We start from the raw sequence: 230,686 nt of genomic DNA, 5'->3' as shown, positions 1-230,686 counted from the left end.
TTCTCCAGGTTTAGTAGTTGCTACTACAAATTTAAAGGTATCACTTGATGAGGCCTTATTCAGAAGATTCGACGATATTATTGAAATTATTAAACCTTCAGCTGGTGAAATACAAAAATTGCTCAAAACTACCTTTTCTGCTATGAATGTAAGTAGAGATATTGAATGGGAATCTATCTCTAGGCGTCTTGAAGGCCACTCTGCTGCTAATGTTGTGTCTATTGCACAAAATGCTGCTAAAAGCTGTATTCTTGAAGGTTCAAAAGTTATAAACGAAGCACATATACAAGGAGTAATTAAAGATATCTCCATGAAATATTAATAAGGTGAGGTTATAACGATGGCAAGCGATTTTACACATCTTCCTTTATCTATAGTATTAAATGGTAAACCTGCATTAAGAGGCAGAGGGCCTAAAGATCCAAGAACGTTGGAAAATAGGCAAAACCGAAAAGGCCATGGGAATTATATCAAAAACCAAGCAGCTCAGTTATCCAAGTTTTGGAAAGATAAACAAGAAGAACGGATTAAAGAACAATTACCAGAGATTAAAGCTGGTATTCCATTACTTCTTGAAATCGATCCTAATAAGGATATCAGTTTTCTAAAAGGATTAGGATTTGAAGTTGTTTCAGAACTTGAAGAAGGTTATGTTATCGTTTCGAACGGAGATTTTGAATTTGCTACATTATACAGTAAAACTGAAGATTTTATAAATGAGGTTTCAAATAGATGTAATACACCTGCTCGCGTTTATGCTTTTCATGGAGATGAATCCAGATTGAAGAGGATATTTGGTGGCAACTTAATGAACATATGGCCTACGATACTTGAAGATCAAAATTACGAATTAGATGTTAGTATCAGTTGCTCTGGAAACATTTTTAGTTTGGAGCAACCCCCTTCTCAACCCGAAGATATGAGTGAAGAGGAATTTAAACAAAGTAGACGATATCAAAATTGGCAAAACAAATACTTTCAAGCTTATGATTTATGGGATGAACTTAAATTAGAGCGTGAAGGACAATTTGAGGAGATTATTTCTCACTACAATGGTAAATTCATAAGTTCTTATGTTGATGGTGAGCCAACTTTTTTAGAATTTTGCGATAGTTTTTCGGTCAGAGTTCTAGTAAGTGGGAAATGCTTAAAAGACTTGGCGTATAACTTCTCCCCAATATTCTCTATTGAGTACGTAAGAGACCTCTGCATAGGTGAATCATCGGAAGTTGTCTTAGAAGATTTGTCCATGGATGTCACAATTGATCCTCCAGATGATGATGCTCCAATTGTTGCTGTCATTGACAGTGGAATTCAAGAAGGCCACAAATATATTGAACCAGCATTACTCAGCGATGACTCAAGATGTTATGTTAAAGGAACTACATCAGTTTTAGATGAAGTTACGCAAGGAGGCCATGGCACCAGAGTTGCTGGAGCAATTCTTTATCCATCTGAAATACCCCAATCTGGGACGTACAAACTTCCTTGTTTTATCAGGAATGCACGTGTCTTAGATGAAAATAATGAGCATTCAATTCAAAGTAGTATTTTTCCTCCACTATTTATTAGAGCTATTGTTGAAGAGTTCTCAAAAAAAGCGGAGAGAAAGACTAAAATATTTAATCATTCTATTGCTGAATTAAGCTCTTGTGAAATAAAGCATATGTCTCCTTGGGCTACTGAAATTGATTTGCAAAGTTATGAGAATGATATTTTATTTGTTCAAGCAGTAGGTAATTTACACCAAAAAACAATCGAGAATTTTCATAAGGAAAAGATTCCTTATCCTAACTACTTATTTGACGAAAAGTCACGAGTTGCAAATCCCGCACAAAGCATGCAGGCACTGACTGTTGGATCAATCTCGCATTCAAATTATGAAACAGACGATACCAAGGTAATTGGTGGAATAGACGAACCCTCGGCATTTTCGAGAGCAGGGTCAGGTATATGGAATTCTGTTAAGCCAGATGTAGTCGAATACGGAGGAACATGGGTCATAAATAAAGCAGGCGAAGAGGTAAGCCTTACTACGCCTGCAGATGTTTGCACAGATCTTCTTCGTGTCTCTCCTGATGGAAAGGCTTATGCTAAGGATGGGATAGGGACCTCCTTTGCTACGCCTAAGGTTACGTTTATTGCAGCAGAAATTCAAAAACTTTATCCGGATGCTCCAGCTTTACTTTACAGAGCTCTCATTGCACAATCTGCTAAATGGCCTGAGCATATACACAAAAAATTTCCAGACACTAAAGATATAGTTAGACATATTGGATATGGTCTTCCCGATGTTGTTAAGGCGACGCAGAATGATGAGTACCGTGTCACTTTAATAACCGAAGAACCTTTATATCTACAAGAAGGCCAGTCTCATATATTCAAAGTTCCTATTCCAGAAGAGTTGTATTCTGTAGGGGAAGATTTTGATGTGAAAATTGAGATTACTTTATCGTATGTTGCAAAACCTAGAAATACTAGAAGAACGATTGGTAGATACCTTTCTACTTGGCTGGACTGGAGATGCAGCAAAATTGGAGAAAGTGTTGAATCGTTTGCAGAAAGGATTCTGGAAACTGGTGCGGCCGTTGATGATGACGGAAATTTTAATTGGGTTATAGGTGAGCAAAGCAATCACGGGCAGGCTAAAGATTTTTCGAGGTCTCATAGTACACTCCAAAAAGATTGGACAGTAGTCAAGTCTAACCAATTGACAGATAGCTTTTGTGTGGCTGTCCGCGGACATAAAGGTTGGGATGCCAATATACCTGCGAAATATTCTTTGGTCGTCAGCTTTGAGGCTGTCAATCAGGATATTGCGATCTATGAAATGATTCGCAGTCTTGTTGAGGTTGAAGTGGATAATGTGGAACAAGAGATTGAATTAGAAGGGTAGTTATATAATAATTCTAATTAAGGGGGATAATATTTCTGTTCTTTTGCTTTTAAAGCTCTAGTATTTTCTCTGGGTAATTTGTTGTTCTAATACTTGATTCTTCTTGAAGTAATGCTCCACCGCCCTGAAGCATGGGGATTTGGTCGTTACGCTAAAGATGGTCGTCCTATTAAGGGAATCACGTATTTCAGATTGGCAAATTGGCAGGTGTCCTAAGCTGCATCCCCAAACATCCTGAACATCACAACACGTCGAATTGTGGATTTACCGTGCCACGGTTCGCCTCCATTTGAGTAAGACAAGAAAGCCATCAGCCAGTGATTCTGGTTGGTGGCTTTTTATTATGGCTCTAGTAATTGATTTGAAGAGGTTTCACACAACTTATAGCTTAAAGGTATCTCTAAGTGTTCTGGCTGCTTTTTCTTTCACCTTTGAAAGCAACTCAAGCGTTCATCTTCTTTTCTTTTGGAAAAAGTATTGACATGGATAGAAAAATATTATATCTTTATATCAAGATAAATAAATTAAAGATAAAAACAATCAGAAAATTTCGCATAGGGAGGTATATACATGCTTACAATTTTAGAAAGAATTAATCAGCTTGCAAAAAAAGCAAAAGAAGTTGGGTTAACTGAAATTGAAAAAATGGAACAAACGGATCTTCGCAAAGAATACCTTCAAATCTTTCGGGGTTCTGTACAAAGCATTCTCTTGAATGCTACGGTTTATGATCCGAATGGAGATGATGTTACTCCTGAAAAACTTAGAAAAGAACAGGCCCAAATCGCTAAACAATGAATTTAATTTTATCCAATATCTCTAATTTAATAATCTTTAAATAAATATAGTGTGGAGGGTGATTTTTATGTTGGCAAGTGGATTGTTACTGATACGTTTGGTGGTTGGATTGTTATTGGTGGGGCACGGAGCACAGAAGCTTTTTGGCTGGTTTGGTGGCTATGGTCCAAAAGGTACGGGCGGTTGGATGGAATCGATTGGCATTAAGCCCGGAGTGTTCATGGCAGTGTCTGCGGGGTTGATGGAATTGCTGGGAGGAGCTCTATTTGCTTTAGGACTACTCACTCCACTGGCCGCATTGTTGATTACGGTGACTATGCTTGGAGCAATTTTCAAAGTACATGGCCAAAACGGGATCTGGGCAACAGCTAATGGCTATGAATATCCGCTAGTTCTTATTGCAGTCGTAATTGGTATTGCGTTGACAGGAGCAGGTTCATATTCCATCGATGCATTACTTAGATAAAACATGATGTTTAGGTCATAGTAAATCGTCAACGACAAAAAACAAAGGTTCCTACGATTAAAGGAGGGTTTCATATGTCACTGCAAACTACAGGTATTCATCATATTACAGCTTTTGCCGGTAATCCGCAGGAAAATGTCGACTTCTATGCCGGCGTCCTGGGACTTCGGTTAGTGAAGAAAACAATCAACTTCGATGCTCCTGAGGTTTACCACTTGTACTTTGGCAACGAGGCAGGAAGTCCTGGAACAATCATTACTTTTTTTCCTGCACCAGGAACTCCTAAAGGACGAATCGGAGGTGGCCAGGTGGGCATAACCTCGTATGTGGTACCCCCAGGTTCACTTGATTTTTGGCAGCATCGTTTGCAAAGCTTTGATATTCAAGTTACGAAAACGAGCCGTTTTTCTGAACAATATCTTCAATTTGAGGATAATGAGGGCTTACGCCTTGAGCTTGTCGAACGTGAGGAAGGAGCGAACAGTACTTGGTCTTACGGTGGTATTTCGGCTGATAAAGCAATTAAGGGGTTTGGAGGCGCCGTGCTATTTAGCGTCAACCCACAGAGAACGATGGATGCATTGGAGAGCATACTCGGATTTACGAAAATCGCTGAAGACGCCGAATATGCCCGTTATCAGTCCGTAGGAGAAATCGGCAACATCGTGGATGTTCCGCTCGCCAAAATGGGTTTAGGCTTTGGTGGAGCAGGCACGGTACATCACATTGCATGGCGTGCAAAAGATTTCGAACAACATGAAGAATGGAGAAGCGCAGTCCAGCATTATGGCTATCAGCCGACTCCAATCATAGACCGCCAATATTTTAATGCGATATATTTCAGAGAAGCGGGCGGCATACTATTTGAAATTGCTACAGATCCACCGGGATTTGCTAATAATGAACCTGCTGAATCTTTGGGGCAGAAATTAATGCTGCCAGAGTGGTATGAACCGCAGCGGGCTCAAATTGAGGCGAATCTGCATCCTATTGAAGTGAGAACATTAACTGGAAAACAACAGTAAACGAAACGGCTACTGTTTCGCCCTCAGAGGAAACAGGATTAAACCCACTTTGACAAAATTGGTCATAGTGGGTTTTCATTTTTTCGAGTGCTCCAGATGAACCTCCCCCCAATCATACATACTGCGCAATATGGGGACGAAATTTGCCCCGTGAGTTGTTAGCGAGTATTCAACACGGGGAGGGATTTCTTTGAATACTTCCCGATGCACAAACCCGTCTTCTTCTAATTCTCTTAGCTGCTTGGTTAACATCGCTTGTGTGATATCAGGAAAGGCGCGTTTAATTTCACCGAATCTTCTGGTACCACGGGACAGAAACCATAAAATCACTATTTTCCATTTGCCGCCAATGATTTTCTGAACCTTTGTTAAGGGGCAATCTGTAAAATGATTCAGATTTTCACTCATTTATTCCATCTCCTCATCGTTTGTATCCCAGAAAGTCCTATGAAATCAATTAGTATGATTTTTGATAGTATATACTATAAATATGCCTACTTGTTGTTTCGATACCATTGGCTTAACATTACATTAGCATCAAGGCTTTGACAAGCCATATGAAAATATTCTGGGGGCGAAGAAGATGAACATTAATATTCTATAGGGTCACCCTTATGCTAAGAGCTTTAACAAAGCGATTTTGGAGCAGGTGATCGCTCATCTAAACGTACGAGGGGCGAATGTTAAGGTAAAAGATTTAATCCAAATGTCATTTAATCCGACGGTAGGCTTAAAGGATTTAGAGGCTAAGGTCACTAACGTATTGCCAGAGGAGATAGTAAAAGAACAGGAGGATTTATTGTGGGCAGATGCCTTGATTATTATTTCACCGGTATGGTGGGGCGGATTTCCCGCTGTTATTAAAGGATATATAGATAGAGTGTTCACAACAGGACTCATACGCTCTTCTGATGGTGTATATGGGCTTGAGGGCAAGAGAGCCTACTCGATTTTTACAACAGGATCTTCAGAAGACTATATTCGTATATCACGTCAGAAAGATATGCTCTACGCGGCGAACGATAATTTGTTTGGGTTCGCTAAGTTTTCGGATGCTGAGATTAAGCTTCTTTACTCGGTGCCGCGTGTAACCTCGGAGGAACGAAAAGCAATGCTGCTGGATGTCAATCGATTTGTCGATCGTATTTTTGATATGAGACCGGGAGAGGGAGGCAGTACGAGGGATAGCCTTTCTCTTCAAGCTTTGGAGCATGATTTGGCTAGCCATTAAGATTATGTAAACTGAAGGATGTTACTTTGGACAAATGAAGAACACCCTTATGGGTGTTTTTTCGTTAGATTTCCCGGTGTTACCCGTGTAATATTTTGCTTGATAGCCTTAATTTTCTCCTCAGTAAAGACTCCTGAATCCAGCAGGTCTAGAATAGAGAGCACGCCGCCGCGAGAACCCCAGCTGCCTTCTTCAATGACCTGGAAGGATACCCACCAAGTCGGGGATGGTTCCGGTACACCAAGTACTTTAGTCAAACTGCCAAGAATGTTTTCAAGCACTTTTTTGCGAACGTCGTTAGGCCAGTCACCATCCATCACTAGAACATTGACAGTAATTACATCACGTTCTGGCTGATCCGACAGCAATTGCCCGCCAATTGCCATGTAATCTATTGGACGTTCGGTGAAATGGACCTGAAACCCTTCTCTTGCTGGCGGACAATATTGACCTACCTCTGGAACGAGAACTGCATCCGTCAAACCTTCTGCCAAAAGACGACGCTGTTCAAGCGTTATGCGGCCTACTGGATAATTTACACTGATCATGGTCATGGTCTGATATCTCCTTATTGAGGTTTAACCAAGCGATGTCTTGGACTTCTTTATGATATCTGTATCCAAGGCTTCATCTTGGCAAGCTCATTGGTATTTGTTGATATCGTTAATATAAAACGATGATAAACCCCTGTCAACATTAATTATTATAATAATATATATTTAAATAATATATAGAGAGATGTGAAGCTAGTTTAAATGGGCTATAATTATGTCTAGTCTAATGAAAGCATGACATACTACGGAGATTTGCTAGAGGTAACAGGAGGCACAATATATAATGGCGAGACAGTCAGGAAAAACCAATACAATGTTTGCGGTATTAGGCATTCTGAGTCTGGGTCCTCATACCGGTTATGATATAAAGCAACATATGGAGCAAAGCACTAGTTACTTTTGGAATGAGAACTATGGTCAGATCTATCCCAGCCTGGCAGAGCTACTGGATCGAAAAGATATTGCAGTCGAGGTTATTCGACAGAAAGGAAAGCCTGACAAGAAACTCTACAGCATTACCGATCAGGGAAGGCAGACGTTGTCAGACTGGCTTTCTCAGCCCATGGAGCATGTGGTGATGCTTAAAAAAAATGAGCTGCTGTTGAGGGTGTTTTTTGGCGGGAATTCTTCGCCTGAAACGATTATAAAGCACATACAGGAGTATAAAGAAAAGCTAGTGGAAAGCTTGCATATTTTTGAAGAACTTGAACGTTGGCTTATCAACGTAGAGCATAAAGACCATAATCACAAATATTGGATGATCACAATGAGCTATGGTAAAAGTCAGTTTAGCAGTTTAATTAGCTGGTGCGATGATAGCATTAAAATATTGAGTTCTTAGCAGTTGGTAAAACTCATATGTAATGAATAATCAGAAAGCATGCTGGACTATCAGAGGAATAGTAAACTAGTAACGACAATTCTTGTCGTTATCTCCGGACATGGCGACTCCTCCTCCATAAAGCTGCTTGCCAAGTTGGGCTCGCACCTTTATGGAGGAGTTTTTTTATCCCGTAAGGAGGATGCAATACACACGATTTTGTACGCTGTAAATGAGTAACTATTATTCCACCAGCTTTTCAGACTTCACCAGCATTTCTCGTAACACGTGAGCGACTCGACTTTTCCGGTTCTCTGCTTTCTTTTTTATCAAGTGTAATGATTTTTTGTATGCATGAGTATGGCTTTGATCGTAGAACTGTTTGGCTGCAATGTGTAGTGTTCTTCTTAATAACAGTGCTGATGAGCGTGTTAACTTAGAGCGGAATCCCCTGCGCAATACCCGCAACGTATTTTTGTAGGCCTCAAAATCCTCCGATGGAGGGATCAGAGCAAATAGATTTAACGAGGAGTCATTGAATCCGTAGGTTTCATACATGATTCTCAAATTTTCCGTATTTAAAACGTTACCTCTAAGATAGGTTGGATGTTCCTGATGATATCCGACCACCTCTTTGATGCAATAAAAAGGAATCTTCAAGCGATGTAGTCTATAGCCAAGGTCCCAGTCTTCGAGTCCATACAGCACAAACCGTTCATTGAAACCTCCAATACGAATCAAGTGGCTGCGTCTGATGGCTACACAACGAGTAACCAGCAGCATCCAGGGGGCTACGTCTGTTGAGGCAAATTGTTTCTGCGTATTGGGAGGAACCCTTGTGGGGCTAACTACTTTAGACAACGCACCCGTTTGGTGAAGGATGTCTTCTGGGGTTATGATCGGAGTAATTTCGTTCGCTGCTTCATAGTCAGCATTCCATAAGTTGGACTGCGTAAGTATGTTGCGACATTGTTCTTTTTCTTCAGGAGAAAAGTCAGGGTAATAATGGGTAAAGGCGTCGTCCCACGAGTGAGGAATGCCTGAAAGCACGGACTTGGGATATTTACGGTGATAACGGCTCACGATCCTAATGAATTCCGGTAATACTACAAAGTCAGCGTCGCAGAAGATGATGTACAGCCCTTTTGCACGGCGCAGTCCCAAATTTCGAACCGCAGATCGACCGCGTTGTTCCTGATGTGACACATAGATAAGAGGATAGGATGCTTTGAAGCCTTCGACCATTTCTTTCGTTCCGTCTGTAGAACCGTCATCAGCTACAATGACTTCGAATAGTTGCTTTGGATAGGTTTGTGTCTCAAATGAAGCGAGTGTGAGCAACAATTGCTGTGCTCGATTATAGGTTGGAATGATGACGCTGTAGCGGATAGCCAATATGATCTCCCCCCCACCATTTTTATTAGAAAACGTTTGAACAAGATAAATAATAACAATGTATTCAAGGATTTTAGCCTGGTCTAGTCAAACATCCCTCAAGGTTCGAAACAGGCTTGGTCTTATTACCGATGTTATTAAGGTGGGGGGGGCTGTATTTTCTGCTCTTTTGTAGATACGTTCCGTGGTGTTATGTATGTGTAATCATGGTATTATGCATAGAGATGTAAAGTAAAAGCGAGGACGCTTCCTATTCGGTTGAAAGTCCACTCAGCATACAGAAACAAACACGAGATGAAATGGGCAAGTTATGGTAAACTATATGGAGTTATAGAAGACCTGAAAGAGGAGTACTATATGACACAATTTGTCTATAAGCAAATTATTGACGATCTCAAGATGAAAATCTTTGCGGGAAAGTTTGCAGATATGAGATTGCCAGATGAACGTAGTCTTAGTGAGACTTACCAGGTTAGTCGTAGTTCAATTAAACGTGCTCTGACTAAAATGGAGAATGTCGGAATTATTTTCAAAAAACAAGGTTCCGGGACATTTATTAATCCATTATACATAAGAAATGAATCTATCTTTAACTACGAAGGCTCTAATCTAGGGGTCACTGATAATTTTCAAATGCATGGTAAAAAGCCAAAAATCAAAGTACTGAGTTTTGAGGTCATTCCGCCAACAGAAGAGTTACAACGCGATTTGTTCTTGGAGACTCATGATTTTGTTTACAAAATTGTTCGCTTACGTCTGTTTGATGATGATCCTTTTATGATTGAAACGGGCTATATCCCCATTAAAATTGTCCAGAATTTAAATCAGACAATTATCGAGGGGTCCATTTTTAATTATTTGGAAGACTCACGGAACTTGGCCGTCACCAAATCTTTTTTATCCATTTTTGCAGAACCGTCTCAAGAGAATGATCAAAAGCTGCTACATTTAAATGAAAATGAGCCTGTAGGTATTATGGAAGGTGTGTTCTTTTTAGATAACGGTACGCCATTTGAGTTTTCTCATATGCGATTTCATTACAAATATTTAAAATTTAATACCTTTGTATCGGTTCACTAATGATAAGACTGGAGAATTCTCCGGTCTTTTTTTTATGGTTTTGAAAAAAGTATTGAAGCCTGCGATTGCCTCGTTTATTAAAAATTTTATTGGTTTATACTTCTATATATTTTAATGTAAGAGCTTTTTTACTGTCTTTTTAATTTATATTTCATAGTATGTTCAAAATTTCACAAAATTGGACCGTATCACTTGTGAAAAAGGTTGAATTTAATCAGTGTAGCGTTATGATGTACATGTAGATGAAATTTCCGGAAATAAATTACAAACAAAACTACTTAGGGAGTGGACACCATGTCGTTATCACCCGTGTTAGCAGATTATTCATCTAAAACATATTTAGAAAAACTTGATGCATATTGGCGTGCAACGAACTACATTTCGGTAGGTCAGCTGTATTTAAAAGATAATCCTTTGTTGAGAGAGCCTTTAAAAGATTCAGATGTGAAGGTTAAGCCTATTGGACACTGGGGCACAATTCCAGGACAAAACTTTATTTATGCACATCTAAATCGTGTTATTAATAAATATGATTTGAGCATGCTTTACATTGAAGGTCCTGGTCACGGCGGCCAGGTTATGGTTTCAAATTCTTATCTGGATGGAAGCTACACTGAAATCTATCCGCAAATTACACAAGATATCTCAGGTATGAAGAAATTGTTCAAACAATTCTCTTTCCCTGGCGGTATTGCTTCACATGCTGCTCCTGAAACACCTGGATCTATCCATGAAGGTGGAGAATTAGGTTACTCCCTTTCTCATGGTGTAGGTGCCATTCTGGATAATCCTGATCTGATTTCGGCTGTTGTTATTGGTGATGGTGAAGCTGAAACGGGCCCATTAGCCGCTTCGTGGTTTTCTAACCGATTTATCAACCCCATCACAGATGGTGCAGTGCTACCAATCTTGCACTTGAATGGCTTTAAGATTAGTAACCCAACGATTATGTCTCGTCAATCAAAAGAAGAATTGACCTCATACTTTAAAGGTTTGGGTTGGGAGCCGTTCTTTGTTGAAGGTGAAAATCCGGATCACATGCATCCAGAAATGGCGAAAGTGTTGGATACGGCTATCGAGAAGATTGAAGCTATTCAAAAGAATGCGCGTGAAAATAATGACCTTACTCGTCCGGCTTGGCCGATGATTGTATTCCGTTCACCTAAAGGCTGGACAGGTCCGAAGGAATGGGACAACGTGCCGAATGAAAATTCATTCCGTGCCCATCAGGTTCCAATTCCGGTTGATCAAAAAAATATGCAGCACGCACCTGCTTTGTTAGAATGGCTGAATAGCTATAGACCAGAGGAATTGTTCGACGAAAACGGTCGTTTAAACCCTGAGCTTGCTGAAATTCTGCCTACAGGCGATAAACGTATGGGAATGAACCCTGCTGCGAATGCGGGTAACCTCATTAAAGACTTGAAATTACCGGATTTCCGTAACTATGCGCTGGATAATTCCGTACCTGGTAAAGTGATTGCGCAGGATATGTCGGTTTTAGGGAAATACGTTAAAGATGTGGTTCTTTTAAATGAAGAAAATCGTAATTTCAGAATCTTCGGACCAGATGAAACGATGTCTAATCGCTTGGCTCCTGTTTTTGAAGTAACCAAACGCCAATGGATGGACCAAATTATTGAACCTAATGATGAATTTTTATCATCCTATGGCCGTGTAATTGATTCTCAATTATCCGAACACCAAGCTGAAGGATTGCTGGAAGGTTATGTATTAACAGGTCGCCATGGTTTCTTTGCAAGTTACGAAGCCTTCCTGCGTGTGGTTGACTCGATGATCACCCAGCACTTTAAGTGGCTGCGTAAAGCAACGGATCAAGGATGGCGTGCAGATATCCCATCATTGAATGTCGTAGCAACTTCAACGGTGTTCCAACAGGATCATAATGGGTATACACACCAAGATCCAGGTTTGTTAGGTCATTTGGCTGATAAAAAACCAGAATTTATTCGGGAGTATCTGCCAGCTGATGCCAACTCATTGTTGGCTGTTTTCGACACCATTTTAAACGACCGTCAAAAGATCAATTTGATTGTTTCGTCTAAACACCCACGTCCACAATGGTTTACTGCTGATGAAGCGAAAGAATTGGTGGATAAAGGGTTGAAGATCATTGACTGGGCAAGTACAGATCAAGGTGGAGAACCTGACCTTGTCATTGCTTCTGCTGGTACAGAGCCAACGATTGAAAGTTTAGCTGCGATTTCCATTTTGCATGAAAAACTGCCTGACTTGAAAATTCGGTACATCAATGTGGTAGATTTGCTGAAACTGAGAAGTCAAAAACTAGACCCGCGTGGATTATCCGACGCCGAATTTGATCATTTTTTCACAAAAGACAAGCCCGTTGTTTTCGCTTTCCATGGTTACGAAGGTCTGATCAAAGATCTGTTCTTTGATCGTCACAATCATAACTTGCATGTACATGGTTACCGTGAGAATGGCGATATTACGACACCATTTGATATGCGTGTATTAAATCAAATGGATCGTTTTGACTTAGTGAAGGAAGCCGTTCTTAACTTACCTGACGCTGGGAAGTACACCAACATTGTGGATGAAATGGATGCTACGATTAAGAAACATCATCAATTCATTCGCGAAGAGGGTATTGACCTACCAGAGGTAGAGAACTGGGTATGGAATGGCTTGAAATAAAAATACAGACACTTCAACTTTGTGTTGGACAACCAAGCAATTCAGCATGAAGTGGATTATATGATTTGGTAGTGGTATACAAGTGCCTGACCCCTTGACTTCAAGTATGATTTCAATGGGGATCAGGCGCTTTTTGATTTAGCACACAGAGAACTTGGTAGGGAAGTTACGAGCTAGTGGGTATATACATATATAGGAACGGAATGTATTGGATTGCTATATTCTACTGGAGCTTTGAAGAGGTGTTATGTTATATGAGAATAGTAAAGGAGGCTGTAATATGAACCAACAAATTCCGGAGAAGGTATTGAATGATGGGACTAAAGTGCCCGTCATTGGATTTGGGACTGCTGGATTGAAGGGTGCAGACGGAGTGAGGGCGATTACCAGCGCGATTGATGCAGGTTACCGTCTGATCGACACAGCGTTCAACTATGAAAATGAGGGTGCTGTTGGGAAAGCGGTCCAGCAGAGCTCTGTGCCCAGAGAAGAATTGTTGGTTTGCTCCAAACTACCGGGTCGTCGACATGCTTATCAAGAAGCCATTGTAACCATCGAAGAGTCATTATTTAGAGGAGGCCTGGACTATTATGATCTTTATCTGATCCATTGGCCGAATCCCCAAATTGACCGATATGTTGAAGCCTGGCAGGCGTTAATTGAGGCGAAGAAAAGGGGCTATATTCGTTCCATCGGGGTCTGCAATTTTCTGCCCGAGCATAATGAACGTTTAATTCGGGAAACAGGTGTCGCGCCGAGCATCAATCAAGTTGAATTGCATCCATTGTTTAATCAGGAGCACCAGCGTGCGAAAGATGCTGAACAGGGCATCGTGACCGAATCGTGGAGCCCCTTGGGTCGCGGTCACAGCATGCTGGAGAATGAAGAGATTGCGAAAATTGCTGCTGCTCATGATAAAACGACTACACAAGCGATTTTACGTTGGCATATCCAACTTGGAGCAATCCCGATCCCTAAGGCCTCTTCTTTAAAACACCAAACGGAGAATCTGGATATTTTTGATTTTGAGTTGTCTCCAGAGGAAATGAACGTGATTTCGGCATTTAGCAGTGAGGATGGACGGATATGGGGGCAGGACCCCAAGTCCTATGAAGAACTATAATCAGGAACAATAAATAGAAGGGTTCAAAAATCTGTCGCGGGTTTTTGGACCCTTTGCTTTTATAATAAAAGGAACACACATCTGAAAGTGATCAGTGGGCCAGTATATAGAGCTATGATGAACATTTTTTACCGGATTTGATGTATGATATGGTGGAATGTAGTTCTTTCGAAGGAGGTCATCATGGGGATTTTGTCGAGGTTTAGGGATATTATGAAAATGAATATTAACGCCTTAGTGGATAAGGTGGGAGACCCGGAGAAAACCATTGACGATTATATGCGGAATTTGAACAGTGATCTAGGCAAGGTGAAAGCGGAGACGGCTTCAGTATTGGCTGATGAGAGAAGGACGAAAAGAGCACTGGATGAATGCAAAGCCGAGATCAAAAAGCTCCAGCATTATGCCAGTAAGTCCGTGGAAGCCGGTAATGATGATGAAGCTCGAAAGTTCCTGGAGAGAAAGGTAACGCAGGCGGAGAAACTGGAACAATTACAAACGTCCTATGACTTAGCTTCAGTAAACGCCGTGAATATGAAACAAATGCAGGATAAATTGCTGTCTGATATAGGGCAGTTGGAAATGCGGCGTGCTGAACTTAAAGGGAAGCTGGCGGTTGCCAAAGCACAGCAAGCCTTGAACTCTATGGGCAGCAAGAATTCTGCTTTTGAGGTCATGGAAGAGCAGGTGAACAGAGCGTATGATGAAGCGATGGCTATAGCCGAGCTTCGGGCAGGAACGAAGGACGACCTGGATGCTTTATAAGGAATCATAATAGTATCTACATGAAGAGGTGAGCAGATGCCGGTTATCGAATACAAATGCCCCAACTGCGGCAGCGGCATGGTCTTTGACGGTGAGACAGGGATGTTATCCTGTCATAGTTGCGGAAGAGAGGACAATATCGAATCTATTCCTGATCCTCTGATAAATCGTATTTTTTCAGAAGATGAGGCCCATGAGTATCATTGTAATAACTGCGGAGCAGTGATTATGACCGAAGTGGAGACGAGTGCAACGGTGTGCAGCTTTTGTGGTTCTGCCGTGGTTCTTGGAGACCGACTGACCGGGAAGCTGGCTCCGGCGCAGGTTATTCCTTTTTCGATCAGTAAGGAAGAGGCCATAGATGCTTTCAAAAAATGGTGTAAGAACGGCCGTCTGACGCCGAATCGGTTCATGATAGCAGACCGAATCAAGGGAATAACCGGGATGTATGTGCCCTTCTGGTTATATGAATTACATAATAAAATTGAGGTTCAAGGTGAAGGTACCCAAGTGAGAACCTATACGAGCGGAGACTACGAATATACGGAAACGAAGCATTTTGATGTATATCGCAAAATCCGTTTGAATTATGTAAAGGTTCCGATTGATGCTGCGGAGAAAATGAACGACGAGCTGATGGATAAATTGGAGCCTTTTCCATACGATCAGCTAAAACCCTTTAAAACGCCATATCTAGCGGGTTATATTGCGGAGAAGTACAGTTATAACGAAGAAGAGCTTTTCCCGCGAGTTAAAGAAAAAGTGAAGGAATATATTGATGCTTATATTCATTCTACGGTGTCAGAGTATACGTCCGTGAGTTATACGGAAAAGCAAATTGATACTATATTAAAACAAGCGGATTATGTTCTGCTCCCGGTATGGGTCATACACTATGACTACAATCAATTGGAGCATACGTTTGCTATGAACGGACAGACGGGCAAGGTAGTCGGTAAGCCTCCGATTAGCAAGTTCAAAGTGACGGCTTGGTTTGCAGGCATTTTCGGCATTACTCTCTTCTCATTAAGGTTAATCACTTGGCTGATGATGGGAGGGGAATTCTATTGAAAAAGCATAGAGCCATTATAGCCGTCTTGTTATTCTTTGCTGTTTTTCTGGCAGTTCCTATGGAAATGAAGGGCGAACCAGCAACGACAGAAATGAAGCCATTGATTTATGATGAAGCGGGTCTGCTCAATCAAGAAGAGTATGATGTGTTGAACGCTATGGCTAATCAATACGGAGCGGAAAGAGAAACGGACATTATTATTTATACTACTCTCAATCCCGACAATATGGATGTTATGAAAATGACGCAGGACTTTTATGATGACCATGGCCCTGGGTATGACAGATCTCATGGGAACGCGGTCATTTTAACGATGGATATGAGAAATAGAGAGGTATACTTGGCCGGATTTTATAAGGCAGAACGGTATCTGGATGATGACAGGCTTACTAAAATACGCCATGAGATTAGCCCGGATCTGACCAACGGCAACTATGGGCTGGCATTTCAAAAGTATATTCTAAGCGCGCACAAATATTTGGCCATCCGTCCAGGGGTGAATCCAGACAGTATATTTTTTAAAGGATGGCTTCATTTGGCGGTGGCGCTGGGATTGGCAGCGTTGATCGTGGGTAAGATGGTTTCCAATTCTGGCGGTCGGGTTACGGTAAATCGGCAGACCTACGAGGATGCGAACGCCTCAGGAGTTCTGGAGCATCGAGATCAGTATCTTCACACAACGACAACAAAACGGAAGATTGAAAAGAGCAGCAGTAGCAGCAGCTCAGGCGGTGGTGGCGGAACTACCAGCGGCGGTCATTCGCATAGCGGCAGCAGAGGATCATTTTAACTGAGAATTTTGCAAAATCCTGAACGGAAAGGATGGATACAGTATGGGATTCTTCAGAAATCAATTTGCAAATGTTGTAGAGTGGGAAGAATTTAGAGATGATATGATTTTCTGGAAGTGGAGTAATCATGAAATTAAAAAAGGCAGTAAATTAATCATCCGCTCCGGTCAAGACGCGATTTTTGTAAATAACGGCAAAATAGAGGGTATTTTTGAGAATGAAGGGTCATATAACATGGACTCTGACATTATTCCATTTCTATCCACCTTAAAAGGGTTTAAATTTGGTTTTAACAGTGGCATGAGGGTAGAGGTCTTATTCGTTAATACGAAGGAGTTTACGGTCAAATGGGGGACGCAGAATCCAGTGCTGATCCCGACCCCCCAGCTGCCAGGCGGTATGCCGATCCGTGCCAATGGCACATTTAATTTTAAAGTGAACGATTATGTTACGCTCATCGATAAAATTGCTGGAGTGAAGGACAGTTATCTCGTTGAGGATGTGAAAATACGCATTACTTCAGTATTGGATCAGTTATTGATGAAGTGGATCAGCAGAGAAGGAAAGGACATGTTCAATCTGCAGGCGAATGCCTCTGACATTTCAAAAGGTATTCAAGAAGATCTGGATATGCAAGTGATGGACAATGGTATGACGATTACTGGCTTTCATGTGATGAGCTTCAATTATCCTCAAGAAATCCAAGATATGATCACGAAGACAGCTTCTCATGAAATGATCGGTAATCTGCAAAAGTACCAGCAAGTGACGATGACGGACGGGATTGCATCGGGTAATGTAAAAGGCGGTGGTGCTGCCTCAGATATGGCGAGTATGATGATGGGGATGAATATAGCAAATGAAATGATGAGAAATTTGAACCCGAACCCAAAGCCTTCGGCTGAGACTCAGCCTACACCTGCTGCCCCCTCTCCATCTGGAGACGGTAATAAGCCCAATTTTTGTCCGAATTGCGGTACAAAAAACGAAGGAGCTAACTTCTGTCCGAATTGTGGACAAAAATTGAACGGATAACATAGCTACGGCCAAACTTCTTTATTTCAGAAAAGTCCCGACTAGGCCAAGTAATCTTGTAAGCCAAAAAGCAGTTATCGCAGAGTATCTTCTGTGATGGCTGCTTTTTTATGTAGTTCGTTCAAGTATTTTCTTCATAAATCCGATTTATTGGATTGAAAAAAGTACTCAGGATAAGGTACTATAGCTATATAGTATGTATTTATATTAACTAATTAGTTATTACATTAATAAACTATAGGTATAGGAGCAACGAAGATGACCAAATTCCAAGATCAAATCATTGCACGTTACAAGTTTGATGATGCAGAGAACGTCGGCAAAGATAGCTCAGGGCAAGGTAACGATGGGGTTGCTTCAGGCACAGTAACACCTACGATTTCCCATGCTACCGGTAGAGCAGCTTTGACGCTTGAGGGAGGCCCCAACGGTACATCGTATATCCAGCTTCCTTCCGATCTATTCAAAGATGTAAGCGATAACACCGGTGTGACGGTTACTGCTTGGGTCAACTTCGGCAGATTCACAGATATGTGGGAACGTGTCTTTGACTTTGGTAAAGCCCATACAGGGCCCTATATGTTTATGACACGGAATCTGCGCGGAACCCTTTTCACCGAGGCGGATTTGTCCGTAGACCCGGGAAGAGGTTTTGTCAGGGATGAGTGGATGCATATAGCCTTGTCCGTAATCGGTACAGAAGGCGGCACATTAAGCAGTGCGGGTCCGGTGGTATATGTCAATGGTGAGGTAGTAGCGGATGGTTCCATCAGTCAAACTTCCAGCGGCAACTATGCCAAGCTGCGTAAATGGTTCGAAACGTTTACAGACTCGTCCAACTACAGCAACAATTTTATCGGTCGCTCCCAGCATGCAGCGGATGTAGACTTTGCCGGCTCCGTTTCAGACTTTCGAATTTATAAAGCAGGCCTGACGGCGGATGAAGTCATTGAGGTCATGTGCGATTCGTTGACAGATGAAGAAATCGTGAAGCTTGCCAGAGATAAATATTTGTCCTTTCCGACGACGATTGTAACCAAGGACATAACTCTGCCAACCGTTCTGATGGGCGGAAGAGTAGAAGTAACCTGGAAATCCAGCCAGCCTGGTATACTCTCTGACAATGGCCAGATTCAGGCGATTACCTCCGCACAAGGGGTTACCGTCACAGCTTTATTGACGAAGGGCTTAAGCCAGATTGAAGAGAGCTTTGAGGTATCCGTTCTTCCTGAACAGCTACCTCCGTACACGCTGACCATTCATGGGAATAAGGAAGTTGTGGATGTCAGCGAGGTGATGTACGGCTTGTTCTATGAAGATATCAATAACGCAGCAGATGGCGGGATTTATGCAGAACTCGTTCAGAATCGCTCCTTTGAATCTTTCGAGTTCGATACGTATTCCCATGCTTCCGGTGAATGCGGCTGCTCTACCGGACGGAACCGCAACCCGTTGTTCGCTTGGTCTGGTGATACGGATAAGATGACTCCACAGCATAGCGGTGGATTAAATGAGTTTTTAGGCGCAAAAGACAAAGAAGTGAACTCTTATTATGTGACGGTATCGGATGGTGCAACGATTCGGAACAAGGGCTTTTCCGATTCTAACCAGAATTGTGCCATGTCCATCCAAGAGGGTGCCAAATATGAGTTTACCATCTGGGCGAAGGCCGATTCAGCGGGCACAATCACACTGCAACTGCAAGACTCAAATGAAAAGGCTATTAGTGATTCGGTTACGATACAGGTGGAAGGCGACAACACGTGGAAGAAGTACGGCATCGATTCCAAGCTTGTACTGACAGGCTCAGCTACGGTTCTCGGGCAGCTGGCGCTTACATTTAAAGGGGACATTTCGGTTGATATGGTTTCTTTATTCCCACAAGATGTATGGGGCGCAGGAGAGGAAGAGCAATCCCCATCGGCACATGCTAACTTCCAGGGTAATCCTAACTACCGACTGAGAAAAGATTTGGTGAACGCACTGGTTGGCATGCATCCGAAGTTCTTGCGGTTTCCGGGTGGTTGTATTTCCGAGGGTTCATTTATATGGGAAAACGTATACGATTGGAAGGAATCGATTGGGGATATCGAGCTGCGCAAGGAAAACTTTAATGTATGGGGCTATATGATGACCATGGGTCTTGGTTATATGGAATATTTCCAGTTGGCAGAAGACCTGAATGCAGCTCCGCTTCCGGTTATGGCCTGCGGCGTGCTCTGCCAAGCCCGCTCCGATTACGCTCATCCGGCTGGAGGCGCATTAAGAGAATACTATATCAAGAACTTTACGGATCTGATCGACTTTGCGATCAGTGTGGATTTTGAACATAATGAATGGGCTGCTATGCGCAAAAAAATGGGCCATGAAGCACCGTTCGATCTGCGTTATTTGGGTGTAGGTAACGAGAACTGGGGCACAGAGTTTTTTGCCAACTTTGAAGTGTTCAAGACATCGATTGATGAGTACATGGAGAAAAACTATCCGGGTTATGAGCTACACATCATCTCCACGGTTGGCGCTCAAGCAGACGACGATGCATATCAGCAGGGCTGGAAGTTCTTAAGCGGTAATATGACCGGTTCGGCTAAGGTTGCTTTTGCAGATGGTGACCAGGTGACGGAAGAAACGGTAACCTGGTATGAGAAGCAAAAGGACTATATGGATACCATTGCAGACGAGCACTACTATCGTTCTAACGAGTACCTGCTGAATAACGTGGACCGCTATAACTACTACTACAGAGCTTATAACGTGGACGGCAGTATAAATTGGAAAGCAACATCAAAGGTTTTTGTCGGAGAGTACGCCTCAACGGATAAAAATACATTGGCAGGCGCTGTAGCAGAGGCAGCGGTGATGACGGGCTTCGAAAATAATGCCGATGTCGTTCGGTTGGCTGCCTATGCACCGCTGTTTAACAAGGTGCTGACAGATGGAACCTACAGATGGACGCCAGACTGCATCTGGTTCGATGACGAAACGGTGTGGTTTACGCCGAACTACTATGTACAGCAAATGTATGCTAAATATTTGGGGAATAAAGTATTGAGCACTTCTTTCTCTACTTACAAAAACGGCAAGCCAACGGATCTCATTCCTCAGGGGGGAATTGAAATCGCGACAGGCAACGCCGAGGTTATGATTAAGCGTGTGACTGTTACTTCCAACCAGGACGGTAGTGTGCTGCTGGATCAAGACTTTACCCAGGAATTGAATTCGGCCTGGCAGGTCATTCCCGGTTCCGTGGGCTCTACGGTGGAGGAAGGCAAGGGGCTTGTCCTCAAAGCTCAGGATAGCGGTCTGAATGGTTTGTACATCTTGAACGACAGCTGGAGCAATTACAAGGTAGAGGTGGTCGCTTCCCGCATTTCCGGCACGGACGGCTTTTATGTGGGTGCGGGTCTCACCGATATTTCTGCGGAGAAAAAGGACGTCGTTGAATACGCGATCGGCTATGGCGGCAAGGCTACCGGCGTGAAGGTTTACAAGCAGGGCATAGAAGGCTACACATTGGGTGACTACTCTTCCAGTACAGCGGCAGGTAACTTGAGAGCAGCTAGCTATGAAGAGTTGGCTGACAACACGGACTACACCATAACAGTGAACTACGGCGGTGAAACGGGCAGTAATCTGATTTGCTTATACACCGACGGCGAGACAACCAGCAAGGTGCTGGACTACAAACTGGAGGCTTACAACAGAGACGTGTTCAACTCGGTAACCCAAGATGCTGAGCATGTATACGTGAAGCTGGTGAATGCCGACAACGTGGATAAGGTAATACAGCTGAATCTACAAGATTTGAGTGTTGAGTCCATCGCTAAGCTGGTTACACTAACCGGCGATTCCTCGCTTGTTCATGTACCTAACGTGAACAAGAAGAATGATGAGAAGGTAGTGCCTACCGAAGAGCAGATCACCCTTCAGACGGATTCTGTCTTCTTAGACTTACCGGCCAACTCGGTAAATGTGCTGGTGCTGGATCTTAAACCTTTTCTCGCTTAAAAACAAAAAGGGGTGTCCCAAGTAGCCGTTTTATGGCTTTTGGAACACCTCTTTTTTTCTATGAATAGAGTCGGAATGTTGAGTTGATTTCCCCGAGGGGCATTACTTCGTGCTTCTGTTTACCAATTCACGCGGGTTGGTGCCATCGTCTATCGTTAGCGGGGTAGGGGCTCCCGTAGCGATTCGCTCCCAAGGCACCATTTTAAAGTTCTGATTTAACTTTTTGCCGTTTTGAAGATTTTCGTCATCTTGTGCAACGAAGATACCATGTGGGAAATTCTTTCCTAATCCGTAGCCAAGAACATCAATACCGTCTGTGACAGATGTGCCATCAACGGTAGGGCTCGCGCTAATCGTAAAGTTGCTTATATATGCATTGTCGCCTTGTCGTTCATAGATCGCATAGCTGCTGTTTCCTTGACTGGAGGCCATGAGATACCCCTTGCCATCTTTACCGTAATACAATGTAAGTCCTTCTATGTCATCGTGAAGTCTGCGCCCATCTGCAATATCCACACGTCGCAGCGGCTCGGTTGAACCGTCTGGCTCCGCACTATACTTCCAAATAGCGTAATCCTCTTCAGCGATGTAGATCGTACCATATTCATCATCAGCAACCATGCCTTCGGATTGCGTATTCAGCTTGAACTGGCGGACAAGCTTACCTGCAATTTTGCCGCTTCCGTCGTCAGTCAGCTCATATTGCTCAAATTCACCCTCTTTGCCCAACACGAGCGCGTAAAATTTATCTGTCTTGAGGCTATGGTACAAGCTGAATCCGTACACTTCTTTCATAGATGCTTTAATGGGTTTGCCAACCACGTTGGTCAGCTTTCCTGATGCACCGTCAATGGAAAAGATATCGATCGTGTTGTTGGTTCGATTGGTTGCCCCTGCAATATCAATTTTTTTGCCGCCCAATGTGAAACCGTAACGAAGATCCACGTTATTCATTTTTCCGACCTTCATGTTTTGCAGTTGCTTGCCTTCCAGATCATAGACTAAAATCCCGCCGCCTTTATTGGTTGCTAAAATTCTACTTTTCTCTGGATCGGCCGGGTTGAGCCAGATTGCAGGGTCGTCGGCTGCGTCTTCTCCATCCTCCACAGCTTCTGTTTCAGCAGAAGGGATCACTTTATAGGTAGGGACTGCGTCCTTTGGATCTGCATATTTGCTGTTCTCTGCTTCAAGCGCTGTAAGAAGTTTTGTAGGAAGATATACATTTCCATTCATCATCTTAATTTCCCGGTCCGCTTTTCCGCTTAGTCCAGCTAGACGATATTGCTTCTCACCCACTGTAAAGGTCCCGACAATGCCATTTTTCAGCTTGACCAAAACAGACTGGTCATCACTGTCCCATGTAATTGTCGCCCCCATTTTATCTGCCTGTGTTCGTAGTGATGCATACCCGGATGGCTGAATGTCTGCCGCATGGGTCAGTTCTGGTGATACCAGAATCCCTGTTAAAATGGCTAATAATACGAGTTTAGTTGACTTCATATGTATGCCCCTTTTCCGAAGTAAAAATGATATAACCGACTCAGTATAAAGCGAGAATATCAAAAGGATACAATGAAAATGTAAAGAGAATGTAAAGGAGGTGTAAGCATTCAATGGACTGGTTTCCAGTATTGTTGTCTGTAATTCTTTGGAGACATTCCGAATTTTTCTTTAAAGCATTTGGAGAAATAGCTTGCTTGGGAGAATCCCGTTTCCTCCGTAATTTGTTGGACAGACCAGTCGGTTTGTAGCAAAAGACTGCGCCCTTGATCCAGTCGATAATCCATTAAATACTCAAGCGGTGTGCGCTGGAAGGCGACCTTCATACATCTGGCGAGATAGTTCTGATGTACGTGAAAATGGGTCTCCAAATCTTTATTGGTGATTGTATTTTTGTAATTCTGTTTTAGGTATATTTCGATTTGTTCCGCCAACTTAGAGGAGCTGTCTTTATTATTCTGGTCATACTCCAAACTCTGGAAAACACTCGCAAACGTCTGTTGGGCCTCCCATAGTGCCAGTTTTCTAGGTTTTAAAGTAGAGGCTAGTAAATAGTCTAATTTCGAAAATAGCTCATGTGGATTCACCACTTTTTGAATTTTGGGCAAATGAATGGTCGTATGTTCTGAATGAAAATGCAGCTCGGGAATGGGAGTGCTGGGTATAATAGGATTGGGCGAGGATTGTGCGCACCACATGCTATTGGTTTGAAAATGGAACCAGTAAAAGGAGGTTTGTTCTGTACATGCCTCAATGGGAAAATGATGTTTATCCGGTTCAAGAATGAGAGCGTAATTTTTAGTTACCTTCCACACTTCGTCCTCTTCACCAATGTGCAGCAATCCTTCTTTAATGATTATTACGTCAAAATAACCCAGATTATACCTATTCGGGTGCCAATCCCCTTTTTGATATGTAGTAAAATTCCCCTCAATGAAATAAGGCAGCGGAGGGACAAGGAATGATAGAAAGTCTGTTTTGCTCATGGAAGCCAGCTCCTTTGTGTGTGAAATCGTATAAGTTTTAGTTAAAGATCGCGATTTTTTTTATAAATTCAGGTTGATAAAATAAGGACTGTAGCAAGGGGAGCTCAGGTTAGCTTGTACGATATTATCATTACTTTATCCTTATTTTCTCAAAAATGAAAGCGTTCTATTTCCAGGAAGGGATGTTTATCCAATGAAAACGGCAAAGCCAGTTAAGCATGTCATCGTTGACGATTTATTTTGGAAAAAGTATAAGCAGGTTGTGGCGGAAGAGGTTATTCCTTACCAATGGAAAGCATTAAATGATGAATTACCAGATACAGAACCCAGTCATGCGATTGAAAACTTTAGGATTGCAGCCGGGGAATCCAGTGGGGAGTATTATGGAACCGTTTTCCAGGACAGTGACCTTGCCAAATGGTTGGAGACGGTTGCCTTTAGCTTAAGGGATCATCCGAATCCTGCGCTTGAAGAACGGGCTGATGAAGTGATTGAATTGTTGGGAAGAGCTCAAGCTGAGGATGGGTATCTAAATACGTACTATCTGCTTAAGGAACCCTATAATCGCTGGACCAATTTAAGAGACAATCATGAGCTGTATTGTGCAGGGCATTTTATAGAAGCGGCTGTTGCTTATTATGAAACGACGGGCAAAACGAAGTTTCTTCACATTATGGAGAAATACGTAGACCTGATTCAGCAGGTTTTTGGTACGGAAGAAGGTAAACGGAAAGGCTACCCGGGACATGAAGAAATTGAGTTGGCCTTGATCAAATTATACGACGTAACTGCAAAGGATCAATATCTCAAATTAGCGCAATATTTTATTGAACAGCGGGGACAGCATCCTATTTACTTTGCAGAGGAACAAGAAAAGAGAAAACATATTCAAACAGAGCCCACCTGGAATGATGATAACAACATTAATTTTGGCTTAGGCTTCGAATACCAGCAAGCACACCAACCTGTGCGGGAACAGAAAGAGGCAGTCGGCCATGCGGTAAGAGCGGTGTATCTGTATATTGCGATGGCGGACTTGGCTGCGAAAACAGGAGATGCTTCCCTGTTAAGAGCCTGTGAAACGCTGTGGGATGATGTAACGAATCATAAAATGTACATCACCGCAGGCATCGGTTCTACTGTAAACGCGGAAGCGTTCACTTGCCATCACGATCTTCCCAATGACAGCATGTACTGTGAGACCTGCGCCTCTGTAGGGCTGGCCTTTTGGGCCAATCGTATGCTGCGCTTAGCGCCAGACCGGAAATATGCCGATGTTCTGGAGCGTGCGCTATACAACGGAACGATTAGTGGGATGGATCTGGATGGGAAACGGTTTTTCTACGTGAATCCGCTGGAGGTTAATCCTTTTCAAAAATCCAGAAAAGATCAAGAGCATGTAAAAACAGAACGTCAAAAATGGTTTTTCTGCGCCTGTTGTCCGCCCAATTTGGCACGAATGATTGCATCAGTTGAGGACAATATGTACACCCAAACGGATGATACGTTGTATACGCATCTGTACATTGCCAGCAAGGTGAACATGACTTTATCTGGTCAAGAGGTTGAAATTACACAAACTCATCATTATCCATGGGATGCCGATCTAACCTTTTCGATCCACGTAACAGAGCCGACTTCCTTCAAATGGGCACTACGGATTCCTGGGTGGTGCAAGCAGGCAGAGGTGAAGGTGAATGGGGAAACCATATCATTAGACCGTCTGGAAAAAGGCTATATCGAGATTCAGCGTACTTGGAAGGACGGAGATATGGTAACTCTGCATTTGGCTATGCCGGTTGAGCGCATTCGGAGCAATCCGCTGGTCTCCATGAACCAGCAGCAAATTGCTCTCCAACGCGGACCAGTCGTGTTTTGCCTGGAAGAAGTGGATAATGGAGCGAATTTGGCAGGATTAAGATTGACAAAGGATAGCCTCATTACGGAAGAGTTCAGCGAAAACCTGCTGGGTGGCATTGTAAAGCTGACCATAGAGGGATACCGGGTAAAAAATTCGAATGCATTATATAGCTCGGAGCCTCCTGAATTTGTTCCTCAACAAATTACCGCCATTCCTTACTACGCCTGGTGCAATCGGGCTAAAGGGGAAATGCGTGTATGGGTTTATGAATCATAATTCATTCGCATGGGGAGAGGAAAGATCATGAGTACGAGAATTGTGAGTACGGAACCACCGGAAAAGGCAGCCAGTACCGTTCCTTTTCATCGTAAAATCAGCTATTCATTAACGGATACAGCAGGCAATCTACTATACTGTGTTATTTCCAGTTATCTATTATATTTTTATACAGATGTATTCGGACTTTCTATCGGGATTGCCGGGACATTACTATTTATCACCCGTTTTATCGATGCCATTGATGCCCCGATTTGGGGCATCCTGATTGACCGAACCAAGTCAAAATACGGCCAGAGCAGACCCTATTTTCTATGGTTAGCGATCCCGTTCGCTGTGTTTATGGTCCTTACGTTTACGACACCCAATTGGAGTGAGTCAGGCAAAATTGCATATGCCGCCATGACGTACATCATAGCCGGCATCCTGTACACAGGGATCAGTACGCCGATTACATCTATTTTGCCTAATCTGAGCACCAACTCTAATGAACGCGTAGTCTTGAACTCCTTCCGCATGGTCGGGGGGAACGTAGGTTTCTTCATTGCCACGACGTTTACGTTACCTTTGGTCGCTTTCTTTGGACAGGGGAATGATCAAAAAGGATTTTCCTTAACGCTCGTTTTATTTGGAATCATGGCGATTATTATGTTTTTCATAGCGTTTGCCGATTTGCGCGAAAATGCAGCAGTGAAAACGAAATCTGTTCCCATTGCTAAAAGCTTTACAGCCATCAAACGAAACTGGCCCTGGATGCTCGTTGTAGCTGCCAACTTGTGTTACTGGATCGGCTTGAATATTCGTTCAGCAACTTTAATCTTTTATCTGCAATACAATCTGGACAGTAAGGACTTAGTGCCTTTAATCAATGGACTGACCTCCTTGCAGTTGATCTCGATGGTTCTGATTCCGTTTTTCGCCAGAAAATTAAGTAAAAATGCGATTATGATTATCGGATTGATATTAGCTGCGCTGGGTCAAGTCGTGATTTTAATGGGCAGTACAGACTTAGCCCTTATTATTATCGGCTGGATTATTGGTGCGTTAGGATCAGGCTTTGCATGTTCTATGCCGTTTGCGATGTTGTCAGATACAGTCGATTATGGGGAATGGAAAAATGGTATTCGGGCAAGTGGTTTCCTGACCTCCATTGGAAGCGCATTCTGTATTAAAGCGGGTAGCGGAATTGGCGGATTATTGCCAGCATGGATCATGGGCAGTACCGGTTACATCGCTGGGAAAGTCCAAACTCCTACGGCATTGTCTGGCATTCAGTTCAGCTTTATCTGGCTGCCGTTTATCATCTTCTTGATCGGAATCATTCCTATGTTTTTTTATAAAAAATTCGAAAAGAATGAAGCTTCTATTCAACAAGATTTAATTGCGAGAAGATCATAGACATTCTTTTAACAAGGTTTTAATGACATATTAAGGCATTATAATGCTGCTCCAAAACCTGTTCACTGAGCTGAGCAGGTTTTTCTGTTATTTTCTATTCAAATGTGAGCAAGACCATTGACAGGATTTTCTTTTGGAGTAATACTTCTATGTAGAGAAAAGTGTACAGAATCAAGAACTAGACACATCTAGCCTTGCAACTTTATACATTTTTTCGCCATGAAGGCTCTTCTGTTGAAGGGTTTTTTTCAATTTGAGAAAAAGAATGTGATGATATGAGTCAACTGAGTGTAAGGATGAGAACACATGGCTTTCTGAATAAGCATTTTTCAGGAGAGCCTATTGATTATCGACAAATTATCGCGCTGTTTATCCCGCTTCTGATTGATCAGGCTTTTATCGTGGGTCTTAATTTGGTGAACACGGCAATGATTAGCTCGTCGGGGATGGCGGCAGTCAGTGCTGTAAATATGATCGATTCTTTGAATATTTTTCTGATTAATGTGTTTGTCGCAGTGTCTACCGGGGGAACGGTTGTCGTGGCACAGTATAAGGGGAGCGGTAACGACCTCATGGTCTCTAAAGCCGCATCCGGCACCATTTCCTCCGTTTCCTTGTTGGCCTTATGTATCAGTTTGTTTATGATCCTGTTGTACAATCCGATTTTAAGTGTTCTGTTTGGTTCCGCCTCGCCTGATGTATTAGTTAACGGTAAGGTATATCTGCTGGGAAGCTGTATGTCTTTTGTGGGGATTGCAATCGTTGAGGCAGTGTGTGGGGCGCTGAGGGGAATTGGGAAGACGAGGGCATCGCTGGCTCTTTCGCTCATCATGAACCTCTCGTACGTGCTCCTCAATGTGGTATTCATTAATGTATTAGATATGGGTGTGCTGGGCATGACGATTGCCGTCAATGTGTCCAGATATGCAGGAGCAGTGTGCGCGCTGATTTATTTGGTCAGGGTAGATGATGACTTGCGTGTGCAGCTTAGAGATATGCTTTATTTTAATCTGGCTATGCTTAAAAAGATTCTGTTTATCGGGCTTCCCTTTGCAGCGGAACAGATGTTTTTCAATGGGGGCAAAATTTTAACCCAAATTTTCATTGTGAGTCTGGGGACCAATGCATTGGCGACGAATGCCATTTGCTCCTCCCTAGCTAACGTGTTCCAAATCCCTGCGAATGCTTTGGCTCTTACGATTGTAACCGTGGTCGGTCAATGTATGGGACGTCGAAATGTCGAGGATGCCCGGAAGTTTACCAAATCGTTTATTTGGCTGTCGTCTTGTTCGTTTATTGTAATGGGGCTCATACTGATGCCTTTGTTTGAGCCGATGGTGGGGCTGTTTCATCCGCCTGCTGAAATCGTAGATGACATATTTGTTGTCATACTGATTAATACGTTGGCCCAGATTCCGCTCTGGTCCATCGCCTTTATTACACCCTCTGCACTAAGGGCAGCAGGTGATTCGAAATTTACGTCCCTCACCTCAATGCTGTCCATGTGGTTGTGCCGGGTGGTGCTCGGGTATATTTTGGGCATTGTGTTCAACCTGGGGATTGTTGGTGTCTGGCTGGCCATGGATATTGAATGGGGCGTGCGGGGACTCGTTTTCCTTTGGCGCTTCCGCGGCAACAAATGGGTCCAGCATCGTTTGATCGACTGAATAGGTCCACTACTATAAAATTGACTTCTGGATGAAGGCATTTTACGGTAGTGGATTTTTTTTCTATTCCTATACTTCGTTCAGACTCCTTACTCTATCCTGATCCCTATATTGCCTAGCTGCGCTCCCTGCTGCATACGGTGGAAGGCTTGCGTTGTGTCTTGTAGAGGAAATACGCTATCTATAATCGGATGGAGTGCATGGCGCTCCATGAACTGAAGCATAGCTGCGAATTCCTCTCCACTGCCCATAGAGGTGCCGATGATGCTGATTTGAGGGAAAAATATAGACCGCAACGGAATCTCTACTCGATCTCCTGAGCTTGCACCAAATGTAACGATCCGACCGTTCGGCTTGAGGATATCCAAATATTTATCGAACGTAGCAGGACCGATACTGTCAAGGACCAGATCCACGGTGTCTCCGTTCATACTTTCTTTCCATTCGCTATGGCTGTCGAATGCATGATTAGCGCCATGAGCGAGGGCAGCCTGCCTTTTTGCTTCGCTGCGTGACGTGACGGTGACCCGCGCGCCTGCCGCTAAAGCCATACGCATGGCATACGTGGCTACACCACCGCCAATACCGGGAATGAGGACGTGCTCACCCTCCTGCAATTGGCCTCTTGTGAAGAGCGCGCGATAAGCGGTCAAAGCAGACAAAGGCAGCACCCCTGCTTCTTCCCATGAAAGGTATGCTGGCTTGCTGACCGCATTTTGGACGGGGATGATAACCGATTCAGCGAATGTCCCGTCTGAAGGTCCGCCCAGAATGGCTGGAACCAAGGGAACATGATGCGTATTCTCCCATCCGATACATGGATTGATAATTACATCGGTGCCTACCAGCGAGGTTGGGCCACCAACACCCACAGCCTCAATCACGCCTGCTCCATCCGAACCCAGAATGAGTGGAGCATCGTGGGCTGTTCGATCCGCCATGAGGAACAGATCCCGATGGTTTAAGCCTGCAGCTTTAAGTCTTACCTTCACTTCGTTGTGCCCCGGCTGTCTGTCCGTGATGTCTGTATACATCAGGCCCTCAGGGCCGCTTTTGCTGGCATGGATTACGGCTTTCATTTTAAAACCTCCCGTGGTTCGAATTTAGATGCAATTGCATGTATATTGAATTGTACAGAGCGGCAAGCGTCCGGTAAAATGAACAAAATCGAATGTGAGTATCATAAATGATCATACTCAAGCAGGTGACATATACATGGAAAGCAGTGATTTGAAAATTTTTCAGGCTGTCGCTCGCGAGGGCAGTATCACGAAGGCTGCGCAAGTTTTGAATTATGTACAGTCCAATGTGACCTCGCGGATTCAGCAGCTTGAGGCACAACTGAACGTACCGCTATTTCGTCGATCTAATCGGGGAATGACGTTAACGCCGGCAGGAGAGAACCTGCTGAAATACACGGATACCATACTGACCTTGCTGGACGAGGCTGTAAAGTCCACTCAATATTCAGACCATCCTGCGGGACCTTTGCGACTGGGATCGATTGAGACGGCGGCGGTTACGCATCTGACTTCTTTATTGACGGAGTATCACGCTCAATATCCTGATGTCCATCTATCGCTTATGACAGGCAGCACCCATGATCTCGTACAAAAGGTATTGAATTACGAATTAGATGGAGCGTTCGTCTATGGCCCCGTCGATGATCCGCATATAGAGTATGTTGCAGCTTTTGAAGAGGAATTGGTGCTCATCTCGCAACCAGGGAAAAAGGACATGAACGAGCTGCTTGCCAAGCCTATGCTGTTTTTCGACGTAGGGTGCACGCATCGTACAAGAGCGGAAAGCTTTCTGAGCGAAGCGGGTGTGGATGCATATCAGGTTATGGAGTTCGGAACGTTGGAAGTCATTTTGGGTGGTGTAGCCTCTGGTCTGGGGGTGTCCATGTTGCCACAATCGTCGATTGCAAAGGCAGAGGAGGCGGGAAGTATTGCTTCTCATCGTTTACCTGAAAAATATCGCAAATTAGAGGTGTGGTTTGTTCATCGGCGGGATTCGATTTACTCCAGTGCACTGTCAGGCTTGCTCCGCTGGATGAAAAAGGATGTTATACTTAACTGGGATTAAATTGACATCAGGGGTGTATCATTTGGAAGAACAAGATGTAACGAACAATCCATCTACAGTAGCTCCGGGACCATATGCGACGAATGGCAACTACCATCGACGAGAACCGGATAAGATGGCGGTATTATCAGAAACATACGGAGCCTCTATCTTCTTCAGAAGATGGGCGGCTTGGATGATTGACTTCATTCTTATCGTCTTCGGGTATGGAGGGCTGGTTTATTTTACAGCGAAAAAAGTATCTGAAGTAGGAACTCCAAATATGGGCTTGGTAGTGATGCTCTTCCTGATGGGCTCCTTCTGCTATTATTTATTGCTGGAAGGACTTACAGGCTATACGCTGGGTAAGTTTGTACTTCGCATTCAGGTCGTAAATGGAGAAGGGAAACCGCCGGGCATGGTTAAATCCTTGATCCGTACCCTTATACATTTGGTGGATACGAATCCGCTGCTTTTCTTCGGGCTGCCCGCTGGTATATGTGTGCTGGTGACACCTCGGAAACAACGGATTGGAGATATGGCTGCGAATACATATGTGGTTAAGGTACGGGATTTGGGGACAGTGAGCAGAAAAAAAACCGGAATTTTGTCCGGGGTAATCATCCTGATGACGATCATTTCGGTCATCTTCGCTGTATCCCTTATTTCTTCGCTCATCACACAAATGGTGAAGCCCGAGGTTTTTGTTAGTAAGGATGATCAGTTTGCGGTTACGGCTCCGTGGAATTGGTCACGAGATAACATGATTAATGAGGAAGCGGATATTTCCATTAAAAATGAATTGACCGAAAGATATTTGATTGTATTGTCAGAACCGAAAAGCGATTTTGACAGCAGTATGACTCTTCAAGAATATAAAGGGATCATTGAGGATCATTTGGTGTCAGGAATTATGGCCCCTGAGTTGGGGAACCCTTCCGACATCGAGGTAAATGGATACCCTGCCATCGAATTTACCCTGAAAGGGGAAGTGGAAGGTACTCCAATTATGTATAACGTGACCACGATTGAAACACCTTCACATTATCATCAGGTACTTGCCTGGACCTACGCTTCGCGATACAGCAGGGCACAGCAAGAGCTACGCAAGATTAGGGACAGTTTCCGTGAAATGAACATGCTGTGAAGTGAACATGAAGCAATAACGATGATTCGAAGTTATAAGGCGGTAAGCGGAACAAGCAGACAGCTTATAGGAGCGTCTGCTTGTTGTTTTATAGGCTTATTTTAAAAAATGAACAATTAAAACGGAGTACGCGGAATAGTAGATTTATATAGATAATTTGATCATACAATAGAATGTCTGATTATCCGCAATCCGGCCACTTTCGCCACCTTACCTTGTGGATGGGCTGTGAATTGAATCGTAACTTCATTCTTGTGGCCCGTCACAGATAGAGGAAGCTCATAAGCAAATGTCTCGAATTTATTCATTTCCTCAGACGCCAGCTTGCCTTCCCCTAAAATCTGACCATCCGCAGTGATGTCAAAGTCACCATGGGGACGGCTCAAGTCCTTCAAATAAGTGACCGCCAATTGGACAGGCTCATCCGGAAGCACCTTCATGACAAAAGAGAACCAGCCCCCAGGCCATGTATCGCGATATTTGCGGTTATAGATGGACCCCAAACCTACATGCTCTCCAGTAAAGGCATGATCCCGTTCTGGCTGCATTTCGGCAGGCTGCACAACGTCCACTGTAAGTCGTTCCAGCTCTAGCTGATACGCTAACGCGGTACGATATTCTGCCTCTGTTGCTACCCAGTCCTCCTGGGAAAAGAGATCCCAATAGACGGTATATGAACGATCATACATCTGATAAAACGGACGAAGCTTCAAGTCTCCGATATAGCCTAAGTCGGTCATATGGAATGTATTAGGCTCGTTCCCGTCAGCAATTAGCTTCGTTGTCAATGAGTCGGCCGCTCCGATCAGAACAGACGCAAGCAGACGTTCCTCGTTGGATTCCGGTGTGACAGGGCCAAGGTCCCCAGCCAGCACTAGCGGGCCATACATAAAAGCAATTCGGCGTGGATTATCCGGCATTTCCTCGACTCTCACGGTCATAGGAATGTCATACTCGATCGTATCCCCATTGTTCCATTCCCGTTCAATTACAACGTAGCTGGTAGGACAAGCCTCTGTGACGTACTCTTCCCCATTGATTTTAATCATCATCCCTTGCTCCGCCCAATGCGGGCATCTTAGCTTGATCGCGAAGGATTTGGGCTCCTCGCTGATGACGCGTAGCGTTCCCCGTCCATTTTGCGGAAAGAGAGTGTCTTGTTTGAGCTGTACGTCCATCTCGTCCCATGTCACGGTAGAAGGGACATATTGATTGACATAGATCGTTTCTGGCGTGTGAAAATAAATCGCAGTGCCGTACATGGAGTGACTTTCCATACCGGACCCGACACAGCATGTGAAATCCTCATATTGAGAATTAAAGGACTTGTGTCCTCCCATTTCCAGCGATACAAAATAGCACACACGTCCATCTACAGGCTGCTGTGAAGCCAGGATATGATTGAACATCGCTCGTTCATAGTAGTCGGCATAGGCTGCATAGGCATCCCACTCGAACATATGTCTTGTTAATTTCAGCATATTGTAGGTGTTACAAGTTTCACAGGTACCTTCGCCCAAGCGCTCATTCAGCTTCCCGGGTTCACCAAAATGTTCATTATAACTATTGCCGCCGATCACGTAGGAATGCTTGTGAACAACCCGATCCCAGAAAAAGCGAGACAGGTCCGCATATTGCGGTTTGCCCGTCATTTCATATTGCCGTGCAGCGCCAATGATTTTGGGGATTTGCGTATTGGCATGTCGCCCTGCCAACGTATCTTGGCTATCCGCGAGATCATTTAGCACCTCTCCGTGATAAAAGCGTTCCGCCAGGCTCAGAAAGCGTTCTTCTCCCGAATGTTCCGCCAAATCCGTTAGAACTTCATTCATACCGCCAAACTCGCAATGCAGCACCTGCTGCACCTGATCATCGTCCAGCCCTTGAAGTACATCCTCCAGCCAGTTGCCGAGTTTGATTTCTATAGACAGGGCCTTGGGATGATGCGCCAGCAGATGTGCATCACGCAAGCCCGCAAAAAGTTTGTGCATGGTATATAGTGGCACCCAACCGCCGTTCAGATCAAAGCCCTGGGAGCGGATATCTCCGGCTTTTACTTCCTCAAAAATCTCTTTCCCACGTGGAATGCCCGAAATGTATCCGTTTCCATGACTGTCTTGGCATATTTCCAGTTCGTCGACTACATAGTTCACGCGTTCCAACAGTCTTTCGTCGCCTGTGGAGGCAAACATCAGTGCACAGCCGGACAGGTAGTGACCGAGTGTATGTCCGCTGATGCCACGCGCTTCCCAGCCTTCATAGTGAGCCGCTTTGGGCTCCAGTCCCGCATATTCACGAAAGCGTGATAGTAAACGGTCGGGTTCCAAACTCAGCAGGTAGGCCGTATTCAGTTCCATCGCATGTAAAAGTGGGCCGGAATCAATTCTTACTTTATGCAAGTCAAAAGCTTTAGCTTTCAAAATCATCGCTCCTTAGCTAAGATGAAAGTGTATATTTCTCCACTACATTAGCATTGCAATCGCGGTATGTCAGTAGCTTAACCATACAATGGGTGGACAAATCCGAACATGAATTTAAAGAGGCGATAACATGACCTATCTAAAAGTAAATGTAGATGCTCCGATCCAACTGATCTCGGCAGGCGAGTTTGTTAACGAGGTGCCCTGGAAACATATGAGTCGTTCCATTGAGAATTTTGAGCTGATCCTGGGCGTCCATGAGACGGTATATATACGGGAGGAACGGGAAGATTTTGAAGTAGGCGAGGGAGATATTCTATTGCTGTACCCCGGTCGTACGCATAAAGGATACCGGGAATCGTTGCCGGGCGTGAAATTTTATTGGTTTCATTTCGATGTTCCCACGACCCCGAATGTATTATCTAATGAGGAAATGAAGCAGGAAACAAGTGTCATGGATGGGCTTTTGCAGCGACATGGTGTGATGCGTGATATCTATTTACCGCAATGTGTACAGGCAGACAACGGAGATCGGATTCATATTATCGTCAATCAGATTTTGCATGTAGCCAACTCACATTATCTTACGTATCACAGTGCAAATTATTTGTTCACCTCGCTGCTGATCGAGATATCTGAACTGGCGCTCAGCCGCTTGCTTTCCAATCCTGTCAGTTCACAGGGGAATGTGAGTTTTAACAAAATTATTGAGTGGACCCGTATTCATGCTGAAGAACCGCTGACCGTGACGGATTTAGCTCGAAAATTCAATTACAACAAGGATTATATCTCTCGTTTGTTCAAGCAAAATACAGGCATGCGTCCCCTGGAGTTCATTCATAGTATTCGTATTAACAAAGCCAAAGAGTTGATTTCCCGTACAGATATGAGCATTAAACAGGTTGCCGAAGAGGCAGGATATAGCGATGAGAAGTATTTTATGCGTTTGTTCAAAAAGAGAGCCCATATGACTCCTTCCCAATACCGGAATGCCTATCACAAAACATTTATGAACAATGTCTAGTGCATTTCCGCTTGGATCGTAAATGCAGAGCTGGATGTATCCACCATTCACTTGCAGCGAAGATCGATGATTTGACCGAGGACTGACCAACCTGTCACCAGAGAAATAGCTTGTCAGACTGTAATTTGGTAATCTGATATAAGAGATCAAATGAGAGCAAGCAATACATAATACTTCATGAAAAAGGGGCGAGCGAGATGCTACAACCACCATTAAAGGATGAACTGACTCGAATACTGGAAGGGCATTCACTGGATGAAGATTTAAAAGAAGAGATTCATCAGGAAGCTCAAGCTGCTATACAATTTCATGTGGAGCATGAGGAAAATTATGAACAGGTTGGCAATAGTCGGATCGCCGGCTATCCAGATCTGCCACCCACAATAGAGTGGCCTTGTAATTCAGACGGGGAATATTATACATTTATTGCTCAAATTAATTTGGGCGAGCTGCCTTTTTCACCATTTGAGGGATTGCCTCATCAGGGCATACTTTACTTTTTTCTTGGGCTGGATGAGCCCGCCTATGATATTGACCATAAAATTTTTTATTATAACGGTGACAGCAGCGTTTTGCAGAAAACATTACCGCCCGCTGGGCGCGTAGAGGTGTTGGCGGAGCAACGGGGTTTCACCGCGTATGCAATTTCTTTTCATCCGATCCTGACGCTACCATCGGAGGGTGAGCTAGGAGATATTCTTGTAGATCAGTACGAAGAGCTGTATGAGCTTCTATATGAACATAGCGACACGGTGTGGGGGCAGCATCAATCTTTTGCCGGGAATACCCGGCGGGATGCTTATCTACGCCGAAACGGGCTGGAGGGTCTTCTGTTTAACTGGCATAAGAGTGAGAGTCAAATCCATAAGGAAGTCGAGCAAGCTATGCATAGGGGAAATACCGATTATGCGGAGCATTTACGGTCCGAAGTGCTGCCTCAGCTGCAAGAATATCAGACGAATCGGGAAAAGCACGATCAGGCTTCGGAAAATTGGCATGTTCTGCTCTCGGTATCTTCTTTGGACGAGGTCGGCATGTGCTGGTGGGACGCGGGGTATTTGGAGTTTTTTATAGATCAAAGGGACTTGAAGAACCTTGATTTCACGCGAACGTATGTCAATCTTGCTACGAGCTAGCCCGGTGCGGCAGACTCATGCTGATTTAGGGCAAATGATGGGGGTTAGAGCAGGGTGTTTTTTTGATTGATAAAAGCAGTGAATTGAGCATGTGGCACAGTAGGTTTGTTTTGCCCGAGTGTCGGAAATCGAACGATCAATAATAGGTGGTCCTATATAGGGCCGCCTTTTTTCGACGTAAATGAACGATTGTACTCCGTTATTAGTCTTAATAGATGAGACCACAACAAGGGAGGTGCACGTATATGAATGATCGAGAGCTGTTTGAACTATATAAGGAGCAGATCTATTATTTTTGTTATTATCTAATGCAAAATCAAGCAGATGCAGAAGATGTTTGCCAGGAAGTGTTTGTCAAAGCACTTTTGGCCGACAGGTCCAAAGTACAAGATCTCAAATCATGGATTTTACGAATTGCTTCTAATGAGTGCAGCAATGTGCTTAGAAGGCGGAAAACTGGACTGATGAAGGAAATACGAACTTTTTTATTGTCACGCCCTCATTCATTTAATCCGGTGGAAGAGAGCTTATACCATCAAGAAACGAAGACAGAGTTACACAAGCTATATAACAAGCTTCCAGATAAAATTCGTATGGTCGTGGTCCTTCGTTATGTAAACGAATTGACTATGCCGGAGATCTCTAGAGTTATGAATATACCCGAAGGAACAGCTAAATCTAGATTAAATCGGGGGCTTAAACTGCTAAAAAAAATGGTGATACCCCAAGTAAAGGAGATGAGTAGCAGTGAGTCGGTATTTTGAAAAAGAACAGAACATTCCCCAACCTGAATATGATGCAATGTGGGTAAATATAGAACAGGAAGCAACCAAACGAAAAGCAACTCTGCAACAGTCACAGGAAGCACCTATGCATAGAGCAAAAATTGTTCCAGCAAGTATCGTATTCTCATGTTTTCTGCTCGTTGCCATCCCTGTATTCGCTAGTGTGACCATCAATTGGGATAGAATAGGCGGACGTAGTGTAACCAATGCGCTAAATAACGGTATTGGCCAGCGGTATGATCTAAAAGCATCCAATGCAGGCATTACGATGAATTTGAATGGTGTTGTAACGGATGGCGAAAAAATGAAAATGCTTATCTCTCTGGATCCAGGAACCGATCCAACCAGTTATATTGGGTTTGCTATAGAGAAAACTACGGTAACTAGCAATTCTGATACCAAGGAACGAGCACACGGATATTTAAATTACGATCCTAAAAGCCAGAAACTCCTTGGCATTTATGAAACAGTGGATATTTTAAAAGATCGTAAAAAAGATTACACACTGGAGGCACAGAATCTCATTTTTTATCGTAATCAGGATATTCCTTTAAAGACGAATCATCAAGCCGGGGATACCCTCGTTACCGGGACCAAGCAGTATCCTAACATTTATATAGAATCCGTTCGACAAACCAACAATAAGACTGTTATCCGCTATAGAGTTGCTGCAGCTCCATCCGATTTAGGACGTGGGAACCCGCATTTGGTAATGAAAGTGGGCGACAAAGAGATAGACGCAATCCCAACCATTTTACCTAGCGACAGCCCAGACTTGCATATTGAGCAGGTATTCAACATGACTGCACAAGATTGGAAAAAGGCAAACCTTCATTTTTGTTACATTGAGGAAGCAAAAAGAATTGAAGGTACTTGGAAGTTCGAATTTGAAGCGGATGGAAAAAAAGCAAGTGAAGCGATTTATTCCAAGAAGCTGCATAGCAGCGCTGAATTCCAAGAAAGTACAGGCGCTACCTTAGACCAACTAATTGTTACCCCCTTGGATATTGAAATTCTAGTAACAGAGCGTGATTCACTTAAAAAAGGAAATGTTCATTATAAAACAGCTCAGTTGGTTATAGGTGATAAAAAAATTAACGGAGGATGGAATCTTAAAGGGGCTGGTCCTGAAAATTATCAACACTTATATCAATTTGAATCCCCAGAGTGGTATAAGGACTGGTCTGATGTTCCAATGAAACTTATATTGAAAGATGCCGTCATCCAGAAACGTGATACGTCTAAAAATTGGATCGCTCTTCATAAACCTAAAGAAGAAAAACAGTTCGCTGAGCTTAATGTGGACGGTTATCAAATTGATTTCACATACTATACAGAGGGAAAAGATTTGATTGTCGAATCGAAATCTGGTTCCCCTGGCTTCAAAGGTGTCAACCAAACAACGATGCGAATTAACGGCAAAGAAGTAGTGCCTGAGATCATTGCGAAGGGTATGGTATCCACAGGAGTTAATGTTGACCGTTACAAAGACATTGAATTAGACGGAAAATTAGAACTAAATCCTGGCATATACAAGTACAGCGATCCTGGACGTGACATTGAAGTTATTTTGAAATAGATATGGCCCGCGCTGCCTATTCTGCAAATACGTAAATACGTAAATACAAAAGCCCTTCCAGCTTTAGCTTCTCATGAGGGAAGCAGCGGAAGGGCTTTTGTTATATATACTTGTCTATGCAGGGAGTATATTTATATCCGCTGCACGGTAAATTCGAATTCCAGCTTTTGATCGGCTGTAATTTGGTATTCTTCATGTACCGGGGCTCCCCAGCTATCGTCGCCGCCTACGCCCATTTGCTTGCCAGCTACGGTGACAACGGTGTAGTACACGTTGGGCAGCTCATACAGATGGTAGGCATTTTCCAGCTCAAAGGCTGTATACGGAGAAATATTGCATTCCACCGGTGCGGTAGCAGGTGCAGTAATGCGTATACCTCGCTGAGAATCGTCGGTAATATCGACACGGCGCACGCCTGTACGATTGCCGGATTCCTGCGGTACGACATACCCGGATACGTTATCCGCAGCTTCGTTGCGGAATACGCCTAGTCTTGCGCCAAAGGCACGGTCGATGTAATTCTCTTCCGGTCCCATCGCGTACCAGTCCAGATGGCGATAGTCCGCTGGAACCTTGAACGAAAGGGCAAAGATCGGCAGGTTAGGCAATCCTGAGACGCCTTCATAAGTCGATTTTACGTTCAGACTGCCATCCGCCAAGACGGTGTAGGCTACCGTTACCTGTGCGTCTGCATGAATGCTCAGCGTGTAGCGGAATGTAACGGTTACACGGTCTGTTTGTTCTTCCGTAACCTCGATGCCCACGCATTTACGTGTCAGACTTGCAGCGAACCAGCCACCGGCTTCAAAGCCTAGTGCGGTTCCCCGATCATTGTCTGTGGTCGCCCGCCAGAACAATGGAGCAGGAGGCATGGCGATCATCTCACGTCCGGCGTAGCGAAGTGAAGTCAGGCTGCCTGCTCCTTTGGAGAACATCATACTGAAATCTGCACCGTGAACACCAATGTTAACATCGCCATGCACCACTCGTAAGGCACCGACCGTAGGGATCTTCAGTGGATTTGGATCTTCCACGATGAAAATATGTTGTCCGAAGGCCACTTCGTGTCCAGCCTCAGCCCAAAGCGTCGCTTCCTTCAAAACCAGAGCGGTGTGAATAACATACTCACCAGGCTTTCCATCCGTATTAGGGAACGTTAGTGGAATATAGGCTTCGGTCTGAGCCGCTACATCTACATGAATGGCATTACGTGCGATTTCTTGGCCTTCATGCAGCAGGCTATATACTAACTCATAGTCGCCTGTTCCCTCGAACAGGTTTTCATTGCGCAGGGTTACACCGCTGCGATCCGGGGTGAGCTTCAGATTTTGATACAGGAATTTGACCTCCTGCATCTTCGGTGAAACCTTCCGGTCTGCATAGACAATTCCGTCCGTACAGAAGCCATAGTCTGTGGCACGGTCGTCAAAGTCGCCGCCAATCGCGAGGTACTCGCGTCCGTAGCGATCTTTTTTCATAACAGCCTGATCAATATAATCCCAAATAAAACCGCCCTGATACAGCTCGTATTTGTTCTCCAGCTCTGTATACTTGTGCATGCCGCCTACGGAATTACCCATCGCATGCATGTATTCGCAACTGATATACGGCTTTTGCGGATTGTCGTTCAGATATTGCTCGATATCTGCGGGTTTGGCGTACATCCGGCTCTCCATATCGCTGGTATCATCGTACGTACGGTTGTGAAACACGCCTTCGTAGTGCACTAAACGGCTCGGGTCGGTGGCTCGGAAATAGTTGGCGACATTGCGCAGCACTTCACCTGCATACGACTCATTGCCGCAGGACCAGATTAGAATGGACGCATGGTTTTTGTCCCGTTCCAGCATGGAAATGGCGCGATCCATGACGATATCCTGCCACTCAGGCAGATTGGCGGGAATATTCCACGATGGCTCGACGGCACCGAGTTTTTGCCAGGAACCGTGTGTTTCCAAGTTCATTTCATCAATTACATAGACCCCGTACTCATCGCATAGCTCATACCACAGAGTCTGGTTTGGATAATGAGAGGTACGAACAGCGTTCATATTGTTCTGCTTGAGCGTTCGGATATCCCACAGCATATCTTCACGGGAAATCGCACGTCCGGTGCGAGCGTTAAATTCATGGCGGTTCACACCTTTAAAGACGATACGTTTGCCGTTCAAATGCATGACCTTGTTGATCAGCTCAAATTTACGGAAGCCAATTTTTTGTGGAATGACTTCCACGAGCGATCCACTGGCATCATAAATTTGAATGAACAACGTGTATAAATAGGGTTTCTCGGCGCTCCAGCGCTGCACTTGCTCCAAGATTGCTGACAGCGAAGCTGTGCCATCAGTAAAGTCGGCTTTCAAAGAAGCTACAACATGGCCGGTAGCATCTTTCACATCGACAGTTGCATAGGCCGTTGCCGGCTTTTCCAAGGTCAATTTCAGCTCCAGAAGGCCCTGCGTGTAGGAAGCATCCAGATCCGCTTTAGCATGCAAGTCACGTACGTGAACCGTAGGGATGGTATAGAGATATACGTCTCTGAAAATACCGGAAAAACGCCAAAAGTCCTGATCCTCCAGTCACGCTCCCGTACTTCTTTGATATACCTCTACTGCCAGCTTGTTTTCGCCTGCTTGCAGGAACGGTGTCAGTTCAAAATCAGACGGTGTAAAGCTGTCCTCGCTGTAACCGACAAATTGTCCGTTCAGCCATACATAGAAAGCCGACTCGACGCCTTGGAAAGAAATGAACACAGGCTGCGCGCCCGAAGCCATATTTTCCGGCAAAACAAAGCTTTTGATATAGCTCCCGACCGGGTTGTGGTCCTCCGGAATATGGGGTGGGCGAACGTCCGAATGTCCGTCCCACGGATACATCGTATTCACGTACTGCATTTGGCCAAAGCCTTGCGTCTGAATGTGACCCGGCACCTGAATTTCGCTCCAGCCGCCATACTCAAAGCCAAGGGCATAGAACTCTACCGGACGGCTGGCTGGATTCGTTGCATAGTTAAACTTCCAGCTCCCATTCAGGCTATGACGCCAAGCCATATCAGCTTGCTGCTCCGCTTCTTGAAGCGTAGCGTAATATTTGTGATCGGAATAGGCGGGCAACCGATGTACAGCAAATTTGGTTACGTCGGTCAGCCAGTCCAGACTAGGGGTATGGATGGTCAAGGCGAACACTCCTTATTTTTAAAATGAAATGAAGAACGTACACAGAAATCTGTTATTTTACCGAACCCACCATGCCCGCTACAAAGTGTTTCTGCATCAGGAAGAATACCAGTGCAGTCGGCAGTGTGGACAGAACAATGGCGATCATGATGACACCGTAATCCGGTGCATAGCTGGAGCCAAGGTTCGAGATCAACAGCGGAATCGTTTGATTCTCCGGCGTTTGCAGCACTATCAGAGGCCAGAGGTAGTTGTTCCAGCTGGACATGAATGTGATGATCGCGGCAGCGGCATAGGTTGTTTTCATCGTAGGCATATACACCCGGAAGAACAGACCCAGCTCGGATAATCCATCCATACGGCCTGCTTCCAGTAGATCCTTTGGAAACATCTTGGTGCTTTGACGGAAAAAGAAGATCAGGAACGCCGTAGTTACGGTCGGAATGACGACAGAAGAGAGTGTATCAATACCGATCCACGGTATGACATTAGAAATGCTGCCGAACATCCGGTAGAGCGGGATCATGATCGCCGCAAACGGAATCATCATAGACATCAGCAGGATATTGAAGACAACGTCTTTCGCTTTACTTCTGTAAATTTCAAAGCCATAACCGGCCAGTGATGCGATTAGCATAGCCAGCAGCGTAGTTGAGATAGAGACTTTTGCAGAGTTACTTAGTGCGGTAACGATGTCTACTTTTTCGAGCAGATTGTGCATGTTATCCATCAGATGGGAGCCAGGCAGAAGCTTGCCTTTGGTCACATCGACTGACAGGTTCGTGGAGCTGGATAGCATCCAGAGGAACGGGAAAATCGAAACGAACGACACAATGATCAGAAAGGCGTACGTAAATGCTCTTTTTGTTTTCATCATTTTTTCTCACCTGCCACTTTGAACTGGATAATCGACAAGATAATGATCATAATGACGATGGAATAAGATACGGTCGCCGCATAACCAAAGTCGGATGAATATTTGAAGGACAAATTGTAAATATATTGCGAAATTGAAGATGTCGCGTTCCCTGGCCCACCCTTGGTAATATTCATAATTTCATCGAAGAGTTGAAGTGTACCAATTGTTGATGTAATCGAAGTGAACAGGATAATCGGCTTAAGCAGTGGAACCGTAATGCTGAAAAACTGTCGGATCGGGGAAGCTCCGTCAATACGGGCCGCTTCGTAAATGGAACTGTCAATGTTCTGAAGACCGGACAGGTAAAAGATCATATTGTAACCAGTCCAGCGCCATGTGATCGCGATAATAATCGTAACCTTGGCCCAGAAAGGATCTGTAATCCATTGGATGGGCGTGCCAATCACGTGCAGATTCAGCAATAAGGAGTTTACCAGACCGTCGGACGAGAACAGGTACTTGAAGACAACCGAGTATGCTACAAGGGATGTGATACACGGCAAGAAGATGGCTGTGCGGAAAAAGCCCTTGAATTTCAGGTTTTTATCATTCAACAATACCGAAATGAACAGAGCCAGAATGACCATCAAAGGTACTTGGAAAATCAAATAGATAAACGTATTCTTCACGGCGGTTATAAACATTTTATCGGTGAACAGTCGCTTGTAGTTATCAATGCCGTTAAAGCTCAGATTAGACCCTGTACCTGTCTTAAAGGACAAGATAAGCGCCTGAATCATCGGATAGAAATAAAAAGCGGCGATCATGATCACTGCGATGGATATGAACAACCATCCTGTCATACCTGCTTTGAGACGTGTTGTAGTTATTTTGGGCGCGGCTGTCTTCATACCATGTCAACTCCCTGTGCAGCAATAAAACCTTGAACTCGCAAGCCCAAGGTTTTAAGTGCTTATCGTTTTATTGTTTAGCCTTGGCTAGATGGACTGTCTTATTTAAGCTGTGCTTCCGCCTGTCCTTGAGCATCTTTCAGAACTGCGTCTACATCTTTTCCGTTCAGATAGTTTTGAATTTCAACGGTCATGATATCCTCAATGGCATACGTGTGCAGGCCATAATTGACTTTTGGAACTTGTTTAGTCCATTCTGCAAATTTCTTGTAGACTTTGTCGCCACCGAAGTACGGATCTTCCACGTCATAAGCTTTACCGCTGGAAGCTGCGTTCAATGAACCAACAATTCCAATTTTGCTCAGCATATCTTGATACAGTTCTTGATCTGTTCCGAATGTCTCTTTCAGGAAATCAGCAGCGGTATCTTGACCGTCCGAGTTAAGGACATACCAGGAGCTGCCGCCGAGGCTGGAAGCATTCACGGATTCAGGTATATTTTTCAGCTTAGGGAAAGGAACAACGGCCCATTTACCCGATTGTGAAGCTTCAGCTTTGATCGAAGGTGTAATCCAGTTACCTGTAGGTACGGAAGCAACTGCACCGCTGTTGAATGCGGCCAAGAACTGACTCCAGTCGGCATTCATTTTAACAATATTGGCGTCGAACAAGGATTTGTACGTCAAGAGCGCTTCTTTCAGAGCTGGATTACCAGCCAGGTTTGGTGTTTTACCGTCTTCTTTCAGGTACCATGAACCTGCAGTTTGGATCATACCACGGATCAGACCGAGGTCATTCGGATCTTGAGTCAGCATTTCTTTGCCTGTTTTTTGTTTTACGGCTTTACCGATTTCAATGAATTTGTCCCAATCAATGTTGGTCAGGTCCGCTACTTTGTAGCCGGCTTGTTCCAGATAATCCGTTCTTACATACAGTCCCATAACACCGGAGTCGAATGGAACACCGTATTGCTTGCCATTGTAGCTAGTCGGTCCGATTTTATAATCAGCAAAGTCGGATGCTTTGATCGTGCTGCTCATATCATGGAAAGAATCGGGATAGGCTTGCAGGAAGTTCTGTGCCCGATAATCCTCAATCAGAACCACGTTCGGCAATCCTTTGGTAGATCCGGAGTTAAGGCCGGCATTCATTTTTTGTACGATATCGTTTTGAGCATATTCAACAATGTTTACGGTTACATCTGGATGTTTGGCAACGTAGCGATCTTTTGCCAGCTTCAGGGCTGCGATATTAAAGTTCGGGTCCCAAGCCCAGACGGTGATTTCTTTTTTGCCTGAATCTGTGGTAGTAGCTGCTTTCTCGGAATTGCTGGAGCATGCGGATAGCAAGATCAAGCTTGCAATCAGCAGAAGGAAAGTCATTTTTTTCATTTTGTTCAACCCCTACTCTTTTTTATATGTTGCTTGCTAGTTCTAAACCTCTTGAATGAAAGCGGTTACCTTATTTATAAATCTAGTGTACCATCCATACTTTGTCGGCGTTAGGAATATCTTTATACGGATTGGTCTTATTATTATGATTTATCAAAAAAGGTATCGCTTACATTTGTATTTTGTTTTGGTTTAGGTACTTTTTTTAGGTTGAATTAAAGTTGTTCACGAAGCGCCACTGCGCGGCCGGATGGTGCTTCCCATCGCTGTTGTATCCAGATTTCTTTATTCAAATTATATAAGGTTGAAATCCGGATACAAAGGCGACCGCTACGCTTGTACAGCACCATTCCGCCCACTCCGTTCTTGTTCCACCTTCTTTGTTTAGTTCAGTCTATATTTTTTATGGGGTAGGAGGGGCGGGTTTTACGATCAATGGCAGGGTCATTCTGACTTTGGTGCCCTCGCCTTTTTTACTGGAGATGGTCACGCCGTATTCTTCTCCATATAAAAGGGTAATGCGGTTGTGCACATTCTGGATGCCGATGCCTGTGAACAGTTGGCGCTTGCTCTTGGGATTCGGCAGTCCGTCCTGCGCCGTATGCCCGTTCAATTCCATACCGTCTCCATCATCGACCACCTCACAGATCAATGTATCCTCCGTTTTGGACACCAATATATAGATGTGGCCTACATTTTTTTCATTAAACGCATGGAAAAAAGAGTTTTCGATAAAAGGCTGAATGATGAGCTTGGGCACATGGTACTCCAGACAATCGGGTGATACAAAATAATTCACTTGTACCCGCTGCCCGTAGCGTACATGGTTAATGAACACATAATTTTGCATGTTGGCCATTTCCTGCTCGATGGTGATCGTTTCACTCACATTGCTGATTGTATTTTGCAGTAAGGAAATGAGTGCATTGATCGTCTCGGCGGCTGTTTCCTTGTTTCCTTTGAGCACCAGCATTTTGATCGAAGCCAGTGTATTGTACAGAAAATGCGGATTGATCTGCCGTTGTAGTGCAGCAAGCTCTGCGTTCCGTTGACCCTTTTGCGTCTCTAAAAGCTTACGGATATAGTCATTTAGTTCATCCAGCATGTAGTTGTAAGCATGACTTAATTGTCTAACCTCATAGCTGCCCGTTACCGGGATATAATTATCAAAATTCTTCTCGCGTATGGTCGACATTTGCTTCACCAGTCGAGTCAGCGAACGAATCAGTCGACGGGATATCAGAAAAACGATCACCAAAGCAATCAGTACGATGGCAATGCAGATCCATACAACGGATTTAACGTCAATAATTTGCCCAATCGCAGCTTGTCTGTCAATCATGTTCACCAGATAAAAATCAAATGAAGGGATATAGTTGGAAAGGAGGATACTCTCCTTATTCATCACATCCGCATTAATGTAGTTAAGTCCCTGTTCGTTGATTTTTGTGGCATAGCCTAGCAGCTCACTAGAGCGTTGTCCGATCAGATCCTGGCGGTTGCTTGATACAATTAATCCCGACTTGTCCAAAATAAGCACATCATTGCCGTTGCTCGTGAAATTGTTGTAGAAACGGCGAAATTCAGGCTCTCGGATAGCGATGTAGATCATGCCGTACAGGGTGCCGCTGGTCCGCTCCATAAATGGTTTGGAGGCGATGATGTAGGGTGTTGGCTTTTGCGCGGTACTATTCATTTGTTGTTGAAATAATTCAGTATCCAATTGATACATAAGCTGTGCCGGTCGTGCTACACTTCGGGCTGTAATAGCACTGCTTTTAAGCTCTTCCGCAGTTACAGGCCAATAGGACGAGTCGGAGTAAAAGCTCCGGCCGTTCAGACCTGTTACAGCGACACCGACATCATAGGCATCCACGTTCGATTTAATTTGCTTCATTTGCTGTGCCATTCCGAAGTAAATCCTCGCCGAGTTAATCGAGTCAGATTGACCGCCAGTCAGATAGTTCTTGACCGTTCCATTTTCCGAAGCATGGGTTACAGCATTCACGATAGAATCATTGAAGGATTCAAAGCTGGATTGAATCTGGCTGAGTACCTTGGCATTTGTAATACTGAATGTCTCCGCAAAAAGTCGTTCAGACATCCGAATCGTCACCAAAGAGGTCAGCAAGGACACCGCAGTGATGCTGACCACCATAACAATAAAGATTTTGAAGAACAGACCTTGATATTTGATCTTATGGATATATCTTTTCATATGCAATCTCTTTTCTGCTGGCAGATGTGGCTTACTCTCTAATAGAGATGCTCCCGGCGGTACTGACTGGGCGAGTAACCCTTCACTTTTTTGAACACTTTGGTAAAATAGCTGGGGTCCGAATAGCCTACCGTGCTGCTAATATCCGAAATGGACATCATCCCCGACCGTAGTAACTCTGCGGCTTTTTCAACCCGAATTTTGTTGAGATACTCGCTAAAACCTTCTGTATGGTGTGCCGTAAAATAACTGGACAAGTAGGAAGGGTTAAAGTGAAAATATTGCCCAAGTGTCGTCAAATTGAGCGTTTCAGCATGATGCTCCTCAATATACTCCAGCAGTTTTTTCATGCTTGCGCTACTTCCTTGCTGTGTTTTAGCCATGATCTGTCTGTTCGCTTCCTCCAAAAAAGTCTCCAGAAGGCGCACGGCTTCATGTACATGAGGGGCATCATTAATTGTTTTGAAATAGGAATATTTCGCCGCATCTAACTCCTTCATATCATACCCCTGATTCCCGAGCAAAATCGTAATGTTGAACACGATATTTCCGAGAAGCGATTTGAATTCAAAAGCGGTAGAGGTATAGTTGCCGGACATGGCGGCTACATAGGATCTCAAATCCTGAAAAGCTGTATCAAAATGCTCACGCTTCATCTCTTCTGTAAATTGTTTTAAGTTGAACGAGCTGTTCACCTGTACAGGCGGAGGGAGTTCGTCTTCTATTAGCAGCGCTATTCCTGGAAAATAAAAGCGGTAACTCAGCAGTTTTGGCAGTTCATTCTGATAGACGTCACTAATCTGATTGAAGTCATCAAATAAATGGCTAACTGCCCAGCCTGTCTGTGGATCGACCCGCTTTGTCTCCTGAGCAACTTCCCTAACCGCAGCCATCCAGGCGTCTACTTCCCGTGGATCAAGATTGGCTAAAAACACAGCCGCATAGACATCGGACGGCAGTTGTCGCAGTACGATGTGCGCACAGGCAGAGGACACTTGATCTGATAGCTTGGAAAATAGGTCCGAGGCAGAGATAGAGCGTCCTTTATTCTGCGGTGCTGACTGTTCCACGCCTATGAGCGCAAAACGGCTATAAGGAAATGCTTGCTTCAGCAACTCAGCGTCATAGTCCATGCTATACCCGGAGATCAGCTTTTCGATCACATGATCTATCGTAATTTGACTATTCCCGGCATCTGCTTGATATTGAATGGATGGAATTTTGCGAGCGGTTCTCTGGAGCACCTGGAGCAGCTCATCCGTGTCTAGCTTGGGCTTTAAAATATAGTCAGCAACCCCTTGCTGAAAGGTGGATCGCACGTAATTAAACTCGCCGTAACTGCTAAGTACAATGACTTCGATATCTGGATAGTTCTGTCTGACTATGCGCGTCAGCTCCTCGCCATCCATGATCGGCATTACGATATCTGTAATGACTATATGAGGGCGCAAGGTTTCAATTAGCTCCAATGCTTCTTTCCCGTTAGAAGCTTCACCTACAATTCGAAATCCATACTGTTCCCACGACAAGTGGTGTTTGATCCCTTGCCGTACCAATATCTCATCATCCACAATCAAAATGTTGCATAGCTCATTCATGGCAGCACTCTCCGTAATTATACCTATTCGAGGATTTTGCAAAAATCCTGATTCAAAAAAAACCTCCATCACGTGGACGTCATATCATCTGAGGCACATATTTGACAACGCTTCCAACTTAGCTTAAATCTAAAGCATTTAATCTTTACATGCTAACATAAACCACGCGGGGATTCCAAAAAAAATTTAGTCCAAATGGCATATAAAACAACAAAAAAGGCAGCCGAGAAAATCTCGACAGCCTAAACAACCGGGATTACCTTATACAGTACCCCATGTCCGATCTCCTGCCAAATATTTTTCAGTCAAAATAGACAGCAGTTGAATACCAACCTCATTGTGTCCTCCCTCAGGAAGGATCAGGTCAGCGTATTTCTTGGAAGGCTCAATAAATGCCTCATGCATCGGCTTAACCGTAGTCAAATAGTGATCGTGGATCGAATGGATGGTGCGGCCGCGTTCCTCAATATCGCGAAGAACCCGACGGAGAATACGCACATCAGGGTCAGTATCCACAAATACTTTGATGTCAAGCAGGCTACGGAGTTTTTCGTCTGACAGTACGTGCAGACCTTCCAACATAACGATATGATTTGGCAGAAGCTCTACCGTCTCGTCCGTGGAGCGGGCATGAACTGTAAAGTCATACACTGGCGCTTGTGTCGCTTGTCCTTTTTTCAGACAGTGGAGATGCTCAATAAGCAATTCGTTGTCAAAGGCAAACGGATGATCATAATTGACCAAAGCACGTTCATCATAGCTCAGATGTGAATGGTCTTTATAATAGTTATCCTGAGATATGAAAGTCACTTTATTAGATCCCAGACGCTCAACGACGGCGCGTGCTACCGTCGATTTACCGGAACCTGTACCGCCGGCAATACCAATAATAAGCATGGCGTTTCACTTACCCTTCCCTAAATGTATCCCGATACAACTCAAGTATTGTAGCACAATGCACACTTTTTTTCATCACTGTTGAACTTTGTATTTCTTCCATTTCCGTATCTTGGCTCTGAATGTTTTAAACGGTGCCACCGAGTTGATGTGAATCCATCTTGCCATGGGCCATTTCGGATTAGTCCCTGTCCAGTCGTGAACGCCCTGAGTGAAGAGCTCTTCATGACTAAGTGTGTCGATCCAATCCAGCCACTTTTGCTCAGCCAACTTGAACATATCGCGTAATTCACGTAAAGATTGGTGGGAATAGGTCTTGTAAAATGATTGATATAGTTCGCCTAGTCTATTCCATTTATAATTGGGGGCGGGCATGATGACGGTTTTTCCTTCCCGTTCGTCCCTGTCCCATGCCATGACAAGATGAAGCCATCCGAGCTGGTAGGCGATCATTTCTGCGGGTGTTTTATCTACTTCGGGGATACGAATATCCTTTTGGCTCTCGTCGATCTCCTGGAACTCACCGTCAAATCGTAAGTAGGAGGCATGAATGGCTTCTTTTAATTCCAATTTGGAAGCGTATTCGTAGCTGGACATCTCATCGCTCCTTTAAATGATATGGATGATACTCACCCCTTTATATGTACCATTCCCAATATGACAACCGTATGTCTTATTCAAAAATAAAAAAATATTGTTTTTTGTGATTTTATGAAATAGCATTTAGCGTGTTCATGAAACAGGATGCAAAATTAATAGAGAAATTAAGACAAAAGATAAGTAATTAGACATATTTTAATATTTATTTAAGTGTCTATAATTATTGGAGTATAGCGCTTAGGGCCCTCATTGGTGTTGGAATATTATTCCCTTCATCAGTACGTTATATACCGTTGGGCATGTCATGTCCGATAAACGGTGCAACCTTTGCTTTAGTATTCATGAATCTAATCGAGAAGGAGACTGTTATATGAAGTCGAGTTTGTTAAAAAAATGTGCAAGTGTAATGTTAAGCAGTACGTTGGTACTGTCTTTATCCTTACCGTTGCTAGGTCATGCACATGCGGATGGGAATTTACAGATAAGTGATGATTTTGAACAAGGGGAAGCTCAAGGCTGGACCGCAGGATCGGGGAACTGGTCTGTGGTCAAGGATGGGAATGGATCTACATATCAACAATCTAGTCGAAGCGAAAGCCATTCCGTTAAAGGTAATGCCTCATGGACGAACTATAGCGTGCAAGCAGATGTATACGTAAATGATTTTAATGGCTCCAATCGAGTCTACGTTGCAGGTAGATACACAGATTCCAACAACTTCTATGCAGCATCGTTGTATAACAAGAAAGACGGAGCTCTTGAGATTCGAAAAAAAGTCAAAGGCTCTATGAAGACACTGGCTACGAATAAAAAATACAAACTGGACACGAATACATGGTACAGAGTCAAGCTGGAACTATCCGGTTCGGAAATCAAAATGTATGTCAATGATCAACTGGAGCTGTCCGCAACAGACACCAGCCTCACTGCTGGAGCCATTGGTTTGGTAACCTCCAAAGCAGCTGCCCAATTCGATAATGTGATGGTATCCGGTGCTTCTTCTGAGGTAGATCCAGGAACACCGCCTGTGAATCCGACACCAGGTACAGAACAACCGACTCCTGGGGTTGACCCTGATGTAACCTCCAAAAATAACTATAATTTGACTGGATTTTCGTATGGTAACACTGGTGGTGGCAATATTGCGGATACCGATGCCAACTACAAAAAGGTATACAATGCTGTAGATCTCAACGAAGCACTGAAGAAAGGCAGCAAAGTCAAAGTGATTGAGATTATGAACGATCTTGATCTCGGTTGGAATGAAATTCCTAGTGCTGCCAAAGTAATGCCTTTTAGTGCCAACAACCCTGTACAGACGCATCCTGTTCTGAAAAAGACAGGTGTGAGCAAAGTCTATATCGAAAATATGAATGGGGTTACGATTTTCTCTGCCAATGGTGCGAAAATCAAACATGCTGGCTTTGTCATCAAAAGAAGCTCTAATTTGATTTTCCGTAACCTCGAATTTGATGAGCTTTGGGAGTGGGATGAAGCAACCAAAGGGAACTATGATAAGAATGACTGGGATTATGTTACCATCGAAGGTACAAGTTCCAAGGTATGGATCGACCACTGTACATTTAACAAAGCCTATGATGGTTTGGTAGATGTGAAAAAAGGTAGTAACGGAGTTACGATTTCCTGGTCTTTGTTCAAAGGAGATGACCGCAGCTCCAACAGCTGGGTAACCCAACAAGTCAACGCGATGGAAGCAGACAAGTCTTCCTATCCTATGTACGCGTATCTGAGAAGCAGTGCAGTAGGCATGAGTAAAGAAGATATCATTGATATTGCAGCAGGACAAAAGAAGGCTCATCTAATCGGTGCTACGGAAATGGCTTCCGACAATGCAGACCTGGAGGTGACGCTGCATCATAATTACTACCTGGATATTCAGGATCGCATGCCGCGTTTGCGTGGTGGTAATGCTCATGCATATAACATCGTTATGGACGATGCCGGATTGGCCAGAGCCAAAAAAAGAATTACTTCTGACATGGCTAAAGCAATTGCCGCAAAAGGATACCATTTTGATGTTGTGGGTAATGGTGCAATTTCAACAGAAAACGGCGCGGTATTGCTAGAAAAGTCTTATTTAATTGATGTGTTTTCTCCAGTGCGTAATAATCAAAAAGATCCTAACAAAGCGGATTACACAGGTAAAATCAAGGCCGAAGACGTTATCCTTTCGGATAACGGTAGCGTATTCAGAGGAGGCAGTGACGAGGCGAATAGCCCGTTAGCCCCTTATCCTGCGAAGGCCAAGAGCTTCTCTTGGAATGGGTTCACAACGTTGCCATACAGCTATACAGCCGAAGACCCTGCTAACCTGGTTGCTCAATTGCAGGCCAAGGATGGAGCGGGTGCAGGCAAGCTGAACTGGTCGAGTGAAAACTGGCTCAAAACGGTGTACAATACGTCCGTTACGAAAAATGCAATAGTGGAAGAAGATTCCGAATAGGTAGGCCATATAAAAAAGCAGCCAGGACAGATATGCTCTGTTTCTGGCTGCTTTTTTGATTACCCACGTTAAGGTTGTGTTCGGTACGAACTTAACCGATAACGACAAACGAGGACACGCCAGCAGGTACGGTTCTAACCCGGAATAGCGTTCCATCGTCTCTAAAGGTACGCAGAATAAAAGCCTGGTTCGTAGGTGTACGGACTCTGCTGAATCGGGCAGTACCAAAACCATCGAAGCCTGCAGCTTGCACAAAGCTTCCATCTAGACGCCGGAGTATAGCAAAAAATCCGGTTGTGTTAAAAGGAACACCGTTTGTGTTAGCCCAGATGACCGTAAATCGGCGCAGGGTTTGTGTTGGACTCACATTGCGATATCTCGTAACAGGAACCTTCCTGCCCGTAGATTTCAATGTTTGTGGAGGACGAATGGCCACTTCAAATCAACTCCTTTGTTGTGATGAGATAGTAAATGCACACAAAGGAGTTTTGGACTGTGTTATAAACTACGACTTCTTAAAAATAGGTATATATCGAACTCAAAATGGCATTCCATGTACATTATCGTTCGATTTGGGTCCTTATCATGCCCAATCGCGTCGTAGCGTAAAGAGGTCTTTTAACGCGTCTGTAGACAGCTCAGTAATCCAGCCCTCGGTACTGGTTATGATTTGGTCGCTAAGCTGCTGCTTGCTCTCCAGCATTTCATCAATGCGTTCCTCAAGCGTGCCCAGCGAGATAAATTTGTGCACCTGTACATCCTTCGTTTGCCCCATCCGGTAGGCGCGGTCTGTGGCCTGATTTTCAACAGCTGGGTTCCACCAGCGATCAAAGTGAAAGACGTGGTTGGCGGCCGTCAGATTCAGGCCCACCCCCCCGGCTTTGAGCGACAAAATAAACACAGATGGCTGCTCGGCAGGAGGGAGCGTGTGAGATTGGAATTGATCAATCATTCGGTCACGCGCAGTTTTGGATGTGCTGCCGTTCAGATAGAGCACGGGCTCTTGCAGCTCCTGAGCGAGTACCCGTTGGAGCATCTGACCCATACCAATATACTGTGTAAAAATAAGGCAGCGCTCGCCCTCCTCCCGCAGTTCCTTGACCATAGCCAGAATGCGCTCCAGCTTGGATGAACGGCTAATGACCGCTTCAAGATCGGACTGACTATAACCGGAAGCCGCTGCATCCGGGAGCGCCTCCTTGGTTAAGAGGGCTGGGTGGTCGCAAAGCTGCTTCAACTGGGTCAGGGCGGATAAAATGGCTCCTTTCCGCTCAATCCCTTCCAGCTTCTGCATCCGTTCCATCAACTCTTTGACAATCTGGTCATAGAGCGCGCCCTGCTCAGAGGTCAGATGAATGTACGTTTTCATCTCATTCTTGTCAGGCAAATCAAGCTGTATAGCTGGGTCCTTCTTCTTGCGTCGCAGCATGAAGGGCTGAACCAGCTTTTGCAAATCTAACGTGCGCTGCTCGTTATGTTCCTTCTCAATAGCATTCATAAAGCGATTGCTAAAGGCGCGTGAGCTGCCCAGATAACCTGGATTGATAAAATCATAAATGGACCATAGCTCGGACAACCGATTTTCAATAGGTGTCCCAGTCAACGCAATCCGATGACGTGCAGGAAAGCTGCGCACGGCTGTGGATTGCTTGGTTTGCGCATTTTTAATGTTTTGCGCTTCATCCAGGCAGACTGAATCCCAGGTCATGCTTTGTAGCAGCTCTTGATCCAGGGTTGCCGTAGCGAAGGAGGTCAGGATGACATCGGCCTGCTCGACTTCTTCGCGGAACAAGTCTCCCTGCTCCCGCTTGCTTCCATAGTGCAGCATCACCTTCAGCGAAGGGGCGAAGCGGCTGAGTTCCTTCTGCCAGTTGCCCAGCACCGAAGTCGGGCAAATCAGCAGCGAACTGGAGCGGACGCCTGTCTCGGCGGCAATATCCTGTAGGTGCAGTAAATAAGCAATAAACTGCACTGTTTTACCGAGTCCCATGTCATCGGCCAGACAGGCACCCAGTCCAAAACGCCGTAAAAAGGCAAGCCATGCATACCCGTCCCGCTGATACGTTCGCAGCTCGGCTTGCAGCCCATCCGGCACGTCCAATGCAGGCCATTCCGACTGTCGTCCGAGCTGGCTGATCAGCTTCAGCAGATGGGCATTCAGCTCGACTTCCAGTCGGAAGCGTGCCGCATCCTCCGGCTGCTCGCCCGAGGCGTCGCCTTCAGGCTCGTCGGCGTTGCCGAGCAGGTGTAGCTGCAGGATGTCCTGGAAGGACAATCCCTGAGCGCTGTCGATCCCGGCCATGGCCCGGCGGATCTGTGCCAGCAGCGCGGGGTCGAGCGCGATCCATTGCCCGCGGAAGCGCACCAAGCGCTCGTTGCGAGCGACGAGCTCAGCGAATTCCGACTCGCTCAGATCGGCATCACCGATGGCAACACGCCAATCGAACTGGACAATCGAGTCCAGTCCGAACAGCGAGCTGCCCTTCGTGCGCTCTCCCGCCCCTTCGCCTGGGCGTACCTTGGCCCGCAACTTCGGCTTCTTGCGGGTAGCTGCCTCCCACCAAGCCGGGAGCAGCACCTGCCAACCGCTTTCCAGCAGAAGCTGGCTGTCGGTCGTCAGAAATTGCCACGCTGCTTCGTCGGAGAGTGGGTGATTCAGCACGTCATCGCGGCTTCCGGCACGCTGCCCGGCAGGCAAAATCGAGGTCAAGCGTTCTAGCCACCCCGCTGAGCGCTCACGGACATGTGCTGTCCAGGCATCGGGCCATGAGCCGGATGCGTACCCATCATCGGCGAGCTGTACAGACACCAGCAACGCCGGGTCCTGCTTGTCCTGCAACACAAGCTTGAGCTGCCAGGACGGCTCGTCGTCCTCCAGCTCTGGCTCCAGCAGTTGCAGAAGCGGCCGAAATGGCGCGGTATCGGCTTTCCAGCCGATGGCGATGAGCCAGGCCTGCGCGTCTAGACCCGCCGCGGCCGGGCGGTTGGGGGCGAAGAGAATCGGATATTCTCTTCGCAAATCGGCGGCTTCCGCTTCGGTGCCGTACCAGCGCTGAAATACGGCAGCCGAGAACGCCGCTATCAGCCCATCCTGCTCGCCCTTCTCCAAGCTGCCTAGCAAAGCAAGCTCTGCCGGTTGGATGTTTTCCAGTGCTTCCGCATCCCACTTCCATTGCAGCTTCCCTGCCTGGAATGCCGTGAAGCTGGGGACATATGCTTTCGCTTCAATACAGTGAGCAAGTAAAGGGATCAGCCGAAGCCACGGGGCATGGGCCTCGTCCCAGATCCATTCGATGTGCTTCAGCAGTTCCTGCTCTGCCAGAAAAGGAATCACTTGCTCCGAGGGCAGCAGGATAATATCCGTGTCTTGAACATGTTGAATCTCCAGCTCGGTGCCATAAAACGAAGCCTCATGCCAAGCAAACAAACGCTGCTTCAGAATTTGGCCGGAAATGCTATAGTTCATGGAGGAGTCGCCATAGATCAGCGCGTCTCCATAGGTAGTTAATTGGATATGCACGGTAATCGTTTCGGTATATTGACTCATGATAACAATTTCCCTTTCCGCAATTCCTCCTGTAGCGCCCGCAGGCGGCTATGACGGCTGGTGAAGGTCGTGAAGAACAGCTCCCAGCGTGATTCTTGCTTCATTTTCTTGTACAGCTTGAACAGTCGCTTTAACAGCTTGACTGCTGCTTTATAGCTGGCCCTGTTTTTTTCCAAAACATAGCGTTCTACCGCCTGATGGTAAAAGGGGAGTAGTAACTCAGGCGCATTCTTTTCAATGGGCTGCAACACACTCACCCGAAAACTCAAAGGTTCACTGCGTATGCTTAGCTGATAGTCGATCCATGACCGCCATTTTTCGTGGGCAAGCAGCGCCTCTTCATACATTCCCCCGGCAAATGGGAGCATACCCACCAGCGTGTCCCACATGTCCTGCTCTGCCTCTGGAAGGTGCTGCAAAACCACATCCCAATCATGCATATAATCCTGTAAATGGTCATCCCGATGACTGTGAAGCAGGGGACCGATATGCCGCAGTCCGTCCTTGAGACGTGCCCAATCCTCGGCTTTGCGCAACGCCTGTAAGAACAAAAGCAATTGGTTGGAAGAGATTTTTAGTGGAAAAGCTCGTTCCGCTTCCTGAAGAAGTACCCAGGCTTCATTATCCTGCGATTGGTAAATATGCATCCAGCTACGAGCCAACATCCATGGAAGCCGTGCTAAAGTTGTGCCGAGATCCTCCTCAGCCGCCTGTAAATGCTGTAATTCCTCCGTATATATGCTGGAGTCCTGTCTTTCGGGGTGCATCCAGTTCAGCCAAAACTGATAATACGTGTCTGAAAAATAAGTACCATTACGCGATTCTGTCAGCATTTTTCGGCGCAAATAGGCTAAGGTTTCTGCGATACGGGCTTCTTGCATCGGTTCATCGGTCAGCCCCAGCGGGCTTTCAAAATCACGCTCGATAGCTTCTTTAAGCTCATCGGCGGCGATTTGCGTGTAATACCCCATATAGGTATGAGAGGGATAGCCCGGCATGGGAGACTGAGGCACCAGCTTTTCCAGCACACGTAGATGAGCATGCAGTCCGTATAGCTGTTGCATGCCGGGTGAAAGCGGCGGCTTCACAGCATAGATCGAGGCTAAAGCGCTTTGGACAAATTGAGAATTTTGTGTGTTTACATGGTTAAGGGCGATACACTGATCGAACAGATCATGCCACTCTGAAATGGGCATGTCCGGTATTTGGCTTGCAGTTTGACTGAGAGTATTTCGTGTTGTTTCCTTGTGATCAGGTGAAAAATTCGACCGGGAAGGAAGTGTGGTACGCGTATCAGCTTTTGCCGCCAATCGAGTGAATCCCGCCGAATGTGCGTTCACTAAAGCATGTACGGAACGTTCCTGTTCATTCGCGTAATTCAGTAGTACGGCGATCATATGCTTGCAGTTGGTGTGGACAGGGCATGTACATCTGCTGGCAGCAAAAGCGCTCAAGTGGAGATCCACCTCGTATAGCTCGCTTCCATCCACGACAGCTGCAATATGGTCGGCATCAGGCATTGCGAATTCTTTTACCTTTCCTTGCTTAAAATATTGGAAACCTCGTTTGATCGTCACGTCATTAAAATGGTCAGCCACGTTCTGAACAAGCTGTTGCCACTGTATATCATCCATAAGATAGGTTGGTTTCATATGCAATAGTCTCCTAAGAGAGAATAGTTGATCTGATATTGATCTAATAGTAGCTTAACTCTTCCATTATATCAGTTCACGAATATAAATTGAGTGGAGGGAGAGTTGGAAAATTTCGAAGAATATTCGCCGGGTAAAAGTGAAAGAACCTTACACTATAGCGTAAGGTGGGGTGAATCATCGGGAAGAGAGGCATTCTCATTCTTTCTCATCGGGATTGCCTTTTCGATGCAAGACCATAGAGATAACCAGAAGCACGGAGGGTACTGCCGCGGCTATAATTATTCCAAAATAACCTGATATTTTATCAAAATTGCCTATCTCAATAAAGTTTTGGGGATACATGCTCAGGGAAAATATTAAAATTAACGGGAGATAACAGATGTATCTGTTCCACTTTTGGGTGAGTTGGCTGATCCCGGCTACCATATAGAAATAATAATTTGCGGCGGTCATAAAAATTTTGATCGTCCACAAAATGATAAATAATATTTCAAACCGTTCCAGGAACGAGCCGGGGAATTCAATTTGCTGTGCAAAAGAAACGACCGGCCATTGCAATCGGGAAACTTCTTCAACCGACATACAGCCAACGACCATCGTTACCATCAAGAGATACAAACCCATTGCAATTGAGTAGCCGATCCACCCTGCCTTCCATGCTTTTTGTGGATTGACCATCACATTAGTCAATATAAGGATGGATTCAAAACCTATTGTCGAGAAAGGTATAACCTTAAGAGATTCGAAGATCGGATGCCATCCTTTATGGAAAACAGGGCGCAAATTATCAAGATTAAAATGATTGATATTGAGGATGATCAACAATAAAAAAACAATAAAGGTTAAAGGAAAAAAAAGCTCGACCAATCGAACCATTGCATGGAGACCGCCCCAGGTCAAATACCCAATAAGCAGAAGAAACGGCAAGAGAATCATGCTTAATGGCGTTCTTTCCAATGCAAGGCCTTTGAGGAATTCCGCCATCATTCTGCATACAAGAGAGCAGATCATCGTGCAGTGTACAATAAATGCAATATTGATGAGAAGACCGATAAATTTACCTGCGATCACAGGATTGAGCTCATAGAACGTCTTCCCTGGAAATCTCTGGCACAATTTAACGTTGATAAAAACGACGCCTACCCCAAGCAGACTTGCCAGCAAGAGTCCCTGCCACACGTCGGGCGTTTGAGTCTTCTCCGCGATGGTTCTTGGTAAACTGACAATTCCCACAGCATACACGGTCGAAGTGACTGTAAGTAAGGCTTGAAGGGTAGAGATTTTTTCCTGTTTCATGGAAGGTATGTTGGACATTACGCTCCCTCTCCTTTTGTATAAGCACCTGTTCGGTCAATCTGTACTTCAGCCTGAACGTCGATCGGTATTTGACTGAATGTATCTTGCCAATTTTCCTTTACCCGATCCCAGTAAGCGGGATAATTCACTTTTACCTTTGTGCCGAAACCGACTACATCTGATCTCATTTTTTTTTGAAGCGTGTTTAACGATTGGGATACTGTCTGTTTGATTTCTTCTTGCGCCGCTTCTTTAGCGGTTCGAATGAACGGTTCCTTCAAGAGATCGGCATAAATATCTAAGTTTTCATTTAATTTAATGTTTGTTTTAATACGAACCGTAAAGGAAAGATCCTGTCCGTTGAGGTGGGGGATAAGTTTGCTGTGGGCATCCTCAACTTCAAAGACCATGGATTGTTCCGACTTCGGGTCCTCTGTTTTAATAATTGAACCCCGCGTTTTTCCCAGCATCCAGTTGATCCCGATGACTTCCTCTTCATCTAGCCAATTAGCCAATTTCTTCGTTTTGCCGCTGACCAAGGCTGCGCCTGAGAAGTGGTTGCCCTCATTGGTTTCTAGGCATTGAATGACGAAGTCAGCTCTTTGTGAAATATGGGTGGAAATTTCTCCTAATGTTATTTTATGAGGTATTTTGGAGTTGAAATCGCTATTTTTAGCCAATGCTTCAAGGTCAATGGAAGGTATCTCTTTATGTTTGCCGATCTTATTGAGCGCTTCTTTCGCACTGCCCTTTACGATCATAACAAGTGATTTTCGACTCGGTTTATAGGAACGGGTAAACGTATCCAACAATTGGTCGATTCTTGTTTTTTGTAAAGCTTGGTCACTAATCAAAATTAAGCGAATAAAACTATATAAGGGAGCACGGGACACTAGCTTTGCCTGTTCCCTGGAAGCAGTCTGAATGGAATTTTTGTTAAAGGTTGTTACGTTGCTATACATATTTTTTTTGGATTTCTGCGCTATTAAATGCTGGTAGGTAAGTTCCAGCATATCCTGCTGATCCGTATCAATGGCGACGCCCTGGATGATACTCAAGTTATCGATTTCTCTGCTGTCCCAACAACCGGTGAGGAGAGCACATGCGATCCATACGGCAACGCATTTTTGTACCCATAGGATTCGACGAGACAGATAGATGAAAGCGATCATAGGCTTACTTCCTTTTCCTATTAGATTGTGTTTCGTCCTGTGTCTTTAGCATCATAGGACGCTTTTTGAGGTATTTAAAAGGAGCCCGAATTAAAGTATCTTGTTGATCTCTTAGCCGAATTGGGGCTAGAGGTGACATGTAAGAAACTCCAAAACTTTTGATCTGGACCATGTGCACACCCAAAAAAATAAAGGATAAAATCACGCCATACAGCCCATAAATCCCTGCAATCATCATAATGGGGAAACGAAGAAGGCGAATTCCAATACTTCCGCTGTACTGCGGGCTTGCAAAGGATGCAATTGCGGTGAGACCCACGATAATAATCAGGAAAGCACTTACGACCGCGGCCTCAACAGCTGCTTGTCCAATAACAAGACCGCCTACAATACCGATGACCTGTCCTATCCCTTTGGGTAGCCGCAGACTGGCCTCGCGCAATATTTCCAATGCCACTTCCATAATTAGAGCTTCCACAAAAACGGGAAAAGGAATTCCTTCCCTTGAGGCAGCGATAGACATCACCAGCTCAGGCGGGATTAATCCAGGATGGAAAGAAATAAGTGCAACGTACAGCGAAGGCAGGAATGTTGCAATGAACAGAGCCGTTAAACGAAGCATACGAAAAAATGTTCCTAATGGAAATCGCTCGTAATAATCCTCTGGGGATTGGGCCAGCATCCAGAAGGTCATGGGAGCGATCAAAACAAAAGGCGTGCCATCAAGCATAATGACAACTCTTCCAGACATTAAAGCAGCTATAGCTTTATCCGAGCGTTCAGAGGCTTGAATCTGAGGGAACGGAGACCACGAATGTTCCTCGATCCATTGCTCAATAATCCCGGTATCGGAAGCATCGTCCACATCAATCGTTTCGACTCTTCGCTTCACTTCCTGAACCAGCTCCGGATTTGCGATATCCGATATGTACAAGATCGCTAATTTTCGGGAAGATCTTCTTCCTATAGTTATTTTATCTATTTTAAAACTGATATCTTTGATGTGCCGCCTTACCATTGCCAGGTTGCTTTCCAAATCTTCGATAAAACCTTCCCTCGGTCCCCTCACCAAAATCTCGGTGCTTGGTTCCTTGACACTTCGCTGAGGAAACTTGCCTGTAGAAGCAAAGAAGGCTTCATCGGTTCCTTCGATCAGCAGACAAGTATTTCCCGATAATACTTCAATTACGCACGCCTCAAGGTCTGTTCCTTCTTTCATATCGATCGTAAAAGCCGTCTGCTGTACCAGTTCTTCCTTCAGTTTTTGCGGATTAACTTGGGAGTGGTTTTCACGGATTCCAGTCAAAATGAGCGGCTTAACGATTTGTTCGTTAATCATACTTGTATCCGCGATGCCAGAGAGATAGACCATAGCTACATGAACTCCCGTTTGCCCCACATCCATCTTTTTGAAGACGACATCAGGAAGATGACCCAGGGTCTTTTTTAGATGGTCCAATTTCTCCTCGAGTGATCTTGCCATGACTCGTCCTCCTTCAAAAGCTTAAATCACGATATACATGTAATATGTGTAAAATGGTGATAAATATTCATGGAATGGTAATCTAACGTGTTCGACGATGGAGGAGCTGAAGACGCGAGAGACAGAGGGAGTTTTTTTGAGTATATGTAAACAAAAACGAACACCAGTGGTGTCCGTCGTTGGTCATACATATGAGGCGAGGGTGCTCTATCCCCGTGATAACGCCATATAAACTACTCCGAGTGGAGGTTACTTTTTGAACTCGTAGAAATGTGCCTCCAATATGCTCAGAGAAAGCTCGGCAGTAGTGGCTACCACGATATCCGCACCTTGCATTTGCGAAGGTGTTCCTACACCGACCGCAAACATCCCGGCACCCTTGATCGCCTGTATGCCAGCCTGTGCGTCCTCTATACCGATACAGTCGGCAGGCTGAACGCCCAGATTTGCGGCTCCGGTGAGGAAAATTTCCGGGTCAGGTTTGCCATGCCGAATGGCGGTAACATCCACCACACTGTCAAAATAGTACGCTAGCTCCAGTCGCTCCAAGATAAACGCTGCATTTTTGCTTGCAGAGGCCAGAGCGATGCCGATTCGGGCTTCACGAAGTTCTGTCAGAAGCGCTTTAATCCCTGGAAGAATGTCCGAGGGAGTTACAGCTGAGATGAGCCGCTGATACTCCGTATTTTTCCGTGTGGCTAGTTCTTGCTTGCCTTCTTCTGAAAACGAATTGGACAGGTTACCGCGCGCCAGTATTTTGTCGAGCGATTCCGTACGGCTGATTCCTTTTAACTGTTCATTAAATTCCCGATCAAAAGGGATGTTCAACGCTGCCGCCAAGCTGCCCCATGCCTGAAAATGATATTCGGCGGTATCTGTAATGACTCCGTCCAGATCAAAAATGACTGCCTTCATTTGGTTTCCCCCTGTCTGCCCGATTTATGAAACGCTGTTCGTCATTAACGGCTGCCCACTGGTAATGTGCGTTGGCTGTCCATACAGCTCTAGCGTCAGCGGTTCTCCATCCAACAGGGTAATGATCACTTCATTTTCCTGTACGAGAATACTTAGCAAGCGACCGCGATAGTTGATTTTAAACGTATATTTGGTCCAGTCTTGAGGCAAGAAGGGGGAGAAGCTTAATGTTTCATTATAGGTTCTCATCCCGGCAAATCCCTGTACAATCGCCAGCCAGCTTCCCGTCATGGAAGTGATATGAAGGCCGTCTTCGGTATCGTTATTATAGTTATCCAGATCCAGACGTGCCGTCCGCTTATACATCTCGACTGCTTTTTCTTCCATTTTGAGTTCGGCAGCCAGCACGGCGTGAATGGACGGGGACAGACTGGATTCATGAACAGTCATGGGCTCGTAAAATGCAAAATTGCGTGCTTTTTCTTCCAGCGTGAACTGGTCTCCAAAGAAATACAGCCCTTGCAGCACATCTGCCTGCTTAATGAAGCAGGAACGCAGGATTTTATCCCATGACCATTTCTGATTTAGTGGAAGGTTGCTGGGATCAAGGGCGGATACAGGCTGCAAATCCTTATCCATAAAGGTATCGTGCTGTACGAAGACTTCCCGCTCCTCATCATAGGGATAATACATGTGAGTGACGATATCCTGCCAATGTGCAAGCTCATCAGCCGTAACTGCCAGGCGCTGCGCTTTCTCAGTCGAAATTTGAGGCAAGACCGATAATGTATATTTCAAAACCCATGCAGCCAGCGTGTTGGTATACCAGTTGTTATTGACGTTATTTTCGTATTCGTTCGGCCCGGTAACCCCGTGGATCATATACTGCTGCTGGCTTTTGGAAAAATGAACCCGGTCGGCCCAGAAGCGGCTAATTTCGACCAGTACATCTACGCCGTAGTCATGCAGATAGGTCAAGTCCCCCGTATAATTGGTGTAATTGTAAATGGCATACGCAATGGCCCCGTTACGGTGGATTTCCTCAAAGGTAATCTCCCATTCGTTATGGCACTCCACACCTGTAAAAGTAACCATAGGGTATAGTGCACCCCGTAGCCCTTGCTGGGCTGCGTTATGCTTGGCACCCTCTAGTTGTTGGTGACGGTACAGCAGCAGATTTCGGGTTACATCCGGGTCTGCAAGCGCCAGGTACATAGGTACGGCATATGCTTCTGTGTCCCAATAGGTGGCACCGCCATATTTTTCACCTGTAAAGCCCTTGGGACCAATATTTAGACGGGCATCTTCGCCGTAGTACGTAGAGAACAGCTGAAAAATATTAAAGCGTATTCCCTGCTGGGCCTCTGTATCTCCCTCGATTTCTACATCTGCTTTGTCCCAACGTCGAGCCCAAGCTGCGACATGCTCCTGCTTGAGGGAGGTGTAGCCTTTGTTCACAGCCTCCACAGCGATGCGTTCAGCTTGTGGAATCAGTGCATCCTTTTCCATATCCCGTGAGGTGGTAACCGCCACAATTTTTTGCAGCTGGATACTGTCGCCCGGAGCGACGCTGTATTGATAGTGGCGTGCAGCATACAAAAAGCTCTCTTCCGTCGTCTGCAGATCCTGTCCCTCGGTCACAATACCCATGGTAGCGTTTACGGTAAAGCGCGGAATACCGAAGGGATTATCTATAGTTGTTGTGGACAGGCTGATGAATTGTTCTTGAACCTCTCGGGCCTCCTCCAACCAAAAAACCTCGTCATAGTTCGTGTCTTCATTCTTCGTATTGCCGTCCAAATAAGGGATAAGCTCTATGGTTAGAGGCTGCTCGCTTATATTCGTTGCTTGGTAATCAATCAGGCATAGCTCACGAGTGGTGATGCTCAGAAAACGCTCCGTAGTGATACGAACCTGATCGTTCACGGTGCAGGTGCGTCGCAGGATACCCTGTTTCATGTCCAACTCCTGCACAAAATCGCTGATGTGTGCCGTAAATAAGTCCACTTCCTCTTGGTTTACGATCAGACGGATGCCGATGAAGTTCATGGCATTGATGACCTTACCAAAATATTCAGGATAGCCGTTTTTCCACCAGCCGACCTTTGTTTTGTCGGGGAACCATACACCGGAGATATACGTTCCCTGATGATGATCACCTGAATAAGCTTCTTCAAAATTGCCGCGCATGCCCATATAACCGTTGCCTATGGACGTTATGCTTTCCTGTAATCGCATGTGTGTGCTATGTAGAGTGTGTGTTGTCAGCTTCCAGCTATCTACGTCAAATAATCGGTTGTAAACCATGATTGCGTACCCCTCTCGGAAAATGAGATCGTTGTTTTAACGAAACCAGTATATGAGCGAGTTCAGTATATAGTGCAACCGTTTGCCCTGTCAACGCAAAAAAAACTGATTTTATGGGTTTCCACAAAATCAGTTCTTGTTCATTCCGCTAAGAATCATAGTAATTGGCTGGATTTGCGCTCCACGATTCGGTGGGGAACAATGATGTGCTTGGTCAATTCCTTGGGGTCCTCGATTTTTTCAATCAGGCTTTTGGCTGCCTGATAACCTAGAGTGAAGATATCAATATCCACGGAAGTCAGAGGGGGATTCATCAGCTCAGCTAGCATTAGATTATTGAAGCTCACCATGGATAACTGCTCTGGCATGGACACGCCTAGCTGAGAAAGCATTTTCTGTACTGCCATGGCTACAAGGTCGTCGCTAACGATCATCGCGGTAGGCGGCGGGGTGGCCTGCAATAATGTGCGCATGTCCTCCAGATTAAATGGCTCCCTGACCACGTATTCCTTGGGTAAAGGCAAGCCTGCCTCTCGCAACGCATCCTGGTAGCCTCGGAGTCTTTCAATATTCACGATGTGTTCATGATCACCGCCAACATAAGCAATGTGCTGATGATTCAGCCCAGTCAAATAAGTGACCACATCCTTGGCAGCCTGGTAGTTATCGTTATCTACATGAGTAGTTTCACTGACAAATTGCTGAGGCTTACCGATTACGGTGTAAGGTATTTTTTCTTTATGAAGGTACTCCACAATGCTATCTTTTTGCTTGGAGTACAGAACAATATAGCCGTCAACACGCCCGGTCCGGGTCATCAGCTTCACGCGGGATAGCAATTCATCGCTCGTTTTTCCTGTGACAATGGACAGTGTATAGTTGTGCTCATTTACCCATTCGCTGATCCCGCGAAGGCTTTCCGGAAAGAACGGATTTTGAAAGATTGCCACATCCGATTCAGGCATAATGATGCCAATTGACTGTGTGACACGGTTAGCCAGACTCTGAGCTGAATAGTTGGGTTCATAGCCAAGCGCCTTCATTTCTTTACGGACACGTGCCTTGGTCGCTTCGCTGATTTTGGGGCTGTCTTGAATGACACGGGATACGGTGGAAGTAGCAACATTAGCACGTTTTGCGACATCTTTGATGGTTACTGCCATCGTCTTCGTCTCCTTTTGCTATCTCAAGCAGGAAATATTATGTTCTATCATACGATATTGCTCGAAAATCAACAAATTAGCGGCTTTTTCGAGTATTTCTATGATCATTAGCCAAGATATTTACAATTAGGGTATTGCCAATAGAAAGCGATATCATTATAATAATTGTGCAACCGATTGCATAATGTTTATAGGGTACAAACAACGCTGTACATACTATAAGGGATGGGGATTGAAGGAGCATGAAAAAACTTCTATCATTTGATTTTTGGCAAAAGCTCGGGAAAGCACTGCTAGTGGTTGTTGCTGTTATGCCGGCAGCCGGGATTATGATTTCGCTTGGTAAAGTAGTGGCGATGTTGGCTGGTGATATCCATTTCTGGTTGACCGTCGGCGGGGTTATGGAGAATTTGGGTTGGGGTATTATCAATAATTTACACATACTGTTTGCCGTGGCGATTGGTGGTTCCTGGGCTAAGGAACGAGCGGGCGGGGCTTTTGCGGCATTAATTGCCTTTGTTCTCATCAATGTTTCAACAGGGACGATTTTGGGCGTATCGTCGAAGATGTTAACCCAGGAGGGAGCAACCACCCATACACTCTTCGGTGCATCGATTCCGGTCAGTGGTTATTTTACCTCTGTCTTAGGAGCACCTGCACTTAACATGGGCGTGTTTGTCGGTATCATCTCCGGATTCGTCGGAGCGGTGGTATTTAACAAGTATTATAATTACCGCAAGCTGCCGGACGCTTTAGCCTTTTTTAACGGTAAACGTTTTGTTCCTTTTGTCGTGATTTTATGGTCTGTCATCGTAAGTTTGATCATGTCTGCCATCTGGCCATTTGTCCAAGGGGGAATTAATCAGTTCGGCATTTGGTTGGCGACTTCGGGAGAATCGGCTCCTTTTGTAGCGCCATTTGTCTATGGTACACTGGAAAGACTGCTGATTCCTTTTGGACTTCATCATATGCTGACCGTTCCTATTAACTATACTCAACTTGGAGGCGTTTACACGACGCTTACAGGTTCCGGGGCAGGAAGTGTCGTTGCCGGGCAAGACCCGCTGTGGCTGGCTTGGGCAAGTGACCTGAGTGCGCTTCGTGGTACCGATCCGACAGCCTACAATAGCTTGTTGGAAGGCGTGACGCCTGCCCGCTTCAAGGTAGGACAAATGATTGGTGGAGCAGGTATCCTTATGGGACTAGCGGTGGCTATGTATCGCCGTGTAGACAAAGACAAACGCAGCAAGTACAAGTCGATGATCTTTTCGGCAGCCGCAGCTGTCTTTTTAACAGGGGTAACGGAGCCACTGGAATTCATGTTTATGTTCGTGGCGCCTGTGCTGTATGTGGTTTATGCTATTCTTACCGGTATTGCGTTCGGAATGGCCGATATCATACATTTGCGTTTACATTCATTTGGTATGATTGAACTGCTGACTCGAATGCCGTTGTCTATAAATGCGGGGTTGGTGCAGGATATTATTAACTTCGTGCTGACTTGTGTGGTGTTTGCGGTAGCAACCTACTTTATCGCTTATTTTATGATCGGTAAATTCCAAATGGCTACGCCGGGAAGACTGGGGAACTATACGGATGAGGAGCCCCAAGGGACTTCCGAGGCAGGGAGTACGAAGACAGAGGGTGTGGCAGCTACTTCCACTCAAAATCAACTGGCTACGGATATCATAAAGACACTTGGGGGTGAGCAGAACATTGTCGAGGTGGACGCTTGCATGACCCGTCTGCGTGTAACGGTGAAGGATACAGATGCCGTTGGGGACGAAAAAACGTGGAAAGCGCTGGGTGCCTTGGGCTTGATAAAAGTAGATAATGGGGTGCAGGCGGTTTACGGACCGAAGGCTGATGTGCTTAAATCAGATATACAAGACATACTCAACAGGTGATTACTTTGAAGTTGTTAACCTTAAATGCACATGCTTGGATGGAAGAAAACCAGCACGATAAGCTAAAGCAACTGGCTGCTTTTATTGATGAACAGCAGTTTGATGTCATTGCTTTACAGGAAGTGAACCAGTCCATGGAAGAGGCTCCTTTGTCAGCGGACGATTTGGGCACTTACCATAGCGCAGATCCTGAAGTTGTCATTAAGCGTGATAACTATGCTTATGTGCTGAACGGGCTATTGTCTGATAGCTATCATTGGACGTGGGCTCCCGCGCATGTTGGTTTTGCCAAATACGACGAGGGGTTGGCGATTCTGTCGAAAACACCGATTACAGCTACGGTGAACGAATATGTTTCCTCGCTACAGGATTATGACAACTACCGCTCACGTAAAATTGTCGGTATTCAAACTGTGGTGGACGGAGTGCAGGCCTGGTTTGTAAGTGGACATTTTAACTGGTGGAATGATGAAGAATCCTTCCGTGGACTATGGGATCGTACAACCAAAGTGCTAAATTCTTTTGCTCCGACTCCTGTGTTCATGATGGGTGATTTCAACAACGCGGCTGAAGTGCGCGGAGAAGGATATGACTATGTACTGCAATCCGGCTGGTCGGACACCTATCCGAATGCAGCAGTACGTGATGATGGCCACACGGTGATTAAAGCTATTGCTGGCTGGGAAAGTAATGCGGAGCCGCTCCGCATTGACTTTATCTTCTCCAATAAGGCTGCACAGGTACAATCCTCAACCGTTGTACTGAACGGGAAAACTGGACCAGTTGTATCGGATCATTTTGGGGTTGCAGTTGAGTTGGAGCTGTGATGAAAAAGGAGGCCATTTGCTTATGCAATTGGCCTTTTTCTTATAGATTTCGACTTGAAACGAATGACATATTGAATAATCATAGCAATCAACACCAAAATCAAATTGTAGTAAAAGGGAGTGTTGATGCTAAATCGTTCCATGAGTGCCCCTGCGATGATCGGAGACACAATGGCCCCCAATTCGGACAAAGATACGACGTTGCCGATAAATGAGCTTCTATTTTCCTCAGGAATAACGTCCCCTAGTTGTGAGTAAAAGGAATCCAGATAGCTGGCTCCTCCTATACCTCCGAGGAACATCCCTAAGTATACGATCCACGGTTCTGTGAACCAAAGAAATAAGATGATTTCCACCATGATCAACAATAGACCGATGATACAAAGCATCAAGCGATCCTTAAGTAGATCAGATAGTTTGCCAATAAAGGGGGCTGATATGAAGGTCGATATGCCGATAATTGTAAAAGCTAAGCTAATTTCTGCGGGGCTCCAATGGAGTTTGTGGGTTGCATATACAGAGAAGTACGTTAAAAATATAGCGAATGCACTCATTTCAAGGAAATGAACGGTGGAATAGAGCAGTAGCTGTTTCGTTAGCATGGTTTTTCCTTTGGAGTTTAGAGGGGGCGCATGCTGTTCTTGTGGCTTTAAGGGAGAACTGAGGAAGGTCATTCTTGAAACGGCAACGAAGGATATACATGAGAAAATAGCAACGAAATAAAACGGAATGGATAAAGAAAAATAAAAAACAATGGCTCCACTCATAAGAGGCCCTAAAATCATACCGGCACCTTCACTGCTGCTGATATATCCATTGAGCGTACCTCGATTCTCTGCGGTGCTCATATGGTTGATCGTGACTCTTACAAAGACGGTTAGCCCTATAGCTACCAAGCCCTGGAGGAGTCTCAGTATGGATAAAATGATGAAGCTTGTTGCAATTGGAAACAGGAGCATACAAGCGATTTCAGCAATAAGCAAGCTCAACCCCAAGCGTTTTGCGCCAATCTTTTCATAAATTCGTCCTGCCAAGCCTCCACCAAGAAATCTACCTACATAAAATAGAGAAAATAAAATGCTCATGCCGGGTACGGATATCCTGAATTGCTCTACATAAATAGCAAAGAGTGGAAGGATCATACTCCCACTCATGTTAGCAATAAGGCTAATAACGATCATACAGGCGATATTACGATTTAAATATAAGTGTCTCACCATAACCTCGAAACCTCTCTTTGATCTTGCATCATGGGAACCGTTATTCGGATTGCAGCTTATTACGGATGAACGGCTTCAGATCGAGTTAGCGGGTTCCCATATAGGGTACGCAAGCGAGTTCCTCGCGGTGCCTAAATCCCAACGTAATGATGGAGGTATGAAGCAGCGGATGGGGGAAATCTTGATTAGAGCGTGGTGTTGCCTTTAAGCTGGAAAGCCGCCCCCGGGTGGTGGCCAAGCTCCATAAATCCGGCGCAGCAGTACGATTTCACCCAAATGATATGAATTGTGGGAAGCGATATTCCGCAGCAGTCCTGCTTTCGTTTCACCTGGGAAATGAGCTAGTGAATCATCCAGTTGCGCGGTTTCGGCAATCTGTACAGCCTGATCTACGCCCTGTAAAAATTCGTTAATGACAGCCTGCCATGCCTCTTCGCTTTGCGGTCCAGTCTCTTCGGGCCAGCTCTCCATGACATTGCTCGGAAGCTGGGGCTTCCGTCCTTCCAAATGCTCCAGCATGAATTGCTGCCAGTAAATCATATGCTTCAGCAGTTGATAAATGCTGTAAGGCATTTCTGCATTTTTCTTCCCTGCCAGCTCGACGTCGATGTCTGGTAAAGCCCGAGCTACTCGAATATGTCCACGTTCCCCGACCAGTGATTTAACCAGTGCTTGACCGAATAATTGGTTTGCATCCGACATGTATCATCATCCCTTCTATGGAGAACTTGTTTCTAGCTTATTCTCATTTTACGATTATACAATTATATTTTATAAAATGGAAATGAATGCATGATTTAAAGTAAAGGGTAGAAATCTTTTTAATAAAGTAGTTGATAATTGTTCTCAATTAAATTACAATAATATTGTTTCAATAGAAACAATAAAAAATGGCTGTATATGTTGTTTAATATATGCGGAAATGTTAAGGGGAGCTTTCTGTATGTATATATTGTTTCTCTAGAAACAATTAGGTGGTGGAAATAAAGATTTTAGATAGGGGTGTGAACATGGATTACGAAGTGATTGTAGTAGGCGGCGGACCTGTTGGAATGTGGTTAGCTGCTGAGTTGGCATTAGCAAGCGTAAGGGTATGTGTAATTGAACGTTTAGAGGAGCCTAGTGGCCAGTCGCGTGCGCTTACGCTACATCCACGGACGCTTGAGATGTTTGATATGCGTGGGTTGAAGGAGCGGTTTATGAAGCGCGGCAGACCTATACGTACGGGTCACTTTTCAATGCTGAATACCCGCTTGGATTTTTCTGTGCTTGATAGTTCTTCTAATTATACGTTGTTTATTCCACAGGTGATTACAGAGCAAGTGATCGAGGAGCATGCCCTCAAGCTGGGAGTTGTCGTCCATCGTGGAATGGAAGTGGTATCTGTGCGAGAGCACGAGCAGGGCGTAGAGGTGGTGAGTGTATGCACATCTGGACCACAAGCCAATGTATCGGTGATGACTGCTGCTTATGTCGTAGGAGCGGATGGGGCTGGGAGTATCGTGCGTAAACAAGCCGGGATTGCTTTTCCGGGCACGGATACGACTCTGACCGCTGTATTGGCGGATGTAGAGTTAGCCAATCCGCCTGAAAGTGGCGTACATTCCGAATATAGTGAACGAGGTGGGGTGATGATTGCCCCCGTGTATCCAGATATTTATCGGGTTATTTTGACTACACCGCGAATGATGGAGATTCCGAAGGACATACCTGTGACGCTGGAAGAAGTGCAGACAGGACTGTATGATCTGCTCGGTACAGATCTTGGCGTATCCAATCCTCGCTGGTTATCTCGATTCGGGAATGCAACGCGGCAGGCGCAGACCTATCGTAAAGGGAGAATCCTGCTAGCAGGTGATGCTGCGCATATCCACTTCCCAGCAGGTGGACAGGGAATGAATGTTGGCTTGCAAGAGGCGGCAAATCTGGGATGGAAGCTGGCCGGAGTGATTCGTGGCTGGGCTCCAGACACGCTGCTGAGTAGCTATCATGACGAACGTTATCCGGTTAATACGCAGTTCTTACGGAATACCGAGGTTCAGACCCGCTTATTGGACTTTACGCCTGCTGTATTGGCACACCGCCAATTACATGAGGAATGGTTCCGCCATCCGGAAATTAATCAATCTATGGCAGAGCAGATTAGTGCACTGGATGTATGTTATCCGGCGGCTGGCAATATACCGCAGCATCCACTGAACGGGAAACGGTTTGCTGATTTTGAATTGCATTTGCCTGACGGAATGACATCGTATGCTTACGATCTTCTTCATGAAGGCCGCTTTGTACTTCTCCATCTTGCACAGGATAATGAGGTATCGAATGAGTTTCGCCATAGCTCACTTTCACATATTTCATATGTGGAGGCCGTAGCCGAAGAATTGCCAGTGGGATGGAGAGATGTGCATACGGTTCTCATCCGTCCGGATGGGTATATCGCTTGGGCCATTTCTATGAAACAAACGGATATATTGAGTGTGATTAAGGACGGCATTGCCACATTGGTATAAAGGGGAAAGGGTATGTTCATAACATGACCATATTGTTTCTTGCGAAACAAATATGGGCTATAATAAAAGGAGGAGTATGCCAAAGGAGTGACTACTTGTTCGTATGGAAAAGGCGACATCGGTTCAGCATGTCTATGATTTGCTTATTAAGATGAATCATCAGTGGGAGCAGCATCAGCAGAGAGAGAGCATGACCTTTCTCGAAGAAATCCGCGAGCATTTTGATGGAATGACTTCGCTCAATATGACGGATGTGCACGTTATGGATTGTATCGGGCGGCATGAGCCGATCAATGTTACAACCTTAGCGCAACGAATGGAGCTGAGCAAAGGTACCGTTTCGAAAGTGAGCACCAAGCTGCTCAAGGAAGGCTGGATTCGCAGAACCCAGCTGAACGACAACAAAAAAGAAATTTATTTTCGGCTAACCCCGTTGGGAAAAAAACTCTTTCTTGTACATGAGCGGCTGCATGCTGAGGTACAGCAGCAGTTATTTCAATTTTTAAATCGTTACAGCTCGGAAGAACTGAATGTCTTGAAACGTCTGCTGTCCGATGGTGTAGATCTCTTGGAAGCTATGGAGTGGCAGGGAAAGAGTCTGGACTAGAGGGATATCTAATCATCAACGATGTGCACCTGTTAATCTCCAAGTAATAGATACATGGGGATATGCAGGTGCTTTTCTTTTAGTGTAATAGCCGTTTTGCTTCCATATAGAGCACCTGTACGAACTTTTTCGTATTAATGCGGGCTTGGGACAGTGAAGGCTCCACATTGTTTTGCAGCTCCAGCATTTTTTTGCGGATTTCTGTAAAATCAAAAAATTTGGATGCATAATTTTCAAATTTAGGATGGGTATAGTCGGTCAATCCGAGCGATACTATATGGCTTAGCGTCTGGAAAATAGCACGGCGGACACGTTGCTCCGATGCTTTGATTTCCTTACTCAGCTCTACTGCTGAGGCTGAAGCCCCTAACCGTTTGGACGCTACATTAGCAAATATATCCTTCAACGGCGGGAACAGATAGGGAGATAGATTGCCTGTTTCCTCCTCATACTGGTCCAGAAATTCCAGCATGTCCAGTAAATCCATACTCCCGGCTTCGCCGATCATCCCCATTTCGGAGAGCAGAAACTGCCCGGAAGTTACGATGTTTCGGGTCGGTTCAATTGTTGCCGTTGGGTTATTCGTTGTGAACATCGACAACCCTTGAAGCGTGCGCTGAATATCCGTAATCGACTGCTGCATGCGCAGACGCTCAGCCACCTTATGAATAACTGCAATAATCTCCAGTCGATTCAAAGGCTTGGCCACATAATATTCAATACCGAGCGAGTATGCCTCGCCGATCATGTTTTTGGATTCGATGCGAGAAATCATAATGATTTTGCCGCTGAATTGATCGCCGAGTGCACGCACGGTCTGAATGCCGTCACGAAGCGGCATCAGCAAGTCAATCAGCAATACATCAATCCGGTTCAGCTCCAGGAGGCCGCTATTCACGTAGGTACCATCCTCTGCTTCCCCGATGACTTCTCCTAGACCTTCGTCTTCAATAATGTCTGCCAGCATAGAACGAATTCCCTGATCGTCATCCACAATATAAAAACGCATCCGGGCTATCTTCCTTTCTCCGTCAGTTTCCGTAAAGGCAATGTAATTCTAAAAGTGGTCTGTAATCTATCTGTATTCTCTTCTTCATCCTGTTGCAGTTCAATCGTTCCTCCAAGGCTCTCCGCGACCTCACGTACATAAAACAATCCCATACCGGTCGACGGCTGTCCTTCCTCATCATACTTGGTCGTATACCCTGGTGTGAAGACCATTTCCCGTTTCCGTTGAGGAATACCCGGACCGTTGTCGGTAACACTAAAGGAAGCTATATCCTCTTTTCCCGGTAGACAGCGAATGGAAACGTCAATCCTTCCGTTGTCCTTCATTGCTTCAACCGCATTGGCTGTCAGGTTATTAATAAGTGTCAAAACGGTATAAACATGCAGCTTGGGTAACAATGGATCGACATCAAGGGTAAAACGAATAGACTTGTCCAACGATTGCGCGTATTTGCTGTTCGTTCGGATGATTAGCTCCCCAAGCTCTTGAGAAGCCATGTAATGCACTCCGCTTTCGGCATCAATCAGCTTGGACAAACCAGCAAAAATCCGCTGGCTGTCTTTTTTGATCTCGTGAACCTGTCCGGAAATACGAAGTGCCTGTCTGGCGTAATGTTCTCTATCCTTCAGAGATTCATCCTGTTGCAGCTCACGGTACAGCTCGTAGCTTTCACGAGTGATTTGTTCTGCATGTGACAGTGTTTTGCCTAACTGGACCGACTCTTCATACAAGTCCGATACAAGGAGTAAAATTCGTTCCGTTTGCTGCCTTTGTGCCTCTTCATGCTGGACCGATTGATTTAACCGAATCATATTATAAAACCCAAGTACGAAGAAGCTACGGATCATAGCCATGAAAGCTACTTTGCTGATCTTAATGATGTCCCAGAAATCGCCGTCAATGCTCCACCGGACGCTAAGTTCCGACACACTTGCGGCAACCTCAATCCCTACAGAGAGGATGCCCACGCGGAGTGCGCGGTAAGGCTCAGCATTAATGTTAAGGAGCTGGAAGAGCAGACCGTAGACCATGTAATAAAAAAAGGTAGGGCCGTGCAGTGTCAGCAACTCTTCGAAGGGAAGGCCGGGCTGAGTGTAATGATTGAGTAAGATGCGAAAGGCGACTACCGCTATCCCTGCAAGCACTCCCGATAATGCAGGCGGAATATGACGAATAGATAACAGAAAGAAAAAAAATACAGGTGTACCAAAGCTGAGACGGAATGTATTAGCGAACGGGTGAATATTCAGCTCACCTGCGAGCGGTACAAATACAAGCATGAGCAGGAAAAGGAGCGTATTCAACTTCATCCATATTCACCTCCTGGGTATTCAGTCAGAAAGGCAATGTGAGCTAAATTCACAGGCTTGCCGTTAAAGTTTGTGAATTTATAGAAAAAAATAAATGCAGCTGTAGATAATTGTCGTTTTTTATAGATCGGATTGTAGTATAAATAACATCATTTGAATATTAAGAACAGCATACTGCAAAAATATACAAATCAGCCAGGGGGGACACGAAGTGAAAAAGATTAATTTGACGATGCAAATCTTTATCGGTCTGGCTTTAGGTATTATTATTGGTGCCTTATTTTACGGCAATTCAGGGGTGGAAGTCTACTTAAAGCCAATCGGCGATATTTTCATCCGCTTGATCAAGATGATTGTCGTGCCTATTGTGATCTCAACACTCATTATCGGCGTTGCCGGCGTGGGCGACATGAAAAAATTGGGTAAACTCGGCGGGAAGTCTATTCTGTACTTTGAGATTGTAACGACAATCGCCATCCTTTTCGGACTGCTTGTTGCCAATCTGGTTCGACCTGGTGACGGCGTGGACATGTCCCACCTGGCCAAGAGTGATATCCATTCCTATGTAGAGACTGCAGAGAAGTCAGGCCATAGCTTTATAGATACGATTGTGCATATTGTTCCTACCAATGTTATTCACGCCCTGGGCGAGGGAGATATGCTGGCTATTATATTCTTCTCCGTACTGTTTGGATTAGGGGTAGCGGCGATTGGTGACAAAGGCAAGCCTGTGCTGAATTTCTTTGAAGGCGTAGCCGATGCCATGTTCTGGGTAACCAATCAGGTCATGCGCCTGGCTCCGTTCGGTGTATTTGCACTGATTGGAACGACAGTAGCCAAGTTTGGATTGGCCTCGTTATGGCCATTATTGAAGCTTGTTTTGTCGGTGTACGGCTCCATGATACTGTTTATTGTGATTGTTTTTGGAATAATCGCCAAGCTTTGTGGTACCCGACTCTGGACTATGGTTAAAATTTTGAAAAGTGAGCTGTTGCTTGCATATTCGACGGCCAGTTCGGAAAGTGTTTTGCCTAAGATCATGGAGAAGATGGAGAAGTTCGGATGTCCTAAAGGAATTACGTCCTTTGTCATTCCGATCGGGTATTCTTTTAATCTGGACGGTTCCACCCTGTATCAGGCACTGGCTGCGATTTTCATTGCCCAAATGTACGGAATTAACCTGCCAATCACGACACAGATCACGCTGGTGCTCGTTTTGATTATTTCATCCAAGGGTATTGCAGGGGTGCCGGGTGCTTCCTTTGTCGTTTTGCTCGCTACACTTGGAGCAGTGAATCTCCCGCTGGAGGGTTTGGCTTTTATCGCTGGTATTGATCGCATTCTGGATATGGCGCGTACGGTAGTCAATGTATTAGGCAACTCGCTTGCCGCTGTGGTCATGTCCAAATGGGAAGGCCAATATGATAAAGAAAAGGGCGAAGAATACGTCGCTTCAATTAAATAAGATGCAATGAACGGAATAGTTAACAGAAAGAGCACCTTTGCGAAGTAATGCGAAGGTGTTCTTTTCGTTTCCAAACTTGTTAAGACCCTTCCTTTTTCGACATTTTTCGATGTTTTTTGTATGAAAATATAGGTATATGGACATAAAAATGATTCTTATTACCTTTGCTATTTTAGATTTATTTATAATGATTCTTAATAAAATTCCGATATTAAACTATATCGTTTTATATATTGGCTTAGAAGGGAAGAGCATATATGTTTCTTAAAAAAAATGAGACCCACTCACTTGCTCCTTTAGTAGAAGAAAGCCGCAAACTTTCACAAAGAATACAGCAGAAGGATTATTCTGCCGCAATACAAGTTTCATCCAAATCTTCCGAGGTTCAAGAAATCGCAAACAATGTAAACCAAGCGCTTGAGTCCATGAAAAAGGATGCTCAACATGTTGACATCCGTCTGAAGCTTGTTACCAAGGCTATAGAGATTGGCTTATGGGACATGGAGGTGGTTGCGGGTGATCCCGTCAATCCAAGTAATACGTTCACATGGTCAGAAGAATTTCGTGCTATGCTGGGGTATCAGAGCGAAAAGGACTTCCCCAATGTATTAAACAGCTGGGCATCCCGGCTGCACCCCGAAGATCATGACAGAGCATTGACCGAATTGTCGGATCATTTGCTGGATTTTACGGGCAAGACGCCTTATGACGTACAGTATCGTTTGAAGCTGAAGCATGGAGAATACCGCTGGTTCCGGGCTACCGGAACGACGATCCGCGATCAGCAGGGAGTGCCGCTTCGGATTGCGGGCGCTCTATTGGATGTGCACGACCAGAAGATTAAGTCCGAGGAGCTTCAGGCTCTAGTTACAAGATATGATCTCATCAATCGTGTTTTGGTGGAGGCTCCATATGACGTCATTCTGGCTGATGGAGATATCGAGAACCCGGATAATATATTTTGGTGGTCCCAGCAATTCCGCCACACCTTGGGCTTTAAGGATGAGCAGGACTTCCCGAGTGTACTAAGCAGTTGGAGCTCGCGTATACATCCTGACGATGCCGAGCATGCGTTTAAGGCTGTAGTTGACCATTTAAATGACTATTCAGATCGTACGCCATATGACATGGTATGTCGCTTGCAAAGTAAAAATGGCGAATATCGCTGGTATCAAAACAGTGGAAGAAGCATACGCGATAGCAAGGGAGTGCCTATTCGTATTGCGGGTACTATTCGTGATATTACTGTCGAAAAGGAAAAGCAGGCTGTTGCGGATGAGCTGACGCTCAAAATCCAGCATCTCTCCGATTCCATTACGGAAATGGTGAACGGCGTTAACTCGGTTAGTAACCAGGCGCAGGAGCTGGCTACGGCTCAGGAGCAATCGACAGAGGCAGCGAATCAAGCCAAAGTCAGTGCAGAAGAGACCCAAAACATTTCCAACTTCATTAAAGAGATTGCGAATCAAACGAATCTGCTGGGTCTGAATGCTGCTATTGAGGCATCGCGTGCGGGCGAGCAGGGGCGGGGGTTTGCGGTAGTTGCAGATGAAGTGAGAAAACTCGCCATACACAGTGCTGATGCGACCGGAAATATCGAGACTAGTCTGGACGAAATGAAGACACTCATCGAGCGGATTTTGCACAATATTGGTAATATGTCTACGCTGACACAAACACAAGCCGCGCTAACGCAACAAGTGAATGCATCTACAGACGAGATCAACAGCATGTCCAAAGCTTTGTTGGATTTTGCAAGAACGATGTAAGGCTTCATGTAGAAATGAGGCCGGGCCTTAGGCTCGGCCTCTTTACTGTTTTTGGAAGATGAACTATACTTTTCGAGGATCGATCTAAAAATCACCTCATAGTAACTTTATGTGGAAAAGAGGAATATACTTGAGCTTACTTAGTTCAATATTGGTCGGAATTGTAGCTCTGGAGCATGTGTACATTCTAATATTGGAAATGTTTCTGTGGACGACTCCGCGGGCGATGCGTACGTTCGGCACCTCGAAGGAGCTGGCGGAAGCAAGCAAATCCTTGGCTGCAAATCAGGGGCTGTACAACGGCTTTTTGGCAGCCGGATTGGTGTGGGGCTTGTTCTATCCGGATACTATATTCGGGCGGCAAATCCAATTATTCTTTGTCATTTGTGTGGTAGTGGCTGCGTTGTATGGTGCATTAACTGCCAATAAGTCTATTTTATTAAAGCAAGGCCTGCCTGCCATCTTGGCACTAATCAGTTTGTGGATACTCTGAAGACACCCTTAACGGGTGTCTTTTTTCTAGATTCGATCACATAATGTCTGGAATGCTAATGACAAGGGGAATAAACAGTTTTTGACCGATTGTAAATCCGACTATTCCGATTTATAATAAATTTATTACATACTAAGAGGACACGGGGGCTAGAGCGATGCGTCGTAATTTGACTGGTGTATTGGTATTTATTGTATTGATGTTGGTTGTAAGTGCATGCTCCGGCGGGAATTCTGGATCTACGTCTGAGACGAATGGGAATACACCCGGTACAGCTACCACAACAGCTGATAACGGACAGCCTAAAGATGGCGGCAGCCTGATCATTGGTGTACAAGCTGATCCGGTGGTGCTGAATCCGAATTATGCGGGTGATCGGGTAAGTCTGACGATAGATCAGGCGATATTCGCACCATTGTTTCAAGTGAACAATGGTAAAAAGACATTTTATTTGGCAGACAGTCTGACTCCTTCAGCAGACAAGCTGACTTATACACTAAAACTGAAAAAAAATCTGACTTGGCATGATGGCGAGAAGCTGACAGCTGACGATATTGTTTTCACCATTAACAAAATTTTGGACGAGAAGCAGCACAGCTTTTTGAGAAGTAATTTTATGGTTAATGGCAAACCGGTTCAGGCGAGCAAGGTTGATGATACAACGGTGGATTTCAAGCTTCCTCAGCCAGCTCCTGCTTTTGAGGCAGCACTGGTACAGGTATCCCCGATTCCGAAGCACATTTTCGAGAATGAAGCGGATATTGAGAAGAGTACAAAAAACAACGCTCCGATTGGATCTGGCCCTTTCAAATTTAAAGAGTACAAAACCGGTGAGTACGTTACACTCGAACGGTTTGATAACTATGTTGGCGGAAAGCCGCATCTGGATTCAGTAACATACCGGATTGTTAAAGATTCAAATGCTGCGAATTTGGCCCTTCAAAATGGTGAGATCAATGTAAACTATCTCGATCCGCAAAATGTAGAGACCATTAAAGCAACAGATAAGTTTGACATTTTCCCTTACAGCGAAGGTCGCTTGGCTTATCTGATGTTTAATGAAAACAGTGATACAAAGCAGTTGAACAAAAAAGAAGTACGGCAGGCGCTTTCTTATGCATTGAATCAGGATGAATTGATTCAAGTATCCTATGGCTCCAAGGATTATGCAGATACTGCGAAATCTGCTCTGACACAGGATGTACTGTATCACACGAACGACGTTGCATTTTTCAATAATGATGTGAACAAGGCAAAAGAGCTGCTGAAATCGGCTGGAGCTGAAGGACTGAAGCTGCGCATTATCATACCGGGCGGCAACAAGGTTCAGGAAGCACAAGCGCTGTATATTCAGCAGAAGTTAAAGGACATAGGCGTTCAACTGGACGTGAACAGCATGGATTCCTCGGCATGGTCGCAAAAATTCGTCGATACGAATGCCAAGGACTTCGATCTGGCGATCAGCGGCTATATCATGGGGTATGATCCTGACGCGTATCGTATTTTGTATAGCACCGGATCATCTTCCAACTATTCGCATTATTCAAATAAAGAAGTAGATAAGCTGCTGGAAGAGGGCGCGGGTGAGTCGGATACGACTAAACGTGGAGCAATTTATAAAAAGGTACAAGAGCTGCTGGCTGAGGATGCTGTCATCTACCCGATTGCTTACACCAAGACTATTGTAGCCTTCGACAAGCAGTATGGTGGTATTGATCAGGCTGTGTTGAAGCCGGTCGTGATTTTCGAGGATTTGTCCAAAATTTATCACAAATAAGGCAGGGTTTTCAAAAATAAGCTGGGATTCACCAGCTTATTTTTTTCGAAAACAGCAAGGGGGAGGGAAACGTATGAGACAACTCATCGCCAGAAGGTTGCTGCAAGTTATACCGATGCTATTTTTTGTGTCCATCGTCTGCTTCGGCTTGATCAAGCTGGCTCCAGGTGATCCGGTTCTCTCTTTTGTTACACCGAATATGCATCTGGAAGACATTGAACGAATGAGGCATAGCTTGGGGCTGGACCAGCCTGCTTATGTGCAGTACATATTATGGCTTAAAAAGAGCCTGACGGGTGATCTCGGCTACTCGCTAATTAATCACCAGCCTGTGCTGGATCAGATTCTCGATCGTCTGCCGGCTACAGCCGGGTTGATGGGCGCATCCATCATATTGGCTGTGCTGATTGCAATTCCGCTCGGTTTGACGGCTGCGGCTAATCGGAATCGCTGGATCGACAAGCTCATTAATCTGATGTCGTACATCGGGATTTCTGTTCCGCTGTTTTGGCTCGGTATTTTACTTATTTATTTGTTTGCGATTTATCTGCATTGGCTTCCGAGTACAGGGATGCGTACCATCGGTACGGACTCGGTGCTGGATGTGATCAAGCATGGAATTTTACCATGTTTTGTACTGGCCTTCGGGTTTCTGTCTGTGTATGTGAGGTACATCCGTTCCAGCACGATTACGCAACTCAAAGAAGAGTATGTGCAGATTCAATACGCGTTCGGGTCTGGAAAAAGACTGGTTTTGTTTCGACATGTGCTCAAGCATGTGCTGTTGCCCATTATTACGCTGCTCGGTATGTCGGTTGCCGACCTGGTGGCTGGAGCCATTGTGACGGAGACGGTATTTTCCTGGCCGGGCATTGGCTCGCTAGGCATGACGGCAGTGAAAGGGATGGATTATCCCGTCATCATGGGGATTACTTTATTTTCCGCTCTGCTACTGATTTTGGGTAATCTGCTTGCGGATATCTTGTACAGCATTGCGGACCCGAGAATTAAATCAACGAGGTGAATTCATGAATCGGAGCAAATGGCGCAATATTGGGATCGAGCTGATGACGAGCAAAATGGGCGCCGTCGCCCTCGTACTATTGATCGTATTCTCACTGGGGGCGACTTTCGCATTTTTATCGCCGCAGGACCCGAATAAGTTGAATGTGCTGGAGCGCCTCCAATCACCGGGAGCGGCACACTGGTTTGGGACGGATGATTATGGGCGGGACTATTTTACAAGAGCACTGTACGGCGGACGTGTATCATTGCTGGTAGGCTTCGCGTCCATGATTATTGCGACCAGTATCGGTGCAGTGGTAGGGATTGTGAGCGGGTATTTTGGAGGATGGATCGACAATCTGCTTATGCGGGTTTTGGAGCTGATCATGTCGATTCCGTCTTTCTTGGTTATTTTGCTGCTGAGTGTGTTTTTGAAGCCGGGCGTCGGCAATATCATTGTCATTATCGCCCTGCTCATGTGGATGAACATTGCCCGGGTGGTCCGTGCAGAGACAATGACGTTGCGCGAACGGGAGTATGTACTATACGCCAAAGCTTCGGGACAAAGCACGTTGGGTATTATTATGAAGCACATCGTACCGAATCTGACTCCAGTAATTATCGTAGGGGCGACGAACAATATCGCTTCAGCGATTATGATGGAATCGTCACTGAGCTTCCTCGGCTTTGGTGTTCAGCTGCCGAACGCTACGTGGGGCAGTATGCTGAATAATGCCCAAGGATATATTGCACAGGCTCCATATATGGCATTATTCCCGGGTCTACTTATTTTACTGACTGTGTTGAGCTTTAATGTTTTGGGAGATGTACTGCGTGTAGGCTTTGAACCCAAATTAGTAAAACGATGATTCATAGCACAGATCCATTACAAATGGCTCCAGAAGCGACAGGAAGGAGCGAAAACACAATGACAGAACATCTACTGTCCGTCGAACAGCTGGAGGTCTCCTTTTTCACTCGTGAAGGGGAAAATCAGGCAGTTCGAGGGGTTAGTTTTCATATTGATGCTGGAGAAACGGTAGGAATCGTAGGAGAATCCGGGAGCGGAAAAAGTGTTACAGCGAAAGCGATCATGTCGATGATCGCCCCGCCGGGCAAGCGGCTGAACGGCGATATCCGTTATCGGGGACAAAGTCTGACTGCTCTGACGGAAAAGCAATGGCGCAAAATACGCGGAAACCAGATTGCAATGGTTTTTCAGGACCCGATGACCTCGCTGAATCCGGTCAAAAAGGTTGGCTATCACCTGGTCGAGGTGATTCGCAGACATCGAGGACTGAGCAAGGAGGCGGCTACGCAAGCAGCTGTAGAACTGCTGCGACAAGTAGGCATTACCGAGCCGGAGCGCCGAATGAACCAATACCCGCATCAATTCAGCGGCGGGATGCGCCAGCGGGTGATGATTGCCATGGCGCTCTCGTGCAGCCCGGAGCTGCTGATTGCAGATGAGCCGACTACAGCGCTGGACGTGACGATTCAGGCGCAAATCTTGGAATTGCTCAAGACGCTAAAGCAGCAATCAGACATGTCGATTGCTCTGATCACTCATGATCTGGGCGTCGTCGCTCAGGTGTGTAGTCGTGTCATCGTCATGTACGGCGGCATGGTGATGGAGGAGGGACGCGTGGGCGATATCTTTTATCGTCCGGGCCACCCGTATACGCAGGGTCTGCTGCGTTCTGTGCCCCAGCGCACGAACGGCTTCCGCGAGCGGCTGGTGCCGATTGAGGGCACGCCGCCGGACCTGCTGAATCCGCCATCGGGCTGTCCGTTCATGGAACGGTGCCCGCACGCGTTTGCTCGCTGTGTGGAGCGGCCACCGATGGTGGAGCTACGCCCGGATCAGCGAGCAGCCTGCTGGTTGAACGAGCCGGACGCAGTGCCTGCCGGAGTCTGCGAGACGCCGAAAGCGGGCCACGCGGAAGGAGGGAATGACGGTGAGTGAAATAAACGATGTATTGGGTGAGCAACAGCCCTTGGTGGAGGTACACCAGCTTAAGAAGCATTTTGTGACCGCAAAGGATTTGTTAGGGCGTAGCTCTGAGGTGCTCAAGGCGGTGGATGGCGTGAGCTTCCAAATCAAGCGTGGCGAGACGTTCGGACTGGTCGGTGAGTCAGGTAGTGGGAAATCAACGGTTGGACGCTGTCTGACGCGGTTATACGATTATACAGAAGGTACGGTACGCTTTGACGGTCAGGATATTTCCAAGCTGAACGATAAACAGCTCAAGCCGCTGCGTCGGCGTATTCAGAGCATTTTTCAGGACCCGTATTCCTCTCTTAATCCGGGTATGAACGTGCTTGACCTGATCGGTGAGCCGATGGATATTCACAGACTGCATCAGGGCAGTGAGCGTAAGGATGCTGTAGTGGCTTTGCTTGAGAAGGTAGGGCTGAAGCGGGAGCATCTGTATCGCTACTCGCACGAGTTCAGTGGTGGGCAGCGCCAGCGGATTTCCATCGCTCGTGCTCTGTCCGTGAACCCCGAGTTCATCGTCTGTGACGAGCCGATTTCGGCACTCGATGTGTCCATCCAGGCGCAGGTCATTAACACGCTGGAGGATCTCCAGCAGGAGTTCGGGCTGACGTATCTGTTCATCGCCCATGACTTGTCGATGGTGCGACATATTTCAGACCGAATCGGTGTGATGTACCATGGGCGACTGGTAGAAGTAGCCGATGCAGATGAACTGTATGAGCAGCCCGCTCACCCCTACACGCAGGCGCTGCTGTCCTCCATCCCTGTGCCTGATCCGAGAGCAGTCGGAGAGCGTGAGAGACTGGGGGGAGGCTTGGCCCAACCAGACGGTTCATTAGTATGGGACAAGGAAAACAACAGTGCAACCGAGCTGAAAGAAATCAGTCCCGGCCATTATGTAGCGTACCCGGTTAACCGTTAGGGTTAAGATCGGTTGTACGATGTGCATGACCAAAGGAGGCAAAAAACGATGACTGAATCGACGACGAAAAGAGTACGTATTTCCCAATGGGACGCGCTCTTGCTGGAATCATTACGCTCTTTAGGCTGGTCCCAAGAGGAATTAATCCGTCGGGTGCAGCAAAATGAGCTGCCAACGGACGGACCATCCGATTTTGATTATACAGAGCTTGCCACCGGGCTGGCGTCCCAAGAGCCGGAGGTGTTTGTCAGCGCAGTAACGGATGGATATCAGATCAAGTACAATACGATCCGGGGCATTCGTTCGTGGATTGCCGTTGCGTTCGGGCGGGAGCCTGAGCTGTCACTAGAGGAAGGAAGCGAAGCCGTTACATCCGAACTGACGAAGGCTGAGTATGATCGGCTGGAGAGAGTGCTGTCGTTAGGATGGTTCATCCAGGAAGTACGTCCCGCGGCGGGCGAGACTTCAGGATTATACCGAATCGTGCCTGCTTCACAGACGAATTAAATCATGGGGTGGAGTAACACCATTCACCAGAAATGGAAACGAGCTGACCGTGAAGGCCAGCTCGTTTTTTAATGCAATCCTTCTTCATCTTTTTTATTCAGCATAACCAGACTATTGTGAATGATCCGTGTCATGCAGTAAAAGAAGGCCATTCTGGTGGTTTGCATAATGGCTCCCAACAACATGGACATCGATTCCATATCGGAAAAGTGTCGGATAAGAATCCGATTAATAACTCCTTCACCAAACCAGACAAAATATAGCGGAACAATCATCTTTTGAATATAACGGGCTTTGCCCTCCAATTCGGGGTGGAGCGCAAAGTACCTGTAAATATGGGTGAATGTATTAGAGAATCCCCACAAGTTAATAAAAGGAATCATGCGAGCAATGGCTCCCACGGTACGAATCGGATAATCGGAATGCTTTTGCCGGATGGCTTTATGTACTTGAACTAGCCAGATCAGATAGGTTACAAAACACAAGTAGTACAGCACAAAGCTAAAAACTGTAAATTTTTGCTCCAGCTCGTATAGATGATCATAATAAAAATCATTTGCGTAGATATACACTAATGTAAAAATAAGGATGATAAATTCGCCTATAGTGCCCACTGCTAGTAAGGCTTGATGTACGCTGCCAGCTGTCTTGGATGGGAATGCTTTGGAATCTGGATCATTCAAGATGTACTTCCTCCCAGTCTAGTTGCTTCAAATACACGATAGCATCCTCCAGTGTTTCTACGGGGATAATGCGTAACTTGAGTCCATGCTCCTTTTGAACTCGGGCAGCCTCTGCTTCGTTGCCTTCCTCACCGTACCATTCATAATCTGCCGGTACGAAGAATAGATCGACCTTTGCCGCCTCGGCTCCCAGCAGCTTTTGCTCCAGCCCACCGACCGATCCGACATCTCCGTATTCTTCCATTGTGCCAGAGCCTGCGATTTTGTGACGTCCGCCATCTGAAAAGTCGATATTATTGGCTTCCTCATACAGTCCGATACCTGTCATCAGACCCAAGGAATTTCCCGAAAGATCCTGCAAATGAGTCAATAGCTCCGCATAGCGAGCATCCTCCAATTTGTTAAGATTCGAGAAAGTCGCCGTAGCCCCAGCTGTGTCGCTGTCTACGCTTAATTCCGTCGCTGCATGTACGGCTTGCATGGCAGAATATTTTAGCGTGTCCGTCTCTGTAAGATCCTTCAAATAAGAGTCCACTTCATCAGGGGCAAGAGGTTCAAATTTAATTGCTCCCCCAGATACATTTTCACTGGAATATACATTCCAACGCTCCAGGAGATTGTTAGCAATACCCGTTTGCACAGACGCAAAAAACACGCTTCCCTGAACGCCAAGATCTTTGACCGGATGCATTTCTCCTTGCAAAATATACTGCGCAGGCATAGGCCTTGTTCCAATAAAGGCAGCGATAGCGGGGATCAGCAGCAGCGCGAAGATGAGTATACGTTCTTTGTTTATGCCAAATATCTTTTTGAGGAGATATGGATTACGGCTTGGCACCTCATTCACAACCTTTCCAACTGTTCTCATACGGATATCATCGGTTGAAATGATTAGAAAGGTTACATTTTTCACCATAAATGACCGATAAGAGTATAGTAGTATACATATTTTTTACGCTCTGCCAGATCATCAGACGCTCATTTTTTATGCTATATTTTATACATAAGGAAAATTTGAGAGTTGAGGTGCAGCATGACATCAATGACTATTGTCGAATCATCCGTCAAACCAGGATTAATGGCTTTTCAGGCAAGCACTGAAGATCAGGCTGAGGTTCAGGAGTTAATTTTAAAGACGGCCAGATGGCTGCACAGCAAAGGCTCCACACAATGGGGACGCTTACTAAAAGGAAAAGATGATCACAACCTGGGCGGCGCTATTGCACGCGGAGAAGTGGTTGTTTTTCGAGCATCAGAGGATCATAGCCTGGCAGGCGCAGTGATCTTGCAGCAGCAGCCCAGTGCATGGGACCGTAAGTTGTGGGGACTAGACGAAACGGATTCTGAAGGAGGAACCTCAGTATATCTGCATCGTTTGGTTGTGGATCGCGATAGCACCGGGAAGGGGCGAGGCCGTGAGCTGATGCAATGGATTGAACAAGGCATCCACTTCACAGGCAAGGATCGAATCCGTTTAGACTGTATTGCGGGGAATGACAAGCTTAGTGAGTTTTACAGACAATGCGGTTATACGTATATAGGCGAAACGAACGGCTATAATATTTTTGAAAAGATGCTAATAAAGTCATAGAAAACTGAATCATACTGAAGGAATACGAAAGAAGGAAGCAGGTGATCTGCGTTCTTCTTTTTTTGTTGTGCAGCCCTTTACTTTCCCTTGGTCGCTGTCATATCAGAGCCCCCAAAAGAAAAAAATTATATAAAAATGAAAATGGGGATATCGCGCCTCCCCCTCCTACATATGATGATAGGGAAAGTTTTGTAAGCGCTTCAAAAGAAGGATGACATACAACCATGCGAAGCTACAGGAGGCGGTTAAGGTGGACAATTACATGAGCTGGATAAAGATTGGATTTTTCCTCAGCGTTCTGCTTTTACTTGCAGCGGCATGCAGTACCTCTCCCAAAATAGAGGAGACAGAAGGGCAAAAAGTGCGACTTACAATGCAGGCTTGGGGTAATCCTGCGGAGGTGAAGGTGTATCAGCGGGCGCTGGATGCATTTGAAAAGGAAAACCCAAATATCGAGGTTAAGCTGGTGCCTGTACCTGGAGACCAATATGAGCAAAAGCTGTTGACACAGCTTCAGGGAAGTCGCGGACCGGATGTGTTTTATTCGTATGAATCGACGATTGCGCGTTTGATCGGGGCGAAGCAGGTACAGCCTTTGGGTGAGTTTTTAAAAAGTGATGCGAGTGATGTGAAGGCTGAGGATTTTCCGGAAGGTTTGTGGGGACCGGCAAAGCGTGACGGGGAAATTTATGGGGTCACTCCCGACTCAAATCCGATGGTCATGTATTACAACAAAAAGGTATTTAAGGAAGCAGGCGTGAAGACGCCGCAAGAATACTATGACGAAGGCAAGTGGAATTGGGACGCCTTTGAAGAGGTTACATCCAAGCTGAAGGCAGCCGGAAAGCAGGGTTATATTGCGGAAAACTGGTGGGCTCACTGGTATTCATGGGTGTGGTCGAATGGCGGTCAGATCTTTGATGAACAAGGCAAATATGTGCTGGACCACAATGAAAAGGGCAAGGAAGCCTTCGGTTTTATGTACGATATGGTGAAAAAGGGAAATGCGGTATATCTCGGCTCGCTTCCCAAAGGGCAAGGGGCTGACGCGATGTTCATGTCCAATCAAGTCGGTATGCTGGCGGCGGGAAGATGGCTGGAACCCTTGTTTAGCCAAAATAAAAGCCTCGACTTCGATTATATCTACTGGCCATCCAATACTGGTAAGAATGAGCCCGTTGCCATTCCGGTTGCCTATGTAGCTGTAAACAAAAATAGTCCGCATGTGCAAGAGGCCATGAAGTTGGCAGCATTCTACGTCTCTGTGAAGGGGCAGGAGGCCCGGCTGGTTGAAGGTGGGAATGCCATGGGTACGCTTGCTGCCGCAGATGAGAGCATTATGAAAAAGGCGACAATTGAGCATTCAAGCTATTTGACCGAAGGACGTAACATAGGGCATGCTCATGGATCTGCACTGGCCTATGATGCTCAGGTGCCAGGGCTGAACTCGGATATCACGGAAACCATCGATCTGATGTTCCTGGGCAAGCAGGATGCTGCGGCAACCATTGAAAAGTTGAATCAGATCATATCCAAGGCGGTCAAGTAGGCACGGGATGGGCCGTGACCGGGGAGGAAGGTGACAAGATGCAGAAAAAGCATCAAGCGCTGTGGGGCTATCTATTCATTGGCCCCCAGTTTTTGGGTCTATTATGTTTTTCGCTGTTGCCGTTGCTATATGCGCTTTACTTAAGCTTTGTAAACTGGGATGGATTTGGCGTACCCTTGTTTGTCGGCTTGGACAATTTCAAGGGCCAATTATCTGATCCTGATTTTTGGAAGGCACTCATCAATACGATGTACTATATGGTGTTGGTCATCCCGGCGGGGATTATATTGGCTCTGCTCGTAGCCATCGTGCTCAACAAAGTGAAGGGCAAGGAAATTTATCGCTTGTTCTTTTTCATGCCTGTCGTAACCAGTTCGGTATCGGTTGGTGTCATCTGGATGTGGATACTGAACGGCGAATTTGGCATTTTAAATCATCTGCTGCGAGCGATTGGGATTACAGGCCCGATGTGGCTTACCGATACGCAGTGGGTGATTCCGTCGATTGCGCTTTTGAGCATATGGCTGGGACTGGGATATAATATGGTCATTTTTCTGGCAGGACTCCAGGGTATCTCCAAAAGCTATTACGAGGCAGCCGAAATTGACGGGGCCAGCAAGTTCCAGCAGCTAAGGTATATTACATTGCCGCTGTTGTCACCAACGACCTTTTTTGTGACCATCATGATGGTCATCAGTTCTTTTCAGGTGTTCGATCAGGCGTTTGTCATGACGAATGGAGGGCCAGCCAAAGCAAGTTATACGCTGGTGTACCACATTTATGATCAGGCGTTCATTGACTTCACGATGGGAGAAAGTGCTGCGGCAGCAATGATTTTGTTCGTGATCATTCTCGTATTTACACTGCTGCAATTTAAAATGCAAAAGAGGTGGGTGCACTATGGAGATTAGTTCCAGAGGCAGGGTATTCCTGCGCCATGTGCTGCTCGCTGTCGGCTCTTTAGTCATGTTTTTTCCATTCCTGTGGACTGTTCTCAGTTCCCTGAAGGATATATCTCAAATTTTCGTTGTCCCGCCTCAATGGATTCCCGATCCGTTCGTATGGAGCAACTATCCGGCATCGCTGGAGGCGATGCCCTTCGTGCAGGCGTATATGAATAGCTTTTACATTACGGTGATCATCGTGACAGCGACACTGATTAGCGCGTCTATGGCGGCGTATGCTTTTGCTAAAATCCGATTTCCGGGCTCGAATATACTGTTTATCTTGTTCCTCGCTACGATGATGGTGCCTAAGCAGGTGACGATGATTCCGTTATATTTGGTGATGGACCGCATCGGGTGGCTGGATACGCATTGGTCGCTGATCGTGCCTGGAGCCTTGTTTAATGCATTCGCGGTGTTTCTGCTTCGCCAGTTCGTCATGGGGATCCCACGCGATCTGGAGGAAGCGGCAGTAATGGATGGGGCGGGCTACATTCGTATTTACTGGAGCGTCATTTTGCCACTCATTCGTCCGGCATTGGCGGCGATCGGGATTTTCACCTTTTTGGGTGCCTGGAACAGCTTTCTTGATCCGCTTATCTATCTCAATACACCGGAGAAATTCACGGTTCCGCTTTTACTTAACAATTTCAAAGGGTTATATACCGCCGATTGGTCACTGATGATGGCGGGTACCACCATTTCTGTCGTCCCGGTGCTAATCGTCTACATCATTGCCCAAAAGCAAATTATTGAAGGTATCACCTTGACGGGAATTAAGGGGTAGGGGCATTTCTCTACTCCTTTTTGTATTTTTTTCGGTACTGTAGTGGGGTGTGCCCGGTAAGGTGCTTGAATACACGACCAAAGTGAGCGATGCTGTCAAAACCCGTTTTTTCAGCAATGGAAGTCACTTTCCAGTTTGTTTCTCTCAAATACGCCCGAGCCTGCTGGACCCGCACATCCTGAAGATATTCTACTAAGGTAAAACCTGTTGTCTGCTTGAAAATACGGCATAAATACGTGCTGCTAATATAAAAATGCTCAGCCAGCTGATCTAGCGACAGGCTCTCGTCATAATGAGCATGCAGGTATGCGATGACCGAGTACACGCGCTGCTGCTTTTCGCTACGTTCCGGTGCAATGGTATCGGCAGTGGCCGATTGTATGCGCCGGATGCGGATAAGGAGCTGGAGTAGCAAGCTTTGGAGATATAGCTGGCGGTAGGTATGTTCTTGGTGGTATTCATCAAGCATTTGCCGGAATAGGTGCTCCAGCTCGCATTGTTCTTCCGCGGAGGGGCGAAGCAGAAAGCTTTTCTCTGGCAGAAGAAGCTGGTTCTGATCGCTGGAGGGAGAGACGGTCATTGACGAGGCTGCAAATTCTTCATCAAAGTTAATCAAAATCCGTTCATGGCTACCGCTACCCTTGTTACTCGTACGGTGAAAATCATGCTTGCTAATCCAAATCAAATCGCCCTTCTGGAGCGCATATACCCGCTGATTAATGTAGTAGTAGCGCTCTCCTGCCAGCAAATAATAGATTTCGTGCGCTTGGTGGACATGGTCGGCGGACATGCTGAATGGCACCTTCCGCAACGCTTGCTCGATGGCAAAACGGGGTGTAGCGATCATATCGATAGTCTCCTTTAATGAAAGAATGCATATGGATAATATATGTATACTTTATGGGAAAAATCATAATAAAAGCGAAGATTTTGCTCTTTCTTATACTATAAAATAAAAGCAATTCATGTAAAGGGTGTGAACCAATTGGCTAAAATCAAATATGCACTTGTGGGTACCGGAGGAAGAGCCGAATTTTTTTACGGTGAAGTTGTTACCGTTTTCAAAGATACCTCGGAGCTGATCGCGTTCTGTGACGTCAATCAGACGAGAATGGATTATGCCAATCGGCTGTTGCAGGAGAAATACGAGCATGAGCCGATTCCGACCTATAAAGCTCACGAGTTTGATCGGATGATCGCGGAGACGAAGCCGGATATCGTCATTGTCACGACCATTGACCGGGTGCATCATCGGTATATTATCCGGGCGATGGAGCTGGGCTGTGATGTCATTTCCGAGAAGCCGATGACGGTGGATGAAGATAAATGCCAAGACATTTTGGATGCCATAGACCGCACGGGACGGAAGCTGCGCGTCACCTTTAATTACCGCTATGCGCCGCATAATACGAAAATCCGTGAGCTGATCATGGACGGAACGATCGGAGAGGTGCTGTCAGTCAATTTCGAATGGCTGCTGAATACACAGCATGGCGCGGATTATTTCCGTCGGTGGCACCGGGACAAGCGCAATAGCGGCGGTCTGCTGGTGCATAAATCGACGCATCATTTTGATTTGATGAACTTCTGGCTTGGCTCGAAACCGGAGACGGTGTATGCGATGGGGGATCTGAAATTTTACGGACGAGAAAATGCGGAGCAGCGTGGCGTGACGGAGTTTTATCAACGGGCTTACGGCAGCAAGGCAGCGGAAAATGACCCCTTTGCGCTACACCTGGACCGTAACGAGCATCTAAAAAGCATGTATCTGGATGCTGAGCATGAGGATGGCTATGTGCGGGATCAAAGCGTATTTGGCGACAATATCAGCATTGAAGATACGCTGAGTGTCATGGTGAAGTATCAGAACAAGACGGTGATGAACTATTCGCTGAATGCTTACATGCCTTGGGAGGGCTTTATCATCGTATTTAACGGCACGAAGGGACGGATGGAGGTTCGGGTATCCGAGCAATCCTATGTTAATTCTGGTGGCAGCAAGGCAGATGAGGGTGCGTTAAAAGAGAAGACCATCACCATCTATCCTCACTTTGCAGCACCTTATGAAGTCGAGGTAGAAGAAGGCGTGGGTGGTCATGGCGGAGGAGATCCAGTTATGCTGCGTGATATTTTTGATAAGCCGGCAGAGGATCGGTTTCATCGTGCGGCCTCACATATCGACGGTGCATGGTCCATTTTAACAGGCATCGCCGCCAACCGTTCTATGCGTACAGGTCAGCCAGTGAAGGTGGAGGAACTGGTGCGCTTGTAATGAGCAGTAAATTTAATACCGAAAAGCCCCCTCTAACTAGATGAATAGAGGGGGCTTTTGGGTTGTATTTATATATAGAGTGCACCTTACATCTTACGGCACTTTATTTTATTATTTATCGGCAGTCAGTTCCCGGGTTCCCAGTTGTTGTACAGGGCGATGGTTATCGGGGAAAATGGCAGCAAACTGGTTGATTTGGTCTGCGGACATTTCAATAGGCTGTTCCAGCACTGTCCAATGTACATGTTCTGTGCATGGCGGGGTAGTCAGCGATCCGTTGTAGCGAACGGAGTGCAGGTCTTTTGGCAGCAGCGCAGCGAGATTTATTTCTTCATCTAGAGCCGCCGCTTCTTGGGAATTATCCTTTGGTAGTTTGGACCAAATGCGGTTGAAAGCCTTGTTTTCTTTGCCGCTTTGGATAAGAACCCCTAAGACAGCTGTGCTTCCGTTGTCGCTTTGATGGACAAAATGAAGCTCCATTTCAGCATTTTTACCATCTATTTGGTGTTCGCTCGGGTGATGAAAATGAAACTGCTTTAAAGTGAATTTAGTACCGTCCAGCATGATGCTATTGCTGGCATCGGCAACATTGATTTGCACAGTGTGTCCATTATTCAAAATGGATGATTTCGTATTAGTGTAATGAACTTGCAGCGGTTGCTGCGTTTGCGATGCTTCCAAATGGGTATGCTCTATATTGACAGGAGATTGTTCGTGGCCGTTACCACAAGCAACAAAATCTTTTTCCAGCTCTCCCCAATGTTCCGGTCCCTGATCTCCTTCATAGGACCAGTGTGGGACTTTCTGAACGACTGCATGAGCGTTAGTAGCTGATGAGGATGAAGTGCTGGTGGTACTAGAAATGGCGGGCTGTGAATTGCATCCTGTTATCGACACAACCAAGATAATGGCAAATATGCTGAACAGGCAACCTTTCCAGTTTTTTTTCATGTTTCTTTATCCTTCTTCCAAATAGAGTATGTGAAACTTTTTACATTGTAAATTATTGTACAAAGTTCCTACAAGGGTCCAAGGGCTTAGAAAGAAGCGTTTTTGGATTAAATAGTTTTAAGTTAGATTTATATTTGTCCTTTTCGGGCAAAAATTACTATAATAATGGAGTGTGTATTACAAAATAATTCCATATCTATTTAAAGGAGAGATCTACATGAAAGCAGCAATTGTTACAAAAGACAAGAAAGTCAGTGTAGAAGAGAAACCTTTACGCTCCCTGAAGCATGGAGAAGCGTTAGTCCAAGTCGAATACTGTGGAGTTTGCCACACAGATTTACATGTGAAAAATGCAGATTTCGGTGATGTCACAGGCAGAGTTCTGGGGCATGAAGGTATTGGAAAAGTCATTGAATTAGGCGAAGGAGTAACCAGTCTTAAGATTGGTGACCGCGTAAGTATTGCCTGGATGTTCGAAAGCTGCGGTCACTGCGAATATTGCCTAACCGGGCGGGAAACGCTGTGTCGTGAAGTTAAAAATGCCGGATATACGGTAGACGGTGCAATGGCAGAGCAATGTATTGTCACAGCTGACTACGCGGTCAAAGTACCAGATAGTCTTGATCCTGCCGCTGCAAGTAGTGTAACTTGCGCAGGGGTAACAACATATAAAGCAGTTAAAGTAAGTGACATCAAACCAGGACAATGGATCGGTATCTTCGGCATTGGCGGCTTGGGTAACCTGGCTGTGCAATACGCCAAAAATGTATTCAATGCTAAAGTTGTAGCCTTTGACATTAGTGATGAAAAACTAGAACTGGCCAAACAAATTGGTGCTGACTATATCGTTAACAGCATGAAAGAAGATCCGGTCGCCCGAGCTAAGGAGTTAACAAACGGTGCTGGTCTGGATGCAACCGTGGTTACCGCTGTTGCCAAAACACCTTTCAACCAGGCCATCGACGTTGTAAAGGCTGGCGCGCGTGTTGTAGCTGTAGGTCTTCCAACTGATAAGATGGATCTGGACATTCCACGTCTGGTTCTGGACGGCATTCAAGTTATTGGCTCCTTGGTCGGCACCCGCCAAGACCTTAAAGAAGCGTTCCAGTTCGCTGCAGAAGGTAAAGTCGTCCCTCTTGTACAAAAACGTCCGCTCGAAGACATTAATGAGATCTTCGAGGAGATGGAGCAGGGCAAAATCCAAGGACGCATGGTCATTGATTTCACAAATTAAAATGATGTCCAATTCGTAACCCTTGGAATTCGGAGAGAGAGAAAGCGCCTGCTGATGTATGCAGGCGCTCTTTATGTTTTACAGCTTATTCAGAATGTTATCTTCCAAAACCGCCGATTTATCCCCATATTCTTTGATGATATGTCTTTCTCCCCATGCACAGAGAGAATCTAAAATGCTTTTCAGACTACATCCATATTCACTAAGCTCGTACTCCACTTTGGGTGGAACCTGATTATAGCTAATCCGATTGACAATGCCGTCTTCCTCTAATTCACGAAGCTGCTGGGTCAGCATTTTTTGTGTTATGGAAGGCATAATTCGTTTTAATTCGCTTGTCCGCATCTTTCCATGTGTCAAATGACACAGAATCACGCATTTCCATTTCCCCCCGATCACCTCTAAAGTCGCCTCAACAGAGATATTGTATTTTTTCTTCCCCAATGCAGATCCCCCCATGTGTATCGCTTTCTGTTATACATACCTTAACAGCCTGTTTTGATCAAAAAGGACTTTATTTAGGGTACTTTTTAGTACCTATATCACTAAAAAGTACGTACTGTTCATATTTGCTTGAATAACTCATAATAACATCTGCTGGTTGAAGATTTCTATAGATAGGAGTGAAAAACATGTCGTCAGAATCAAAACGAAGTATCTGGCCATTACTGGCTTTAGCCGTAAGCGCCTTTGCAATTGGAACAACCGAGTTCATCAGCGTGGGACTGCTTCCCCTGATCGCTGAAGACTTGCACATATCTGTAACGATGTCTGCACTAACTGTAACGCTATATGCATTAGGAGTTACCATCGGGGCACCTGTCTTGACCTCATTAACGTCAAGTGTTCCCCGTAAAACGTTGCTGCTGTGGATCATGATTATATTTATTGCAGGCAACAGCCTCGCTGCGGTCTCTAGCGGAATTGCCTTGCTGCTGATTGCACGTGTGATCTCGGCGTTCGCTCATGGGGTGTTCATGTCCATCGGTTCCACCATCGCGGCCGATCTTGTGCCGGATGATCGGCGAGCGAGTGCGATTTCCATTATGTTCTCCGGGTTGACCGTAGCCACGGTTACAGGCGTACCTTTGGGTACCTACATTGGGCAGCAATGGGGTTGGCGGGCAGCATTTATGGCGATTGTGGTCGTCGGTGTAGTGGCACTCATCGCCAATCTGGTTCTGCTGCCATCTACGCTGCGCAAAGGGAACAAGACTCCTTTCCGCGAGCAGGTCAAACTGGTTACCAATGGTCGCTTGCTACTCGCATTTATCATTACAGCTTTGGGGTATGGAGGCACATTTGTGGTATTTACTTATTTATCTCCATTACTTCACGACATAACCGGATTTCAGCAAAGTACAGTAACGTTAATACTTTTGCTATATGGAATTGCGATTGCCATCGGGAATGTTATTGGCGGAAAAGCAGCAAACCGCAAGCCGCTTTCAGCTTTGTTTTACATGTTTCTGATTCAAGCAGTGATCCTGTTTCTCCTGTTGTTCACGGCACCTTTTAAAACGGCAGGACTGATTACGATCTTCTTTATGGGATTGCTTGCGTTTATGAACGTGCCCGGGCTACAGGTATATGTCGTCATGTTAGCCGAACGGTTTGCACCCAAAGCTGTTGATGTTGCCTCTGCTGTTAATATTGCAGCTTTCAACGCAGGGATAGCAATCGGAGCTTATGTAGGCGGGATTGTAACGGATTCACTCGGTCTCATTCATACGGCCTGGATCGGGAGCATTATGGTTTTCGTTGCGGTTTTGCTCACAGGCTGGAGTCGTATGCTCGAAAAAAGGGATACAACCCCCATTACAGGTTAAAGCTTTTAAAAAATAGAGAGGAAGATTCAAAATGACACAAAACTTACAAAGCACAACATTGTTAAACAACGGAGTTCGCATGCCTTGGTTTGGCATCGGGGTATTTAAAGTGGAAGAAGGTTCGGAGCTGGTCGATGCTATAAAGACTGCTGTAAAGCATGGCTACCGCAGTATAGATACAGCTGCAATCTATGCGAACGAAAGCAGTGTAGGGCAGGCTATTCAGGAAGCCCTTCAGGAAAATAATCTGTCCAGAGAAGAACTGTTCGTCACGTCCAAAGTATGGAATGCAGATTTAGGCTATGAAGAGACACGGGCAGCTTATGAAGCCAGTCTGGACAAGCTGGGTCTGGACTATCTGGATCTATATCTGATTCATTGGCCAGTTCAAGGAAAGTATAAAGAAGCTTGGAGAGCGTTGGAATCCTTGTATAAAGAAGGACGGATTAAGGCAATTGGAGTCAGCAACTTCCAGATTCATCATTTGGAAGATCTCATGAAGGATGCCGAAATTAAGCCAATGATCAATCAGGTGGAATTCCATCCACAATTAACGCAAGCCGAGCTGTTGCAATTCTGTCAAAAGAACGACATTCAAATGGAAGCTTGGTCTCCGTTAATGCAAGGCCAATTGCTCGATCATCCGGTACTGCAAGACATAGCGACCAAGTACGGCAAATCGGTGGCGCAAGTGATTTTACGCTGGGATGTGCAGCAGGGAGTTGTCACCATTCCCAAGTCTACCAAGGCGCATCGGATCGTCGAAAATGCCGACATTTTTGACTTCGAACTGACGCGCGAGGATATGGATCGAATTCAGGCGTTAAATGCCGATCTTCGAGTAGGTCCAGATCCGGATAACTTTGATTTTTAAAATTACGTTCATCATGAGACGCCGTTTCCTTCTTCACTGAAGGGACGGCGTTTTGTGCATGATGGGTCTGGAGCTACAGCAATCCAATCCCGCCATATGGTATTATAGGGTTATGTGAAAAGAGACGTTTTGGAAGCTTGTGAATACGAAAAATCTCCGGGGGACTTCATGAATAAGACGATTGCAGATATAGCCCAAATGGCTGGCGTATCCAAGAGCACGGTATCGCGTTTTTTGAACGGCGGGTCTGTCAGCGTGGATACGAAACGTAAAATTGAAAAAGTGGTTAAAGCCACGGGCTATGTGCCCAATGCCTTTGCCCAGAGTCTTAAGGCGAAGCGGACCAACATCATCGGCACCGTTGTGCCGCGTCTGGATTCTTTTGCGACATCTCATACGCTGATGGGGATTGATGAGGAGCTGCGTTCTCAGCATTATCAGATGCTGATCTCTAATACGAGCCAGGATGTACAGCGTGAAATCGAAGCCATTTATGAGCTGGGAAGACAAAAGATTTCGGGTATCATTTTGCTGGCTGCTCAAATTACAGACGACCATCTGGCCGCGATTCGTGACATTGGTATTCCGGTGTTGCTGGTGGGCCAGCAGCACGAGCAGCTTCATAGCCTTATCCATGATGACTATCGTGCAGGATATGATATCGGCACGTACGTTTTGTCACAGGGACATCGCGAAATTGCCTACGTTGGTGTTACAGAAAAGGATGTTGCCGTCGGTGTGCAGCGCAAGGAGGGCTTTAGGCAGGCTGTTCGCGATGCATTGCCTGCCGAGTCTCATACGGACGATGCGATGCGAGCAGCAGGGTATGATATCAGATACTATGAGACCGGATTTAAAATGTCCGATGCACGGATTGCTGCATCCGCCATTTTGGACCATTTCAAGCCATCGTTAATGGTGTGTGCTACGGATAATATCGCGCTGGGCGTAATCAATGCGGCTTATTCCAGAGGGATTGTTATCCCGTCGGATTTGTCGGTAACTGGCTTTGGGGGATACGATATTACGGAGGTCATTCACCCTGCGCTGACAACCGTCCAATATCCGTATATGGAGGCTGGACGTGTAGCAGCGCAAAATATTATGCGGCTGGTAGAACATAAATCGGTAGAAAAAGTGACGGTCATGAATTATTCCCTGATCGAAAGAGAAAGCGTTGACAAACGCTGAACAAGTGGATTATAATTTCTTCGAAACCGGTTCCATAGCATTCGGGCATAAATGGAATCGGTTGCAAATCCATGGATGAGTATATTTTTTTAATCGTATGGGAACCGGTTCCGATAGAATATTTTTTTCATTGAGTTGGAACCGGTTCCTGAAGCGAAGTTTTAATAAAAATGAGGTACACCTATGAAAATGACAAGAGAACAAAAGTATCGAATGATCGAGCAGGCAGAGCCCGGTGAAATAGCCAGCTTGGAGGAGAAAGTGGAGCAATGTCACTGGCGGCAGGCATTTCATATCCAGCCACCGACAGGTTTGCTCAATGACCCCAATGGCTTTTCATATTACCAAGGTGAATACCACTTATTTTATCAGTGGTTTCCGCTCGGAACGGATCATGGGATGAAATATTGGTATCACCTGAAATCCAAAGATTTGGTCACATGGAATAGTGCGGGCATTGGCATCGCACCTGGGGATTATTTTGATTCACATGGGGCTTACTCGGGCAGCGCACTGGAGCATGAGGGCAAATTATATATGCTGTATACGGGAAATGCACGAGATGAAGACTGGATCAGACATCCTTATCAATGCATGGCTGTTATGGATGAGAGCGGTCACATTACCAAATGGGAGCATCCTGTTATTGCCAATGTGCCAGAAGGCTATACAGACCATTTTCGTGATCCCAAGCTATGGAAAGACGGCGATAGCTTTTACTGTGTGATTGGTGCCCAGAGAACGAATTTAACAGGCTGCGCGGTCCTCTACCGATCAACCGACCTTCGTACGTGGGAGTTTGAGGGAGAATTGTGCACAGGCCTGGAGTCGTTTGGCTACATGTGGGAATGTCCAGATTATTTTGAACTGAACGAAGCGGGGGTCTTGATCTTTTCTCCTCAGGGCTTGGAGCCTTCTGGGGATGAAAATCACAATATTTATCAATCGGGCTACGTAATCGGCAAGCCGTTGGATACCGGAACAAGAAGACTGGAGCACGGTGCATTCCACGAGCTTGATAGAGGCTTTGACTTCTATGCGCCACAGACGATGATTGACCCACAGGGGCGGCGTATTATGGTGGCATGGATGGGCCTGCCGGATATCGACTATCCCACAGATCCGAACGGATGGGCTCATTGTCTGACATTACCAAGGGAGCTTACGCTTCATGAGGGCAAACTCTTGCAGCGGCCGATCCCTGAGCTGACTACGTTACGCAGAAATCGTGAGGATCGGGTAGCTGACACGTTATTCTCAGAGAGCAAAACCTATGAAGGATTTACAGGTACGGCCTATGAGCTGATCTGTGAGGTAGATCTTTTAAGCGCTAAGACGTTTGGTATTGAGTTCCGTGCGAGTGAGACTGAGAAAACGGTGATTAAATATGATGCCATCAGTCGCAAACTAGTATTGGATCGTTCGCAATCAGGTGTGCCTGTAGCCATTTCGTATGGTGAGGTACGGCAGTGTTCATGGGATAAAGATCATATCAAACTACATTTGTTTGTAGATACGTCTTCAGTTGAGATTTTCGTCAATGATGGGGAAGAGGTGTTCACCAGTCGTATTTTTCCGCATCCAGAGAGTGACGAAATACGCTTTTTTGCCGACAAGGGAGAGGCTCTCTTCCAGGCGGTAAAATGGGATTTTACATGAGTAGGCTAAAACATCAAGTGGTTCGTTAATCATCAAACAAACGGAATCAACGAGAGGATGAACATCATGGCGGAAAACAGAGAAATAGCTAAAGAAGTGATCCAGGCAATCGGTGGGCAAGAAAATATTGCATCTTTTGCTCATTGTGCGACGCGCTTGCGGATTATGGTGCATGACAAGGAGAAGATTGATCAGAAAAAAGTTGAGGAGATCGACAAGGTCAAGGGTGCTTTCTTCAATTCCGGGCAATATCAGATTATTTTTGGTACAGGTACGGTAAATCGAATTTTTGAAGAGGTCGAAAAGCTTGGCGTGACCGGTTCATCTAAAGAAGAGGTGAAGAGTCAGGCGAAAAAGGAAGGCAACGTCTTCCAACGCTCCATTCGTACCTTTGGCGATGTGTTTGTACCCATTATTCCTGTGCTGGTTGCTACGGGGCTGTTCATGGGGCTACGTGGTTTGCTCACTCAGCCGCAAATTCTCGCTCTACTCGGCATGACGCCACAGGACATTTCACCCAATTTTCTATTATACACACAAGTATTAACGGATACGGCCTTTGCTTTTCTACCCGCGTTAGTCGCATGGTCAGCCTTTAGAGTATTCGGCGGTAGTCCGGTGCTGGGTATCGTTCTCGGTCTGATGCTGGTAAACCCGGCCTTGCCCAACGCTTATAGTGTTGCGGACGGCTCAGCCCATCCGTTGACGATGTTCGGGTTCATTCCTGTAGTGGGCTATCAAGGCTCGGTATTGCCAGCTTTCTTCGTGGGCTTGATCGGAGCCAAGCTGGAGCGGGCGCTGCGCAAACGGGTGCCTGAAGCGCTAGATCTGATTCTCACACCGTTTTTAACACTGTTGATCATGATCACTTTGGGATTATTTGCCATTGGTCCGATTTTCCATTCACTCGAAGAATGGGTGCTGCACGGAACAACGTTTGTGCTGGATTTACCTTTCGGTATTGCAGGGATTGTCATCGGTTTCTTGCATCAGATTATCGTTGTTACAGGTGTGCATCATATATTTAATTTCTTGGAGATTCAACTGCTTGAAAAGAACGGCGTAAATGCCTTTAACGCCATCATTACCTGCGCTATGGCTGCTCAAGGTGCTGCCTGTCTGGCGGTTGGGCTGAAAACGAAGAATAGCAAGTTGAAAGCGTTGGCACTTCCTTCCTCGTTGTCTGCTTTTCTGGGGATTACGGAGCCGGCTATTTTCGGGGTCAACCTGAGATATATGAAGCCTTTTGTCATGGGACTCATCGGTGGGGCAGTTGGCGGTTTTATCGCTTCGGTCTTCCATTTGGCGGCTACAGGCATGGCAGTTACGGTCATTCCGGGCACGTTGCTCTACATGAATCATCAGCTTCCGCTTTATATTTTGGCGAACTTGGCTGCTATGGTTGTAGCTTTTGTCCTGACCTGGATGTTTGGCTACAACGATAAAATGTTGGAAGAGGTCAAAACAGCGGGTTCTTCTAATTAATATCACCCAAGTAATGCGAATACACGCAGATTTATACGCGTAATTATAAATATGATGGTCGTTCTATATGGAACGCTCTTGGTCCCTAATCAAAAAGGACTGCTAGAGCAGGGTTCCAAGTGGAGCGACCATTTTTCCATTAAGCATGGATGGTTATTCGCAATTTAGGCCTTTTATTGCAATGCAGTAGTGCTGCATCATCTAATTATTGATATAAGATTGTACCCAATTTTTATTCTTCATCTCCTGTTTGATAATTTTATAAGTTAAACAGATGACCCCTATATGCTTGGCCAACAACTGATAGTTTGGGTATTTGCTTATGTGTGGAATTGAATGTATTGTATCATCAGAATCTCGAATATTCAAAAAAATGTAACATTAATGTAAAAATTTCAAAAGATATATATTCAAGGGAGGGTGATTGTGCTATTATACAATAGTTGTTAAAATTTAGCATTGGGAGACAGTTATTTGTGAAAAAATTTCTTGTAACTATGCTAGTTGTTATGTTGGTAGCAATCGGGCTGAATCCTTCAAGTTCTTATGCAGATTCATCCTCATCTGCTAAAGACTCTTCTAACCAGTCCCTATTCCCGCCGTATTCTTCAATTGTTAATTCTGATACGCTCTTGAGCGGTTTGACGCTTGAAGAGTATAATGAAGCTATAACAAATGCAGTACCACTAGAGTCAGTAATTGTAAAAAGCGAAAGCGATAAAACTCAATCAATCGAGAAGATTTCTCCCATGGCCCTGACATCTTGGGCATTTGACCACCTTGCTAAGCACGATGGATATTGGACTGATAAGTTTTATGTTGATTATGCAATAACTATGCCTATAAATGTGGTGCAGTGGGGAGATGATAGTTCTTGGTCACAACCCGATGTAGGTTATACACTTGTGAATAAAGATTATTTGGGCAAGGTTCACTTGGTTTCCGGAAGATATACAGGCACAAATACAAAGTTTGAAATCAAAGCACCAGGACCTGGGACATATCAAATATTAGTAAATAATTTAAATGACTACACTATTTCTGGAAATGGATTCATTGGCTATTAATTTTTTTAACTAGATTACTTTTAGAAGGGAGGAGTGAGAGTGAACAAGCGATTCAGAACGGTTGTTATTGTCTTAAGTCTAACTGTCGTTGTCGGAGGGGCGGTTGCCGTCATCAAAAGTCAGACTTTTGCAGACAGTAGTACGCTTCAAACCAAAACTAACAATGAGCCTGACTGGCTAACGCCTGAAAAAAAGAAGGAAATAAATGAAAAAGTGTTTTCTTCACCAGCGGAAATTTTACACTCAAAACATGGGGATTTTCTCCCTGTCGAAGTTCCGAATGAGTATCCAAGTGATGAAGTTGCAAATCGGGATAATCAAGAGCAGATAACAGCTGAGACAAAGCAAGTTATCGTGAATAATTTTGTTTACGAAAAAAAAGATGGGAAAAACTGATTTTTCCTGGAACGCTCATAAAAATGAGCGTTCTTTTTTATTTAGAGTATATTCCCAAACTCAAGCCAACCAGATCGTGATTAAATTGCATGATATTAGACGTTCAATATTGTTAAAGAGCATTTTGCCCGACGGCTCCTTGTAGGAAAACGAGTCGCAACCACATTGTATCTAGTCGTGAATGACTAAGTGAGCGTTCTCTTTCTGAAGATGCACCAAGATCGTGTTTTTATTGTCTTCCCACAACTTTATTTCACTAATAATTAGTCTTTATTTATAGCTTGAAGACACACCTATACGATTGAGGAACGTTCATCCAGAAATTCGGACGGCGAGCAGCCTGTCAACCGTTTGAAGATCCGATGAAAATAGGAAACATCACTATATCCCACATACTCCGAAATTTCACGAATCGTTAGCCGGGACTCGGTCAGCATGTAGATGGCGGTTTTAATACGTTGCGTATGTACATGCTCGCTGATCGTTTGGCGTGTTACCTCACGCAGCAGCGTCGCGGCATAATTGGGGGTTTTACGGATGGCGTCGCCAAGCTCCTCCTTGGTTACCTTTTCCCGGTAGTGGTTCTGGATATACTGTTTCATATGTTCCACATGTCGCTCTCGATCGCAAGAAATGGCGCCTTTGTCCCATTCCTGATTCATATATATCATTGCCTCGGTCAGCAGACAGTCAGCCATCATGGTGTAGTAGCTTGGGTGTTCAGTCCATTGATAGTACATCGATTTAATCCGTTCACGCAGCATATCGTAGCATCCAGGTTTGATCAACAACGGCTTGTCAGTATTCAATATGGGAAGTGTGCTGTTCGTACATGTTTTGCGGCAATGTATCACATACTTGGTATGAAAGAGCGTAGGAATGCTCTTGCCATAGTAATCCAGATGACCGGGTAAAAGCAGTGTTTCACCCTTACCGAGAATGAATTTGCAATCGTTCACCCAATATACACATTTGCCAAAGGTGACCAAAATGAACAGTAAGTCATCGTTGTCGCTATTTGCACCAGCCTTTTCATACCAGTCCACACCGTTATCCTGCCGTATATCCATCAATGTAATCACGAAACTCACTCCCCGATGTCTTCAACTTTCGTTATACTGTAGTACATTCATCATACTATAGTTCATAGTCTTGGTGCACGGGTACAGGTAGAATAGAGCTATATAAGTTTAATGTAGATAGAGAAGCAAAGTGGAATAGAAAACCATACAGTAAAGACATTCAGGAGGATGACATTACTATGCTTAAAACGAAAATTATTTGTACTATGGGACCTGCCTGTGACTCCATTCATTTGTTAAAAGAAATGATCCAGGCTGGTATGACTGTAGCCCGCTTGAATATGGCTCACGGTGAGCTGGAAGATCACGTTAAACGTATCGAAAATGTGCGTCAGGCTGCGAAGGAAATGAATACCTTTATACCTGTCATGATGGATATTAAAGGACCGGAAATACGGATTGGCAAGCTGAGAGAGGCATCTTGTCTGCTGAAACCAGGTAGCCAGCTCATTCTGACCACAGAAGAGATTCTAGGGGACGAGCATCGTATTTCAGTGAATTACCCGGATATGCCGAAGGACATCAAACCAGGCGACCGCATTCTCATTGACGACGGTTTGGTTGATCTGACTGTAACCTCCATCGAAGGTACGGAAATGATTTGTAATATTGTAAGCGGCGGTATTTTGAAGCCGAGAAAAGGTGTAAACCTGCCAGGGATTCATACGACCCTTCCAGGCGTGACGGAGCGAGATGTGAGGCACATCCAATTTGGGGTGGAGCAGCGTGTTGAGCTTATTGCGGCTTCTTTTGTGCGTAAAGGCGACGATATCCGTGAAATCCGTGAGATTTTGAAGGGACATCATGCTGAGCATGTACAAATCTATTCCAAAATTGAAAATGCTGAAGGCATGGAAAACCTGGATGATATTATCGAAGCTTCCGATGGCATTATGGTAGCCCGTGGCGATCTGGGTGTCGAAGTGCCGATTCAAGATGTGCCTGTGATGCAAAAAGAAATGATCGACAAGTGTAATCTGGTCGGCAAGCCCGTTATCGTAGCTACCCACATGCTGGAATCCATGCAGGTGAACCCGCGTCCGACGAGAGCCGAAGTTAGTGACGTGTTTAATGCCGTTATGCAAGGAGCCGATGTTGTTATGCTGTCGGGCGAATCAGCTGCGGGTAAATATCCTGTCGAGTCTGTACGGACCATGGCCGCTGTAGCTGCCAGAGCAGAATCGCAATTCGATTATCAGGAGCAGTTCGATAAGCGCAGAGCACGTCAAAGCACCAACATTACCGAAGTGATTAGTCAGGGTGCGGTGAGTTCGTCCCTGGAGCTGGATGCGAAAGCAATTATTACATCGACTGCCAGCGGATTCACGGCACGTATGGTATCCAAATATCGTCCGAAGGCACCTATTATTGCGGTTACTCCGAATAATACGGTATTCGCTAAAATCTGCCTGTTGTCCGGCGTATTCCCGATCAAGGGGGATAAAGTAGCAACAACGGATGAAATGTTCGAATCCTCCATCCGTAACGCGCTGAATGCAGGATATATCCATAAAGGCGATACTGTAGTCCTGTCAGCAGGTGTTCCTGTCGCCGAGGCGGGCACCACTAACTTGATCCGAGTATATCAAGTGTAATTTACAACAAAATATAGACAAGCCAAAAGGCGCTGGCCCCCAGGGGTTCAGCGCCTTTTTCACATTCTGTCATGTCACTAACTTACAGCCCGAACACACTTTTAGCAACGACCTGTGTCAATTCTGCCTTATGGGCTTGGTATTGCTCAGGCGTAATGCTCTTATTGGCCAGTCGTTGATCCAACTGCTCCGTTAACTGAGCTACCTGTAAATCAACAACAGCCTGTGCGTCCTTTTTATTGGTTTGTGCAATATCTGCCAAGGTTTGACCGTTATATAACGCTTCATACAATTGCTCATCCGAGGATGCGCCCAGTGTTTCCAAAAGCTTATCATCCTTGGAAGCTTCATTATCCTGTACCTGAGGGGCTCTCTCTGGAGCCAGTGTAGCAGCATTAGCCCGACTTCCCCAAGTAGAAGACTGCCCAATAGATAACGCCAGCAACAGTGTACAGATGACCAACATTCGTTTTCGATTCATAAGTGTAAATCTCCTTTGTGTTTCATTCAATTTCTGACAGGGTGGAGCCTTATATGGATATCCAACGGGAGTAATGTTTATGCCTTTAGCCGATCCGGCTTATGTAGTTACCAGATTCTAATATACATCATACACACCCAATCTTAGCGCCAGCTTAATACTCGTTTAAAATAAACTAAAAGAGGAGGATGTAAACAGGTAAAGCCAAAAAAAATTCACGGATGCGAATAATGGATAGGTTTACCCTTTGGATTCTGCCCTTTTCTTTGACCACATTGTTCGTATCCCATGAATACAGAGCAACAGGAAGGGGAACAACAACCCGATGGATAGTGCATAAGGAACCCACGTCTTTGTATCATAGGTTTGTTGATAAGGGACATTGGGATATACGATGATGGACATGACGACTAAAATCATTCCGAGAGAAAGCACCAATTGTCGGTCTTCTTTCAAACGGAAGATTTGGGCTATTGCTGTCACCGTGGTGTGCATATACAGCGTAATTCTAAAGAAGAGCGAAATAAACCACATAGTAGCCATAATTGCTTCGATGCGCTGTAGAAAATTGCCGATGCTAATTTTTTTGGCTAACGCATAGCTAGGATATATATTTCTTGCCGTTAATTCAGGACCTAATACCAAAATTGCCAATGCAACCACCACGACCAACATCAATCCGCCAATCAGGCTGCCTAGGAAAAAGGCTTTACGAGTTTGATCGGAACGATTTATAGAATCCGGGAAGATCATGAGAAAAATAATATGAGGTATAAACACAGTGCTACAAAAGGACAGGGCAGCAGGCCAAATAGGTCCAACTCCCGCCTCCAATACAGGCTGAACATTTTCCAGCTTAATATTGGACACCACTAAACCTACAAAAGAAATATAAAGCAGAGTAAATAACGGAAATAGCAGTTCAGCCGAACGGACCAGCACTTCGAGACCCAGTCGAGCAGCCAATACTACAATAAGCGCAAAGAGAATATTTACCGCTAGAATCGGTGTTTCCGGTATCATTTGAGTAGTCATAAAATTCCCTATATAAAATAAAACGGGTGCAGGGGCATTGATGAATAGTGTGATGAAAAACAGAAGACCGGCGGCTTTGCCTAACCATTTTCCGAGCAGGGTTTCCATAATCCCAATCAGGGTCATATCTGGATACAGAGATGCAATCTTGCTGTACATATACAAGATAAGGAGCCCTGCCCCGACTCCAACGAGCGCGGCAATCCACGCATCTTGTTTGGCTACCGATGCCATGCCTGAAGGGATGATGAGGATTGCACTCCCGACCGTAAATAAAGTTGTTAATATCATAATTTGGCGTGCTGAAATTTTAATCTGTCCGGGCACCAATGTTCACCTCATCTTATCTGATTAGACCGATATGGGTCAGGAAATCGCTAAATGGCCTATATACGGCTGTTATCCAATCCAGGGGAGTAGGAATAAGCCAGTGTAATGCCTTGGCGCAGCTGATTCCGACCGCAACAAAGAGAAGGATGGAAAATAACCAAAGTTCTTTTTTTAATCCCTTTTTCCACATGTAGGGGACCTCGACCAAGCTGATTGCAGCAGCGATCAGTAATATACCCAAAACGTTCACCATATGAGACAGCATCTTGGAAAACACCTTCTTTTGTAGGGTAAGGGATTTTACTCCTTAATATCATTCAAAAATGAGCTACCAATCGTACCTAAGCGCCGAATCTTGAAATCCACCTTGATATGTACAGGTAATTCTGTAAAGTATTCATAATCCCAATTTTTTTTAATGGATTTCCAGGTTCTCGGGTCAGCGCGGTGAATGGCTTCACCAAATCCGAAAATGTCAGCTTTGTACGATCTTTGGGCCTTTCTGACGACCGATTTCATAATATATTCTATCTTTTCCTCACTTTTCTTCTCGAGGTCATAAATCGTGCTTACTTTGGTCAGGTCCAGGTCATAACATTCAACTTCTCCCACGTTGGCCTCAACCTGCATTTTAATATTGATCTGAGGCTCCCCCCTATAAACGCTCCCTTTTATAGCAGTTTGGGTTCGAATGATTTCCGAGACGACTTTGCCGCCTCCTGGACAAGCCACAAAGCCGACAGAGCTCTGCACTTTGCCGAGGATGAAGTTGTAGCCTCTACTTTCAGTTTCATTTAACCAACCGATTAATCGGTCTTTTCTAAATACAGCAAGTCCGGAATACTGTAATCGGGCGGATGGGGCGATCTCTTGCACATTGCCGCTGGTTTCTCCCATTTCTTTATTGCCAACGATCCGGAGTCCTGTCAAGACAGGCTGCATTCCTTCACTGGTGAGTGCTGATACCAATTCATCCAAAGTTACTGTCGTAGTGGGCGACCAATTTTTCTGTGATGTTTCCAGAGAGGAGAAAAGGTCATTTGCGGGAATCGGATCTAAAGGTGTCATAATTTTTAATGTATCCTCCGCACTAGTGCCCTTGGACACTACAATATAAAAATCGGTTCGGAACTGATGATATCGAGAGAGTAAATCTAAAGCTTTCGCCATTCCTTCGGTAGCCATCGACTCACCGATTACACATATACGCAGATGAGAAAAATACATTCTCCGGGGGCTAATCGTTGTTATTTTTCGGATCGCTTCAGATATGGTATCCGCTTCTTCTGTATACAAGGTGGCTGGAGCACCGCCGCCTGCTCCTTTTTTGGCCGATGCTTTTCCAGGGTCCACCACTTGGAGAGAGACCCGGAACTGATCTCCTTGTTTATCAATCCCCATACCAACGGCGATGGCGAGCTCATTCAACTCCCTGCGATTCCAACAGCCCGTCAGAAGTAAAACGAGTGCAAGAATCAGGAACAGAATCGCTTTCTTCCGCTTCATGATTATCCACTCCTTTCCGACGGTTTCTCTTTTCTTCTATTCCCTTGATTTTCGGGGCGGAGTGCTGTTTCGACGTTTGACATTCTTCTGATCGACTAACCGGGGACGTGAAATCATCATCCAGTGAGGGAGTCGAAATATGGTATCTTTGGTGTCCGTTGGTATTAGAGGTGCAAAAGGAGTCATATAGGGGACGCCGAACGAACGAAGGCTGCACATATGCAGGATCAGGGCAATGCCTCCAACGATAATCCCGAACAGCCCAAATGAGGCAGCAAGTCCCATCAAGGGGAACCGCAGCATACGAAAAGCGATGGACATATTATAGGCAGGAAGTACAAAGCTGGAAATCGCGGTAATCGATACGACAATAACCATCGCAGCCGATATGATGCCCGCCTCGACGGCAGCTTGTCCGATGACGAGTGTACCCACGATAGAGACGGCTGCCCCGATGTACTTCGGCATACGAACGCCAGCTTCCCGCAATATTTCAAAAGTCAGTTCCATCATGAGTGCTTCAATAAAGGCAGGGAAGGGAACAGCCTCCCGCTGTGCCGCTAGACCGATCAACAGTGAGGTCGGCAGCATTTCCTGATGAAACGTAGTGATGGCAACATATAAGGACGGACCGAGCAGGGAGATAAAAACTCCGGTGTAACGAAGAACCCGGATGAAGCTGCTAATGTCTGCACGCTGATAATAATCCTCCGCGGCATGCAGGAAGGAAACAAACAGCGCAGGCACGACAAGCACAAACGGGGTTCCATCCACCAGGATCGCGATTTTTCCTTCCAACAGCTCGGCGGCGATCACGTCCGGGCGTTCGGAGTTGTATACTGTCGGAAAAGGCGTAAAAGTTTCGTCTTGGATTAATTCCTCGATATACCCGCTTTCGAGAATGCTGTCCACATCAATGCGATTCAATCGCTCATGCACTTCCTCGACCAATTTTGGGTTCACGATCCCCTTGATATACATGACAGCGACTTCGGTCTGGGTAACACGACCGATTTGTTGGGTTTCCAGCCACAAATTCGGATCTTTAATCTTACGCCGAATTAAGGCCGTATTCGTGCGCAGCGTCTCAGAAAATCCTTCCCGCGGCCCACGGACGACATTTTCCGAGGCAGGCTCGGTGACCCCGCGATCCTTCCATCCACGTGCGCTGGCTACTATTCCCTGTGTTTCACCGTCAATCAAAATGACAGCATCCCCGGACAACAGCGCATTATATAAGGTTTCAAAGTCGATAATCTCCCGGATGCTTCCGATGGTTAGGGCATAATCTTTTAATACTTGCATGACACTAGAGGAGTTCTGGAGCCTGCACTCTACGTCTCTGGACAAGCTACTATCCAGCATCATCGATTCCATAATGAAGTCGGAGACTATATTTTTGTCCGCCAAACCGTCCGTATAGAGGATTGCAATGAGCTGGCCACCATCCTTGCCGATACGAATTTCTCTTATGATGATGTCAGTGCTGTTACCGAGTGCTTGCCTGATTTGCTGAAGATTGCTTCCGATATTCGCGCTGAGCTGCTCTCCTGAATGCTCAGACTTACTTACGCTGTGCTGGACTGGCGGCTTTTTAATTTTGTTAGGGGGGGTTCTTTTCCGAAAACGCATGAACGTTCTCCCTCTCTTTGAGGATACTTTTTAATCCAGTATGGACGCCGGGGGCTCTAGATAAACTTACTGCTGAAATTTCGATGGGGGAGAGGCGGATATGAAAAAAACCTCCTTCACAAAAGTGAAAGAGGTTTTAGACACAACCATTACAATTTAGGGTTTTTTCCATACTTATTGTCACTAGGCTGACTGTCTTGGCAGAAGAATACAATCAAAATAATTGACCCTACGAGAGGGATCAGACTGATTAGAATCCACCATCCGCTTCTACCTGTGTCATGCAGTCTACGGGCCATAACGGCCAAGGATGGCAACAGGACAGCAAGAGAATAAATCAAAGTCAATACCGGTGATAAGCCTACAAGACTATCGATCAGGCTGACTACAAAGCTAGCGATTGCACTAAATAGTACAAACATCCAATACTCTGTACGTCTGGCTCTACCTTGAAACCCTACATAGTTTTTTAATGCATTTAAATACCATTGCATATATTTTTCACCTCCTTATAAAATCTAAAAGTTGCTTTACAGTATCCGTAAAGTTGTCCTTGTAGGTATATCGGCAGGAAACATATAGAATTTTACTTGTAAAATTATAACTTTAAACTAGAAATTTACGCAATACATTTATTAATGTTAATAATTCGATGAATAATTTATAAAAACATAAAATTACATATTGAATTTTCCATATTATTTGAATAATATAGAGGTACGGTTAACCGCCAGGTCTGAATCGTCCTTCTTAACCGAAGGTGATTTTGTTTTTCAAATCAATTGAAAGCGCTTTAATTAAAAACGGGAGGGATGAGCAACTTTAATTTTGAGGCTGAAGAAGTTAATACAAACATAATCCTGACCGCTTTCTCAATATTGTTTTATGTTATCAGGGATGTTCAAAATGAGAGGAGATTGATTTATGAAGCAAACATTCGTTCGTAAAATAACGGCAGCTTCACTGGCAGGCGCGCTGTTGTTGCCTGCTTCTTTGGTAGGCGCCGAGCAAACACTCAATTCAGATACAGATGGAATTCAAAATGTAGGGCAAACTTCCCTTCAAGCTCAAGACCTAGAAAACTTTTCAATTCAAAGTAAAAAGGCTGTCTCTTTCAAGGAGACTTCCGTACATGATCCATCCATTCTGAAAGTGAAAGACACATTTTACATTTTTGGCTCACATCTGGCGGCTGCCAAGTCCAAAGACCTCATGAATTGGGATACGATTGCTACAGGAGTGGCGAATGGTAATGCATTGATTCCTAATGTCAAAGAAGAATTAAAGGAAGCACTGGATTGGGCGCAGACAGACACGCTGTGGGCAGCAGATGTCATTCAACTGGCAGATGGCAAGTTCTATATGTATTATAACGCTTGCAAGGGTGACTCTCCGCGTTCAGCAATGGGCCTAGCAGTTGCTGATAAAATTGAAGGGCCTTATAAGAATAAAGGAATTTTTCTAAAATCCGGCATGTGGGACCAACCGAGTGAGGATGGGACGATCTATGACGCAACCAAGCATCCTAATGCCGTGGACCCGGACACCTTTTATGATAAGAACGGCAAGCTTTGGATGGTATATGGCTCCTACTCAGGAGGCATCTTCATTATGCAGATGGATGAAAAAACAGGGAAGCCGCTCCCTGGCCAAGGCTACGGGAAAAAGCTGACAGGCGGTAACCATGCTCGTATGGAAGGGCCGTACATACAATACAGTCCGCAAACGGACTACTATTACTTGTTCCTGTCCTATGGTGGATTGTCAGCGGATGGCGGATACAACTTGCGGGTGGCTCGGTCCAAAACACCGGATGGCCCTTTCTACGATGCTGAAGGCAATGATATGATCAAGGTCAAGGCAAATCCTGATAAACCACTTTTTGATGACGCTTCCATTGAACCATACGGTGTCAAACTGATAGGTAATTACCTGATTCCAAGAGAAATTGGTGATCCGGGTACTGGACTAGGTGCAGGTTATGTGTCGCCCGGACACAACTCGGCTTATTATGATCCTAAGACGAAAAAGCATTTTGTCATTTTCCATTCCCGTTTCCCGGGGAGAGGCGAACAGTATGAAGTGCGGGTACATGAAATGTTCATGAACGCTGACGGTTGGCCTGTGGTTGCTCCTTATCGTTATTCGGGAGATGAGGATTCACTGAAAAAGCTGTCAGAAAAGGATGTCCTCGGTCAATATTCGTATGTAAATCACGGGAAGGAAATTTCGGCAAATATTAAGCAAGCCGTTAACGTCAGTCTGGGTAGCGGCGGCAAACTGTCTGGTGGAGTGAACGGTACTTGGAAGTTGGGGGCAGGCAATCAGCTGGAAATTACAGCAGAGGGCACGAAGTACAAAGGTGTATTCCTGCGGCACCATGATCCAGACACAGGTGCCAAGACGCTTGCTTTTACCGCGTTGTCCTCCAAGGGTGTTGCGGTATGGGGTTCGCTAAAGCCTGATCTGAAGGCCAGCAAGATTGTAGCTGCTGTGCAGAAGGATCTGAGCCTGGGCGATACGAGCAATGTTCTTTATAATCTGACGCTACCTACTCAAGCAGCACAAGATACCACTATTTCATGGGAGTCCACCCACCCGGAGAATATTTCTGTGACAGGTGAAGTATACCGTCCAGAAGCCGGTTCTCAGCCTGTAACAGTTACATTGACGGCGACCATCAAAAAGGACAAAGCCACAGCTAAGAAAAACTTTACAGCCATTGTTCCCGGGCAGGCCCGAGGTCCTCAGCTCGCACGCTATTCGTGGAGTGAGGATCAAGGAACTTCGGTTGTCGACAGCACATACAATCAATTCGATGGTAAGACCTATGGTGGGGCTGCATGGGATAAAGACGGGAAGCTTGGTGGTGCGCTTGTCCTCAACGGTAAGGATGGTTACGTGCAACTGCCAAATACAGTAACAGATGCGAAGGATTTTACCTTTTCCGCTTGGGTGAACTGGAAGGGCGGTGCAGCTTGGCAACGGATTTTTGACTTCGGCAACGGCCAAGCCCGGCATATGTTTCTTACTCCTTCCCAAGGAAGCGGTGTACTCCAGTTTACAATCCATGAGGGTACGGACCAAAGCTTGCTTTCCAAATCATCATTACCTCTAAACCAGTGGACGCATGTAGCGGTTACACTGGAAGGGAATACAGGAAAGCTGTATGTAAATGGTGAGGAAGTAGCTGTTAATGACAGCATTACCTTCAATCCCGATGAGTTGCTGACGAGCGAGGCTTATCTCGGCAAAAGCCGTTTTGCCGCCGATGCTTACTTCAATGGCAGCCTGGATGAAGTTCAATTGTATAACAAAGCGCTGACAGCAGAGGAAATTAAAGCACTGGCAGAATTGTAGTTCAAAATAAGCAAATAAACGCAGGAGATGGGCTTTTATTAAGAAGTTCGTCTCCTGCGCAATGTTTTGTATATTTATTTCTTGATTGCTGGTATAATAGGGAGCAACTGCGGATATAATGTTTTAAGTAGGCGTTAATGACTCGCTCTCGCCGAATGAACACAGCTTTGAAGCAGCAATAGAGAACATAAGCACTCTGCATAAATTAAATTCACCAGTGCTTGCGTTTTCAATACACTTATGGTAATATGAGTATATTGAGATTGTGACCTGAGATTCGCATATTGTAGAGGGCTATTGTTTTAGGTTGAAATAACCTTGTGCAATATGTGAATTTTTATTTGTAAAAAATAAAGGTCATATAAATACATTTTGGAGGTAATTCCATGCAAACAGGTACAGTTAAATGGTTTAACGCAGAAAAAGGTTTCGGTTTCATCGAGGTTGAAGGTGGAAGCGACGTATTCGTACATTTCTCCGCAATCCAAGGCGAAGGTTTCAAATCTTTGGACGAAGGCCAACGCGTAGAATTCAACGTAGTTGAAGGAAACCGTGGACCACAAGCTGAGAACGTTGTAAAACTGTAATTTAAAATTACAGCCTATTTCAGATGCCCCGAACATAGCGTTTGGGGCATTTGTTTTTATCTGTTCACAAGACCGTTTTTGAACTGATTACATCTTATCGCTTTATAAATCATGAAGAAAGAGGGATGTTTATGTACAATTCACGGAAAAAGCCAATGGATGAGATTCCTGAGGAAATTACAACTGTCTGGAATTGCGCCAGCGATACATGTAACGGCTGGATGCGGGATAACTTCGCTTTTTCTGTCGAGCCGACATGCCCCATTTGCGGTTCTGCCATGGTGAAGGGCGAGAAAAAGCTGGCTGTTTTAAATAATACGAGCTTCAATCATACCAAACAATCCTAAGCGGATTAATGTTTGTAGTGAAAGATGCCCCATAGCCATTAACGGCGCTGAGGCGTCTTTTTGTTTTTTATAAATATAAATTATACATAAGAATGAACAGGCTTTCAATTATGGTGTGGAGGATGGGGCTAGTATGCTCAGTAAGATAGAATTAAATTCAGGTAGCGCTTCGTAAAATACACCGTGGCCGCTACGTTCGAAAGGAATAAGCTTTGATCCGGCAATTCCTTTTTGAGTTTGGACAGCCAGGGGGAAAGGACAGACCCGATCCAGCTTGCCGTGTAGAATCCAAGTAGGCACGTGTATACATGGCAAATCAGGGCGCAAATCAGAGTCACGTAGTGAATACAAAGTACAAGCCATGCTATGAACTGAAGATGCAAAGCCCTGATCACGTAACCAGTCGCGTAAGCTCTGGCTGACGGGATTGGCAAACAACATTTCGCCAAAAGAAGTTACCAGTTGTGGACGATCTGTATAGGCTTGTTTAATGAGTTTATCTACCTCTGTGACAGGAGTACCATAAGGAAAGTCGCTGGTTGGGGTGAATCGAGGCGTAGCTGCTCCGATCAAGATCAACTGATTGACGCCAAATCCCCGGTGCCTGCTCATGTAGCGTGTAGCCACAGCTCCCCCCATGGAAAAACCGATCAGCCGTACCTGGTTTAACTGAAGTGCCTGCATCACAGCCAGCAGATCGTCCGCCAATCGATCATAATTGTATCCATGCCATGGTCGATCAGACTTGCCGAACCCCCTAAGATCAACCTGAATACAGCGATACCCGTAAGCAGGCAACAAGGCGACCTGGTATTCGTACATTCGGTGATCCAGCGGCCAGCCGTGCACCATCAGAACAGGGATGCCTTCTCCAATATCCTCGACATACAGCTTCACGCCGCGTTCCACCTCAATATAATATCCCATCGTGTTCACCTCTCTAGAAATCACGTCATTTCATTCTCTCTCACATATATGTAGCCAGGGCTTAGCTCATTCGAAAAAGGGATGAGTCTGTCACGATATAAGCATATAATATGTCAAAAGATGTATGTCATCCTGTATAGGGATAGGATATAATTATGGAATGAAACAGCATCGGGAGAGTGGAACAATGACACCATCAAAAACATTAAAATGGATTACAGGCGGATTGGAGCTGTTTTTAGCTATTCCCGTTTTGGGCGGGCTGCTCGTCGTAAATTCCGCGTATACTATATTGTTCTTTATGCTGATTTTCCACATTGTTACGTTGGTGCTATCGGTGACGAATAGAGAGTCTTATTATGGATCTATTTTAGGGATCGTGACCTCGGTTATTGGATGGATTCCGATTGTGGGCTGGTTGATGCATTTGCTCTCAGGCATATTTTTGATGATTACCGCAGCTCAGCAGCCGCGTGATCAGTATCGTAATCGCAATCCTTATGATGATCATCGCTACTAGGGGATGTGTGGCGATGCAAAGATGAAAGATCCTGTTGAACAGGGTCTTTTTTTATTTATGAAATCTCCCCATGATTATGGTGTTGTAGTATTTACCATCTGAAAGAACCCTATCGTTTTTTAATAACCCTTCGATTTGAAATCCATGTTTTTTATAGAGCTCAACGGCTTTATCATTCGTTTCCAAAACTTGTAGAGTTATTTTCTTGATGCCATTGGAGTCAGCCCAAGAAATAGATTTTTTTAAAAGATTCGTCCCGATCCCATAACCCCAAAAATCCTTTAGTACGCATACGCCAAATTCAACTTTATGAGAGAATCTGCTCAGAACATGGCCCTCACATCTTGAAAATCCGACGATATTATCATGAACTACAGCAACTAAAAATAGGTTTCTGTTATTCTCTGTATCCGTTTCGATGAGCTGTTTAAAACCGGGTGTACTTATAAACGCTTCTCCCTTTTCTCTGTCTAAATTTTCAGTTTCTCCATCAATCAGCAAGCGGATTTCAGACAAATTCTTCGCATCTTGAATTATGGCTGATCTGATCGTATAGCGCATTCCTTGCACATCAAATTCCTGTTTATTTATTTTCATTACATTCTCCTTATTATGATTTAGAGTGAAAAATGACCTCTGGATCATGTTAGTCTACCACATATTATCTTGTTTACATGACAAATAAGCCTGTCTCCTTCTGTTGTATCGCAGCAGGGGACAGGCCTATTAATTTCTCTATCCGTACAGGGAAGCCGGATGGAGATTTATTATACATGGGTGGATGTGTCAGATTAACAAATGGTTTTTATGAATACGACTTATCGAGCTACAGCTTTTGGAAAACGGAAGTTGTGGCTATTTCTGCTTAGCAGAGGCTTTAGCTGCATTGGTTTTAGCAGGAGCCTTGGCTGCATCTCCTTGAGCAGGAGCTTTACCTGCATCCGCTTTACCGCCATCTACTGGTGGTTTGGATGGTTTCACGCCATTCACCATATCTGTCATCATTTGCTTCAGATTAGAGACACGTTGGTTATATTCGGTTGCCGTAATCTTGCCGTTTTGTTTTTCCGTAGCCAGTTTTGCTTTCATATCTGAAACCATTACATCAATAACGGAATTTACGCTCACGCCCTGTGCTTTGGCGATCGTAGCAAGGGATTTACCTGCTTTCAGCTGTGTATCCAACTGAGTGGAGGATAATTTCAATAATTTCAGGATAGCTTTGTTCTCAGCATAGTTACCTCCTGCGATTTTAGGGCCATTAGCATCGCCGGGATTCCCCTTAGGTGCCTGTGCTTTGTCTGCGATGGGAGCCTTCTCAGGTGTAGTTGAAGCAGCATGGGCTGCGCTTGTGGAGTACAGTGCCCCGCCTCCTAAAAATGCCAAGGCCATCGTTCCAGCCAAAATTGCTTTCTTGGTGCTCTTCATCTTCATTTTCCACCTTTCATTTATGGTTTGTTTGGTACGTGATACATCATAAGGGATCAACTTGAATGCTATCTGAGCGCAAGCTGAGCATTTACTGAATGAAATTTGGGTGGCATGACTAAAATTTCAGCTAAAATAAACTTGTATTACGTGTATTAAGTGATATAATACACTTCAGGCACGGAAGATTCAGCCGATTAGGGGGAAACACCCATGGAAGAGCAACGGGTTGGCTCGCTCCGATTTTTAATTGACTTTAGCCAGCCATTATATGAACAAATATTAAATCAAGTACGAAGCTCCATTGCTAAAGGGGAGATCGAAATGGGAAGCAAAATGCCATCTGTTCGTGATTTGGCGCAGGAATTACGCATGAATCCGAATACCGTGATGCGGGCATATCAGGAGCTGGAGCGGGACGGATTGACTGAGAAGCGGCGCGGGTTAGGCACTTATGTTACTTCGTCCAGTGAACGGATTGCCAGCTTTCGGGAACAATTGGCTATAACGTATATAGATCAGTTTCTCGGACAGATGAGTAGCCTGGGGTTATCGTGGGAAGATGTACAGCAATATATACGAAGCAAACAGGACGGAAATGACAAGGAAGGAGGCGATAAGGCATGACGGAGTCTGTTGTGGTTGCGAATCATCTGGTGAAGCAATACGGCAGTAAAAAAGCACTAGATCAATTAGATGTCATCATTCCGGCAGGACGTATTGTAGGCGTGCTTGGACCCAATGGCTGTGGGAAGTCCAGCTTCTTTCGAGCAATCACCGGATTGATTCAGCCAGATGGGGGCGAGCTTCAGGTGTTGGGCCGACAGCCTGGTTGGGAAACCAACCGGGATATATCCTATCTTCCTGACCGAGCACGCTGGTACCCCAATCATACAGTTCAGCAGACGCTGGAATGGGGGAAGTCTTTTTTGCCTGGTTTCAATATAAAAGACGCGTATAAACTTGCTGATCATATGGACGTGGAGCTGGAACTTAAAATGACTGGGCTGAGTCGCGGCCAGGAGGCACGTGTGCTACTGATTTTATGTCTGGCACGTGAGGTTCCACTCATGATCCTGGATGAACCGTTTGCGGGTATTGATGTTCTCTCTAGAGAGGCGATTGTAGCCGGGATTATTGATTATTTGGAGGGGCGGCAGCAGTCGATACTCATTAGCACGCATGATATTCAGGAAGTGGAAGGCTTGTTTGACTACACGGTCATGATGGACCGCGGACGGATCATATGGTCTGGTGATTCGGATGATCTGCGTGCAGAGCATGGCTCGCTGAATCAGGTGTTCCGCAATTTGTACAAAAAGGAGTGGAAGGCGTGAATTCATCAGGGCTGTTCAAAGATTTGATACGCCATGAATTTCGAAATAAAGGAAGCTGGAGAAAGCAGGGCCGCAATCGACTACCGAGATCGTGGAGACTCGTATATTTCTCATTATTTCTAATTGCGGCGTTCGCTATTTCCTTGTACTTCGCACTTCACAACCAGCTCGAATTGACAAGGCTGTGGTATGTCACCCTGGGCTTGCCGTACATGATCATTTTCATGGGTGTGGGAAGTTTGAGAAGAGAATGGGAAAATGACACCTACGGATGGTGGCTGACCCTTCCCTATCCGCGCATATGGCTGATTAGCGCCAAATGGATTGCGGCTATTTTACAAACCATGGTCGTAATATTGCTTCTGTTTGTGGTGGGTTCTCTGTACGCGTTGTTCATCTCATCAACCATACAGCCTTATACGTTTGCGGATGCAGCGTCTTTTATTGTAGCCGGATTGAACTGGTTTGTGATGATTATCGCCTTCACGCCGTTGGTTATTGCGCTGGGTCTATTGACGGCCAGTACCAAATACAGCACCTTGCGGCCGCTTAACCCGATACTGTGGATTCTTTTGATGGGTGGCGGGAGTGTCTTTTATTGGTCGGGCGATCAGGGGCTTTATGAGCAGTTTGACCATGCTCAAACAGGACAATGGTTTCCATTTACCTGGCATTTCCCGATTGCGGTGTTGATGAGTTGGGTTGCTGCATATGTATTAATCCGCTTGAGCGCGTATCTGCTGGAGAAAAAACTGTCGATTTAGGCTAGCGTATCTACAGGATCTATAAGGAAGGAGTTACTACACCATGACGACGATATTTATATATGTATTGATGGCTGTTTTGGTGGGGCTGATGATCTGGTTAAGGACCAAGAGACGAAGGGGACCGGTAAAAGGAAATGGAATCCGGATTCTGCTCCCCTTGTTTATCGCATTCCCGCTTATGATGATGTCTGTGTACCAATTAATGCATATTCCCGGTCAAACGTACGCCCTTCCCGCCTTTTGGGAACTGCTGGTTGCCGGGCTATTAGGGGCTCTGTTTGGCTATGTTATCTTGCTGCATACAGCGTATGAAAGACGGGATGACGGTCTTATTTATCCCAAGCCGAACCAATATTTTAAATATATTATTATCGCTATTATCTTGATTCGCGTCGTTTTGACCCAGTATCTCAGTAGTTTGGGTACGACCGAAATTAGCATGCTGGCGATTACGATGGCACTGGTGTATATCTCAATCTGGCGAATCGGGAGCTTTATCAAGTTTCGGAGGACGTTATCCGTATAACAATAGCAATGGGGTTAACACAGCGGCTTACTATTCAAAAAGCGTTCATTCGCTTGCCGATAGGAGCCGCTTTTTTTGAGTTTTGGCATTAGCAAGTTATCACACATTGTTATTGCTCCCCATATCCTTTATTCTAAGGCTTGTGGCTTGCATTGTAGCAGTACAATTATAAATTTTTGAAAGGAGGGTTATTGAGGTTTCAAAAGATTTAAATGGGGTTTAAAGTTAGATAGGCGGGGAAAAGTTGCTTCTTGCGATTAGGTGTAACTATATTAGTTACATAAAAGGAAATTGTTTTCCACATTTTATTTTACATGTTGAGAGGGGTTCACATTCATGAAAAAACATACGGTTACTGCTGCACTCGCTGGTTTGCTTGTTCTGTCTTCTGCTGTACCGGCTTTAGCAGCCGAGGTAAAACCTACTACGGGTATTCAGGTTTGGGTAGATGGCAAGAAGGAGACTTACAAAATTGCGCCTATCGTGAGAAATAAGCAGGTCTTAATTCCCTTGAGACAATTGGCCTCCAGTTTGGGAATTCCGATGGATGCCAAGCATATTACGTTCAATACGGCGCGACAAAGCACGACCATCCGATATGATCAGGCGACAGTTGTACTGGTGTCTGGCAGTCCGGAAGCGCAAATCAACGGGATTAAGGTACCGCTATCCACCTCGACCCTATTGACCAAGCAGGGGGTAACCTATGTACCGGTTGATGTCGTCAAAGAAGCATGGGGCAAGCAAGTGATTTGGGACCCGGCCAGCCAAACGGTACAAATCGGGGTGAGTAATAAGGATAAGGTCATTGAAATCGTGAAAAGTTTTGAAACCGGAGACACGAAAGTGGCCGAGACTTGGATCAGCAAGGATCAGTACATTCGGCACAATCTGAGCTTTGCTAGCGGAAGAGATGCGTTGCTGCAAGAGATTAGCCAGGCGAAGGGAGCCAATGTACAGGTTGAAATCCAACGTGTAATTCAGGATGGTAATTATGTAGCAGTTCATTATAAAGAGTCCATTGCAGGGAAAACGAGCATTGTTTTTGATATTTTCCGCTTCGATAGCAATGGTAAAATTGTTGAGCATTGGGACAACATGCAGGACTCGGCTCCAGCCAATCCAAGCGGACACACCATGATTGATGGAACAACACAGATCACGGATCTCAACCAAACTGAGACGAACAAAACACTGATCCGCAAGTTTGTGGATGATGTCCTGGTTGGCAAAAATCGTGCTGCATTGGAAAGCTACTATAACGGTGACCATTACATTCAACATAATCCTCTTTTTGGTGACGGTGTATCCAATTTGAAACAAGCATTTTCCGCAGCGGGAAGCCAAGGAGCTTCTTTTGGATATGATCAGGTTCACATGGTCATTGGAGAAGGCAACTTTGTGCTGGTTGTGAGTGAATTGACATCGTCTAAGGGAACTTCAGCCGCTGTCTATGATCTGTTCCGGGTAGAGAACGGCAAGGTAGCGGAACATTGGGACGTAGTTCAGGAGGTTCCAGCTAAAACAGAGTGGAAAAATACAAACGGCAAGTTTTAAGAAAGTGCATTTGTGGTATGGCGTGATTGGCATGCTTTCCTAATCGTCCTCTTCCTGATAAAATGATGCAAACTTATAACAGGAGGTTGGACGATGGAAGGCTTGAAGCAACGTGTGGGCTGCCTGCATGCACATCACTCGAACATAGCCTATGTGGAACGAGCTTTTGCTTCTTATGAGGTGGAGCTGATACATTTTGTGGACCCTGGGCTTATGCGCCGGATCTCGTCAGACCCGCATTTTTCTGCGGACGATGCCAGTTGCAAGGTAGAAGAGCAACTGAGATGGATTGCTCAAAGCGATATAGACGTTATTTTGATAACGTGCACGAATTATATTGTTTTGGCAGAAAAGGCTCAATTGACCATGCTTACACCAGTAATTGCGCTTGATGAGCCCTTTTTTCATGAGATATGCGATGATTTGCGGCCACGGACCTTGGTATTCACGAATCCGGCTACTGTAGAGGGAACGATGAAGCGTCTTTATCATACGGCTGCTCTGTTAGGCAAACCGGATATCTCTTCTTGGATAGAGGTTAAGGTGGTGGAGGACGCTTTTGAACTGATTATGCAGGGACGTGAAGACGAGTATAAGGAATTGCTGGTTCGTTCGCTGTATGAGCTAAGGGAGGCTGATCCAAGCAGAGGGCTGGCTGTAGCACAGTTATCTATGGTTGATGCTGCGTTACAGGTGGAGTTGGAGACGGGGCAAACGATTGGTAATCCCTTACGGTCGTTGTCGAATTCAATTGAGGATTTGTTAAGTTAAATAAGTATAACCAAAAGAACTTCCACCCCGTGTTTTGGGCCTGTGGAAGTTCTTTTTTTTGGGAGGAGGCTGGCGAGCAGGTTACTTCTGCGTTGTTCATCACAGATTCTGTTGATCTTGGGTGATGAATGCTGCGCCTGCCGATTCTCTTTGGACAAGCGTAACGTATAAACGTTCATGCTCCACGTCTTCCCCAGCAATGATTTTGAGAACTTGTTCGGCAGCTACAGCGCCCCATTTACGCTTGGAATAGTCAATCGTTGTCAGACGGGGCTGAATATATTGCGCCAGCTCGATATTATCAAAGCCGACGATATGAATATCCTTGCCAATCGTCAGCTCTGACTGAGCCATTCGATTGTAAAAGCCCACTGCCATTTCATCATTGAGACAAAATACGGCTACAGGTTCCGAATCCGGGCTAACTTGTTGCTGCAAAATGATCTCAGCCGCCTGTTCACCACCCGATTTCTCAAAATCGCCGTCAATTTCGATCATTTCAGCCACGCCGCTACGCTCAATGGTCTGCTTGACCGCCTGCATCCGTTGCCATGAATCGTAAGAACCTTCTGGTCCGGTAACCACATATAGCTTACGGTGTCCCAATTCCAATAAATGTTCGATTGCGAGAGCGGCGCCCGCTTTGTTATCCAGCAGCACCTGGTTAATGTTAGGATGATTCAGTTCACGGTCCAACACGACAATTTTATGTCCTCGCTCGGCGTAGTTCAGTAGCTCCTGACTATCAAACGTCTGATCCAGCACAATGGCGCCGTCGATCATGCGTTCCGGCAACATTCGGTGAGACTGCTTACCGCTGCATACGATGAGATCATAGCCCTTGCGGTTCAAAATTTCCTTGATGCCATACAGTAAATCTCCATAAACGTCTCCACGGAAATCAGTCAGGAAAACGCCAATAATTTTGGTCTGCCTTTTCTTGAGATTACGTGCGGCGGCATTGGGCACATAGTTAAGCTCTTTGGCAATGGCTAAAATACGTGCGCAAGTTTCTTCTGTTACCTTATCGCTACCATTCAAGGCATATGAAACGGTAGATATGGAAACGCCCGCCTGTTTGGCGATATCTTTAATGCTGACCACATCGTCACCTCCTTGTCGTCCGTCTTATAATTGCTATTGTATATTTATTATTAACCACATATCTATTCCAAATGTCTTAGTCCTACACATAAGCAGCAAAGGGCGATCCCGCAAGATCGCCATCCCTTTGTTGCCTATACCAGATTTAGCATTAAAAACGCTTTATAAAATAATCTCCAGACGGTGTACACCGTCATGTTCTGCCAAGGCTTGCTCGAGAATCTCGCGTTTGATGCGCAAGGCACCGGAGCGGTAGCGATTATCATCGGCTGGCACGCTTTCCAGTGGTATTCCGTTCAATACTGTACGGCCTTGCTCACCGCCAGTATGCTCTTGCAGCATGCGGTAGACGAAGGTAATTGGTTTTCCCGCAAAGGAAAATTCAAATTCCAATCCGTCGAGATGATCCGGCAGCACGGGGTCTAGGATCAGATCTTCGCCCGACTGACGAACACCAAGGACATTCGATATAAGCTGATTCATATAGATTCCTGGACCGCTGGAATAGATTCTCCAGCCGCCTTTGACGGGTACGGCTCCTTCACGCAGTTCACCAAACCGTTCCTGTGCTTCATAGCGGGTATTAAATTTACCGTCCGAGCTACTGAAATAGGCGTTGCTTTGACGCCATTCGGCATTCGGTACGGACGCACGGATGCCGACCGGATTGATGAGCTTCAAGCTGTGCCAAGCGTCATCCTTGCGTCCCAACTTGGCCATCGCTTCCGCAAAGCGGATATGGGCATGCACATATTGCAGCCCGACCTCACGTCCAAAGTTAGCCGCTTGCTCTGCACGCTTGAAGTGCGAGCTCACACCGCCATCATACTGTGCAGGGCGGTTCATCAGACGCACGCCATCCGGGCAGAGGAACTGCTCACGGATGAGTTGCTCATGAGCCAATGCTTGCTCAGGCGTGAGCAGCTGGCTGATCATGCTGCGTGTCATCGGCAGCAGCCGATAATGGATTCCTGTCTCGGTGTCAGACGGATGGAGCATCAGCTTAGGTTGGCCGGGCTCTTCCATATACACGAAGCCCGGAATAATTCCGCTCTCCAGCATGTAGCGGTTAAAGTCTTTACGGATGCCATTGGCCATCTGATGTAGATCTTGTGCGATGTTGTCGGCTTCGCTTACTACATCTACGGGGACCTGCTCCAAAGCAGCAGCAAAGTTACTAATAACTTGGTAGGTGAGTGCAACCGTCCAGCTGCTCGCCATGTATTGCTTCAGCTGTGCATTGGCTGGCTGGAGGGTATCATCCCAATCGCCGTCGCCATAGGCCGACAAATACGTATCATGCAGGAAATTCTCCCGAATATATTCGATTTCCTTCAGGGCATGTTCCATGAGAGTCGCCGTCTGCTTGGTATAATCGAAAGTATGCCGATGGGTGTAAGGTACATTTTCTTCCAGAATACTGTAATCACGGGTTGCGGTCAAATAATCGCCCAGTACCTTGAGCGGCCAGACGATAATATCCCCATGGCTTTCTTCTTGCTGCACTTGAGTGTAGTTGTCAAACATAAACCATTGCGGCCAGTTTCCGCTGTCCTCGTACTGATGGCTGAATACAGTCAGCAGAATGGAACGAACCTCATCGAACTTTTGCATAGCTGAGAAATATTCCACAGGCCCCTGACACACATCACGTGTTCCCCAGGCTGCACCGCCGTATTGCTCCAGACCGTGAGGCACAGAGTAGTGAACGAGCATATTGTGGGTGTACCACCAAGCCACTGCGTTCACACGGAATAGCTCACTCGTTTCATGTTGACCCAGCGACAGATGGAAACCGTTCATAAGCTCGGCAAAATATGCCCGATAGCGCTCGAGCTCATCTTCAAAGGAAGCGTGACGCTCTTTGTGCGCTGATTCTTGACCAGCTGAAAGCCCATTCAGCCAACCCTGCACGGTGCAGGTCCATTCGCTGCTGTCACCCAGCTCCAGCACAACCAGTGACGCATCAGGAGAAGCTTTCCCCTGTAGCAGTGCGTGAGCGTCGCTCACATGCTGTAATGGAGCGCCCTCTATGTGCATTCGGTACAGCAGGTCTGGATAGGCTTCGGCACTCAGGGAAGCAGAGTCTGCCCGGAAGAGTAGGGCGTCACCTTCACGTTCCATATGAAACGGGAGCTCATATTCGTTCACATGCATAGACATTTGCTGAGTGATGAGGAACGGATAGGTTTTGCCACTCGCCGCACGCATGTGAAGCCGCACTTCTGGGCTATCGACATTCGTATGGTTTGTAATCATGAATGTATCGTCAGCCGTTTTGTAATACCAGCGCACATAATTGAAGCCAATCTCGAACAGGGAAGGCATCGTGAGCAGGCGGTATTTCCCTTGGATTCCGACATAAATACGTTGACCGGATGTCTTGGGAATATTGAGCGCATTACGCGCGTTGGTAATCATTTTATTGAAATTTGTATTGCCGATTACGAGTTGGGAATTGAACACCCCGTACATATAGGAGGTGGTTGTAATGGTTTCTTCCTTGCCTCCTGCGTAATGCCCACCCATTAAAATGTGCCCATGGGGACGCTCTACACGAAGCTCTTTGGATTTGAGTACAACATGCTCATAGTTGTCCGTGAAAAAGGAAAGTAGTTCATCGCCATCCCGTTCTTCTTCCTGCCGTTTGGGGAAAAGTTGATCCACTTCGGCATCGGTCAAGTCCAGTGTACGCAGTGGCTCACCGATGGTTTGAGCTGGAGCCACACGCCCTGCCTGAAGATCACTTGCCGCGTGTGCCGGTATACTGGTCTCGGAAGTGTCCGCTAGAACGGCAGCTACTTCGTCACGTGCCTTTGTCACCAGCTCCTGATACTCCAGCTTTGTCACTGCGGCTGGATGATTGGGCTGGAACAGACCGTAAAAAGTAAAGCGAGCTTCCCCAGCCAGTTTCACCCGCTCAGATTGCAACGCGGTATAGGCGAATTCGTATTGGTACACTTCATTGGCGAGCGAATCGCGACGGAGTGCTTCCGGCTCATTCGTTTCTTTGTACGAAAGTCCAAAGAACTGAAATCCGTCAGTCGAGTAACCAACAGTGCGGGTTAACGAGCCTTGTTGAATGTATGGGAATGCCTGACTTTGAGGCTGGTTTTGACGTGAGCAAACGGTATAGCCTCTTTGTTCATCATGGTAGACGGTGTGGTCAATATATTGAGACAAATAAGCTTCATTACTGCGCACAGCGGCGGTATCGGCAATGCCGATATCCTGACCGTACACGACATCTGCTTCCACGTCATCGCCCTGTAGGGTTACATCCCAGAACCATACTCCCAGGCGGCTTAGCGTGAAGGTCACCTGATAGCCTACACCAGCGGTGAAACCTTCCCAAATAATTTGCTGATCCGTTTGTCGGATTACTCCTGGTGAGCGAACTCCAAGCAGGGGGGTGATACTTACACCGGACGGACGGTACAATCTCAAGTACAGATTGTTCAAGGAACCGTCGACTGAATTGGTCAACAGTTGGTTGATCATCGTTGAGCCGTGGGCGATCTTATACACATCACCACTGCTCAAGAAGGTAAAAGACAGGTCGCCGGCCCGCAGCAAAATATTTTGATCCAGACTTGTATTCATTATAGGGAACGCCTCACTTTCCTGTTTATTTCACTAACCGAAAACGGCTTTCACTAGTATCTCGGCTGTTAGGTCCTGTAAAGACGGCAAATTCACCGCTGTCACTGCTGAAGCTCAAATCTGCATGATGATAACGCAGCTGAGGCTCGGTCAATACAAATTTCACTTCCCGGCTTTCGCCTGGGGTAAGAAGGACTTTGCAGAAATCTTTCAGTTCTTTCATTGGGCGAACCGTATCACCGCTGATATCACGAATATAGAACTGGACAGTTTCCTCGATTGGACGCGTTCCTGTGTTCGTTACCTGCACTTTAACCGTCAGTTCCTGACCGGGAGTAAGAGTGTCGCCGGAAAGCTGTACGCTGTCATAGGCTACATTGGTGTAGCTCAGTCCATAGCCGAACGGGAATAAAGGTTCGTTCGGTACGTCTAGGTATTGGGAGACGTAACGTTCTTTTGTATTCGGGTCTAGCTGCGGGCGTCCTGTATTAAAATGATTGTAGTACACGGGCACCTGTCCGACCGATTGCGGGAATGACATGGTCAGGCGACCCGTAGGTTCGGCATCACCGTACAACAAATCGGCAATCGCCGCGCCGCCTTCGCCACCAGGGAACCAGGCTTCCAGTACAGCGTCTACTTCTTCAATAACACCGTGCAAATCCAACGGACGACCATTAAATAGTACGGCTACCATAGGCTTGTTCAGCGTCTTCAGGCGCTTCACCAGTTCCAACTGGGCTTGTGGCAAGCGAATATTGGAACGGCTGCCTGCTTCACCACTCATATCCGAGCGCTCTCCAAGCGCCAACACGATAACCTCTGCTTGGCTGGCAGCTTGCAGAGCTTCTGTATATTGCTCCTCAGTCATATCGTCGATAGAGCAACCTGCCGCAACCGTGAGCAACGAGGAGGATATTTTCGATTGGAACCCGTCAACAACGCGAATAGCTTCCTCTTGCGAACCACTCCACGACCAAGAGCCCAGGATATCACCGCTCTCTGCAAAAGGTCCGATCAACGCAATAGGTTGATTGCGATTCAATGGAAGAACGGAATTATTTTTGAGCAACACGCAAGATTTAATAGCTAATTCTTTGGCAACTGTGCGATGAGCGTCGCAGAACACAACTTCACGTTCACGCTCAGGGTCTGCGCCGCGTAGCGGATTTTCGAACAAGCCCAGCTTTTGCTTGAGCTTCAATATACGTATCACTGCTTCATCAATGAGCGCTTCATCCAGCTGTCCGCTGCGAACCAGCTCAGGCAGATGCCCGTTATAGCAGGAGGTCATCATTTCGATATCTACGCCAGCCAGCAGTGCTTTCTTCGCGGCCTCGCGCTCATCCTCGGCGATGCCGTGAGGGATAAGCTCCTTGATGGCGGCCCAATCCGAGATGAGTACACCATCAAAGCCCCATTCATCACGAAGCAAATCACGCATCAGGCGCTTATTGCCCGTTGCGGCTACGCCTTCTACGGTATTGAAGGATGTCATCACCATTTCACAGCCTTCATCTAAAGCAGCTTTGTAGGAGGGGAGATAATACTCTCGCAGCTGCCATGCGGATACATCTACAGTATTGTAATCCCGTCCGCCTTCGCCAGCTCCATATGCGGCAAAATGCTTCACGCATGCGGCCACCCGGTCGGTATCGTTCGTCAGATCTTTACCCTGAAACCCCCGCACAAACGCACGAGCAAATTCGCTGTTGAGGTAAGGGTCTTCCCCTGTAGATTCCATCACACGGCCCCAGCGCGGGTCACGCACCAAATCGACCATAGGGGCGAATGTGACGTGAACACCGGATACAGCCGCTTCTCGGGCGGCAATGGTAGCGCTCTCTTCTGCCAGCTGCATATCCCATGAGCAACCAATAGCCAGCGGTATAGGGAAAATCGTTTTGAAGCCGTGTACAATATCTGCCATAATTAAAAGCGGAATACCCAGACGGTTTTTACTCAAATGAGCCTGCTGAACACGAATCGCTTCTTTAGCCCCTGCGAGGCCAAGCACGGAACCGACGTTATGGACATTTTCTTCTGTGATGCCGAGAGAAGCCATAGGACCGGTAATTTGACTATCTGTTCCCGCTTCTTCAAAGAAGGCACCTACAAGCTGTAGCAGTTGATCGACTTTTTCTTCAAGCGTCATGTTTTCTAAATAGGAATTCAGGTGTTGTTCCATCATAATCCTCCATAAGCTGTATTGTTGGTGGACAGCTCTCTTTTTCAGATTCATGAGATTTTTTGGATAAAGATGATTCAAAAAAGTGCTGAACAGGCTAATAGCTAGTATAGAAGCATAATATTCTGTCGTATTATTAATCGAAACGTTTCTATTGTTGAACTCAGTTGGATTATATACGCTTTCAAATGGAGAGTCAAATCCAATTCAGCGGGTTTTTATAGGCTAAATAGCGTAATAAAGATGATAAAAACGAAAAAAAGTCAGGATTCCGAGCAAATAAAAAATAATATTGCTATTGAATACGGTTTCAATTTGTTCTATAATGACTATCGAAACGTTTCTATTGACGGGTATGGTCCTTGTGCTTTGAACATAAGTGTTATAGCGGTATGCTTTAATCGCTATGTATTTACATGCATCAGGATTTTGCAAAATTCGATTCCAGTCGCTCCAAAGTGCAATATATAGATGAACTAGACCATTTCGTTTTATATATTGTTCAATGAAAGTCGCTAATTGTATTTTTGCAAAATCCTCGTATTTGAATCCGTTATCATATTGCATGATCGGTAAACCGATCATCTCGGGAGGAATTCGTATGATGAAAAGAACGTTGGGGATCATTTTGGCAAGTACCTTATTACTGGGGGGCGCGCTGGCAGGCTGCTCGTCCAAGGATGATTCGTCTGGCAAAGATGCGAACGGCAAGACGACCATCACCATGTGGGGCATGGGAGCAGAAGGAAAACTTCTTCCTGAAATTGTAAAAGATTTTGAGAAAGAAAATCCAGATATTCACGTTGATGTACAGGCATTGCCTTGGGATAACGCTCACGATAAGCTGCTGACAGCAGTTGCTTCAAAATCCGGTCCGGACGTGGTTCAGTTAGGTACATCATGGGTTCCCGAACTTGCGTCTGCGGGTGCATTGACGGATATTACCCCTTATATCAGCAAGTATCCTGAACTGGAATCGAAGAATTTCTTCGAGGGTGCTGTAGGTACGACAAAATTTGAAGGGAAACCAGTCGGTGTGCCTTGGTACACTGAAACGAGAGTTTTGTTCTATCGTTCTGACCTACTGAAACAAGTCGGATATAATGAAGCACCTAAAACGTGGGAAGAGCTTTCCGATGCTGCTCAAAAGCTGGCGGCTCGGGGCAAAGGCAAATATGGCATCTCCTTTAGTGCAAAGGAGCAGTCTATGGGCTTTATGTTTGCTCTCCAGAACGGTTCCAAGCTGGTTGACGAGCAGGGCAATCCGCTGTTCAATCAACCACCGTTTGTGGATGCTGTGAAGTATGTGAATACCTTTTTCCAAAATGGCTCTAACGCAGTGGATATTGGAATTGATTCCGTTCAAGGTTTGCAAGGCGAGGGTATCGTTCCAATGTTTATCAGCGGTCCTTTCATGATTAAAGAAATCAAGAGCAAGGCACCAGAATTGGAAGGTAAGTGGAATATAGCGGAGCTTCCTGGCAAAGTAAACAACCTGTCCGTTTTGGGTGGAGCTAACCTTTCAATTATGAAATTCAGCAAGCACCCAGAGGAGTCGGCCAAATTCCTGGCTTACATGAGCAAACCAGAAACACAGCTGAAATGGATGGATCTGTCCAGTAACTTGCCTGCAACTACTAAATCGTGGGAAGATGCCAAACTGAAGAGTGATCCGATGCTTCGGACGATTCGCAAACAGTTGGATCATTCCGCAGCATTGCCGCAACTGGCCGCATGGGAAGAGGTTTCTCAACAATTCATCAAGAGCTTCGAACGTATTTACCGCGGTCATGCCGATGTACAGAAGGAAATGGATGACTTTAATCAACAGGCTGCAAGTATAATGAAAAAATAATGATCCATATCCGTCATTGTCAAAGGGAGTGAAGGCATGAAAGGAAGCTCGCAGAAGCTTGCGCCATACTTGTTTATCGGTCCCTCCATCATCCTGTTAACGCTGTTTTCGTTGTTGCCGATACTACTGGCGCTCGTGATCAGCTTCACGGATATGGATCTGTCCGGACTCGTTAATTATGAAAGTATTCGCTTTATAGGATTGGAAAATTACACGAACGTGCTTTTGGACCCTTCCTTTATAAAGTCCCTTGGTAATACCCTGTTCTTCGTCATCATCGGTGTTCCGTTGGTGCTGATATTTTCGCTTAGCATCGCGATTCTGATTAACATGGGGAAATCACGTGCTTTCAAAGTATTCCGCGTCGTGTTCTATCTGCCGTCCGTAACGAATGTGGTTGCGGTCGCAGTGGTTTGGAGCTATCTGTATAATCCGACGCTTGGATTATTCAACTACGTACTTGGTCTGATGAATTTAGGTCCCGTCCCATGGCTGACCGATCCAACAGTAGCGAAAATTTCGCTGATTGTGTTAGCGGTTTGGCGGGGCATCGGCTTAAACATGATTATTTTTATTGCGGCTATTAAAGGGATTCCGGGCTCTTATTATGAAGCGGCACAGCTTGACGGGGCCAATACATGGCAGCAAATTCGTTATATTACGCTTCCGCAGCTTCGTTACGCTATTTTCTTCGTGTCCATCACGACGATGATCGGCTGGCTGCAATTTTTCGAGGAACCTTTTGTCATGACCAAAGGGAAACCGCTGGACGGCACGCTGACAGCATCCTTGTTCATTTACAATAACGGCTTCCAATTTAGTAAATTCGGGTATGCCGCGGCGGGATCGTTCATTCTGTTCTTCGCGATCATCGCGGTAACGCTGATTCAGTTCCGTTTGCAAAATAAAGCGGAGTCCTGATAGAGAGAGGTGATGAACGTGAAAACAGCTGTTCAGCAAGCCCGCGCCAATACGCGCAGTGGTGAAAAAACATTTCAATGGTTCGTGGCGATTCTCCTGACCGTAGGAGGTCTGTTGATGGTGCTGCCTTTTGCGTGGATGATTCTATCCTCCTTTAAGACAGAGGGGGAGGTAACCAAAATTCCTCCGACCATCTGGCCGCAGCATTTTACACTGGATAATTTTAAATTACTATTCGATAGCATGGCTTTTGGAACCTATCTGACGAATACGCTGATTATTGTTTTAGCTTCCTTCTTCGGATTATTCCTCAATGCCATGGCGGGTTATGGTTTTGCCAAATTCCAATTTAAAGGCAAAGGGTTTCTGTTCTATCTGGTACTGGCAACGATGATGATTCCAGGCCAAGTGACGATGATTCCCGTCTATTTGATCCTGAACCAGATGGGGTTGACCAATTCCATGCTAGGGATTGTCCTTCCTGGATTGGTAGGTGCGTTCGCGATCTTCCTGTTCCGGCAGTTCATGTCCGATATCCCGGAAGAACTGCTGGAGGCGACACGTCTCGATGGAGCAGGGGAGTTCCGTACTTTTCTGCAAATCGTATTGCCTATCTCGACACCAATTCTGGCAGTACAGGCCATTTTAACCTTTATCGGTGGATGGAATAGCTTCCTGTGGCCGCTCATTATTGCGAACGATGAGAAGCTGTACACCTTGTCCGTCGGGTTGTCACTGCTCAAGGGGCAGAACGAAAGTCAATTTGCCCTTCAAATGGCAGGCTCGACCTTCATGGTCGTTCCGATCATGATTATCTTCATTGTTTTCCAAAAGTATATTATCGAGAACTATACGATTTCGGGGATTAAGTAATAGTGTAGTGTGAATACGAATCATAGTCACAAGAACGAACAGCGGAGCTTCTCTTTGGGAGAGGGGCTCCGCTGTTTTTACTTTACATAGATATATTTATATATGAGTTAGACAATATTGATGGGACAATGTGCGAAGTTTTCTTTTCAGTCTGTAGATTCGAGTCGTTGTAGCCGTAACCGAAATATTATATTTGATAGCGAGCAGGGGCACAGCCAGTTGTCGACAAAAGTAGTCTTCATAGAGTGTATATTCAATGTTGGAAAGCTGCATTAGAATATTAACGATAACCGTATCCACATCTCCCAATCTACGATTTTCCCACTCCTCCTCTACCGAATTTGAAAAACTACAGATTTTCTCACATTCAAGCGTAGTTTCATGCTTTTTTTGTGTATAGTAGCACCTAAATGATTTATATATAAGATTTTTAGCCGTAAGGTATAGCCAACCCTTTACATTGGGGTGATGTTTGAGCTTGACCAATTGCTGTCTTGCCGCTACAAAAGTATCTTGTGTACATTCTTCTGCCATAAATTTAAAGCAAGACTGATTCTTGATTAAATGCATACAGAAACGATATACCTCACTCAGATAAAGTTCACAAATTTTTCTGTAAAAGCATCTGGAACTACCTCTGCACTGATCCTCTTTGCAACAGTCGATAACCATCGTAGTCGGCATTTGTTCAAGCCCCCTTTGGACGGATAAAAAAATAAATGATTTTTGTATGTACCAATCATATACATTAATTCCAATTTTCAAGAATGACATAAATCATATTTAATCTCGTAAATGTGGAATTACTAGAACAGTTAAAAGATATTTTAAGGTGATTTTGATTCTGATACGGAATTAGTTAATAAGGGGAGAAGGGGCATCAGGTGAAAGGGGGAAAAGGATGAAAGAATCCATAGTATATAAACGTTTGGCAGCAACATTTAGACCTTATCTGAAGACGGTCACTATCATTTTGATATGTCTCATCCTATCAGCGGGCTTGAATATATTATTGCCTTTAACAAGCAAGATTATTGTGGACCAAGGTCTTCTGAAAGGGAATATGCAGGTTGTAATCCTGTACACATCTGCTGCGTTTTTAATCGTTTGCTTGGACAAGCTGTTGAATGTGTGTAAAGAAACCTTTCGGGCAGGCTTAAGCGCACAGGTTACCTTTTCATTATTTGAAAAGGCGTATCTACATCTGACAAGAGTACGAATGAGCTATTTTAACCGAACCAATGAAACGGAGCTACTGAACCAAATTGGCACGGATGTAGGCAATGTATCGAGGATCACAGATAGTGGAGTATTTTTTGTCATTATGCAGGCGTTCAGCATGATTGGTGGTATATGTGGTTTGCTGCTCATTAACTGGAAAATGACTGTAATCGTGCTGTGCTTTTTACCCATCAAATATGTTGTGGTGAAGTATTTTGTGAAGCGTAGAAAAAAACTGGTGGGGGGGTTAATTGAAGGCAGTAGTGATTTTGCTCAGTGGTTTGGGGAATCTGTCGGGGGCATGAAGGAGCAGCGAATGTTTGGTCTTATTCCACATAAGCATCAGCAGTTCTCATCCAAGCAGCGTCGAATTGTAGAATCAGAACGAAAATTATCACTTCTGGACGCATGGAATATCGCTTCGGAATCTATTTTAATTCAGCTTCTAATGATGCTTTTGTACGTTGTGGGTGCTAATCTTATCTTTCGTTTACAGCTCACTGTAGGGGGTATTTTTGCCTTTGTTTCTTACAGTGCTTATGTTACCACTCCTGTTTTCGCTATTTTAAACATTGGCTACATGCTGGCTGAAGTCGTTCCCTCCGCCATTCGATATTATCAGTTCTTGGATTGGGCAGAGGAAGAAACATCTAATTCAGTCACTCCAGCGTCTATACTAACTGAGCCGCCATTCGAAGATCACATTGCATTTCATAATGTTTCTTTTTCCTATACCAAGGATGAACCCGTACTGCCCCACGTGAGCTTTAGGATTGCCCGAGGGGAAAAAGTAGCTATCATTGGAGCAAATGGGGTAGGGAAGTCTACGTTGCTGGATCTGATTATGAGATTCAGCCAGCCTGATCAAGGGATAATCACTTATGACGGCATTGACATCCAAAGCTATGAAATAGATGAGTATCGAAGTCAAATAGCTTTGGTCAGTCAGCAGGTGTATTTATTTGATACTACTATTTTTGGCAATATCCGCATAGGCACAGAAGTCACTAATGATGCAATAGAGGCCATTATCGCGGAGGTTGGTCTGGAAGAATTGGTTCAGAACTCGGCAGATGACTTCCCTATAGGCTCGAATGGCTCCAGATTGTCGGGTGGGCAAAGACAGAAAATTGCTATGGCCCGGGCATTGATCAGGGAAGCACCATTGTTTATTCTCGACGAGGTGACCTCCAATCTAGACACAGCAGCTAGGCTAAATGTTCAGCAATTGTTGAAGACCCGGTTGCGTGAAAAGACCGTAATCATCGTTACACATCGCAGTGAGATATTGGCGCATGTCGATAGAGTTATTTTGTTGGAGAACGGCGAACCAGCCCAAATAGGATCACACTCCCATTTTATGACCTGTCATGCAGAATACAGAGGATGGGTATTAGGGGAAGAAGAGGTCTCCATAAAATGATGAAAAAAACAAACGCTTTCATAGTGTGATTTAACACCATGTACGGAATTAGTATAGGTGAACACCTTTTTAAATCATATCATGAATGGGAGGAGTAGTTTAACATGCGTAAGCTTGTGAAAAGAAGCACGAATGTAGGCGACACGATTGAGGCATTTGGCTGTGGTTGTTCCTGTTATTGTCCTTGCTCCTGTTATTGCGCAGGCAGTTTGACTCGAAGTTCCAATACTCAGCGTGAAAGTGACGGTTCTTATCGCAGAGATAACGGAACTGGAATTGGTAATTATTAAGCTTGTATCTGTATGGAGGAGCCTGGGCATTCCAGGCTTCTGTCCACATCAAAACAGAGTAGGTGTGAATCATGAACATGTGCCAACCCTTTATATACACATTTCAGACGAGACTCCACCAATATGTATATGATGTAAATACCAATTTAATTTTGCGGATTAAAGAGGAGGCTTACCATTTCCTGAATTCGCATTCCAGCTTCGACCTGGATCAGATGGAGGCTGCACCGGAATTGCAGCAGTATATCCGTGACTTGTTGGATTACGGATTTTTATCTTCACAGCGTCCGCAGATTATGAATCATCCCAAGACAAAGCACCTGGAGCATATGCTTCAGCATCAGCTGAAGACCCTCACCTTGCAGGTAACTCAAAATTGCAATCTTAGATGCTCTTACTGCGTTTATTCAGGAGGATATGACAATCGAGGTCATACCAGTCTGATGATGGATTTTGAGACAGCGCGCAAGTGTATTGATTTTGTCATTGATAGGTCAGTAGACAGTGACCGTTTGGATTTTGGTTTTTATGGGGGAGAGCCGCTTATTAATTTTCCGTTAGTCAAGAAGTGTGTGGAATATATCAAGGAACAAGTAGCGTATAGAGATGTAGGCTTTCATTTGACGACCAATGGTACGCTGCTTAATGACGATATTCTGGACTTTCTGGATGAACATCATTTTGTGCTTACGATCAGTCTGGACGGAGATCAAGAGAATCATGACAGAAACAGACGATTTGCTGTTAACGGGCGAGGCTCCTTCGATACGATTATTGCCAATGTGGATAAAATTAAGAGAAATTACCCGGACCTCTTTGAATGGATTAATTTTAATGTGGTGCTGGATACCCGTAATGATTTTGGTTGTATCAATGATTTTTATACAAATTATGAAACCTTCGAAAGTCTGTACAGTGTAAGGTCGTCCTACATTAACGATGCTTATGTGAAGGATGAAATTTTGTACAGAAATGAATTTATTGAGCAGAGAGGCTATGAGGTAGTTAAAATGATGCTTTCCAAGTTTGGAAGAGTAGATGAAAATCATGTCTCCAAGCTGATTAAGGACTATTATATTCAGATGTATTTCCGAATGTTTCATTATAGAAAGCCTTCTGCGGGAATGCCGATAGAAGCACATCATGGTGGACCCTGTGTGCCTGGTGTACAGCGATTGTTTGCGGATGTGCATGGAAATCTGTATCCATGTGAACGGGTCAGTGAGCAGTCGGAGGTGGTGCAGATTGGAAAAGTGGATACAGGCTTTGAAGTGGATAAAATCAGCCAGATTTTGAATGTAGGGACAATCACGGAGGATGTATGTAAAAACTGTTGGAATTTCCGTTTTTGTACGCTGTGTGTTGCTGTAGCAGATGATTTGCATACCTTGTCCAAAGAAAAGAAGCTGAGTCATTGTTCGGCAGTCAAAAATGATATTAGGCATACCTTACTTGATTATTGCATGATGAATGAGCTGGGCTATGATTTCTCCGAGGATACGATTCTCGATTTTGAAAAAGCATGAGGGGTGTCTCCATGACCAATAAATTAATCATTTTTCCGTTTGATTATGAAACGATAGCCCTGGTTAGGAACTTGAATCTATTAGGAAGTTATGAGGAAGTTGTACTTATTTCTTTTCAAGGGTCGGGTATGATCGGGAAAGATGCCTGTGTAACGGACAAGGGGGAAGTGACAGGCTTCATAGTGAAGCCGGAGTCTTGTTTGGAGCAAGAAATGGAGCGTTGTGATGCTATATTACTGGTGAAATCCAATTTCAAGCTGGATGTAGCTGAGGTGTATCTTCCCGTGATCAAGAAGGCAGGACAACTTGGCAAAAAAGTCATGTGTAATTTCACCTTGCCAGACTCATGTATGGAATTCATCGAACCCTGTGAGGAGCAAGATGACAAGCTGATTTTAAAAAATACATTTGATGTACGCACGAAAGATATTTTACCGCCTGACCCGGGCTCTGTTATTCATGATTTTTTTACACCGGTTCTGTTTGTATTAGGGCTGAACGAGCGAACGCATAAGCTTAATTTGCAGCTTAACCTTCGGCAGAAGCTTGAAGCACAAGGATATCGGGTGTCGCAAATCACATCTAATGGATGCGGGGAGCTGATTGGTGCACATTCTTTTCCACAGTTTATGTTTGAAAGCGGTATGACGGAAACCCAGAAGATTATCATGTTTAATCGGTATTTGAAAAAAATAGAGCAGAGCGAAAAGCCTGATCTAATACTCGTGGGCATTCCAGGTGGGATTGTTCCCTTTAACAATACGTTCACGAATTATTTTGGAGTAACCTCATTTTTGGTATCCCGCGCTGTTAGACCGGATGGCCTGATCTGTTGTCTTCACTATGATGAATACAATATAAAATATTTAGAGCATGTGAAACAGTACATGGAAAACCGTTTTTCCTCTTCATTATTAGGATATGCCATATGTAACAATGTATTCGACAGTTATTCTTCTTCCACGGTCAATATGCAATATGCATCTGTTGATCATCGTTTCGTGGAAGAGAAAAAGCAGGAGTTTTCCAATTATTCCGTGCCTGTACTCCATCTGTCCAACGATGAAGATATGAATAGGCTGACGAAGGATATTTTACATTATTTTTCGGTTGATCATCACGTAGTTCAGTTGTAATGGAGGGAAGAACATGAACTTTACTCAGGATGTAACGGGAACAGGAATGAAACTGGAAAATATATTTTGGAAGCTTTTTAAAATAAAAGCGGGTGAGATAAATAAAGAGGCTACATTACTGGGTCCTGATATGGGGTTGTTCCCCAGAGATCTGGTATATCTATTATTTGAAGTGGAAAAAAGCTTTGCTATCCTAATTCCGGAAGAGCGTATAGTGGGAGGGGGGTTGCTTACATATAACAGCTTGTATGAGACGATAAAGGACTGCTTAACAGTGGAAAAGGAATGAAGGATTTGTGAAAATGATGATAAAACATACAAAAACATACAAAAAAATCCGATATACCTCTAGAATCACTTATTTCAGGATTTTGGAAAAATCCTCATTTAGAAGAGAATTGGAGGTTTTAGGATGAATGTATCATTATCATCTCACCAATCGCCGTTCCGCACCGCAGATAACAACCGACTTGAACTACGGCATCCCCTTTCCGCTCAGGCTGAAAGGAAGAGTATAGGCAAGCCGCAAAACAAGGTTATTCAACAATTGACAGAGCAAAAGCAAAGTTTGATGGAGAGGCGTTCGGACTATTTAAGTAATGCTCTCAAGCGTGGTCTCGGTCCGGAAGCTGTAAAAGCTGAAATGGAAGAGATAGATAAGCAGATTCAGCAAATTGACGAGAACATTCAAAAGCAGTCACTGGAAGAGCAAAAAAAGGCTTTAGGCATGGATGAGGAAAGTGAAAAAGAAGCTCAGAAAGGCAAAAAGGAAGAATATACGCCTAAGACTGCTGAGGAGCAGCAGCAAAGATTGATCACCTATACAATGCATAGTGTTGTATCTGCAAACAATGAGTTGAAGAGTGCTAAAATAGCCAAAACGGCACAAATCACATTGGGAAGCGAGGCTAAGGGGTGGGAAAACGCTAACCCTGCAAAATCAGCGGCTTTGCGTGAAAAGGCAGAAGGACTTAATGGAAAGATCATGGAAATCGCTGCGAATATTAATGAGCGTATCAGCGAAGCAGTGAATAACGAACCGATGATTACAGATCGGGTTGAACCTAAGGATGAGCAGGAGGCGAATGCAGAGGCAGGCAGGGTGTGGACTGAACAAGAGCTCAATGCCTATCTGGACTCGGCTAAAGACGGGGCGAAGACTGCAGGCACGAAGGTAAATATTGCAGTCTGATCCGGCTATCATGTGCATGGTTCGCTAAATTAGGAGGGTGCTTTCAGACGAACGCTATCGTTTGCAGAGGCACCCTCCACTTACTCTAATGGAACGGAACAGAGCCGTGAGATTCATTTCACAATCCGAAGAGACAGGGGGAGAAAAAATGAATGGCAAGATCCATGTAGCCATTATTGACGACGGGGTTAATGCTGGCTTTTTAAACACCCAATTATTATATAACGTCGAAATAGCTCATGGAGACGTAGAAGATGGACGCACCTTAAATCACGGTACCTTATGTGCAGCTATTGTACAAACGTATTTTCCAGATGCGATCATTAGCAGTGTAAAAATAATGAACCATAGAAAAGGAAATGCAACTCAGCTTTGTGCTGCGCTAGATTGGTGTGTAAAGCATGGTGTACAGGTAGCCAATATCAGCTTGGGAAGTATAAATTATCGAGATCGATGCATGATGCGGGAAGCTGTAAATGATGCAGCTATGGCAGGATTAATTATGGTATGTGCTGCACAAAACGGAGGACTTCTTACTTATCCGGCCTCCTTTGCCAATGTGATTGGAGTGCGTTGCGATCGTAGCGGCATACTCACATCAGGGCAATATACATATGATGCTGAGAGGGCCTTCTCAAGCGGTATCGATTTTACTGCTTTTGCCAAGCATGAGCTGATAGGTGCAGCTGGAGAGGTTGTACAATGCCCCAACAGCAATAGCTATGCTACTCCATTGATTACAGCACAGATATGTAAAGTTTTGCAGCAGTCCAAGCCTGTTCCTTCCATAGAACAGCTAAAACATATTTTACATAAGTATAGTTATCTTCGGATACAGGATACCATAATCCCCGTAATGCGTTACGGACATCCGGATTGGATCCGGCGCGCCTATGTGTTTAAGGAGAATTGTACAATTGGCTCGAAAGCACCCTATTATTTTCAGACCCAATGTGAAGCTCAACTCCCTGGCGACAAAGTTGCTGCAATCTTCGAACAAGCCATCCTGCGGGAGCGGGAACAACAGAAAACAGCGCTCGAAGGTGGACAATCGGTATACGACCTTACAGATACGATTGTCTTGCTAGGGGACATGGAACCAGTCAGTTTGCAGGAAGTGGAGCAATTGGCTTCACGTTATGGAAAACATGTCGTCTGTATCTTTAAAAATCAACGATACATCCCCACGCTGAATTTTTCATCTTGCTATTTGCGGTGGTGGCAGCAAGAGGAGTGTTTCTCTAAGAGGCAGGAGCAGACTATCGCAATAGAGGATTCTCGCATTCCGCTTATTTGTATTTATTATGACAAGGACATTGACATTATTTATTTTTTGCATGAGTTGAGAGGGGAATTTGCCCGGGATGGATACCAAAGCTGGATCGCGGTGGACCAGTCCGCGGCAGTGTTGCATGATATGGAGTATACGCTCCCTTCGGATGCAAGCAATGGATTACAGGAACTGTTATATAATGCGGGTACAATGGCATATAACGCTTATACGGATATTGCTATTTTGTGTGTAGAGGCTACGAATATTACGCATTGCACCAAAGAACGAGTTTTATTAGACGTTGATATTGAGCTTTCTATCCTGGTGAAAGCGGAAACTGAACGTATTTATATATCTATACGGACAGAGCAGGGCTATTTGAAAGAATGGGTCCTCTCGAATTTAAACGTGGGCGATATAGGTGGTATTTATACATATTTAGAACAACTGTTGGTAGACTGATATTCACTATTTAAAACAGACTGCAAGATATGGCAGTAGGCACTATTTTGAACGCACCTGTAATCCGTTAATACTATTTAGCAAAGGGTTATTCACTCAATAAGTTTGTTTATAAAATGAAACACTTAGAAATACGTAACCAATTGCTTATCGTTTATTCTAAACATTAATAAATACATTAAGTATTTAATAATAATATTGACTATAATAAATATGGTGTGTTATATTAAAACCGTAAATAAAACGGCTTCTTAGTCTTAGTGGTACAACGGATTTTATTTTCGCATTCAGAGAGGATGGTTTAGGTGGCAGCAGCTGTAAAAGCAAAGATGATTGTAGACAAATCTTTTCGTATTGCTGAAGTCGATAAACGCATTTATGGCTCTTTTGTAGAGCATCTCGGGCGTGCCGTATATGGTGGCATTTACGAGCCTACTCATTCAACTAGTGATGAAAGCGGTTTCCGAAATGATGTTAAAGAGTTGGTAAAACAGCTTGATGTTCCTATTATACGCTATCCGGGAGGCAATTTTGTATCCGGTTACAATTGGGAGGACGGTGTCGGCCCTGTTGCGTCCAGACCTAGACAGTTGGAGCTGGCGTGGAGAACGGTCGAGCCGAATGAAGTGGGTACGAATGAATTTTTCAAGTGGGCCAAGGATGTAGGTTCCGAAGTCATGATGGCGGTTAATCTGGGTACGCGCGGAATTGATGCTGCCCGTAATCTGGTGGAATATTGCAACCACACAGGCGGCTCTTACTGGAGTGATCTACGTCGTAGTCACGGTGTAGAGCAACCACATAAGATTAAAACCTGGTGTCTTGGTAACGAGATGGATGGCCCATGGCAGATTGGTCACAAGACAGCAGAAGAATATGGCCGTCTGGCTGTTGAATCTGCAAAAGCCATGAAGCTGATTGATCCTGACATTGAGCTTGTATCCTGTGGCAGCTCCAGTTCCACAATGCCGACGTTCCCGGAATGGGAAGCAACCACGCTGGATCATACCTATGAGGTAGCGGACTATATTTCCTTGCACCAATACTACGGCAATCATGACAATGATACGGCTAATTATCTGGCACGCTCTATGGATATGGATCATTTTATTCATACGGTCATTTCGACTTGTGACTATATCAAAGCAAAGAAACGCAGCAAGAAAAAAATGATGCTTAGCTTTGACGAATGGAACGTATGGTACCACTCCAATGATGCGGACAAAAAAATTGATCCGTGGTCTGTGGCACCGCCGCAGCTTGAGGATATCTATAACTTTGAGGATGCATTGTTGGTAGGCAGCATGTTGATTACGTTCCTGCGCCACGCGGATCGTGTGAAAATGGCTTGCCTCGCCCAACTGGTCAACGTTATTGCGCCGATCATGACCGAGAATAACGGAAAGGCGTGGAAGCAAACAATTTTCTATCCATATTTGCATGCTTCCCGTTATGGTCGTGGGATATCGCTGATGCCTGTCGTGGATTCGGAAAAATACGATTCCAAGGACTTCACAGACATTCCTTATCTGGACAGCGCTGTAGTTTATGATGAAGAGGGAGACGCACTGACTGTCTTTGCAGTGAACCGTCATTTGTCTGAATCGCTGGAGCTGACAGTAGATGTACGCAGTTTTGAAGGCTACCGCATTGTCGAGCATACTGTATTGGAGCATGATGATCTTAAAGCGACCAACAGTCCAGCTGGTGAAAAAGTTACGCCTCACAACGGCGGCAACGCCAAGCTTGAAGACGGAATTGTAAAAGCTCATTTGGGCAAAGCATCGTGGAACGTTATCCGTCTCGCTAAGTCTCATTAATTCTCTTCTGTAAAAGGTACAGCTTCGACTGTATCTAAATAAGCTCGCATTCTCTCTTGTAAGAGTATTACAAGAGCGGCAATGCGAGCTTTTTGCGTAAAATGAGCCATTTGTCCCTCCATAGATATAGGTTTCTAAGAGAAAGGTAGATTTTAAATAAATATTATGTTTATTACTAAATTTAACTAGACAAAGATGATCCTTATTCACTAAGTGCTCGTACTCCGTACATTTTTATGAAGTTAATTAGACCCAGTGCCAGACTTTCCAGGTGAAAAAAGACCCTATTATATCGTTGTCAACGTATTGATATCTGAAATGCAGGGTGTGCAATCCGACTTAAATCCACGTTATACTTTAAAAGACAGTCTATTTAAATCTAAATGGTGGTTGTAGTATTTCGAGAAAGGAATGATCTGTATGAGTCAAACAGACGAATATCGTTTTCAAGTGAACTTGGGCGGTATGATTGATATTTTGGCCAATCATTTATATAGCAGTCCACGAGTGTTTATACGTGAGGTCCTACAAAATGCAACAGATGCGATCACGGCTCGCAAGGAGCTGCGGAAGGTTGCTGCTGAAAGTAATGTATTACAAGAAGACAAGACCCTTGAAGATACAGCTTCTGAGAGTAACGACTATGAAGGTAAAGTCATCGTGGAGTTATCTGGTTCTGGAGAGCATCAGGTATTGATGATTCAGGATAACGGCATTGGATTGTCAGAAGAAGACATTCACCGTTTTTTGTCGATCATCGGTCAGTCTTCCAAGAAGGGAGCCGATTTGCTGGCTTCTGAGACTTCGTTTATCGGACGCTTTGGGATTGGGTTGCTATCCTGCTTTATGGTGAGCGATGAAATTGTAGTGCTGACCCGCTCGGTGAAGGAGGGCACCTCCATGGAATGGAGAGGGAAGCCGGATGGGACGTATACGATTCGTCGATTGGAAACCGAGCTGCCTGTAGGGACGCAAATTTATTTGCGCTGCAAGCCGGGAAGTGAGTTTTATTATGAGCCAGCGCATGTAGAGGAGTCTTTATTCTATTATGGGGCGTTGCTGCCGTATCCGGTCATGCTGTCTGTAGATGGGGAGACCAAGCGCGTCAATCTTCCGTCGACGAGCTGGATGCAGGACTCAGAACAATTACGGAGTCGCCGTAGTGAGGTACTGGATTTAGGCTATCGCCTGATGGGCGAGCGCTTCAGTGATTTTATACCGTTGCGGACGGCATCAGGCAGAACAGGCGGGATTGCATTCATTTTGCCTCGCAGTGTTAATCTGAACAGCAAGCGGCTGCATCGGGTGTACTTGAAGCATATGCTGGTGTCGGACAAGGCGGAAAATGTTTTGCCGGAATGGGCATTCTTCATTAAAAGCCTGATTTGGACAGATGAATTGCAACCAACGGCATCACGTGAGTATTTTTATGAAAATGAGCAGCTTGACGATGTTCGTTCTGAACTGGGGACCTGTATTCGGGAAGAACTGCTACGCATGGCGCAGTATGAGCCAGACCGCTTGCAGCACTGGATTCGTTTGCATGAGCTGTCCATGAAGGCGCTCGCCGTGGAGGATGATGAATTTTTGCGGATAATGTACCGTTGGTTTTCCTTCGAAAGTACATTTGGGCGGCGTGAGCTGAAAGAACTGATCCAAGAGGCGGACGGACGTCCACTGCATTACACATCGACAGTAGATGAGTATCGTCAGATTACGCATGTGGCGGCGGCGCAATCCATGTTGGTGATCAATGGCGGCTATATTTATGATTCAGACATTTTGGAAAGGCTGCATTGGATTGACCCTAACCTGCAAACAGAGCGTCTTAGCCCTGAGGAAGTATCTCTTTCATTTACCGGGCTAACGCAGGAAGAACGCGAGAGTTATTACGGTGTGCTACGTGTCATGGATGCAGCTTTGCAGCCGATGCGTTGCCGCGCTGAGTTGAAGCGTTTTGAGCCTGCGAGTTTGCCAGTGTTGTATACCATTTCTCAGGATGCACTGACCTTGCGCTCCATGGAAAACACGGTTGAGGAGACAACCTCACTTTTTTCCAATGTGCTTGATAGTCTGAAAGCAGGAGTCCAGCAAAATTCGGGCTATTCCACCTTATACTTTAATCTGAACAACCCGGTGGTGGCACGGATTCTTGAAGCTACCGATACGCAGATGGTCACGGCAGCTACAGAAATGATGTATGTGAATGCGCTTATGATGGGGCACTACCCGATGAACCGCAGTGAGTTGGGACTGATGAATCGGAGTGTACTGCATTTTATCAATTGGGGATTAGGGAATGGACAAAATGCGTAATTGCGTAATTTTAGGGGGAGCCAAATGGAAGATACGATATATGAATTGATGGAGCAGGCGCAGGATCTGCCCGGGGGTGCAGCAAAGCTGGCGATTCTGGAAGAAGCTGTCCGCTTGGCAGACACATCCGGGTTGAAGGAACTTGCTTATGAAATCCGGGGAGAGATTGTGGACTGCGCTATTTTTAATGGATATCCATTGAAGTCGCTGATTGCTTTTTCGTGGCAGTTGGGCCAATTTGATCAAAATCCAGAGGAATACGACGCAGATGAGCTGTTGTGGAATTATAAATGGATACTCGGGAAGGTGTGCAGCTTTTCCAATATATCAAAGACTCAAATAGAAGATCTGGCGGAGGATATGCGCAGACGTTATGCCGAATATGGGTACAATGAGCGTCCATATTACTATTATAAGTTCCGCATCGCGATGGACATGGGTGAACTGGATGAAGCACGGCGATATCTGGATACCTTCCGCTTGGTCGAGCGGGACAGTATGAGTGATTGTGAGGCCTGCGAGCAGAGCCAGATGGTGCGGTTCTATTATTTGACCGGAGAAGACGAGCAGGCGCTTGCCGTGGCAAAACCGATTTTGTCGGGTCGCATGAAATGTGCAGAAGTACCGCATGTGACGCTCTCGCAGGTGCTGTTGCCGCTTTATCGTCAAGGCGAGGTTGATCAGGCAAAGGACAATCATCGCAAAGGCTACCGCCTAATTCGGGATGATCGCGACTTCCTGAAAACGATAGCGGAGCATATCGAATATTTGGCGATTGCCGATCCAATTCAAGGAATCGAAGTGGTAGAGCGTCATCTACATATGGCACTGGACTATGAGAGCGGGCTGGAGCAGATGTATTTTTACGCGACGATGGTGAGTCTACTGCAAAAGTTGGATACTTCGGGAGAAAAACGGTTGATCCAGTTGCCGGCTTCCTTGGAATGGGGTAAAGAGGAACGCACTTTGACAGAAATCATTGCGTATTTTAGGCCACTGGCAGAGTCAGCGGCGGCTGATTTTGATCGACGGAACGGGAATACGTTTTATTCCGATTGGATCGGGAAAATTGTTCAAACGGCATAGAAGAAGTGGTAGCTGTGACGAATACTTTATACAGCCCAAACAATGAGCAGGTATAATGTTCCTGTGAAATGACAGGAGGGGTTATGTTGTGACTGTAACCGAAAAGGTGATTAATTTCGCACATCGCGGAGCTTCAGGTGTATGTCCCGAGAATACGATGGCGGCATTCCGCCACGCCTTGGAACTGGGAGCAACAGGTATAGAGACGGATGTGCAGCGTACCCAAGATGGGCATCTGGTGCTGATTCACGATGAGTCGCTGAAGCGTACGACAGGTTGCTCACTGGATGTAAAGGATATTACGCTAGAAGAATTAAATAAACTGGATGCGGGCAGCTGGTTTGATGAGAAATTCCGAGGTGAGCGGGTCCCGATGCTGGATGAGCTACTGGAACTAGCCCAGTCCTCGAATACAATTATTAATTTAGAGTTGAAAAATAGCATTTATCTCTATCCGGGAATGGAGGAAGAGGTCATTGCTGCCGTGAAGCGTTTTGGGTTGGAACAGCGGGTAATCATATCCAGCTTCAATCACGAATCGCTGGCGCTCTGTGCGCAGCTTGCTCCTGAAATCAAGACGGGGGCGCTGTATATCGAAATTATGGTTCGTCCATCGGAGTATGCCACCCAATTCGGGGTTACAGCACTTCATGCCTACAAACAAGTTGTTACACCAGAGGCTGTATCAGAGGCTTTGGCATTAGGCGTCGTCTACCACCCATGGACGGTGAATGAGCCAGAAGAAATGAAGCGTCTGCTGGAGGCCGGGGTGAACGGCATCATCACGGACTACCCTGATCGGTTGGCGCACTTATTGGCTGTTCGCTCTCTCTAAGTCGAAGATACATCGGAACTGTGACTAAGGTCTGCAAGGATATGACTGTGGCTATTTATTGAAGCAAAAAAGACTCTCCTGTACGCACTCGTTTTTACGAGGCGAGGGAGAGTCTTTTTTGCCCTAAGCCGAAGAGCGTATCATCCACGATGACCTTGATTCCTTTCTACTTGATGCCGAGCCGCATCCGATAGCTGAACAGGATATCTAGTGTTCTGCCCTGAAAATGATTCTCTACCAGCTTCACGAAGCGGGCTATATCGTCGTCAAGCGCTCGATTGCCAAGTTTGAAGAGACTTTGAATACCCCCTTGGCTGAGAGCGAGCCCTGTATAGCGAGCTGCGTCACACTGCTCACGGTTATGGAAGACAATCTCCCGGGTATATCGGAATTGTCCGCTGCGGTGCAGATTAGCTAAATGCTGATCCTTGCTCCATTTATGAGCTTGTTGCTCTACTGGGGCTTCCTGTTCCAAAAGGGTATCCGCTTTGGTGATAAGCTCTGTATAAGCTTGCTCTATCTGCCATTGCAGCACCGGAGGCCAGTCACAGTCAAAGGCCGCGAACACGCCGCCCTGAGCCAAGACCCTGCCCGCTTCCTGAAGCGTGCTCTCGGGATCCATCCAGTGAAAGGATTGAGAGCAGGTAATGACGTCTACAGTTCCGTCTTCAAAGGGCAGGTTGTTGGAGAACCCGCTTTTGAAGGAAATGGTTCCTGCCATTGTCGTTCCTGCTGTCTCCAGCTTGTGCTGCGCCTTTCCTCTCATATCTGGGTTAGGTTCGATACCGACGATTTGCTGAGCGGCGTTTTCCCATATGAAGGTTGAAAGTCCTGTACCGCAGCCAAGATCGGCAACTAGCTCTACGTCTCGCTCCAGATAGCGACTGATAATTTCCACGACGAGTGACGGCGCTTCCGGGCGGTGCTGATCGTAGTTGTCGGCAAAACCGTTGAAACGATCCACATTACTTTGCAGATTTCCCTCAGGGATCATAGGTCCTTTTCCTCCTAAGTTTCGACTGAGCGGCCGTGTAGATTCAAATGCTGCTGTACTCCTATATTGTACAAGTTTACATGTTCATCCATCTACTCTCGTGATTTCACAGCACCCGTCGGATTTCGGAGGGAGGAAATTCCCCTATTTTATCATTGAAGCAAGTGCCCACTCGCGCATCATGGAGTCAAGCATCGGACGCAAATCTTCGCGTTGCATACCCATGTGGAGCACGGCTTCCAGATATCCAGCTTTATCTCCAATATCATAACGTGTGCCTTCCAGCTCTAATGCGAGCAGTTGGTTCTGCAATGCTACTTGATGAAGGGCATCTGTCAATTGGTATTCACCGCCCGCTCCAGTGGACAGGTTTTCCAATATAGAGAAAATGGAAGGCTCCAACACATACCGACCAATGACTGCCTGCCGCGAGGGGGCCTCTGACGGAGAAGGTTTTTCAACAAGCCCACCGACTTCGTGAATGAGACCGTTCTGGTGAGTGGAGTCAATAATGCCGTATTTACTTACATCCTGTTCTTCCACTGTGCGCACGCCGACCACTTGCTTTCCAGTCGCTTCGTAAACATCCATCATTTGACGAATCGCCGGGGTGGAGGAATTCATAATATCATCGCCCAGCAACACGGCGAAGGGCTCATCGCCAATGAACTGACGAGCGCAGCTGACCGCATGTCCCAGGCCGAGGGGTTCTTTTTGACGGATATAGTGAATGACTGCTTTGCCCCCGATGCTTTGAACTTCACGTAGGAGATCATATTTACCTTTGCTCTCCAGTACCTGCTCCAACTCCACAGACTTGTCAAAATGATCCTCGATGGCTTTTTTATTACGCCCCGTTACGATAATGATGCTCTCAATTCCGGACTTGATGGCTTCTTCTACGATATATTGAATAGCTGGCTTGTCTACGATTGGAAGCATTTCTTTCGGTAAAGCTTTCGTAGCTGGTAGAAAACGGGTTCCTAATCCGGCGGCTGGAATAACAGCTTTTGTAATTTTTCTCATAGAAACTCACTTTCCTTTCGGGATGGGGAACCGAATACCCAGTATCGGCTCCCGATATAATTGATGATCATTCCGGCTGCGGTGGCGATCAGCTTGCCTAAAGCAAGTGGCAACTCGGTTCCAGTGTGAAGCACCTGCAGTAATAAGGAGGTTACCCCTAATACGATGAGGTTGATGACGATAAATTTAGGTAATTGACGCTTATTAGTGTCGTTTGATAGTTGTTTGTTGAATGTCCATTTGCTGTTCAAAATATAACTGTTGGCTGTGCCGCAGCTGTACGAAATGATCTGCGCTACAATGACCGACACTCCGACCCAAGCCAGCAGCATAAAAATGATATAATCTACACCTGTATTTACCAGACCTACGATGCCAAATCGGATCATAGGAAGCAGCTGGGCCATGCGACTTTTCATGGGTTAGGCTCCATGACCGGATTTGGGTCCGGTATATACCGCACTGGTGCCGCGCACTGTGCGTCCTGCCGAAATCAGGCTATCACGTGCTCCTTGCATGTACAGGGATTCACGGGGTTCAGGGACTTTCATAGCATGTGTCGGACCGTTTTCGTATTGTCCACCCAGATGCTCACGGACAATGTAAAGCGGACGTGCTTTGGTTTCGTCATAAATCCGTCCAACATATTCACCCATAATACCGAGAATGATCAGGATCACCCCGTCGAAGATCAGGCTGATGCTAATCATAGACGACCAGCCCTTCATTACATAGGAGTCGGTGAAAAAGTTGAGAAACAGTACGTACATCAGATACAGGAAGCCGGACATGGATAGAAGTGCACCGATATACCCTGCCAGCTTAAGCGGTTTAATCGAAAAGGATGTGATCCCGTCCAGACTGAGCTTGATCATTCGTTTCAACGGATACTTGGTTTCGCCTGCGAGCCGCTCGTCGCGCTCATATTCTACAGCAGTTTGTTTGAACCCGATCCAGCTGACCAGTCCACGAACGAATCGGTTATTTTCCGGCAGCCGTTTCAATTCTTCTATGACCTTGCGATCCATTAGGCGGAAGTCCCCGGTGTCGACTGGGATATTAATATCCGTTGATGCTTTGAGTACACGATAGAAGAGGCTGGCAGACCATTTCTTGAAGCGAGTTTCGCCATTGCGTTTGAGCCGTTTGGCGTAGACCACTTCATAGCCTTCCTTCCACTTGTTAGCCATCTCAACAATCAGTTCCGGCGGGTCCTGGAGGTCGGCGTCAATGACGACGACCGCCTCCCCCACCGCATAATCCATCCCGGCGGTAATCGCTAGCTGATGACCAAAATTGCGAGAGAAATCAATCAATACAATGGTGTCATCTCTGAGACTGAATTCCTTGATCAATTGGACGCTGCGGTCCGAACTTCCATCATTTACGAAGATCAGCTCGTAGGGCTCACCCATTGAGCCCATGACTTGTTTCAGCCTCCGGTAAGTTTCCGTAATAACGGCTTCCTCGTTGTACATCGGAATAACTATGGAATAACGGATGGGTTCACTCATTCGTAGTTCCTCCTCATTTATAATGTGATTTCGTATAAAGTACCGCTTCCGCCACGTTCGTCTCCGCCAGGTTCACCTTGACCATCCTGAGCGTTCGCATTGTTGTTTGTGGTGTCGCTTCCTCCGTCGGTTGCTTTAACGTCTGTACTTGTTTCGCCTGTTGTTGTTTTCCATTCATCTGTAGGGATCACTTTGCCGTGTTCTTTGATCCATGCAGTGACTTCAGAGTTACCGCCGTCCGGTCCGCCGCCTCCACCAGAAATCATGAAGTACTTCACTTGGCCGCTTTCGACTAGCGCCTTGATTTTATCGACGGTATAGACTGGATCGGAAGATACAAAACCATTCATAATAATTACTTTTTGTCCGGCCTCGACCAGGTAAGGAGCAGCCGTTGAATAATTACTTGCTGCGAAAAGGTAGGTTTCACCTGTGTTATTTTTTTGCAAATAGCTCAACGTTTTTTGATCTAAACTTTGGCTACCGTTGGGTCCCCCCATTCCTCTGGAACGGGTAGAAGATTTTTGTTCCGTGTCTGTACTTGTTTGTGTGCTTGAAGTATTTCCATCAGGACTGGAATTCTCTACATTATTGGTCTGGTTATTCGTTTGAGTTCCTTCGGCTTGTTGTCCATTAGCGCTCTGGCCTCTAGTGCGATCATTGCCACCCGGCATTCCGCCACCACCGCCGCCAAATTGAGTCGGTCCGGCTTGTGGAATCATGCTGTTCCCCCCGTAGACGATCGGTGTCAATGCCCAGTACACAGGGCCGATAAACATAGCGAGTACACTTGCAATAATGGCGAATCTTGTGAACTTCTCAGATTTCATTCGTGCTACTACCAGTAGCGCCGTGCCGATGATCCCTAGGATCAATACCGCGATGGACCAGCCGCTACCAATGGTATCGTTGTAATTTTGCAAAACAAACCAGCTAAATACCGAGGTTGCCAATACTGCTGCGGGTAACAGCCAGGAGAGCCAGTTGGAACGCTCACAGTACTGCTTCCACAATTCTACGAATCCTGCTCCAAAGAGCGCTGCAATTGGTGGCGCGAGCATAATCAGGTAATAATGATGGAAGAATCCAGCTACGCTGAAAAATGCAGCTACGGGAATCAACCAGGCCAACCAGAAGATGACCTCTTTGTGCTTTTGTGTGATATTACGACGTCGAATGCTTGCGAGCAGACCGATGGAAGCAATCAATGCGAATGGAAGCAGCCAGCTGGCTTGACCTGACAGGGAAGATTGGAACAACCGCAAAGGTCCTTTTTCGCCAGTGCCGAACATGCCACCACCGGAATTTCCTCCCGGTCCACCGCCAGGACCACCCTGGCCACCTTGCCCGTCTCCAGGACCACCTTGCCCGTTGCTGCCAAATTCACCCGGTGGCATTTGACCACCTGCACCGAATCCGCCTGCTGCCATGTTGTTGGCACTAGAGTCACCCGTAGTGGTAGTACTGTCCGATGATGTAGTCGTCTGAGCCTGATCCGTGCTCGTATTGCCGCTATTCGTTGTAGCGTTATTGTTCCGATCCATGCGTTCTCCGCCACGATTGCCACCTGTACCCTGATCTCCTGTCAGACGGGACAGGCCGTTATAACCAAAGGCCAAATTCAGTACAGAATTGGTACCGCTACTTCCCATATAAGGGCGTTCATCTGCCGGAGTGGAGTCCACTACGACTGCCCAGGAGAGCGATACGATCAGGAGGACACCTGCTGACCCTACTAGTGTTACTGCTTTTCGCTTCCAGTTAAACTTGGAAGCCAGCAGATAGAACAAACCCAGTGCGGGAACGATCATATAGGCTTGTAGCATTTTTTCGTTAAAGGCGATGCCTACGACTGCGAAAGCAGCAAGGATCAGCCCGGTTTTGTTATTTCTAATGCCTCTGAACAATAGCCATGTTGCGAGCAACAGTGTGAAGACCAACATAGCGTCGATGTTATTCGTGCGGCTAACCGCTACGGCTATCGGTGTCGTTGCCATGGCGAAGGCGGCCAACCGTGCAGCCAGTGTACCGAAGCTTGGTTTGACAAGCAGGTAAACGAGCAAGACCGATCCGACCTGAGCCAGCGCTTGTGGCAGGATAACGCTCCAACCGTGAAGACCGAATATATAGGCGCTCAGCGTCTGAATCCAGAACACCACAGGTGGTTTGTCTACCGTTACCGATCCGGCAGAATCAAGTGAGGCGAAAAAGAAGTTGTGAAAGCTTTGTAGCATGCTTGCTACGGCCGTCGTGTAGTAGGTGTTTACATATTTGTCTTGCCAGATGTTGTATCCATTCAAAAATGCGGATATCAGCATAATGATGATCAGGGGGATGTCCGCCCTGGTCTTAAACCATTTCTTAATCATGTTTATTCCACTCCCTGTGAAAATTCTTTGTATTTATTCCGTTGTTCTAGCCGCTATCTTCAGGACTGCGGAATGACCAGTCGCTTCTGATCTTGGCCCGGTGAACTACCGGCTTGCTATTATCATGTCATACGTACCTTAATGGGTTCTGAGCGCTCCCTGAACGTTAGCTGAAAGCTGAGCAGAGGTGCTTTTTTTGCGACAGGATTCAGGTATATTAGATACAGGTAGAAAATGAACCGACTTTTTATGAGAAAAATGCGGCAACATGAAAGGGAAGATTAAATAATGAATCCAATACACGGAGTTAAAATTATGCTGGCAGATGATGAGCCTCATATTTTGCAATTTTTAGAGCTTGGACTGATTAATGAAGGATACGAAGTCAGAACCGCCGAGAACGGGAGTGAAGCGCTCGATTTGGCAAGAGAGTTTCGTCCGCATGTAGCGGTGCTGGATGTGATGATGCCGGAAATGAACGGTTTTGAGGTGTGCCAAAGTCTCAAGGAGACGGAGGATAACATCGCGGTTATTATGCTGACCGCCAAGGATGATGTAGACGATCGGGTAAAGGGTTTGAAAATCGGCGCGGATGATTATGTCGTGAAGCCCTTCAGTTTTAATGAGTTGCTGGCTCGCATTGAAGCGCGCTTGCGCAATCAGTTCCCCGATCTGCTGGGCGAAGTGGTTCACGGACCCTTTCAAGTGGATGATCGACGGAAGGAAATTCGTTATCAGAGTCAGGTGCTGGAGCTGTCGCCTACCGAATATGAACTATTGAAGTTTCTGGTGCTAAACCACGGGATTGTGCTGAGTAAAAGTCGTATACTGGACCGGGTATGGGGGTACGATTTTGGGGGCGAGGATAATATTGTTGAAGTGTACATCCGCTCCTTACGTGAAAAACTCAAAGACAAGGAGCACCGGGTCATTCGTACGCTGCGCGGTGTGGGATACCGGGTGGATCTGCTATGAAGGCGGGAGGGAAAAGTCGGAGAACATATGCGCTCCGTTCTCTCCGGTCCCAGCTTTTAGCCAGAACGTTACTCATTTTGGCTTTGCTGCTCGTATTGATTGGTTTTCTACAATATTTTCTGATGAAAGATTTTCTGTATCGCAGTCGGGCAGAAGCTATGGATACGCAGCTGAATTCAATTCCTGCCGATTTATTGATTAAGGATTCACAGGAGCAGAGTGAGGTAACTGCTCCCCGAGAACAAACCAATCGGAGGAATAATCGACCGGGGCCGTTTTTGTTCTGGCCAGATATGTCGCTCGCTTCTATAGATATAGATGGCACCTTCCAGAGCTTGTCCAACGAAAACGGGCTTAAGCCGCCACGTCTCACCACTGAGCAATATCATGCTATGCAGCAGAGCAAACGTATGCGTCACGGCTATCAATTAATCACGGATGCTCAGGGGAAAGAGCAACTGGTTGTATTCCGTCCGCTCGGTCCACCTGACCGTTCGTCCGGTTTACTTCAAATGGGCGTATCCACGAATTCTATGCAAGAGCAGTTGATTAACCAACTCCGCACCTTTATTTTATTGTCACTGATTGCGCTTGCGATTGGGTTGGCGCTTATGCTTCCTGTGCTGCGACGCACGTTGGTCCCCCTCTCCAGGATGGTCGAGGCAGTCAAACGTATTGATGCGGGCAATCTGGCCGAGCGCTTTGACGCAGAGCAGGGGCAGTATGAGGTGGATCGTTTGGCAGTTTCATTTAACGGGATGCTGGAACGGTTGGAGCATTCGTTTGCTGCTGAACGGGAATTGCAGATGCAGATGAGACGATTTATTGCGGATGCTTCCCATGAACTGCGCACCCCGCTCACATCTATTCACGGTTTCTTGGAAGTGCTGCTTCGTGGAGCAGCATCTAATCCGAAGCAGCTTCAATCGGCACTAGAAAGTATGTACGGTGAATCCAAGCGGATGAATAAACTGGTCTCTGATTTACTATTGTTGGCTAAGCTGGACCGAACACCGGAGTTGAAACTGGAGGACATACCACTAGATGCGTTGCTGTTGGAAATGAAACCGCAGCTCCTTATGCTGGCAGGTACACGTAAGGTAGTTTTTGATATGACGGCAGGTATACGGGTGTTGGCAGAGGGGGATAAAATCAAGCAGGTAGTGCTCAACCTGTTTCACAATGCTGTTCAGCATACTGATATGGAAAGAGGTGTGATCCAGGTAAACCTGTCTGCAGGTAAGAAGTTGGTGGATATCCAAATTCGTGATAACGGACCAGGCATGAGTAAAGAACAGCTGGAGCGGATATTTGAACGTTTTTATCGTGGAGATGAATCGCGTACACGTAGCTCAGGCGGGGCGGGCCTTGGTCTGGCCATTACACAGTCTATCGTGGAAGCACACGGTGGGAACATTACGGCCGAAAGCACACCGGGAACGGGAAGTGTATTCAAAGTAACGCTACCTTTAGCGGGAACAGTATAGTTTTTAAGATTATGGCGTAACATAAAAATAGCCCCCCGAACCGCAGCTTTGGTTATAACACGGCTCGGGAGGCTTTTCTATTGTTAGTTAATCAGCGAAGCTTTTTGTAAAAGCACGTGAAGAACCTTGGCGGATGCCTCACGGGTTGTAGGTGCATTCGGCTGGAAGTAGGAGGAGCCTTTAATCGCTTCTCCGTTGATAATACCTGCTGCACTTACTTTTTCAATACTGTCCTTGGCATAGCCTGCAAAGGATGAAGCATCATGGTACGGTGTGCGTGCAGGGCCATCGGCTGTAGCTTTGATTTGAAGCAGGTCTACAGCTTTACCCAGCACGACAGCAATTTCTTGACGACTGATATTAGCGTTCGGATCAAACTTGTCGCTGCTGCGACCCGTAATCAAACCAGCTTCATAAGCGGCTGCTACATCGCCGGAGTACCAGCTACCTGCCGGGATATCACTGAATGGTGCAGCGGTACCTGGTGTCAGGCCGAGTGCTCGGGTTACCAGGGCTGCAAATTCTGCACGCGTCACGTTCTTCTTCGGTGAGAAAGTCGTGTCAGTCGTGCCGTTAATCAGCAACTTGTTCGCCAGTGATTGAATTTCCGATTGGGCATACGACGATGAAATATCTTCAAAGCTAACGGGACGTGTCGCCGCTGCATACGTCGAGAAGCCCGGACGGCTTACCTTGACGACGGTAGATCCATCAGCCTGCTTAGTGAAGACGGATGGAACGGGATAGACATTTTCATTTGCCGTATAGAGTACACCGGCTGTATTGGAATCAACTTGACCAGGTACGGTAAAGGATCTGCTAATAAACTGTCCTGGAGCAACTTTGAGCGATTGACTCTTGCCACCAGTGACAACATTAGCTTCAAACCCTACCGGGGTGCCGATCACATTGGAGCCTTTCAGCTTACTTGTAAAAGTGCTGCTCGCCTCTGTCTGGCTGCTGATTACCACTTCAATGCCTGCACCAGCAGGAACATTTTTCAGAGCGGATACTGGCAAAGCCATAGAAGAGCCTGTATTGCTTACAATCAAGCTGCTTCCTGCTGAAGCCTTGCCCAACGTTACCAGTTGTGTGGAAGTGAGCGATGCCTTCGTCGTTTGGCCTGCTTGGCTAGTGGCCGACAGTACAATAGCTGTCGGGCTGGAACCTGCTGCTGTCACGGCAGCCTGCAAATCTGCATCGGTTATTGTCAGCGACTGTATATTATTGTTCAATGCAATGGCTGTAGTGATAGTTTTAACAGCCTGTCCTTGTTTCACAACGCTTTGAAGTGAAGGTGCAGATGTAGGGACGGGAGTGGATGTGTTCGTTGTAGCAGAAGGTGTAGTATTGCTTCTGCCGCCACCTCCACCACCTCCGCCTCCACCACTACCGCTGGATGCGGCGCTATTATCCACACGAATAGCTTTAGTGGCGGTGAACAGTTTAGGACCATCGGTATTGCGTTCGACTTCACCCTTTTCATTCAGTTCCGGAGAACTGACTTCCAGCTTGTACACGCCATCTTTCAAGTGTTGAATAACGGGCTGACCGTTAGCATCCAGCACAGGCTTGCCATTGTCATCTAATTCGACGTAACTTCCGTCAATACCCTTAAAGGAATATGCGCCTTGTTTGAGGCGAGCGTTAGGTCCTTGTTCTTTGGAAGTCGTTATTCCATCAATCAGACCGATCAATTTATCATCTACGCCGTATACATAAAGCGCGATCTGGTTGGTTTTATCTGTGGTCAGGCGAAAAGCCAAATCTGTTGAGCGCTGAGCACCTGTCCGACTTGGGTAAATAATCGGGTTGGTGACACTCAAGTCCTGCAAACCGAAGCCAGTTGTAGGATTTTCTTTGCCTACATGAACGACGAACGGCAGATGAAGGGTTGGCAGTCCGGCGCTTTTCAGAATAACTTCCCCTTCATATACACCTGTGGCTGCACCCGAATTTGGTTGTACAGACAGGAAGAACGGTTGCGATTTACCTGGTTCTGCCGAGATTGCTCCATTCGCGCCCACACCTTGCAACTGAACGGCAATGTTGCTCACGTCAGGTGTAGCAATCGGTTGAGTTGGATCAGAAGTTACATTATCATGTAAAACGGTGCTCGCTTCATATTGCACAGTGTTAGCCGACAAGTTTTTGAGTTGAAGCTGAATCTGCTTCGCATCACTACCAGGTCGTAACACCCCGAAGCTGGCGGAAGGATTATTATTCACAACCTCCTGCCGATTAAAGTTTTTGTCGAGAATCGTAATCTTTTCGACGGTTTCCAACAGGGCTGGCGTCTGAATCGCATTAGCGATGTTTACAAGGCCTGCACCTTGGGAATACACATCATATTGGATTTTATCCTCATCAAAGAGTGTAATCGAAGTGTTGGCGAGCGCAGCGCGGATATCAAACGGTGTCCAGTTCGGATGCTGCTGCTTCAGCAGTACAGCAAGTCCAGCCACATGTGGAGACGCCATACTTGTACCGTTGCTACGTTTGTAAGCCTGCTCATACGATGCATCTGGATAGAACTTGGCGAAAGCAGGGTAGGTTGATAAAATGCCAACACCTGGTGCGCTCACGTCTGGTTTGATACTGAGCAGTTCATCTCCGTTCGGTCCGCGGGAGCTGAAATCGGCCATGGTATTACCTGCATTATCTGTGCGAATATAGTCTGCTCCAAAGGAAACTGAGAACTTTTCTCCAGCGTTGTCTACGATTTGTTTAGCCAGTGCACGGCCTTCCTTACCTTTCATGTCAAAGGTTGGAATAAAGTCAAAGCTGTCACCCAAATTGGAATTAACGTAGTCATCGCGACCTGAAATACTTTCCCCTAAATCAGCTTTGGTGATGTCGCCCGCTTTCGTATTCCCATTAAAAACGATAACAGCCTTCGCACCGTTTTTTTTCGCATTTGCGATTTTATCCACGAATGCCAAGTTGCCGCGTGAAACGAGGACGATTTTTCCTGCTACGTCTTTCCCTTCAAAATCATCAGGTTGTCCCAGATTTGCATATACGAGCTCATAAGGGGCAGTTCCTAAAATGGAGGCAAAGTCTTCTCTGCCTGTCTCCCAGCCCATCAAATTAAAATCATAATGTGCATAAGCATCATTAGTTACGGTCTTTTTCAATTCACCGTTAGCCTCCCAATAGGTGTCACGGGTGACCGAAGCTGTACCCGAGAAGCTTTTGCTCGGGGAAGTGGCTGCACCAACGGAAATCGCCAGCTGTGATGTTGCGGGAGAACCCATGGAATAAAAATAGGGGCCTTCCTGTGCCGCATTACCATTCGCTATGACCGCGACTACGCCGGAAAGTACAGCATTATTAATAGCAATGGAGTCGGGGGAGTTCGGGTCCTTTTCGGAATCCGAGCCCAGCGACAGGTTAATGACGTTCATACCATCTTTGACAGCGCGTTCAATGCCATCAATGACCTGTGCGGAGGAACCGGAGGAGCGTCCCGTCTTGGTATTGCGTCCAAGCACTTTATACACGTATAAGTCCGATTTATAGGCAATACCCTTTTGTACAATATCCGAGGATTTATTTGCGGCTTTACCGGCAATCGTGCCGGAGACGTGAGTACCATGTGTCGTTCCGCTAAAACCTGTGCCGTATGGGTCATTTTCTTTTTCAAGGAACGGTTCCTCGTAAGGGTCGTTGTCCTGTTCAAAAGAGTCATATCCGCCTTTATAGGCTTCTTTCAAATCCGGATGCTCATAATCGATACCGGTATCAATAACCCCGACCTTGATTCCCTCGCCATTCAATCCTTTGGCCCAGGCTTCAGGAACACCAATCTGGTCCAGCGGTGCGTTATCATAAGTGGCTTCACTGGCTGTAAGTGTTGGCGGATCCTGTACGGGGATGGAATAATACGTTTTGTTTTCATGAATGGATTTTACGCCTGGCAGTTTAGCCAGTTCTGGAATCTTATTGGCTGGCAGTGTGACCTCCAAGCCGTTAAGCACCGTGTTGTACTGGTAATTCACTTGGAGAGAAATACCATGCTCAGCGGCTTGGTCCACGAACGTAGTTTGCTCGGTGGCAATCGCGGATTCCGCTTTTTGTTCAGATTGAGCTGTGAAAGCTTGGACGCCTGAACGTGCTGCATATTTGTCCACGGCTAAGGGCTCACCATCAAGCTGTACGATGACTCTGACCTGGCGGGAAGAGTCTGTGCTTAGCTCTGGTGAAATGAAGGCCGGAGCCGCCTCAATAGTCAATGCTTGCTGAGCTTCCAAAAATGAGTTGATTTGCAGATCTGCGGTAGCAGCAGAACTGACAGACGGCAGAGACAAGCTTACCGTCAAGGCAAGTGCGAGTGATACGACAGGTATTTTTTTCAAAATGATCGGCTTTTTCAAAGATTTCCCTCTTTTCAATCAAAATATGATATGTCTACATACTAGGATTTGAAGCCACTGCCGTTGTTCTCACGCCTCCCTTAATATCTAAAATAATAGAATTGACCACTGGTGACTAACTTGCCAGTTTTGAGGCATATCTTACCATATTGGTGGGATATATTACTATATGTTTTTTATATTTTTAGAAAAAATAAGGGTAACATTACATGTAGATTCCATGGAAATGTTATGAATTTACTAGATTATTTTTGAAAACAATCAAAGGGGAATGGGAGAATGCGAGATTTAATGATATAATCTGCATTGGAATTGTTGAGGTTTCACAATCATGTAAAATGCCTAAGGCAAAGGAGTCGATTATGTTGGCAAAAACGTTGATTTTCGGGCATAAAAATCCGGATACGGATACCATTTGCTCAGCTATTGCTTATGCAGACTTAAAAACCAAACTGGGCGCGGACGTAGAGCCGGTTCGTCTAGGCGAGGTGAACGGGGAAACGCAGTATGCACTGGATTATTTCAAAGTGAGCGCACCACGTTTGGTTGAGCAGGTTGCTGCTGAAACGGACAACGTCATTCTGGTCGATCATAATGAACGCCAGCAAAGCGCCGCTGATATTGACAAGGTACGTGTAACTGAAGTCATCGACCATCACCGGATCGCTAACTTTGAAACAAGCCAGCCGTTATACTTCCGAGCTGAGCCAGTGGGTTGCACAGCCACCATTTTGAACAAGCTCTACAAGGAAAATGGTATAGCGATTCCGAAAGAAATCGCAGGTCTAATGTTGTCCGCGATTATTTCCGATTCCCTGTTGTTTAAATCCCCAACCTGCACGGATCAAGACGTAGCTGCTGCTCGTGAACTGGCTGAAATTGCTGGTGTAGATGCAGATCGTTACGGTTTTGACTTGCTTAAAGCGGGAGCTGATTTGAGTGGTCATACCATTGAACAGTTAGTAAGTCTGGATGCCAAAGAATTTCAGATGAATGGTCGCAAAGTGGAAATTGCTCAAGTGAACGCAGTAGACGTCAACGATGTGCTATCGCGTCAAGCTGACCTAGAAGCTGCATTATCCCAAACCATTGAGGCCAAAAATCTCGATCTGTTCCTGTTCGTTGTAACAGACATTGTGAACAGTGATTCCATTGGTATTGCCCTGGGAAGCCAAGCACAAGCGGTTGAGAAAGCCTATAATGTTCAGTTGGACGACAATAAGGCTGTTCTAAAAGGCGTTGTATCGCGCAAATCGCAAATTGTGCCTGTATTGACTGACGCTTTTAACAGTTTGTAATGATAAATAATAAGCCTCCTGAACCCGACTGTATGATGGCAGTGGGAGCAGGGGGCTTATTTTTATTTCTTCAGTTCTGCCAGGACGTCCCCGATGCGGAATTCAAATGCCAATTTCAACTGATCGCTCATCAGGTGCCAGGCGTTTTCAGCTACAGCGAGATCGCCGCTATGGGTAAAGGCATGTGCGGCACCCATGTATTTTTTATACTTCACAGGGACATCTGCTTTAATCAGCCGTTTGGCATACAACTCGGCTTCGTCAGCCAAGGAGTCCAACTCCGCGGTTATGATCAGAGCAGGAGGGAGATTATGTAGTGATTCTGCAAAAATGGGGGAAACTAACGGATTTCGCGCCTCATCTGGTGAGTTCAGATAACTTTCATTAAAGATTTTTGCTACTCGTGGTGGAATCCCCTTCTCGAATTGGGGCTTCAATTTGGGATTTGTAGCAATATCCAGTGGTGGGTAATCCAGTACCTGATATACAATCGGAAATTCCTTGCGCTCTCGGGCCATAAGACACAGCGCTGCCGCTAGATTGCCACCCGCACTGTGTCCCCCAACCGCAATGCGTTGAGGATCTACGTTAAGAACATCAGGATGCTCGTACAACCATTGGGTCACATCATAGCTTTCCTGTAGCGGGATAGGGAATTTATGTTCCGGGGCCAAGCGATAATCGACATTAACGACGACGCAATTCGCACGTTCAGCAATGACCGGACACCAGGGATCATCCATTTCGGCGCTACCCATTACAAAGCCGCTGCCATGGAAATTTACAAATACAGGGAGTGGATCAGCAGACCGGTGAGAAGGTTCATATACAATCACCATGGAGTCACCAACAGAGGTGGGGATGATCCTTTCTTTCCGATGTACTTTGGGAGAATGCGAAGGTTTGAAATCGGACGCAGCTACCATTCTGCCATCCGATATGCGGGCAAGTTTGACGAACAGTTTTTGTCTCAGTCTTCGCACCATTTTTCTCTCTCCTCTCTGGAGTCGGTTAGACGCGAACCTTTAACATCTTCAAACGCAGAACGTACACGTGACAAATAGGTTTGGAACTGACAGATTTCCGACTCACTAAAGTCTGACATCAAACGTGACGCCAGCCCTACGAAAAAGGGATCCATCTGTTGAATTTTACTTCTTCCTTTATCGTTCAGGGACACAAACACTCCCCGCTTGTCATTGGGATCGTCATATTTATTAATGAATCCCTCTTGTTCGAGAGAAATAACCATAGAACTGATTGCTGCCCGGCTTACACCCATCTTATCAGCCAAAGCAGAAGGAGATGACATTTCATCTCTTTGCGCTGAAAGTACACAAAGCGCGATATATTGCCCGTAGGAGAGACCAAATTCACGTGAACGTTTTTCCATATTCTTACGTATTTCATACGTTATGGAAAATAAATCTACCAAAACACCAATCGGTTTATTGCCACCTGGAAAGAGATTATAGGCCAGTTGACGAATTTCGGAGTCCAAAAAAAAGAACATGCGATCCACCTCGATGTAGTTAATTAGTTAACTGTAATTTAATTAACCACTGGTTGCAATGATTTATACAAACTTTGTTCCGCATTTTTTTAAAATATATCTGTAAAACGTCATATCCAGGGACCGATACACTGATCGAGGCCCTGATTCACAAAGGCTTGTATGGAGGGCTGACGCAGGGTACGTCCTTCTTGCCACCGCCACTCACTATATTGAACCTTGGCGGTATACATGGGTTGCACCCAAAACGCATCTTGATGCCGATCCGGTTTATTGCTAAAGGGTCGTTCCGATATGGTATGTGGCAGCAGGCGCTCGGTAAGCTGACGCCAATCTCCCCGAGTCAGCTTACCCGTACCCACATGCCCGATATAGCGCAGCATTCCTTGTTTATCATATTGGCCCAGCAACACAGCGTTGATAATGCCTCCGTTCAGGGTATAGCCACCGATAACGGCAATGATATCGCCATAATTTTTGACCTTGAGCCATCGTCCGTCCTTTCCGCCCAATGTGTACGGACTATCCAGCTTTTTACACACAATGCCTTCCATTCCTTGGCTGCACATGACCTGAAATAGAGCTTGTCCATCAGGATGAGCGGGAGCCAGTTGAATCCGTTCATTCGGTATGATGATCTGATGCAGCAGTTCAAGCCTTTCCTGTAATGGTTTAAGATGAACCCACTCCCCGTTCAGATAAACAATATCAAACAACATGTAAGTAGCGGGTACAGCTTTATAGGCTGACTGAATTCGATCCGTCCGACGAATCAGATCCCGTCGCATAATTTCATGGAACGATGGCTTACCGTCGGCACCGAGTGCGATCATTTCCCCGTCCAATATGACCGAATCAGCCTTACAGTAGGAGGGGAAGAGAGCAAGCTCCGGGTATAAAAGCGTTCGTTCGTGCTGTTTGCGGTTGAACAGACGCGTGCTGCCCTGGTCGTGATACGTCAAAATTCTCGTACCGTCCCATTTTATTTCGTAACGCCAAAGGCCTGTTGCATCTACAGGTACTTTTTCGCTCAGTTCCGGTTCAAACGGGATGACAGGTTTTAATTCCGTACGCAACGCAGCACCTCCCTTGCCTTCATTGGAATAAATATAGTGTCGACGATAGATCCTATTTTATGTATGTGATGTTTCGCTGATTCCTAAATAGGGGAATGATAAGGATATCTTGCGTCGGCATGAAGTGATTACAGTAAATTCGTAGCATGGAGTTGTAACGGGATGTTCTTCAGTCAGAAAGGAGATTGGTTTCATGAGACAAATTCGCGAGGAGGACCATGCAGTAGTCATGGTGGATGATGGACAGGTAGTTGCAGAAGTAGGCTATAAATCCATAGATGACCACTCATTGGTCATTGACCATACATTTGTATCCGAGCAGTTACGGGGTCAAAAAATCGGTAAGGAGCTTATCGACCGAGTGGTTGATATGGCAAGGAATGAGCATAAAAAGGTTATTCCTGCTTGCTCGTACGCGCTTGCTCTGTTCAAGCGCCATCAGGAATACAGTGACGTATGGCAGCAATGAATATGGATCATCAAGGCTGCTTAATTGCATAACCGATACAACACCGGAGCGGGTAATCAGACCTTCCCGGTGTTTTTTGTGTGCATAAAGCTTGTAAAATCAATGCATTCTACCGTTGATATAGGGAAGTAAAGGGCTATTCTCAAATGTTGAAGCATATTTTCTGACAGATGGCTATGAAATTGTTCATACTGTTGTCACTTCACAGGCTGTCCATGAGTTCTATATAATATATTATGGTTATGACTACAACAGTAACGAAAACCTGAATTTAACGAAGGAGACGCTCATGATGAATAAAGCGAGTGAGGACAAGCAGTACGTTCCAACGAGCAATCGTAATTTTACAGCCTTGATTATCACCGTTTCCATTATAGCCAACGTGATTATTTTGCTGCTGTTCTTTTCGCCGATCGGATACCAGGGTAGTGTGAGTTTTGATCTCACTATTTTCCCAAGGCTGAATGCGATTTTTAACAGCTTCACATTTATTTTTCTGGTGGCTGCACTGGTTGCTATTTTCAAAAAGAACATTAAGCTTCATAAGACCTTTGTTTTACTGGCCTTCGCCAGCACCGTTTTATTTTTATTTTCCTATCTGACCTTTCACTACATTTCGCCGGAAACTGCAAAATATGGTGGGGTGGGTATCCTTCGGCCGATTTACTTTACGCTGTTGATTTCGCATAGCATACTGGCTGCGATTATTGTACCGCTGGCCCTGTTCACGGTTGTATGGGGATGGACGATGCAGGTAGCAAAACATCGTAAGATTGCACGCTGGACGATGCCGATTTGGCTATATGTGAGCTTGACCGGGGTACTGGTGTACGTTTTCATGGCCCCATACTATTAATAGATTAAACCCTTTGCGGGTTGATTTAGGGAAATGGCGTCTCTGCTGAAGAGACGTCTTTTTTGTATCCAATAAAAGAAAAATTATTCCTTCTAAATTTATTTTATTGAAAAAACGTTCCTTCTTTAGCGGCATTTCTGCTATAATTTGCCTTAATCAACTAAGAACAAGGGGGTCACCATGTGACAAAGAAAGCGAAAGGCAGGTTACGGTTGCTTGTATCTATGCTAGCGCTGGTTGTACTGCTGAGCAGCTGCGGTGGTGGAGGATCAAAGTCGGAAAAGGTTGACGGAGGGAAAGTAACACTGCAATTTTGGACCATTGCACTACAACCTACATTTACCCCGTATTTCAATCGGGTGATTGCCGATTATGAGCAGAAGAACCCCAATGTCAAAATTGACTGGAAGGATTACCCTTATGACGCAGTAACCAATAAGCTGTTGACAAGTATCGCTAGCAACAGCAGTCCAGATGTAGTCAATCTCAATACAGAATTTGCTAGCCAAATGGGCTCCAAGGGTGCTGTTGTTGATATGAATGAGCATTTGTCGCCCGAGGAAAAGGCTGCTTATTTCGAGGGTATTTATAATTCTACAGTTATTAACGGTAAAGCTTATGCGCTACCCTGGTATACCGGTACAGAAGTGCTTTACATGAATACAAAGCTGGTCAAAGCTGCCGGATTGGACCCTGCCCATCCGCCCAAAACCCGGGAGGAATTGTCTGAATGGGGCCGTCAGATTAATAGAAAAATTGGCAAGGCAGGCTATGCTCAGCAGCTTGTATCCAAGCTTTTCGCTGTGGACGGCATTCCTATCCTAAATAAAGAAAAGACAGCAGCGGCGTTCAACACACCAGAAGCAGTCACTATGATTGATAATCTAAAAAAACAGATGGAAGATGGCATTGTACTCAAGGAAGACGCTGAATTCTCACAACAAGTGAAATATTATGCCGGCGAGCAGGTTGCTTTCGAGCTGGCAGGCCCGACGTTCATCAATTTTATCAAAACGGCAGCGCCGGATGTTTATAAGAACACAATTGCTGTCCCTGTCCCAACCGGCAAAGCCGATGTGCGGCTCTCCAACTCCATGGACCTGGTCGTACCTGCTAAGTCTGCACATGTGGACGAAGCAGTGAAATTTGCTGTTTTCTTGACAAACGCAGAGAGTCAAACAGCTTTTTCTAAAGCGGCGAATACACTACCTTCCACGAAAGACTCCATTAAAGATCCATATTTTACTCAGTCTGACAAATCATTAGAAGCACAAGCCAAGGTAGTATCCGCGCAAAGCTTGGATAAGGCGACAGATTATATGGTCGGTGTGCCTAATGCCAAAGATGTGAACAGTGCCATTGCGCGAGCTTTACAAAATATGGTATTGAACGGCACGGATACGAAGCAGACGCTTACTGCTCTGGAGCAGGAAGTGAACGATATTTTAAAGCAATAGGTTTGACAGGGGAGTAAGTGAATACTCCCCTGTTCATTTATCAAAATCAGGTGGTGATGCAGCATGATCAAATGGTTGAGGTCGGAGTCCTTTACGGCCTGGGCCTTTATGACGCCGGGACTGTTATTGCTTGCCGTCTTTGTATTTTGGCCTATTATTTACAGCATTCCGCTGGCATTGACGGACTACTCTGTCATATCAGACACCCATTTTGTCGGCTTGGATAATTTTGAAGCGGCGTTTAAGGACCGTAACTTTCTTATTTCGATTTGGAACTCATTGTTGTACGTGCTCATTGTCCCCTTTCTTCAAATTTTCTCCATCCTGATGGCTGTGCTTGTGAATAGCCGTATCCCGGGAATTAAAATATTTCGTACGACCTACTACATCCCTGTTGTGACTTCGATGGTAGCGGTAGCCTTAATTTGGAGCTGGCTGTTGGGCAAAAACAGCATAGTGAACTACTTGCTCATGCAGGTCGGCTTGATTAGCAAAGACATACACTGGTTATCGGACAGCAACTTGGCTTTGTATGTACTAATGTTCATCACAATGTGGAAGGGACTCGGGTATTATATGATGCTCTATCTGGCTGGATTACAAAATATTCCCCAAGATCTGTACGAAGCCGCTAGAGTCGACGGAGCAAGCCGATGGCGTCTGATTGTCCATATTACTCTTCCGCTGCTGAGACCCTACGTTCTGTTCTGTACCCTTATATCGCTCATGTCAGCTATTCGCGTATTTGATGAAGTGTATGTACTAACCAAGGGTGGGCCGGGAACGGCCACGTTGACATCCAGCTTGTATATTTTTCAAAAGGGCATGGAGCAGTTTAATTTTGGATATGCTTCCGCGCTTGGCTTAATTGTCGGTGCAATGATTGCCGTACTTAGTATTATCGTATTCCGATTCAATAGGAAAGGCGGTGTCAATCCCTATTGATGAATCTAAAGGATGACAAAATGCTACGCTCATCTCTTCCTAAAAAGGAAAGCAGCCGCATCATGCGCAGTCTTGCTCGAATACTGAGAATGACGGTCATCTACGTGCTTCTAGTGCTACTCGCCCTCTTTTTAATGGGACCGTTCCTATGGCTGCTCAGCGTATCCCTCATGCCAGGCCGCAACATTTTTTCAACGCCACCCGCTATTTTTCCGACCTTTATTGATTTCGACAACTACGTTCAGGTGTGGCAGTTCATGAATTTTCCAAAGTATATGCTGAATACGGTCATCATTACGGTGTTGGGCGTTGTGCTCAATGTGGTGCTCGCCAGTCTGACAGGATATCCCTTGGCTGTATTTCGTTTTAAGGGTAAAAATCTGGTGTTTACGCTGCTGATTGCCACGATGATTATTCCTTCCTACACCGCATTTATTGTGCATTATCTGACCATTCAAGGGCTTCATCTAGGCAATACCTATTTAGGTGTGGTGTTGCCTGGGGCAGTCTCCGTTTTCAACATTTTTCTAATGCGACAGACGTTTATTCATATTCCTACCGATGTGCGTGATTCCGGTAAAATGGACGGCGCTTCTGAGTTCCGAATTTGGTGGCAGCTGGTGCTTCCGCTGGTCAAGCCAGCGCTGGCTGTAATCTCTCTATTGGAGGCGATGTCGTTCTGGAACAGCTTTCTGTGGCCTATCGTTATTTTGAACGATACGGAGCTATATCCGCTGGCAGCTGCGCTCACGTATCTCAACGGTCAATTTGCCTATAACTTCGGCTGGATTGCTGCAGGCACAATGATTTCGGTACTGCCGATCATTATATTGTTCCTGTTTACGCAGCGCTACTATATGGAAGGTCTGGCGGGAGCGGTAAAAGGATAAGCCAGTAGTCACGGCTACGAAGAGCCTGTGAAGGGAAGGAGACGATTGCGATGAAATTGTCCAAAGGAATGGGGCCTCATTCAGGTGAAGGGCTATCACGGCAGGAGATACAATATTATTTTCGTGATGTGTATGACAGCGGGGAAAGGCTGGTTATCTCCGAACCGCGACTGATCTGTGAACTGTCCTCTCGCTTTGCAATGAATCAGGAGTATGAAGGTGTGCTGGACCCTGAGGGACCGATCAAGCTCATTGTACCTCCAGGACCGGGTGTACCGACTGAAACACGGGGAAGCGTACAGTTGGTGCTCGAATATGACGGAACGCTTGCTGCAGACGGATATCGGTTGGACATTCAGAAGGACGGGCGGATTGAAATCCACGCTTCCAATAAAAGAGGGCTCAAATACGGTATGGATGCCCTGCATCTCCTGATTCAGGTGGAACAGGAGCGATGTACTCTGCCGGTGATGTCTATTCGGGATGAGCCTTCCTTTCCGGTCAGAGGAATTATTGAAGGCTTCTATGGGAAACCGTGGAGTTTCGCGGATCGGCTGGATGCCGTTCGTTTTATGGCTGCGCATCGGATGAACACGTTCATGTATGCCCCCAAGGATGATCCATATCATCGTGAGCTATGGAGAGAGCCGTACCCAGAGGATACGTTTGCCCAGATTTGCGAATTGAAGGAAGCCTGCGAACGGCATGAGATTGATTTTCATTACTGTATCAGTCCAGGGAACGACCTGAGCTTTGGCAGCGATGAAGATTTCCTCAAATTGACGGAAAAGCTGGCGGCCGTGATTGCGATTGGCGTACGTAATTTTTCTGTATTAATGGATGACATTGACTACGTACTCAAAGGGGAAAATCGACATTTGCTGGGCCGATCGGGTCACGCTCATGTCTTTTTGACGAACAAGGTTCACACATGGCTGGCTGAACGGCTGCCTGAGTTTACACTGACAGTCTGTCCTTCGGAATATTGGTCGTATTGGGATACCGAATACAAAAAGGATTTCCGTGAGCGGCTGCATCCGGAGATTAAGGTGTTCTGGACGGGGTACTTTGTTTTTGCCCCACAGATTAGTCGAGAGCACGCCGCTGATAATCATGCATTCTTCGGACATGAGCTGTGGCTGTGGGATAACATCCCAGTGAATGATTGTGACCATGATCGGTTATTCCTTGATCCGCTGCGCGGACGGTATTCCGGGCTAGCGGACTGCGGACATACCGGTATGGTGGCCAACCCGATGAATCAGTGGGAATGCTCCAAAGTGACGCTCATCACGATGTCCCACTACATGTGGAACAGTGAACGGTATATGCCTGAGCTATCTTGGGAATGGGCTGCGCAGGAGTTAGTGGGAGAGCGTGCGGATGAACTGATGTTTTTCTGTCGTCAAAATAGGAACAGCCGACTAGGCGGCAACACGTATGAGGACGTGGACCTTGCTTTGAAAATGCGCGATATCCCTGCGCTGGATATGTACTTTGAGCGGCTGCTTCAGGCGGTGAGCGTCCTGCGGAATGTGCCTGCCGATGATCTAGCCGCAGGGTTCGTGTCCCAGGCTGCACCGTGGCTGGAACGTGCCGAGCTGGATGCGGGCCTGTGGCAGGTGTTGCGTCAAGCTGCGCTCAGCAGCGAGCGACAGGACGATGCACAGTCGGGGGAGAGCAGCACGTCGAGCGAAGCAGTTGAAGGCCCAGAGGCGTTGCCTCTGACGGACGAAATCGCAGGAGAACTGCGACGCGGTATCACTGCTTGCTTAGAAGCGGAGGCTCGGCTGGGTAGCAATCCGGCGATCCGAGCTGCCGCGCAGTGGGGTTATGTGGATCAGGATGAACAAGGCAAATATCGGCTGATCTTGTAAGTGTCTGCGATGGATTAAGAAACCAAGGCAGCATAGCTGCCCTGAAAATAATCATTTGCCGTTAGGATAACGGTAATTTTCAGGAGAGGTGGAATGTACGGTGAAGTCAAACACCCGATTACTTTTTATACCGCTGGATGAGCGGCCCTGTAATTATCAATTTCCTTATTTACTGGCACAAGGCACAGACTTGGAAATGGAGCGGCCCCCATTAGAATGGATGGGACAAAAGAAAACCCCTGGCGATACGACCAGACTATGGGCATGGCTCGAAGAACGCGCAGCGACTGCTGATGGAGCCATTGTTGCGATGGATACGTTGCTGTACGGAGGAATCGTACCTTCTCGACTACACGGTATGTCGAGCGAGCAGGTCAGAGATAGAGTGAATCGGCTTCGCAAGCTAAAGCAGCTATATCCGCAACTGACTCTGTATGCATTTCAACTGATTATGCGTTGTCCGCAATACTCTTTGGCTGATGAAGAACCGGATTACTATGCCGATTGGGGTCGTGAGATATTCAGAAAGGGCTTCATTGAACATCGTCAGGAGCTGGGGATCGCTACCACAGAAGAGTTGCTCGAATTAGCTGATATTAATGAGCGTTTGCCAATGGAAATACTGGATGATTATCTGGGGCGTCGCCATGTGAATTTGGAGGCCAATGAAGTTGCACTAGATCTCGTAGCAGAAGGTGTCATTGATTTTATGATCATCCCACAGGATGATTCGGCTCCCTACGGCTATACCGCCAAGGATCAGCAGCGGCTAAGAAGTCGTATTTCTGAGCTTGGGCTGGATTTGAATGTATACATGTACCCGGGGGCAGATGAAGTGGGTTGTACGTTGCTGGCTCGTTGGGTTAACAAGATGAATAATGTAGTCCCACTGGTGTATCCCCGATTGTCTGCTTTGCAGGGGGCATTCGTAGTTCCGCTTTTTGAAGATCGCTATTTTTACGAAACCTTAAAATATCAGATTATGGCGGCAGGTGGGCTGATAGCTTCCTCTGCAACGGAGGCTGATTTGATTTTGTTGGCTAACACACCCGGTGACACGATGGCAGAGGCTTCATCCCAGCAGCGTGCAATGACCGGATATGATGTACATCGGAATGTAGTAGAGCTGGTTGAGTACGGTTCTTATATGCTGCAATATGCAGGTCAAAATGTTGCAGTTGCTGATGTGGGCTACGCCAACGGCGCAGATCTCAAGCTACTTAGACTGTTGAAGCAAAAAGGACTGCTTTTTAAGCTGGCAGGTTATGCAGGCTGGAATACCAGTTCTAACACGCTGGGCACCGTCATTGCCCAGTCTATGCTGTATACCCACTATGGCTCTACGGAGGAACATTTGGATTTTCTGTCGCTGCGCTACGCCGAGGATGCCTGTTATTGCGCTGTGGTACGTACGGCTATGAATAATGGGATTGTGGAGCAGATGGGTTTTACCAAGTTTATGCTCGATGGACCGAGAGGCTCGGTAGCTGCGGTTATTCGCGGACGGCTGGAGCACGCACTCAATGAATATGTGAACGGGCCAGAAGGCTGCGTGGAAATTACAGATTGCTACATGCCGTGGAACCGCACCTTTGAAGTCGGATTAACCGTACGGCATCATGCCGAGAAGAGAGGGTGATTCCTATGGGAATGGAAGGTGTGTTATCCAAAGTTCAGCACGGACTGATCGTATCCTGTCAGGCGCTACCAGGCGAACCGTTGCATGGAGCAGATTCTATGGTCAAAATGGCGCTTGCCGCACAGCAGGGTGGAGCTGTAGCGATTCGTGCCAATGGCGCATCGGATGTACGTGCGATTAAACAGGCGATTTCTCTACCAGTCATTGGCTTGATTAAGCGGGATTATGATGATTCTGATATTTACATTACGCCTACCCTTCGTGAAATGGAGGAACTGGTGGAGGCAGGCGCGGATATCATTGCGCTGGATGCCACATTACGACCGCGCCCAGCGGGATGCAAGCTGAAGAGGCTCATAGATTATGCCCATGAGCAGGGAGTTACTTCCATGGCAGACATTTCGACACTGGAGGAGGCGCTTCATGCGGCCTCTCTTGGCGCAGACTGCGTATCCACCACGTTATCCGGGTATACACCGTACTCTACTCGGATTGAGGGTCCTGATCTGGAGCTGGTTCGGAGAGCGTCAGAACTGGTTCCCGTTCCTTTAATTGCAGAGGGCAAAATCTATGATCCGGCGCAGGTTGAGGAAGCATTCCGAATGGGAGCACATGCAGTGGTCGTAGGCTCGGCGATTACCAGACCCCAAATGATTACGCAGCGGTTTGCCGATGCCGCAAGGAAGGCAGTGAAATGCATCTATGGAGATGAACGACCGAATTAACACGTATTATCCTTCATTAACGAAATCGGAGCAGAAAGTCGCCTTGTGCGTACTGGAGCATCCCGCAGACATCATATATTTCTCCGTGACAGAGCTGGCGGATTTTGCAGGTACAGGCGAAACGACCGTCATGCGCTTTTGCCGGAAGATTGGTTTCAAAGGTTATCAGGATTTCCGACTTTCCCTAGCGCAAAACCAGACTTATCGTAAAACTGATATAGGCGAGGAGAACATCGACCCAGATGACGAACAAGATATTACGCGTACGGTGTATCACAACATGCTCGATATTTTGCATTCCAGTATGGGGCTGCTGGACCATTCAGAGCTTGGTCGTGCGATTGCGTGTCTCGATCAAGCGGGCTATGTTCAATTTTTCGGTGTAGGCGCTTCGGGAATTTCTGCGCAGGATGCTAAAAACCGTTTCTTACGGATCGGGCGTCGCGCCGAGGCTGTGGCAGACGGACATATTCAGTCGATGATGGCGGTGTCCATGAACCCGGGTGATGTGGCTATCGGCATTAGTGTTTCAGGAAGTACGCTGGATACGAACGATATGCTGCATAAAGCCAAGCAAAACGGTGCAACTGTTATCGCAATTACGAATTATGCCAAATCACCCATTACCTCCATTGCGGATATCGTGTTGCTGACCGCAGGCAAGGAAGCTCCAATAGAAGGTGGTTCAATCGGCGCTAAAATCTCACAACTATTCGTGATTGACCTCATCTGCGAAGGGCTTGCTCGCAAGCATACGAATCACACCAAACAGATGAAGGAAAAAACAGCGAGGGCCGTTATTGAACGAAGCTATTGAGATTTTTCAGTTGTGAATTGAAAACTTGTGCTCCGACAGTTCAATGACTTGTGTTTGTGGTGCTTATGAATGGCTAATTCAAGTATTGCTATTATATAGAAGGTTTGTACAAAGAGCTAGTAAGCTTTTATGTAGGGCAACAAGGAGGTTGGTGTGGTGGTAGCTGCTGTGAACAGAGTCATTGGAATCGACATTGGGGGCACATCGGTGAAGGCCGCCATAGTGGCACGGGACGGATCGGTGCTTGATGAAATCCGGCTGGATACGGACGCTTCCCGTGGACGTGAATGGGTGTTGTCGCAGGTGTCAGAATCTGTGCTCGGACTATTGCGTTCTTTTGGGGATACCAGCATCGGTGCCTATATAGATATAGGCGCTCTAGGCATTGCTACTGCTGGCAGAGTAAATGTGGAGAGCGGCGTAGTTGTGTATGCCACAGATAACCTACCTGGCTGGCAAGGTACATCCTTAGTAACTTGGGCTAAAGAAAAACTGGCTTTACGAGCGGTTGCTGATAATGATGCGAACGCCGCTTTACTTGGAGAAGCGTGGCAGGGAGCGGGGAAAGGCAAGCGACGCTTGGTGATGCTCACGTTGGGAACAGGTGTCGGAGGTGCATATATGGAAAATGGCCTCTTGTGCAGAGGGGCTCATTGGAGCGGCGGTGATTGGGGGCACAGTATTCTATACCACGGAGGACACCCCTGTAATTGCGGAAAAAAAGGGTGCGCCGAGCAATATGTATCGGGGAGCGCCCTGTTACGTCGAGGTAGGGAACACGTCGGTAAATTGTACCGCTCGGGAAACGAGATTGTGAAAGAGGCCGTTCACGGTAACCAGGAGGCAATCCAGGTGCTGGATGATTACACCGCAGATTTAGCTGTACTTCTAGCTAACATCTCGGTGACTCTTGATCCTGAGGGGATCATTGTAGGCGGAGGAGTAGCGGACACGGGAGAGGTCTGGTGGCCCATGCTGGAGAAGCATCTGCACCAATTTGGAGTTCAAACGGAAGTAAGTCGGGCATTGTTGGGCAATCGCGCTGGAATCATCGGCGCTGCACGGCTTGCCTTCGAAATGACCGAGTCCTAGTACAAGAATGAAAGGGGAACGAACCATGACGCAAAAACGGCTTGATACCGACATTGTTGTGATTGGCGGAGGTCTGGGGGGGACATCGGCAGCTCTTGCGGCGGCGAAGGCTGGCATGAGAGTCATCGTGACAGAGGAGACGGACTGGTTAGGGGGGCAGTTAACTTCACAGGCGGTTCCTCCAGATGAGCATCGATGGATCGAACAATTTGGTTGCACAGCAACATACCGTGAGTTCCGTAATCGTGTACGTGAATATTACCGTCAGAACTATCCGTTAACCGAAGAAGCTCGAAATAATCCCATTCTCAACCCTGGGAACGGTTGGGTAAGCCGTCTGGCCCATGAACCACGGGTAGCTCTGCGGGTGCTTGACGATATGCTCGCTCCCTATTTGAATACGGGGCGCGTTCATGTATACTATCACACCGTGCCTATTGCTGTTCAGACGGATGGGGACTGTATTACTTCTGTAACTGTCCGTACCTCGAATAGCGCTGATCATAAGTGTGGATTTAGAGTGCTGCACGGAACGTTTTATCTGGATGCGACAGAGTGTGGTGATCTCCTTCCAATGGCGGGCGTGGAGCATACGAGTGGAGCGGAGTCGCGGGCTGCTACGGGTGAACCTCATGCACTGGAGTGTGCTAACCCTTTTGATATGCAATCTATCACACATGTGGCTGCCGTAGACTATATTCCCCGGGAAAGCTTCATTATAGAGCGGCCGCAACAATATGATTTCTGGAGAGATTATATTCCTTCCTTTTCCCGTTTTCCGATTTTGAGCTGGTTTGCTACAGACGCGGATGATACCAGTAAACTAAAACAGTTCACATTGTTTCCTAACGATCAGGGCATTGTATCCTTATGGGATTATCGTCGTATTGTAGATCCCTCGATATGGAGCGAACCGCTAAATGATGGTGAGGTAACTCTTTTAAACTGGGCGCAAAATGATTATTACCTAGGGCCATTGATCGGTGTTACCGCTCAAGAGCAGGCAAAACATCGAGAAGGAGCGCGTGAGTTGACTCGTTCATTAATATATTGGCTTCAAACCGAAGCGCCCCGATTAGATGGAGGGTTCGGCTATCCGGGAATTCGACCACGGGGTGATATTCTCGGCACTTCTGACGGTCTGGCTAAAACGGCTTATATTCGCGAGTCACGCCGAATTCAGGCCAATTATATGATATCTGAGTTTGATGTAAGTCGTGAGCTTCGGGGAGAAGAGGGTCCTAAGCGATATACAGACAGTGTAGGTGTAGGTAGCTATCATTTGGATCTTCATCCAACTACGGTATCTCAGCGAACATTCTACATCCCTAACTATCCCTATGAAATTCCATTGGGCTCACTTATTCCGGTGAGGGTGCGCAATTTACTTCCTGCCTGCAAAAATATAGGGATGACCCAAATAGCCAATGGCTGCTATCGATTGCATCCTACAGAATGGAATATAGGAGAATCAGCGGGAAGCCTAGCGGCTTACTGTGTCTCCAACGAAGTATATCCCATTGAAGTGAGCCGATCAGCAGAGCATCTTGGATGTTTTCAAAATGTTCTTCTTCGCCAAGGTGTGGAACTGCACTGGCCTGCAGAGGTATTTGAGCCAGAGGAAGTTATCAGCTAATGAAGGGGCAACTAGCCCCTCGACTGATTTTAAATGAGCTGAAAGATGAGTGGATTTATTCTAAAATAAAAAAAACAAAAAAAAGTGCTTGCTAAGTTGCTGAGGTTTATGATATATTATTTGAGCTGACAACAAAACAGCAGTTTCAAAAGCGAAAAGCTTGGGTGAAATGATCTTCAAAAAAAGAAAAAAAATAACCCTTGCATTTTTGAAACAAACATGATATGATCTTATAGCTGCTGAAAAACGCAGCGAAAGAGAAAAGTTTGATCTTTGAAAACTGAACAACGAGTGAGTAAAATGATTTTGCTTGCAAAATCAAACAAGAGATATTTTTATCTCGTCAGTTTCAACATGAGCTTATCGCTCTTTCTATAAACCAACTTCGGTTGGTCTTTAATGGAGAGTTTGATCCTGGCTCAGGACGAACGCTGGCGGCGTGCCTAATACATGCAAGTCGAGCGGGGTTATGTAGAAGCTTGCTTCTACATAACCTAGCGGCGGACGGGTGAGTAACACGTAGGCAACCTGCCCACAAGACAGGGATAACTACCGGAAACGGTAGCTAATACCCGATACATCCTTTTCCTGCATGGGAGAAGGAGGAAAGACGGAGCAATCTGTCACTTGTGGATGGGCCTGCGGCGCATTAGCTAGTTGGTGGGGTAAAGGCCTACCAAGGCGACGATGCGTAGCCGACCTGAGAGGGTGATCGGCCACACTGGGACTGAGACACGGCCCAGACTCCTACGGGAGGCAGCAGTAGGGAATCTTCCGCAATGGGCGAAAGCCTGACGGAGCAACGCCGCGTGAGTGATGAAGGTTTTCGGATCGTAAAGCTCTGTTGCCAGGGAAGAACGTCTTGTAGAGTAACTGCTACAAGAGTGACGGTACCTGAGAAGAAAGCCCCGGCTAACTACGTGCCAGCAGCCGCGGTAATACGTAGGGGGCAAGCGTTGTCCGGAATTATTGGGCGTAAAGCGCGCGCAGGCGGCTCTTTAAGTCTGGTGTTTAATCCCGAGGCTCAACTTCGGGTCGCACTGGAAACTGGGGAGCTTGAGTGCAGAAGAGGAGAGTGGAATTCCACGTGTAGCGGTGAAATGCGTAGAGATGTGGAGGAACACCAGTGGCGAAGGCGACTCTCTGGGCTGTAACTGACGCTGAGGCGCGAAAGCGTGGGGAGCAAACAGGATTAGATACCCTGGTAGTCCACGCCGTAAACGATGAATGCTAGGTGTTAGGGGTTTCGATACCCTTGGTGCCGAAGTTAACACATTAAGCATTCCGCCTGGGGAGTACGGTCGCAAGACTGAAACTCAAAGGAATTGACGGGGACCCGCACAAGCAGTGGAGTATGTGGTTTAATTCGAAGCAACGCGAAGAACCTTACCAGGTCTTGACATCCCTCTGACCGGTCTAGAGATAGACCTTTCCTTCGGGACAGAGGAGACAGGTGGTGCATGGTTGTCGTCAGCTCGTGTCGTGAGATGTTGGGTTAAGTCCCGCAACGAGCGCAACCCTTATGCTTAGTTGCCAGCAGGTCAAGCTGGGCACTCTAAGCAGACTGCCGGTGACAAACCGGAGGAAGGTGGGGATGACGTCAAATCATCATGCCCCTTATGACCTGGGCTACACACGTACTACAATGGCCGGTACAACGGGAAGCGAAATCGCGAGGTGGAGCCAATCCTAGAAAAGCCGGTCTCAGTTCGGATTGTAGGCTGCAACTCGCCTACATGAAGTCGGAATTGCTAGTAATCGCGGATCAGCATGCCGCGGTGAATACGTTCCCGGGTCTTGTACACACCGCCCGTCACACCACGAGAGTTTACAACACCCGAAGTCGGTGGGGTAACCCGCAAGGGAGCCAGCCGCCGAAGGTGGGGTAGATGATTGGGGTGAAGTCGTAACAAGGTAGCCGTATCGGAAGGTGCGGCTGGATCACCTCCTTTCTATGGAGAATCGTTTCCTGCAACGGAAACATTCAAATATGAAGCGTATGCTTCAAAAACTACTCACTCGTTGCTCAGTTTTGAGAGCTCAAACTCTCAAAAAGGCTGGTTTTTTACAGCTTTGCACCTTGAAAACTGGATACCGAAACGAAATTGCGTTTTAGAATATTCCTTTAAGCTGATCTTGTGTAAACAAGTGAAATAAAGGTAGCTGCCTTGAATTTCATTCACACGTAAGTGTTGAACCGAAATTCAAAGCAAATCGTATTTACCATGTAAATACTAGGTTAAGCTACAAAGAGCACACGGAGGATGCCTAGGCGCCAGGAGCCGACGAAGGACGTGGCGAACAACGATAAGGCCTCGGGGAGCTGTAAGCAAGCTTTGATCCGGGGATGTCCGAATGGGGAAACCCGGCTGTCTTCATCGACAGTCACTTTCTGCTGAATACATAGGCAGAATAGAGGCAGACCAGGGGAACTGAAACATCTAAGTACCCTGAGGAAGAGAAAACAATAGTGATTCCGTCAGTAGCGGCGAGCGAACGCGGATTAGCCCAAACCAAGGAGCTTGCTCCTTGGGGTTGTGGGACGTCTCACATGGAGTTACAAAGGAACCGGTTAGATGAAGAGGCCTGGAAAGGCCCGCCAGAGAAGGTAAAAGCCCTGTAGTTCAAAACTTGTTCCCTCCGAGACGGATCCCGAGTAGTGCGGGGCACGTGAAACCCCGTATGAATCCGGCAGGACCATCTGCCAAGGCTAAATACTCCCTGGCGACCGATAGTGAAGCAGTACCGTGAGGGAAAGGTGAAAAGCACCCCGGAAGGGGAGTGAAATAGATCCTGAAACCGTGTGCTTACAAGAAGTCAGAGCCCGATCTATGGGTGATGGCGTGCCTTTTGTAGAATGAACCGGCGAGTTACGTTCCCGTGCAAGGTTAAGGTGAAGAGCTGAAGCCGCAGCGAAAGCGAGTCTGAATAGGGCGACTTGAGTACGTGGACGTAGACCCGAAACCGGGTGATCTACCCCTGTCCAGGGTGAAGGTGCGGTAACACGCACTGGAGGCCCGAACCCACGCATGTTGAAAAATGCGGGGATGAGGTGGGGGTAGCGGAGAAATTCCAATCGAACCCGGAGATAGCTGGTTCTCCCCGAAATAGCTTTAGGGCTAGCCTCGGAAAAAAGAATCGTGGAGGTAGAGCACTGATTGGGTGCGGGGCCCGCAAGGGTTACCAAGCTCAGTCAAACTCCGAATGCCATAGATTTAGTTCCGGGAGTCAGACAGTGAGTGCTAAGATCCATTGTCGAAAGGGAAACAGCCCAGACCATCAGCTAAGGTCCCCAAGTGTGTGTTAAGTGGGAAAGGATGTGGAGTTGCACAGACAACCAGGATGTTGGCTTAGAAGCAGCCACCATTGAAAGAGTGCGTAATAGCTCACTGGTCGAGTGACTCTGCGCCGAAAATGTAACGGGGCTAAACACACCACCGAAGCTATGGCTTGATGCTTGCATCAGGGGTAGGGGAGCGTTGAATGCGGGTTGAAGGTGTACCGTAAGGAGCGCTGGACTGCATTCAAGTGAGAATGCCGGTATGAGTAACGAAAAGATCTGTGAGAATCAGATCCGCCGAAAGCCTAAGGGTTCCTGAGGAAGGTTCGTCCGCTCAGGGTAAGTCGGGACCTAAGGCGAGGCCGATAGGCGTAGTCGAAGGACAACAGGTCGAAATTCCTGTACCACCGTAATCCGTTATGAGCGATGGGGTGACGCAGTAGGGTAGTGACGCGGACTGATGGATGTCCGTCTAAGCAGTGAGGCTGGTGTGTAGGCAAATCCGCACATCGTAAGGCTGGGCTGTGATGGGGAGCGAAAATTGTAGTAGCGAAGGTCATGATCTCAGACTGCCAAGAAAAGCCTCTAGCCAGGAGAAGGTGCCCGTACCGCAAACCGACACAGGTAGGCGAGAAGAGAATTCTAAGGCGCGCGGAAGAACTCTCGTTAAGGAACTCGGCAAAATGACCCCGTAACTTCGGGAGAAGGGGTGCCTCGGTAGGGTGAATAGCCCGAGGGGGCCGCAGTGAAAAGGCCCAAGCGACTGTTTAGCAAAAACACAGGTCTGTGCGAAGCCGCAAGGCGAAGTATACGGGCTGACGCCTGCCCGGTGCTGGAAGGTTAAGGGGAGTGGTAAGCCCTTCGGGGCGAAGCTATGAACCGAAGCCCCAGTAAACGGCGGCCGTAACTATAACGGTCCTAAGGTAGCGAAATTCCTTGTCAGGTAAATTCTGACCCGCACGAATGGCGTAACGACTTGGGCGCTGTCTCAACGAGAGATCCGGTGAAATTTTAATACCTGTGAAGATGCAGGTTACCCGCGACAAGACGGAAAGACCCCATGGAGCTTTACTGCAGCTTGATATTGAATTTGGGTACGATCTGTACAGGATAGGTGGGAGCCGTTGAATCTTGAGCGCCAGCTTGAGAGGAGGCATCCTTGGGATACCACCCTGATCGTATCTAGGTTCTAACTTGGTACCGTGATCCGGTGCGAGGACAGTGTCAGGTGGGCAGTTTGACTGGGGCGGTCGCCTCCTAAAGAGTAACGGAGGCGCCCCAAGGTTCCCTCAGAATGGTTGGAAATCATTCGAAGAGTGCAAAGGCAGAAGGGAGCTTGACTGCGAGACCTACAAGTCGAGCAGGGACGAAAGTCGGGCTTAGTGATCCGGTGGTACCGCATGGAAGGGCCATCGCTCAACGGATAAAAGCTACCCTGGGGATAACAGGCTTATCTCCCCCAAGAGTCCACATCGACGGGGAGGTTTGGCACCTCGATGTCGGCTCATCGCATCCTGGGGCTGAAGTAGGTCCCAAGGGTTGGGCTGTTCGCCCATTAAAGCGGTACGCGAGCTGGGTTCAGAACGTCGTGAGACAGTTCGGTCCCTATCTGTCGTGGGCGTAGGAAATTTGAGAGGAGCTGTCCTTAGTACGAGAGGACCGGGATGGACGTACCGCTGGTGTACCAGTTGTTCCGCCAGGAGCACCGCTGGGTAGCTATGTACGGAAGGGATAAGCGCTGAAAGCATCTAAGCGTGAAGCCCCCCTCAAGATGAGATTTCCCAGTATGTAAGACCCCTTGAAGACGACGAGGTAGATAGGTTGGGGGTGGAAGTGCAGTAATGCATGGAGCTGACCAATACTAATCGGTCGAGGGCTTATCCTAAGAATAAAACGCAAATGAGTTTCGGATCCAGTTTTCAGGGTGTAACCTTGAAGGTATGTAGAAATACATACAACAAGCGCATGGCTATTCATTCGCACGATAAGTGATGAACCGAATAACCATACGGAAGAATTTACGATGTAAATTCATGTTTGGTGGCGATAGCGGAGGGGTTCCACACGTACCCATCCCGAACACGACCGTTAAGCCCTCCAGCGCCGATGGTACTTGGACCGCAGGGTCCTGGGAGAGTAGGACGTCGCCAAGCGATATCCTTCAAAGGATAATGAAGTTTTGCATGTTAGGGCCTTTAGCTCAGCTGGTTAGAGCGCACCCCTGATAAGGGTGAGGTCGGTGGTTCGAGTCCACTAAGGCCCACCACTTCCAGAATAACAAAAAGATTGGGGCCATAGCTCAGCTGGGAGAGCGCCTGCCTTGCACGCAGGAGGTCAGCGGTTCGATCCCGCTTGGCTCCACCAATATTCCCTGATAGCTCAGTTGGTAGAGCACTCGACTGTTAATCGAGTTGTCACAGGTTCGAGTCCTGTTCGGGGAGCCATGTTTTGAATATTTCTGAATTTTATATATAAGGTGGCGGCGTAGCTCAGCTGGCTAGAGCGTACGGTTCATACCCGTGAGGTCGGGGGTTCGATCCCCTCTGCCGCTACTCGGAGAGATACCCAAGTGGCTATAAGGGGACCCTCTGCTAAGGGGTTAGACTGCGAAAGTGGTGCGAGGGTTCGAATCCCTCTCTCTCCGCCATAAATTTATTGAAACCAGAACTTATTTTGCAAGGCCCGTTGGTCAAGGGGTTAAGACACCTCCCTTTCACGGAGGTAACAGGGGTTCGAATCCCCTACGGGTCATATTATGGAGGCTTAGCTCAGCTGGGAGAGCATCTGCCTTACAAGCAGAGGGTCGGGGGTTCGATCCCCTCAGCCTCCACCATAAGAAAATTTGAGAAATGCCTTTTAATGTCGCGGGGTGGAGCAGTTCGGTAGCTCGTCGGGCTCATAACCCGAAGGTCGTAGGTTCAAATCCTACCCCCGCAATTAATTTCCTGTTGGAAATGCCTCTGGAACTGTGGTGTAGAGGCCTAACATGCCTGCCTGTCACGCAGGAGATCGCGGGTTCGAATCCCGTCAGTTCCGCCATTTTAACTTCATATATAATTGGCATATATAGTGCGGATTATATGATGTAGTAATAAAATAAAACATGGCTCGGTAGCTCAGTCGGTAGAGCAGAGGACTGAAAATCCTCGTGTCGGCGGTTCGATTCCGTCCCGAGCCACCTTTCAAGTGGGAATTGAGTAATGTGCCGGTGTAGCTCAACTGGTAGAGCAACTGACTTGTAATCAGTAGGTTGGGGGTTCAAGTCCTCTCGCCGGCACCATTTTGGAGGATTAGCGAAGTGGCCAAACGCATCAGACTGTAAATCTGCTCCCTTACGGGTTCGGTGGTTCGAATCCATCATCCTCCACCAGTCTTTTCATAATCATATGGCGGTCGTGGCGAAGTGGTTAACGCACCGGACTGTGACTCCGGCATTCGTGGGTTCAAGCCCCATCGGCCGCCCTTTATTCTTAATTTATTGGGGATTAGCCAAGCGGTAAGGCAACGGACTTTGACTCCGTCATGCATAGGTTCAAATCCTATATCCCCAGCCATTAAGAGCCATTAGCTCAGTTGGTAGAGCACCTGACTTTTAATCAGGGTGTCGAAGGTTCGAGTCCTTCATGGCTCACCATTTATAATTATTTTGCGGTCGTGGCGGAATTGGCAGACGCGCACGGTTCAGGTCCGTGTGGGCTAACCCCCCGTGGAGGTTCGAGTCCTCTCGACCGCACCATATTTTGCGGACGTGGCTCAGCGGTAGAGCATCGCCTTGCCAAGGCGAGGGTCGCGGGTTCGATTCCCGTCGTCCGCTCCATTATCCATACGGCGCCATAGCCAAGTGGTAAGGCAAAGCTCTGCAAAAGCTTCATTCCCCAGTTCAAATCTGGGTGGCGCCTTGACTACTCATTATGGAATTTAATATGCGCCCTTAGCTCAGCTGGATAGAGCGTTTGACTACGAATCAAAAGGCCGGGAGTTCGAATCTCTCAGGGCGCGCCATTTCTTAAAAAAATGTATAATGTCGGGATGTAGCTCAGCTTGGTAGAGCACCTGGTTTGGGACCAGGGGGTCGCATGTTCAAATCGTGTCATCCCGATACTGATTTGCGGGTGTAGTTCAATGGTAGAACTCCAGCCTTCCAAGCTGGTAGCGTGGGTTCGATTCCCATCACCCGCTTTTTGCTATAGCGGATTCTTGTTGCCTCAGTGGTGACACCTTATAAATAAAGAGAGCCTGTCTGGGGACAGAGCTCTCTCTTTTTTTTGTATTTATCCTCATGTAATCCACAATGTGTTGATTATCCATAATCTTCGGTATCGGTGTATATCGTTCTGATCATACACCTGGCATACACCGATAACCGATCTAGTGGACAGTTTTTACACGGGAATGGTCAGCTGGATGGAGGTTCCCTTGTCTGGAGCAGAGGTTATGCTCATAAATCCCCCTACCCCTCTAGCTCGTTCTTCCATACTGAACAATCCAACTCCCTCTCCTTGGGACTTTCCAGAGAATCCAATGCCCTCATCCCGAATGGTCACTTGTATCATTTCATTTTGATCCTCAACGTCGACATATGCCACTGCTACATCTGCGTATTTGGCTACATTCGTTAATGCCTCCTGTACAATCCGATAAATTGCAATTTCCTTGCGAATATCAACCCGTTTACGTAGAGTGCATTGAAAATGCACCTCAATCCCGTAATGAGAACAGAAGTTTTCAATATAGGTTCTTATGGCTGGGACGACACCCAGATCATCCAGAACTGAGGGACGAAGTTCCCACGCTAGACCACGAACATCTTTGATGATGTCGGTCACCTGCGAACGAAGATTCTCCAGAGTAGCACTAGGTTGTTCGGCAAGTTGGCTATCCAATTGGATAATAAGTGAAAACAAGCTTTGTCCTATCCCATCATGCAGCTCTCTTGAAAAGCGTTTACGTTCTTCTTCCTGTATTTGCATGACTTGCGTCATCATAGATTGGAGTTCTGCTTCTACTTTCTTCAGTTTAGTGACCTCATTGCGGATCGCTAAGTACTGATAGGGTTTACCTTCCTCGTCCATAAACGGAACGATCGTAGTATTCACCCAATAGTAGCTGTTATCTTTAGCACGATTACGTATTTCTCCTTGCCATACCTTACCTGAACGGATCGTAGTCCACAGGCTTTTCATGAAGGCAGAGGTATGATAGCCTGAATTAATAAGACGATGATCCTGACCGATCAGCTCTTCACGACTGTATTGCGAAATCTCACAGAACTTGTCGTTTACGTACTGAATAATACCTCGATGATCGGTCAAAGCAACGATGGAAGACGTATCTAGAGCAAATTTCAGATTGGATAATTGGTGGAGTGAGTTACGCAGCGCATGAAGAAAAGGGGATTCTGGTATATAAATTTCCAGATCATTCAGCAGTTTATCGGTTGATTCACCAAAGGCATGCTGCAGTAAAGGATTAGAAGGTTCATTCATAATGGAGCAGCCCCTTTTTTAGTGCGAATTTGACTAGCTCAGGTCGTGTTTTCAAGTTAAGCTTCTCCATAAGATTGCTTTTATGGGACTCTACGGTTTTGACACTAATCACCAGGTGCTCGGCAATTTCCTTGTTGGCATATCCTTTGGCTACCCAGGATAGAATCTCTTTTTCCCGCTCAGACAAGGATTCATAGGGTCCGGCTATGCCTTCCTGTTTGATTTTGTCCAGATATTCACTCATCAGTCGTTTGGTTGCATTCGGGTACAAATAGGCACTACCTTCGGCCACAGACTGGATGGCAGCGAGTAACTCCTCGTGAGGTGCGCTTTTTAAAATATATCCGGATGCTCCAGCCTGAATGGCTCGGAACAGATATTCTTCATCGTCATGCATCGTTAAAATAAGGACTTCTGTATCGGGCAACTGTTTTTTTAATTCAGTGGTTGCCGTGAGACCATCTTTGCCAGGTGGCATGCTAAAATCCATGAGTACGACATTAGGTTGTAGCTCTACTGCCTTGCGGATCGCCTCATCCCCGTCTGCTGCATCTCCTACGACCTTAATACCATTTTTGCCGTCCAATAGGGCCATGAGGCCAGAACGTACGACAACATGATCATCCACTACTAGTATACGAATCAATTTGTCATCCCCTCGAACGGTAAAAAAACCGTGCGTTTTGTCATAATCATAGCAAATTTTAGGGATTTCAATCAACAAAGATAGTTAGGGACAGCCATATCAAGTATTTTATGAGTTTTATTATCTACAGTACCATTGTTGATCTATGGAGTGAGAGGGTAAGCACATAGTTGGCTAAGGCGTTGAGCGACTTGAGTGGCCTCGGCCACATCAGACTCTGTGAACGTCCTCACATCACGATTACCAAGAAGCAGCACACCGTTAGGCAGATCCCCTGTGCTGGAAAAGGGAATAGCAACAGCAGAGTGAAGCTGCTCGGCCAGCATTAGTGCACACTCCTGACGCAGACGTATACTACCTGATAGTAAAGCACTTACAGTCACGGTACGTCCCAAGCGAACAGCCATCCCGGCAATACCATGACCAATCTTAAAAGAAATAAGGCGATAGCGATTGCTTCGGTTGCCGGAGGCGTAATACCAATGCAGCTTACCACCCGACTTGGACATAAATGCAAGGGCAGTGAGATCACTATAAATAGTATCTCTCAACTGGTTCAGTTCTTTTCGCATTTCATCCGTTATTTGTAGCATAGAAGACACATCCTTTTTCATAACCAAACTATATCTCTAATTCATTGTAGTTCTGACAGTTACAAAAGTAGATCAGGGAACCCCCTGATCTATAGGCGCAGGAAACACTGACTTTTCATCAGGTCGGGTAAGGAGTAGGGAAAAGGCCGATAAATGGGGCGTTAGCTTACCTCGGAAGTGATATTTATCACAGTAAATCAGGGAGTAGGAAGGTATAAAATCAGGTGTTCTCCCGATAACAACCCAGGCATTAAAACATTATGATATAGATATCAGGTAAACACGAGGAGGACGCTAACATGCAAGCCACTTGTATGGAACGGTTTGGGGACGAAGCGGAACGCACGGGAATTCAGATTTATTTGACAGAAGAACATTTTGATCTGCTAAAAGATATTATGTCCTGGAAGAAGGTAAAGGCAGGCGTTATGCTTTTCCGAGAAGGCGATGATGCAGAGCAGCTTTATTATATACATTCAGGTCATGTTAAACTTCGTAAATCGACAGAAGATGGTAAAGAACTGATTCTGACCATTCAGCATCAAGGCGACTTAATTGGGGAATTTAGCGGGATAGATGGAGAAGAGTATAGTTGCACTGCGGAAACAGCCGATGTGTGTGAGTTAGGCGTCGTGCTTGTTAAGGATCTGGAGTCGCTCTTGTCCAAAAATGGGGAAATGGCACTTCAGTTCATCCAGTGGATGGCGATGAAGCAACGCATTATGCAATCGCGTTTTCGGGACTTACTGTTGTATGGTAAAACTGGAGCGTTAGCATCTACATTGATCCGTGCTAGCAATACATGTGGCGTGGCTGTGAAGGATGGCATTTTACTAAATATGAAGCTAAGTCACTCCGAATTAGGTGAGATGATTGGAGCGACGCGCGAGAGTGTGAACCGGATGCTGAGCGCGCTGAAAGAACAGGGAACCTTAGATACAAGGGATGGAAAGATTGTCATTCACGATCTCAAGGTATTACGTGGCATGTGCTGCTGTCCTTCGTACGGCCAATGTGCCCATGAAATTTGTCGCCTCTAATATATGAATACCATTAGGCGGGGTCCAAGAGACTTCGCCTTGCTGCATGTCTTCTAACAATCTAGCACATGGGGTAACGAACAACATAGATTACAAAAAAACTAATCAACGTCGTATAGCGGCTAATTACCAATAATATATTTATATTAAATGGAACTGAACACATGACATTTTATGAACTAGCTGTTTTGAAGTAACAGTGGAGCTAATAATGGTTGACTAAAAGGTGGAAGGGATTTTAAGTTTAAAAAAAAGGTATTATTTACAAGTTGCTTTCTATTGCTGAAAATGATATATTATTTGAGCTGACAACAAAACAGCAGTTTCAAAAGCGAAAAGCTTGGGTGAAATGATCTTCAAAAAAGAAAAAAATAACCCTTGCATTTTTGAAACAAACATGATATGATCTTATAGCTGCTGAAAAACGCAGCGAAAGAGAAATGTTTGATCTTTGAAAACTGAACAACGAGTGAGTAAAATGATTTTGCTTGCAAAATCAAACAAGAGATATTTTTATCTCGTCAGTTTCAACATGAGCTTATCGCTCTTTCTATAAACCAACTTCGGTTGGTCTTTAATGGAGAGTTTGATCCTGGCTCAGGACGAACGCTGGCGGCGTGCCTAATACATGCAAGTCGAGCGGGGTTATGTAGAAGCTTGCTTCTACATAACCTAGCGGCGGACGGGTGAGTAACACGTAGGCAACCTGCCCACAAGACAGGGATAACTACCGGAAACGGTAGCTAATACCCGATACATCCTTTTCCTGCATGGGAGAAGGAGGAAAGACGGAGCAATCTGTCACTTGTGGATGGGCCTGCGGCGCATTAGCTAGTTGGTGGGGTAAAGGCCTACCAAGGCGACGATGCGTAGCCGACCTGAGAGGGTGATCGGCCACACTGGGACTGAGACACGGCCCAGACTCCTACGGGAGGCAGCAGTAGGGAATCTTCCGCAATGGGCGAAAGCCTGACGGAGCAACGCCGCGTGAGTGATGAAGGTTTTCGGATCGTAAAGCTCTGTTGCCAGGGAAGAACGTCTTGTAGAGTAACTGCTACAAGAGTGACGGTACCTGAGAAGAAAGCCCCGGCTAACTACGTGCCAGCAGCCGCGGTAATACGTAGGGGGCAAGCGTTGTCCGGAATTATTGGGCGTAAAGCGCGCGCAGGCGGCTCTTTAAGTCTGGTGTTTAATCCCGAGGCTCAACTTCGGGTCGCACTGGAAACTGGGGAGCTTGAGTGCAGAAGAGGAGAGTGGAATTCCACGTGTAGCGGTGAAATGCGTAGAGATGTGGAGGAACACCAGTGGCGAAGGCGACTCTCTGGGCTGTAACTGACGCTGAGGCGCGAAAGCGTGGGGAGCAAACAGGATTAGATACCCTGGTAGTCCACGCCGTAAACGATGAATGCTAGGTGTTAGGGGTTTCGATACCCTTGGTGCCGAAGTTAACACATTAAGCATTCCGCCTGGGGAGTACGGTCGCAAGACTGAAACTCAAAGGAATTGACGGGGACCCGCACAAGCAGTGGAGTATGTGGTTTAATTCGAAGCAACGCGAAGAACCTTACCAGGTCTTGACATCCCTCTGACCGGTCTAGAGATAGACCTTTCCTTCGGGACAGAGGAGACAGGTGGTGCATGGTTGTCGTCAGCTCGTGTCGTGAGATGTTGGGTTAAGTCCCGCAACGAGCGCAACCCTTATGCTTAGTTGCCAGCAGGTCAAGCTGGGCACTCTAAGCAGACTGCCGGTGACAAACCGGAGGAAGGTGGGGATGACGTCAAATCATCATGCCCCTTATGACCTGGGCTACACACGTACTACAATGGCCGGTACAACGGGAAGCGAAATCGCGAGGTGGAGCCAATCCTAGAAAAGCCGGTCTCAGTTCGGATTGTAGGCTGCAACTCGCCTACATGAAGTCGGAATTGCTAGTAATCGCGGATCAGCATGCCGCGGTGAATACGTTCCCGGGTCTTGTACACACCGCCCGTCACACCACGAGAGTTTACAACACCCGAAGTCGGTGGGGTAACCCGCAAGGGAGCCAGCCGCCGAAGGTGGGGTAGATGATTGGGGTGAAGTCGTAACAAGGTAGCCGTATCGGAAGGTGCGGCTGGATCACCTCCTTTCTATGGAGAATCGTTTCCTGCAACGGAAACATTCAAATATGAAGCATTAGCTTCAAAAACTACTCACTCGTTGCTCAGTTTTGAGAGCTCAAACTCTCAGAAAAAGCTGGTTGTTTACAGCTTTGCACCTTGAAAACTGGATACCGAAACGAAATTGCGTTTTAGAATATTCCTTTAAGCTGATCTTGTGTAAACAAGTGAAATAAAGGTAGCTGCCTTGAATTTCATTCACACGTAAGTGTTGAACCGAAATTCAAAGCAAATCGTATTTACGATGTAAATACTAGGTTAAGCTACAAAGAGCACACGGAGGATGCCTAGGCGCCAGGAGCCGACGAAGGACGTGGCGAACAACGATAAGGCCTCGGGGAGCTGTAAGCAAGCTTTGATCCGGGGATGTCCGAATGGGGAAACCCGGCTGTCTTCATCGACAGTCACTTTCTGCTGAATACATAGGCAGAATAGAGGCAGACCAGGGGAACTGAAACATCTAAGTACCCTGAGGAAGAGAAAACAATAGTGATTCCGTCAGTAGCGGCGAGCGAACGCGGATTAGCCCAAACCAAGGAGCTTGCTCCTTGGGGTTGTGGGACGTCTCACATGGAGTTACAAAGGAACCGGTTAGATGAAGAGGCCTGGAAAGGCCCGCCAGAGAAGGTAAAAGCCCTGTAGTTCAAAACTTGTTCCCTCCGAGACGGATCCCGAGTAGTGCGGGGCACGTGAAACCCCGTATGAATCCGGCAGGACCATCTGCCAAGGCTAAATACTCCCTGGCGACCGATAGTGAAGCAGTACCGTGAGGGAAAGGTGAAAAGCACCCCGGAAGGGGAGTGAAATAGATCCTGAAACCGTGTGCTTACAAGAAGTCAGAGCCCGATCTATGGGTGATGGCGTGCCTTTTGTAGAATGAACCGGCGAGTTACGTTCCCGTGCAAGGTTAAGGTGAAGAGCTGAAGCCGCAGCGAAAGCGAGTCTGAATAGGGCGACTTGAGTACGTGGACGTAGACCCGAAACCGGGTGATCTACCCCTGTCCAGGGTGAAGGTGCGGTAACACGCACTGGAGGCCCGAACCCACGCATGTTGAAAAATGCGGGGATGAGGTGGGGGTAGCGGAGAAATTCCAATCGAACCCGGAGATAGCTGGTTCTCCCCGAAATAGCTTTAGGGCTAGCCTCGGAAAAAAGAATCGTGGAGGTAGAGCACTGATTGGGTGCGGGGCCCGCAAGGGTTACCAAGCTCAGTCAAACTCCGAATGCCATAGATTTAGTTCCGGGAGTCAGACAGTGAGTGCTAAGATCCATTGTCGAAAGGGAAACAGCCCAGACCATCAGCTAAGGTCCCCAAGTGTGTGTTAAGTGGGAAAGGATGTGGAGTTGCACAGACAACCAGGATGTTGGCTTAGAAGCAGCCACCATTGAAAGAGTGCGTAATAGCTCACTGGTCGAGTGACTCTGCGCCGAAAATGTAACGGGGCTAAACACACCACCGAAGCTATGGCTTGATGCTTGCATCAGGGGTAGGGGAGCGTTGAATGCGGGTTGAAGGTGTACCGTAAGGAGCGCTGGACTGCATTCAAGTGAGAATGCCGGTATGAGTAACGAAAAGATCTGTGAGAATCAGATCCGCCGAAAGCCTAAGGGTTCCTGAGGAAGGTTCGTCCGCTCAGGGTAAGTCGGGACCTAAGGCGAGGCCGATAGGCGTAGTCGAAGGACAACAGGTCGAAATTCCTGTACCACCGTAATCCGTTATGAGCGATGGGGTGACGCAGTAGGGTAGTGACGCGGACTGATGGATGTCCGTCTAAGCAGTGAGGCTGGTGTGTAGGCAAATCCGCACATCGTAAGGCTGGGCTGTGATGGGGAGCGAAAATTGTAGTAGCGAAGGTCATGATCTCAGACTGCCAAGAAAAGCCTCTAGCCAGGAGAAGGTGCCCGTACCGCAAACCGACACAGGTAGGCGAGAAGAGAATTCTAAGGCGCGCGGAAGAACTCTCGTTAAGGAACTCGGCAAAATGACCCCGTAACTTCGGGAGAAGGGGTGCCTCGGTAGGGTGAATAGCCCGAGGGGGCCGCAGTGAAAAGGCCCAAGCGACTGTTTAGCAAAAACACAGGTCTGTGCGAAGCCGCAAGGCGAAGTATACGGGCTGACGCCTGCCCGGTGCTGGAAGGTTAAGGGGAGTGGTAAGCCCTTCGGGGCGAAGCTATGAACCGAAGCCCCAGTAAACGGCGGCCGTAACTATAACGGTCCTAAGGTAGCGAAATTCCTTGTCAGGTAAATTCTGACCCGCACGAATGGCGTAACGACTTGGGCGCTGTCTCAACGAGAGATCCGGTGAAATTTTAATACCTGTGAAGATGCAGGTTACCCGCGACAAGACGGAAAGACCCCATGGAGCTTTACTGCAGCTTGATATTGAATTTGGGTACGATCTGTACAGGATAGGTGGGAGCCGTTGAATCTTGAGCGCCAGCTTGAGAGGAGGCATCCTTGGGATACCACCCTGATCGTATCTAGGTTCTAACTTGGTACCGTGATCCGGTGCGAGGACAGTGTCAGGTGGGCAGTTTGACTGGGGCGGTCGCCTCCTAAAGAGTAACGGAGGCGCCCCAAGGTTCCCTCAGAATGGTTGGAAATCATTCGAAGAGTGCAAAGGCAGAAGGGAGCTTGACTGCGAGACCTACAAGTCGAGCAGGGACGAAAGTCGGGCTTAGTGATCCGGTGGTACCGCATGGAAGGGCCATCGCTCAACGGATAAAAGCTACCCTGGGGATAACAGGCTTATCTCCCCCAAGAGTCCACATCGACGGGGAGGTTTGGCACCTCGATGTCGGCTCATCGCATCCTGGGGCTGAAGTAGGTCCCAAGGGTTGGGCTGTTCGCCCATTAAAGCGGTACGCGAGCTGGGTTCAGAACGTCGTGAGACAGTTCGGTCCCTATCTGTCGTGGGCGTAGGAAATTTGAGAGGAGCTGTCCTTAGTACGAGAGGACCGGGATGGACGTACCGCTGGTGTACCAGTTGTTCCGCCAGGAGCACCGCTGGGTAGCTATGTACGGAAGGGATAAGCGCTGAAAGCATCTAAGCGTGAAGCCCCCCTCAAGATGAGATTTCCCAGTATGTAAGACCCCTTGAAGACGACGAGGTAGATAGGTTGGGGGTGGAAGTGCAGTAATGCATGGAGCTGACCAATACTAATCGGTCGAGGGCTTATCCTAAGAATAAAACGCAAATGAGTTTCGGATCCAGTTTTCAGGGTGTAACCTTGAAGGTATGTAGAAATACATACAACAAGCGCATGGCTATTCATTCGCACGATAAGTGATGAACCGAATAACCATACGGAAGAATTTACGATGTAAATTCATGTTTGGTGGCGATAGCGGAGGGGTTCCACACGTACCCATCCCGAACACGACCGTTAAGCCCTCCAGCGCCGATGGTACTTGGACCGCAGGGTCCTGGAAGAGTAGGACGTCGCCAAGCAAGATAAAAGAGCACAGCCTTAACGGGCTGTGCTCTTTTTCCTATAACCGATTCATTTATCATTCACATGAAAGATCTTTCTCATGGATTCGGTCAAAAGTTTTATGATATCCTGGTTGTCCTTTGTATAGTGGTGCTTAGTCAGCATTTTTAACTGAGGACAGTATTAACTGGGGAAGTTAATCTATTTCAACCTGTTCTGTCTGAAGGACACTCAAGGCTTGAAGTTTACGGGTAATTTCTTTTTGCCACTTGGTATCTCCGACTTGTACGGCAAGATTGAGAAGGTCCAAATAATCATCAATATGCAGGGAGGTTTTACTGAAAGTTTCTTTCACTGCGGTCCTGCCTCCTTTAAAGTCTATGTGTATTTATCATTTAATAATGATAATCATTATCAAAATATGATCTTATTCATATTATGCCTGTGTTCTAGATAAATTGCAAGTTATGATATGAATGAATTTTGAAGCACGCAAATGAGGGCTTGAAAAAACAAACCCTTCTCCTTAAGTTCACGCATTGTTCACGTCTTTTCTATGGAACATAATGAAAAGAACAAGCGGGCATTGAGTGTCCACCAATAAGGAGGGCAAATTGCGCAATGCTTCAACAAGAGGAGGAAAAGGACCATGAGCAGAACAAAAATGAAAGCGTTTGCCGTTGTGATGGTGAGCGCCTTGGCATTGACGCTGGCAGCTTGTAATAACGGACAAAGCGCAAGTCCGGGAAATTCAGGAGAACCGAGCAGAAGCACCGAAACGAAAGATGTTACGATTACCTTTCAGAACATTAATCCTGATCCGAGCACCCCTTCGTACAAAATGATTAAGCAAATTGTAGGTCAATACGAGCAGGATCATCCTCATGTCAAAATTGAATTGGATTCGCTAAATACAGATCAACAAAAGCTTAAGCTGAAGACACAGGCAGCGGCGAAGGAAGTACCTGATATCACGATTGTAAACCCAGCTGCACAGATGAAGCCATTCGTAGATGCCGGGCTGCTGGCTCCATTAAACGATGTGGCTGATAAAGAGGGGTTAAAAGATACATTTCAGAATGGACTTCTTAATTACTATAGTTTCGACGATAAGCTCTACGCTTTTCCGGATGGCAACAATATAGAAGTGGTGTTTTACAATAAGGAACTGTTCAAGCAGGCGGGAATCCAGAAGTTGCCGACCACCTTTGACGAGCTGATTACGACGGTCAAAACGCTGAAGGCGAAGGGTATTACTCCGATTGCCATTGGGGAAAAGGATTCATGGACGGGGTCTCTCCTTTTTATGAACATTTTGTTGCGTACGAATGAAGGACCGAATTTTCTCAATGATGTACTGGACGGCAAAAAGACGTTTAACGACCCGGCTTTTGTGGAAGCGGTGGATGCATTTCAGGAATTGGTGCAGGCAGGAGCTTTCCCGGATGGAGCTACATCTATTGACTACAATGCAGGCGGTAATATTTTTAAAACAGGAAAAGCCGCGATGTATATCATGGGTACATGGGAAACGGGGTCAATTGATGCTTCTTCGGTAGCGGGTAAGGTAGGAGCGTTTCAATTCCCTACGGTGAATGGCAAGGGTGATGTGAATGAGTATGTAATTGCGCCGGGCAGCGCATTTGCAGTATCTGCGAACAGTGAACATTTACAGGAAACGAAGGATTTTCTGCACTATTTTATTAAGGAGATGCCCAAAATTCAGTTTGATCTAAAAAATGCGATTGGCAGCGGTCAGAAAATGAAAGGTGATCTGAAGGAAGCGGGCTACTCCGAGTTAGCGATTAGTCTTAATGAGCTGTTCAAGAATGTAAAAGGGGGCGATCTCGCTTTTGATAATACGATGAATCCGGCTATTGCGCAGGCGCATCTGAGTAGCATTCAAAACCTGTTCGTGCAAAAGGAAGACTCTGCACAAGTTGCCAAGGAACATCAGAACACTTTTGAAGCGAATAAATAAGTGAGGATTTTGCAAAAATCCAATAAGCGACTCCCAATGAACAATATATAGATCGAAATGGCCTAGTTCGTCTAGATATTGCACTTTGGAGCAACTGGAATCGAATTTTACAAAATCCTGAAGTAGCAGGCACTAGGGAGGGGGCGAAATGCTCCTTCCCTGATTGGAAATCATGTAGGTTGTGCATCCTCAGAAGATGTTCAGAATCAACATAAAGGAGATTAGAGCATGAATGTACTGAAGGTGCCAGCACGTACCATTGCCGTTTTCGTGCTACCCTGCCTGTTGTTGTATACCTGTATGGTATTTGTTCCGATTCTGGTGTCGGTGTATTGTGGATTGCTGGATTGGAACGGTATTGCCGAGGCAAAGTTCGTGGGGCTGGCTAATTTTGAGCGGATTTTTACAGCAGATTCAGTATTCTGGCCATCCGTGAAACGGACTATGATGTTTGCTGTGTTTTCCATGCTGGAGATTCCGTTCTGTCTGCTGCTGGCGATCTTGCTTAATCGTTATGTGCGTAAGGCCAATACGCTGGTTACGATGTATTTTCTGCCGGTTATTCTGTCGGTGGTCATTATCGGGCAGCTGTGGAAGACGATCTATAATCCGGCCTCGATGGGTGGAATGCTGAACGGTATTTTGATGGCGATTGGGCTGGAAAGCTGGACACGCTCATGGCTGACGGAACCGCAGATAGCGATGTACGCCCTCTATTTTGTATCGTTGTGGCAGTATTTTGGCTATCATTTGCTTATCCAGTTTACCGGGGTACAAAATATACCGAATGAGTTGTACGAAGCAGCCAAAATTGATGGAGCTGAAGGATTCAAAGCAGACCGCTATATTACGCTGCCGCTCATTGTACCTATTTTCAAGATATCAATTGTATTAGCATTTATCGGCTCCCTGCAATCGTTTGATTTGATCTGGGTGATGACGGGTGGAGGACCAGCCCATGCGACGGATACAGTATCTACGTATATGTACAATATGTCCTTTTTATCGATGAAATACGGATATGGCAGCGCATTGGCTTCAATTCTCGTAGTGATTTGCTTGTCATTTACAATTGTGATAAATTTTGTTTTCAAACGAATCGAAAATAAGGTAAGCTAAAGGAGATGGAACTGTTGAATGCCTTGAAAAAAACGGGAGTCTTTACCTTATTGGCAATCTTAATTGTTACGCAGCTGTATCCACTCTTTTGGCTGCTGACCTATTCGTTGAAGACGAATGAAGAGATATTGAGCTCAAGTTTCTTTGCACTCCCTCAAGTGCCCCAGTGGCACAACTATCAGGAAGCCTATGAATCAGGGAGCTACTTGCGTTATTTAGGAAACAGTGTACTGGTGACCGGGGTTACGATGATCTTCGTCATTTTATTAAGCTCAATGTCTGCTTATGCGATTACACGTTTTCGTTGGCGCTTTGGGGTTGTTGTGCTGACTTTGTTTCTGATCGGGATGATGATCCCGATGCAAGCTACACTGCTGCCGCTGATGGTGATGTTTAAAAACGTCCATATTCTGAATACGTATTTCTCACTGATTTTACCCTACATTGCTTTTCAGACACCGATTGCGGTCTTCATCCTATCCGGCTTTATGCGGTCCATTCCCCACGAAATTGAAGAATCCGCTTACATTGACGGAGCAAGCATTTATCGTATTTTCCGCAGTGTAATCTTACCCATCTCGATTCCGCCTATCATGACGGTATGTATTTTAACTTTCATTAACATCTGGAATGAATACATTATGGCTGCCACCTTTATCTCGTCCGAGAAGCTCAAAACTCTCCCTTTCGGCGTATATACGTTCGTCAGCCAGTATTCTGTGAACTACGGTAATATTGGTGCTTTTCTAGTCATGGGTGCCTTACCGGTCATTATTATTTATTTTGTTCTGTCCGAAAATATCACCAAGGGCATGGTTGCGGGAGCGGTTAAAGGATAGGCGGCCGAAGCGAAAGGAGCGCACGGAGGTATGATGCGCCGTTTTCAATCCATTCAATACCGCTTGTTTGTTCTGTTCCTATTGAGCATGTCCGGCATTGTGCTGGCGGTCAGTCTATTATTTTACAACCGTACTACGGTGCAGTTCCATGATAAGGTCAGCGAGCTGGCGCGTAAAAATGTATCCCAGACGGCAGGCCTGTTCGAATTGCTACTCGGCAGCTATAACAGTCTCTCCAAATCGATCAGCAACAATATGGATTTGGTTCGTCTGTTGACGACGGATAGTAGTGATTTACCTGCTGTCAATTACATCAACGAACGTACGATTACGAATATTCTGGGCGCTATCTATTATTCGCGTGAGGATCTGATTGGCATCCATGTCATCACAGACACAGGCAAGGTATATAACTATGGAAATTATATGAATGTCATTGATACTCATTACGAACATACGGAATGGTATAAGGAAATTCGAAAGTCGGCGGGCAAAATTGCATGGCTGGGCGTGTATCCTCACTCTGTCATTGATCAGGTGGAAACCAGACCCGTGTTTGCGTTTGGGCGGCAGCTCTATGATCTGGATGAACACAAGCCGATTGGTATTGTCCTGTTTGAGGCTGAGCCGCGTTCTGTTTTGTCCGCTCTCCACAATTTGCGGTTAGGCACCAATAGTCAGGTATATTTGTTGGGTCATGAAAACCGAATTGTGTCGGCCACTTCCTCTGATCCGCCACCGGATTTGCAAAATCTAGAGCAGCAGGTACCGGAGGAGGATGTTATTGTAAATCGAAGTAATGAAAGAGTTGTAATCGCTTCCAAGTTGCCGTTTGCCGACTGGTCTGTGATTAGTGTGACACCTAGTGAGGATCTGAACGTGGAGCTGGTGCAAAATCAAAGGTACTTATTTATCGTGGCACCTATACTTATTATTGTGTCGGCGTTAATTGCATCTATCGTCTCCAGGGGCATCTCCCTTCCACTCAAGCGAGTCATTCGGGAAATGAAGCGGGTAGAGACAGGAAATTTCCGTCATACGGTAAACACCAAATCCTATGAAGAAATCAATCAACTAGCTACCTCTTTTAACCATATGGTAAGACGGATTGCAGAGCTAATCGAGCTGGTGCGTATATCATCGGTCAGTGAAAAAAATGCGGAGCTGCACGCGCTACAGACGCAGGTCAATCCACATTTTCTGTATAATACGCTGGATATGATCTATTGGATGCTGGATGAAAAGGGACAAGATCAGCTCGGAGAGGTGGTTCTCTCCTTATCCCATATGTTCCGTTACAGCAGCCATTGGGAAGAGGGGACCGATGTAAGCCTTCGTGAAGAAGTGGAGCAGGTTGGCCACTATCTTACCATTATCCAAGCCCGGCTGGAGGGCAGGGTATCCGTAGACATCAATATTGAAGAACGATGGATGGATATCCGCTTGCCGAAAATGACCTTACAGCCATTGATTGAAAATGCGGTGAAGCACGGATTGGAGCCTCTTCATGCGGATACAGGTGGCAAGTTGCTCGTCAGAGCGGAGGAATATGGCGGTGTATTGAGCCTGCACATCATCGACAACGGTGCAGGGATGGAGTACGAACGATGGGAGGTGGTCCAGGTCGCTTTGGCAGAACCCGGCAAACAGGCGGGCAGCGGGCAGGCGGGAGGCATCGGCCTGCAAAACCTAAATTTACGGCTACGGCACATGTTCGGAGAAGAGTACGGCCTACGGATCTCTAGCGCACCTGGGGCCGGAACAACAGTCACTGTAAGTGTGCCTCTGCCACAGAAGGAGGAGAAACATGAATATTCTGATAGCTGACGATGAAAATATGATTCGGCAGGGGATTCGGCGTACCATTGGCCAAGCTCTACCAACCTGCGGCATTCATCTCGCTGCTTCCACCGAGGAGGCAGCAGGCATTCTGGCGGAGCATCCTGTAGATATTGTATTAACTGATATCCTGATGCCCGGTATGGATGGTCTGGAATTCATGCGTATTTCTAAGCGAAAGCATCCTCATCTGCAGTGGGTTGTCATTTCGGCCCATTCCGACTTCCATTATGCACAAAGAGCAGTAAAACTGGGTGCCAAAGACTACCTGTTAAAGCCGATTGGTAAAAGAAAGCTGCTGGAATGCATTGAAATACTGGCAGCCGAAGCGCTTGTGGCCTCGCAGCAGGCGAACGAGGGTAGGCTTCTCAAATCCAATATGGTTTATTTGCGTGAAGCCGTTTTCCAACGCTATGCCCTTGGACTGGACACGGGCAAGCTGGATATACAGCCTTTTGTCGAAAATTATCCAGAATTCCATCTCTTCATGGTTCGCATGGAACCTGATCACAAGCAGACGCATCTGGAGCATTTTATGATTGAAAATGTACTGTCCGAGCTCATTGAGGCAGGAGGCAGCGGCTTTGTCGTCAGTCTAGACCGCCATAGTCTCCTGGGCATTGCAAGGCTAAGGGATGAGGCAGAGGCCGCACGGCTAGAGACGTTGCTCGAATCCCATCTGAAGCGTTATGTGAAGGTGCCCCTACAAATTACACGTTCGGGTGTTCATCACAATTTTGCCTCCATACCTGAAGAGGTGGCGCGACTAAGACGTACACCAGAGGAGATTGCAGCCGCAGCAGCGGATACAGGAGAATGTTTACGCAAAGGCATGCATACGGTAGATGTGGCATTGCAATACATTCGGGCTCACTTCACAGAGGAGCTGTCGCTGGAGAAGGTGGCTTCAATCGTATTTTTGAATCCGGTGTATTTCAGCCAGTTATTCAAGCAAAAGACGGGACAAGGCTACAAGGATTACGTCATTTGCCTGCGTATGGAGGAGGCGAAGCGTCTGCTCAGTGATCCTCATCTGCGGCTGGCTGATATTTCGGAGCGGATCGGCTATCAGGATATGCGGCATTTTACACAGGTATTCCGGCGCAAATGTGGAATGACTCCAACCGAGTATCGGCATCAAGGAGTCAAGTAAGGCGGTATCAATGACCGAATGAAGGAAGTTCATCTAGCATCAGACTGTTTCAGGAGTAGAGCGGTAGAGCATCTACTCGGGAACAGTCTTTTTCGTGTCTCCAGCTTGTAACAGTTCAACAAACTTGCGAGCTGCATTGGATAAATAACGATCTTTGCGCCATACGACGGCAGGCTGTGTGAAGGGGAATGGCTCCTTAATGGAGAGTGTGCGAAATCTGTCCCCGTATTCTTGTCCCAAGCCAGCGTCTGGAATAATGGTAATTCCCATGCCTGTGGAAACGAGCGAGAGAATGGTCGATATTTCTGGACAGTCTAGTACGACGCGCGGAATAAGATGGTGTTCCTGAAATTTGCGGATGACGGTTTCGTATAGTCCGTGTCCTTCTGTTCGGCGTCCCAACAAGAGGTCATAGCTGGCAGCTTCCTGTAATGTAATTTCCCCACTGGGATGGCGATCTGCCCATTCACACGGAAGAACCGCAACAAAAGAAACGCCCTCCAGTTCAATCGTATGGTACGATTTGTCATCTACCGGAAGCAGCAGCAGGGCCAGATCAACTTTATTTTGGTGTAACAGCTCTTCCAGATGATGTGTGTCTCCGTGTCCTATTTTAACGTATACCTCTGGATAAACCTGATGAAAGCGACTGAGTTGTTCAGTAATCAGAGACATACAGGCGGATGACGTGCCTATAGCAAGTGTGCCGGTTACTTTGTTTTCAAACTCCCCAATTTCTCTACAGGTGTCCTCCATTTCAGCCAATAATCGTTTGGCGCGTGTATACAGTGTATACCCGGCCTCGGTAACTTCCCACTTCTTTCCTTCACGGTAAATCAGCTTTACACCAAGCTCGTCCTCCATATTTTTGAGTTGTTGACTCAGTGGAGGCTGGGCCATGTTGAGCGTTCTAGCGGCCTTGGTGATTTGCCCTTCCTCCACGATGACGCAAAAGTAATACAGATGCTTCAAGTCCATTGGGGATTCCTCCTCATTTCTAAACAACGCTTCGATTTGAATACTTTTAAAGTATGCATTACATATATTATATATATTTTTCGTGTGCAGGGAACGGGCGTATAATTTTTGACAGTAATGCATGGGTGAACATAAAACGATGGGATGGAAGGAGGGGACATATGAAGAAAATCATTGTAGGAATTTCGGGAGCGACAGGGTCGATTTTTGGTATCCGTATATTACAACAATTACGAGAGGCTGGAGTCCAAAGCCATCTGGTGCTATCCCCGTGGGCTATTGCGAACATCCCCTATGAGACAGGCTACACGGTGAAGGAAGTGGAGGCGATGGCGGATGCGGTCTACTCGTATAAGGATCAGGCTGCGCGTATATCCAGCGGCTCCTTTCGAGTAGACGGCATGGTCGTCGCTCCTTGCAGCATGAAGACCCTTGCCTCCATTCGTATTGGTATGGCGGACAACCTGCTTACCCGATCAGCGGATGTGATACTGAAGGAGCGAAAGAAGCTGCTGCTCATGACCAGAGAAACACCATTAAGCAGTATCCATCTGGAAAATATGCTGGAGCTGTCACGTATGGGCGTGATGATCCTGCCGCCGATGCCTGCCTTTTATAATCATCCTGCAAGTATCGAGGAATTGGTGGATCATATTGTTTTTCGTGCATTGGATCAGTTCGGTATTGTCACAACCGCAGCCAAACGCTGGGATGGAATGAAGCAGAATGACTCCAGACTGCACCAGAATTGAGAAATCGAAAGATGAAGGAGAATGAATGATGGCCTATAAAGACTTTCGCGATTTTCTACACACCTTGGAAAAGGAGGGACAATTACTCACGATCAGCGATGAGGTAAAGCCGGAGCCGGACCTCGCAGCAGCTAACAGAGCATTAAACAATCTTGGAGATAAGACACCTGCTCTCTTTTTCAACAACATCTATGGATATACGGATGCTCGTATTGCAATGAATGTGATGGGCTCCTGGCCCAATCATGCCCTCATGATGGGAATGCCCAAAAACACGCCGCTCAAGGAGCAGTTTTTTGAATTTGCCAGACGCTATGAACAATTTCCGGTGCCCGTGAAGCGGGAAGAAACCGCACCCTTTCATGAAGTCGAGATTACAGAGGATATTAATTTGTTTGATATTTTGCCGTTGTTTCGTTTGAATCAGGGGGACGGAGGGTTTTATCTGGATAAAGCAATTCTAGTTTCACGCGATCTGGATGACCCGGACACCTACGGTAAGCAAAATGTCGGCTTGTACCGGATGCAGGTGAAAGGCAAGAACCGTTTGGGCATTCAGCCTGTACCACAGCATGATATTGCGATCCATATCCGTCAGGCTGAGGAGCGCGGCGAAAATCTGAAGGTGGCTATTGCCCTCGGATGTGAGCCTGTGATTACAACGGCTGCTTCTACGCCGTTGCTGTACGATCAATCCGAATATGAGATGGCGGGCGCCATTCAGGGTGAGCCTTATCGTGTGGTCAAAGCGAAGGAGGCAGATCTGGATCTGCCTTGGGGAGCCGAGGTCATTTTGGAAGGCGAAGTGTTAGCAGGTGAACGTGAGTATGAAGGTCCATTCGGTGAATTCACAGGTCACTATTCCGGCGGCCGCGCGATGCCAGTCATTCAGATTAATCGTGTATATCACCGCAAACAGCCTATCTTTGAGCATCTGTACATCGGGATGCCTTGGACGGAAACGGATTATATGATCGGTGTGAATACAAGTGTACCGTTGTTTCAGCAGCTTAAGGATGCTTTTCCTAATGAAATCGTGGCTGTTAATGCCATGTATACGCATGGGCTGGTCGCTATTATTTCCACGAAAACCCGGTATGGCGGCTTTGCAAAGGCTGTGGGAATGCGTGCGTTAACGACTCCGCATGGATTGGGGTATTGCAAGCTCGTGATTGTGGTGGATGAGGAGGTCGATCCGTTCAATCTGCCGCAGGTCATGTGGGCTTTATCTACCAAGCTTCATCCAAAGCATGATGCTGTCATTGTTCCTGGCTTGTCTATTTTACCGCTTGACCCCGGCTCTGATCCGGCAGGTATGACGCACAAAATGATATTGGATGCGACGACACCTGTAGCACCGGATATTAGAGGACATTACTCGCAGTCGCTCGATTCCCCGTTGGGTGTAGCGGAATGGGAGAAAAAGTTGAGCCAAATGCTTCGCTGAATATTTTTAAAAATAAAGAAAGATTAAAGGAGTGCTGACAGATGCATATTTGTCCCCGTTGTGAATCTAATCGTTCAGAAGTTGTTACCCGCTCGCCAGTTAAAGGCGCCTGGGAGGTTTTGTTGTGCCCTGTATGCCTGTTCACATGGCGGACCTCAGAACCGGATAGCATTACTGATCCAGCAAAGTATAAATCGGCATTCAAGGTAAACCCCCAAGATATTCCGAATGCTGCTCATGTTCCTCCTATTCCAGAGCGGGTATAGGGTCGTTCGTAAGTAGCCGTAAATTATGGTACTTTGAAGTTATAGGCCAAAAGTAAAGGGGAATATACTTCATGCAGACACCAAGGATCGGTAAGGAACTGTTTACGCTGTTGGACGGTAAGGAGCTGAAGGACAAGCAGCATGAAGCAATGATGCTGCTGACGGTCACGGAAGATCAGTGGCCGCACATAGCGATGATTAGTGTGGGCGAGGTTGTAGCGCTGGACGAGGGGAATTTGCGTCTGGCACTATGGCCGGGTACGACCACGACAGGCAACATGATCCGTACTGGGAAGGCGACGCTTGCGGTGTTCACCGGGGGGAAGGCGCATTATGTGCGGTTGTCGCTGGAACATCTGCCTGCTTTGCCCGGAGCCAAGCATGTACGTGAGCGATTTGCGGCTCATGTTTTTGCAGCCAGAGAAGATTCGGCCCAATATGCGGATATCTTGACAGGTGTCACGGTCCGTCTCAAGGAACCGGAATCGGTGATCCATCGTTGGAAGGAAACGGTGGCTGAGCTGTTAATGTAATGCCATCTGATTATGACAAATAATCTATGTATTTACCAAGTTTACCGTTAAATTAAATGCGGGGAATAAGCGCTTACAAGGGATCGCGCTGAGCTTGTTGGAACAGGAAATTAGAGCGCGAGGGGAAGCCTGTTTCTTTTGAAGGAAAAATAGGAGGGATGAATATGTCTCGTTTTGACAAGGTAGATCAGCTATTGAAACATTTCGTAGCAAATGGACCGGCAGGTTGCGGTTGTGCCATTGCCCAGAATGGTCAAGTGTTGTATGAAGGGTATCATGGATATGCTGATCTGGAAGCCCGAAAACCAATCACTGAGGATACAGTGTATCGCTTGTTTTCCATGACAAAGGTTGTTGTCTGTGCGGCTGCACTTATGCTGTACGAACGTGGGCAATTTTTGTTGAATGAGCCTTTGTATGAATATTTCCCCGAATATCGTAATGCGCATGTATTCAAAACCGCTCCTAACGGATACACCTACGTGGATAAGGCGGAGAATCCCATTTTAATTAAGCATATATTCAATATGAGTGTGGGTCTTCCCTATGCTTCCGAGTCTTCAGAAACAGGAAAAGCTATGCAGAAGGCCATTGCAGGATTAAAGGAAAAGCAGGGGAAATATGACCTGCGCACAGAAATTAAAGCGCTTTCTGAAGTTCCACTTGCGTTTGAGCCGGGAACACGCTGGTTATACGGATATGGACATGATTTTGTTGCAGGTCTTATTGAAGTGATTTCAGGTAAATCAGTAGGACAATTTTTAAAGGATGAAATCTTTGATCCACTTGGAATGAACAATACAGGTTACCGTTATCGTGGAGATATTGAATCGCGGATGGCCTCCATGTATCAACGGACAGACGCCGGAAAACTTGAGAAAATAGAGGGTTTCTTGGATGAATATCATCAGCCAGATGCTATATATGAAGGCGGAGGCGCAGGTTTATATTCGACAGTCAAAGATTACCTCACATTTTCACAAATGATGTCAAATGGCGGCACGGTAAACGGTGTGAACTTATTGGGTAGAAAAACCATTGATTTAATGCGTACAAATCATCTGAATACAGCTCAACTATCGGATTTCACCAATTCATACCATACAGGTTATGGCTATGGACTTGGTGTGCGCACGTTAATGGATAAAGCGGCTGGGCATGCAAACAGCTCGATTGGAGAATTTGGCTGGACGGGAATGGCAGGCACCTGGGTTTCTATAGATCCGAGCGAACAGTTCTCCGTCGTTTATATGCATCAGCTCGATCCCAATATGGAAGAGTACCATCATTTGAGAGTTCGCGCAGCAGCTTATAGCTGTTTGTAAATGCGAGCTTGTGGATCTGTTGGGGGGAACTCTTCACTATGGCTCTGAAGCTACACAAATTGTAATGTCTAATCTTTCTCAGAAAATGATCTAGTTAATAAGGACCAAATTTCCTTCGAAGCCTAAACTATTCTTTTCCATATGACGACATAAAACGTAGGTGTAAGGATTTTGCGAAATCCTTAATTTAAGTTTTGAAATGGGAGGGAATTAGATTTTGAAGAATAGATGGTCCGGTTTTCTGGCGTTGGTCATCCTGATTTCAAGTTTTACATCATATGCAGGATTTGCATCTGCTGCGGATGCGGTGCTTTCCAAGATTGTCCTTTCCTCTAACGAGGTAACTTTGCAGCAGGGAGATACGGCTGCGTTGACGGCTACTGCTGTTTTTAGCGATGGGACAACCTCGAATGTAACCGTAAGCACGGATTGGAAAAGTGATAATACAGCTATTGCTACTGTGTATAATGGTACAGTTTCGGCCAAGGCTGAAGGAGAAGCCACCGTGGTTGCGACCTATAAAGAGAAGGTGCAATCGGTTCAGGTACATGTAACGAAAAAGGTTAAGGCGCTGACATCCAGTGTACAAAGCCTGAACTTGCGTTCAAGCGGTACAGGACAGGTTGATTTGACAGCGACATACAGTGATAATACAACAGCTCAGGTTTCGGGTGATGCTACCTGGACCTCCGATAATCAAAAGGTAGCCACAGTAGTTAACGGATTGGTTACTGCTCAGGGAGCAGGTACAGCCAATATTAAGGCCGTATATGGTCAACAGACCGTAACCATTGCTGTGCAGGTGGAGCAGGTTAAACGTCTTGATGTCAGTTCATCAGAGGTTTCTCTTTTGTTGAAGGATACTGAGAAGGTTAAGCTTTCAGCGACGTTCCCGGATGGATCAGTACAGGACGTGACAGAGTCCGCCGAGTGGAGCTCCAGTAATGCAGCTGTGGCGGATGTACTGAAAGGCACTATTACCGGCTATAGCGCGGGAAAGGCGACAATTACAGGTAAATATGGCACGATGTCCGCTACGATTTCGGTGGATGTCGATCAAACGAATAAGCTGAAAGCCAGTGAATCCAATATTTTTCTCCGTCTGGATGAATCTAAGAAAGTACAAGTTTCTGCCGTTTATCCGGATGGGACGGTAACGGATATCACAGATAAAGCTACTTGGACATCAAGCGATGATAAAATTGCGACTGTGAATAAGGGAACGATTATGGCGATTGGAGCGGGTTCGGCTACGGTGACCGCTAAGTATGGAGATAAGACCGTTTCGATCAAGACAGATGTCGAAACCTCCAGATATCTGGATTTGAGTGAGGACAAGCTGAGCCTGAATGCCAAGGAATCCAAAAAGCTCAAGCTGACCGCAACGTATGTAACAGGTACGGAAGAAGATATCACAAGTAAGGCAGAGTGGAAGTCCAGCAATGAAGACATCGCTTTTGTCAGTGCGGGAGAAGTCACGGGTTATAAAACAGGTGAGGCTACGATCACCGCTTCTTATGGTGGCAAAACAGTTACAGCTACGGTATCCGTAAATGTACCCGGTGATCTGTCTCTGTCCTCCAAAACGGCAACGATTGATATTGATGAGGACTATACTGCAACTTTGACGGCTACTTATGCGGATGGACGTAAAGAAGATGTAACACAGGATGCAGAATGGACTTCAAGCGCAGAAGATATTGCCTCTGTGTCCAAAGGAACGATTACGGGTAAATCCGCTGGTAAAGCGGTTATTACAGCGACCTATAATGGCAAAAAACTGACGATTAACGTGCAAGTAGGCCTTGTAGACCGTCTGGAAACAGACTCGCGTGTAATTGCGCTTGGTGCTCAGGAAACGAAGCAACTGAAAGTAACAGGAGTTAAGAGTGGCGGTACAAAAACAGATGTAACTAAGGACGCCACCTGGACAACTAGCAATGTAAAAGTGGTTGAGGTTAGCGAAGGTTTGATCAAAGCGAATGGTAGCGGTAAGGCAACTGTGACTGCTTCATATGGCAAGCAAAACATTACGTTTACGGTAGAAGTGGACGTAGCGCAAAAGATTGAAGCGGATGCAATCGCGCTATCGCTCAAATCTGGAGATCAAAAAACCATCGCGATTGTGGTTAAATCGAGTGATGGTAAAGAAAAGGACGTTACGGCCCAAGCTGAATGGAAAACGTCTAATTATAAGGTAGCCACTGTTAAAAAGGGTCAGGTTACCGCAGTCAGCTACGGTAAAACTAACATTCAGGCGAAATTTGGCGGGAAGGTAATCAGCGTACCTGTGGATGTTGATACGCTTAAATACCTGCAAACAGACGAAGTCGCATTGAATTTGAAGGCAGGACAGCTGGCTAAGGTTACGGCTACAGCCACGTATAAGGATGAGTCGGAGAAGGATGTCTCCAAACCGGCTGTCTGGTCCTCGTCCAGAATTATTGTTGCGACCGTCAAAGACGGTAACATTAAGGCACAGGGCAAGGGCAAAGCTGTAATTACTGTGAAATATGCAGGTAAAATGACGAAGGTACAGGTAAGCGTTCAGTAAAACAAGAGAGCAAGCATACGTCCAAGGACGATAGGCTTGCTCTTTTTATTTTAAGGAGGCTACCGCTTATAAATTATGACTTATCTTTCTTGGTCGGTGTGTTGCGTGTAAGTGATTCGGTCAAACGCTTGCCAGTCGGCGTCTGGGCCAACCCGCCTTTGGCGGTCTCGCGGTGCTTCGACGGCATCGCACTGCCGACTTCAAGCATGACGTCAATGACTTCGTCAGACGGAATAGCGCTGCGCACACCCGCCAAAGCCATGTCCGCTGCGGCAAGCGCAGTCACGGCTCCCAGCCCGTTGCGCACGATGCACGGAATCTCCACGAGTCCGGCGACGGGGTCGCAAATCAGGCCGAGCGTGTTCTTAAGAGCGAGGCCCACGGCGTGAACAGCCTGTTCAGGCGTACCACCGCGCAGCTCGACCATAGCGCCAGCGGCCATCCCGATAGCTGAGCCAATCTCAGCCTGACAGCCTCCTTCCGCGCCAGAAATGAAGGAGTTGTTGGCGATCACGTAGCCAATGGCCCCAGCGGCGAACAGGCCGTTCACCATATGCTCATCATCCCAGCCGAACCGCTCCTGCGCACTGATGAACACACCTGGGATAACCCCACATGAGCCTGCGGTAGGCGTGGCGACAATGCGACCCATGGATGCATTAACCTCCGACACGGAGAGGGCATAAGCCATGGCGAGCGCGGAGGCATCACCGGAGCAGGTTTCCCCTGCCCGCAGATACTCGGCTAGGCGCTTGCCGTCACCGCCCGTCAATCCACTGCGGGATACGGTGTCTTGTGTCTGACCGCGATGAACGGCTTCCTTCATGACTTCATAATAATCAGACATTTGGCGAAAGATTTCTTCCTCCGTTGTATTCGTTTCCTGTACCTGCTCTTGAATCATCAAGCGGCCAATCGTGGTGGATTCTTCAGCGCATAAAGCGCTGATCTCATGCAGATGGCTAAACCGCATCGGATTCAGCTCCTTTTTTCAAATTAATCATCTTAATTTCATACATATGAGGTAAAGAACGCAGTTCCGCAATCAGTTCAGCTGGAGCAGGACTGTCCGTTTCAATGGCGGTGAGTGCTTCACCATCCCGGCCCTTGCGATCTACGTGCATATAGGCAATGTTAATGTGGGCCGCGCCCAGAGCTGAAGTTATCGCGCCCAATGTACCGGGCTTATCCGAGTGGAGAAGCACCAGCGTAGGCAGCTCCCCGGTCAGATTGACCCGGAATTCGTTCAGTTGCTGGACATGGATGCTGCCGCCGCCGATGGAGGAGCCCAACAGTGTACGCTGATCCTCGCCCTTCCACAGCTCGAAACGGACAGTGTTCGGATGAGGCGCGGGGAGTCCGCTGACGGCGAATTCCACGGCCATCCCGGCTTGTTCGGCCCATTGCTCGGCATCGGGAATCCGGTGATCGTCCGTATCGTAATTAAGCAGTCCTGCGATGAGCGCCAGATCTGTACCGTGTCCTTTATACGTATCGGCAAAGGAGCCGTATAATGTCATGCGGGCACGGTCAGGCTGCGCTCCGAGCCAGTGCCGGGCAACGCGTGCGAGTCGCACCGCACCTGCGGTGTGTGAACTGGAAGGTCCGGTCATGGCCGGGCCGATAATAGAAAATACATCTTTGAAACGCATGGTGTGACCCCCTGTATGTTCTAATACCATACTATATGGTATTTCCGCGTCTTTGCGCGGTTATGACGGTTCCTAATGCTGACGCACAATGTGAGCACAAAAAAGGACAGGATAAGGAAGTTTCCCTTATCTCTGTCCTCGTTACCTGAGAGTTTCGTGCGGTGTTCTTACCGCCTTACCCCTTGGGTGGCTTGCGCTCTCTCCAGAGTTGCGTCAGATGACGATACATGGACCTGAGAGATTATCCGCCAGCCGGGTGCTGGCGTCTTGCTCCTTCGGTGCCGCCAGAGTGTAGGCTCCCTGGACAGACTCTCCCGTCATCTTCATTCGCGTATACCGTTCTACATGTCTTCCTTAGGGTAATGTATGCCGTGCTCGGTGTCAATCACAGGGTTCAATTTTTACATAAACAGGTGCGTTTCCAATAAAAAAGATTAAAATTTACATAATTATGGATGAAATCAGGAAGGAATTAGAAGATTGGCGGCTAATCTGATAAAGGACAAGTACATTTATGGAAAACATAGGAGGGATATTGACGTATGGTAAAAGGCTTGCGGTTCACAGGTTCACGCTTAAAAGGGATGCTGCATCTAGCAGCAATCGTATCACTGCTGATCGGGATCTTCGTTCCATTCGGTCAGGTCAAGGCAGAGGGAGCATTGACAGTAGCCGAAGCACTTCAGGGCCAAAGCAGTGGAGGTACGGTGACGGTGGAAGGCTACATCGTCGGACATGCTACCGGATCGAAAACGGCTAACTTTTCTTCTCCGTTCGCGAATGATTTTAACGTACTGATTGCCGATCAGGCAAATGAACGTAATACGTCTAATCTATTGGATGTACAGCTGACTTCAGCGTACAGAGGGCAATTTGGGCTGTCAGGCCATCCTGAGCTGATCGGCAGCAAAATTCGTGTGACGGGTACACTCGGCGCCTACAATAATTTTGGTGGAGTGAAAAGTCCAAGCGATGTTGAACTGGTGAGCGGAAGCGAGCCGGGGGAACCAGGTGAACCTAAACCTGGCAACCCGGGTCAACCCGGTACTACATTGCCGGATGGAAAAGGCAAAAAGGTGCTGTTCGATAATACGCACGCACAGACCGCTGGAGCAGCAGATTGGGTCATTGAAGGCGCCTTCTCCGACTTTGCCAATGGACTGCGTAATGTAGGCTTTACGGTAGACCAATTGAATCGTCCCATTCCTTTTACTTATGGAGAGCAGGCCATAACATATGACAAACTGCGCCAATATGATGTGTTCATTATTGGTGAAGCGAATGTTGCCTTTAAGGCATCCGAGCAGGCTGCTCTGCTGCAATACGTGAATAACGGGGGGAGCGTCTTCTTCATCTCCGATCATTATAATGCGGACCGTAACAAAAACCGTTGGGATTCCTCCGAAGTTATGAATGGCTACCGTCGTGGAGCCTATACTAATCCGGCCAAAGGCATGACTGCAGAAGAAGCAGCATCACCGGCGATGCAAGGATTAACAAGCTCCGATTGGCTGGCGACCAACTTTGGTGTTCGTTTCCGTTATAATGCGCTTGGTGACGTGAATGCTACTGACATTGTAGCCGCAGATCAATCTTTCGGTATTACCAAGGGTGTGCGCTCGATTGCAATGCATGCAGGATCTACGCTGGCTATTATTGATCCAACCAAGGCTAAAGGCATTGCTTATATCCCTTCAGGCACGAAAAAATGGGGGAATGCTGTAGACCAGGGAGTTTATAACGGCGGGGGCCGTGCAGAAGGGCCTTATGCCGCTATCTCCAAGGTAGGTCAAGGCAAGGCAGCGTTCATCGGTGATTCTTCCCCTGTAGAAGATGCTACACCGAAATATGTGCGTGAGGAAAACGGACAGTCGAAGAAGACATATGATGGTTTCGAGGAAGTGGATGATTCCACCTTTCTGGTGCAAACGGTCCAATGGCTTGCATGGAAGCAGGACTACACGAAATTGTCTGATGTGGCAGGTTTGACTCTGGATCAACCAACGAAGCTTCTGCCATTCGAGGAGCCTGCGGCTTCCACGGAACCGCAGGCTGAGCCTTGGTCTGCTCCAGCAGCAGGCTACAAATGGTATGATCCTAGAACGTTCAAGTCTGGCTCCTATGGAGCGGCTTCGTAATTATCGTGAGGAGCTCAATGTGAGCTGGTGCTAGTTAGTCGTTTGATCCCTGTAGAGGGATCAGGCGACTTTTTTTGTGATGAAAATTAACCTGTGGTTGGTTATTTCATTACATTTTGTGCCAGAAAGGCCGCGCTACTGCTGGATCATTGATTTTTTAAATGATGTTGATAGCATAATCTTAATTGATATATCCATATACTGGTGATAGGATGTATTCAAATTATTCCGACAAAAACGGTATGTAATGTTCATGAGAGGTTTTAAACATCAAACATGGTGAGAATAAGCGGGACAAGACCATGGAGAATGGAGGAAGCGCGCATTGAATACCGAACCCGTGTTGGAAATTAAAGGATTATCCGTCTCTTTTCGCATCAAGGATCAATATCACCCCGCAGTCGACCATCTGGATCTGACGGTCAACCCCAATGAAGTGCTGGCTGTAGTCGGAGAATCTGGCTGTGGCAAAAGCGCACTGGCGCTTTCTATCCCGCAACTGCATGACATGGAACGCACACGTGTAGAGGGAGAGGTCCTTTTTAAAGGCACGGACCTGAACCGTCTTTCTTCAGGGCAAATGAATAAAATCCGCGGAGCGGGCATTGGCATGATTTTTCAGGATCCGCTGACAGCACTCAACCCGTTGATGAGCATTGGCAAGCAGATTGAGGAAAATCTTGATTATCATACGTCACTATCTATGAAGCAAAAAAGGGAACGTGTGCTGGAGCTGCTGGAAAGTGTAGATATACCGAATCCTGTACGTGTGTATGATCAGTATCCGCATGAACTGTCAGGAGGGATGCGGCAGCGTGTGATGATCGCGATTGCCATAGCTTGCCGACCTTCTCTTATTATTGCAGATGAGCCGACGACTGCGCTCGATGTAACGATCCAATCGCAAATTCTCGACTTGCTCAAACAGCTTCAACAGGAGACTGAGAGCGGAATTATCCTGATTACGCACGATCTTGGTGTTGTGGCAGAAGTAGCCGACCGCGTGGTGGTCATGTATGCCGGAGAAATCGTGGAGAGCGCTGATGTTTTTGAATTATTCAGGCATCCACAGCATCCGTATACGCGTTCTTTGCTTGCTTCTATGCCGGGATCGCATACCAAGGGGGAATCACTGCATGTCATCGGCGGTATTGTTCCCTCATTACAAGATATCCCCCGCAATAGCTGCCGCTTTGCTCCGCGTATTCCTTGGATTCAGGAGAGAGTGCATGAAGACCATCCCCAACTAAATGAAATTTCCCCTGGACATTGGGTCCGTTGTACATGTTATCAGCATTTTCATTTTGAAGACGAGGCAAAGGGGGAGGCTGCTCATGGCACTACTGGAGTTAAATGATCTGAGGGTTCACTATCCGGTGCGCGGTGGTTTCTTCCAGCGTGTTATCGATCAGGTGAAAGCAGTGGATGGCGTGTCGATCAGCATTGAGGCAGGCCAGACATACGGGCTGGTGGGAGAATCCGGTTGTGGAAAAACGACGACAGGCAGGACGATCATCGGTCTAAATAAGCTGACGAGCGGACAGATTCTGTTTAAAGGAAAGGACCTTGCAGCTCTGAGCCGTAACAATCGCCATCCACTGCGTAGAGATATTCAGATGATTTTTCAGGACCCATACTCTTCGCTCAACCCGCGTAAGCGCGTATTAGATGTCATTGCTGAACCGCTGCGAAATTTTGAAAGGCTGAGCAGTGAGGAAGAACGAAGGAAAGTACAGACGTTGCTGGAAAAGGTCGGCTTGAATGCCGATGCAGCCTACAAATATCCGCATGAATTTTCCGGGGGGCAGCGGCAACGGATCGGGATCGCGCGTGCGCTTACATTAAACCCCAAGCTGATCATTGCAGATGAGCCGGTGTCGGCGCTGGACGTTTCCGTGCAGGCACAGGTGCTTAATTTTATGAAGGATGTGCAGCGGGAGTTTAATTTAACGTATTTGTTCATTAGTCATGACCTAGGTATTATCCGCCATATGTGTGACCAAATCGGTATTATGTACCGGGGACGTCTAGTGGAGCAGGGGAGCGAGCAAGACATTTATGAGCGTCCACAGCATCTGTATACCCAGCGCCTCATTGCAACCATTCCCAATATCGATCCTACAAAACGACTGGAAAATGCCCAAAAAAGGCGAATGCTTTTATCCTCCTACAAAACAGAGCTGCCCAAACATCTAGACGTGAGTGGAAAGCCGTTTGCACTAAAATCAGTAAGTCCATCCCATCAAGTCGCGCTACCATAAGGGGGTACGGAATATGTGGAAATTTACACTGCGTCGGCTGCTGGTTATGATCCCTCAACTTTTTGCACTGAGCGTGCTTATATTTTTCCTAGCTAAGGCTATGCCGGGGGATGCCCTGACAGGACTTATTACCTCGACACCCAATCTGAATCCGGCCGCACTGGAAGAACAGCGACAAAGACTGGGACTGAATGACCCGGTGTGGGTGCAGTATGGGAACTGGCTCGTCCAGCTTGCTCACGGGGATCTGGGCAAATCTTATGTACATAAAATTAGCGTTACCGATCTGATTGGCAGCCGTCTGGGGAACACGTTCTTTCTGGGCGTAGTAATTCTGGTTCTAACGTATCTGATCGCCATTCCGCTCGGCGTACTTAGCGGTCGTTATCAGCATAGTCTGCTGGACAAAACCGTAGTGGGCTATACCTATCTCAGCTTTGCGACACCTCTATTTATACTCGCGTTGTTGCTGCTGTACGTATTCGGATTCAGGCTCGGCTGGTTTCCAACCAGCGGCAGTGTGGATGTAGGCGTGGAGCCGGGGACATGGTCATATTACGTGAACAAGTCGTATCATCTCATTTTACCTGCGGTTACAGGCGCATTGCTCAGTACAACGGCTACGATTCAGTATTTGCGCAATGAGGTCATTGACACAAGACTGAAGGATTTTGTGAAAACAGCGCGTTCCAAAGGGGTACCCGAAGGTAAAATTTATTCCCGCCATATTTTCAAAAACTCTCTATTGCCGATTGCTGCCTTTTTGGGCTATGACCTGACGGGAGTAATTGCAGGCAATATTTTTCTTGAATCTATTTTCGGTTATCCGGGGTTGGGCCAATTATTTCTCCAGTCCATCACTCAACGGGATTTTTCAGTCGTGAACGCGCTGGTCATGATCTCTGGCTTCTTGGCGCTATTAGGAACTCTTTTATCTGATGTCATCCTAAGCAAAGTCGATCCCCGCATTCGAATTGAATAGCGAACAAGTCTAGAGAAAGGGAGGGATTATGGTGTCTATACAGGCGGAGGAGGTCTTCACGCCGGAAATCATTCGTAAATCACCATCCAGTTGGTCTGTACTACGTCGTGAGCTGGTGCGTGACAAAATGTCCTTGGTTTCCATTGGCTTTGTAATTCTGTTCTTGATCTTTATATATGCCTCTGTCCTGTTTGTAAATCAGGATGTAGTCACGACGGTCGATTTGGGCGCGATCCGTGAAGCTCCAGGCTCAGTGCATTGGCTGGGGACAGATCGAGCGGGCAGGGATATTTTCGGTCAGCTGGTCATTGGAGCCCGCAATTCCTTCACCATCGGCTTTACGATTACATTGTTATCCGCGGCTATTGGCTTAACGTTAGGTTTGCTGGCTGGTTTTTATGGGGGACTGGTCGATAACATCATCATGCGAATCATTGATTTTATTCTGGTGCTTCCGTTTTTGATGCTGGTCATCGTATTTGTCAGCATTGTACCCAAAAGCGGCATAGGGTCCTTTATTTTCATTATGACTGCCTTTTTATGGATTGGGAAAGCACGTCTGATTCGAGCCAAGGTGTTGTCGGAGCGCGAACTGGATTATGTGCAGGCTTCCAAAACCCTTGGCACACCCAATTGGAAAATCATCTGGTTTGGCGTGCTGCCCAATCTTAGCTCGGTCGTGATCGTCAACCTGACCCTCAGCCTCGCGGGAAATATCGGGATTGAGACCGGGCTTTCTTATCTCGGCTTTGGCTTACCGGAATCTACTCCAAGCTTGGGTACACTGGTGAGTTATGCCAATGACCCGGATGTTTTGCAGAATAGCTGGTGGATGTGGTTGCCTGCATCACTGCTTATTTTGGTGTTAATGCTGGCGATTAACTTTATTGGTCAGGCGCTCAAACGCGCCACGGATGCCAGACAACGATTGGGTTAACCGAAGTTCAAGGATAAGGACAATAACAAGGAGGAATTTACAATGGTTAAACGCTGGAAAAAAGGGATTCTGCCTGTTCTATCTGCAATTTTGGTGCTTTCACTGGCCGCATGCAGCGGTTCGCCTTCCGCTTCAAATGGAGGGAAATCGTCTGACGGTACAGGCGGCTCAGGGTCCGACAGCAAGCAGGTGAATGCGACAGCGCTGGCGAAGGCGATCAAGAACGATAAGGCGCCGATTAAGGGTGGCATCATCAATTATGCACTCGTGTCTGATACCCCTTTTGAAGGTATTCTGAATCCTGTATTTTATGATGGCAATCCTGATTTTGAAGTCTTCCAGTTTTTCTACCCTTCTATGTTTTCGATTGACTCCAATCTAAATATTGACGATAAAGGGGCGGCGACGATTTCCTTTTCCCCAGACAATAAGGCTGTGACTGTCAAAATTGATCCCAAGCTGAACTGGACGGATGGTAATCCCGTAACGGCAGAGGACTATGCTTTTTCCTATGAAGTGATTGGTCATAAAGACTACGAAGGTCCGCGTTATGATAGCTTTATGACCAACATTGTGGGCATGGAGGATTATCACGCGGGTAAGGCCAAAACCATTTCTGGCATCAAGGTGCTGAATGAGAAAGAGGTTACCATTCATTTCAAGGAACCTAATCCTTCGGTGAAATCGGGACTGTGGTCTACACCACTGGAGAAAAAGGTATTTCAGAATATTCCCGTGAAAGATATGGCCGGATCTGATCCTGTTCGTAAAAATCCGATTGGCTATGGGCCATTCAAAATTAAATCTATGGTCACAGGTGAATCTGTGGAATTCGTCAAAAATGAAGATTATTTCCGCGGTGCGCCCAAGTTAGATGGCCTTCATCTGAAGGTGGTGAACCCGAATGTCATTACCGAGGCGCTGAAAAGTGGAGAAGTCGACTGGGCCAGCTATCCAACCACCCGTTACAATGAGGCCAGCAATCCGAAAAATGTACAGTTTCTCGGTCAGGAGGAATTATCTTATAGCTATGTAGGCTTTAAGATGGGCAAATTCGATCAGGCCAAGAGTCTAAATATCATGGACCCGAACGCCAAGCTGGCGAACAAGTCATTGCGTCAGGCCCTTGGCTATGCGCTGAATAATGAGCAGGTCGGCAAGCAGCTCTATCATGGGCTTCGGACTCCTGCGACATCCCTGATCCCGCCTGCCTTTAAGGGATATCATGATGTGAATGCGAAGGGCATTGCGTATGATCCAGACAAGGCGAAAAAGCTGCTGGACGAGGCAGGATATGTGGATACCAATGGAGATGGATACCGTGAGGACCCTAAGGGCAAGGAACTGGTACTCCATTATGCAGCAATGAGCGGGGATGCGACAGCCGAATCGCTGGCGAAGTTTTATTTGCAAAATTGGAAGGATGTCGGACTTCATGTCGAGCTGGTGGACGGTCGTCTGCTTGAGTTCAATTCTTTCTATGACCGTGTGCAAAAGGATGACCCCGGCATTGATATTTTTGGCGGCGCATGGAGTACAGGTACAGATGTAAACCCTAGTGGGCTGTATGGACGCGGAGCCAGCTTTAACTACTCGCGCTTTACCAGTGAAGAGAATGATAAGCTGTTGCAGGAAGGGGTGTCTGTGAAAGCCTTTGACGACAATTATCGTAAAGATATATACAATCAGTGGCAGGCGTATATGAGCGAGGAGGCACCCATCGTACCTACGTTATTCCGTTACTCGTTAGAGGCAGTGAATAATCGGGTAGCCAATTACGATATTACTCGTGGCAAGGAGTATGATGCAGACACGTTTGCGAATATTACGTTGACTGCGGAAAAAGCCGAAGTAGCCCAATAATCTAAAAAGCGCAATAACCTGAAGAAGAAGCGCGAACCGGATGGATCCGATTTTGCGCTTCTTTTGACCTTTTCATGCAATCATTCTGGGGATTCTCGAAGGGAGAGAAGGAAGACGGAAATACGTCAGCTTCAATACTTCATTGCCGTATGCGAGGAACTACATTTTACGAAAGCTTCGGAAAAGATCGGAATCTCCCAACCCACGCTTAGCTTGCAAATTAAGGCGTTGGAAGAGGAATTGGGCATGACGCTTTTTGACCGTGCAGGCAAGAAAATTAAAATGACAGATGCCGGGAAATTGTTGCTGCAACACAGTGCACATGCGCTCAAGGATTTACAGCAAGCAAAGGCTTCCATTGAGGAGTTGCGTACCGAGCAACGCGGGAGTTTGCGGATTGGTATTGCATTATCGGAGCTGGAGGAACCATTGCAAGAAATGCTTATCCATTTTCATCAGTCATTTCCTAGAGTCAGCCTGCACATCCATCCATCATTTGATGTAACAGAACAGCTGCTGGATAACCGAATGGATGTTGGCATTACGCTGCATTCGGGTACGGATGAAAGGCTTGTCCAGCTTCCTCTTCGTACGGAGAACTACTGTCTTGTTGTTCCGGTAGAGCATGTGTTTTCCAACCGTTCTTCCATTACGCTGGACGAATTGAGGCATGTATCGTGGGCGATGCAGCCAGAGTGTCATCCCGGCAGGAAGCTGATTGAGAAGTGCTTCCGGGATCGCGGGTATCCCTTTGCAACCGTCTTGGAGACAAATTCCATACCTTCAATCCTGCGCTGGGTGCAGGAGGGACTTGCCGTAACCCTACAGACGGAGTCCCTTGCGGCAGAATTGGATCGCTCACAATTTTGCACTGTACCTATTTTGTGCGGCGTGCTCCAGGGTCAGCTAGAGTTGATTTATCGGTCTGGCCGTTATCAGGGAGAAGCATTGAAGCGATTAATTGAAAAGATACAAGCTGTACTAACAGTGCGTTCCAACTAGTGGCAACGCTGATGAGTATCACGAACTTTAATGTGTACGAACTTCCAGCCTGCGTGCAATCAGTGACATACTGTAATTGACAGCAAAGTACAGGAAAGCTGCGAACAGCAGGGCTGGAATGACAAAGGATTGATTTTGCCCACCGACAATCTGAATGTTATGCGTCAGCTCCGGCAAACTGATAATGACAGCCAGTGAGGTATCCTTGAATAGGGAAATGAACTGGCTGACAATCGGGGGCACCATGCGACGAAGCGCTTGGGGCAGAATGATATGCCATAAGGTTTGAGAGTAGCTTAGACCGGAGGAACGTGCGGCTTCCACCTGTCCTTTATGGACCGAATTCAGACCGCTGCGCACAATCTCGGCGATCATGGCTCCCTCGAAGATCGACAGGCCTGTAATGGCTGCCCACTTGAGGGAAATCGACAATCCGATGGATGGTAAAACCATACCGATGAAGAAAATAATGAGCAATAATGGAAGATTGCGAATGAGATCAATGATAAAGGCTGCAACCTGTGAAATGACAGGTAAGCGAGTATAGCGCAGGATGCCGAATAAGATACCGAGAACGAAGCTGAACACGATAGAATAAATAGCAACCTCCAGCGTGAGCAGGAAGCCCTCCAGTATAAAACGCACATTAGGCCATACAAACAATCCACCGAAATCCATACGGGCTTCCCTCCTTAGGATGTTTTGGACAGACGCCGTTCCATATATAGTACAAGAAAGCTAAGCGGAACCGTCAAGATAAGATACAACAGCGCCGTGATGGCGTAGACTGTGATGGGCAGGAAGGTATCCGAGTTAATGAGGTCCGAGTAATACATTAGGTCCAGTCCGGCCACAATAGCCAGCACGGAAGAGTTTTTGACCAGGTTAATGAATTGGTTGCCGATCGCAGGCAGTACAATTTTGATGGCTTGCGGTAAAATAATGCTGATCATCGTCTGGTTGTAACTCAACCCGGAGGACCTTGCCGCTTCAAATTGCCCCTTGGGCACAGATTGAATGCCGGCACGTATGGCTTCAGCAATAAAGGAGGCTGTGTATACGGTCAATCCAAGCGTTCCAGATACGAATCCGTCCAAAGGGATGCCCAAAGTGGGAAGCCCGAGATAAAAAAACAGTACGACGATCAGCAATGGGATATTGCGGATGACCTCTACATAGACGGTACCGATCCAGTTCAGCCATTTAAAAGGCGCAATTCGGAGGATGGCAATAATAGCCCCCAGAATAAAGCTTCCAACCAAGGCAATGACACTAGCTTGAACGGTATGAAGCAAGCCTTCTCTGAAACGGTCGCTATGATCAAAAAGTACGTTGATATCAAAAGTAAGCATCTGCGAATTTACCTCCTTATCCAGACCTAAGAAAGGAAGGAGCTCGCAATCGCGGCTCCTTCACAAGAATACTATTCGGGTTTAACCCCAAGCCATTGCTCGTGGAGCTTATCGTATTCACCGTTGCTTTTCAGTTCCTTGAGCGTATCATTAATGGCTTGCAGCAGTTCGGGTTGTCCCTTCTTCACTGCAATGCCGTAAGGTTCCTCTGTGAAGTTCCCGCCTACAAGAGTATAATTCGGGTCTTGCTGCTGCATGCCGAGCAGAATAGAGTTATCCGTAGTCAAGGCTTCTCCTTTACCTGCTTTGAGGGCGTTGAAAGCATCCTGATAGTTTTCGAATTCCAATATCGTTGCTTCAGGTGCTTTTTCACGGATATTTTTGGCGGAGGTAGAGCCTTTCACGGCGAGCACCTTGGTTTTTGGGGTCAGAGACTCCAGCCCGGTGATGGGGCTCCCCTTTTTCACGAGCAGAGATTGCCCGGCGTTAAAATAAACGTCGCTGAAATCAACCTGCTTTTTACGTTCATCCGAAATGGTCATCGTCGCGATAATGGCGTCAATGTCCCCATTTTGCAATAAGGTGATTCGTGTTTTGGACGTGACCTCTTTTAGTTCAAGTTTGGTTTCATCGCCAAAAATATGTTTGGCTACAGCCTTAGCGATGTCGATATCAAAGCCTTCTACTTTTCCGCTAGCCGGGTCTTTCAGTCCGAACAGCTTGGTATCGTATTTCACACCAACGACCAGTTTGCCACGCTGTTTGATCGCTTCCAGCCCGTTGGCTGCTGCCGGCTCATTCCCCGACGTTGCCGCTCCTTCTTTGCCTCCACAGCCTGCCAAGACGAGCAGACAAGATAAAGCTACCAGCACCAAAGTACTCCATTGAAATCTTTTTCTCATCAGAACATTCCCCTTTCGATTTACGCTACATTGGTAGTCTGTTTAATGATGAATCAGACGGCTCAGGAACAGGCGAGCCCGTTCTTCACCCGGATTCTGAAAAAATTCGGCAGGTTGGCTGTCTTCCAAAATCTGTCCTTTGTCCATAAAAATCACGCGGTCTGCTACTTCACGTGCAAAGCCCATTTCATGAGTGACAATGACCATTGTGATGCCCTGATGGGCGAGCGAGCGCATAACATCCAGTACCTCTCCGATCGTTTCGGGATCAAGTGCTGAAGTAGGCTCGTCGAACAACATAATTTTTGGATTCATCGCGAGCCCACGGGCGATCGCGACCCGCTGCTGCTGTCCACCGGACAATTGGGCGGGGTAGCTTTGTGCCTTTTCTTCGATTCCGACGCGCTTTAGATAGGTGATGGCTGTTTGAGTAGCTTCTTCTTTCGAGATGCCCAGTACCTTCATAGGTGCCAGTACAATGTTTTCAATCACCTTTTTGTGTGGATACAGATTGAAATGTTGGAACACCATCCCGATGTTGCGGCGGAAGGCATTAATATCAATCTTTTTGTCATGTACAGGGACCTCGTTAACGATCAGCTCCCCATCCGATATCGTTTCCAGACGATTGATGCAGCGAAGCAGGGTGCTTTTACCCGAGCCGGAGGGACCGATGATTACGACGACCTCGCCCTCCTTAATTTGAAGATTGATGTCTTTGAGTACATGGAAGTGACCGTAATGCTTGTTGACATTGCGAAACTGGATCAGAGAGCTCACCCCTTTTAGGCTTGGATACATAGCTTAGTAGACGGATTGACATGATCAAGCTCTATTAGAATTTCAAAATTTCTCTCATGATACTATAAGCTTACAATAAAAAACAAGATTTTATGTCATAAAACTTTACGTGTATTATATTTTGGTATGTCCTTTTGCTTGTTAACTGCTATTTATATGATAAAATTAAATGAATATTCACAATTTAATGTTATTTAATTTTACATGGAATAATAGCGTTCGACATGCCAAGGGAGAAACGTGACAAAAGCAACGCTATGTTTTACAGTAGGGAAGAAGGAATTTAGGGTAAAGGAAGGTTAGACAATGACGAAAGCTATTTCACCGCTAGTAACGGCATTGGGCATGGAGCCCCATCCAGAAGGCGGCTGGTACAAAGAGATGTGGAAGGCCCATTTCCAAATTCCGAAGCCTGTACTGCCGGATGTGTATTCCGGTCCGCGCTTTGCAGCTTCGTCTACGTATTTCTTGCTACATCCGGGCGAGTTCTCCGAGTGGCATGTGGTCCATTCTGATGAGCTGTGGTTATATCATAGCGGAAGCCCTGTAGAGTTGAAATTGGGTGGAAGCGGAGAAGAGCCTGGTGAAGAAACTGTGATTATCGTCGGTGCGGATGTGGAGGCAGGACAGCATCCACAAGCACTCGTCCCAGGAGCAGTATGGCAAACGGCACGTCCGCTTGGGGATGAGCCCGTGCTGGTAACCTGTGTGGTTGCACCAGGATTCCACTTTGATGATTTCAAGCTGATTGCCAAGAATCCAACTGAATCATGATGTGAGCATTGGCGGGTGTATTTCTGTAATGAACAGGAATGGCCCGCCTGATTTATTTTTACTCATAGAAATAGGTACTTTAAAATGGCTTTAGGTGCTTAGTTTGGCCTGAACAATGAGACGATGGGTGGGGTTGACGAGAGGGTCACATGTAATCAGCGTGAGCAGCTTTTGTTTTTTGAAGCTTTTTAGAACAGACACGTCCGTAGGATCAACCACCTTCAGGCTATAAACGCTATATACATATTGGTTACCCCGAGTGTTGACAACAATCTTATCCCCAATCTTCAATTCATTTAGACGATTAAATAAACGTCCAGAGGTACGGGCTCGATGAGCAGCAATGGCGGCATTCCCCACTTGTCCTAGCGTCCCCGTTTCCGGCATATGTACAGCCGCGTGTCTCATATTTATCCTCGTTGCGCCTTCCAATACAGGGAGCTTTAAAGCAATACGACTTATACTAATAGTGGCTATGGGAGTTTGTTCATTAGCGCTTGCCATGGGAGCAGGAGGTGGGGAAGTATTTTGTCGTGCTTCACTAACCGGAACTTTCGTAAGACGAGTGGACAAGCGAGCATAGCTGTCTGTAAGACTGGCGGTTCTAAGCGCATCGCTTTTTCCTGATGGTAGCTCGGCTGCTTTTAATAGCTTGCTTTGTTCCTGATCCTCATTCCATTCCGTCGCTTTAGGAAACAAAATAAAAAGTAAGCCTAACACAATAAATACGTAGGAAAGTTTACGCAGACGCAGCAATCTCGCCTCCCCTAAGCAAAGTACGGATTATACATACTTTTTAAAAAAATGCCCCATTCCCGGCTCATTCCAATCGGGAATGGAATGAGCCGGGAGATCAGGGCAGGTGATCGGTTTTATTTTTTGTTTGTCCGTCTAAATTTCATAAATACGCCCCATATAACCATCGCTATGCCTGTCAAATAGAACGGAACGGGGCTGCTTTCACCTGTTTGGGGTAATTGATGTACCGCAGGTGTATCCTCCGGCTCTTCAGGTTCTTTCCCCGGAACCTTGAGACGGATCTTAGGTTCGGGATCGTCTTTCGAATCCACCGGAGGAGGATCTTGATGAGGCATGACGGCTGGCAGTTCCGGCTTCAGCGGTATAGGCGCAGGTTCCTCCTGCGGAGAGACTATGTCCTCCGGAGACTTTGGCAATGACGGAGGGACGATTATAGACGGAATATTGGGTATTTCCGGATCTTTGTCATGTTTTTTACCTGAGCCTCCAGACGGGGGGGAGGGGTTTGGATGAGTAGGCGTTCCTGGTCCTGAGGGATTCGTGGGGTCTGTTGGAGTTCCCGGGTCTACAGGTGGTTCAGGGTCGTTTTTCTTTTCTTTACGATTGGTGATCACAACCCTCTTTACGCCAGAGCTTTGTCGCAGTGTTGCGTCTATTTTGATCTCGAGCTTGCCCTCGGTAATTTTATAGCCCTCCGGTGCTGCCAATTCTTCCAAGATGTAGTCGTCATGAAGCAAGGAAGAAAAGATGATTTTGCCTTCCTGATTGGTGGTCTGAATGAGAGGGGCTCTTTTTTGACCTTTATCATAGAGCGCAAACTGTGCGCCAGGCAGTACCTTGTCAGGCATATCCTGATCTACCTTGGTCAGCTCAAGACTTTCGGTCACACCCCCGCCAGAACCGGAGCCGGAAGACGTTCGTACGATGATTTCCTGGCTGGTTTCCCGCAGTTCTGTCGTCAAGCGATCCCCCTCAAAGGCAACCTTATTACTCACCTTGGCTTTGTCTTCAGCATGAATGAACGATTGGTATTCAAGTATAAAAGCAGTGGAAATATCCTTAGCAAAAGTAAGTTCAAAAGTTTGCTGGCCTTGAGCATCTGTCTTGATATACAGCTTGTAATCTTGATTTCTAATCAACTCGGTGCCCTTGGTGGTATTTCCGTTGGCAGCGATGATTGTAGAGTACAAATGAAAGGAATCCTCAATTAAGATTTGATTGCTGCTAGGCTGATCTATAATTTTAGCGTTGGATACATGGGACTGTCCTTCATTGATGCGGATGCTCCAGTCAATCTTATTTCCATTTTGTGTACCGACTTTAGATACATATTCTCCGCCATGAGGTACCGTGACTTGCGCTGTCCATTCGGAGACAGTTTTTTGTCCATCTAGTAGAAGGGCTTGATTATGGATTTCCTTTTCAATCAGTTCTCCTTCCAATGAAGTTTGAAAGGTAATCCAGTAGGGAGTCTGTATCTTATTTTTGAACTGGATACGCAATTCATTACCATTTTGCTCGGAGGGAGGAATAATGGTGTATTGATCTGCTGGGATTTCAGCCCCTTTTTGTACGCCATCCCACCATCCCAGCAAGGTCATATCGTATACTTTTACGGAGGCGGGCAGTAACTTCTGACCTTGCAACAAGGGGTCTCTCACTTCCGCGTGATTCAGGATCTTGCGATTGTAGTTAGCTTTAATGTCCCAGGTAATGAGCTTGGAGGTCGCATTATAGCTTCCTTGCTTGGCACCGTTTCGTTGTGTCATAAAGTCCGGCCAGATCGGGCACTCCACTTCTTGCGATGATCTTTCTCCGTCTTCAAACTGGTATTCTATATGGGATTTATTACGAAACTCGGGCTTCGTTGTATCTGTTTTCCAATCATTATTATAGGTAGTTGAATACTTGATTGTATAAGCCTTCTGAATGGCTTTATGAAAAATGAGCGTAAATCCTTGTTTATAGTCCTGTGATAGCGGAATCAGCTCATAATCCGTGGGTGCACGTAGCTCCGTTGTTCCGTCAACACTTTGAATTTTCAGGGTGTCCGGTAACAAGGCCAAGCCCCCGTTTGGAAACACATCCTGAATGACAATATTTTTCATGATGTACAAGTCTGTATTGATGGTAATCACCCAAGGTATGATTTTGGTGTTGTAATTGGGTGTGTCATACATTTTAGTCATAACTCCGCTTATGATTTCCGTCGATACGATCTTCTGGGTTCCATCTGAGGTTATGATGTTTGTAACTTTTTCATTTTCATAGACACGGCCTCTGGCTTGAGTCTGGTATCGGATGGTATAGGCTGAATCTACGTCGAAGTTGAATTGAAGTTTGAAGCCGTTGCGGTCCGGATAATCAACTGGGATGACAGTATACGCCCACGATGGGAGTTCCTCCAGTGTGTTTCTCTTAAATACTTTCAAAGAACCGGGCAGCAATTCTTGAGTTTTATTGAAATGATCAATTAAAAGAGCTTTGGCTTCGGGAATTTTTGTCTCGCTGAAGTTATATCTTATGGCCCACGAGAGTGTTTGTGTGGCATGATCATATTTTTCAACCTTTTTGGACAAAAATTCACCACGTTCCACCTGAACAGTAGCGGTAGCAACAACGTTCTCTATCGTATCTCCTGAAAGCGTTGCTGTGTTGGAGAAACGAGTTTCATCGCCAATAATACGCGTGGAATATTGAATCTGATAGGCCGTGTTAATGCTATCGTCTTGAAAACGAATCACAAACCCTGTCCCGGCTTGATCTGCTTCAATGGCATATTCACTTGCATTCACTAGGTCTCGAACAACGGTCGAGCCGTCGATATTGACTTGTAGATGATAGAGCCGAATAGAGTCTCTTCTGAGTTCCAGCCCTGAAGGAATTGGATCGGTGATGAGGGCATGCTTTACGGTGTTTAGCTGTTTGTTCACATCAATGATCCAGTCGATCTGATTGGTGCCAGCTATTTTCCCTTGTTTGCTTAGGGTTGGCCCTGACTGGGGTTTTACATTCACGATGACCGTTTGTACCCCGCCTTTGATCGGAATCGCAATGATGATCTCTGTACTGCCTTTCACCGTTTCTTTCGTAAACTCGGTTTTGATTTGCAGTTTGCCGCTGACATTGGAATGATTCTCTACATATTGGTTAAAGGTCATGATCACCTTGCCCTGACGATCTACTGTGAAGTATCCCACGGTTCCGTCGGTAGTGACTAACGGAGATGAGATATCAGTGTAGATGACAAACTGTTCTGGTAAATGAAAGGTGAAGCTGTCCCCTGACTTATAGGTATTGTCAGGAAGCTCCCATGCATAGCCTAGTTGGATGGCTGATCCGATGTCGAATTGGCTGTCTGGACTATATACCGCATCAATGACACGCCCTGCTTCGTCGGTCAGGCTCAACTTCGTTAATATGCTCTGCGGAGCTGCATCATGTTGAGACTTTGAACTGGTTGCTCCTTGAACGAAGGGAACCGTGTTTGAAGGAATCTCCCTAGGAGGTTCAAGGTTTGGGACAACATATACAGCATCCGTAACGGTATGGTTAGGATCGGATACAGCACTCTGCGGCAGTTCTGGGACTGGAGCATCTGCGTAAGCCAGCGTTGCGCTGAAAAAGCTTTGGACAATGAGCAATAAGGCAATGATCATTACATTTATTTTTGTTCTCATGCTCCAAGTGATTCTCCTATTCATCGTAATATGGCAATGCTTCGGCGGTTATGTTTTTTCCTTCCCTCCTCCTAGTTCGAAATTAGTATATTCAGCATGCTAGGCTGACATGACTATCCCAATAGAAAAAAAGCCCTGATCATAGCGATCAGGGCTTTCTTCGAGAGAGGTAAAGCAATTTGTGATGGATCTATGTAAAAAAGACATAATAAAAAGCTCGTTCATCTGGTAGCTGGCTGCCATCTGGAAAGGAAGGCCCTATAGTTTTGCGTCACTGCCTTTCGACAGTTTTGCCATTAACTTGAATAGCTTGTGCGTCTATCATCTATCAAACTGATTTCATGTAACCTCTCATTTACAACTTGGAACGGTTCCCCCATTTTTTGCGGAAGGAATGAGGTGTTTCTCCTACATGCTCCTTGAATAGGTTAATAAAATGGCTCGTATTGGGAATCCCTACGTACCTTGCGATATCCACAATGGACATGTCACTGGTTTTAAGCCAGCTTTGAGCGGCTGTGATACGGACATTAATGAGATAATCAATCGGAGAGAAACCGATCTGCTTTTTGAAATTTTTAGCCAGATTAAACTTGTTTAATTCAAACATATCTGCCAGCGAGTCCAGTGTTATTCGCTCACAGTAGGACTGATCCAAATATTGCTGTACCCGACGTACTTCGCTCAGGGTTTCAGCATTCACACACGGATGATCATAGGGATGTTGCAAAATGCACGTTAGTATTTCACCAATGAGCCTGGACGTTAGTAGCTCAGCGGAAAGACTTCTGTCAGACTGCCCACAAATCAGAGCATGGAGCTTATCCAATATAATATGCGGATTATGCATGGAAATGACCGGTTTATTATGCTTGGCAAATTGTTCGTAAAAATTTTCAATCAGATTGCCATACAGGTACAGGCTGATAAACTCCCAGGATTCATGACCGGAGGTGCTGTATTGAACATATTCCTCGCAATTAATAAAGAACAAATCTTGAGGTTTTAAGATATATTTCTTGCCCCGGTACAGTAATTCTCCCTTACCAGACAACGTAAAGACAAGCAAAAAAGAGGAAAGTTCTTTCCTTTCCATCGTAAAAGCAGAAGTTTTTTGGAAGTAGCCTAATTCCTGGATA

General features: G+C 46.3%; 179 protein-coding genes, 21 tRNA genes, 6 rRNA genes, 3 pseudogenes and 2 riboswitches (2 of these 211 cut by a window edge). Of the genes and pseudogenes, 138 read left to right on the top strand and 71 right to left on the bottom strand.

Going from position 1 to position 230,686, the window contains the following annotated elements; genetic code table 11:
- The 5 genes from MHB46_RS13220 to MHB46_RS13200 form a co-directional block, all read left to right on the top strand.
- Positions 1 to 322 carry the final stretch of an AAA family ATPase gene (locus tag MHB46_RS13220; protein WP_341162567.1) on the top strand. The gene continues 680 nt to the left of window position 1, outside the view, so the window shows 322 of its 1,002 coding nt (coding positions 681-1,002); its start codon lies beyond the left edge, outside the window; the stop codon is at positions 320 to 322.
- Positions 323 to 340: 18 nt separating this feature from the next.
- Positions 341 to 2,896 carry a S8 family peptidase gene (locus MHB46_RS13215; protein ID WP_341162566.1) on the top strand — a complete coding sequence of 852 codons (2,556 nt, stop codon included), beginning with the start codon at positions 341 to 343 and terminating at the stop codon, positions 2,894 to 2,896.
- A gap of 570 nt (positions 2,897 to 3,466) precedes the next feature.
- Positions 3,467 to 3,694, top strand: coding sequence for a DUF896 domain-containing protein (locus MHB46_RS13210; protein ID WP_341162565.1), 228 nt, complete (start codon positions 3,467 to 3,469; stop codon positions 3,692 to 3,694).
- Positions 3,695 to 3,761: 67 nt separating this feature from the next.
- A complete protein-coding gene (locus tag MHB46_RS13205; RefSeq protein ID WP_341162564.1) occupies positions 3,762 to 4,160 on the top strand; it encodes a DoxX family protein in 399 nt (132 codons plus the stop codon).
- A 74-nt stretch (positions 4,161 to 4,234) separates the two neighbouring features.
- Complete coding sequence (locus MHB46_RS13200; protein ID WP_341162563.1) at positions 4,235 to 5,185, top strand: ring-cleaving dioxygenase; 951 nt, start codon at positions 4,235 to 4,237, stop codon at positions 5,183 to 5,185.
- Positions 5,186 to 5,260: 75 nt separating this feature from the next.
- On the opposite strand, the gene MHB46_RS13195 is transcribed toward MHB46_RS13200, so the two are convergent.
- Positions 5,261 to 5,593, bottom strand: a complete 333-nt coding sequence (locus MHB46_RS13195; protein ID WP_307353712.1) for a winged helix-turn-helix transcriptional regulator — start codon at positions 5,591 to 5,593, stop codon at positions 5,261 to 5,263.
- A gap of 208 nt (positions 5,594 to 5,801) precedes the next feature.
- On the opposite strand from MHB46_RS13195, the pseudogene MHB46_RS13190 reads away from it, so the two are divergent.
- A pseudogene (locus tag MHB46_RS13190) lies at positions 5,802 to 6,416 on the top strand (NAD(P)H-dependent oxidoreductase); the annotation flags it as partial.
- Positions 6,417 to 6,463: 47 nt separating this feature from the next.
- On the opposite strand, the gene MHB46_RS13185 reads toward MHB46_RS13190, so the two are convergent.
- Positions 6,464 to 6,970 carry a tautomerase family protein gene (locus MHB46_RS13185; protein ID WP_341162562.1) on the bottom strand — a complete coding sequence of 169 codons (507 nt, stop codon included), beginning with the start codon at positions 6,968 to 6,970 and terminating at the stop codon, positions 6,464 to 6,466.
- A 283-nt stretch (positions 6,971 to 7,253) separates the two neighbouring features.
- Between MHB46_RS13185 and MHB46_RS13180 the strand changes: the two genes are divergently transcribed.
- Positions 7,254 to 7,811, top strand: coding sequence for a PadR family transcriptional regulator (locus MHB46_RS13180; RefSeq protein WP_023986500.1), 558 nt, complete (start codon positions 7,254 to 7,256; stop codon positions 7,809 to 7,811).
- Positions 7,812 to 8,033: 222 nt separating this feature from the next.
- On the opposite strand, the gene MHB46_RS13175 is transcribed toward MHB46_RS13180, so the two are convergent.
- A complete protein-coding gene (locus MHB46_RS13175) occupies positions 8,034 to 9,185 on the bottom strand; it encodes a glycosyltransferase family 2 protein (RefSeq protein ID WP_341162561.1) in 1,152 nt (383 codons plus the stop codon).
- Between the two features lie 357 nt (positions 9,186 to 9,542).
- Here MHB46_RS13175 and MHB46_RS13170 point away from each other — a divergent pair, with 357 nt between their 5' ends.
- From MHB46_RS13170 to MHB46_RS13135, 8 genes are all read left to right on the top strand, one after another.
- Positions 9,543 to 10,265, top strand: a complete 723-nt coding sequence (locus MHB46_RS13170) for a GntR family transcriptional regulator (protein ID WP_023986502.1) — start codon at positions 9,543 to 9,545, stop codon at positions 10,263 to 10,265.
- 294 nt (positions 10,266 to 10,559) lie between these two features.
- The gene (locus tag MHB46_RS13165) at positions 10,560 to 12,944 is read left to right on the top strand and encodes a phosphoketolase family protein (protein ID WP_341162560.1); all 2,385 of its coding nucleotides are present in this window, start codon (positions 10,560 to 10,562) and stop codon (positions 12,942 to 12,944) included.
- 280 nt (positions 12,945 to 13,224) lie between these two features.
- Positions 13,225 to 14,067 carry an aldo/keto reductase gene (locus MHB46_RS13160; RefSeq protein ID WP_341162559.1) on the top strand — a complete coding sequence of 281 codons (843 nt, stop codon included), beginning with the start codon at positions 13,225 to 13,227 and terminating at the stop codon, positions 14,065 to 14,067.
- A gap of 183 nt (positions 14,068 to 14,250) precedes the next feature.
- Positions 14,251 to 14,832, top strand: coding sequence for a PspA/IM30 family protein (locus tag MHB46_RS13155; protein WP_341162558.1), 582 nt, complete (start codon positions 14,251 to 14,253; stop codon positions 14,830 to 14,832).
- A 36-nt stretch (positions 14,833 to 14,868) separates the two neighbouring features.
- The gene (locus MHB46_RS13150; protein WP_341162557.1) at positions 14,869 to 15,903 is read left to right on the top strand and encodes a TFIIB-type zinc ribbon-containing protein; all 1,035 of its coding nucleotides are present in this window, start codon (positions 14,869 to 14,871) and stop codon (positions 15,901 to 15,903) included.
- Positions 15,900 to 16,694, top strand: coding sequence for a TPM domain-containing protein (locus tag MHB46_RS13145; protein WP_340959745.1), 795 nt, complete (start codon positions 15,900 to 15,902; stop codon positions 16,692 to 16,694). Before MHB46_RS13150 ends, MHB46_RS13145 begins: the two co-directional genes overlap by 4 nt.
- 43 nt (positions 16,695 to 16,737) lie before the next feature.
- Positions 16,738 to 17,730 (top strand): SPFH domain-containing protein, encoded by a 993-nt coding sequence (locus MHB46_RS13140; RefSeq protein WP_341162556.1) that lies wholly within the window; start codon positions 16,738 to 16,740, stop codon positions 17,728 to 17,730.
- A 258-nt stretch (positions 17,731 to 17,988) separates the two neighbouring features.
- Positions 17,989 to 21,738, top strand: a complete 3,750-nt coding sequence (locus tag MHB46_RS13135) for an alpha-L-arabinofuranosidase C-terminal domain-containing protein (RefSeq protein WP_341162555.1) — start codon at positions 17,989 to 17,991, stop codon at positions 21,736 to 21,738.
- A 102-nt stretch (positions 21,739 to 21,840) separates the two neighbouring features.
- Here MHB46_RS13135 and MHB46_RS13130 read toward each other — a convergent pair whose 3' ends face one another.
- Together MHB46_RS13130 and MHB46_RS13125 are read right to left on the bottom strand one after the other, a co-directional pair.
- Positions 21,841 to 23,238, bottom strand: a complete 1,398-nt coding sequence (locus tag MHB46_RS13130) for a phytase (protein WP_341162554.1) — start codon at positions 23,236 to 23,238, stop codon at positions 21,841 to 21,843.
- Positions 23,239 to 23,348: 110 nt separating this feature from the next.
- A complete protein-coding gene (locus MHB46_RS13125; RefSeq protein WP_061830230.1) occupies positions 23,349 to 24,224 on the bottom strand; it encodes a helix-turn-helix transcriptional regulator in 876 nt (291 codons plus the stop codon).
- Positions 24,225 to 24,417: 193 nt separating this feature from the next.
- Between MHB46_RS13125 and MHB46_RS13120 the strand changes: the two genes are divergently transcribed.
- The 3 genes from MHB46_RS13120 to MHB46_RS13110 all read left to right on the top strand — a co-directional run bounded on the left by MHB46_RS13120 (position 24,418) and on the right by MHB46_RS13110 (position 29,426).
- Complete coding sequence (locus tag MHB46_RS13120; RefSeq protein ID WP_341162553.1) at positions 24,418 to 26,361, top strand: glycoside hydrolase family 127 protein; 1,944 nt, start codon at positions 24,418 to 24,420, stop codon at positions 26,359 to 26,361.
- A gap of 27 nt (positions 26,362 to 26,388) precedes the next feature.
- Positions 26,389 to 27,759, top strand: coding sequence for an MFS transporter (locus MHB46_RS13115; protein WP_341162552.1), 1,371 nt, complete (start codon positions 26,389 to 26,391; stop codon positions 27,757 to 27,759).
- A gap of 275 nt (positions 27,760 to 28,034) precedes the next feature.
- A complete protein-coding gene (locus MHB46_RS13110) occupies positions 28,035 to 29,426 on the top strand; it encodes an MATE family efflux transporter (RefSeq protein ID WP_341162551.1) in 1,392 nt (463 codons plus the stop codon).
- An 89-nt stretch (positions 29,427 to 29,515) separates the two neighbouring features.
- Here MHB46_RS13110 and MHB46_RS13105 read toward each other — a convergent pair whose 3' ends face one another.
- The gene (locus MHB46_RS13105; protein ID WP_341162550.1) at positions 29,516 to 30,505 is read right to left on the bottom strand and encodes a zinc-binding dehydrogenase; all 990 of its coding nucleotides are present in this window, start codon (positions 30,503 to 30,505) and stop codon (positions 29,516 to 29,518) included.
- Between the two features lie 136 nt (positions 30,506 to 30,641).
- Between MHB46_RS13105 and MHB46_RS13100 the strand changes: the two genes are divergently transcribed.
- Positions 30,642 to 31,514 carry a LysR family transcriptional regulator gene (locus tag MHB46_RS13100; RefSeq protein WP_341162549.1) on the top strand — a complete coding sequence of 291 codons (873 nt, stop codon included), beginning with the start codon at positions 30,642 to 30,644 and terminating at the stop codon, positions 31,512 to 31,514.
- A complete protein-coding gene (locus MHB46_RS13095; RefSeq protein ID WP_341162548.1) occupies positions 31,492 to 32,640 on the top strand; it encodes an RDD family protein in 1,149 nt (382 codons plus the stop codon). Before MHB46_RS13100 ends, MHB46_RS13095 begins: the two co-directional genes overlap by 23 nt.
- A 161-nt stretch (positions 32,641 to 32,801) precedes the next feature.
- On the opposite strand, the gene MHB46_RS13090 is transcribed toward MHB46_RS13095, so the two are convergent.
- On the bottom strand, positions 32,802 to 35,060 hold the full coding sequence (locus MHB46_RS13090; protein WP_341162547.1) for a beta-L-arabinofuranosidase domain-containing protein: 2,259 nt from the start codon (positions 35,058 to 35,060) through the stop codon (positions 32,802 to 32,804).
- A 130-nt stretch (positions 35,061 to 35,190) separates the two neighbouring features.
- Between MHB46_RS13090 and MHB46_RS13085 the strand changes: the two genes are divergently transcribed.
- From MHB46_RS13085 to MHB46_RS13070, 4 genes are all read left to right on the top strand, one after another.
- Positions 35,191 to 36,084, top strand: coding sequence for an AraC family transcriptional regulator (locus tag MHB46_RS13085; RefSeq protein ID WP_341162546.1), 894 nt, complete (start codon positions 35,191 to 35,193; stop codon positions 36,082 to 36,084).
- Positions 36,085 to 36,281: 197 nt separating this feature from the next.
- Positions 36,282 to 37,220 carry a YwqG family protein gene (locus tag MHB46_RS13080; protein WP_341162545.1) on the top strand — a complete coding sequence of 313 codons (939 nt, stop codon included), beginning with the start codon at positions 36,282 to 36,284 and terminating at the stop codon, positions 37,218 to 37,220.
- A gap of 245 nt (positions 37,221 to 37,465) precedes the next feature.
- Entirely contained in the window at positions 37,466 to 37,984 is a 519-nt protein-coding gene (locus tag MHB46_RS13075; protein ID WP_341162544.1) for an RNA polymerase sigma factor, read from the top strand.
- Entirely contained in the window at positions 37,968 to 39,584 is a 1,617-nt protein-coding gene (locus tag MHB46_RS13070) for a DUF4179 domain-containing protein (RefSeq protein ID WP_341162543.1), read from the top strand. The genes MHB46_RS13075 and MHB46_RS13070 overlap by 17 nt, the downstream gene beginning before the upstream one ends.
- Positions 39,585 to 39,715: 131 nt before the next feature.
- On the opposite strand, the pseudogene MHB46_RS13065 reads toward MHB46_RS13070, so the two are convergent.
- The 9 genes and pseudogenes from MHB46_RS13065 to MHB46_RS13025 all read right to left on the bottom strand — a co-directional run bounded on the left by MHB46_RS13065 (position 39,716) and on the right by MHB46_RS13025 (position 51,231).
- Positions 39,716 to 42,760, bottom strand: a pseudogene (locus tag MHB46_RS13065) (glycoside hydrolase family 2 TIM barrel-domain containing protein).
- Positions 42,761 to 42,812: 52 nt separating this feature from the next.
- Positions 42,813 to 43,637, bottom strand: a complete 825-nt coding sequence (locus MHB46_RS13060) for a carbohydrate ABC transporter permease (protein ID WP_025722097.1) — start codon at positions 43,635 to 43,637, stop codon at positions 42,813 to 42,815.
- A complete protein-coding gene (locus tag MHB46_RS13055; RefSeq protein WP_013308301.1) occupies positions 43,634 to 44,530 on the bottom strand; it encodes a carbohydrate ABC transporter permease in 897 nt (298 codons plus the stop codon). Before MHB46_RS13055 ends, MHB46_RS13060 begins: the two co-directional genes overlap by 4 nt.
- A 101-nt stretch (positions 44,531 to 44,631) precedes the next feature.
- The gene (locus MHB46_RS13050; protein WP_053324404.1) at positions 44,632 to 45,921 is read right to left on the bottom strand and encodes an ABC transporter substrate-binding protein; all 1,290 of its coding nucleotides are present in this window, start codon (positions 45,919 to 45,921) and stop codon (positions 44,632 to 44,634) included.
- A gap of 215 nt (positions 45,922 to 46,136) precedes the next feature.
- Positions 46,137 to 46,280 (bottom strand): hypothetical protein, encoded by a 144-nt coding sequence (locus MHB46_RS13045; RefSeq protein WP_165179568.1) that lies wholly within the window; start codon positions 46,278 to 46,280, stop codon positions 46,137 to 46,139.
- Positions 46,281 to 46,324: 44 nt separating this feature from the next.
- Positions 46,325 to 48,139, bottom strand: a complete 1,815-nt coding sequence (locus tag MHB46_RS13040; protein WP_341162542.1) for a cache domain-containing sensor histidine kinase — start codon at positions 48,137 to 48,139, stop codon at positions 46,325 to 46,327.
- Positions 48,140 to 48,177: 38 nt separating this feature from the next.
- A complete protein-coding gene (locus MHB46_RS13035) occupies positions 48,178 to 49,737 on the bottom strand; it encodes a response regulator transcription factor (RefSeq protein ID WP_341162541.1) in 1,560 nt (519 codons plus the stop codon).
- A 261-nt stretch (positions 49,738 to 49,998) separates the two neighbouring features.
- Positions 49,999 to 50,634 carry a uridine kinase gene (gene udk / locus MHB46_RS13030; protein ID WP_254327286.1) on the bottom strand — a complete coding sequence of 212 codons (636 nt, stop codon included), beginning with the start codon at positions 50,632 to 50,634 and terminating at the stop codon, positions 49,999 to 50,001.
- Positions 50,635 to 50,709: 75 nt separating this feature from the next.
- Positions 50,710 to 51,231, bottom strand: a complete 522-nt coding sequence (locus tag MHB46_RS13025) for a ClbS/DfsB family four-helix bundle protein (protein ID WP_341162540.1) — start codon at positions 51,229 to 51,231, stop codon at positions 50,710 to 50,712.
- Positions 51,232 to 51,604: 373 nt separating this feature from the next.
- On the opposite strand from MHB46_RS13025, the gene MHB46_RS13020 reads away from it, so the two are divergent.
- Positions 51,605 to 53,698 (top strand): pectate lyase family protein, encoded by a 2,094-nt coding sequence (locus MHB46_RS13020; RefSeq protein ID WP_341162539.1) that lies wholly within the window; start codon positions 51,605 to 51,607, stop codon positions 53,696 to 53,698.
- A 91-nt stretch (positions 53,699 to 53,789) separates the two neighbouring features.
- Here the strand turns inward: MHB46_RS13020 and MHB46_RS13015 are convergent, their stop codons facing one another.
- The 10 genes from MHB46_RS13015 to MHB46_RS12970 form a co-directional block, all read right to left on the bottom strand.
- Positions 53,790 to 54,134 (bottom strand): hypothetical protein, encoded by a 345-nt coding sequence (locus MHB46_RS13015; RefSeq protein WP_023986544.1) that lies wholly within the window; start codon positions 54,132 to 54,134, stop codon positions 53,790 to 53,792.
- 147 nt (positions 54,135 to 54,281) lie between these two features.
- Positions 54,282 to 56,540 carry a DEAD/DEAH box helicase gene (locus MHB46_RS13010; RefSeq protein WP_341162538.1) on the bottom strand — a complete coding sequence of 753 codons (2,259 nt, stop codon included), beginning with the start codon at positions 56,538 to 56,540 and terminating at the stop codon, positions 54,282 to 54,284.
- Entirely contained in the window at positions 56,485 to 56,871 is a 387-nt protein-coding gene (locus tag MHB46_RS13005; protein WP_256704517.1) for a hypothetical protein, read from the bottom strand. Before MHB46_RS13005 ends, MHB46_RS13010 begins: the two co-directional genes overlap by 56 nt.
- 370 nt (positions 56,872 to 57,241) lie before the next feature.
- Entirely contained in the window at positions 57,242 to 58,897 is a 1,656-nt protein-coding gene (locus tag MHB46_RS13000; RefSeq protein WP_341162537.1) for an SWIM zinc finger family protein, read from the bottom strand.
- A gap of 198 nt (positions 58,898 to 59,095) precedes the next feature.
- Complete coding sequence (locus MHB46_RS12995; RefSeq protein ID WP_341162536.1) at positions 59,096 to 60,214, bottom strand: GerAB/ArcD/ProY family transporter; 1,119 nt, start codon at positions 60,212 to 60,214, stop codon at positions 59,096 to 59,098.
- Positions 60,214 to 61,368, bottom strand: a complete 1,155-nt coding sequence (locus MHB46_RS12990; protein WP_341162535.1) for a Ger(x)C family spore germination protein — start codon at positions 61,366 to 61,368, stop codon at positions 60,214 to 60,216. The genes MHB46_RS12995 and MHB46_RS12990 overlap by 1 nt, the downstream gene beginning before the upstream one ends.
- 4 nt (positions 61,369 to 61,372) lie before the next feature.
- A complete protein-coding gene (locus MHB46_RS12985; protein WP_103048411.1) occupies positions 61,373 to 62,851 on the bottom strand; it encodes a spore germination protein in 1,479 nt (492 codons plus the stop codon).
- Between the two features lie 249 nt (positions 62,852 to 63,100).
- Positions 63,101 to 63,766, bottom strand: a complete 666-nt coding sequence (gene pgmB / locus MHB46_RS12980; RefSeq protein ID WP_341162534.1) for a beta-phosphoglucomutase — start codon at positions 63,764 to 63,766, stop codon at positions 63,101 to 63,103.
- 24 nt (positions 63,767 to 63,790) lie between these two features.
- Positions 63,791 to 66,073 (bottom strand): glycoside hydrolase family 65 protein, encoded by a 2,283-nt coding sequence (locus MHB46_RS12975; protein WP_341162533.1) that lies wholly within the window; start codon positions 66,071 to 66,073, stop codon positions 63,791 to 63,793.
- Between the two features lie 155 nt (positions 66,074 to 66,228).
- A complete protein-coding gene (locus MHB46_RS12970) occupies positions 66,229 to 67,236 on the bottom strand; it encodes a LacI family DNA-binding transcriptional regulator (protein ID WP_103048414.1) in 1,008 nt (335 codons plus the stop codon).
- Between the two features lie 242 nt (positions 67,237 to 67,478).
- On the opposite strand from MHB46_RS12970, the gene MHB46_RS12965 reads away from it, so the two are divergent.
- Complete coding sequence (locus tag MHB46_RS12965; RefSeq protein WP_341162532.1) at positions 67,479 to 69,143, top strand: PTS transporter subunit IIBC; 1,665 nt, start codon at positions 67,479 to 67,481, stop codon at positions 69,141 to 69,143.
- Between the two features lie 5 nt (positions 69,144 to 69,148).
- On the top strand, positions 69,149 to 69,970 hold the full coding sequence (locus MHB46_RS12960) for an endonuclease/exonuclease/phosphatase family protein (RefSeq protein WP_340953785.1): 822 nt from the start codon (positions 69,149 to 69,151) through the stop codon (positions 69,968 to 69,970).
- A 20-nt stretch (positions 69,971 to 69,990) separates the two neighbouring features.
- Here the strand turns inward: MHB46_RS12960 and MHB46_RS12955 are convergent, their stop codons facing one another.
- Positions 69,991 to 71,190 (bottom strand): MFS transporter, encoded by a 1,200-nt coding sequence (locus MHB46_RS12955; protein ID WP_341162531.1) that lies wholly within the window; start codon positions 71,188 to 71,190, stop codon positions 69,991 to 69,993.
- 204 nt (positions 71,191 to 71,394) lie between these two features.
- On the bottom strand, positions 71,395 to 71,892 hold the full coding sequence (locus MHB46_RS12950; RefSeq protein WP_341162530.1) for a DinB family protein: 498 nt from the start codon (positions 71,890 to 71,892) through the stop codon (positions 71,395 to 71,397).
- Between the two features lie 308 nt (positions 71,893 to 72,200).
- On the opposite strand from MHB46_RS12950, the gene MHB46_RS12945 reads away from it, so the two are divergent.
- On the top strand, positions 72,201 to 73,700 hold the full coding sequence (locus MHB46_RS12945) for a monooxygenase (protein ID WP_341162529.1): 1,500 nt from the start codon (positions 72,201 to 72,203) through the stop codon (positions 73,698 to 73,700).
- A 103-nt stretch (positions 73,701 to 73,803) separates the two neighbouring features.
- On the top strand, positions 73,804 to 74,307 hold the full coding sequence (locus MHB46_RS12940; RefSeq protein WP_039274092.1) for a MarR family transcriptional regulator: 504 nt from the start codon (positions 73,804 to 73,806) through the stop codon (positions 74,305 to 74,307).
- Between the two features lie 79 nt (positions 74,308 to 74,386).
- Here MHB46_RS12940 and MHB46_RS12935 read toward each other — a convergent pair whose 3' ends face one another.
- Together MHB46_RS12935 and MHB46_RS12930 are read right to left on the bottom strand one after the other, a co-directional pair.
- Positions 74,387 to 75,316: a response regulator gene (locus MHB46_RS12935; protein WP_061831911.1), complete on the bottom strand. Its 930-nt coding sequence runs from the start codon at positions 75,314 to 75,316 to the stop codon at positions 74,387 to 74,389.
- Between the two features lie 5 nt (positions 75,317 to 75,321).
- Positions 75,322 to 76,626 carry a sensor histidine kinase gene (locus MHB46_RS12930; protein ID WP_341162528.1) on the bottom strand — a complete coding sequence of 435 codons (1,305 nt, stop codon included), beginning with the start codon at positions 76,624 to 76,626 and terminating at the stop codon, positions 75,322 to 75,324.
- A 211-nt stretch (positions 76,627 to 76,837) separates the two neighbouring features.
- Here MHB46_RS12930 and MHB46_RS12925 point away from each other — a divergent pair, with 211 nt between their 5' ends.
- The 9 genes from MHB46_RS12925 (at position 76,838) to MHB46_RS12885 (ending at position 86,563) form a co-directional block, all read left to right on the top strand.
- On the top strand, positions 76,838 to 78,091 hold the full coding sequence (locus tag MHB46_RS12925) for a cation:dicarboxylate symporter family transporter (RefSeq protein WP_341162527.1): 1,254 nt from the start codon (positions 76,838 to 76,840) through the stop codon (positions 78,089 to 78,091).
- 257 nt (positions 78,092 to 78,348) lie between these two features.
- Positions 78,349 to 79,860, top strand: a complete 1,512-nt coding sequence (locus MHB46_RS12920; protein WP_103048423.1) for a methyl-accepting chemotaxis protein — start codon at positions 78,349 to 78,351, stop codon at positions 79,858 to 79,860.
- A gap of 130 nt (positions 79,861 to 79,990) precedes the next feature.
- Positions 79,991 to 80,353, top strand: coding sequence for a DUF1304 domain-containing protein (locus tag MHB46_RS12915; protein ID WP_341162526.1), 363 nt, complete (start codon positions 79,991 to 79,993; stop codon positions 80,351 to 80,353).
- Positions 80,354 to 80,510: 157 nt separating this feature from the next.
- The gene (locus MHB46_RS12910; protein WP_341162525.1) at positions 80,511 to 82,130 is read left to right on the top strand and encodes an ABC transporter substrate-binding protein; all 1,620 of its coding nucleotides are present in this window, start codon (positions 80,511 to 80,513) and stop codon (positions 82,128 to 82,130) included.
- Between the two features lie 73 nt (positions 82,131 to 82,203).
- Positions 82,204 to 83,154 carry an ABC transporter permease gene (locus MHB46_RS12905; RefSeq protein WP_023986565.1) on the top strand — a complete coding sequence of 317 codons (951 nt, stop codon included), beginning with the start codon at positions 82,204 to 82,206 and terminating at the stop codon, positions 83,152 to 83,154.
- A 4-nt stretch (positions 83,155 to 83,158) separates the two neighbouring features.
- On the top strand, positions 83,159 to 84,004 hold the full coding sequence (locus tag MHB46_RS12900) for an ABC transporter permease (RefSeq protein WP_341162524.1): 846 nt from the start codon (positions 83,159 to 83,161) through the stop codon (positions 84,002 to 84,004).
- Positions 84,005 to 84,063: 59 nt separating this feature from the next.
- Positions 84,064 to 85,101, top strand: coding sequence for an ABC transporter ATP-binding protein (locus MHB46_RS12895; protein WP_341162523.1), 1,038 nt, complete (start codon positions 84,064 to 84,066; stop codon positions 85,099 to 85,101).
- Positions 85,094 to 86,056: an ABC transporter ATP-binding protein gene (locus MHB46_RS12890; RefSeq protein ID WP_341162522.1), complete on the top strand. Its 963-nt coding sequence runs from the start codon at positions 85,094 to 85,096 to the stop codon at positions 86,054 to 86,056. The genes MHB46_RS12895 and MHB46_RS12890 overlap by 8 nt, the downstream gene beginning before the upstream one ends.
- Positions 86,057 to 86,104: 48 nt before the next feature.
- Positions 86,105 to 86,563, top strand: coding sequence for a hypothetical protein (locus MHB46_RS12885; protein ID WP_341162521.1), 459 nt, complete (start codon positions 86,105 to 86,107; stop codon positions 86,561 to 86,563).
- A 68-nt stretch (positions 86,564 to 86,631) separates the two neighbouring features.
- Here MHB46_RS12885 and MHB46_RS12880 read toward each other — a convergent pair whose 3' ends face one another.
- Together MHB46_RS12880 and MHB46_RS12875 are read right to left on the bottom strand one after the other, a co-directional pair.
- On the bottom strand, positions 86,632 to 87,246 hold the full coding sequence (locus MHB46_RS12880) for a hypothetical protein (RefSeq protein WP_341162520.1): 615 nt from the start codon (positions 87,244 to 87,246) through the stop codon (positions 86,632 to 86,634).
- A complete protein-coding gene (locus MHB46_RS12875; RefSeq protein WP_254327271.1) occupies positions 87,239 to 88,114 on the bottom strand; it encodes a hypothetical protein in 876 nt (291 codons plus the stop codon). Before MHB46_RS12875 ends, MHB46_RS12880 begins: the two co-directional genes overlap by 8 nt.
- 165 nt (positions 88,115 to 88,279) lie before the next feature.
- Between MHB46_RS12875 and MHB46_RS12870 the strand changes: the two genes are divergently transcribed.
- From MHB46_RS12870 to MHB46_RS12855, 4 genes are all read left to right on the top strand, one after another.
- Positions 88,280 to 88,837, top strand: a complete 558-nt coding sequence (locus tag MHB46_RS12870) for a GNAT family N-acetyltransferase (RefSeq protein WP_341162519.1) — start codon at positions 88,280 to 88,282, stop codon at positions 88,835 to 88,837.
- 250 nt (positions 88,838 to 89,087) lie between these two features.
- Positions 89,088 to 90,386: an ABC transporter substrate-binding protein gene (locus tag MHB46_RS12865; RefSeq protein WP_341162518.1), complete on the top strand. Its 1,299-nt coding sequence runs from the start codon at positions 89,088 to 89,090 to the stop codon at positions 90,384 to 90,386.
- 38 nt (positions 90,387 to 90,424) lie between these two features.
- Entirely contained in the window at positions 90,425 to 91,297 is an 873-nt protein-coding gene (locus MHB46_RS12860; protein WP_061830759.1) for a carbohydrate ABC transporter permease, read from the top strand.
- Positions 91,287 to 92,117: a carbohydrate ABC transporter permease gene (locus MHB46_RS12855; protein WP_013308340.1), complete on the top strand. Its 831-nt coding sequence runs from the start codon at positions 91,287 to 91,289 to the stop codon at positions 92,115 to 92,117. Before MHB46_RS12860 ends, MHB46_RS12855 begins: the two co-directional genes overlap by 11 nt.
- Before the next feature lie 10 nt (positions 92,118 to 92,127).
- Here MHB46_RS12855 and MHB46_RS12850 read toward each other — a convergent pair whose 3' ends face one another.
- On the bottom strand, positions 92,128 to 92,964 hold the full coding sequence (locus MHB46_RS12850; RefSeq protein ID WP_341162517.1) for a helix-turn-helix transcriptional regulator: 837 nt from the start codon (positions 92,962 to 92,964) through the stop codon (positions 92,128 to 92,130).
- A 138-nt stretch (positions 92,965 to 93,102) separates the two neighbouring features.
- On the opposite strand from MHB46_RS12850, the gene MHB46_RS12845 reads away from it, so the two are divergent.
- On the top strand, positions 93,103 to 94,389 hold the full coding sequence (locus MHB46_RS12845) for a Gfo/Idh/MocA family protein (protein ID WP_341162516.1): 1,287 nt from the start codon (positions 93,103 to 93,105) through the stop codon (positions 94,387 to 94,389).
- Positions 94,390 to 94,500: 111 nt separating this feature from the next.
- Here MHB46_RS12845 and MHB46_RS12840 read toward each other — a convergent pair whose 3' ends face one another.
- Positions 94,501 to 95,340 (bottom strand): carbonic anhydrase, encoded by an 840-nt coding sequence (locus tag MHB46_RS12840; RefSeq protein WP_341162515.1) that lies wholly within the window; start codon positions 95,338 to 95,340, stop codon positions 94,501 to 94,503.
- A 217-nt stretch (positions 95,341 to 95,557) separates the two neighbouring features.
- Here MHB46_RS12840 and adhP point away from each other — a divergent pair, with 217 nt between their 5' ends.
- The gene (gene adhP, locus MHB46_RS12835) at positions 95,558 to 96,574 is read left to right on the top strand and encodes an alcohol dehydrogenase AdhP (RefSeq protein ID WP_341162514.1); all 1,017 of its coding nucleotides are present in this window, start codon (positions 95,558 to 95,560) and stop codon (positions 96,572 to 96,574) included.
- Positions 96,575 to 96,652: 78 nt separating this feature from the next.
- Here the strand turns inward: adhP and MHB46_RS12830 are convergent, their stop codons facing one another.
- Positions 96,653 to 97,018, bottom strand: a complete 366-nt coding sequence (locus tag MHB46_RS12830; RefSeq protein ID WP_341162513.1) for a winged helix-turn-helix transcriptional regulator — start codon at positions 97,016 to 97,018, stop codon at positions 96,653 to 96,655.
- Positions 97,019 to 97,206: 188 nt separating this feature from the next.
- Here MHB46_RS12830 and MHB46_RS12825 point away from each other — a divergent pair, with 188 nt between their 5' ends.
- From MHB46_RS12825 to MHB46_RS12795, 7 genes are all read left to right on the top strand, one after another.
- Positions 97,207 to 98,403 carry an MFS transporter gene (locus MHB46_RS12825; RefSeq protein WP_341162512.1) on the top strand — a complete coding sequence of 399 codons (1,197 nt, stop codon included), beginning with the start codon at positions 97,207 to 97,209 and terminating at the stop codon, positions 98,401 to 98,403.
- 31 nt (positions 98,404 to 98,434) lie between these two features.
- On the top strand, positions 98,435 to 99,277 hold the full coding sequence (locus MHB46_RS12820) for an aldo/keto reductase (RefSeq protein WP_341162511.1): 843 nt from the start codon (positions 98,435 to 98,437) through the stop codon (positions 99,275 to 99,277).
- Positions 99,278 to 99,445: 168 nt separating this feature from the next.
- Entirely contained in the window at positions 99,446 to 100,468 is a 1,023-nt protein-coding gene (locus MHB46_RS12815; RefSeq protein ID WP_341162510.1) for a LacI family DNA-binding transcriptional regulator, read from the top strand.
- Positions 100,469 to 100,651: 183 nt separating this feature from the next.
- A complete protein-coding gene (locus MHB46_RS12810) occupies positions 100,652 to 102,127 on the top strand; it encodes a glycoside hydrolase family 32 protein (protein ID WP_341162509.1) in 1,476 nt (491 codons plus the stop codon).
- Positions 102,128 to 102,193: 66 nt separating this feature from the next.
- Complete coding sequence (locus MHB46_RS12805) at positions 102,194 to 103,612, top strand: sucrose-specific PTS transporter subunit IIBC (RefSeq protein ID WP_013308350.1); 1,419 nt, start codon at positions 102,194 to 102,196, stop codon at positions 103,610 to 103,612.
- A gap of 476 nt (positions 103,613 to 104,088) precedes the next feature.
- Positions 104,089 to 104,679, top strand: a complete 591-nt coding sequence (locus tag MHB46_RS12800) for a hypothetical protein (protein ID WP_238808316.1) — start codon at positions 104,089 to 104,091, stop codon at positions 104,677 to 104,679.
- A gap of 39 nt (positions 104,680 to 104,718) precedes the next feature.
- Entirely contained in the window at positions 104,719 to 105,075 is a 357-nt protein-coding gene (locus MHB46_RS12795) for a hypothetical protein (protein ID WP_051718046.1), read from the top strand.
- A 293-nt stretch (positions 105,076 to 105,368) separates the two neighbouring features.
- Here the strand turns inward: MHB46_RS12795 and MHB46_RS12790 are convergent, their stop codons facing one another.
- Positions 105,369 to 106,157 carry a helix-turn-helix domain-containing protein gene (locus MHB46_RS12790; RefSeq protein ID WP_103048446.1) on the bottom strand — a complete coding sequence of 263 codons (789 nt, stop codon included), beginning with the start codon at positions 106,155 to 106,157 and terminating at the stop codon, positions 105,369 to 105,371.
- Between the two features lie 179 nt (positions 106,158 to 106,336).
- Between MHB46_RS12790 and pyk the strand changes: the two genes are divergently transcribed.
- Positions 106,337 to 107,752, top strand: a complete 1,416-nt coding sequence (pyk, locus tag MHB46_RS12785) for a pyruvate kinase (protein WP_023986598.1) — start codon at positions 106,337 to 106,339, stop codon at positions 107,750 to 107,752.
- Positions 107,753 to 107,834: 82 nt separating this feature from the next.
- Here pyk and MHB46_RS12780 read toward each other — a convergent pair whose 3' ends face one another.
- From MHB46_RS12780 to MHB46_RS12755, 5 genes are all read right to left on the bottom strand, one after another.
- Positions 107,835 to 108,233, bottom strand: coding sequence for a hypothetical protein (locus MHB46_RS12780; protein WP_165179602.1), 399 nt, complete (start codon positions 108,231 to 108,233; stop codon positions 107,835 to 107,837).
- A gap of 240 nt (positions 108,234 to 108,473) precedes the next feature.
- Positions 108,474 to 109,595 (bottom strand): GerAB/ArcD/ProY family transporter, encoded by a 1,122-nt coding sequence (locus tag MHB46_RS12775; protein WP_341162508.1) that lies wholly within the window; start codon positions 109,593 to 109,595, stop codon positions 108,474 to 108,476.
- 303 nt (positions 109,596 to 109,898) lie between these two features.
- Entirely contained in the window at positions 109,899 to 111,104 is a 1,206-nt protein-coding gene (locus tag MHB46_RS12765) for a Ger(x)C family spore germination protein (RefSeq protein ID WP_341162507.1), read from the bottom strand.
- A gap of 36 nt (positions 111,105 to 111,140) precedes the next feature.
- On the bottom strand, positions 111,141 to 112,736 hold the full coding sequence (locus MHB46_RS12760; RefSeq protein WP_341162506.1) for a spore germination protein: 1,596 nt from the start codon (positions 112,734 to 112,736) through the stop codon (positions 111,141 to 111,143).
- A 149-nt stretch (positions 112,737 to 112,885) separates the two neighbouring features.
- Positions 112,886 to 113,230 (bottom strand): DUF805 domain-containing protein, encoded by a 345-nt coding sequence (locus MHB46_RS12755; RefSeq protein WP_103048451.1) that lies wholly within the window; start codon positions 113,228 to 113,230, stop codon positions 112,886 to 112,888.
- A gap of 430 nt (positions 113,231 to 113,660) precedes the next feature.
- Here MHB46_RS12755 and MHB46_RS12750 point away from each other — a divergent pair, with 430 nt between their 5' ends.
- The 3 genes from MHB46_RS12750 (at position 113,661) to MHB46_RS12740 (ending at position 117,030) form a co-directional block, all read left to right on the top strand.
- On the top strand, positions 113,661 to 116,096 hold the full coding sequence (locus MHB46_RS12750; RefSeq protein ID WP_341162505.1) for a LamG-like jellyroll fold domain-containing protein: 2,436 nt from the start codon (positions 113,661 to 113,663) through the stop codon (positions 116,094 to 116,096).
- A gap of 386 nt (positions 116,097 to 116,482) precedes the next feature.
- The gene (locus tag MHB46_RS12745) at positions 116,483 to 116,683 is read left to right on the top strand and encodes a cold-shock protein (RefSeq protein WP_007428290.1); all 201 of its coding nucleotides are present in this window, start codon (positions 116,483 to 116,485) and stop codon (positions 116,681 to 116,683) included.
- Between the two features lie 131 nt (positions 116,684 to 116,814).
- On the top strand, positions 116,815 to 117,030 hold the full coding sequence (locus MHB46_RS12740; protein ID WP_013308357.1) for a cold-shock protein: 216 nt from the start codon (positions 116,815 to 116,817) through the stop codon (positions 117,028 to 117,030).
- A gap of 108 nt (positions 117,031 to 117,138) precedes the next feature.
- On the opposite strand, the gene MHB46_RS12735 is transcribed toward MHB46_RS12740, so the two are convergent.
- Positions 117,139 to 117,957, bottom strand: coding sequence for an alpha/beta fold hydrolase (locus MHB46_RS12735; protein ID WP_341162504.1), 819 nt, complete (start codon positions 117,955 to 117,957; stop codon positions 117,139 to 117,141).
- 187 nt (positions 117,958 to 118,144) lie between these two features.
- On the opposite strand from MHB46_RS12735, the gene MHB46_RS12730 reads away from it, so the two are divergent.
- On the top strand, positions 118,145 to 118,477 hold the full coding sequence (locus MHB46_RS12730; RefSeq protein WP_341162503.1) for a hypothetical protein: 333 nt from the start codon (positions 118,145 to 118,147) through the stop codon (positions 118,475 to 118,477).
- 51 nt (positions 118,478 to 118,528) lie between these two features.
- Here MHB46_RS12730 and MHB46_RS12725 read toward each other — a convergent pair whose 3' ends face one another.
- Entirely contained in the window at positions 118,529 to 119,074 is a 546-nt protein-coding gene (locus tag MHB46_RS12725; RefSeq protein ID WP_341162502.1) for a GNAT family N-acetyltransferase, read from the bottom strand.
- Positions 119,075 to 119,332: 258 nt separating this feature from the next.
- Positions 119,333 to 119,905, bottom strand: a complete 573-nt coding sequence (locus MHB46_RS12720) for a hypothetical protein (RefSeq protein ID WP_341162501.1) — start codon at positions 119,903 to 119,905, stop codon at positions 119,333 to 119,335.
- Between the two features lie 213 nt (positions 119,906 to 120,118).
- Here MHB46_RS12720 and MHB46_RS12715 point away from each other — a divergent pair, with 213 nt between their 5' ends.
- From MHB46_RS12715 to MHB46_RS12690, 6 genes are all read left to right on the top strand, one after another.
- Positions 120,119 to 120,532: a GntR family transcriptional regulator gene (locus MHB46_RS12715; protein ID WP_341162500.1), complete on the top strand. Its 414-nt coding sequence runs from the start codon at positions 120,119 to 120,121 to the stop codon at positions 120,530 to 120,532.
- A complete protein-coding gene (locus tag MHB46_RS12710; protein WP_209949938.1) occupies positions 120,529 to 121,242 on the top strand; it encodes an ABC transporter ATP-binding protein in 714 nt (237 codons plus the stop codon). The genes MHB46_RS12715 and MHB46_RS12710 overlap by 4 nt, the downstream gene beginning before the upstream one ends.
- Positions 121,239 to 122,006, top strand: a complete 768-nt coding sequence (locus MHB46_RS12705) for an ABC-2 transporter permease (protein ID WP_209949939.1) — start codon at positions 121,239 to 121,241, stop codon at positions 122,004 to 122,006. Before MHB46_RS12710 ends, MHB46_RS12705 begins: the two co-directional genes overlap by 4 nt.
- Positions 122,007 to 122,049: 43 nt before the next feature.
- Positions 122,050 to 122,535: a CcdC protein domain-containing protein gene (locus MHB46_RS12700; RefSeq protein WP_061830717.1), complete on the top strand. Its 486-nt coding sequence runs from the start codon at positions 122,050 to 122,052 to the stop codon at positions 122,533 to 122,535.
- A gap of 336 nt (positions 122,536 to 122,871) precedes the next feature.
- Positions 122,872 to 124,092 carry a stalk domain-containing protein gene (locus MHB46_RS12695; RefSeq protein WP_341162499.1) on the top strand — a complete coding sequence of 407 codons (1,221 nt, stop codon included), beginning with the start codon at positions 122,872 to 122,874 and terminating at the stop codon, positions 124,090 to 124,092.
- A 93-nt stretch (positions 124,093 to 124,185) separates the two neighbouring features.
- Complete coding sequence (locus tag MHB46_RS12690) at positions 124,186 to 124,863, top strand: hypothetical protein (RefSeq protein WP_341162498.1); 678 nt, start codon at positions 124,186 to 124,188, stop codon at positions 124,861 to 124,863.
- Positions 124,864 to 124,962: 99 nt separating this feature from the next.
- On the opposite strand, the gene MHB46_RS12685 is transcribed toward MHB46_RS12690, so the two are convergent.
- From MHB46_RS12685 to bglX, 3 genes are all read right to left on the bottom strand, one after another.
- Positions 124,963 to 125,967, bottom strand: coding sequence for a LacI family DNA-binding transcriptional regulator (locus MHB46_RS12685; RefSeq protein ID WP_341162497.1), 1,005 nt, complete (start codon positions 125,965 to 125,967; stop codon positions 124,963 to 124,965).
- Positions 125,968 to 126,129: 162 nt separating this feature from the next.
- Positions 126,130 to 129,570, bottom strand: coding sequence for a GH36-type glycosyl hydrolase domain-containing protein (locus MHB46_RS12680; RefSeq protein WP_341162496.1), 3,441 nt, complete (start codon positions 129,568 to 129,570; stop codon positions 126,130 to 126,132).
- 25 nt (positions 129,571 to 129,595) lie between these two features.
- The gene (gene bglX / locus MHB46_RS12675; RefSeq protein WP_341163739.1) at positions 129,596 to 131,758 is read right to left on the bottom strand and encodes a beta-glucosidase BglX; all 2,163 of its coding nucleotides are present in this window, start codon (positions 131,756 to 131,758) and stop codon (positions 129,596 to 129,598) included.
- A 601-nt stretch (positions 131,759 to 132,359) separates the two neighbouring features.
- Here bglX and MHB46_RS12670 point away from each other — a divergent pair.
- Genes MHB46_RS12670 through MHB46_RS12660 form a run of 3 tightly spaced genes read left to right on the top strand, consistent with a single transcriptional unit; the run spans position 132,360 to position 135,407 of the window.
- Positions 132,360 to 133,613, top strand: coding sequence for an extracellular solute-binding protein (locus MHB46_RS12670; protein ID WP_061830775.1), 1,254 nt, complete (start codon positions 132,360 to 132,362; stop codon positions 133,611 to 133,613).
- Positions 133,614 to 133,649: 36 nt separating this feature from the next.
- Positions 133,650 to 134,534 (top strand): ABC transporter permease subunit, encoded by an 885-nt coding sequence (locus tag MHB46_RS12665; protein WP_235306986.1) that lies wholly within the window; start codon positions 133,650 to 133,652, stop codon positions 134,532 to 134,534.
- An 18-nt stretch (positions 134,535 to 134,552) separates the two neighbouring features.
- Entirely contained in the window at positions 134,553 to 135,407 is an 855-nt protein-coding gene (locus MHB46_RS12660) for a carbohydrate ABC transporter permease (protein ID WP_023986622.1), read from the top strand.
- A 96-nt stretch (positions 135,408 to 135,503) separates the two neighbouring features.
- Here MHB46_RS12660 and MHB46_RS12655 read toward each other — a convergent pair whose 3' ends face one another.
- The gene (locus MHB46_RS12655) at positions 135,504 to 136,079 is read right to left on the bottom strand and encodes an RNA polymerase sigma factor (protein ID WP_274597359.1); all 576 of its coding nucleotides are present in this window, start codon (positions 136,077 to 136,079) and stop codon (positions 135,504 to 135,506) included.
- Between the two features lie 229 nt (positions 136,080 to 136,308).
- Between MHB46_RS12655 and MHB46_RS12650 the strand changes: the two genes are divergently transcribed.
- From MHB46_RS12650 to MHB46_RS12600, 11 genes are all read left to right on the top strand, one after another.
- The gene (locus MHB46_RS12650; RefSeq protein ID WP_341162495.1) at positions 136,309 to 138,051 is read left to right on the top strand and encodes an ABC transporter ATP-binding protein; all 1,743 of its coding nucleotides are present in this window, start codon (positions 136,309 to 136,311) and stop codon (positions 138,049 to 138,051) included.
- 104 nt (positions 138,052 to 138,155) lie between these two features.
- On the top strand, positions 138,156 to 138,341 hold the full coding sequence (locus MHB46_RS12645) for a CLI_3235 family bacteriocin precursor (RefSeq protein ID WP_071559456.1): 186 nt from the start codon (positions 138,156 to 138,158) through the stop codon (positions 138,339 to 138,341).
- 71 nt (positions 138,342 to 138,412) lie between these two features.
- Positions 138,413 to 139,867 (top strand): Cys-rich peptide radical SAM maturase CcpM, encoded by a 1,455-nt coding sequence (gene ccpM / locus MHB46_RS12640; RefSeq protein ID WP_341162494.1) that lies wholly within the window; start codon positions 138,413 to 138,415, stop codon positions 139,865 to 139,867.
- An 11-nt stretch (positions 139,868 to 139,878) separates the two neighbouring features.
- Complete coding sequence (locus tag MHB46_RS12635) at positions 139,879 to 141,003, top strand: TIGR04066 family peptide maturation system protein (RefSeq protein ID WP_025723875.1); 1,125 nt, start codon at positions 139,879 to 139,881, stop codon at positions 141,001 to 141,003.
- Between the two features lie 13 nt (positions 141,004 to 141,016).
- Positions 141,017 to 141,292: a peptide maturation system acyl carrier-related protein gene (locus MHB46_RS12630; RefSeq protein ID WP_023986627.1), complete on the top strand. Its 276-nt coding sequence runs from the start codon at positions 141,017 to 141,019 to the stop codon at positions 141,290 to 141,292.
- 123 nt (positions 141,293 to 141,415) lie between these two features.
- A complete protein-coding gene (locus tag MHB46_RS12625) occupies positions 141,416 to 142,195 on the top strand; it encodes a muscle M-line assembly protein unc-89 Uncoordinated protein 89 (protein ID WP_165179621.1) in 780 nt (259 codons plus the stop codon).
- Between the two features lie 148 nt (positions 142,196 to 142,343).
- Positions 142,344 to 143,930, top strand: a complete 1,587-nt coding sequence (locus MHB46_RS12620; protein ID WP_341162493.1) for a S8 family serine peptidase — start codon at positions 142,344 to 142,346, stop codon at positions 143,928 to 143,930.
- Between the two features lie 305 nt (positions 143,931 to 144,235).
- Complete coding sequence (gene arfA / locus MHB46_RS12615; RefSeq protein ID WP_023986630.1) at positions 144,236 to 145,750, top strand: arabinosylfuranosidase ArfA; 1,515 nt, start codon at positions 144,236 to 144,238, stop codon at positions 145,748 to 145,750.
- Positions 145,751 to 146,170: 420 nt separating this feature from the next.
- On the top strand, positions 146,171 to 148,066 hold the full coding sequence (locus tag MHB46_RS12610) for an HSP90 family protein (RefSeq protein WP_341162492.1): 1,896 nt from the start codon (positions 146,171 to 146,173) through the stop codon (positions 148,064 to 148,066).
- A 24-nt stretch (positions 148,067 to 148,090) separates the two neighbouring features.
- A complete protein-coding gene (locus MHB46_RS12605) occupies positions 148,091 to 149,152 on the top strand; it encodes a hypothetical protein (RefSeq protein WP_341162491.1) in 1,062 nt (353 codons plus the stop codon).
- An 88-nt stretch (positions 149,153 to 149,240) separates the two neighbouring features.
- Entirely contained in the window at positions 149,241 to 149,987 is a 747-nt protein-coding gene (locus tag MHB46_RS12600) for a glycerophosphodiester phosphodiesterase (protein WP_341162490.1), read from the top strand.
- A gap of 166 nt (positions 149,988 to 150,153) precedes the next feature.
- Here the strand turns inward: MHB46_RS12600 and MHB46_RS12595 are convergent, their stop codons facing one another.
- From MHB46_RS12595 to MHB46_RS12575, 5 genes are all read right to left on the bottom strand, one after another.
- Complete coding sequence (locus MHB46_RS12595) at positions 150,154 to 150,981, bottom strand: class I SAM-dependent methyltransferase (protein ID WP_341162489.1); 828 nt, start codon at positions 150,979 to 150,981, stop codon at positions 150,154 to 150,156.
- A gap of 144 nt (positions 150,982 to 151,125) precedes the next feature.
- On the bottom strand, positions 151,126 to 152,007 hold the full coding sequence (gene galU / locus MHB46_RS12590; protein WP_165179628.1) for a UTP--glucose-1-phosphate uridylyltransferase GalU: 882 nt from the start codon (positions 152,005 to 152,007) through the stop codon (positions 151,126 to 151,128).
- Complete coding sequence (locus MHB46_RS12585; protein ID WP_341162488.1) at positions 152,004 to 152,426, bottom strand: GtrA family protein; 423 nt, start codon at positions 152,424 to 152,426, stop codon at positions 152,004 to 152,006. The genes galU and MHB46_RS12585 overlap by 4 nt, the downstream gene beginning before the upstream one ends.
- A 3-nt stretch (positions 152,427 to 152,429) precedes the next feature.
- A complete protein-coding gene (locus MHB46_RS12580) occupies positions 152,430 to 153,521 on the bottom strand; it encodes a glycosyltransferase family 2 protein (protein WP_341162487.1) in 1,092 nt (363 codons plus the stop codon).
- Positions 153,522 to 153,538: 17 nt separating this feature from the next.
- Positions 153,539 to 155,890 carry a glycosyltransferase family 39 protein gene (locus MHB46_RS12575; RefSeq protein ID WP_341162486.1) on the bottom strand — a complete coding sequence of 784 codons (2,352 nt, stop codon included), beginning with the start codon at positions 155,888 to 155,890 and terminating at the stop codon, positions 153,539 to 153,541.
- A gap of 288 nt (positions 155,891 to 156,178) precedes the next feature.
- Here MHB46_RS12575 and MHB46_RS12570 point away from each other — a divergent pair, with 288 nt between their 5' ends.
- Positions 156,179 to 156,865, top strand: a complete 687-nt coding sequence (locus MHB46_RS12570) for a response regulator transcription factor (RefSeq protein ID WP_061830691.1) — start codon at positions 156,179 to 156,181, stop codon at positions 156,863 to 156,865.
- Positions 156,862 to 158,352 carry a sensor histidine kinase gene (locus MHB46_RS12565; RefSeq protein WP_341162485.1) on the top strand — a complete coding sequence of 497 codons (1,491 nt, stop codon included), beginning with the start codon at positions 156,862 to 156,864 and terminating at the stop codon, positions 158,350 to 158,352. The genes MHB46_RS12570 and MHB46_RS12565 overlap by 4 nt, the downstream gene beginning before the upstream one ends.
- An 83-nt stretch (positions 158,353 to 158,435) precedes the next feature.
- Here MHB46_RS12565 and MHB46_RS12560 read toward each other — a convergent pair whose 3' ends face one another.
- Positions 158,436 to 162,728, bottom strand: a complete 4,293-nt coding sequence (locus tag MHB46_RS12560; protein ID WP_341162484.1) for a S8 family serine peptidase — start codon at positions 162,726 to 162,728, stop codon at positions 158,436 to 158,438.
- Between the two features lie 365 nt (positions 162,729 to 163,093).
- Here MHB46_RS12560 and MHB46_RS12555 point away from each other — a divergent pair, with 365 nt between their 5' ends.
- On the top strand, positions 163,094 to 164,026 hold the full coding sequence (locus tag MHB46_RS12555) for a manganese-dependent inorganic pyrophosphatase (protein WP_061830773.1): 933 nt from the start codon (positions 163,094 to 163,096) through the stop codon (positions 164,024 to 164,026).
- Positions 164,027 to 164,088: 62 nt separating this feature from the next.
- On the opposite strand, the gene MHB46_RS12550 is transcribed toward MHB46_RS12555, so the two are convergent.
- From MHB46_RS12550 to MHB46_RS12540, 3 genes are all read right to left on the bottom strand, one after another.
- The gene (locus MHB46_RS12550) at positions 164,089 to 165,012 is read right to left on the bottom strand and encodes an alpha/beta hydrolase (protein WP_341162483.1); all 924 of its coding nucleotides are present in this window, start codon (positions 165,010 to 165,012) and stop codon (positions 164,089 to 164,091) included.
- Entirely contained in the window at positions 164,997 to 165,539 is a 543-nt protein-coding gene (locus MHB46_RS12545) for a MarR family winged helix-turn-helix transcriptional regulator (protein WP_069290889.1), read from the bottom strand. Before MHB46_RS12545 ends, MHB46_RS12550 begins: the two co-directional genes overlap by 16 nt.
- Before the next feature lie 110 nt (positions 165,540 to 165,649).
- A complete protein-coding gene (locus MHB46_RS12540) occupies positions 165,650 to 166,615 on the bottom strand; it encodes an ATP-dependent DNA ligase (RefSeq protein ID WP_165179634.1) in 966 nt (321 codons plus the stop codon).
- Positions 166,616 to 166,808: 193 nt separating this feature from the next.
- Here MHB46_RS12540 and MHB46_RS12535 point away from each other — a divergent pair, with 193 nt between their 5' ends.
- From MHB46_RS12535 to MHB46_RS12365, 35 genes are all read left to right on the top strand, one after another.
- A complete protein-coding gene (locus MHB46_RS12535; protein ID WP_134903211.1) occupies positions 166,809 to 167,084 on the top strand; it encodes a GNAT family N-acetyltransferase in 276 nt (91 codons plus the stop codon).
- A 289-nt stretch (positions 167,085 to 167,373) separates the two neighbouring features.
- Positions 167,374 to 167,940, top strand: a complete 567-nt coding sequence (locus tag MHB46_RS12530) for a DUF420 domain-containing protein (protein ID WP_013308403.1) — start codon at positions 167,374 to 167,376, stop codon at positions 167,938 to 167,940.
- 182 nt (positions 167,941 to 168,122) lie between these two features.
- Positions 168,123 to 169,397 (top strand): ABC transporter substrate-binding protein, encoded by a 1,275-nt coding sequence (locus MHB46_RS12525; protein WP_061830677.1) that lies wholly within the window; start codon positions 168,123 to 168,125, stop codon positions 169,395 to 169,397.
- A 63-nt stretch (positions 169,398 to 169,460) separates the two neighbouring features.
- Positions 169,461 to 170,342 (top strand): carbohydrate ABC transporter permease, encoded by an 882-nt coding sequence (locus MHB46_RS12520; RefSeq protein WP_061830675.1) that lies wholly within the window; start codon positions 169,461 to 169,463, stop codon positions 170,340 to 170,342.
- Positions 170,342 to 171,232, top strand: a complete 891-nt coding sequence (locus MHB46_RS12515; protein ID WP_069290894.1) for a carbohydrate ABC transporter permease — start codon at positions 170,342 to 170,344, stop codon at positions 171,230 to 171,232. The genes MHB46_RS12520 and MHB46_RS12515 overlap by 1 nt, the downstream gene beginning before the upstream one ends.
- Before the next feature lie 50 nt (positions 171,233 to 171,282).
- A complete protein-coding gene (locus MHB46_RS12510) occupies positions 171,283 to 173,109 on the top strand; it encodes a protein O-GlcNAcase (RefSeq protein ID WP_341162482.1) in 1,827 nt (608 codons plus the stop codon).
- A 100-nt stretch (positions 173,110 to 173,209) separates the two neighbouring features.
- Positions 173,210 to 174,748: a DUF4127 family protein gene (locus MHB46_RS12505; protein WP_341162481.1), complete on the top strand. Its 1,539-nt coding sequence runs from the start codon at positions 173,210 to 173,212 to the stop codon at positions 174,746 to 174,748.
- 5 nt (positions 174,749 to 174,753) lie between these two features.
- Positions 174,754 to 175,473, top strand: a complete 720-nt coding sequence (locus MHB46_RS12500) for an N-acetylmannosamine-6-phosphate 2-epimerase (protein ID WP_341162480.1) — start codon at positions 174,754 to 174,756, stop codon at positions 175,471 to 175,473.
- Entirely contained in the window at positions 175,451 to 176,290 is an 840-nt protein-coding gene (locus MHB46_RS12495; protein ID WP_341162479.1) for a MurR/RpiR family transcriptional regulator, read from the top strand. Before MHB46_RS12500 ends, MHB46_RS12495 begins: the two co-directional genes overlap by 23 nt.
- A 153-nt stretch (positions 176,291 to 176,443) precedes the next feature.
- Complete coding sequence (locus MHB46_RS12490; protein WP_445667592.1) at positions 176,444 to 177,382, top strand: ROK family protein; 939 nt, start codon at positions 176,444 to 176,446, stop codon at positions 177,380 to 177,382.
- A gap of 25 nt (positions 177,383 to 177,407) precedes the next feature.
- Entirely contained in the window at positions 177,408 to 179,018 is a 1,611-nt protein-coding gene (locus tag MHB46_RS12485; RefSeq protein WP_341162478.1) for an FAD-dependent oxidoreductase, read from the top strand.
- Positions 179,019 to 179,414: 396 nt separating this feature from the next.
- Positions 179,415 to 180,970, top strand: a 16S ribosomal RNA gene (locus MHB46_RS12480).
- A gap of 285 nt (positions 180,971 to 181,255) precedes the next feature.
- Positions 181,256 to 184,183: ribosomal RNA gene (locus MHB46_RS12475) — 23S ribosomal RNA — on the top strand.
- Between the two features lie 151 nt (positions 184,184 to 184,334).
- Positions 184,335 to 184,451 (top strand): 5S ribosomal RNA (gene rrf / locus MHB46_RS12470).
- The 16S, 23S and 5S rRNA genes sit together here with 21 tRNA genes alongside, the layout of an rRNA operon.
- A 36-nt stretch (positions 184,452 to 184,487) precedes the next feature.
- Positions 184,488 to 184,564 (top strand) — tRNA-Ile (locus MHB46_RS12465).
- Positions 184,565 to 184,586: 22 nt separating this feature from the next.
- Positions 184,587 to 184,662: transfer RNA gene (locus tag MHB46_RS12460), tRNA-Ala, on the top strand.
- 4 nt (positions 184,663 to 184,666) lie between these two features.
- Positions 184,667 to 184,742, top strand: a tRNA-Asn gene (locus tag MHB46_RS12455).
- Between the two features lie 34 nt (positions 184,743 to 184,776).
- Positions 184,777 to 184,850: transfer RNA gene (locus MHB46_RS12450), tRNA-Met, on the top strand.
- A 3-nt stretch (positions 184,851 to 184,853) separates the two neighbouring features.
- Positions 184,854 to 184,945 (top strand) — tRNA-Ser (locus MHB46_RS12445).
- A gap of 32 nt (positions 184,946 to 184,977) precedes the next feature.
- Positions 184,978 to 185,049, top strand: a tRNA-Glu gene (locus MHB46_RS12440).
- Between the two features lie 6 nt (positions 185,050 to 185,055).
- Positions 185,056 to 185,131, top strand: a tRNA-Val gene (locus tag MHB46_RS12435).
- 30 nt (positions 185,132 to 185,161) lie between these two features.
- Positions 185,162 to 185,235 (top strand) — tRNA-Met (locus MHB46_RS12430).
- Positions 185,236 to 185,260: 25 nt separating this feature from the next.
- Positions 185,261 to 185,337: transfer RNA gene (locus MHB46_RS12425), tRNA-Asp, on the top strand.
- 66 nt (positions 185,338 to 185,403) lie between these two features.
- Positions 185,404 to 185,476, top strand: a tRNA-Phe gene (locus MHB46_RS12420).
- A gap of 26 nt (positions 185,477 to 185,502) precedes the next feature.
- Positions 185,503 to 185,578 (top strand) — tRNA-Thr (locus MHB46_RS12415).
- A gap of 4 nt (positions 185,579 to 185,582) precedes the next feature.
- Positions 185,583 to 185,668 (top strand) — tRNA-Tyr (locus tag MHB46_RS12410).
- Positions 185,669 to 185,687: 19 nt separating this feature from the next.
- Positions 185,688 to 185,760 (top strand) — tRNA-His (locus tag MHB46_RS12405).
- A 17-nt stretch (positions 185,761 to 185,777) separates the two neighbouring features.
- Positions 185,778 to 185,852 (top strand) — tRNA-Gln (locus MHB46_RS12400).
- A gap of 4 nt (positions 185,853 to 185,856) precedes the next feature.
- Positions 185,857 to 185,932 (top strand) — tRNA-Lys (locus tag MHB46_RS12395).
- 14 nt (positions 185,933 to 185,946) lie between these two features.
- Positions 185,947 to 186,034 (top strand) — tRNA-Leu (locus MHB46_RS12390).
- Between the two features lie 6 nt (positions 186,035 to 186,040).
- Positions 186,041 to 186,115, top strand: a tRNA-Gly gene (locus tag MHB46_RS12385).
- 10 nt (positions 186,116 to 186,125) lie between these two features.
- Positions 186,126 to 186,197, top strand: a tRNA-Cys gene (locus tag MHB46_RS12380).
- 26 nt (positions 186,198 to 186,223) lie between these two features.
- Positions 186,224 to 186,300: transfer RNA gene (locus tag MHB46_RS12375), tRNA-Arg, on the top strand.
- Between the two features lie 23 nt (positions 186,301 to 186,323).
- Positions 186,324 to 186,397 (top strand) — tRNA-Pro (locus MHB46_RS12370).
- 9 nt (positions 186,398 to 186,406) lie between these two features.
- A tRNA-Gly gene (locus MHB46_RS12365) sits at positions 186,407 to 186,477 on the top strand.
- A 203-nt stretch (positions 186,478 to 186,680) separates the two neighbouring features.
- Here MHB46_RS12365 and MHB46_RS12360 read toward each other — a convergent pair.
- The 3 genes from MHB46_RS12360 to MHB46_RS12350 form a co-directional block, all read right to left on the bottom strand.
- Positions 186,681 to 187,784 (bottom strand): PAS domain-containing sensor histidine kinase, encoded by a 1,104-nt coding sequence (locus MHB46_RS12360; RefSeq protein WP_341162477.1) that lies wholly within the window; start codon positions 187,782 to 187,784, stop codon positions 186,681 to 186,683.
- A complete protein-coding gene (locus MHB46_RS12355; RefSeq protein WP_016818376.1) occupies positions 187,777 to 188,430 on the bottom strand; it encodes a response regulator in 654 nt (217 codons plus the stop codon). The genes MHB46_RS12360 and MHB46_RS12355 overlap by 8 nt, the downstream gene beginning before the upstream one ends.
- Before the next feature lie 143 nt (positions 188,431 to 188,573).
- Entirely contained in the window at positions 188,574 to 189,023 is a 450-nt protein-coding gene (locus MHB46_RS12350) for a GAF domain-containing protein (protein WP_165179928.1), read from the bottom strand.
- A 299-nt stretch (positions 189,024 to 189,322) separates the two neighbouring features.
- Here MHB46_RS12350 and MHB46_RS12345 point away from each other — a divergent pair, with 299 nt between their 5' ends.
- The 4 genes from MHB46_RS12345 to rrf (MHB46_RS12330) all read left to right on the top strand — a co-directional run bounded on the left by MHB46_RS12345 (position 189,323) and on the right by rrf (MHB46_RS12330) (position 195,675).
- Positions 189,323 to 190,063 (top strand): Crp/Fnr family transcriptional regulator, encoded by a 741-nt coding sequence (locus MHB46_RS12345; RefSeq protein WP_025718906.1) that lies wholly within the window; start codon positions 189,323 to 189,325, stop codon positions 190,061 to 190,063.
- 574 nt (positions 190,064 to 190,637) lie between these two features.
- Positions 190,638 to 192,193 (top strand): 16S ribosomal RNA (locus MHB46_RS12340).
- Positions 192,194 to 192,479: 286 nt separating this feature from the next.
- A 23S ribosomal RNA gene (locus tag MHB46_RS12335) occupies positions 192,480 to 195,407 on the top strand.
- A 151-nt stretch (positions 195,408 to 195,558) separates the two neighbouring features.
- Positions 195,559 to 195,675 (top strand): 5S ribosomal RNA (rrf, locus tag MHB46_RS12330).
- Positions 195,676 to 195,854: 179 nt separating this feature from the next.
- Here the strand turns inward: rrf (MHB46_RS12330) and MHB46_RS12325 are convergent.
- On the bottom strand, positions 195,855 to 196,013 hold the full coding sequence (locus tag MHB46_RS12325; protein ID WP_165147892.1) for a hypothetical protein: 159 nt from the start codon (positions 196,011 to 196,013) through the stop codon (positions 195,855 to 195,857).
- A 294-nt stretch (positions 196,014 to 196,307) separates the two neighbouring features.
- On the opposite strand from MHB46_RS12325, the gene MHB46_RS12320 reads away from it, so the two are divergent.
- The 5 genes from MHB46_RS12320 to MHB46_RS12300 all read left to right on the top strand — a co-directional run bounded on the left by MHB46_RS12320 (position 196,308) and on the right by MHB46_RS12300 (position 202,589).
- The gene (locus tag MHB46_RS12320) at positions 196,308 to 197,639 is read left to right on the top strand and encodes an extracellular solute-binding protein (RefSeq protein ID WP_341162476.1); all 1,332 of its coding nucleotides are present in this window, start codon (positions 196,308 to 196,310) and stop codon (positions 197,637 to 197,639) included.
- A gap of 228 nt (positions 197,640 to 197,867) precedes the next feature.
- Positions 197,868 to 198,758 carry a carbohydrate ABC transporter permease gene (locus MHB46_RS12315; protein WP_061832099.1) on the top strand — a complete coding sequence of 297 codons (891 nt, stop codon included), beginning with the start codon at positions 197,868 to 197,870 and terminating at the stop codon, positions 198,756 to 198,758.
- Positions 198,759 to 198,763: 5 nt separating this feature from the next.
- Positions 198,764 to 199,597 (top strand): carbohydrate ABC transporter permease, encoded by an 834-nt coding sequence (locus MHB46_RS12310; RefSeq protein ID WP_445667591.1) that lies wholly within the window; start codon positions 198,764 to 198,766, stop codon positions 199,595 to 199,597.
- 30 nt (positions 199,598 to 199,627) lie between these two features.
- Positions 199,628 to 201,424: a sensor histidine kinase gene (locus MHB46_RS12305; RefSeq protein ID WP_165178766.1), complete on the top strand. Its 1,797-nt coding sequence runs from the start codon at positions 199,628 to 199,630 to the stop codon at positions 201,422 to 201,424.
- Positions 201,405 to 202,589 (top strand): response regulator, encoded by a 1,185-nt coding sequence (locus tag MHB46_RS12300; protein ID WP_025723834.1) that lies wholly within the window; start codon positions 201,405 to 201,407, stop codon positions 202,587 to 202,589. Before MHB46_RS12305 ends, MHB46_RS12300 begins: the two co-directional genes overlap by 20 nt.
- Positions 202,590 to 202,661: 72 nt before the next feature.
- On the opposite strand, the gene MHB46_RS12295 is transcribed toward MHB46_RS12300, so the two are convergent.
- Positions 202,662 to 203,567, bottom strand: a complete 906-nt coding sequence (locus MHB46_RS12295; RefSeq protein WP_341162474.1) for a LysR family transcriptional regulator — start codon at positions 203,565 to 203,567, stop codon at positions 202,662 to 202,664.
- A 161-nt stretch (positions 203,568 to 203,728) separates the two neighbouring features.
- Between MHB46_RS12295 and MHB46_RS12290 the strand changes: the two genes are divergently transcribed.
- The 6 genes from MHB46_RS12290 to MHB46_RS12265 all read left to right on the top strand — a co-directional run bounded on the left by MHB46_RS12290 (position 203,729) and on the right by MHB46_RS12265 (position 210,444).
- Positions 203,729 to 204,319: a flavin prenyltransferase UbiX gene (locus MHB46_RS12290; RefSeq protein WP_013369033.1), complete on the top strand. Its 591-nt coding sequence runs from the start codon at positions 203,729 to 203,731 to the stop codon at positions 204,317 to 204,319.
- A 28-nt stretch (positions 204,320 to 204,347) separates the two neighbouring features.
- Positions 204,348 to 205,766, top strand: a complete 1,419-nt coding sequence (locus MHB46_RS12285; RefSeq protein WP_341163737.1) for a non-oxidative hydroxyarylic acid decarboxylases subunit C — start codon at positions 204,348 to 204,350, stop codon at positions 205,764 to 205,766.
- Positions 205,767 to 205,807: 41 nt separating this feature from the next.
- Positions 205,808 to 206,032: a non-oxidative hydroxyarylic acid decarboxylases subunit D gene (locus tag MHB46_RS12280; RefSeq protein ID WP_341162473.1), complete on the top strand. Its 225-nt coding sequence runs from the start codon at positions 205,808 to 205,810 to the stop codon at positions 206,030 to 206,032.
- Between the two features lie 71 nt (positions 206,033 to 206,103).
- Positions 206,104 to 206,565, top strand: coding sequence for a hypothetical protein (locus MHB46_RS12275; protein WP_061832095.1), 462 nt, complete (start codon positions 206,104 to 206,106; stop codon positions 206,563 to 206,565).
- A gap of 164 nt (positions 206,566 to 206,729) precedes the next feature.
- Complete coding sequence (locus MHB46_RS12270; RefSeq protein WP_341162472.1) at positions 206,730 to 207,890, top strand: serine hydrolase domain-containing protein; 1,161 nt, start codon at positions 206,730 to 206,732, stop codon at positions 207,888 to 207,890.
- Positions 207,891 to 208,107: 217 nt separating this feature from the next.
- Positions 208,108 to 210,444 (top strand): Ig-like domain-containing protein, encoded by a 2,337-nt coding sequence (locus tag MHB46_RS12265; protein WP_341162471.1) that lies wholly within the window; start codon positions 208,108 to 208,110, stop codon positions 210,442 to 210,444.
- Positions 210,445 to 210,517: 73 nt separating this feature from the next.
- On the opposite strand, the gene sdaAA is transcribed toward MHB46_RS12265, so the two are convergent.
- Both sdaAA and sdaAB read right to left on the bottom strand, forming a co-directional pair.
- Entirely contained in the window at positions 210,518 to 211,417 is a 900-nt protein-coding gene (gene sdaAA, locus MHB46_RS12260; protein ID WP_071639258.1) for an L-serine ammonia-lyase, iron-sulfur-dependent, subunit alpha, read from the bottom strand.
- Positions 211,407 to 212,096, bottom strand: a complete 690-nt coding sequence (sdaAB, locus tag MHB46_RS12255) for an L-serine ammonia-lyase, iron-sulfur-dependent subunit beta (RefSeq protein WP_341162470.1) — start codon at positions 212,094 to 212,096, stop codon at positions 211,407 to 211,409. Before sdaAB ends, sdaAA begins: the two co-directional genes overlap by 11 nt.
- A 211-nt stretch (positions 212,097 to 212,307) precedes the next feature.
- Positions 212,308 to 212,423, bottom strand: a riboswitch (glycine riboswitch).
- A 215-nt stretch (positions 212,424 to 212,638) separates the two neighbouring features.
- Between sdaAB and MHB46_RS12250 the strand changes: the two genes are divergently transcribed.
- The 8 genes and pseudogenes from MHB46_RS12250 (at position 212,639) to MHB46_RS12215 (ending at position 221,279) form a co-directional block, all read left to right on the top strand.
- Positions 212,639 to 214,234 carry a DUF6359 domain-containing protein gene (locus MHB46_RS12250; protein WP_341162469.1) on the top strand — a complete coding sequence of 532 codons (1,596 nt, stop codon included), beginning with the start codon at positions 212,639 to 212,641 and terminating at the stop codon, positions 214,232 to 214,234.
- Between the two features lie 325 nt (positions 214,235 to 214,559).
- On the top strand, positions 214,560 to 215,591 hold the full coding sequence (locus tag MHB46_RS12245) for an ABC transporter ATP-binding protein (RefSeq protein ID WP_165178771.1): 1,032 nt from the start codon (positions 214,560 to 214,562) through the stop codon (positions 215,589 to 215,591).
- Positions 215,569 to 216,495: an ABC transporter ATP-binding protein gene (locus MHB46_RS12240; RefSeq protein ID WP_341162468.1), complete on the top strand. Its 927-nt coding sequence runs from the start codon at positions 215,569 to 215,571 to the stop codon at positions 216,493 to 216,495. The genes MHB46_RS12245 and MHB46_RS12240 overlap by 23 nt, the downstream gene beginning before the upstream one ends.
- A 13-nt stretch (positions 216,496 to 216,508) precedes the next feature.
- Complete coding sequence (gene opp4B, locus MHB46_RS12235; RefSeq protein ID WP_104497429.1) at positions 216,509 to 217,477, top strand: oligopeptide ABC transporter permease; 969 nt, start codon at positions 216,509 to 216,511, stop codon at positions 217,475 to 217,477.
- A 28-nt stretch (positions 217,478 to 217,505) separates the two neighbouring features.
- Entirely contained in the window at positions 217,506 to 218,414 is a 909-nt protein-coding gene (locus tag MHB46_RS12230; RefSeq protein ID WP_341162467.1) for an ABC transporter permease, read from the top strand.
- A 42-nt stretch (positions 218,415 to 218,456) separates the two neighbouring features.
- On the top strand, positions 218,457 to 220,277 hold the full coding sequence (opp4A, locus tag MHB46_RS12225) for an oligopeptide ABC transporter substrate-binding protein (protein WP_341162466.1): 1,821 nt from the start codon (positions 218,457 to 218,459) through the stop codon (positions 220,275 to 220,277).
- 63 nt (positions 220,278 to 220,340) lie between these two features.
- Positions 220,341 to 220,517 (top strand): annotated as a pseudogene (locus MHB46_RS12220) (LysR family transcriptional regulator); the annotation flags it as partial.
- A 6-nt stretch (positions 220,518 to 220,523) separates the two neighbouring features.
- Complete coding sequence (locus tag MHB46_RS12215; protein ID WP_341163736.1) at positions 220,524 to 221,279, top strand: LysR substrate-binding domain-containing protein; 756 nt, start codon at positions 220,524 to 220,526, stop codon at positions 221,277 to 221,279.
- A gap of 27 nt (positions 221,280 to 221,306) precedes the next feature.
- Here MHB46_RS12215 and MHB46_RS12210 read toward each other — a convergent pair whose 3' ends face one another.
- From MHB46_RS12210 to MHB46_RS12195, 4 genes are all read right to left on the bottom strand, one after another.
- The gene (locus MHB46_RS12210) at positions 221,307 to 221,957 is read right to left on the bottom strand and encodes an amino acid ABC transporter permease (RefSeq protein WP_039270255.1); all 651 of its coding nucleotides are present in this window, start codon (positions 221,955 to 221,957) and stop codon (positions 221,307 to 221,309) included.
- A 14-nt stretch (positions 221,958 to 221,971) separates the two neighbouring features.
- On the bottom strand, positions 221,972 to 222,631 hold the full coding sequence (locus tag MHB46_RS12205) for an amino acid ABC transporter permease (RefSeq protein WP_165178775.1): 660 nt from the start codon (positions 222,629 to 222,631) through the stop codon (positions 221,972 to 221,974).
- Positions 222,632 to 222,702: 71 nt separating this feature from the next.
- The gene (locus MHB46_RS12200) at positions 222,703 to 223,533 is read right to left on the bottom strand and encodes a transporter substrate-binding domain-containing protein (protein ID WP_165178776.1); all 831 of its coding nucleotides are present in this window, start codon (positions 223,531 to 223,533) and stop codon (positions 222,703 to 222,705) included.
- A gap of 42 nt (positions 223,534 to 223,575) precedes the next feature.
- Positions 223,576 to 224,313 carry an amino acid ABC transporter ATP-binding protein gene (locus tag MHB46_RS12195; RefSeq protein ID WP_061831951.1) on the bottom strand — a complete coding sequence of 246 codons (738 nt, stop codon included), beginning with the start codon at positions 224,311 to 224,313 and terminating at the stop codon, positions 223,576 to 223,578.
- Positions 224,314 to 224,640: 327 nt separating this feature from the next.
- Here MHB46_RS12195 and MHB46_RS12190 point away from each other — a divergent pair, with 327 nt between their 5' ends.
- The gene (locus MHB46_RS12190) at positions 224,641 to 225,108 is read left to right on the top strand and encodes a cupin domain-containing protein (protein ID WP_013308442.1); all 468 of its coding nucleotides are present in this window, start codon (positions 224,641 to 224,643) and stop codon (positions 225,106 to 225,108) included.
- Positions 225,109 to 225,198: 90 nt separating this feature from the next.
- Here MHB46_RS12190 and MHB46_RS12185 read toward each other — a convergent pair whose 3' ends face one another.
- From MHB46_RS12185 to MHB46_RS12175, 3 genes are all read right to left on the bottom strand, one after another.
- Entirely contained in the window at positions 225,199 to 225,864 is a 666-nt protein-coding gene (locus MHB46_RS12185; RefSeq protein WP_341162465.1) for a class D sortase, read from the bottom strand.
- Between the two features lie 116 nt (positions 225,865 to 225,980).
- A complete protein-coding gene (locus tag MHB46_RS12180; RefSeq protein WP_341162464.1) occupies positions 225,981 to 229,547 on the bottom strand; it encodes a collagen binding domain-containing protein in 3,567 nt (1,188 codons plus the stop codon).
- 224 nt (positions 229,548 to 229,771) lie between these two features.
- Positions 229,772 to 229,852, bottom strand: a riboswitch (cyclic di-GMP riboswitch).
- Positions 229,853 to 229,902: 50 nt separating this feature from the next.
- A protein-coding gene (locus MHB46_RS12175) for an AraC family transcriptional regulator (protein ID WP_341162463.1) crosses the window boundary here: on the bottom strand, positions 229,903 to 230,686 show its 3' portion. It continues 98 nt past the right edge of the window; the window shows 784 of its 882 coding nt (coding positions 99-882); its start codon lies beyond the right edge, outside the window; the stop codon is at positions 229,903 to 229,905.

Origin of the sequence: Paenibacillus sp. FSL H7-0703 (genome assembly GCF_038003485.1) — a bacterium.
Taxonomy (GTDB): domain Bacteria; phylum Bacillota; class Bacilli; order Paenibacillales; family Paenibacillaceae; genus Paenibacillus; species Paenibacillus polymyxa_B.
This window is presented reverse-complemented; position numbering and strand designations above follow the sequence as displayed.

Excerpts from the sequence above, each read along its gene's own strand:
- MHB46_RS13215 (WP_341162566.1), top strand. The coding sequence starts at position 341 with ATGGCAAGCGATTTTACACATCTTCCTTTATCTATAGTATTAAATGGT.
- MHB46_RS13210 (WP_341162565.1), top strand. The coding sequence starts at position 3,467 with ATGCTTACAATTTTAGAAAGAATTAATCAGCTTGCAAAAAAAGCAAAA.
- MHB46_RS13205 (WP_341162564.1), top strand. The coding sequence starts at position 3,762 with ATGTTGGCAAGTGGATTGTTACTGATACGTTTGGTGGTTGGATTGTTA.
- MHB46_RS13200 (WP_341162563.1), top strand. The coding sequence starts at position 4,235 with ATGTCACTGCAAACTACAGGTATTCATCATATTACAGCTTTTGCCGGT.
- MHB46_RS13195 (WP_307353712.1), bottom strand. The coding sequence starts at position 5,593 with ATGAGTGAAAATCTGAATCATTTTACAGATTGCCCCTTAACAAAGGTT.
- MHB46_RS13185 (WP_341162562.1), bottom strand. The coding sequence starts at position 6,970 with ATGACCATGATCAGTGTAAATTATCCAGTAGGCCGCATAACGCTTGAA.
- MHB46_RS13180 (WP_023986500.1), top strand. The coding sequence starts at position 7,254 with ATGGCGAGACAGTCAGGAAAAACCAATACAATGTTTGCGGTATTAGGC.
- MHB46_RS13170 (WP_023986502.1), top strand. The coding sequence starts at position 9,543 with ATGACACAATTTGTCTATAAGCAAATTATTGACGATCTCAAGATGAAA.
- MHB46_RS13165 (WP_341162560.1), top strand. The coding sequence starts at position 10,560 with ATGTCGTTATCACCCGTGTTAGCAGATTATTCATCTAAAACATATTTA.
- MHB46_RS13160 (WP_341162559.1), top strand. The coding sequence starts at position 13,225 with ATGAACCAACAAATTCCGGAGAAGGTATTGAATGATGGGACTAAAGTG.
- MHB46_RS13155 (WP_341162558.1), top strand. The coding sequence starts at position 14,251 with ATGGGGATTTTGTCGAGGTTTAGGGATATTATGAAAATGAATATTAAC.
- MHB46_RS13150 (WP_341162557.1), top strand. The coding sequence starts at position 14,869 with ATGCCGGTTATCGAATACAAATGCCCCAACTGCGGCAGCGGCATGGTC.
- MHB46_RS13140 (WP_341162556.1), top strand. The coding sequence starts at position 16,738 with ATGGGATTCTTCAGAAATCAATTTGCAAATGTTGTAGAGTGGGAAGAA.
- MHB46_RS13135 (WP_341162555.1), top strand. The coding sequence starts at position 17,989 with ATGACCAAATTCCAAGATCAAATCATTGCACGTTACAAGTTTGATGAT.
- MHB46_RS13130 (WP_341162554.1), bottom strand. The coding sequence starts at position 23,238 with ATGAAGTCAACTAAACTCGTATTATTAGCCATTTTAACAGGGATTCTG.
- MHB46_RS13125 (WP_061830230.1), bottom strand. The coding sequence starts at position 24,224 with ATGAGCAAAACAGACTTTCTATCATTCCTTGTCCCTCCGCTGCCTTAT.
- MHB46_RS13120 (WP_341162553.1), top strand. The coding sequence starts at position 24,418 with ATGAAAACGGCAAAGCCAGTTAAGCATGTCATCGTTGACGATTTATTT.
- MHB46_RS13115 (WP_341162552.1), top strand. The coding sequence starts at position 26,389 with ATGAGTACGAGAATTGTGAGTACGGAACCACCGGAAAAGGCAGCCAGT.
- MHB46_RS13110 (WP_341162551.1), top strand. The coding sequence starts at position 28,035 with ATGAGTCAACTGAGTGTAAGGATGAGAACACATGGCTTTCTGAATAAG.
- MHB46_RS13105 (WP_341162550.1), bottom strand. The coding sequence starts at position 30,505 with ATGAAAGCCGTAATCCATGCCAGCAAAAGCGGCCCTGAGGGCCTGATG.
- MHB46_RS13100 (WP_341162549.1), top strand. The coding sequence starts at position 30,642 with ATGGAAAGCAGTGATTTGAAAATTTTTCAGGCTGTCGCTCGCGAGGGC.
- MHB46_RS13095 (WP_341162548.1), top strand. The coding sequence starts at position 31,492 with ATGTTATACTTAACTGGGATTAAATTGACATCAGGGGTGTATCATTTG.
- MHB46_RS13085 (WP_341162546.1), top strand. The coding sequence starts at position 35,191 with ATGACCTATCTAAAAGTAAATGTAGATGCTCCGATCCAACTGATCTCG.
- MHB46_RS13080 (WP_341162545.1), top strand. The coding sequence starts at position 36,282 with ATGCTACAACCACCATTAAAGGATGAACTGACTCGAATACTGGAAGGG.
- MHB46_RS13075 (WP_341162544.1), top strand. The coding sequence starts at position 37,466 with ATGAATGATCGAGAGCTGTTTGAACTATATAAGGAGCAGATCTATTAT.
- MHB46_RS13060 (WP_025722097.1), bottom strand. The coding sequence starts at position 43,637 with ATGATGAAAACAAAAAGAGCATTTACGTACGCCTTTCTGATCATTGTG.
- MHB46_RS13055 (WP_013308301.1), bottom strand. The coding sequence starts at position 44,530 with ATGAAGACAGCCGCGCCCAAAATAACTACAACACGTCTCAAAGCAGGT.
- MHB46_RS13050 (WP_053324404.1), bottom strand. The coding sequence starts at position 45,921 with ATGAAAAAAATGACTTTCCTTCTGCTGATTGCAAGCTTGATCTTGCTA.
- MHB46_RS13040 (WP_341162542.1), bottom strand. The coding sequence starts at position 48,139 with ATGAAAAGATATATCCATAAGATCAAATATCAAGGTCTGTTCTTCAAA.
- MHB46_RS13035 (WP_341162541.1), bottom strand. The coding sequence starts at position 49,737 with ATGAATGAGCTATGCAACATTTTGATTGTGGATGATGAGATATTGGTA.
- udk (WP_254327286.1), bottom strand. The coding sequence starts at position 50,634 with ATGCTTATTATTGGTATTGCCGGCGGTACAGGTTCCGGTAAATCGACG.
- MHB46_RS13025 (WP_341162540.1), bottom strand. The coding sequence starts at position 51,231 with ATGTCCAGCTACGAATACGCTTCCAAATTGGAATTAAAAGAAGCCATT.
- MHB46_RS13020 (WP_341162539.1), top strand. The coding sequence starts at position 51,605 with ATGAAGTCGAGTTTGTTAAAAAAATGTGCAAGTGTAATGTTAAGCAGT.
- MHB46_RS13005 (WP_256704517.1), bottom strand. The coding sequence starts at position 56,871 with ATGGAAGTGGGATGCGGAAGCACTGGAAAACATCCAACCGGCAGAGCT.
- MHB46_RS13000 (WP_341162537.1), bottom strand. The coding sequence starts at position 58,897 with ATGAAACCAACCTATCTTATGGATGATATACAGTGGCAACAGCTTGTT.
- MHB46_RS12995 (WP_341162536.1), bottom strand. The coding sequence starts at position 60,214 with ATGTCCAACATACCTTCCATGAAACAGGAAAAAATCTCTACCCTTCAA.
- MHB46_RS12990 (WP_341162535.1), bottom strand. The coding sequence starts at position 61,368 with ATGATCGCTTTCATCTATCTGTCTCGTCGAATCCTATGGGTACAAAAA.
- MHB46_RS12985 (WP_103048411.1), bottom strand. The coding sequence starts at position 62,851 with ATGGCAAGATCACTCGAGGAGAAATTGGACCATCTAAAAAAGACCCTG.
- pgmB (WP_341162534.1), bottom strand. The coding sequence starts at position 63,766 with ATGAAGGCAGTCATTTTTGATCTGGACGGAGTCATTACAGATACCGCC.
- MHB46_RS12975 (WP_341162533.1), bottom strand. The coding sequence starts at position 66,073 with ATGGTTTACAACCGATTATTTGACGTAGATAGCTGGAAGCTGACAACA.
- MHB46_RS12970 (WP_103048414.1), bottom strand. The coding sequence starts at position 67,236 with ATGGCAGTAACCATCAAAGATGTCGCAAAACGTGCTAATGTTGCTACT.
- MHB46_RS12965 (WP_341162532.1), top strand. The coding sequence starts at position 67,479 with ATGAAAAAACTTCTATCATTTGATTTTTGGCAAAAGCTCGGGAAAGCA.
- MHB46_RS12955 (WP_341162531.1), bottom strand. The coding sequence starts at position 71,190 with ATGGTGAGACACTTATATTTAAATCGTAATATCGCCTGTATGATCGTT.
- MHB46_RS12950 (WP_341162530.1), bottom strand. The coding sequence starts at position 71,892 with ATGTCGGATGCAAACCAATTATTCGGTCAAGCACTGGTTAAATCACTG.
- MHB46_RS12945 (WP_341162529.1), top strand. The coding sequence starts at position 72,201 with ATGGATTACGAAGTGATTGTAGTAGGCGGCGGACCTGTTGGAATGTGG.
- MHB46_RS12940 (WP_039274092.1), top strand. The coding sequence starts at position 73,804 with ATGGAAAAGGCGACATCGGTTCAGCATGTCTATGATTTGCTTATTAAG.
- MHB46_RS12935 (WP_061831911.1), bottom strand. The coding sequence starts at position 75,316 with ATGCGTTTTTATATTGTGGATGACGATCAGGGAATTCGTTCTATGCTG.
- MHB46_RS12930 (WP_341162528.1), bottom strand. The coding sequence starts at position 76,626 with ATGAAGTTGAATACGCTCCTTTTCCTGCTCATGCTTGTATTTGTACCG.
- MHB46_RS12920 (WP_103048423.1), top strand. The coding sequence starts at position 78,349 with ATGTTTCTTAAAAAAAATGAGACCCACTCACTTGCTCCTTTAGTAGAA.
- MHB46_RS12910 (WP_341162525.1), top strand. The coding sequence starts at position 80,511 with ATGCGTCGTAATTTGACTGGTGTATTGGTATTTATTGTATTGATGTTG.
- MHB46_RS12905 (WP_023986565.1), top strand. The coding sequence starts at position 82,204 with ATGAGACAACTCATCGCCAGAAGGTTGCTGCAAGTTATACCGATGCTA.
- MHB46_RS12900 (WP_341162524.1), top strand. The coding sequence starts at position 83,159 with ATGAATCGGAGCAAATGGCGCAATATTGGGATCGAGCTGATGACGAGC.
- MHB46_RS12895 (WP_341162523.1), top strand. The coding sequence starts at position 84,064 with ATGACAGAACATCTACTGTCCGTCGAACAGCTGGAGGTCTCCTTTTTC.
- MHB46_RS12885 (WP_341162521.1), top strand. The coding sequence starts at position 86,105 with ATGACTGAATCGACGACGAAAAGAGTACGTATTTCCCAATGGGACGCG.
- MHB46_RS12875 (WP_254327271.1), bottom strand. The coding sequence starts at position 88,114 with ATGAGAACAGTTGGAAAGGTTGTGAATGAGGTGCCAAGCCGTAATCCA.
- MHB46_RS12870 (WP_341162519.1), top strand. The coding sequence starts at position 88,280 with ATGACATCAATGACTATTGTCGAATCATCCGTCAAACCAGGATTAATG.
- MHB46_RS12860 (WP_061830759.1), top strand. The coding sequence starts at position 90,425 with ATGCAGAAAAAGCATCAAGCGCTGTGGGGCTATCTATTCATTGGCCCC.
- MHB46_RS12855 (WP_013308340.1), top strand. The coding sequence starts at position 91,287 with ATGGAGATTAGTTCCAGAGGCAGGGTATTCCTGCGCCATGTGCTGCTC.
- MHB46_RS12850 (WP_341162517.1), bottom strand. The coding sequence starts at position 92,964 with ATGATCGCTACACCCCGTTTTGCCATCGAGCAAGCGTTGCGGAAGGTG.
- MHB46_RS12840 (WP_341162515.1), bottom strand. The coding sequence starts at position 95,340 with ATGAAAAAAAACTGGAAAGGTTGCCTGTTCAGCATATTTGCCATTATC.
- adhP (WP_341162514.1), top strand. The coding sequence starts at position 95,558 with ATGAAAGCAGCAATTGTTACAAAAGACAAGAAAGTCAGTGTAGAAGAG.
- MHB46_RS12825 (WP_341162512.1), top strand. The coding sequence starts at position 97,207 with ATGTCGTCAGAATCAAAACGAAGTATCTGGCCATTACTGGCTTTAGCC.
- MHB46_RS12820 (WP_341162511.1), top strand. The coding sequence starts at position 98,435 with ATGACACAAAACTTACAAAGCACAACATTGTTAAACAACGGAGTTCGC.
- MHB46_RS12815 (WP_341162510.1), top strand. The coding sequence starts at position 99,446 with ATGAATAAGACGATTGCAGATATAGCCCAAATGGCTGGCGTATCCAAG.
- MHB46_RS12810 (WP_341162509.1), top strand. The coding sequence starts at position 100,652 with ATGAAAATGACAAGAGAACAAAAGTATCGAATGATCGAGCAGGCAGAG.
- MHB46_RS12805 (WP_013308350.1), top strand. The coding sequence starts at position 102,194 with ATGGCGGAAAACAGAGAAATAGCTAAAGAAGTGATCCAGGCAATCGGT.
- pyk (WP_023986598.1), top strand. The coding sequence starts at position 106,337 with ATGCTTAAAACGAAAATTATTTGTACTATGGGACCTGCCTGTGACTCC.
- MHB46_RS12780 (WP_165179602.1), bottom strand. The coding sequence starts at position 108,233 with ATGAATCGAAAACGAATGTTGGTCATCTGTACACTGTTGCTGGCGTTA.
- MHB46_RS12765 (WP_341162507.1), bottom strand. The coding sequence starts at position 111,104 with ATGAAGCGGAAGAAAGCGATTCTGTTCCTGATTCTTGCACTCGTTTTA.
- MHB46_RS12760 (WP_341162506.1), bottom strand. The coding sequence starts at position 112,736 with ATGCGTTTTCGGAAAAGAACCCCCCCTAACAAAATTAAAAAGCCGCCA.
- MHB46_RS12755 (WP_103048451.1), bottom strand. The coding sequence starts at position 113,230 with ATGCAATGGTATTTAAATGCATTAAAAAACTATGTAGGGTTTCAAGGT.
- MHB46_RS12750 (WP_341162505.1), top strand. The coding sequence starts at position 113,661 with ATGAAGCAAACATTCGTTCGTAAAATAACGGCAGCTTCACTGGCAGGC.
- MHB46_RS12745 (WP_007428290.1), top strand. The coding sequence starts at position 116,483 with ATGCAAACAGGTACAGTTAAATGGTTTAACGCAGAAAAAGGTTTCGGT.
- MHB46_RS12740 (WP_013308357.1), top strand. The coding sequence starts at position 116,815 with ATGTACAATTCACGGAAAAAGCCAATGGATGAGATTCCTGAGGAAATT.
- MHB46_RS12735 (WP_341162504.1), bottom strand. The coding sequence starts at position 117,957 with ATGGGATATTATATTGAGGTGGAACGCGGCGTGAAGCTGTATGTCGAG.
- MHB46_RS12730 (WP_341162503.1), top strand. The coding sequence starts at position 118,145 with ATGACACCATCAAAAACATTAAAATGGATTACAGGCGGATTGGAGCTG.
- MHB46_RS12725 (WP_341162502.1), bottom strand. The coding sequence starts at position 119,074 with ATGAAAATAAATAAACAGGAATTTGATGTGCAAGGAATGCGCTATACG.
- MHB46_RS12720 (WP_341162501.1), bottom strand. The coding sequence starts at position 119,905 with ATGAAGAGCACCAAGAAAGCAATTTTGGCTGGAACGATGGCCTTGGCA.
- MHB46_RS12715 (WP_341162500.1), top strand. The coding sequence starts at position 120,119 with ATGGAAGAGCAACGGGTTGGCTCGCTCCGATTTTTAATTGACTTTAGC.
- MHB46_RS12710 (WP_209949938.1), top strand. The coding sequence starts at position 120,529 with ATGACGGAGTCTGTTGTGGTTGCGAATCATCTGGTGAAGCAATACGGC.
- MHB46_RS12700 (WP_061830717.1), top strand. The coding sequence starts at position 122,050 with ATGACGACGATATTTATATATGTATTGATGGCTGTTTTGGTGGGGCTG.
- MHB46_RS12695 (WP_341162499.1), top strand. The coding sequence starts at position 122,872 with ATGAAAAAACATACGGTTACTGCTGCACTCGCTGGTTTGCTTGTTCTG.
- MHB46_RS12690 (WP_341162498.1), top strand. The coding sequence starts at position 124,186 with ATGGAAGGCTTGAAGCAACGTGTGGGCTGCCTGCATGCACATCACTCG.
- MHB46_RS12680 (WP_341162496.1), bottom strand. The coding sequence starts at position 129,570 with ATGAATACAAGTCTGGATCAAAATATTTTGCTGCGGGCCGGCGACCTG.
- bglX (WP_341163739.1), bottom strand. The coding sequence starts at position 131,758 with ATGGAACAACACCTGAATTCCTATTTAGAAAACATGACGCTTGAAGAA.
- MHB46_RS12670 (WP_061830775.1), top strand. The coding sequence starts at position 132,360 with ATGATGAAAAGAACGTTGGGGATCATTTTGGCAAGTACCTTATTACTG.
- MHB46_RS12665 (WP_235306986.1), top strand. The coding sequence starts at position 133,650 with ATGAAAGGAAGCTCGCAGAAGCTTGCGCCATACTTGTTTATCGGTCCC.
- MHB46_RS12655 (WP_274597359.1), bottom strand. The coding sequence starts at position 136,079 with ATGGTTATCGACTGTTGCAAAGAGGATCAGTGCAGAGGTAGTTCCAGA.
- MHB46_RS12650 (WP_341162495.1), top strand. The coding sequence starts at position 136,309 with ATGAAAGAATCCATAGTATATAAACGTTTGGCAGCAACATTTAGACCT.
- MHB46_RS12645 (WP_071559456.1), top strand. The coding sequence starts at position 138,156 with ATGCGTAAGCTTGTGAAAAGAAGCACGAATGTAGGCGACACGATTGAG.
- ccpM (WP_341162494.1), top strand. The coding sequence starts at position 138,413 with ATGAACATGTGCCAACCCTTTATATACACATTTCAGACGAGACTCCAC.
- MHB46_RS12635 (WP_025723875.1), top strand. The coding sequence starts at position 139,879 with ATGACCAATAAATTAATCATTTTTCCGTTTGATTATGAAACGATAGCC.
- MHB46_RS12630 (WP_023986627.1), top strand. The coding sequence starts at position 141,017 with ATGAACTTTACTCAGGATGTAACGGGAACAGGAATGAAACTGGAAAAT.
- MHB46_RS12625 (WP_165179621.1), top strand. The coding sequence starts at position 141,416 with ATGAATGTATCATTATCATCTCACCAATCGCCGTTCCGCACCGCAGAT.
- MHB46_RS12620 (WP_341162493.1), top strand. The coding sequence starts at position 142,344 with ATGAATGGCAAGATCCATGTAGCCATTATTGACGACGGGGTTAATGCT.
- MHB46_RS12610 (WP_341162492.1), top strand. The coding sequence starts at position 146,171 with ATGAGTCAAACAGACGAATATCGTTTTCAAGTGAACTTGGGCGGTATG.
- MHB46_RS12605 (WP_341162491.1), top strand. The coding sequence starts at position 148,091 with ATGGAAGATACGATATATGAATTGATGGAGCAGGCGCAGGATCTGCCC.
- MHB46_RS12595 (WP_341162489.1), bottom strand. The coding sequence starts at position 150,981 with ATGATCCCTGAGGGAAATCTGCAAAGTAATGTGGATCGTTTCAACGGT.
- galU (WP_165179628.1), bottom strand. The coding sequence starts at position 152,007 with ATGAGAAAAATTACAAAAGCTGTTATTCCAGCCGCCGGATTAGGAACC.
- MHB46_RS12585 (WP_341162488.1), bottom strand. The coding sequence starts at position 152,426 with ATGAAAAGTCGCATGGCCCAGCTGCTTCCTATGATCCGATTTGGCATC.
- MHB46_RS12580 (WP_341162487.1), bottom strand. The coding sequence starts at position 153,521 with ATGAGTGAACCCATCCGTTATTCCATAGTTATTCCGATGTACAACGAG.
- MHB46_RS12575 (WP_341162486.1), bottom strand. The coding sequence starts at position 155,890 with ATGATTAAGAAATGGTTTAAGACCAGGGCGGACATCCCCCTGATCATC.
- MHB46_RS12570 (WP_061830691.1), top strand. The coding sequence starts at position 156,179 with ATGAATCCAATACACGGAGTTAAAATTATGCTGGCAGATGATGAGCCT.
- MHB46_RS12565 (WP_341162485.1), top strand. The coding sequence starts at position 156,862 with ATGAAGGCGGGAGGGAAAAGTCGGAGAACATATGCGCTCCGTTCTCTC.
- MHB46_RS12550 (WP_341162483.1), bottom strand. The coding sequence starts at position 165,012 with ATGGTGCGAAGACTGAGACAAAAACTGTTCGTCAAACTTGCCCGCATA.
- MHB46_RS12545 (WP_069290889.1), bottom strand. The coding sequence starts at position 165,539 with ATGTTCTTTTTTTTGGACTCCGAAATTCGTCAACTGGCCTATAATCTC.
- MHB46_RS12535 (WP_134903211.1), top strand. The coding sequence starts at position 166,809 with ATGAGACAAATTCGCGAGGAGGACCATGCAGTAGTCATGGTGGATGAT.
- MHB46_RS12530 (WP_013308403.1), top strand. The coding sequence starts at position 167,374 with ATGATGAATAAAGCGAGTGAGGACAAGCAGTACGTTCCAACGAGCAAT.
- MHB46_RS12520 (WP_061830675.1), top strand. The coding sequence starts at position 169,461 with ATGATCAAATGGTTGAGGTCGGAGTCCTTTACGGCCTGGGCCTTTATG.
- MHB46_RS12515 (WP_069290894.1), top strand. The coding sequence starts at position 170,342 with ATGAATCTAAAGGATGACAAAATGCTACGCTCATCTCTTCCTAAAAAG.
- MHB46_RS12510 (WP_341162482.1), top strand. The coding sequence starts at position 171,283 with ATGAAATTGTCCAAAGGAATGGGGCCTCATTCAGGTGAAGGGCTATCA.
- MHB46_RS12500 (WP_341162480.1), top strand. The coding sequence starts at position 174,754 with ATGGGAATGGAAGGTGTGTTATCCAAAGTTCAGCACGGACTGATCGTA.
- MHB46_RS12495 (WP_341162479.1), top strand. The coding sequence starts at position 175,451 with ATGGAGATGAACGACCGAATTAACACGTATTATCCTTCATTAACGAAA.
- MHB46_RS12485 (WP_341162478.1), top strand. The coding sequence starts at position 177,408 with ATGACGCAAAAACGGCTTGATACCGACATTGTTGTGATTGGCGGAGGT.
- MHB46_RS12360 (WP_341162477.1), bottom strand. The coding sequence starts at position 187,784 with ATGAATGAACCTTCTAATCCTTTACTGCAGCATGCCTTTGGTGAATCA.
- MHB46_RS12350 (WP_165179928.1), bottom strand. The coding sequence starts at position 189,023 with ATGCTACAAATAACGGATGAAATGCGAAAAGAACTGAACCAGTTGAGA.
- MHB46_RS12345 (WP_025718906.1), top strand. The coding sequence starts at position 189,323 with ATGCAAGCCACTTGTATGGAACGGTTTGGGGACGAAGCGGAACGCACG.
- MHB46_RS12320 (WP_341162476.1), top strand. The coding sequence starts at position 196,308 with ATGAGCAGAACAAAAATGAAAGCGTTTGCCGTTGTGATGGTGAGCGCC.
- MHB46_RS12315 (WP_061832099.1), top strand. The coding sequence starts at position 197,868 with ATGAATGTACTGAAGGTGCCAGCACGTACCATTGCCGTTTTCGTGCTA.
- MHB46_RS12310 (WP_445667591.1), top strand. The coding sequence starts at position 198,764 with ATGGAACTGTTGAATGCCTTGAAAAAAACGGGAGTCTTTACCTTATTG.
- MHB46_RS12305 (WP_165178766.1), top strand. The coding sequence starts at position 199,628 with ATGATGCGCCGTTTTCAATCCATTCAATACCGCTTGTTTGTTCTGTTC.
- MHB46_RS12300 (WP_025723834.1), top strand. The coding sequence starts at position 201,405 with ATGAATATTCTGATAGCTGACGATGAAAATATGATTCGGCAGGGGATT.
- MHB46_RS12295 (WP_341162474.1), bottom strand. The coding sequence starts at position 203,567 with ATGGACTTGAAGCATCTGTATTACTTTTGCGTCATCGTGGAGGAAGGG.
- MHB46_RS12290 (WP_013369033.1), top strand. The coding sequence starts at position 203,729 with ATGAAGAAAATCATTGTAGGAATTTCGGGAGCGACAGGGTCGATTTTT.
- MHB46_RS12285 (WP_341163737.1), top strand. The coding sequence starts at position 204,348 with ATGGCCTATAAAGACTTTCGCGATTTTCTACACACCTTGGAAAAGGAG.
- MHB46_RS12280 (WP_341162473.1), top strand. The coding sequence starts at position 205,808 with ATGCATATTTGTCCCCGTTGTGAATCTAATCGTTCAGAAGTTGTTACC.
- MHB46_RS12275 (WP_061832095.1), top strand. The coding sequence starts at position 206,104 with ATGCAGACACCAAGGATCGGTAAGGAACTGTTTACGCTGTTGGACGGT.
- MHB46_RS12270 (WP_341162472.1), top strand. The coding sequence starts at position 206,730 with ATGTCTCGTTTTGACAAGGTAGATCAGCTATTGAAACATTTCGTAGCA.
- sdaAA (WP_071639258.1), bottom strand. The coding sequence starts at position 211,417 with ATGCGGTTTAGCCATCTGCATGAGATCAGCGCTTTATGCGCTGAAGAA.
- sdaAB (WP_341162470.1), bottom strand. The coding sequence starts at position 212,096 with ATGCGTTTCAAAGATGTATTTTCTATTATCGGCCCGGCCATGACCGGA.
- MHB46_RS12250 (WP_341162469.1), top strand. The coding sequence starts at position 212,639 with ATGGTAAAAGGCTTGCGGTTCACAGGTTCACGCTTAAAAGGGATGCTG.
- MHB46_RS12240 (WP_341162468.1), top strand. The coding sequence starts at position 215,569 with ATGGCACTACTGGAGTTAAATGATCTGAGGGTTCACTATCCGGTGCGC.
- opp4B (WP_104497429.1), top strand. The coding sequence starts at position 216,509 with ATGTGGAAATTTACACTGCGTCGGCTGCTGGTTATGATCCCTCAACTT.
- MHB46_RS12230 (WP_341162467.1), top strand. The coding sequence starts at position 217,506 with ATGGTGTCTATACAGGCGGAGGAGGTCTTCACGCCGGAAATCATTCGT.
- opp4A (WP_341162466.1), top strand. The coding sequence starts at position 218,457 with ATGGTTAAACGCTGGAAAAAAGGGATTCTGCCTGTTCTATCTGCAATT.
- MHB46_RS12215 (WP_341163736.1), top strand. The coding sequence starts at position 220,524 with ATGACGCTTTTTGACCGTGCAGGCAAGAAAATTAAAATGACAGATGCC.
- MHB46_RS12210 (WP_039270255.1), bottom strand. The coding sequence starts at position 221,957 with ATGGATTTCGGTGGATTGTTTGTATGGCCTAATGTGCGTTTTATACTG.
- MHB46_RS12205 (WP_165178775.1), bottom strand. The coding sequence starts at position 222,631 with ATGCTTACTTTTGATATCAACGTACTTTTTGATCATAGCGACCGTTTC.
- MHB46_RS12200 (WP_165178776.1), bottom strand. The coding sequence starts at position 223,533 with ATGAGAAAAAGATTTCAATGGAGTACTTTGGTGCTGGTAGCTTTATCT.
- MHB46_RS12190 (WP_013308442.1), top strand. The coding sequence starts at position 224,641 with ATGACGAAAGCTATTTCACCGCTAGTAACGGCATTGGGCATGGAGCCC.
- MHB46_RS12180 (WP_341162464.1), bottom strand. The coding sequence starts at position 229,547 with ATGAGAACAAAAATAAATGTAATGATCATTGCCTTATTGCTCATTGTC.